Annotated in this window: 183 protein-coding genes, 2 tRNA genes and 2 riboswitches (1 of these 187 cut by a window edge); of the genes, 74 read left to right on the top strand and 111 right to left on the bottom strand. The window is 40.1% G+C overall.

Features of this window, described 5'->3' with window-relative positions:
* From ACFSR6_RS02090 to ACFSR6_RS02075, 4 genes are all read right to left on the bottom strand, one after another.
* Positions 1-1453: the 5' portion of a TSUP family transporter gene (locus tag ACFSR6_RS02090; protein WP_379074271.1), read on the bottom strand. Its footprint begins 59 nt before the window's first position; 1453 of the gene's 1512 nt are visible here — the first part of the coding sequence; its start codon is at positions 1451-1453; its stop codon lies beyond the left edge, outside the window.
* Positions 1437-2213, bottom strand: coding sequence for a uroporphyrinogen-III C-methyltransferase (gene cobA / locus ACFSR6_RS02085; protein ID WP_379074268.1), 777 nt, complete (start codon positions 2211-2213; stop codon positions 1437-1439). The genes ACFSR6_RS02090 and cobA overlap by 17 nt, the downstream gene beginning before the upstream one ends.
* A gap of 82 nt (positions 2214-2295) precedes the next feature.
* Positions 2296-4386 (bottom strand): HEPN domain-containing protein, encoded by a 2091-nt coding sequence (locus ACFSR6_RS02080; RefSeq protein ID WP_379074265.1) that lies wholly within the window; start codon positions 4384-4386, stop codon positions 2296-2298.
* 551 nt (positions 4387-4937) lie between these two features.
* Positions 4938-5384 carry an RrF2 family transcriptional regulator gene (locus ACFSR6_RS02075; protein WP_029275042.1) on the bottom strand — a complete coding sequence of 149 codons (447 nt, stop codon included), beginning with the start codon at positions 5382-5384 and terminating at the stop codon, positions 4938-4940.
* A gap of 215 nt (positions 5385-5599) precedes the next feature.
* Between ACFSR6_RS02075 and ACFSR6_RS02070 the strand changes: the two genes are divergently transcribed.
* Positions 5600-6820 carry a metallophosphoesterase gene (locus ACFSR6_RS02070; RefSeq protein WP_379074261.1) on the top strand — a complete coding sequence of 407 codons (1221 nt, stop codon included), beginning with the start codon at positions 5600-5602 and terminating at the stop codon, positions 6818-6820.
* A 130-nt stretch (positions 6821-6950) separates the two neighbouring features.
* Here ACFSR6_RS02070 and ACFSR6_RS02065 read toward each other — a convergent pair whose 3' ends face one another.
* Positions 6951-9371, bottom strand: a complete 2421-nt coding sequence (locus ACFSR6_RS02065; RefSeq protein WP_379074258.1) for a TonB-dependent receptor — start codon at positions 9369-9371, stop codon at positions 6951-6953.
* A gap of 314 nt (positions 9372-9685) precedes the next feature.
* Between ACFSR6_RS02065 and ACFSR6_RS02060 the strand changes: the two genes are divergently transcribed.
* From ACFSR6_RS02060 to ACFSR6_RS02040, 5 genes are all read left to right on the top strand, one after another.
* Complete coding sequence (locus ACFSR6_RS02060) at positions 9686-11227, top strand: pyridoxal phosphate-dependent decarboxylase family protein (RefSeq protein ID WP_379074255.1); 1542 nt, start codon at positions 9686-9688, stop codon at positions 11225-11227.
* Complete coding sequence (locus tag ACFSR6_RS02055; RefSeq protein WP_379074252.1) at positions 11178-13631, top strand: GNAT family N-acetyltransferase; 2454 nt, start codon at positions 11178-11180, stop codon at positions 13629-13631. Before ACFSR6_RS02060 ends, ACFSR6_RS02055 begins: the two co-directional genes overlap by 50 nt.
* Before the next feature lies 1 nt (position 13632).
* Positions 13633-14991, top strand: a complete 1359-nt coding sequence (locus tag ACFSR6_RS02050; RefSeq protein ID WP_379074249.1) for a lysine N(6)-hydroxylase/L-ornithine N(5)-oxygenase family protein — start codon at positions 13633-13635, stop codon at positions 14989-14991.
* 30 nt (positions 14992-15021) lie between these two features.
* The gene (locus ACFSR6_RS02045; RefSeq protein ID WP_379074246.1) at positions 15022-16869 is read left to right on the top strand and encodes an IucA/IucC family protein; all 1848 of its coding nucleotides are present in this window, start codon (positions 15022-15024) and stop codon (positions 16867-16869) included.
* 220 nt (positions 16870-17089) lie between these two features.
* The gene (locus ACFSR6_RS02040) at positions 17090-17716 is read left to right on the top strand and encodes a M23 family metallopeptidase (protein ID WP_379074244.1); all 627 of its coding nucleotides are present in this window, start codon (positions 17090-17092) and stop codon (positions 17714-17716) included.
* A gap of 385 nt (positions 17717-18101) precedes the next feature.
* Here ACFSR6_RS02040 and ACFSR6_RS02035 read toward each other — a convergent pair whose 3' ends face one another.
* From ACFSR6_RS02035 to ACFSR6_RS01960, 16 genes are all read right to left on the bottom strand, one after another.
* Positions 18102-18494 (bottom strand): hypothetical protein, encoded by a 393-nt coding sequence (locus tag ACFSR6_RS02035; protein ID WP_379074242.1) that lies wholly within the window; start codon positions 18492-18494, stop codon positions 18102-18104.
* A gap of 140 nt (positions 18495-18634) precedes the next feature.
* On the bottom strand, positions 18635-20143 hold the full coding sequence (locus tag ACFSR6_RS02030; protein WP_379074239.1) for a M60 family metallopeptidase: 1509 nt from the start codon (positions 20141-20143) through the stop codon (positions 18635-18637).
* A gap of 29 nt (positions 20144-20172) precedes the next feature.
* Positions 20173-21375, bottom strand: a complete 1203-nt coding sequence (locus tag ACFSR6_RS02025; RefSeq protein WP_379074236.1) for a glycoside hydrolase family 27 protein — start codon at positions 21373-21375, stop codon at positions 20173-20175.
* 142 nt (positions 21376-21517) lie between these two features.
* Positions 21518-24682 (bottom strand): glycoside hydrolase family 2 TIM barrel-domain containing protein, encoded by a 3165-nt coding sequence (locus tag ACFSR6_RS02020; RefSeq protein WP_379074233.1) that lies wholly within the window; start codon positions 24680-24682, stop codon positions 21518-21520.
* Positions 24683-24955: 273 nt separating this feature from the next.
* Positions 24956-26659 (bottom strand): LamG-like jellyroll fold domain-containing protein, encoded by a 1704-nt coding sequence (locus ACFSR6_RS02015; RefSeq protein ID WP_379074230.1) that lies wholly within the window; start codon positions 26657-26659, stop codon positions 24956-24958.
* Positions 26660-26668: 9 nt separating this feature from the next.
* Positions 26669-28615, bottom strand: coding sequence for a M60 family metallopeptidase (locus ACFSR6_RS02010; protein WP_379074227.1), 1947 nt, complete (start codon positions 28613-28615; stop codon positions 26669-26671).
* 17 nt (positions 28616-28632) lie between these two features.
* Positions 28633-30366, bottom strand: a complete 1734-nt coding sequence (locus tag ACFSR6_RS02005; RefSeq protein WP_379074224.1) for a LamG-like jellyroll fold domain-containing protein — start codon at positions 30364-30366, stop codon at positions 28633-28635.
* 27 nt (positions 30367-30393) lie between these two features.
* Positions 30394-32067, bottom strand: a complete 1674-nt coding sequence (locus ACFSR6_RS02000; protein WP_379074221.1) for a DUF5008 domain-containing protein — start codon at positions 32065-32067, stop codon at positions 30394-30396.
* A gap of 30 nt (positions 32068-32097) precedes the next feature.
* Positions 32098-32859, bottom strand: coding sequence for a hypothetical protein (locus tag ACFSR6_RS01995; protein WP_379074219.1), 762 nt, complete (start codon positions 32857-32859; stop codon positions 32098-32100).
* Entirely contained in the window at positions 32850-34391 is a 1542-nt protein-coding gene (locus tag ACFSR6_RS01990; RefSeq protein WP_379074216.1) for a RagB/SusD family nutrient uptake outer membrane protein, read from the bottom strand. The genes ACFSR6_RS01995 and ACFSR6_RS01990 overlap by 10 nt, the downstream gene beginning before the upstream one ends.
* A gap of 14 nt (positions 34392-34405) precedes the next feature.
* Positions 34406-37564: a SusC/RagA family TonB-linked outer membrane protein gene (locus tag ACFSR6_RS01985; RefSeq protein WP_379074213.1), complete on the bottom strand. Its 3159-nt coding sequence runs from the start codon at positions 37562-37564 to the stop codon at positions 34406-34408.
* A gap of 35 nt (positions 37565-37599) precedes the next feature.
* On the bottom strand, positions 37600-38640 hold the full coding sequence (locus ACFSR6_RS01980) for a DUF5007 domain-containing protein (RefSeq protein WP_379074211.1): 1041 nt from the start codon (positions 38638-38640) through the stop codon (positions 37600-37602).
* Between the two features lie 10 nt (positions 38641-38650).
* Entirely contained in the window at positions 38651-39328 is a 678-nt protein-coding gene (locus ACFSR6_RS01975; protein WP_379074208.1) for a hypothetical protein, read from the bottom strand.
* A 46-nt stretch (positions 39329-39374) separates the two neighbouring features.
* Positions 39375-40973 carry a RagB/SusD family nutrient uptake outer membrane protein gene (locus ACFSR6_RS01970; protein WP_379074205.1) on the bottom strand — a complete coding sequence of 533 codons (1599 nt, stop codon included), beginning with the start codon at positions 40971-40973 and terminating at the stop codon, positions 39375-39377.
* Positions 40974-40991: 18 nt separating this feature from the next.
* A complete protein-coding gene (locus ACFSR6_RS01965; RefSeq protein WP_379074202.1) occupies positions 40992-43985 on the bottom strand; it encodes a SusC/RagA family TonB-linked outer membrane protein in 2994 nt (997 codons plus the stop codon).
* A 760-nt stretch (positions 43986-44745) separates the two neighbouring features.
* A complete protein-coding gene (locus ACFSR6_RS01960) occupies positions 44746-46449 on the bottom strand; it encodes an FAD/NAD(P)-binding protein (RefSeq protein ID WP_379074199.1) in 1704 nt (567 codons plus the stop codon).
* A 434-nt stretch (positions 46450-46883) separates the two neighbouring features.
* On the opposite strand from ACFSR6_RS01960, the gene ACFSR6_RS01955 reads away from it, so the two are divergent.
* Complete coding sequence (locus tag ACFSR6_RS01955; protein ID WP_379074196.1) at positions 46884-47459, top strand: DUF1543 domain-containing protein; 576 nt, start codon at positions 46884-46886, stop codon at positions 47457-47459.
* Between the two features lie 3 nt (positions 47460-47462).
* Here the strand turns inward: ACFSR6_RS01955 and ACFSR6_RS01950 are convergent, their stop codons facing one another.
* The 4 genes from ACFSR6_RS01950 to serC form a co-directional block, all read right to left on the bottom strand.
* Entirely contained in the window at positions 47463-48254 is a 792-nt protein-coding gene (locus ACFSR6_RS01950; RefSeq protein WP_379074193.1) for a lacto-N-biose phosphorylase central domain-containing protein, read from the bottom strand.
* A gap of 184 nt (positions 48255-48438) precedes the next feature.
* The gene (locus ACFSR6_RS01945; RefSeq protein WP_379074191.1) at positions 48439-48585 is read right to left on the bottom strand and encodes a hypothetical protein; all 147 of its coding nucleotides are present in this window, start codon (positions 48583-48585) and stop codon (positions 48439-48441) included.
* 18 nt (positions 48586-48603) lie between these two features.
* Positions 48604-49728: a DUF1015 family protein gene (locus ACFSR6_RS01940; RefSeq protein WP_379074188.1), complete on the bottom strand. Its 1125-nt coding sequence runs from the start codon at positions 49726-49728 to the stop codon at positions 48604-48606.
* A 9-nt stretch (positions 49729-49737) separates the two neighbouring features.
* Positions 49738-50835 (bottom strand): 3-phosphoserine/phosphohydroxythreonine transaminase, encoded by a 1098-nt coding sequence (serC, locus tag ACFSR6_RS01935; protein ID WP_379074185.1) that lies wholly within the window; start codon positions 50833-50835, stop codon positions 49738-49740.
* A gap of 319 nt (positions 50836-51154) precedes the next feature.
* Between serC and ACFSR6_RS01930 the strand changes: the two genes are divergently transcribed.
* Positions 51155-51622, top strand: a complete 468-nt coding sequence (locus ACFSR6_RS01930) for an Lrp/AsnC family transcriptional regulator (RefSeq protein WP_379074183.1) — start codon at positions 51155-51157, stop codon at positions 51620-51622.
* Between the two features lie 280 nt (positions 51623-51902).
* Here the strand turns inward: ACFSR6_RS01930 and ACFSR6_RS01925 are convergent, their stop codons facing one another.
* A complete protein-coding gene (locus ACFSR6_RS01925; protein WP_379074180.1) occupies positions 51903-52559 on the bottom strand; it encodes a DUF4159 domain-containing protein in 657 nt (218 codons plus the stop codon).
* A gap of 76 nt (positions 52560-52635) precedes the next feature.
* On the opposite strand from ACFSR6_RS01925, the gene ACFSR6_RS01920 reads away from it, so the two are divergent.
* The 8 genes from ACFSR6_RS01920 to ACFSR6_RS01885 all read left to right on the top strand — a co-directional run bounded on the left by ACFSR6_RS01920 (position 52636) and on the right by ACFSR6_RS01885 (position 64913).
* Positions 52636-53682, top strand: coding sequence for an AAA family ATPase (locus tag ACFSR6_RS01920; protein ID WP_379074177.1), 1047 nt, complete (start codon positions 52636-52638; stop codon positions 53680-53682).
* Positions 53682-54569: a DUF58 domain-containing protein gene (locus tag ACFSR6_RS01915; RefSeq protein ID WP_379074174.1), complete on the top strand. Its 888-nt coding sequence runs from the start codon at positions 53682-53684 to the stop codon at positions 54567-54569. The genes ACFSR6_RS01920 and ACFSR6_RS01915 overlap by 1 nt, the downstream gene beginning before the upstream one ends.
* A 2-nt stretch (positions 54570-54571) precedes the next feature.
* Entirely contained in the window at positions 54572-55942 is a 1371-nt protein-coding gene (locus tag ACFSR6_RS01910; RefSeq protein WP_379074171.1) for a BatA domain-containing protein, read from the top strand.
* Positions 55929-58061: a DUF4175 family protein gene (locus tag ACFSR6_RS01905; protein WP_379074168.1), complete on the top strand. Its 2133-nt coding sequence runs from the start codon at positions 55929-55931 to the stop codon at positions 58059-58061. The genes ACFSR6_RS01910 and ACFSR6_RS01905 overlap by 14 nt, the downstream gene beginning before the upstream one ends.
* Positions 58062-58063: 2 nt before the next feature.
* Entirely contained in the window at positions 58064-59848 is a 1785-nt protein-coding gene (locus ACFSR6_RS01900) for a hypothetical protein (protein ID WP_379074166.1), read from the top strand.
* 311 nt (positions 59849-60159) lie between these two features.
* A complete protein-coding gene (locus ACFSR6_RS01895; RefSeq protein ID WP_379074163.1) occupies positions 60160-61794 on the top strand; it encodes a TldD/PmbA family protein in 1635 nt (544 codons plus the stop codon).
* Between the two features lie 2 nt (positions 61795-61796).
* A complete protein-coding gene (locus ACFSR6_RS01890; RefSeq protein ID WP_183763429.1) occupies positions 61797-63113 on the top strand; it encodes a TldD/PmbA family protein in 1317 nt (438 codons plus the stop codon).
* A 159-nt stretch (positions 63114-63272) separates the two neighbouring features.
* Complete coding sequence (locus ACFSR6_RS01885) at positions 63273-64913, top strand: TldD/PmbA family protein (RefSeq protein ID WP_379074160.1); 1641 nt, start codon at positions 63273-63275, stop codon at positions 64911-64913.
* Between the two features lie 396 nt (positions 64914-65309).
* Here ACFSR6_RS01885 and ACFSR6_RS01880 read toward each other — a convergent pair whose 3' ends face one another.
* From ACFSR6_RS01880 to ACFSR6_RS01855, 6 genes are all read right to left on the bottom strand, one after another.
* Positions 65310-66173: a DUF4397 domain-containing protein gene (locus tag ACFSR6_RS01880; RefSeq protein WP_379074157.1), complete on the bottom strand. Its 864-nt coding sequence runs from the start codon at positions 66171-66173 to the stop codon at positions 65310-65312.
* 8 nt (positions 66174-66181) lie between these two features.
* Positions 66182-68950: a TonB-dependent receptor gene (locus tag ACFSR6_RS01875; protein WP_379074154.1), complete on the bottom strand. Its 2769-nt coding sequence runs from the start codon at positions 68948-68950 to the stop codon at positions 66182-66184.
* A 99-nt stretch (positions 68951-69049) separates the two neighbouring features.
* Complete coding sequence (locus ACFSR6_RS01870) at positions 69050-70009, bottom strand: cytochrome-c peroxidase (RefSeq protein WP_379074152.1); 960 nt, start codon at positions 70007-70009, stop codon at positions 69050-69052.
* A gap of 206 nt (positions 70010-70215) precedes the next feature.
* The gene (locus tag ACFSR6_RS01865) at positions 70216-70857 is read right to left on the bottom strand and encodes a YceI family protein (RefSeq protein WP_379074149.1); all 642 of its coding nucleotides are present in this window, start codon (positions 70855-70857) and stop codon (positions 70216-70218) included.
* 31 nt (positions 70858-70888) lie between these two features.
* Complete coding sequence (locus tag ACFSR6_RS01860) at positions 70889-72208, bottom strand: peroxiredoxin family protein (RefSeq protein WP_379074146.1); 1320 nt, start codon at positions 72206-72208, stop codon at positions 70889-70891.
* Positions 72209-72385: 177 nt separating this feature from the next.
* Positions 72386-73687, bottom strand: coding sequence for a peroxiredoxin family protein (locus ACFSR6_RS01855; protein ID WP_379074144.1), 1302 nt, complete (start codon positions 73685-73687; stop codon positions 72386-72388).
* Between the two features lie 157 nt (positions 73688-73844).
* A riboswitch (SAM riboswitch) is annotated at positions 73845-73942 on the bottom strand.
* A gap of 752 nt (positions 73943-74694) precedes the next feature.
* Here ACFSR6_RS01855 and ACFSR6_RS01850 point away from each other — a divergent pair.
* The 3 genes from ACFSR6_RS01850 (at position 74695) to ACFSR6_RS01840 (ending at position 75747) form a co-directional block, all read left to right on the top strand.
* Positions 74695-74765, top strand: a tRNA-Cys gene (locus ACFSR6_RS01850).
* A 16-nt stretch (positions 74766-74781) separates the two neighbouring features.
* Positions 74782-74880, top strand: a riboswitch (SAM riboswitch).
* 83 nt (positions 74881-74963) lie between these two features.
* A complete protein-coding gene (locus tag ACFSR6_RS01845; RefSeq protein ID WP_379074141.1) occupies positions 74964-75155 on the top strand; it encodes a hypothetical protein in 192 nt (63 codons plus the stop codon).
* A 10-nt stretch (positions 75156-75165) separates the two neighbouring features.
* Positions 75166-75747, top strand: coding sequence for a DUF4833 domain-containing protein (locus tag ACFSR6_RS01840; RefSeq protein ID WP_379074138.1), 582 nt, complete (start codon positions 75166-75168; stop codon positions 75745-75747).
* 1056 nt (positions 75748-76803) lie between these two features.
* On the opposite strand, the gene ACFSR6_RS01835 is transcribed toward ACFSR6_RS01840, so the two are convergent.
* The gene (locus tag ACFSR6_RS01835) at positions 76804-77079 is read right to left on the bottom strand and encodes a hypothetical protein (protein ID WP_379074136.1); all 276 of its coding nucleotides are present in this window, start codon (positions 77077-77079) and stop codon (positions 76804-76806) included.
* Positions 77080-77169: 90 nt separating this feature from the next.
* Complete coding sequence (locus ACFSR6_RS01830; RefSeq protein WP_379074134.1) at positions 77170-77637, bottom strand: hypothetical protein; 468 nt, start codon at positions 77635-77637, stop codon at positions 77170-77172.
* A gap of 492 nt (positions 77638-78129) precedes the next feature.
* Between ACFSR6_RS01830 and ACFSR6_RS01825 the strand changes: the two genes are divergently transcribed.
* Positions 78130-78753 (top strand): TetR/AcrR family transcriptional regulator, encoded by a 624-nt coding sequence (locus ACFSR6_RS01825; protein ID WP_379074132.1) that lies wholly within the window; start codon positions 78130-78132, stop codon positions 78751-78753.
* Positions 78754-78842: 89 nt separating this feature from the next.
* Positions 78843-79733 (top strand): winged helix-turn-helix domain-containing protein, encoded by an 891-nt coding sequence (locus ACFSR6_RS01820; RefSeq protein WP_379074131.1) that lies wholly within the window; start codon positions 78843-78845, stop codon positions 79731-79733.
* Between the two features lie 202 nt (positions 79734-79935).
* Here the strand turns inward: ACFSR6_RS01820 and ACFSR6_RS01815 are convergent, their stop codons facing one another.
* Positions 79936-81132, bottom strand: coding sequence for an FAD-dependent oxidoreductase (locus ACFSR6_RS01815; protein WP_379074130.1), 1197 nt, complete (start codon positions 81130-81132; stop codon positions 79936-79938).
* Complete coding sequence (locus tag ACFSR6_RS01810) at positions 81122-81631, bottom strand: transposase (RefSeq protein WP_379074128.1); 510 nt, start codon at positions 81629-81631, stop codon at positions 81122-81124. The genes ACFSR6_RS01815 and ACFSR6_RS01810 overlap by 11 nt, the downstream gene beginning before the upstream one ends.
* Before the next feature lie 102 nt (positions 81632-81733).
* Here ACFSR6_RS01810 and ACFSR6_RS01805 point away from each other — a divergent pair, with 102 nt between their 5' ends.
* Positions 81734-82210 carry a MarR family winged helix-turn-helix transcriptional regulator gene (locus ACFSR6_RS01805; protein WP_379074126.1) on the top strand — a complete coding sequence of 159 codons (477 nt, stop codon included), beginning with the start codon at positions 81734-81736 and terminating at the stop codon, positions 82208-82210.
* A 406-nt stretch (positions 82211-82616) separates the two neighbouring features.
* Here ACFSR6_RS01805 and ACFSR6_RS01800 read toward each other — a convergent pair whose 3' ends face one another.
* The 10 genes from ACFSR6_RS01800 to ACFSR6_RS01755 all read right to left on the bottom strand — a co-directional run bounded on the left by ACFSR6_RS01800 (position 82617) and on the right by ACFSR6_RS01755 (position 98995).
* Entirely contained in the window at positions 82617-85778 is a 3162-nt protein-coding gene (locus tag ACFSR6_RS01800) for a glycosyl hydrolase (protein WP_379074124.1), read from the bottom strand.
* A gap of 13 nt (positions 85779-85791) precedes the next feature.
* On the bottom strand, positions 85792-87705 hold the full coding sequence (locus ACFSR6_RS01795; RefSeq protein WP_379074122.1) for a beta-N-acetylhexosaminidase: 1914 nt from the start codon (positions 87703-87705) through the stop codon (positions 85792-85794).
* A gap of 5 nt (positions 87706-87710) precedes the next feature.
* On the bottom strand, positions 87711-88796 hold the full coding sequence (locus ACFSR6_RS01790; RefSeq protein WP_379074120.1) for a DUF6528 family protein: 1086 nt from the start codon (positions 88794-88796) through the stop codon (positions 87711-87713).
* 45 nt (positions 88797-88841) lie between these two features.
* Positions 88842-89894, bottom strand: coding sequence for a DUF6528 family protein (locus tag ACFSR6_RS01785; RefSeq protein ID WP_379074118.1), 1053 nt, complete (start codon positions 89892-89894; stop codon positions 88842-88844).
* Between the two features lie 14 nt (positions 89895-89908).
* Positions 89909-91468 carry a RagB/SusD family nutrient uptake outer membrane protein gene (locus ACFSR6_RS01780; RefSeq protein WP_379074116.1) on the bottom strand — a complete coding sequence of 520 codons (1560 nt, stop codon included), beginning with the start codon at positions 91466-91468 and terminating at the stop codon, positions 89909-89911.
* 35 nt (positions 91469-91503) lie between these two features.
* The gene (locus tag ACFSR6_RS01775; RefSeq protein WP_379074114.1) at positions 91504-94914 is read right to left on the bottom strand and encodes a SusC/RagA family TonB-linked outer membrane protein; all 3411 of its coding nucleotides are present in this window, start codon (positions 94912-94914) and stop codon (positions 91504-91506) included.
* Positions 94915-95130: 216 nt separating this feature from the next.
* On the bottom strand, positions 95131-96315 hold the full coding sequence (locus ACFSR6_RS01770) for a FecR family protein (protein ID WP_379074112.1): 1185 nt from the start codon (positions 96313-96315) through the stop codon (positions 95131-95133).
* 66 nt (positions 96316-96381) lie between these two features.
* A complete protein-coding gene (locus tag ACFSR6_RS01765) occupies positions 96382-96942 on the bottom strand; it encodes an RNA polymerase sigma-70 factor (protein WP_379074110.1) in 561 nt (186 codons plus the stop codon).
* 326 nt (positions 96943-97268) lie between these two features.
* Positions 97269-97991 (bottom strand): LytR/AlgR family response regulator transcription factor, encoded by a 723-nt coding sequence (locus ACFSR6_RS01760; RefSeq protein ID WP_379074109.1) that lies wholly within the window; start codon positions 97989-97991, stop codon positions 97269-97271.
* Positions 97988-98995, bottom strand: a complete 1008-nt coding sequence (locus ACFSR6_RS01755) for a sensor histidine kinase (RefSeq protein ID WP_379074107.1) — start codon at positions 98993-98995, stop codon at positions 97988-97990. The genes ACFSR6_RS01760 and ACFSR6_RS01755 overlap by 4 nt, the downstream gene beginning before the upstream one ends.
* A gap of 246 nt (positions 98996-99241) precedes the next feature.
* On the opposite strand from ACFSR6_RS01755, the gene ACFSR6_RS01750 reads away from it, so the two are divergent.
* From ACFSR6_RS01750 to ACFSR6_RS01720, 7 genes are all read left to right on the top strand, one after another.
* On the top strand, positions 99242-101614 hold the full coding sequence (locus ACFSR6_RS01750) for a TonB-dependent receptor (protein ID WP_379074105.1): 2373 nt from the start codon (positions 99242-99244) through the stop codon (positions 101612-101614).
* 16 nt (positions 101615-101630) lie between these two features.
* Positions 101631-102446 carry a DUF4249 domain-containing protein gene (locus ACFSR6_RS01745; protein ID WP_379074103.1) on the top strand — a complete coding sequence of 272 codons (816 nt, stop codon included), beginning with the start codon at positions 101631-101633 and terminating at the stop codon, positions 102444-102446.
* Between the two features lie 483 nt (positions 102447-102929).
* Positions 102930-104009, top strand: a complete 1080-nt coding sequence (locus ACFSR6_RS01740) for an endo-1,4-beta-xylanase (protein WP_379074101.1) — start codon at positions 102930-102932, stop codon at positions 104007-104009.
* Between the two features lie 107 nt (positions 104010-104116).
* The gene (locus tag ACFSR6_RS01735; protein ID WP_379074099.1) at positions 104117-104956 is read left to right on the top strand and encodes a sialate O-acetylesterase; all 840 of its coding nucleotides are present in this window, start codon (positions 104117-104119) and stop codon (positions 104954-104956) included.
* Positions 104957-104987: 31 nt separating this feature from the next.
* The gene (locus ACFSR6_RS01730; RefSeq protein ID WP_379074097.1) at positions 104988-106097 is read left to right on the top strand and encodes an endo-1,4-beta-xylanase; all 1110 of its coding nucleotides are present in this window, start codon (positions 104988-104990) and stop codon (positions 106095-106097) included.
* Between the two features lie 3 nt (positions 106098-106100).
* On the top strand, positions 106101-108953 hold the full coding sequence (locus ACFSR6_RS01725) for a glycosyl hydrolase 115 family protein (RefSeq protein ID WP_379074095.1): 2853 nt from the start codon (positions 106101-106103) through the stop codon (positions 108951-108953).
* Between the two features lie 22 nt (positions 108954-108975).
* Entirely contained in the window at positions 108976-110076 is a 1101-nt protein-coding gene (locus ACFSR6_RS01720; RefSeq protein ID WP_379074093.1) for a glycoside hydrolase family 43 protein, read from the top strand.
* A gap of 253 nt (positions 110077-110329) precedes the next feature.
* Here the strand turns inward: ACFSR6_RS01720 and ACFSR6_RS01715 are convergent, their stop codons facing one another.
* Entirely contained in the window at positions 110330-111163 is an 834-nt protein-coding gene (locus ACFSR6_RS01715; protein ID WP_379074091.1) for an alpha/beta hydrolase, read from the bottom strand.
* Positions 111164-111239: 76 nt separating this feature from the next.
* Positions 111240-112754, bottom strand: a complete 1515-nt coding sequence (locus ACFSR6_RS01710; protein ID WP_379074089.1) for a glycoside hydrolase family 43 protein — start codon at positions 112752-112754, stop codon at positions 111240-111242.
* 288 nt (positions 112755-113042) lie between these two features.
* Between ACFSR6_RS01710 and ACFSR6_RS01705 the strand changes: the two genes are divergently transcribed.
* The 4 genes from ACFSR6_RS01705 to ACFSR6_RS01690 all read left to right on the top strand — a co-directional run bounded on the left by ACFSR6_RS01705 (position 113043) and on the right by ACFSR6_RS01690 (position 117388).
* Complete coding sequence (locus ACFSR6_RS01705; protein ID WP_379074087.1) at positions 113043-114410, top strand: glycoside hydrolase family 43 protein; 1368 nt, start codon at positions 113043-113045, stop codon at positions 114408-114410.
* Between the two features lie 266 nt (positions 114411-114676).
* Positions 114677-115672 carry an SDR family NAD(P)-dependent oxidoreductase gene (locus ACFSR6_RS01700; RefSeq protein ID WP_379074085.1) on the top strand — a complete coding sequence of 332 codons (996 nt, stop codon included), beginning with the start codon at positions 114677-114679 and terminating at the stop codon, positions 115670-115672.
* A 12-nt stretch (positions 115673-115684) separates the two neighbouring features.
* Positions 115685-116413 carry an SDR family NAD(P)-dependent oxidoreductase gene (locus tag ACFSR6_RS01695; RefSeq protein ID WP_379074083.1) on the top strand — a complete coding sequence of 243 codons (729 nt, stop codon included), beginning with the start codon at positions 115685-115687 and terminating at the stop codon, positions 116411-116413.
* A 153-nt stretch (positions 116414-116566) separates the two neighbouring features.
* Positions 116567-117388, top strand: coding sequence for an AraC family transcriptional regulator (locus ACFSR6_RS01690; protein ID WP_379074082.1), 822 nt, complete (start codon positions 116567-116569; stop codon positions 117386-117388).
* A gap of 60 nt (positions 117389-117448) precedes the next feature.
* Here ACFSR6_RS01690 and ACFSR6_RS01685 read toward each other — a convergent pair whose 3' ends face one another.
* The 12 genes from ACFSR6_RS01685 to ACFSR6_RS01630 all read right to left on the bottom strand — a co-directional run bounded on the left by ACFSR6_RS01685 (position 117449) and on the right by ACFSR6_RS01630 (position 142177).
* Complete coding sequence (locus tag ACFSR6_RS01685) at positions 117449-121597, bottom strand: hybrid sensor histidine kinase/response regulator transcription factor (RefSeq protein ID WP_379074081.1); 4149 nt, start codon at positions 121595-121597, stop codon at positions 117449-117451.
* A 120-nt stretch (positions 121598-121717) separates the two neighbouring features.
* The gene (locus ACFSR6_RS01680) at positions 121718-123709 is read right to left on the bottom strand and encodes a sialate O-acetylesterase (RefSeq protein ID WP_379074079.1); all 1992 of its coding nucleotides are present in this window, start codon (positions 123707-123709) and stop codon (positions 121718-121720) included.
* 491 nt (positions 123710-124200) lie between these two features.
* Positions 124201-125886: an endo-1,4-beta-xylanase gene (locus ACFSR6_RS01675; RefSeq protein WP_379074077.1), complete on the bottom strand. Its 1686-nt coding sequence runs from the start codon at positions 125884-125886 to the stop codon at positions 124201-124203.
* A 28-nt stretch (positions 125887-125914) separates the two neighbouring features.
* Positions 125915-126886 (bottom strand): DUF5627 domain-containing protein, encoded by a 972-nt coding sequence (locus ACFSR6_RS01670; RefSeq protein WP_379074075.1) that lies wholly within the window; start codon positions 126884-126886, stop codon positions 125915-125917.
* A 28-nt stretch (positions 126887-126914) separates the two neighbouring features.
* Entirely contained in the window at positions 126915-128675 is a 1761-nt protein-coding gene (locus tag ACFSR6_RS01665) for a RagB/SusD family nutrient uptake outer membrane protein (protein ID WP_379074074.1), read from the bottom strand.
* A 21-nt stretch (positions 128676-128696) separates the two neighbouring features.
* Positions 128697-131738 carry a SusC/RagA family TonB-linked outer membrane protein gene (locus ACFSR6_RS01660; RefSeq protein WP_379074072.1) on the bottom strand — a complete coding sequence of 1014 codons (3042 nt, stop codon included), beginning with the start codon at positions 131736-131738 and terminating at the stop codon, positions 128697-128699.
* 33 nt (positions 131739-131771) lie between these two features.
* Positions 131772-133664, bottom strand: a complete 1893-nt coding sequence (locus ACFSR6_RS01655; RefSeq protein ID WP_379074070.1) for a RagB/SusD family nutrient uptake outer membrane protein — start codon at positions 133662-133664, stop codon at positions 131772-131774.
* Positions 133665-133672: 8 nt separating this feature from the next.
* Positions 133673-136849 carry a SusC/RagA family TonB-linked outer membrane protein gene (locus ACFSR6_RS01650; protein WP_379074069.1) on the bottom strand — a complete coding sequence of 1059 codons (3177 nt, stop codon included), beginning with the start codon at positions 136847-136849 and terminating at the stop codon, positions 133673-133675.
* Positions 136850-137626: 777 nt separating this feature from the next.
* Positions 137627-138112, bottom strand: coding sequence for a hypothetical protein (locus ACFSR6_RS01645; RefSeq protein WP_379074067.1), 486 nt, complete (start codon positions 138110-138112; stop codon positions 137627-137629).
* 18 nt (positions 138113-138130) lie between these two features.
* The gene (locus tag ACFSR6_RS01640) at positions 138131-138469 is read right to left on the bottom strand and encodes a hypothetical protein (RefSeq protein ID WP_379074065.1); all 339 of its coding nucleotides are present in this window, start codon (positions 138467-138469) and stop codon (positions 138131-138133) included.
* A 465-nt stretch (positions 138470-138934) separates the two neighbouring features.
* Positions 138935-141343 carry a TonB-dependent receptor domain-containing protein gene (locus ACFSR6_RS01635; protein ID WP_379074063.1) on the bottom strand — a complete coding sequence of 803 codons (2409 nt, stop codon included), beginning with the start codon at positions 141341-141343 and terminating at the stop codon, positions 138935-138937.
* A 96-nt stretch (positions 141344-141439) separates the two neighbouring features.
* Positions 141440-142177 carry a hypothetical protein gene (locus tag ACFSR6_RS01630; protein ID WP_379074061.1) on the bottom strand — a complete coding sequence of 246 codons (738 nt, stop codon included), beginning with the start codon at positions 142175-142177 and terminating at the stop codon, positions 141440-141442.
* 207 nt (positions 142178-142384) lie between these two features.
* On the opposite strand from ACFSR6_RS01630, the gene ACFSR6_RS01625 reads away from it, so the two are divergent.
* The 5 genes from ACFSR6_RS01625 (at position 142385) to ACFSR6_RS01605 (ending at position 145884) form a co-directional block, all read left to right on the top strand.
* Entirely contained in the window at positions 142385-143200 is an 816-nt protein-coding gene (locus tag ACFSR6_RS01625; RefSeq protein ID WP_379074059.1) for an oxidoreductase, read from the top strand.
* A gap of 34 nt (positions 143201-143234) precedes the next feature.
* On the top strand, positions 143235-143672 hold the full coding sequence (locus tag ACFSR6_RS01620) for a DUF2147 domain-containing protein (protein ID WP_379074057.1): 438 nt from the start codon (positions 143235-143237) through the stop codon (positions 143670-143672).
* Between the two features lie 8 nt (positions 143673-143680).
* Entirely contained in the window at positions 143681-144181 is a 501-nt protein-coding gene (locus ACFSR6_RS01615; RefSeq protein WP_379074055.1) for a hypothetical protein, read from the top strand.
* A 29-nt stretch (positions 144182-144210) separates the two neighbouring features.
* Positions 144211-145116: a helix-turn-helix domain-containing protein gene (locus ACFSR6_RS01610; protein WP_379074053.1), complete on the top strand. Its 906-nt coding sequence runs from the start codon at positions 144211-144213 to the stop codon at positions 145114-145116.
* Between the two features lie 198 nt (positions 145117-145314).
* Positions 145315-145884, top strand: a complete 570-nt coding sequence (locus tag ACFSR6_RS01605) for a dihydrofolate reductase family protein (protein ID WP_379074051.1) — start codon at positions 145315-145317, stop codon at positions 145882-145884.
* Between the two features lie 484 nt (positions 145885-146368).
* Here the strand turns inward: ACFSR6_RS01605 and ACFSR6_RS01600 are convergent.
* The 21 genes from ACFSR6_RS01600 to ACFSR6_RS01500 all read right to left on the bottom strand — a co-directional run bounded on the left by ACFSR6_RS01600 (position 146369) and on the right by ACFSR6_RS01500 (position 166464).
* Positions 146369-146448 (bottom strand) — tRNA-Leu (locus tag ACFSR6_RS01600).
* Between the two features lie 79 nt (positions 146449-146527).
* On the bottom strand, positions 146528-146839 hold the full coding sequence (locus ACFSR6_RS01595) for a DUF3817 domain-containing protein (RefSeq protein WP_379074050.1): 312 nt from the start codon (positions 146837-146839) through the stop codon (positions 146528-146530).
* A gap of 319 nt (positions 146840-147158) precedes the next feature.
* On the bottom strand, positions 147159-147695 hold the full coding sequence (locus ACFSR6_RS01590) for an iron-sulfur cluster co-chaperone HscB C-terminal domain-containing protein (RefSeq protein ID WP_379074048.1): 537 nt from the start codon (positions 147693-147695) through the stop codon (positions 147159-147161).
* Positions 147696-147774: 79 nt separating this feature from the next.
* Positions 147775-149163, bottom strand: a complete 1389-nt coding sequence (gene rseP, locus ACFSR6_RS01585; RefSeq protein ID WP_379074046.1) for an RIP metalloprotease RseP — start codon at positions 149161-149163, stop codon at positions 147775-147777.
* Between the two features lie 28 nt (positions 149164-149191).
* Entirely contained in the window at positions 149192-150400 is a 1209-nt protein-coding gene (locus ACFSR6_RS01580) for a 1-deoxy-D-xylulose-5-phosphate reductoisomerase (RefSeq protein ID WP_379075026.1), read from the bottom strand.
* A gap of 30 nt (positions 150401-150430) precedes the next feature.
* Complete coding sequence (locus ACFSR6_RS01575) at positions 150431-150808, bottom strand: four helix bundle protein (protein WP_379074044.1); 378 nt, start codon at positions 150806-150808, stop codon at positions 150431-150433.
* Positions 150809-150908: 100 nt separating this feature from the next.
* The gene (locus ACFSR6_RS01570) at positions 150909-152411 is read right to left on the bottom strand and encodes a GH3 auxin-responsive promoter family protein (RefSeq protein WP_379074042.1); all 1503 of its coding nucleotides are present in this window, start codon (positions 152409-152411) and stop codon (positions 150909-150911) included.
* Between the two features lie 111 nt (positions 152412-152522).
* The gene (locus ACFSR6_RS01565; protein WP_379074040.1) at positions 152523-153311 is read right to left on the bottom strand and encodes a hypothetical protein; all 789 of its coding nucleotides are present in this window, start codon (positions 153309-153311) and stop codon (positions 152523-152525) included.
* A complete protein-coding gene (locus ACFSR6_RS01560; protein WP_379074038.1) occupies positions 153308-154276 on the bottom strand; it encodes a glycosyltransferase in 969 nt (322 codons plus the stop codon). Before ACFSR6_RS01560 ends, ACFSR6_RS01565 begins: the two co-directional genes overlap by 4 nt.
* 66 nt (positions 154277-154342) lie before the next feature.
* Positions 154343-155293 carry a glycosyltransferase family 2 protein gene (locus ACFSR6_RS01555; RefSeq protein WP_379074036.1) on the bottom strand — a complete coding sequence of 317 codons (951 nt, stop codon included), beginning with the start codon at positions 155291-155293 and terminating at the stop codon, positions 154343-154345.
* 130 nt (positions 155294-155423) lie between these two features.
* Positions 155424-155993 (bottom strand): DUF4199 domain-containing protein, encoded by a 570-nt coding sequence (locus ACFSR6_RS01550; RefSeq protein WP_379074034.1) that lies wholly within the window; start codon positions 155991-155993, stop codon positions 155424-155426.
* A 17-nt stretch (positions 155994-156010) separates the two neighbouring features.
* A complete protein-coding gene (locus ACFSR6_RS01545) occupies positions 156011-156679 on the bottom strand; it encodes a hypothetical protein (protein WP_379074032.1) in 669 nt (222 codons plus the stop codon).
* A 101-nt stretch (positions 156680-156780) separates the two neighbouring features.
* Complete coding sequence (locus ACFSR6_RS01540; RefSeq protein ID WP_379074030.1) at positions 156781-158037, bottom strand: dihydroorotase; 1257 nt, start codon at positions 158035-158037, stop codon at positions 156781-156783.
* Positions 158034-160073, bottom strand: a complete 2040-nt coding sequence (locus ACFSR6_RS01535; RefSeq protein ID WP_379074029.1) for a BatA domain-containing protein — start codon at positions 160071-160073, stop codon at positions 158034-158036. The genes ACFSR6_RS01540 and ACFSR6_RS01535 overlap by 4 nt, the downstream gene beginning before the upstream one ends.
* A gap of 186 nt (positions 160074-160259) precedes the next feature.
* A complete protein-coding gene (locus ACFSR6_RS01530) occupies positions 160260-161720 on the bottom strand; it encodes a nicotinate phosphoribosyltransferase (protein WP_379074027.1) in 1461 nt (486 codons plus the stop codon).
* A gap of 12 nt (positions 161721-161732) precedes the next feature.
* Positions 161733-162203: a macro domain-containing protein gene (locus ACFSR6_RS01525; protein ID WP_379074025.1), complete on the bottom strand. Its 471-nt coding sequence runs from the start codon at positions 162201-162203 to the stop codon at positions 161733-161735.
* Between the two features lie 131 nt (positions 162204-162334).
* Positions 162335-162856 carry an O-acetyl-ADP-ribose deacetylase gene (locus tag ACFSR6_RS01520; RefSeq protein WP_379074023.1) on the bottom strand — a complete coding sequence of 174 codons (522 nt, stop codon included), beginning with the start codon at positions 162854-162856 and terminating at the stop codon, positions 162335-162337.
* Between the two features lie 72 nt (positions 162857-162928).
* The gene (gene prs, locus ACFSR6_RS01515; RefSeq protein ID WP_379074021.1) at positions 162929-163765 is read right to left on the bottom strand and encodes a ribose-phosphate diphosphokinase; all 837 of its coding nucleotides are present in this window, start codon (positions 163763-163765) and stop codon (positions 162929-162931) included.
* Between the two features lie 68 nt (positions 163766-163833).
* On the bottom strand, positions 163834-164526 hold the full coding sequence (locus ACFSR6_RS01510) for an NUDIX hydrolase (RefSeq protein ID WP_379074019.1): 693 nt from the start codon (positions 164524-164526) through the stop codon (positions 163834-163836).
* A gap of 65 nt (positions 164527-164591) precedes the next feature.
* Positions 164592-164996 (bottom strand): hypothetical protein, encoded by a 405-nt coding sequence (locus tag ACFSR6_RS01505; RefSeq protein ID WP_379074018.1) that lies wholly within the window; start codon positions 164994-164996, stop codon positions 164592-164594.
* 19 nt (positions 164997-165015) lie between these two features.
* On the bottom strand, positions 165016-166464 hold the full coding sequence (locus ACFSR6_RS01500; RefSeq protein WP_379074016.1) for a L,D-transpeptidase scaffold domain-containing protein: 1449 nt from the start codon (positions 166462-166464) through the stop codon (positions 165016-165018).
* Between the two features lie 391 nt (positions 166465-166855).
* Between ACFSR6_RS01500 and hisG the strand changes: the two genes are divergently transcribed.
* The 10 genes from hisG to ACFSR6_RS01450 all read left to right on the top strand — a co-directional run bounded on the left by hisG (position 166856) and on the right by ACFSR6_RS01450 (position 176434).
* A complete protein-coding gene (hisG, locus tag ACFSR6_RS01495; RefSeq protein ID WP_343524416.1) occupies positions 166856-167707 on the top strand; it encodes an ATP phosphoribosyltransferase in 852 nt (283 codons plus the stop codon).
* A 49-nt stretch (positions 167708-167756) separates the two neighbouring features.
* Positions 167757-169067, top strand: a complete 1311-nt coding sequence (gene hisD, locus ACFSR6_RS01490) for a histidinol dehydrogenase (RefSeq protein WP_379074015.1) — start codon at positions 167757-167759, stop codon at positions 169065-169067.
* Positions 169068-169189: 122 nt separating this feature from the next.
* Positions 169190-170233, top strand: coding sequence for a histidinol-phosphate transaminase (hisC, locus tag ACFSR6_RS01485; protein WP_379074013.1), 1044 nt, complete (start codon positions 169190-169192; stop codon positions 170231-170233).
* Positions 170230-171363 (top strand): bifunctional histidinol-phosphatase/imidazoleglycerol-phosphate dehydratase HisB, encoded by a 1134-nt coding sequence (gene hisB / locus ACFSR6_RS01480; protein WP_379074011.1) that lies wholly within the window; start codon positions 170230-170232, stop codon positions 171361-171363. Before hisC ends, hisB begins: the two co-directional genes overlap by 4 nt.
* 175 nt (positions 171364-171538) lie before the next feature.
* On the top strand, positions 171539-172132 hold the full coding sequence (hisH, locus tag ACFSR6_RS01475; RefSeq protein ID WP_379074010.1) for an imidazole glycerol phosphate synthase subunit HisH: 594 nt from the start codon (positions 171539-171541) through the stop codon (positions 172130-172132).
* Position 172133: 1 nt separating this feature from the next.
* Positions 172134-172883 (top strand): 1-(5-phosphoribosyl)-5-[(5-phosphoribosylamino)methylideneamino]imidazole-4-carboxamide isomerase, encoded by a 750-nt coding sequence (gene hisA / locus ACFSR6_RS01470; RefSeq protein WP_379074008.1) that lies wholly within the window; start codon positions 172134-172136, stop codon positions 172881-172883.
* A gap of 91 nt (positions 172884-172974) precedes the next feature.
* Positions 172975-173730 carry an imidazole glycerol phosphate synthase subunit HisF gene (hisF, locus tag ACFSR6_RS01465; protein WP_379074006.1) on the top strand — a complete coding sequence of 252 codons (756 nt, stop codon included), beginning with the start codon at positions 172975-172977 and terminating at the stop codon, positions 173728-173730.
* A gap of 60 nt (positions 173731-173790) precedes the next feature.
* The gene (locus ACFSR6_RS01460) at positions 173791-174354 is read left to right on the top strand and encodes a hypothetical protein (RefSeq protein ID WP_379074004.1); all 564 of its coding nucleotides are present in this window, start codon (positions 173791-173793) and stop codon (positions 174352-174354) included.
* Positions 174355-174370: 16 nt separating this feature from the next.
* A complete protein-coding gene (gene hisIE / locus ACFSR6_RS01455; protein ID WP_379074002.1) occupies positions 174371-174973 on the top strand; it encodes a bifunctional phosphoribosyl-AMP cyclohydrolase/phosphoribosyl-ATP diphosphatase HisIE in 603 nt (200 codons plus the stop codon).
* 561 nt (positions 174974-175534) lie between these two features.
* On the top strand, positions 175535-176434 hold the full coding sequence (locus ACFSR6_RS01450) for a WD40 repeat domain-containing protein (RefSeq protein ID WP_379074000.1): 900 nt from the start codon (positions 175535-175537) through the stop codon (positions 176432-176434).
* Here the strand turns inward: ACFSR6_RS01450 and ACFSR6_RS01445 are convergent.
* Both ACFSR6_RS01445 and ACFSR6_RS01440 read right to left on the bottom strand, forming a co-directional pair.
* Positions 176431-176853, bottom strand: a complete 423-nt coding sequence (locus ACFSR6_RS01445; RefSeq protein WP_183763206.1) for a hypothetical protein — start codon at positions 176851-176853, stop codon at positions 176431-176433. The genes ACFSR6_RS01450 and ACFSR6_RS01445 overlap by 4 nt on opposite strands.
* A gap of 11 nt (positions 176854-176864) precedes the next feature.
* Positions 176865-177650: a C40 family peptidase gene (locus ACFSR6_RS01440; RefSeq protein WP_379073998.1), complete on the bottom strand. Its 786-nt coding sequence runs from the start codon at positions 177648-177650 to the stop codon at positions 176865-176867.
* Between the two features lie 111 nt (positions 177651-177761).
* Between ACFSR6_RS01440 and ACFSR6_RS01435 the strand changes: the two genes are divergently transcribed.
* Together ACFSR6_RS01435 and ACFSR6_RS01430 are read left to right on the top strand one after the other, a co-directional pair.
* Positions 177762-178211: a universal stress protein gene (locus tag ACFSR6_RS01435; RefSeq protein ID WP_183763202.1), complete on the top strand. Its 450-nt coding sequence runs from the start codon at positions 177762-177764 to the stop codon at positions 178209-178211.
* A 23-nt stretch (positions 178212-178234) separates the two neighbouring features.
* Complete coding sequence (locus ACFSR6_RS01430) at positions 178235-178777, top strand: ATP-binding protein (protein WP_379073996.1); 543 nt, start codon at positions 178235-178237, stop codon at positions 178775-178777.
* Between the two features lie 52 nt (positions 178778-178829).
* Here ACFSR6_RS01430 and ACFSR6_RS01425 read toward each other — a convergent pair whose 3' ends face one another.
* Positions 178830-179180 (bottom strand): 4Fe-4S dicluster domain-containing protein, encoded by a 351-nt coding sequence (locus tag ACFSR6_RS01425; RefSeq protein ID WP_379073994.1) that lies wholly within the window; start codon positions 179178-179180, stop codon positions 178830-178832.
* A gap of 78 nt (positions 179181-179258) precedes the next feature.
* On the opposite strand from ACFSR6_RS01425, the gene ACFSR6_RS01420 reads away from it, so the two are divergent.
* From ACFSR6_RS01420 to ACFSR6_RS01380, 9 genes are all read left to right on the top strand, one after another.
* On the top strand, positions 179259-180275 hold the full coding sequence (locus tag ACFSR6_RS01420; protein ID WP_379073992.1) for an acyl-CoA reductase: 1017 nt from the start codon (positions 179259-179261) through the stop codon (positions 180273-180275).
* Between the two features lie 61 nt (positions 180276-180336).
* A complete protein-coding gene (locus tag ACFSR6_RS01415; protein ID WP_379073990.1) occupies positions 180337-182241 on the top strand; it encodes a gliding motility-associated C-terminal domain-containing protein in 1905 nt (634 codons plus the stop codon).
* A gap of 51 nt (positions 182242-182292) precedes the next feature.
* Positions 182293-182496 (top strand): hypothetical protein, encoded by a 204-nt coding sequence (locus ACFSR6_RS01410; protein WP_039476747.1) that lies wholly within the window; start codon positions 182293-182295, stop codon positions 182494-182496.
* A 1-nt stretch (position 182497) separates the two neighbouring features.
* Positions 182498-183181 carry a cell division ATP-binding protein FtsE gene (locus tag ACFSR6_RS01405; protein ID WP_183763186.1) on the top strand — a complete coding sequence of 228 codons (684 nt, stop codon included), beginning with the start codon at positions 182498-182500 and terminating at the stop codon, positions 183179-183181.
* Between the two features lie 129 nt (positions 183182-183310).
* Positions 183311-183892, top strand: coding sequence for a nucleotide exchange factor GrpE (locus ACFSR6_RS01400; RefSeq protein WP_379073987.1), 582 nt, complete (start codon positions 183311-183313; stop codon positions 183890-183892).
* Positions 183893-184043: 151 nt separating this feature from the next.
* A complete protein-coding gene (gene dnaJ / locus ACFSR6_RS01395) occupies positions 184044-185201 on the top strand; it encodes a molecular chaperone DnaJ (RefSeq protein ID WP_379073985.1) in 1158 nt (385 codons plus the stop codon).
* A gap of 199 nt (positions 185202-185400) precedes the next feature.
* Positions 185401-185697 carry a hypothetical protein gene (locus ACFSR6_RS01390; RefSeq protein ID WP_379073983.1) on the top strand — a complete coding sequence of 99 codons (297 nt, stop codon included), beginning with the start codon at positions 185401-185403 and terminating at the stop codon, positions 185695-185697.
* A 34-nt stretch (positions 185698-185731) separates the two neighbouring features.
* Positions 185732-186448 (top strand): DUF72 domain-containing protein, encoded by a 717-nt coding sequence (locus tag ACFSR6_RS01385; protein WP_379073981.1) that lies wholly within the window; start codon positions 185732-185734, stop codon positions 186446-186448.
* Between the two features lie 235 nt (positions 186449-186683).
* Positions 186684-187598, top strand: a complete 915-nt coding sequence (locus ACFSR6_RS01380) for a Ppx/GppA phosphatase family protein (RefSeq protein WP_379073980.1) — start codon at positions 186684-186686, stop codon at positions 187596-187598.
* 58 nt (positions 187599-187656) lie between these two features.
* Here ACFSR6_RS01380 and ACFSR6_RS01375 read toward each other — a convergent pair whose 3' ends face one another.
* The 10 genes from ACFSR6_RS01375 to ACFSR6_RS01330 all read right to left on the bottom strand — a co-directional run bounded on the left by ACFSR6_RS01375 (position 187657) and on the right by ACFSR6_RS01330 (position 195622).
* Complete coding sequence (locus ACFSR6_RS01375; protein WP_379073978.1) at positions 187657-188331, bottom strand: hypothetical protein; 675 nt, start codon at positions 188329-188331, stop codon at positions 187657-187659.
* A gap of 52 nt (positions 188332-188383) precedes the next feature.
* Positions 188384-188950: a Maf family protein gene (locus ACFSR6_RS01370; protein WP_379073976.1), complete on the bottom strand. Its 567-nt coding sequence runs from the start codon at positions 188948-188950 to the stop codon at positions 188384-188386.
* Positions 188951-189019: 69 nt separating this feature from the next.
* Positions 189020-189409 carry a hypothetical protein gene (locus ACFSR6_RS01365; protein ID WP_379073974.1) on the bottom strand — a complete coding sequence of 130 codons (390 nt, stop codon included), beginning with the start codon at positions 189407-189409 and terminating at the stop codon, positions 189020-189022.
* A gap of 101 nt (positions 189410-189510) precedes the next feature.
* Entirely contained in the window at positions 189511-190341 is an 831-nt protein-coding gene (locus tag ACFSR6_RS01360) for a universal stress protein (RefSeq protein WP_379073972.1), read from the bottom strand.
* A 294-nt stretch (positions 190342-190635) separates the two neighbouring features.
* Entirely contained in the window at positions 190636-191163 is a 528-nt protein-coding gene (locus ACFSR6_RS01355) for a KdsC family phosphatase (protein WP_379073971.1), read from the bottom strand.
* A 78-nt stretch (positions 191164-191241) separates the two neighbouring features.
* Positions 191242-191484: a Fe-S cluster assembly protein IscX gene (gene iscX / locus ACFSR6_RS01350; protein WP_183763159.1), complete on the bottom strand. Its 243-nt coding sequence runs from the start codon at positions 191482-191484 to the stop codon at positions 191242-191244.
* Between the two features lie 91 nt (positions 191485-191575).
* Positions 191576-191908 (bottom strand): 2Fe-2S iron-sulfur cluster-binding protein, encoded by a 333-nt coding sequence (locus ACFSR6_RS01345; RefSeq protein WP_379073969.1) that lies wholly within the window; start codon positions 191906-191908, stop codon positions 191576-191578.
* Between the two features lie 40 nt (positions 191909-191948).
* Positions 191949-192713 carry a Rossmann-like and DUF2520 domain-containing protein gene (locus ACFSR6_RS01340; protein ID WP_379073967.1) on the bottom strand — a complete coding sequence of 255 codons (765 nt, stop codon included), beginning with the start codon at positions 192711-192713 and terminating at the stop codon, positions 191949-191951.
* Between the two features lie 4 nt (positions 192714-192717).
* Positions 192718-195183, bottom strand: coding sequence for a heme lyase CcmF/NrfE family subunit (locus ACFSR6_RS01335; RefSeq protein ID WP_379073965.1), 2466 nt, complete (start codon positions 195181-195183; stop codon positions 192718-192720).
* A 4-nt stretch (positions 195184-195187) separates the two neighbouring features.
* Positions 195188-195622, bottom strand: coding sequence for a cytochrome c maturation protein CcmE domain-containing protein (locus ACFSR6_RS01330; protein ID WP_379073963.1), 435 nt, complete (start codon positions 195620-195622; stop codon positions 195188-195190).
* 240 nt (positions 195623-195862) lie between these two features.
* On the opposite strand from ACFSR6_RS01330, the gene ACFSR6_RS01325 reads away from it, so the two are divergent.
* The 4 genes from ACFSR6_RS01325 (at position 195863) to ACFSR6_RS01310 (ending at position 201797) form a co-directional block, all read left to right on the top strand.
* On the top strand, positions 195863-196543 hold the full coding sequence (locus tag ACFSR6_RS01325; protein WP_379073962.1) for a hypothetical protein: 681 nt from the start codon (positions 195863-195865) through the stop codon (positions 196541-196543).
* Positions 196544-196614: 71 nt separating this feature from the next.
* Positions 196615-198624 carry a hypothetical protein gene (locus ACFSR6_RS01320; RefSeq protein ID WP_379073960.1) on the top strand — a complete coding sequence of 670 codons (2010 nt, stop codon included), beginning with the start codon at positions 196615-196617 and terminating at the stop codon, positions 198622-198624.
* 67 nt (positions 198625-198691) lie between these two features.
* The gene (locus ACFSR6_RS01315) at positions 198692-200086 is read left to right on the top strand and encodes a hypothetical protein (protein ID WP_379073958.1); all 1395 of its coding nucleotides are present in this window, start codon (positions 198692-198694) and stop codon (positions 200084-200086) included.
* Between the two features lie 106 nt (positions 200087-200192).
* Positions 200193-201797 (top strand): Na+/H+ antiporter, encoded by a 1605-nt coding sequence (locus tag ACFSR6_RS01310; RefSeq protein ID WP_379073956.1) that lies wholly within the window; start codon positions 200193-200195, stop codon positions 201795-201797.
* A 288-nt stretch (positions 201798-202085) separates the two neighbouring features.
* Here ACFSR6_RS01310 and ACFSR6_RS01305 read toward each other — a convergent pair whose 3' ends face one another.
* The 4 genes from ACFSR6_RS01305 to ACFSR6_RS01290 form a co-directional block, all read right to left on the bottom strand.
* A complete protein-coding gene (locus ACFSR6_RS01305; protein ID WP_379073955.1) occupies positions 202086-203507 on the bottom strand; it encodes a Glu/Leu/Phe/Val family dehydrogenase in 1422 nt (473 codons plus the stop codon).
* Positions 203508-203946: 439 nt separating this feature from the next.
* Positions 203947-204165, bottom strand: coding sequence for a CcmD family protein (locus ACFSR6_RS01300; protein WP_379073953.1), 219 nt, complete (start codon positions 204163-204165; stop codon positions 203947-203949).
* Between the two features lies 1 nt (position 204166).
* The gene (ccsA, locus tag ACFSR6_RS01295; RefSeq protein WP_379073951.1) at positions 204167-204910 is read right to left on the bottom strand and encodes a cytochrome c biogenesis protein CcsA; all 744 of its coding nucleotides are present in this window, start codon (positions 204908-204910) and stop codon (positions 204167-204169) included.
* Positions 204911-204992: 82 nt separating this feature from the next.
* Positions 204993-205658, bottom strand: a complete 666-nt coding sequence (locus ACFSR6_RS01290; RefSeq protein WP_379073949.1) for a heme exporter protein CcmB — start codon at positions 205656-205658, stop codon at positions 204993-204995.
* 249 nt (positions 205659-205907) lie between these two features.
* On the opposite strand from ACFSR6_RS01290, the gene ACFSR6_RS01285 reads away from it, so the two are divergent.
* From ACFSR6_RS01285 to ACFSR6_RS01275, 3 genes are read left to right on the top strand one after another with little or no spacing between them, the layout of a single operon-like run.
* Entirely contained in the window at positions 205908-206387 is a 480-nt protein-coding gene (locus ACFSR6_RS01285) for a methylated-DNA--[protein]-cysteine S-methyltransferase (RefSeq protein WP_379073948.1), read from the top strand.
* A gap of 23 nt (positions 206388-206410) precedes the next feature.
* Positions 206411-206800, top strand: a complete 390-nt coding sequence (locus ACFSR6_RS01280) for a cupin domain-containing protein (RefSeq protein WP_379073946.1) — start codon at positions 206411-206413, stop codon at positions 206798-206800.
* A gap of 54 nt (positions 206801-206854) precedes the next feature.
* Complete coding sequence (locus ACFSR6_RS01275) at positions 206855-207364, top strand: lipocalin family protein (RefSeq protein ID WP_379073944.1); 510 nt, start codon at positions 206855-206857, stop codon at positions 207362-207364.
* Here the strand turns inward: ACFSR6_RS01275 and ACFSR6_RS01270 are convergent.
* From ACFSR6_RS01270 to ACFSR6_RS01260, 3 genes are all read right to left on the bottom strand, one after another.
* Positions 207361-207759 (bottom strand): hypothetical protein, encoded by a 399-nt coding sequence (locus tag ACFSR6_RS01270; protein ID WP_379073942.1) that lies wholly within the window; start codon positions 207757-207759, stop codon positions 207361-207363. The two genes, ACFSR6_RS01275 and ACFSR6_RS01270, sit on opposite strands and share 4 nt — an antisense overlap.
* Positions 207760-207898: 139 nt before the next feature.
* Positions 207899-208234 carry a gliding motility protein GldC gene (gene gldC / locus ACFSR6_RS01265; protein ID WP_183763096.1) on the bottom strand — a complete coding sequence of 112 codons (336 nt, stop codon included), beginning with the start codon at positions 208232-208234 and terminating at the stop codon, positions 207899-207901.
* A gap of 372 nt (positions 208235-208606) precedes the next feature.
* On the bottom strand, positions 208607-209953 hold the full coding sequence (locus ACFSR6_RS01260) for a DEAD/DEAH box helicase (RefSeq protein WP_379073940.1): 1347 nt from the start codon (positions 209951-209953) through the stop codon (positions 208607-208609).
* Positions 209954-210248: 295 nt separating this feature from the next.
* On the opposite strand from ACFSR6_RS01260, the gene ACFSR6_RS01255 reads away from it, so the two are divergent.
* Positions 210249-211583 carry a dihydroorotase gene (locus ACFSR6_RS01255; RefSeq protein WP_379073938.1) on the top strand — a complete coding sequence of 445 codons (1335 nt, stop codon included), beginning with the start codon at positions 210249-210251 and terminating at the stop codon, positions 211581-211583.
* A gap of 14 nt (positions 211584-211597) precedes the next feature.
* The gene (locus ACFSR6_RS01250) at positions 211598-212671 is read left to right on the top strand and encodes a DUF3810 domain-containing protein (protein WP_379073936.1); all 1074 of its coding nucleotides are present in this window, start codon (positions 211598-211600) and stop codon (positions 212669-212671) included.
* 63 nt (positions 212672-212734) lie between these two features.
* Here the strand turns inward: ACFSR6_RS01250 and miaE are convergent, their stop codons facing one another.
* Entirely contained in the window at positions 212735-213316 is a 582-nt protein-coding gene (gene miaE, locus ACFSR6_RS01245) for a tRNA-(ms[2]io[6]A)-hydroxylase (protein WP_183763083.1), read from the bottom strand.
* Between the two features lie 94 nt (positions 213317-213410).
* Here miaE and ACFSR6_RS01240 point away from each other — a divergent pair, with 94 nt between their 5' ends.
* Positions 213411-214640 (top strand): glycosyltransferase family 4 protein, encoded by a 1230-nt coding sequence (locus tag ACFSR6_RS01240; protein ID WP_379073934.1) that lies wholly within the window; start codon positions 213411-213413, stop codon positions 214638-214640.
* Between the two features lie 103 nt (positions 214641-214743).
* Here ACFSR6_RS01240 and ACFSR6_RS01235 read toward each other — a convergent pair whose 3' ends face one another.
* Positions 214744-217479: a TonB-dependent receptor gene (locus ACFSR6_RS01235; RefSeq protein ID WP_379073932.1), complete on the bottom strand. Its 2736-nt coding sequence runs from the start codon at positions 217477-217479 to the stop codon at positions 214744-214746.
* Positions 217480-217786: 307 nt separating this feature from the next.
* On the opposite strand from ACFSR6_RS01235, the gene dnaK reads away from it, so the two are divergent.
* From dnaK to ACFSR6_RS01210, 5 genes are all read left to right on the top strand, one after another.
* Positions 217787-219643: a molecular chaperone DnaK gene (gene dnaK / locus ACFSR6_RS01230; protein WP_379073930.1), complete on the top strand. Its 1857-nt coding sequence runs from the start codon at positions 217787-217789 to the stop codon at positions 219641-219643.
* 804 nt (positions 219644-220447) lie between these two features.
* A complete protein-coding gene (locus tag ACFSR6_RS01225) occupies positions 220448-221479 on the top strand; it encodes an LLM class flavin-dependent oxidoreductase (RefSeq protein WP_379073928.1) in 1032 nt (343 codons plus the stop codon).
* A gap of 245 nt (positions 221480-221724) precedes the next feature.
* Positions 221725-222177 carry a DUF1569 domain-containing protein gene (locus tag ACFSR6_RS01220; protein ID WP_379073926.1) on the top strand — a complete coding sequence of 151 codons (453 nt, stop codon included), beginning with the start codon at positions 221725-221727 and terminating at the stop codon, positions 222175-222177.
* Between the two features lie 117 nt (positions 222178-222294).
* Positions 222295-222720: a VOC family protein gene (locus ACFSR6_RS01215; protein WP_379073924.1), complete on the top strand. Its 426-nt coding sequence runs from the start codon at positions 222295-222297 to the stop codon at positions 222718-222720.
* A gap of 52 nt (positions 222721-222772) precedes the next feature.
* Positions 222773-223729: a zinc dependent phospholipase C family protein gene (locus ACFSR6_RS01210; RefSeq protein ID WP_379073923.1), complete on the top strand. Its 957-nt coding sequence runs from the start codon at positions 222773-222775 to the stop codon at positions 223727-223729.
* Here the strand turns inward: ACFSR6_RS01210 and ACFSR6_RS01205 are convergent, their stop codons facing one another.
* From ACFSR6_RS01205 to ACFSR6_RS01170, 8 genes are all read right to left on the bottom strand, one after another.
* Positions 223730-224416, bottom strand: a complete 687-nt coding sequence (locus tag ACFSR6_RS01205) for a DedA family protein (protein WP_379073921.1) — start codon at positions 224414-224416, stop codon at positions 223730-223732.
* A gap of 66 nt (positions 224417-224482) precedes the next feature.
* Positions 224483-225184 (bottom strand): DUF4397 domain-containing protein, encoded by a 702-nt coding sequence (locus ACFSR6_RS01200; protein WP_379073919.1) that lies wholly within the window; start codon positions 225182-225184, stop codon positions 224483-224485.
* Positions 225185-225243: 59 nt separating this feature from the next.
* The gene (locus ACFSR6_RS01195; protein WP_379073917.1) at positions 225244-225921 is read right to left on the bottom strand and encodes a DUF4397 domain-containing protein; all 678 of its coding nucleotides are present in this window, start codon (positions 225919-225921) and stop codon (positions 225244-225246) included.
* Positions 225922-226003: 82 nt separating this feature from the next.
* Positions 226004-227128: a DNA polymerase III subunit beta gene (dnaN, locus tag ACFSR6_RS01190; RefSeq protein WP_379073915.1), complete on the bottom strand. Its 1125-nt coding sequence runs from the start codon at positions 227126-227128 to the stop codon at positions 226004-226006.
* A 33-nt stretch (positions 227129-227161) separates the two neighbouring features.
* Complete coding sequence (gene gldG, locus ACFSR6_RS01185) at positions 227162-228847, bottom strand: gliding motility-associated ABC transporter substrate-binding protein GldG (protein ID WP_379073913.1); 1686 nt, start codon at positions 228845-228847, stop codon at positions 227162-227164.
* Positions 228847-229572, bottom strand: coding sequence for a gliding motility-associated ABC transporter permease subunit GldF (gene gldF, locus ACFSR6_RS01180; protein ID WP_379073912.1), 726 nt, complete (start codon positions 229570-229572; stop codon positions 228847-228849). The genes gldG and gldF overlap by 1 nt, the downstream gene beginning before the upstream one ends.
* Positions 229573-229752: 180 nt before the next feature.
* Positions 229753-230409 carry a porin family protein gene (locus tag ACFSR6_RS01175; protein WP_379073911.1) on the bottom strand — a complete coding sequence of 219 codons (657 nt, stop codon included), beginning with the start codon at positions 230407-230409 and terminating at the stop codon, positions 229753-229755.
* A 182-nt stretch (positions 230410-230591) separates the two neighbouring features.
* On the bottom strand, positions 230592-230686 hold a 95-nt coding region (locus ACFSR6_RS01170; RefSeq protein ID WP_379073649.1), incomplete at its 5' end, for an IS3 family transposase.

Raw genomic sequence — 230686 nt, 5'->3', positions numbered from 1 at the left:
TGCCCACAGCTACCATAATGGTTTTTGCCGAAATTTTATTCGATACTTTTGCTGCAATCGGCGATGCAATAGCACTACCAAGAATCAAGCCTAAAACAGCTTCCCAGTGTTTACCGCCCAGCATGGTAAAAAAGGTAAGCGAACTTAACGTAGCAATAAAAAACCGACTGATTTTTACCGTACCCAGCGAAAACAAAGGGTGACGGCCGCCGGCAATTAAACTCGACAAAACAATCGATCCCCAGCCACCACCAAAAGCGGCATCGATAAAACCACCCATAAAGCCGAGTAGTCCGATTTTTTTGATTTTTTGATCGGCTTTTTTTCTTTTAATGTTAAAGGCTTTCATTAAAATAACCGCACCTAAAAACAGGGTATAAACTGCAACAACCGGCTTAACATAGCTGCTATAGTGCTCTAAGGAAGATAAGATATAAGCCCCCAATACCGCACCAACAATTGCAGGGATAATCAGTATTTTAAACAGTTTCCAGTTTACGTTACCCATACGGTAATGCATCCAGCCGGCAATACCATTGCTCATTACTTCAGAAATGTGTATAGCCATACTTGCCGATGCTGGAGGCAAGCCCATAGCAAGCGAAAAAGAAGCGGTTGTAACCCCGTACGACATTCCGATTGCGCCATCGATCAGGGCAAATAAAAAACCTGCTCCTAAAAACCAGTAGAATAAGGGGTCGATATTGATTAAAAACGACTGAAATTCAGGTTCGGTATTCCAAAGAGAAAGCCCGATTGCTCCGATCAGGAAAACCGAAGTCAGCCAGATCAACCATTTGATATTTCGTTCGGCAAAGCTTTTTTTAGGATTGATTAAACTTTGGGTAACCTTGTTTAGCTTTTTAACCTTTGCAGAAAAATCGCCATTTAAAGTCTGGCGTAAAGCACTCATGTTCTGCAAGGTTTCATCCAGCTCAGCTGGTAAACCCTCGTTTAAAATCTGTTTTAAACGTTTGGCAATGGTTGGCGATTTCCCATTTGTAGAAATAGCGATCTTTAAATCACCTTTCTGTACGATAGATCCCAGGTAAAAATCGCAAAGTTCGGGTTTGTCGGCCACATTGATCAGCAGACCACGCTCTCGCGTTACCTTCCTGATCTCTTCATTTAAAATTTGGTTATTGGTTGCAGCAAAAACGATATCAATATTGTCTAAGTCGTTTATATCAAAACTTTTCTGCTTAACCTTTATCTGCGGGTAATCTGCTATAAGTGCATATACCTGCGGTGACACAATTTCTGCCACAATGGTAATGGCGGCACTGTGGCTGTTATTTACAATTGCCGTTAATTTCTCCAATCCAATATTGCCTGCTCCGATTAATAATGTACGCAGCTTGTTCAGCTTTACAAAAACTGGAAAGAGCTGGTTACCTTTTTCTTCTTCAGAAAAAGATGTTGCATTATCAGGTTGGCTAGGCAATACTTGCATATTGTTTAATTAATTCTTTAAATGACGGATGTAATGACACAACTTCTCCAAAAATTAATAAAGCTGGTGCTTTAATGTTTTCTTGCAGCACTAAATGCTCTATAGTTTCAACTACGCCAACAACCAATCTTTCATCTTCTGCCGAGCCGTTCTGCACCACAGCAGTTGGTAAATTGTGTTTGCCCGCAGCTTTAAAAATTTCAACAATTTTTGGTAGTTTTTTTAGGCCCATAAGCACTACCACTGTTGCATTAGATTGTGCTGCCTGATAAATATCGGCTGATACTTCTCCAGAAGTTGTAGTACCGGTAATTACCCAAAAGCTTTCGCTCATGCCACGGTGCGTAACCGGAATCTGCTGTAAACCCGGCACTCCGATCGAACTCGAAATACCCGGTATAACACTTACAGGAATGCTGTAAGATGCGGCATAATCCAGCTCCTCGTATCCCCTGCCAAAAACAAAAGGATCGCCACCTTTTAAACGTACCACGTGGCCATAGTTTAAGGCATAATCGATCATTAATTTATTAATGGTATCTTGAGGATAAGAATGCTCTCCCGAACGTTTTCCTACGTAAACTTTAATGGCTTCAGCAGGGGCATATTCTAACAAAGCCTCGTTGGTTAAAGCATCGTACAATACCACATCGGCAGTTTGCAATGCCTTTACGCCTTTTAAGGTTAATAAATCAGGATCGCCGGGACCTGCCCCCAAAAGGGTAATTCTTGATTCTATATTTAATTTCTGATCGCTCATCTTTATGTTAATTTGGAATGATTGGCTTTTAAATGACTGGATGAAGAGTTGCTTCGCGCTTGGTGTCTGCAGTTCTCTATTCTCATTTCACCAATACCGCTCTTTTCTCTTTAATCTGATTTAAAAATTGGTTGGCTTCTCCAAAGTATTTCTGTGCAAATTCTGCAGTTGGCTCATTTTTATTGATCTGTAAAACCAGGTCAGAGAAATTGGTTGGCAAATTAAATTCACCGGTTTCTACATAATGGTTATCAAATTCGCGGATTACACCAAACTGTGTGCTGCTGTTTACTCCTTTATCCAGTAATAAAGACTTTGCTGCACTTACGAAAGTGCTATAAGTATGGTAAATGGCATCAGCATAGGCACCTTTATCCAAGTTTTGTTTTGCCCAATCGAATTTCTCATCAGCTTCCAACAATAAAGTGGCCACTAAATCGATCACCACTCCGGCACACTCACCCACGCCAATCGCTGTTACAAACTCTTCAACATGCCCCCAATCTACAAATTCTTCCGTCTGCAGGTTAGTCAAATCGGCTAACGGTTTCAGTAACTGGTAAAAATAGTCTTTACCTTTTCTATCATAATATTGGTGAAAGTTTTCTTCTTCCAGGTTGTTGGCCTTAAAATCGTTTAAAAGATAGTGAAGAACACTTGTTGCCCTTTTTGAGGGTACTTTAATTACACGTTCTGCCACACGGCCAACACCGTTGCCAACAGTACCCCCACCAAGCATCACCTGTACAGCAGGAACAACCTTTCCTTCAGCTTTTACCGAACTTCCATGAAAACCGATCTCTGCCAAACCATGCTGACCGCAGGAGTTCATGCAACCACTGATTTTGATCTTGATGTTTTTCTCGTAAATAAACTCCGGGAAATCGGTATAAATTACTTCTTCCAGCACTTCGGCAAGTGTCATCGAGTTCGAAATACCCAAATTACAGGTATCGGTACCCGGACAGGTGGTAATATCGGCCAAACTATCAAAGCCGGCCGTGGTAAAACCGATTTTATTCAGGGCAACATACAATGAAGGTAATGCCTCCTTACGTACAAACTTTAACAATAAGCCCTGGTTTTGGGTAATCCTGATTTCATCAGCCACATATAACCTGATGGCATCAACAAAAGCCCTTGCTTTATCGGTTTTGATATCGCCTACCTGAACTTTTACGTAAACGCCATAAAAGCCAGCCTGTTTTTGTTCAACAACATTGGTTGCTAACCAGTGTTTATAATGGGCTTCGTTTAATATTTCTACTGCCGGGTATTCCTGCTCCAGAGGTAAAACAGGCTGTGGAACGGTATTAAGATCTATTTTAAAAGTTTTTACTTTATTGGCGATACGCTCTTCGGCAACCAAACGCAACACTTCGTCCAAGCCCAGTTTCTGAACCAGGTATTTTAAACGTGCTTTGTTACGGTTACTGCGTTCGCCATAACGGTCGAAAACGCGAAGAACAGATTCGGTAAAAGGGATGAGCTGATCTTCTGGCAAAAATTCGTGAACGGCATTGGCGAGGAAAGGCTGTGCGCCTAAACCACCGGCAAATAATACTTTAAATCCGCGTTCGCCATTTTCATTAATTTTAGGAATAAAACCTAAATCGTGGATATAGCTGAATGCAGTATCCCTATCGCTCGAAGAAAATGAAATTTTAATTTTTCGACCCATTTCCTGGCAGATCGGATTACGCAAAAAGTAGGCAAATACCGCTTGTGCATAAGGAGAAACATCAAAAGGCTCTTCTGCATCGATGCCTGAATTTGGAGAAGCGGTTACATTACGTACCGTGTTTCCACAGGCTTCGCGAAGGGTAATATCATCCTGTTCCAGTTTTGCCCAAAGCTCCGGTGTACGGTCTAAACTCACATAATGGATCTGGATATCCTGACGGGTTGTTAAGTGCAGATTGCCACTTCCGTACTCATCGGCAATATCGGCAATACGCAATAACTGCTTAAAAGTTACCTTACCAAAAGGTAGTTTAATACGCACCATTTGTACACCTGGTTGTCTCTGTCCATAAACACCTCGGGCCAAACGAAGGCTCCTAAACTTTTCGTCGTGGATGGTTCCATCTCTGAAAGCTTTAATCTTATTCTCTAAATCGATGATGTCCTGCTCGACAATCGGATTTTCGAGTTCTGTTCTGAAACTTTGCATATGTGTTGTTAGCTTTATTCAAAAAATGCTTCCCTTTACCGAGAAGCATTCCATATTTTATACATAAAATTATCTGTAGGCTCCTGTTAATGTGTTTTACAACAACAGTAAATCATTTGCTTAACGGTTAATTGGTTATGTATAAAATTGAAGTTCATTTGCCAAATATATAAAGTATATAGGAATAGTCGTAATTTATTGTAAAAAATTTTACGATATCTTGTCAAAACCTCATAAGGTCGTCATTTTGAGCGGAGTGCAACGCAGTTGGAAAATCTACAAATTAAACTACTGAATCAAATATGATTAAACTGGCAACTGAAAATTGCAAATTGAAACTGAAAGCTGATGACTGCCAACTGATTTTGTAAAGAAGATTCATGAAGCCTACATTTTAATGCAGTTAATAGTACATCAGTGGCGATAAAATATGGCGCTAACCCACATTTCTAACGAGCATTGATAATTTATCGTTTACAAACGCTAGAATCGTATAGGTATTTGGTGCACTCGTTTGGAAACGAGCGCAAGCGTTATCTATAAAATAAATATTATAAATTAACGATACCGATTTTCAGGTTATCTTCACGGCCGATGACATCTGCGATACTCGTTTCGGTTAAAACCTTAAGCGTAGCATCCCTAACATCAATAAAAGCACTTCTGATACCACATGTTTTTTCGTCTACACATTCATCACATTTGTGGTAAAAGTTTAAACTTGCACATGGCACCATGGCAATGGGTCCATCGGTTACACGCATTACATGTACCAACAAAATCTCTTCAGGTTTTTTGTTTAAGCTGTAGCCGCCTCCAGCACCCTTTTTACTGTACAAAAAGCCGGCATTGCGGAGATCAAGCAGAATTTGCTCGAGGAATTTTTTTGGGATATGCTCCTCCTCTGCGATTTTCGAAATCTGCATTGGTGGTTTATCTAAATTTTTACCAAGCGCAACAAGCGCTTTAATGGCATATTTTGTTTTTTTGGACAGCATATTTGCACAAAGCTAATAAAAGAAAGTAAATTATAAAATATGCAACAGGAAGTTGATTTTAATTCAACATACTATCATATTCGTAAATATAACGCATAATAACGTTAATTGCTTTAATCAAACCAGCGTAAAAATAATCGTACACTGTAACAGTAGGTCATTATCAGCGTTTAAATTTTATTTTTACCATATATTCTGATTACAGATTCTTAACCATGAGAAGAAAACTCAATCTATTGCCGCTCCTGGTAGTCGCAATTATATTTTTTGCCTTAAATGCCTATGTATTATCGGGCCTGGGCACCATCAATCAATCCGGTTTGCTTAGTCCTATCTTCTGGGTTTTTATAGTCAGTTTAACTTTCTCATTGCTATTCGCGATCCAGCAAATGCGCATTCAGGGAGTTAACCGGTTTTTCCAGATCGTTAGTCATGCTTTTTTGATTGTTTTCGTTGCCGAAGTTGTTTTTGCCTTTTTTCTGCTTCTTGGCGATATTTATAGAATATTGATTGCGCTGGCCACTAATTTTGAACCTGGCGGCTTCCACATAACAGGCCGCAGCAATTCCTGGGTCGATTTTGCCTTTGTTATGTTCTGTTTAACCATAGCCTTGTTTGCCTATGGCATTACCCAGGGAAAATATGCCTACCGCGTAATTAAACATACCTTATACTTTGATGACCTACCTGCGGCTTTTGACGGTTTTACCCTCACCCAGATTTCTGATGTACATGCCGGCAGTTTCACCAACCCCAAGGCGGTACAAAAAGGCATCGACATGATTAACGACCAAAAAAGCGACCTGTTTGTTTTCACCGGAGATCTCGTAAATAATGCCGCTTCAGAAATCGTGCCTTATATTGGTCATTTCTCACAGATTAAAGCCCCTTTCGGACAGTTTTCGGTGTTAGGTAACCACGATTATGGTGATTATATCAAGTGGCCAACGGAAGAAGATAAAATCCGGAATTTAGACCAGTTAAAAGCTTACTACAAAGAACTGGGTTTTAAACTTTTACTTGATGAACACGTAGAACTGCATAAAAACGGCGAAAAAATTATCCTTGCCGGGATAGAAAACTGGGGAATCGGTTTTGGCGAGCGCGGCGATTTGAACAAAGCGCTTCAAAATACAGATGTGAACGATTTTAAAATTCTTTTATCTCACGATCCATCGCATTGGGATGCGCAGGTAAAAAATTATCCTTCTAAAATCCAGCTATCCCTTGCTGGGCATACACATGGTATGCAATTCGGTATCGAAGCTTTTGGCATTAAATGGAGCCCGGTAAAATACCGTTATAAACACTGGGCAGGTATTAAAACCGAAAACGGCCGGTATTTAAATGTGAACCGTGGTTTTGGTTTCCTTGGTTTTTCTGGCCGGATCGGTATCTGGCCGGAGATTACGGTGATTGAATTGAAACGGAAATAACAACAAATGCCCCAAATTGGGGCATTTTTGGTTACGCGACCGTCATTCCCGCGCAGGCGGGAATCTTAATGCAAGCAACAAGTCCAGCTATGGCATTACGATTCCCAATCAAGTTGGGAATGACGAACCGCTAGTAATTAAGCGTATAGGTTAAATTATACGTACGGCCGCGGCCTGCATAGTAAAACGTTTCTGGCCTGGCTAAAGATGAATATAAATACTGTGAACGCTGGCTCCAAATGGTCTGGTAGTTTTTGTTCAACAGGTTTTGTACACCGATTGATAAACTTCCGGTGAATATTTTAACCGATCCCAATAAATCAACTGTTGTATATCCTTTTAATTCCCTGCCCGTTCCAATATTATCTTTTGAATCGAACGAATGGAAAATTTGTGCTTTTAACCCAAATACTTTACCATTATAGCCTAAATAACCTGCCAACTTAGACGGACTGGCCACAGTTACATCCTGTAAAGCCCAGGTACCATCAGTATTCTGTTTCTGTGTTTTAATGTATAAACCGTTTGCTCCGGCCTCAAAACCGTTTTTCAGGTTCAATGATAACGAGCCTTCAACACCGATATTTCTAACTTTTTCGTCAAAAACTTCAATATTGAAAGTACTGTTGGTTTTTACATTTTTATCTGATAAGGCATAGAAACCAGCTACCTGTGCATTAAATACGCCAGTACGGTAACGGTAACCGGCTTCGTACTGTTCTGTTTTAATACCGGTTAAAGGAGAGCTGGCTACATTGATCGAGTTGCCCAGGTTCCAGTTGGTACCGGCCAAAGTATAAGTACCCTGTCCGTAATATTTAGCCGGATCAGCTAAGTTAAATCCTTGCGAAAAGTTAACCCAAACCTGTTGTGGTGCATTGATTTTAATCACCAAACCACCGTTTAACAGATTAACATCATAATGGTTTTTACCACCAGCAATGGGCGAAGCTGTTGTACCTACACCGTAAGCCAAAGGCACTGAAGCTGTAGTACCCACAAAATCGCCCACTTTAACAAACATACGTTGCTGGCGCACCCCTCCTGATAGACTCAAAAAATCCGTTACTTTAACCTGTGCCTGTAAAAAGCCCGATAAGCCATTTACCCTGAAATTAGGATAACGGGCAATTGTAGCTATTGTATTGTTGTTTAAACCACCTGATGCAAAGGCTTTTGCCCTGTCGAATAAGGCCTGCTGCGCATTAAAGTTTTCGTTATCAGCATCAACACCATAAGTTAGGTTAATCCTGTTCCAGTCTTTGTTCAAAACCAGTTTTAAAGCACTGTAGTTCGTATTTTGGATAGATGAACCGCTGTAAAGCCGCTGTGGTATTGCAGCCTGTCCCGGAAACGGGTGAAAGCTAAACTGCTCACTTCTGGCAGCTGCCTGCACATAAAGCGTTTGTCCGCCTAAAATCTCACTTGCCTGATAGTTGGCATTGATGTTCGCCCTGCTCGTTTTTGGATCAACATCAGAAGAGTAACCATTTCTCATTTCCAATAAGGCCGGGTTAGACAGCAGACCCGCATAGTTGGCACCTAAAAACAAGTCGGTATTACCACGGTAACCAGAATTGTAATATTGGGCATTCACTGATAATTTCTGGTAATCGCTTAACTTAAATTCGGTGCTTCCAAAAAAATCGAACGATTGGTTATACTGCAAATCGGTTTGCGTAATATCAGTAAAAATCTGCTTTCCATCAGCACCATAAGCAGCATTGTTTTTTTGGAAAGCTATACCGATACGCCCGTTCCAATCTTTACTTCCACCAGAAATGGCCTGTGCTACACGTACATCGTGATCGCTTTTTTCTTTCAATCCGCTGCGAACGCCAACCTGTGTGGTAAAGCTAGGCTGGCTGTCTTGCCCTTTTTTGGTGATGATGTTGATGATACCACCTGTTGCGCCACCGCCATAAACAGCGCTTGCACCAGATAAAACTTCAATACGCTCGATGTTGAAAGGATCGATAGATTCGAACTGACGGCTTACACCCCGCGTACTGTTTAACGATACCCCATCAATCATCACCAATGCATCCCTGCCACGCTGGTTCTGTCCGTAATTGGTACGCCCTTCCGGACCAGCATCCAAACTTGGGATCAATTGGGCTAAGGTTTGTTTTAAAGGAATACCCGCGCGTGCCTGTTCCTGGATTTTTGCTCCATCTACCACCCAAACCGTACCCGGTATCTCGCTGATTTTGGTTGGCTTACGCGATGAAACCACTACGACTTCCTGCATATTAGCGGTTGGACTCAGATTAATTGTCAGGCTTACCGATTGGTTTTTAACCAAACTAACTTTTTGCAGCACGGTGGTATAACCTACATAGCTTACCTGTAAAACGTAAGCGCCTTCAGTTAATTTTAGTTCGAAAGTACCATCTGCATTTGTTGTAGCAGAAGAGCCCTTTCCTTCCACTTTAACATTGGCCCCGGCTAGCGGAGCCGTTTCTCCCAGCACTTTACCGTTTATGGTCTGTGCTCTGCCTGTAAGAATAAACCCACAGATCAGGATTACAATCAAGTATAGATTCTTCATTAATAATTATTTTTTTGCGCAAATCAATCATTAATTTAGATTAAATCCAAATAAATTATATTAATTTTTTATTGAATACCACTCTTAAACAGACCTTAAATAACACATAATAAATTAATTATCAATTAATTAAAAAATATTTTAAATATTATTTTTAATCAATCTAAATAAAGACATACCTTAGCAACTGAAATATTTTGCTGAAAACGGTTACTAAGTTCAAAGCATCAGGCTAACTAATTATTCATACAATACCGGCTTTGCAGCTGGTCGTTTATTGCCTTTTAAACCTAAAAATTTGAAAAATTAAAAAAATGTTTGCATCAGATCTCGAAAAACATGAGCTTATAGATTTCCTCACGGAAAGTCCGACGAAGGAAATCTTTCATCACCAAAACCAGGAAGAATACCTCCACGCCATTGGTAAGGTTAGCCTGGCGGTAAAAAAATTCCTGAACCACAACCAAAAGCCCTTCAGCGGGGTAACACCAGCTCAGCTAAGGCCCCTGTTCGATGCAGTTGAATTTGAAAAAACGCACGATAACTATGATTCGTTGCTGAAAGAAGTAGAACAACTTTACACCAACCACGCTGTTGCTTTCCACCACCCTGCCTACATTGCGCATTTAAATTGCCCGATAGTGATTCCGGCCGTTGCGGCTGAGGTCATGATTTCGTCGATCAATTCATCTATTGATACCTGGGATCAAAGCGCCGGCGGAACGTTGATTGAACAAAAACTGATTGAATGGACCTGCGATCAGATCGGGTACAGCAAAAAAGCTGATGGGATATTTACCAGTGGTGGTACCCAAAGCAATTTAATGGGACTTTTATTGGCGCGTGATCATTATGCCGCTACTGTTTTAAACCACAACATCAAACTGAACGGCTTACCAACCGAAGCTTCAAAATTCAGGATTTTTGTTTCGGAGAAAGCGCATTTCAGTATCCAGAAAAATGCTTCGCTGTTGGGACTGGGCGAAAAATCAGTCATCAAAATTAAAACCGACCGCAGTTTCAGAATGAATATGGTTTTATTGGAAGACGCCATTAAACGCGAAATTGCCCAGGGCAACATTCCGATTGCCGTGGTGGGCACCGCAGGTACTACTGATTTCGGGAATGTAGATCCGTTGAAAGAACTGGCTGCAATCAGTAAAAAATACAATACCTGGTTCCATATCGATGCCGCTTATGGTTGTGGATTATTATTAACCGACAAATACCGTAGCTTGCTCAATGGCATAGAACTGGCCCATTCGGTTACGGTTGATTACCATAAATCGTTCTTCCAGCCGGTAAGCAGCAGTGGTTTTCTGGTAAACGATAAAAAATATTTCAACCTGATTACCCATCACGCCGATTACCTGAATCCAAAAGACCACGACGATGATGGCTTACCAAACCAGGTGAACAAATCGATACAAACCACCCGTAGGTTCGATGCATTGAAACTCTGGTTTACGCTCAGGATGATGGGCAGGGATAAACTAGGTGGGTATTTCAACACCATTATCGAAACCGCCGCTCAAATTGCAGAGCGTTTACAGGCCGACAGTGATTTTGAACTGATGAACGAATCGGATATCAGTGCTTTGGTTTTCCGTTACCGTCCGAAAATCGTGGCTACAAATGTCTGCGCCATGAACCAATACATTAAAAAGGCCATGTTTAACGAAGGGAAAGCCCTTGTTGCAGGGACCAAGATCAACCAGCAATTCTACCTCAAGTTTACCCTACTTAATCCGCTAACTACACTTAGCGATATTGAAAACATTATTAAAATCATTAAAAAACACGGAAATGAATACGTTAGACTCAACCTCGCTTCAGCAGATTTCAGAAGAAACTAACTTTAATGCCCTTCTAAACAGTTATTGCCGGGAATTTAACAACTGGAGCCGTTACGCTGGTATTCCAAAATACGATGCTCCCCTTGCCGCTTACCTGGTTAACAGGACCGACCGGTTGCACATCAGGTTCGATTTCAGTTCCATTGGTTCGGAAGTATATGCACCTTTAAAATTTTATGCAGACAGCGGGCGTCATGTATTTAATTTTCCGGTAATCGAACGCAACATAGCTACAGATGCGATCAACCCGATCAGCATTTTCAGGTTTATGGAACTGGCTATCCAGTTCAGTGCGGAAGAATTCCCAAATGCCAGTGCTGCCCTTGTTAACGAACGCTTAACCAATAGTGTAGAAAACCTGGAGTTGTTCCTGAACTATTTTAAACAGAATGGCAAACCGGTAAATTTTGCCAAAATGAGCTTTATAGATGCTGAGCAATCGCTGTTTTTAGGCCATAACGCCCACCCCCTGCCAAAGGGCCGGTCGGGTTTTAACGATAAAGAAGAACTTTTCAAATTTTCTCCGGAAACAAAGGGGCAATTTCAGCTGGCTTATTTTTTAATTGCTGCAGATAACATTAATGAGAAAAATGCAGAAGGCTTTGACATTACCGATCTTTTCAGGATTGAGCTGCTGGAAAGTGGGGATAAGGAGCTTATTGCCTTATTGGATCAGCATCCAAATCATAAAGTGGTGCCGATGCACCCCTGGGAAGCTCACCACCTGCTAACGTTACCAACGGTACAGGCCATGAAGGAAGAAAAACTGTTAATCTATCTTGGTTGTTTTGGAGATTATTACACGCCAACATCATCAGTAAGAACAGTTTACAACGCCACAAGCGATTGGATGCTAAAGTTCTCTTTGCATGTAAAAATAACCAACTCGGAAAGGGTTAACCTGGTAAGGGAACTTTACCGTGGTTATGATGTGAGTAAGCTTTTAAAAACGGAGTATGGGAAAGCCGCTAAGGCAGAATTCCCCGAGATTGAATTTATTACTGATCCTGCATTTATTACCGTGAATTACCAGGGTGAAACGATTGATGGCTTTAACGTCAGCGTCAGGCACAATCCTTTCAAAGGAGAAGACGCCGGGAAAAATGTAAGTTTATTGGCAGCGCTCTGCCAGGATGGCTTATTAGGGCAGAAACCCAGAATTGCGTACATCATTGAAGAAGCATCGATCAGTAAAAATAAAACGGTTGCATACACTGCTGTAAACTGGTTTAAACAATACCTTCACCTTTGCGTGGCACCAATTGTTGGCCTTTACAACCATTTTGGAATGGCTTTCGAGTTTCATCAGCAAAATGTGATGCTGGAGCTGGATAAGGAATTTTATCCGGCTAAATTATATTTCAGAGACAACCAGGGTTATTTCTTCAGCGATGCCAAAGCCGAGACCTTAAAAGCCGTTTATCCGGGTATTGCTGACGAAAGCGGATCGATTGTCCCGAATGAATACATTATTCCTAAACTCACCTATTACCTGCTCATTAATAACATTTTAGGCGTAGTTAATGCCATTGCCAGCAATGGTTTGGCAGATGAAAAAACCCTGCTTGACCTGGTTTACCTCGAATTTAAACAATTTGAGAACAGCGATACCACTGGTTTGGTAGATTATATCATCAACCGCCGCAGCTGGGAAGTAAAAGGCAATTTATTGACCAATCTTTGCAATATCGACGAAGCGAGTGCACCGATTGATAATCCGGCTATTTACCGCGGATTCCCTAACCCATTGGCCAAATTTTTCTTTTCCGAAAACCTGATCAAGCCAAAAACCATGGATGTACTGTACAACAGGTTTTTTCCGAAGGAAAATGTGACCATAACTATCCGTCCGTTCAATATCGACAACGACCTGGAAATGGTACACGATTGGTTTAACCAGGAACATGCCAAACCAATCTGGAAAATGGATGGCCCGATTAAAGACCTTGAATTATTTTACAGAACCTTATTGCCAAATGATGCTTCGCACAGCTTTATTGGCGAAATAAATGGCGAGCCTACCTTCACGATAGAACCATACTGGCCTATGCGCGACGGTGTTGGTGCCTGTTATGAAGCCCTAATGACCGATTATGGTGCGCATTTATTGATTGCCCCTACCGATAAGGACAAAAAATTTAGTTTTGAAACCGGACAGGCCTTAATGGATTTCATTTTCGAACAGCCAGAAGTAGGCAAATGTATCGGTGAAGCAGCTGTTGAAAGCCGGGCAATGCACATTTTTGTTACCAGGTTGGGATTCAAATTGGAAAAAGTAATCCAGATGCCCCATAAAATGGCGAACCTGACTTTCTGCTACCGCGATTGGTATTGGGAGAAATTTCCTGAAGCGAAAGCCTACGCCATGATGAAATTAGGACAGTTTGAAGCGGAGGAAATTTAAGATGAAGGAACAGAAAACATACGACATTATAGGCATTGGCATAGGCCCGTTTAATTTGGGCCTGGCTGCTTTGTGTGCACCGATAGAAAGTTTATCCACATTATTTCTGGATCAGGCAAGCGAATTTAACTGGCATCCGGGTATGATGCTGAATGATGCCACGTTGCAGGTCCCCTTTATGGCCGATCTCGTTACCCTGGCTGATCCAACCAGTCCGTATAGCTTTTTAAATTACCTGAAACAGACCGACCGGATCTATAAATTCTACATCAGGGAAAATTTTTTCGTCCTGCGTAAAGAGTATAATGCTTATTGTAAATGGGTTATCTCCCATCTAAAAAACTGCCATTTCGGGCAAAAAGTGAGTAGCGTAACTTATAATAACGGCATTTATCAGGTAGAAAAGACCGATCAGAATACCGGCGCTACAGAAACTATTTACGCTAAAAAATTAGTCCTTGGTACCGGCACTGTGCCAAAAGTACCTGCCTTTGTTAACCCATCCCTGCATCAGCATGTCATACATTCTTCGGAGTATTTAAAGTTTAAACAAACTTTACTGGAGCAAAAAACAGTTAGCATTATTGGTTCGGGACAAAGTGCGGCAGAAATTTTCTACGACCTGCTGCCTGAAACAGAAAACGGCTTAAAATTGAAATGGTTTACACGGCCAGACAGGTTCTTTCCGATGGAATATTCGAAATTAACCCTTGAGTTGACCTCGCCGGAATATGTAGATCATTTTTATAATTTAAGCGATACCAAACGGAAACAGCTATTAAGCAAACAGAATTCTTTATTTAAGGGGATCAATTTCGAGCTGATCAACCAGATTTTCGATAAACTTTACGAATTGAGTGTTGACGGCAAAAAAATCAATGCCGAATTGATGCCGAACTGCCAGTTGAACAACATAAGCATTACTAACGACGGCAGTTATCAGCTCGATTTTTATCATACCGAGAGTGAAAAAGAGTTTGCGGTTAATACCGGGGCAGTGGTATTGGCCACTGGTTACCAATATCACGAGCCAGGCTTTTTAGCAGCTCTTGGTGATCGTATTGCACGAAATACCGATGGACTTTTTCAGGTACAGCGCAATTATGCCATAGACATCAACGGGAACGAGATCTTTGTTCAGAACGCCGAGCTGCATACGCATGGATTTGTGACACCTGACCTGGGAATGGGCGCTTACCGCAATGCATCCATTATCAATGCCATTTTAGGTTTCGAAATCTATCCGGTAGAAAAACGGATTGCTTTTCAACAGTTTAGTGTAAATGGTGAGGAAGATGTTCTTCAACAGGCTGAGAATTTTGTCAGCGACTGTCACGTTGAGCCTGTCGAAACGCCTTAAAGCTTGGGTTAGTCCTTAGACAAGCTCAGGATGACAAATCTATATTTAAACGAAAAATTTAATACCATGAGTTACAACAATTTCAATCAGATAAAACCTTTAAAAAAAGAAGTTTGGGATAAGGTAAACCTAAACTACATTGCAAAATCGATCGTAGAACTGATGCACGAAAAACTCGCAGAACCTACACTTGTTCATACCAATGAAGATGGCGTTCAGGATTTCCGTTTAGCGACCGATACTGAAGCTATTTATTATACTTTTTCAGGCCGGCAACGTGCTTTGGATTACCTGCATATTGATAAACAGAGTATTAAAAAATTTGTTAACGGTGAAAGAGTAACGGTAAACAATGCCCCAGCCTTTTATACCGAGTTGCAGCAAACGTTTGGTATTAAACCCTTTACCCTCGCCCATTTTATCGAAGAAACCTTAAATACATTGTACGCTGATGCCTATATACACGAAAAAGGCAGGTTAACAGCTGATGAACTGGCAGGTGCAGATTACCAGACCATTGAACATCAGATGGATGGTCACCCATGGGCAACCATTAACAAGGGGCGCATTGGTTTTAACCATAGCGATCAGGGTAAATATGCACCCGAAGCTGCACAAAAAACACAATTGGCCTGGCTGGCGGTGCATAAATCAAGGGCCCAATTTAAAAGTATCGAAAGCATTTCTACATTCTCTTTCTATAACGAGGAACTGGGTTTAAAACAGGTTCACGATTTTAACCAGGTTTTGATGCACCAGGAATTAAACCCTGAAGATTATTTCTTTATTCCCGTTCATGAATGGCAGTGGAACAATAAAATTGTATTGCAACTGGCGCATGATCTTGCACATCAATTGATTGTACCGCTGGGTATTGGAAACGACGAATACATGTGCCAAAACAGTATCCGTACTTTTTTTAATGTAAGTGCACCTAAAAAACATTATGTAAAAACGGCAATCTCTATCTTAAATACCTCGATTTTCAGGGGATTATCACCCAAAAAACTCGCCATTGCACCAAAAGTTACACAATGGGCAAAAGATATGCTTCAGGGCGATGAATACCTGAAACAAACCCGGGTAGTACTTTTAGGTGAGGTAGCAACTGTGGCTTACACGCATCCTCAATACAGTGAAATTCCGGGATCTCCTTATCAGTACCAGGAATTTTTAGGGGCCATCTGGCGCGAAAGTGCAGAGAATTACCTGTTGGAAGGCGAGAATATCATGACCATGGCTAGCCTGCTTTATGTAGATGATAACGGTAAAAGCATGGTGCAGGCGCTGATCGAAAAATCAGGCTTAGATGCCGGAAGTTGGTTAAATGCTTACTTATCTGCTTACCTGAAACCCGTACTTAGGATTTTCTATAAACATGCCTTTTTCTTTAGCCCGCATGGTGAAAACACGATTCTGGTAATGAAAAATGGTGTTCCGCAGCGGATTATTATTAAAGATTTTGTTGAAGAAATTGTTCTGACAGAGGAATCCAAAGCCAAACTGCCTGATGATCTTGTTAATGTTTTAAGGGAAATTAACGATGAGCTGGCACCGTTATTTATCCTCTCGGGCATATTCGATGCAGTTTTCAGGTACCTGGGCAATATTTTCCATAGTTATGTCGGAATGGACGAAAAACAATTCTGGCGCCAGGTTGCCGATGTAATTCTGGAATTCCAGCAGGAAAATCCGGAATTAGCTTCAAAATTCGAAAAATTCGACCTTTTTGTGCCTGAATTTATTCGCGTTTGCATTAACAGGGTAAGGTTATTAACCCATGGCTACAGCGAGAGTACTGATGTTCCGGTTCCGGAACTAATAGGCACTTTGGTTAACCCTGCTGCGGAGGCGCTGAAAGAAGATGTTTTGGCGTAGTTAAATTAGCATTATTACCGTCATTGCTAGAAGGCTTTTTCAGCCGACTAAGCAATCTTTTTTGCAATAATCGCGAACAGGAAAGATTGCTTAGTCGTACCTTCTCGCAATGACGAATTTTCTATCGAAGCCAGAGGAAATGACGACTTTATTATTTTAAACTATAAAAATAGTTAATTTCTTTAAATAATGTTATCTTGCTTTATAAATTACCCAAAGCATGAAATCAATATTATTTATCTTTTTATCGGCACTTTTATTTGAAACACCTACCATTGAAAAAGACCGCGACCGCTGGAAACCCTATTATACGGATGTTACTCCTACGAAAGCTGCCGATCAATGGCATCTTCCGTTTGATGTGGCCAACCGTAAAAAGATCAACAATATCAAAATTATCAGCATTTTTGGCGATCACCGTGATAGTTATGTTAAAGGGCATATTCATACGGCTATCGACATTAACCCTGCTTTACCCAAGGCAAAACTGGTTGCTGTTTATGCCATGGCGAATGGAGTAGTTTGTTCTGTTCATTTAGGTGAAAACCAAAGAACGGTAGTGGTGAAACATAAATTACCAAACGGCCAAATTATGTTTACCTCTTACAAACACCTGAAAGAAGTTTATGTTAGCAATGGTCAGGTGGTGGATCAGAATACTAAGCTGGCCAGGTTATTTACGCCGCAGGAAAGCAAAAAGTATGGCGGCGATTACCATCACCTTCATTTGGAAATCAGAAAGAAATTTGATGATTATGGCTGTGCAAGTTGGTTAACCTTTAACAATACGCAACTAAACGACAGATTTTATAATCCCCAGGGGTTTATTAAGGAACATATTAAATAAAGTTCAATTGGTTGATGGTCGACTTCAATTCAATCTTCGTTCTGCATAGGTTCATCGCCATCTTTATGGCCCCAGGTCAAACTTACAATCAGTACAATGGAGGTTAATATATAGAGCATGCGTTTAATTTATTTGGTTAATTTATCTTAAAACGGGTATTTGGTTAAAAACGCTACAACGCCCCTAAAAAAAACGATAAATCTATTTTTATGCCCTGCGGCATTAAATCGTTTAGGTGCATTGCCGGTTAAAATAAATACCGGCAGGTTTCCCTGACAAGCGAGACACGAATGGATAAAAAAGCCTGTGAACATTTATAATCAAGTGTTTTCATCTGACTCTAAAAGCTTAACTATTGCTAGATGGGAACACCTGCTACCACTGGTTAATAGGTAAATTTTGGCTTTCCGTTATCGCAGGTAACACCTTTTGGCTGTATCACCAATGCACAATCAGAAAATACCCCATATTTTTTATTAAAATCGGCCTGCAGTTTAGTATACTGCTCTACCTTTTTCAGAAAACTGCTTTCATCAATTTTAATGGAGTAGGCAATGTAGCCAGAGGCACCTCCACAAGCTTTAGATCCAATGGCAGTATATTTCCATTCACCGGCATTTTCGCAGGTGAATTGTTTCGCTAATTTTTCAATTTCCTGATAAAGATTTTCGAGTTCGGCCTGATCTGCATTTTGCATCGTCTCATTGCGGTCTTTACAAGCCAGCATCAAACTCATAATCAGTACTATTGAAGTTAAAATTAATAGGGTCCGTTTCATTGTTTGTTTAATTTAAACTAAAACGGGAATCAAAATAAAAACGCTACAAAAATAAGACCTGAGAGGTTTTTGAGTAACGCACACATTAAAACCTCACAGGTCTTATCCATCTTTGATTTGAGTTAATTTAAGAATGAGGTTTAATTAACGGGTGGAAAATTATATGGTTTCCATGCAGGCAAACCTGCCAGCTCCTTTTGCGCTTGTTCGCTAATCCCCACACCCCAGGTAATAAAAAACGGAGCAAGGTTACGCTTTACTACATTAGAATAGGTTTTTACCCATAAATCGCGTTTTTGCTGGTCGTTAAGCTGACCAATGGAAGGGCCAATTTTCTGATACTCTTTAAAAAAGGCCTTAAAGCTCTCCCATCCAAATCCTTCCTGCATCTGGCGAAACATGATCAGCCCTAAAAACGGATCTTTTTTCCACTTTTCGTAATCAGCGCCCTCTGCAAAGTATTTTTTCATCATTTTCTGCGTGTTGGCACTTGATACACCCGTGTGCGAATCATCCCTTCCGCCCATCAACCGATCGAACATGTACAGGGAGAAGAAATTGTTGCTTACTTCAGTTGTACCACCAAAAACCCAGTTCAGGTTTTGCATGTTATGCCCTATTTCGTGAAAAAAGCCCCAGTTTGCACCGCCTTTGCTTGGTTTCATCAACAACTCAGGGTTGGCCATAATTTCATTAGAAAGCATGTGTTTTGAAGGCGAATGGTGAATCATGATCGGGTAACCACTGTGCATGTATCCCCCACCTATATGCTCATCAGGCACCATGCGTTGTGCCCTGTAAAATGGAGCGGGCATATTGGCAAGATCCAACTCTCCAAGTACAACCAGATCCCACAGTTTTAATACCTCTTCTGGTTTTTTAATGGTCTGTAATACACTGTCGGGTAATGTCAGTATTACATTTTCGGTTGCCATTTCGCCCCATGGTGCCTTATTGTTCTTCAATTGGTTTTCCCAATCGGCCTCTGTGCTTTTCCCCAACATAAAGAGTGGTGCAGCTACTGCGTGACTGATCGTAAAATCAATTTTTCTACTTTCGGCCTTGGGTTTAATATCTATGTAAATTAAGCCGCCAAAAGGAGACGCTAGCCTATTTTTGCCGGTAGTTAATTTTTGTTTTTTCACAACAATAGGCATCCTGCGCCAATCTTCTTTGCCTGCAACCCAATAATTTAACCGATCGCTATGCGCGCCGATCTGCACTTCAAGATCGTTTAGGTTGGCATTTTTGGGCACATCAACTTCAATGTATTCGCCTGCCTTGGCATATAAACCTGTGCTATACATGGTGGCATTATCGTAGCCGGAATAACCTAAGGTTGATACAATCGGTGCCAGGCTATCGGCCATCTTTTTATGTTCGATACTTACAGTTTTATTTATAAACTGAAAGCCTGTTTTAACTGCACCGGGAAAAATATCGGAAGATGGCTGTGCTTTAATATTTTTATAATCGGTACTTTTTAAAACCTGATCGCTCCATTTGGCAATTGCTTTTCTGAAAACCGTATCGTTTTTAGAAAGTGTATGTTGCGGGGAGATGATTATTGTTGCAGGATCTTTTGCTCCATCCTGAGCGAAGGCGGTTAAACCGGCAGCTACTAATACAAGGGATAATACTGATTTCATTTGTGTGTTTGGTTTATAGTATTTGAAGTTTATACTTTTTTTAAGCGGAAAACTTTAGTTTCATGGGCAATTATCTCACCGACCCATTTGTTGTTTTTACCAATTATTTTATGTTGCCATAAATCTTTAATTTCGTATTTACCAGCTAAGCCCAGCACTGCAAAATCTATTTTGGCATTTTGTGCCGTGGCTGATTTATTCAACACTGCAACGGCAAAATCGCCATTGGCCAACGGACGTACAAAAATATCCCAAGTATCTGTTTTGATTTTTCTTTCGGCCTGTTTACCTAGGGCATCCTGATTTAATGCAATTATTTCAGTGTTGGTAAAAATGGTTTTTGTTTCATTGTCCATTTTACGGATATCACAGCTGGCATACAGTGGTGAATTGAGCATGCTGTATAGACTCATCTGGCTTTGATATTCAGCTTTGGTACACCCCACGCCTTTAAAGGCCGATGAAGGGCCTTTTGTTCCGTGCAAACCGGCTACCAGCATATCGCCATCATTCCATTTACCGGGGCCTGAGAAACTGGCCAGTCCGGCCATTTTATCAACCACGTTGTAAATGCCAACGCCTCCCTTACCTTCAATATCCAACCATTTATCCCTGATATCGTAAGTGGTTCGCCAGCTTTGTCCACCAACCTGTGCACCCCAGTTCCAGGGTTCGCGCGGCCCCCATTCGCAAATCCCCAACACCATATCCCTACCCGATTTTCGTAAAGCCTGGGCCATTTTGCCGTATCTTTTTTTCGCCGTTTCTACATCCTCCGGTGCATTGCAATAATCGTATTTGAGGTAATCTATCCCCCACGTTGCAAAGGTTTTGGCATCCTGATCTTCAAAGTTTAAACTTGCGGTGTAACCGCCACAGGTTAATGGGGCGGCATCTGAATAAATACCCAGTTTCATTCCTTTACTGTGCAAATAATCGGCTAATGCCTTAATACCTGATGGGAATTTCTTAGGGTCTGGAATGATGTTATTTTTATTATCACGACCGCCCTGCCAGCAATCGTCTAAAAAAATATACTGATAACCTGCTTTTACCATGCCACTGTTAACCATGGCATCTGCCATTTCTTTAATATCCTTTTCGTTCGGATTTTCTGACATAATATTCCAGCTCATCCATCCCATAGGTGGTGTTGCGGCTAATTTAGTCTCCTGTGCTGATGCAGCCTGAGTGAATAACAACAGTGCAAGGTATATTTTGATAAATCTCATTTTTGTTTTGGTTAGGCAATGTTAATTTGGTTAAAAAAATAACATTCGTCATTCCCGCCTTCGCGGGAATCTTAATGCTTTAGCTAGGTTTATATGTTGCATTAAGATCCCCAATCAGGTTAGTGACGACAAATTATCTATGTTATTTAATCGGTTTAATATAATAGCTATACTGATAATCTTTGAAAGGAATTTGATACTGGATCAATGGCATTGAACCCCAGCTGTCAATCCCCTGTACCCCTAATTGCTGCAAGTCCATATGTACATAAATCTGATTACGTTTTACCAGTTCGCCGGAATGGTATTGTTTTTTCTCTGCTTCAGGGTCGAGATCTTCTACCGCGTAAGGCAGGGCATTAAAACTTAATAACTGACCGGCAAATTCGAAACGCAGACCCTTACCGGATTTATTGGTAAAATTTACCCAGCGCACATCGGTTTTATTGCCACTTTCCTGCGGACGCGCATAAGGGAAATACTGATCGGCTACAGTTGACCTGTAAGTTCCGACCAACGAAGCGGTTTTACGGTCTATGTAATTCTCTCCCGGTCCGCGACCATACCATTGGATGTTGCTGTAATCATTTTTCAGTTGCAGATCGTTGCCAATCCGCATCAGGCTTTTGTAATTACCTGTTAGCGCTTTAAACTGGTTGTTTACTTTAATGGTTCCATCGGCCAGTACATTAAATTCCTGTGTGGTTTCGGCATCGCCTTTTAATAAGGTTGATTTAACGGTTAGGATAAAGCCATCGGCAGTATTGTTTACTGCAGATTTTATATTGGCCACATCATTATCCTGATAAACGTTGCGCCACATTCTTAGCCTGGTATTTAAACCTGCGCCGATATCGTTATCGGTTGGTGCCCTGTAAAAGCCAGGTTGTGGACCCGAGGCCAATAATTCCTGCCCTTTAGAAACGTAGCTTGTTAACGTTCCTTTAGTTAAATCGAAAGTGATCGTAAAATCGCTTCCTTTAACCACAGCTTTATCTGCTGTTTGCTCCACTTTTAAGGCTTTTTTCCCTGTGATATAAGTGTTAGCCTTTGGCGCACCGGCCAGGGCAATCTGCTCGTAAGCAATTTCATAACCTTTTTCCAAAAATGGCTCGGGTGTTTTTAAGCGGTAATGTACATTCAGAAAATATTCTTTCCCGGCATTGTAATCGGTTTTAAAGGGCAACGTTAATGTTTGACTTTGTCGCGGACCAATATTGAGGTTGCTCACTGCCCCGGTTTGAATTATTTTTCCATCTTCAACCAGTTCCCAGTTCAATTGCACATTGCTGATATCTTTAAAGAAATAGCTGTTGTTTATATTAATCTGATTGGTACCGTTAAAGGTTGTTTTAATGTACTGATGCACTTTTTTGAGCTCTACGGCCATTGGTGTCATGCCGCGGTACGCGGTTACTACCCCTTTTACACAGAAATCGTTATCGCTAAAGTTCTCATCAACCGGGCCGCTCAACGGGAAATCGCCACCATAAGCCATAATGCGTTTGCCGTTTTTAACGGTATCGATAGCCTGATCGATCCACTCCCACACAAAGCCTCCCTGTAGTTTGGGATTGTTTTCGATCGCATCCCAATACTCTTTAAAATTGCCTAAGCTGTTACCCATAATGTGTGCATACTCGCTCATAATAAAAGGACGGGTTTCTTTTTCCTGTTTTGAATAACGTGGCAAATAGTTTGGCGAAGGATATTGCGGAACAATCATATCGGTATTAAAATCGTTTTCTGCTCTTTCATACTGTACCGGACGGATATCTTTTGCTTTAAGCCATTGATAAGCTTCGTAAAAGTTAACACCATTACCAGCTTCGTTGCCCAACGACCAGGTAATTACCGAAGCATGGTTTTTATCGCGTTCGTACATCCGGGTAATGCGCTCGAGATGTGGGATACGCCATTGTTTATCGTTGGCAAAAGTGGTTTCTAAACTGTAATAGCGGCCATGCGATTCGATATTGGCTTCGTCTACCACATATAAACCGTATTCGTCACAAAGTTCCATCCAATAAGGGTCGGGAGGATAATGAGAGTGGCGTACTGCATTTACGTTGAGCCTCTTCATCATTTCCATATCTTTTTCCATATCGGCATGGGTTAAGGTATGGCCCTGGGTAGCATTGTGCTCGTGCCTGTTTACCCCTTTAAGAAATACGCGTTTGCCGTTAACCAATAAATCGCTCCCCTTTATTTCAACAGAACGGAAACCTACCCGTTGCGGGATGACTTCCATTATTTTATTGTTTTTATCTTTTAACGTAATGTATAAGGTATAAAGGTAAGGTACTTCTGCCGACCAGGTTTTTACATTGCTAACCTGTGTTTTAAAAGAAAGACTGGTTTTATAATTACCCAACACTTTTTGAAGTGTGGTTTCGTCTTTCCAGACCTTGTTTCCTTTTGCATCTACCAGGTCGAGCGCGACATAAAAACTATCCGGACGGCTGTGATTGGTACGCTGATCTATTTTATAGTTTTCGACAGCGAGATCAACATTTAATAATCCGTTGGTATAAGAAACATCGAGATTGCCGATCACCTTGAAATCACGGATATCCAGTTTGGGGGTTGAGTAGAGATAAACTTCGCGTTCGATACCCGAAATGCGCCACATATCCTGGCATTCTAAATAACTGCCGTCGCTCCACCTGTAAACCTGAAGTGCTATGGTATTTTCGCCTGGCTTAACATATTTGGTGATATCGAATTCGGCAGCAAGCTTACTATCTTCACTATAACCTACTTTTTTTCCGTTTACCCAGATGTAAAATGCCGACTTAATGGCTCCCAGGCTTATAAATACCTGCCTCCCATCCCAGCTGGCCGGAATATTGATCTTTTTCCGGTAAGAACCCACGGGGTTATTATCGGCCGGTATATCGAAAGGCGGATTCATTTTGGCTCCGGTTAATTGCCTGCCGGCAAACTCGTAAGGCTGGTTTACGTAAATCGGCAACCCGTAGCCATTTACTTCCCAGTTGGCGGGAACTTTAAAATTGTCCCAGTTTTTATCGTCGAAATCTACTTTATAAAAATCTGTTGGTCTTTTCCGGGGATCTTTTACCCAGTTAAATTTCCATGTTCCGTTAAGGGATAAAAAGTATGCTGATTTTTCTTTGTTTCTTTTAGCGGCCAGCTCCTGGTTTTCGAAGGCAAAGGCCGATGCGCGCATGGGCAAACGGTTGAGGGAAACCACTTCCGGTGTTTGCAGTTCGGAAGGCAGTTCCTGTGCGATCAACTGTCCTGCAGCAAATAATAATGTAAATAAAATGGTTAGTTTTCTCTTCATTGTGTGTGTGTATAATATTAGGTTTTGTACACCCAAATTACTGATGATTGGGTGATAATGGTAAAAATGTTTTAGCGCAAACGTTTGAGTTTTAAATATGTTACGATTAGCTGAGCAGTGTTCTTAACATTTGACCATTAAGGAATTAAGAACATGAGTTCTTGACATGGCATTAAAAAGGCGTTATTAGGAGGAACCTATTACCATCAATAAACAGAAAAAAGCCATTGCCACCAAACCGGCGGCAAGGCTTTCATTAACTAAAACTAACTACTATTTTAAAAATTCCAGTTCGAAGTTTTTAAGGTAAGGTTTGCCATCGAAACTAAAGTCGGGTAGAATATTAATTTTCATCCAATACAATGCTAAAGCAGAAACATCGCTCACTGTTGATGGGATAGATAAATTTGATGTGATGGGCTCAGGTGTTGTACCTGGAGGATACAATGCTCCTAAATTTGTCCAGCTGTACACCCCTGAAAGTGACATATTGTAGCCAACAGGTGCCTTATTAAAGAAAGTACCTTCAGTTCCTTCATCCATAGGCCAAAATCCTATTAAGTTGGCATAATTAGGATGCTGGGTTATATCCTTAAGGCCAATGTTTGCTTTTATCACCGCATCGCTTAATGCTACGTTAAAAAATGCCAGGTTGGCTCCGTAAAATGGTGTTGGTGTATCGGTATCTCCTGTTCTATGGCCGATTCGAAGTAATTCACTCGTAGTTAAACTTTTTCGCGATAATATATCACTGGTTGCTTCCAAATTTCCGTCAACATATAACTTAAGGGTTCGGGCAGTGGCAGCTCCCTGTGTATTTACAGTTGTATTAATACTCATGGTTAAAGTGTGCCAGTTGGTTCCTGGCGCAGTGGTTGCGTTTACCTGTAATTTTCCAGAACCTCCATTTGATGTTCCTCCAACAGTAACCGACCACGAGTCGCCATAGTGCCCCCATTGCCATCCTGTAATGCTGGAACCGCTTAAATTGGTGCTTTTGCTAAAAAATGTAGGATAGTTTATATTGGTACTGTTAAATTTTGTTTCCATCTGCACCGTAATACTTTTGGTATCGCCCACATCGTAAAGTCCTTTATCATCAGGCGTAACGGCCCTGGAGGTATTTGTACTAAAGAGTACCGGGTTAAAACCTGATTTCTTTAATTCAAATGGTTTAAATGCAGGATTGTAAACCAAAGTAAAACCATTAGTTGGGTTAGCGCTGCTACCTCCATGATTGCTGGTTAATATCACTAACCAATCTTCACCCGGATAATTTTTTCTTGCTTTTAAGGCCGTTAAAATATTACCTATATACTCATCAGCTTTAACAATTGCATTTTTATAATTAGCATTAGAGGCAACATATCCTCCATTCGCTCCAGCTGCTTCAACCTCTCTAAAGTTTACAAATATGACTCCTAAGCCAGCCTGGCTATTTAAAATGCTCACCGTGCTGTCTTTAACGGCTATATCAGTTGAAACCACCGGGGCAAAATCTGCATTTTTCATGTAATTGCGCAAATTAGTCCATGGGGTAACTAAAGCCGTTTTTACTGATTTATACTGTGTAATATAATCAAATACATTACGGTAAGATACAATAGGAGCATGTTCATCAACACCTGAACCTGCCGCACGTTCGAAATTATCAGTGCTGATCTGGTGTTTTACAAAACTGGTGCCAGTTAACATCGATACCCATCCTGCTGCATCAGAAGCTGTTTTTAAAGTATTATATGAATATTTAGCGTTCTTCTGCAGCGCTGCAATATTGGTTGGTGCAATAGTTTGCAATTCAGAACCTGTTACGCCATCAATACTGATGACCAAAATTTTACGCTGACCGGCAGTAAGTGGTTTTAATTCTTCATATATAGCCGGAGGGTTAGCATACTTTTTGCAACTGGTATACCCCAATATACCTATAGCACAAACTCCAAGAATTATATTAAATATTTTATTGTTCGTTTTCATAAAAGCGTTTTAAGGTTTAATTAAATTACATTCTGACAAGTTCGCGTATGTAGCATTTGCTCCGCTTTTAATCACCACTTTAATATATTTAGTACTCACAGCGCCTCCGGGGAAATTAAAATTATATACAGCAGTATTTTGTGGCAAGGTAGTAGTACCTACACTGGTGAAATTCACATTATCGGTACTGGTAAAAATTTCTACGTCTTTCACATAGCCTGCACTATTATTTTGCCGTTGTGCAAAAGTTACACCTTTTACCGGAATCGGAACCGGAGAGCCTGTACCCAATACAATATTTATTGGATAGCCTAAAGTATTGGTTGATGTAGCCGTGCCATAATTTGAATGCCAATAAGATGCTGCTGAAACGATACCATCAACCAATGCAGCGGTTGTTCCATCGCCTGATTGCACTGAACTTACTGATACAACCGTTGTATTATAGGTAATAGTACCTGTACCACCTGTTTTATTTAAAGGGTTATAAGTCCACAAAGGCGTTTTTAAAAGCGGATACTTCGCATTAACCTTTGCTACCACTGCATCGCTAATTAGGATTCCCCATGCACCAAAAAATGGCGATAGATCGGTTTTAGCGTAATCAGAAAGTTTTTCGTAAACGAAATTATGCATCGTAATGTCGCTGGTATTTAAACGTGGCGCATGACGGGCTTCTGTGTATAAATAAGTCATAGCGTCATAACCGTATTTTTCAAAAATCTGAACAAAGGGTGTCATTCGTTTAAATGGATCATTCATGGCTGCGTCGGTATCAAAGTTTTTTGCTCCTGTACTACTGGCATAAGTAATGGCTTGCGGAAAACCGCTTGAAACTGCCGGGTGCAAAATATTATAATTGGCACCGATCCGGTTGGCTACCTTAAAGCTAAATAGATTGTTGGTCGTTTCGCCGAGCGTACTCCAGCTCCATACCTTACCTTGTTGACAGTTATGACCAAATTCATGATAAGTACCCCACTGCCCCGAACTGGTAAGCAATGAATTTAAACTCGTAAAACTGGCAAACCAATATGAGTCGTTTAAACCCACAAACGGGAAACCAGAGTGCCCATAACCGGCTGATAGTTGGATATCCAATATCCCCCTCCACTGACTTTGCGGACTACGGTCTCTTACATCAGGTGCATTGTCAGACAGGCCCATCCAGGCGTTATAATCCAGATCGAAAACATCATTCCACCTGGTAAATACCGCTGTTGGGTTTGTAAATGGTTCGCTTGAATTAAAGGTTGCAATTACTTTATCTCTCGGAATGGTAAAAATAACACGTTTGGCCCTTAATTCTAACCAAGGTACTTGCGAAGCTTTAACCTTTGCCACCCACTCTGCATCAGTAGTTTGCCCTAAAATAAAATCCGGCGAAACCACCGCACCTGTTATTGTAAATGTAACCGGGTTTGGATAAGCGAAAGATGCCAGGATATAAATGTGGCCGCCATACAAATTCCGGATATAATTAACGCCTGAAACCAATTGCTTTCTGTTGTAAATTACCGGATCGCGTAAGAGCGGGGATTTACCTCCAAGGTCATCAGTATGTGCACCAATCTGTACGGTTAAACCATCTACCCCTGCCGGAACAACAATTTTAATCAGCTCACCGGGAGCTGCATAGTAACCCGTGCTATATTGTGGCGATGGCGCTACCGAAATTCTTAAGTTTTGAGCAGTTTGATCGGTAAAGTTAAGATCGAGGGTAAATTGCGCATCCTTTACTCTTGGCTCCGATTGATCTACCAAACCCGGAAATACCCTTGCTTTTGCATACATCGATTTATCGATTACCTTCATATTGGTATCGATGGTTCCTTCGGCCACATTCTGCGAATTATCGGGATAACCATCAGGAATTTCATAGCCATATTTTTTGCAGGCAGTTAATGCCAGTAAAAACGACAGACCGTATATTTTGGTTAATTGATTAAATTTCATTTTATCAATATTTAAGGTTAGTTAGTTGGTAATGATACAGTTGGATTATATAACCTGCCTGTTAAACCCCATTGAGGAGAAACAGCAATATTTAACCAGTTATAAATCAGCAATGGAATATCAACTCCGTTAAGCACTGAAAGGTAAGCGGCCGGGGAGATATCCGGAGAGATATTGGGAGATATTTCTTCAAAGTTCGCAAAAGCTACATTACTGCTGTAAGTAAAATTATTTCCTTTGCCTGATTGATCTAACATCGCTGTACCATTGGTTTCATTGCCTGGCCAAAAGCCTAACAGATTACTATAAAATGGAGTGGTAGCTTTAATCTGTGTTCTCATGATAGCCGCAACGTCCGTTGCAGACATGGCTACGTTAAACAAGGCTACATCCCTGATTAAAAGATTGGTCTGTGTATTTCCGTCAGTTCCGATATCTGCACCTAACCTAAGTGGGGTGTTGTTATCTATATTTCTTCCATTTATAGATCCTGAATACCGGGTTAAGCCATCAACATATAAAGTGAGGGTTCTTGTGCCGTTTAACAGGCCAATGGTAAAAGCTACCGTATGCCAGCGTCCATCACGGATGTCAATACCAAAGCCAGGACGAGGGCTACCGCCCCAATCTAATTGAGCCGAGTTAGCACCAAATAAAAATCCCCATCCGGTAGATGAAACCGAGTTAAACGCATTTCTTTTAGCCAGAAACATCGGATAGTAATTAGCTTGTCCGTAGTCATCTCTAAACTTAAACATAAAAGTAAAGTCGCCTGTGCTGCCAAAATTACCGATGGCAGTATTGTTTTGGATAGCTGTAACATTAGAAGCCGTTGTAGCCACAAAACGAGGTGCTGTACCAACAAAAGGATAACTGGCAGGATCAGGTTGGGTAATTTTAACCGATGAGAACCTCGGATTATAAAAGGCAATATAAGCATTGCGGGAAGCATCATTAAAAATATTTGAGCCAGGAGCACCACCAGATGCCCCACCACCCTTATTAGAAGCAATTATTACCAGCCAGTTCTCACCAGCATAACCTTTGCGTGCTCTTAAGGCGGTCATAATTTCGCCAATGTAACCATCAATGCTATTGATTGCGGCAGCATATGCAGGGGTGCTTGCAGTATAACCATTTGCTGCACCAGCGGTTTCTGCACTGTGAAACTGCGCTACTATCATTGAAGGATTATTTGTACTTAATTCGGCTATTACTCCTGTTTTTACTGCTGCATCATCTGAAACAGTTTGTTTTACCACAGCATCACCTGCAAGCTTATCAGTAAATACGCTGGTTGATGCAATTGAAACCGTTCTGGCATTGTTAAGCGAACTTTTAATTCGTGTAAAAATTGTTGGTGTATTCTGCAGGTTCAAGCCGGCAAAATCTTCGGTTGTTACGTTATGTTTAGTGTAATCGTAACCCGTTAACATGGTTGTCCATGCCGAAGCATGAGTAATTACATTATATTTATTATCTGCCAAACCATCATAAGAATAAGTCGCTTTAGCATTAATCTGAGTTAAGTTGGTTGGTGCAAGTGTTCTTACAGCTGCCCCTGTTACCCCATCTAAAATAATGTAAAGTACTTTTTTTCCAGCTCCTAAACCAGCAGTATCATTTTTAAAACCTTGTGGCAAGGTATTTTGAAAATCCTTATTACAGCCGGTTGATACAAGGAATAACCCAGATACCAAAGCCAGGCTTAGGTATTTTAAGGTTGCCATAAATGTAAATCCTTTTTTCATCTGTTATTATATTTGAAATAATATTGATTAATTCGCAAAATTTAAACGCAATAGATTGTGTGGTAAAGTACCATTGAAACGTAAGATATCGCCCACTAAAATTACCTGCGTACCTGTAGATATTGAGGTTTCTACCATATCGTAAATTGTACCCTGAAATCCACCGGTATTGTTATAGCCAGCTGCCAGCTGTCCATTAGCTTCCAACACCATAAAACCCTGGCGGAGGTAGTCTCCGTATTTATTGAAAGAGCCACTTACAATTATTTTCCCATTATTCAACTGTCCGACAAAACTGGCTATCCCCCCTGTTATGGTCTGTCCGTTAAAAGTGGTTACATTGGAACCATCGGCATTTAATAAGTTTATACCTGAAGCAGCTTTGCCATTAAAACTGGTAAATGTTCCGCCAACAACAATTTTATTGGTAGTAGCATTATAACGGATTGAAAGGATATCGCTGTTGGCACCTGAGCCTGCATTAAAGCTATTATCTACAGTGCCATCCAGATTTATACGGACGATATGATTGGCTTGTACCCCATTAAATGTAGTAAAAGTACCTACCAGGATCAATTTCCCATCGGTTTGCATCATGGCATCCAGGATTACCCCGTTGGCGCCAATGGCACTCTGGCGGGTCGATTTATTATAGTGGAAAGTAGAATCCATGGTGCCATCCATATTTACCCTTACCATCTGGCGCATGCGTGTTAAATCGTAAACCTTTTCATCATAGCTGGAATTTGGCAAGTACATCCGTTTGTAATTGGTAAAGTTTCCAACGAGATAAACCTGTTCATTAAATACGAAGGTTTTTCTCACCATGCCGTCTACCCCTGCATTAAAGGCACTCACAGTATCGCCGTTTTTATACGTTTCCTGCGGTTTCGGGTTAATTACATCCCTGAGAATAAGACTATCCAGTGAGCCGTTGCTATTTAACCTGGCTACATTATTTAAGGTTTGGCGGTTCGGGCGAGTAGAATTAAAACTGGTAAAACTTCCACCAATGATAAATTTACCTGCCTGTGATCCGGTGGCTATTCTGGTAATGGAGTAGACCAGCTTTCCTGCACCTCCCGCACCCTTACCAAAAGAAAAACCGCTCGTGGTGTAAGTTCCATCTCCAGCAATTTGTGCAATACCCCCAATTGGCAGTTTTTCGGTTCCTTTTAACTCAAAATCGTTAAAGGCACCGCCAACCAGAAAGTTACCTCCAGGTAAAGCTTCAATATCGAACACGGTACTTGCACCTGTTGTATTCGTAGCCCCGTTAATGACTTTCCAACCGGCATCCACGCTGAGCTTACCCCCAACTTTAACTGTAGGGCCAAAAAAGCTCTGGCCTTGAGCAGTAATCCACATGCTACCTGTACTTGCTTTAGCCGGAACTTTAAAAGTCAACGTGGTATCGTTAGTAGAAGCCGTAACTACCTCTGCTTCAATTTCGTTTACATAAACTTTAAAGTCATTGATATATTTATTCAATCCCCTTACTTTTACGGTTACCACATCACCTGGATTGACCACATCAGGATCAATCGTTTTTGAAACAAAGCTCAGGTCGAGTGGCTTTTTACCACCTGCATATGGGTCTTCGGTAAGCCCCCGCTCTTTAGTGCATGAAACAAAAAAGATTGTTAAGCATACTGCTCCTAATAATAGCTGCTTAAATTTATATGGTATGTTTGTTAACATTTTTTTCAATTTATGAATGATACAATAAACTTAAGGTGTTGCCGGACTAATTCCGGCTGAGATAGCCTGCTCAATAAAAACATTGGTATTGAAACCAAAATTATGCTTCATCTTATTTAACACATGCAAAACACCATTTGTAGGCTGTATATCGGAAGTGGCTACAGGAATATTGACCAATGCTACCTGAGGATTGGACATATCAGGAATATAAGCGAGGTACAATTGGCGATAACCTGCATAAGCTACTCTTGAGATTTCAGCTCCGGATGAATTGTAAACTACCGCATCATTAAAAATAACACCAACGTTCATAATCCGGCCTCCATAAGAAGTGTATCCCTGTCCGGGATAGGCCAGGTAAGATAAAGTATCACGTTGCGGATAATCTTTTAAGCGGTTCGCTCCTTTAAAGATGTATTGCGAAAGAATATTTCTCCATACTTCAGGTTTGATTTGTGATAACTGTGAAACTGTATCTTTACCTGTAACCCTCAACTCAATATTCAGTCTTTTTATGGATTTAAATATAGAACCGCTTGGTGGGGCAAAGAAAGTAATATTCTCTTTGCTGATCACATCCTCAAGGCCTGCCAGTTTGATCACCGTTAAGGTTGAATCAAAAAACGGTTTCTTTGCCTGCATGTATTGCATAATATTCCCATTATATTGTGCATCATGAACCCCGGTTTCAACATAATATTTTTTACAGCCGGTTAAAACTGATAATATTCCGATTATTGAAAACAGGAGCGTTTTATAATTCTTCATCATCATATCTATTAATTCCAAAAGTTATTACCGATTAAATTAGGATTTGCACTGCGTTCGGCAGCCGTAATGGTGAGTGGCCATGTCCATGCACCAGCGTTCAGATTGGCTACAGACATTGGTGATTTCGTGAAATCTGAATTTACAACTCTTTTTGTTCTTACCAGGTCAAAGAAATATTGACCTTCGCCAATAAGCTCACGGCACCTCTCTCTATAAATCTCGTCCTTTAAATCCTGACCGCTTTGGATAATCAATGGTGCATTTGCAGCTATAGTTACCCTGTTGGCGAAATCTCTTGCCCCACTTTCATCCCCGAGTTCAGCAAGTGCTTCTGCGGTTAATAAATAGCAATCTGGTAATCTGAAAATAATGGCGCTATCATCACTGGTTACCGATATTGAGCTACCAGAACCAGTAGAATAAATATTTGCGAATTTTTTAAACTGGAAAGTCCCTGAACCTGAATCATAATTCTCGAACCAGGTAGTTAGTCTGGCATCAGTTGAATTTGCCGGGTAAAGCTTTTTAATATAATCGCTCTGGTAGGCCATTGAACTCGCGGTTTTATTCACGTTGCCCTGATAAGGATAGTGCGAAAAGTAATAAGAAAAGCCTGCCGGCAATGAAAATCCTTCACCGTAATTAAAATCCTGCAAAATACCAAAAAGGCTTTCGCTGCTCCGTCCTTTAAAAATTTTGAGCGTATTAGCTGCTGTAACGGGCAATATTTTATAGTTAGAATAGGTATCGAGCTCCGTAGCCAGTGTTTTTACAGATTCGTAGTATTTCGTTTTACTTCCTGAATCCCAAGCTGCTGCCCACATATTCAGATGCATTAACAACGCTATAGCAGAGGCCCTTGTAGGTCTGAAACCATTTGCGTTAACATCACTGTAAAAAACAGGTAAATCTGCCTTTGCAGCACTCATATCTGCAATACATTTATTCATTACGGTTACTTGCGAAGTCCTTGGAAGCGACGTACTGTGATAAGCTTCCGTATAATAAACAGCATCGCCAAATAGTTTACAAATAAACATATAGCTCAAGTTGCGTAAAAACACGGCCTCAGCTTTATACCGTTTTCTGTCGGTGTCAGACAAACTTGATGTTGGCACTTTATCTACTTCCTGGTACAGGATATTGGAAGCCGCGATTACATCATACCACTCTTTCCAGTTCATAATATTCTTCATCAACTTGTCATAGCGGTTATTACTGGCTACAATGTAATTCATGTTATTAGAAATAAGTGCGTTAAAGGTGTTGGCACCGCTATTATCCAAGCTAATTACCGAAACACTGTTTCCCCTTACTTCCAATGCAGGGAAAAATGCGCGGTCATCACCATTAAAAAACTGTGGTGTACCAGCCACCTTTGATCTTAGCCGCGAATAGATGCCATTGGTAAATCCTTCCACATCTTCACGTGTTTTCCAAAAGTTATTGCCACTCTGTGCTTCGATAGGCGTTACGTTTAGAAATTTTTTGCAGCCCACTGTACTAAAAATCAGTGCAGCAAACAGAATTATGTATGTTGTATTTTTCATCTGTCTGATTTATTTTAAAACTCAACGTTTAAACCTAATGTAAACTGTTTTGGTGAAGGATAGCCTCCTGAATCATCTCTACCCAAACTGGTTACATTCTCGGGGTTTGGGCCAGAATAACGCGTAATAAAGCCCAGATTTGCAGCAGTTGCATTAATACTAACCCTGTTCATACCAAATTTGCTCGTGAATTTCTTATTCAACAGGTAATACACTTTAATGGAGTTCAATTTAAAGTAAGAACCGTCTTCCTGGAATGCTGTTTGGTTTAACCTGAAAGGATCAATAATCCTAGCCCGTACGAAATCCAAAGGATTGGCATAAGTTGCATTTTGACCTGGAGCACTCCAATAGTTAAGCTGATCCAGTGGCACCAAAGCTCCTGAGCCATTTGGCGAATAATAGTTGCGCAATTGGTTAGCCAATGGATTGTTAATAATGTCGCGGATCAGGGTAAATGAAGTATTAACCTCTAAACTCCAGTTTTTCCATTGTAAATAAGAGGTGATACCACCCGTTACCTGGGGCTGAGAGTTACCGGCAATTACCCTGTCATTACCATCAAGTACGTAGTTTCCATCCAGGTCAGTAAAAATCGGGTCGCCTGCTTTGAAATAATTTAAACGGCCATTTCCTCCTACACGGTAAGGCAAACCTGTATTTGGGTCAACAGGAACCTGTGCATTAGTTGAGTACACCCCTTTTGTATTGAATAAGTAGTTAGACAGGGAGTTCGTACCTAAACGATAATAAATATCCTGTCCTAAACCTGTGTCGTAATAAATTAAATCTCTCAATCCATCAGGCAATTGTGCCAGTACCTCACGATTAATGGCAAGGTTTGCAGATAAAGTCCATTTAAATGCACTGTTAGGGTTCAAAGGACGGGCGGTAGCCTGAAACTCCCAACCATAGTTTACGTTACTGATTTCGTTTGAGGCAATTGATGCGAATGAATTGGTATTAGAGATATCTTTATATCTGAAAATATTATCGTTTTGTTTGTAATAGGTATCGAAAACAAATGAGAAACGGTTCTGAAACAAACTAAAATCGAAACCTGCATTATAGGTTGTCGCTTTAGTAGGTTGCAGATCCAAATTAGGCAAACGCCCCAGATCCAGGATCACCGAATTGGCATTATTATAACGGTTTCCACCAAAGTATTTTCCGTAGGCATCAAAAATACCTCCAACAGGCTGGATGTTTGAACCATAACTTAAACGGATATCACCATAATCCAGCCATTTAATGTTTTCCATGAACTTTTCTTTATTAAAGTTCCATTTAACTGCGATAGATGGATTAGCAATATAGCGTGCATTTTCGCCATTGGCCGAATTGGCATCCAAACGATAGTTAAGGTCTAATACATATTTTTGCTTATAGTTATAAGAAAACGCGCCTGCAAAAGCGACACTTCTGGCATCTGTATAATCAATAGTTCCACCCAATGAAGTGAGGTAATCGGTCATATTGGTCAAAGGTCCTCTTAACTGGTCATTCACTCCTTTTTCATTCAAAATCGCATCTGCTTTAAAAAAGCTAGAGTTAATCTCGGTAAATGCAAATAAATTAAAGGTATGCGAATCTTCTCCAGCAGCATCTTTTAGACCATATACATAAGAAAACTGGTTACGGTTGTAGAGTTTGGTTGCCCGGTCATTATAGGTATAATATTTAGACTGGTTACCATTTAAAGCAGCTGGCGAGAAGTTATCCCTTGTATTGGAAGTATTGGTATAGTTTAAATAGGTTGCAATTCTAAAGTTTTTAAATACTTCGTATTCGGCGTTGACCGTAGCAAATGTTTGTAGCGATTTATTGTCGTTATCTGTTTTTAGTTGTGCAAGTAAGCCGCTCTGCGCTGAATATAATGAAGGAGAAGGTAATAGTGTAGATGCTGAACCTGTAGCTGCCAATCCACTATTTAACAAACCATTACCGCTTCCGACCTGCTGTTTTTGAATTGAATTTTGCAACTGCCCATACAACTTAAACTTAGGTGTTGGATTATATTGCATATTCATGTTGAGGTTGTATTTAGAAACACCGGTATTTTCCTGAATTCCGGTTTCATCATATGCACCTAATGCAACTTTATAGTTAAAAGCCACATCACCACCAGAAATGTTTACGTTATGCGTTTGGTTAAAAGTATTCCTGTAAAAATAGGATTGCCAATCTGTTGAGTTATTGTAATAAGCATTTAAACTATCTGCTAAAATTGGCGATGAGTTGATCATATCCACTGCGTGGTTATAGGTACTATCATTCTGCAGAATTTGCCAGATACGCAATTGTCTCTCCCCTTTACCTCCTATAACAGTACGCAACTGAGGCACCATTGAAAAAAATGCGGCGCCGTTGTAACGCACAATCGGCACTTTTGAGTTACCGCGTTTAGTCGTAACCAAAATAACCCCATAAGCTCCTCTTGATCCGTATAATGCAGTTGCAGCAGCATCTTTTAATGTAGTAATGTCTTCAATATCTTCTGGTGGGATTTGAGAAATAGGAGATATACCCGGACCAGCTTGTTGAAAACCATAAGAATAATTGGTATTATCGTCAACAGGTACTCCGTCGATTACAAAAAGCGGTGAAGTTGGGGTTAAAAAACTCGAACTTCCTGCGCCAGAAACATTGATATTTGAAATACCACGTAAGGTAATAGATCCTCTAAAACCAGGTGCTCCGGTGTTGTTTTGAATGTTCAGACCGGCAACCTTACCTTGTAAAAGTGACATTACATCACTGGCAGGCTGCCCCTGGATATCCTTACCTGAAATACTTACAGTAGAGCCGGTTGATAAAGTCCGTGTTTTGGTTTGATAACCAGCGGTAACCGTTACCTCTTTAAGTGTTTTGTTATCGCCCTGTAAAGTTATGTTAATAGTAGTTCTGCCATTTACTTTTATGGTTTGTGTTACATAACTTAAATATTTAAAGGTTATCTCGGCATTTGATACTACAGTTACCCTATAACGTCCATCCCCATCAGTTTGGCCTAAAACCTTGCCCCCGCTTAAAACGCTTACACCTGGCATGGTTTCTTTCTTCTGCGATTCACCATCATAAACCGTACCCGTAACCGCAATTTGCTGCTGGGCCAAGGCAAGATTATGCAAACCAAAGATCAATAAAATTACGATGCTGTAAAAATACTTCATTGGAAATATATTTTGTTTGGATTTAGTTTGTTTCATCAGTCGTTATCAAATTTTGGTTTGTCGTTCTTAAACTGGAATATTATCTCCCAATCCCCTTCCTCATAAATCCTGAAATCTAAGGCAACAAAACAGTGAAGTAAGATGGCTCCAAAAGCTTGCCTGTCGAATCTGAATACAACGTGTGCAGCCCTGCCATCTGTAGTGGTGTATTTTGTAGGATACGCAGTTAAAGGAACAGGATACGCCACGTCAAATTTTACTTTGGTAGCATCTTTTACCATATTAAAGCCATGAAGGAGATTACCCCAATCGGTTAAGGCAAATTTGTTAGGATCGATAGCCTGGGCAAGGGTATCTACAAACTTAAAACTAATGCTATGTCCGGAGTAGCCTGGTAGCCCCTTCGGTAATTTATTAAATACTACGCGTACATCACTCGAAGTTAAAGCCTGGCCTGTTCGTTGTCCGGTAATAAACAATCCGGAAGGACTTATAGAAGTACTCGTTCCCTGACCTGTTATCGGATCGAGCGGAGAAGGCTCGTAAGGACGTTCACGCAATGGTCTTAAACGAAAGTTCTGAAAATATTTACGCCCACCTGTATTTGACATTTCCACGTCAAAAACATAGCCCGAATCGGGTTGAGCCTTAATCATATTAGAGTTTGCTTCGGCCCACATTAAAAATTCGCCCGAATGCGGACGCACTTCAAATAAGGGATGATTTTCAATTACGCGCTTGGCCTCAATTTCAGCTAACGATTTCTCTGTACCATCATAAGCCGTTTTCCACACTTTAACCGGATACAACTTGGTTAATTCAGGCGCAGGTTCGCCACCGAAAGTGCGCATGTTTACAATCTTAAAATCAAGAGGTCTGCTGGAGTTGCCATAAGTAAAATTATTGGTAAACAGTGTGTTTCTTCCCAAAGTTGGCTGATATAAGAACTGAGTATACTGGCTATCGTTAGCGATAGACAACCTGTTATCGGGTAAATTTTTCTTACACGACACCAATATGCTCATGATGCCCGATAGCATTATTAATGTGCTTAATAAGTATTTATTCGTTTTCATCTTCATAAGGCTATTGATCTAATCTGTACGTAAATTCATCAAATCCAAAATTGTGCAAAGGAGTTAAAATGTTAATTGTTGCATTGTTGGTTTTGATATTAATGGCATTGGTATTAGTGGTTACCCAATTCAGCTGGATGCTCGAACCAAACATATCGCTGTATTCGAGTGTTGTGGCGCCACCACCAACAAAACCCGATGCATTTTCCTTGATGGCTTTTATATGCATCGGATAATTGGATAATACTGTATTTAGTGAAATACCATCAACGCTACCGGCATAAATATCAGTGGTATTATTACCCCTGATGATATATTTAGAAAGCATAAACAATAATTCTGTCGGATCTGCATTACTTAAATAGACCGGTTTTTTTCCTTTAGCTTTCCTGGTTTGATTTAAATATTTAACCGCAGCGGCAAAATTTTCGTTTACCGGCGCAAATAAGGTTACCTGCCTATTAGTCAAAGAGTCTTTAATATCTGGAAAACGATTCAATACCAGTAAGAGGGAATCGAAAGTATTGGGTTTCGATTTCAGGTAATCTATCGCCGAGCCCTTAAAATTTTGTACCGTATTGGTATAGTTGTAATAAGGAGAATCGCTTTTTTTGCAAGCACTTAAATAAACACCCACTACAACTGATAGCAATAACAGGCTGTTTTTATATAATTTCTTTTTCATCATTATATTTTTTTAATGGCACTAGGTACCATGATGATCTTCTTAATAATTATTGCCAATATGGATTTTGGGTAACCGATGGATTTGCATTGATTACATCCTGTGATACGGGCCAATATATACCACCCGCATTCTCGAATTGCCTGAACGTAAGTGGTGTACCATTCTTCCTGATGAAAGTCCCGGCTGAATTTTTTAGCCTGTTATACCGCACGATGTCATACCACCTCCATCCTTCGCCCATTAATTCTCTTCTGCGTTCTTCAAAAATGGCATCGATCAAATCTTTTCCTGATGCAGGGTCGTAGGTAATTGGACCTCTTAAGTTGGCTGCCTTATTTAATGCAGCAATCGCTTCATCACGCTGTCCAAGCACCGCACAGGCTTCAGCTCTCAGTAAAGTAATCTCCTCTATCCGGCTAAACAGCATGGTAGAACTAAATAAAGTTAAATTGCCAGAAGTTTGAGCAGTATAAATAACCTTGATCTTATTAAAGATGGGTTGCTCAGAAGTGAAATTGTAAAAGTAATTTGTACGGTATAAGCCTGTAGTTGGGTTAATACTAAACCTCAAATCACCAGGATCAGTAAATATTTTCAGAATGCTGTCTTTTGGTACGAACATTTCTGGCTGAGCCTTCGGAATAAATGGTGAAGCCAATGTCAATTGCTCTATATGACCATTTGCAGTTGAAAGGCCATTACCTGCCTCAAACGGGAAACCTACTAATACCGTTGCACGTTTAAAGGCAAAAGGACTGTAATAGTTTAGATTTTCTGTTAATGCATCCATATCCAGGTAAACAATTCCGTTAGAACCGCTTCCGTTAGATTTGGTATAGTTATCCAACACAAATTTTGAATAAGTTGCTGCATCCAGGTAATTTCCCTGCCAGGCTGCAATATGCGCTAAAATGATATAGGCAGATAAACGGGTAAAAATATTCCCGTTCCAGCTTGCCCAGCCCGAACCATAGTAGAGCCCCGGAAGAATTGGGTCATCGCCACCATATTTAAACGGCACCACCTGTGCAGCAGCCAATAATTCAGCTGTTGCAAATTGTAAAACTTTGTCTTTACTTGTTCTGGGCAGTTTAATAAAATCGCCATCATGTGATGAAGTCAGTAAAGGTACATCACCCCAAATCCGCACCATATAAAAATAGGCAAAGGCTCTTAAAATTCTGGCTTGCGCGATATCCACATTGTTATTGATCTGCGTATAGCGCGAATCAAGTGGCAGGATCTGTTTTGATCGTTCAATAAATAAACTGGCCGCATTAACTACGGCATAAAACCTGCGCCAGTTGGTTATTCTGTTAATTACAGGATATTGTGCATTTAATTGTCCGGTAACTATCGCTTTAAGGTCGGCACGGTTTGTAATCTGAAAATCGCCCTGACGTAAATCGCCCATTAACCAGTGGGTATTATCAGAAACCGTAGCCGATCGCATTAAGCCATATACCGATAGTAAGTTTGCTCGGGCATCCTCTAATGTTTTCCAGTTGCTTTCTTCCGTAGCTAATCTTGTCGATTGTACATCTTCAATTTTCTTACAGGAGAAATTGCTCAAACCAACAAGGCTGAATAATAAGGCAATCGTAACCGACCTGTAAATACTAATTTTATAATTAGAATAATTCATATCAATAATGGTAATATTTTATAAATCCAGTTTGAAGCCTAAAACAAATGTTCTTGGGATAGTAATATTTGCGCCATCATATATTCCGTTATAATTGATCAATTCCGGATCAACTCCTGAAAAATCGGTCAGGGTGAATACATTTAAGGCTGTAGCATATAAATAAGCTCTTCTGATTTTTCCACCCGCTTTTTTAAATAAACCTGTTTTACTAAAATCGTAACCCAGGGTAACCGATCTCAATTTCACATAAGAAGCACTTTCTAAAAACAGATCCTGATCCGTACGGTATGCATCTACAGGGCTCCATGGATTGTATATAGGATAGTTTTTCTCATTATCGAATGATTGCCATGAAGAAACTTCTTTAACTGAATTGATATCGTTTCCGGCCTCGCGGTTTACAAAACCATAACGGGTTGCCTCGTATTGGTTAATGGCTTTTTGCCCTGCAGCAAAAATGAAATTGAAGTTTAAATCGAAGTTTTTGTAAGCGATGGTATTGTTCCAGCCACCAACAAATTTTGGCAATCTATCACCTACCAATACTTTATCTTTACTGTCGATGCGGTTGTCGTTATTATAATCAACCCATTTCGGATCCCCGGCTTTTAAAGGAATACCGTTAAAAGTTCTACCGGCAGGCACTTCAGCATCGCTGTTGTAAATACCTTCGTTGGTGTACAACCAATAACTGCCAACCGATTTACCTACCTGTAACTTATTGTCGTTCTGGTAAATTAATTCGTTTAAGCCTTCTGGTAGTGCCGAAAGTTTATTTTTGTTATAGCTTAAGTTTAAACCAGTATTCCAGGTTAAGCCATTGCGTTGCTTTAACACCGCACCATTAACTAAAAACTCTATCCCTTTGTTATTGATATCCATCCCCGATTTATATTGGGTAGAATAACCTGTTTCAACGGCTACAGGCAACCCGATTACGCTATTTTTGTCTTCGCGGTTATACACTGTCACTGCGGCATTGATACGGCTGTTTAAAAAAGATGCGTCTGCAGTTACACTCGTACGGTCTGCATAGGGCAAGCTGATGTTATACCCAATAAAACCACTATTATAAGGACGGTTAATACCCAGCAATCCACCGTAACCCGGAATAGTTGGCTCTTCTTCCCATCCATTCTCCGATCGGTACTGTGGCCCGGCAGCAAAACGGTCGTCCTGGAAAATCCTTAAGGTTCTGCCCCAGCTTGCACTTAAATGTAAAGCATCAATCGCTTTATCATCTTTTAAAAATTGTTCTTTTAAGTTCCAGTTTGCACTAAATGCAGGTGTGGTTACCCAACGGCTATCTGGCTGACCGTTAGATGCGCCATCTCTCCTTACCAGCGCGCTCAACATCAACAATTTTTTATAAGAATACTTTGCAGAACCATAGAACGACATTAAGTTATTACGTTCTTTATCAATGTAGCGGAAAACATAAAAATTATTGTTAGCCAGTACGTTTAAATAATCCGGATTATCCGCTCCTCCAATGGTTTGCCTACCATCAACAAACGAAAGTTTAACATAATCATTAGGACCGTTATAAGCTCTTGCATAATTATACTTATACGTATCACCCTGTAAACTTTGACCAAGCTCAAAATCAACAACATGATCCTTGTTGATGTCGTATTTATAACTAACGGTATTGTTAAGTGATACCCTTTGGCTATAACCGAAATAGTTAGAGATATAGCTGATGCCAGCCAATAAAGTGGAAGGAATAAAATAGTCCCTTACTCCTTCATTATAATTAAATAAACCGCTAGTTGAAATCACAAATTTATTAACCTTGGCACTTAATGTTAAACTTCCGTTTAAAACAGTAGAACGGTTATTATCAACATTTCTATCGTTTTGAGTGAGATAGTTGGCATACGATTCGGCATTTGGAGAAAGTGGACTACTTAGATCCGGTATATAACGTGTTTCCGCAAAACGGTCGCGTAAACTTTTGTTTCGCGTACGGTCTAAACGGGCAGTATTCACGGCACTCGATACAGTAAGCCATTTAAAGGGTGCCATATTAATACCGAAAAACAAATTGTAACGGCTAAGACCAGTATCATCGGCATTACCGGCATTTTTTGTTCCTGATCCAAAAAATCTGAAATTTGCTCTCTCAGTACCGCCTGTAATTCCTAAATCGGCAGAAAATGTTGGCGTATTTTGATAATAAAGGTCAGTCCAGTTCGATGGGCCAAAATAAGCTACATTAGTAGAATCTCTTAAATAAGATGCCGGGCTGCCGGTAGGATTATATTTTTTGTAAAACTGACTTCTGAAATTATTCTCATAAACACCATTAATGGTATTTACCTTAGGTGCAGTTACATAGCCAAAATAAGAATTCAGACTGATATCTCTAAGCCCTGCCTTCGCATTTTTGGTCGTAATATAGATTGCTCCATTAACAGCATTCGGACCAAGTTTTGCCAATTCAAATGGATCTTTAATAACTGTAATCGACTGGATATTATTAATATCTACTTGTGACAGTAAATTAGTTGCAGGGCCAACCCTGTTGTAATCATATTTCTGTACATCAAAGGCAAATGGATTATCTGCAACTAAAGGCACACCATTTAAATAGATAGCAGGCTGTAAAGCATAAATATCTTTTTTATTAAACAGTAAGCCTGAGGTACCCTGTATGATTATACTTTGCTCGGTGCCGGGTTCTCCGTTCGGTTCTTGCACGTAAACCCCAGCCAAATTGCCTTTAATAATCTGTTGCAGAGACAAGTTTGGAACTGGTGCTGCCGAACGGATATTAACCGTATCGCGTACTGTTTTGAATTTTTGCAACGCCCTGATCATTTGCCCAATTGTATCTGTTTTTACAGAAAATGCTGCTGGCTCTTTTTTAGCTTTTGTGGTATCTTGCTGAAAAGCAAAATACATACTGTTAGCCCCCCTTACCACTGCCGTACTGGCGTGCAAAGTTTGAGATCCAAAAACAGATAAAAACAAGGCAAAACAAATGCTTGTGTAAATTTTGACCATTTGATTAGTTTTTGTTTGATTTTTTTAAAGAAGAAACTCGGTTGCTTAAAAAGTAATAGAGAAATTACCCCTGTTTGTTTTTTTTGGGCATAGCAATGCCCGGTGACAAAAAGTAAAATTTTTGAACATACGAATGAGTTTGGATTAGATTGGTTAATATTAATTCAAAGCCCAAATAGTCAGGACCATGAATGGTTAGTTACTGTGTTTGTTGTACCTTGGTTAATGGTTATTTATTAGTTAATTACTCCTGTGGTTAGCAGGTCTTTTTTGCTCGTACACTAAAAATAAAATATCGGCTCGTTATGGTTTGTTAATGCAAGGTATAGATTAAGAAAGCTGGATTTTTATTTTTTTCAACGCAAACGTTTGCCTAAAAAAATGCTTTAATTGCTTAATTAAAGGCACATAAGTGATCTTTAAACCCATGATAGCTACGTATTTTTATGTTTTTTATAAAAGCTGCATCCCATTATTATGCATTAGGCTTAAAAAAACATTGAAATGACAATTGAGGTTATCGCAAAAATTAACCCGTTGTAATCAGATTTTACTTAAGTATAGATTTTTAAATACAACCCGGCTTTCCATAAAGCGACACTAAAAATCATGGCACACAAACTAAGCGCAAACGTTTGTTTTTTTTGAACACACAAAAGAATTTAAATCATAAAAAACTGATTAACAATTAATTACAAAACAAAAAATTCATAAAAATATTTATGAATTTATCTAAAACAATAAAATTTATTTCGTTTTTTTAGCATAAAATCCTGTCAATCACTGCTTTTGATGCAGCTTCACAAAAGTCTATTCCAGAATAATCAGGATTGTAACCACCAATGTAAGGAACAGCCATCATATAAATCCTTTTGTTCGAAATACCATTTCTATCAACCACCTGAAAATGATCATTTATTGTAATTCCAGGCACTGTTAAAAAGTAGGTATTATCTTCCCGGCTTACCAAATCGTTATGCTTCATCTCGGCCTTCCCATTTTCGGCCGATTTAAACCGCAACCTCGCCGGGCTCAATGTTCCATTTTCGATGAGGCTTTTAAACGGAAAATCGTTAAAAGAAAGGTGCGGCTGACCAATACAATCGACAAATGTATCGAAGTGCCGAACCGTTTTTTTTCCGTTTATTTTATAGTGATAATCGGCACCGCCTGTTTTTAAAGGTTCTACTTTGGCGTCATCTCCTACAGCAACAACACTTAATATGCCGGCTTCGTGTAAGGCCAATAGTTCTCTGCACGAGCTTTGAGGCACAAATGCAATTACAATAGAAATTAAGGGCATTAATACTTTTTGCAGGCGTTCCATATCTTCTGCCGAAAGGTATTTTGCAGGATAGTTCATGGCAAAACTTAAAATGGCAAGCGCTTCTTTCCAATAAATGGATTTTCTCTTTTCGATAGATTTATCGGCCTCTTCATATTCTTTTTTGAATAGCTCAAAGGGTTCCATCCGTTCCCTGTACCCCATCATGGCTTCTACAAAAGCTTCGAGGTTCATATCTTTGATCTGCTCATAAAAAGCAGGATCTTTTTTAATGAATATTTCTTTGAAATTCTTTTCAAATACAAAATCCAATGGCAAAAAGCCCCCATTCCTGGCTATGCTTTCTTGGATTTCCGTTTTGCTCAAAGTTTCATCCTTACCCAGGTGCGAATCCTCCAGATGAAACCTGATGGCTGGTAAAAGTCCGCTTCTCGAATGCATTACCACTTTAAAACCATCGTTATCAACATTATACGAATAGCTATTATCTTCATTATGGGTAAATCTTCCGTTTACTCTGGCCAGGGTCCTTAACGCATCAATTGCTGTTAACGACGAACCCATAATGCCAACGGCATGATTTAGTTTTAACGCGAGTTTTTTGGGTGGATAAGGAGAATCAAAATAATTGGGGATTTTACCTTCGTATTTCTTTGGCCAATTATGACCAATGCAGATAATTACCTGGTCGAAATAGGTTTTATTTTTGTTTTTAACACAAACAGCTACTTTATTTTTTTTTGGATAGTCGATAACATCTTCTACTATGCAGTTTAAATGTATTTTGGTTTTAATTCCTTTTTTCAGCGCGGCTTTTTTCAGCAAATTAAATTGGGCAGATAAATACGCACCAAAAAATAGCCTCGGCAGCACCTTATATTCGTTAAATTTCTCTTCGTTAATGTCGAATTTTTTTAAGATCGCTTTTGGTGCAATTTTCACCCAATCTTCTATGGAATTATAGATAATGGGAATTTCATTATCCGATACATTGGTAATATGCTCAACGTTGGCTCCCTCTGCACTGTAGGGCATACCAGCCCCCAGGTAATCTTTCCTTTCGAATATAGTAATTTCATAATCTGCACTAACCGGTTCGGTTAACCTTTTATACATGAAAAGGCCACTTGGGCCACCACCAATAATCGCGATTTTCTTTTTTGCTATTTTCCTATCCATTTATAGTTGATACAATCGTAAAAACAGAAAATTGTTTTGGTTGCAATAGAATAAGTTAGAAAGTCGGGAATCAAAAGTCCGAAGATTATATTACAACAATATAGGTGATGGTAAATGTAAAAGGGATAATGGAGTTGAGTGAACGAAGGCATACTCTTTCGATGCTGCAGTCGGGATAGCGACATTTCTATTGAAGCCTGTCTTCAACCCTTTGTCCTTTGTGCCTTCTTTGTGTTCCACGTGATAAAAAAACAAAGAAAACCATAAAATCCAAGAACCTATTTTAATTAATGCTGTTAAAAGATGAATGAGTTCGACCTTTGGAATCAATTCACCAATGAATATGAGCCGATGACTAATAACTAATGACCAATGAACCAGTGGACCAATGAACAATGAACCAATGACCAGTGAACCAATGAACCAATGAACTAATGACCAGTGAACCAATGAACAATTTAAAACTATACATGATCCTACTTGGCTCGAAAGCCCCAAAACGAAACGTAGAGCAGCACGATTATTTTTTCGGCATTGCCCGCTCACTTAAAGATCTTGTACCCGAAATTAAAGCATTTTGGCCGGGAACAGGTACAAGTCTTCATATTGATGGCTGGCGGGAAGTAAATAAAGTAGATGATTACGAAATCAATATAAAGCTAAGGGAGGCGCATACACCACTTTCGTTGCATAAACTGTTTTTTATCAACCTTGGGGGCTATTTATCTAACAAATTATATGAACAGCATCATATTGTACTGTCGGTTCACGATGAAAGGGCTAAGGCCATACAGGATGCCAAAAAAACTGTGTTTTTTAAAACCAATTCAACAAAGGGAGCCAATTCCCATATCGACGAAAAATATGGTATCGATGTAGACGATATTTATAAAATTGAGGATATTTTAAGCGAAGAAGCCAAACAGAAATACCATATCGAAATAAAACCATCTTCAGGATTACCTGAAGATGAGATTCATTTGGGTTATTTTAGGTTGGATAAATTATAGGTATTATTTTTTAGCGAGGCTTTTTAACCAAACCACGAGGTCGTAAGCCGCTTTATCATTTTCGAAGCCCATTTCTTTTGGTAAACGACCGTTAACATATTCATTGTACAACCATGGATCGGCAATGGCAATTACATTTCCTTTACCGAATTTAGTGGTAGCGATAACGGTTGCACCCGCTGCATTTTTCAGCACTGGTTTTGCATTGTTTTTGGTATCGATTGAGCAGATATCTTTCATGAATATTTTTTTGGCCGTCTTAAACACCGCATTGTTTTTAATGGCAATGCCGCCATCTTCAAAATGTGCATCATCAATTACATGGTTTTGCATCTCGTTGGTAAAATGCATACCAAATACATTGGCAAGTTTATTAAAATGAGGTAATTCTACATTGGCGCTATCGTTGGCAAACATTACCAATACTCCACCCTGCTTTACCCAGGCAGAAATAGCAGCAATATGGTTGGCCTCGATGTAATTCGGTTTAGGGTTTTCTTTCGGACGATCAGGATCTACAATCAAATAAACATCACTTCCTTTTAAATTGGCCAATGTTGGTGCTGTTTCAAGCGAATCCAATCTAAATCTCTGTTTTTTAAATACATCACCAAGAATAGAAAAACCGCTCATTGCCCGCTCACTCCACATATAATGAAAACGGATTTCTTTACCCTGTTTATCTTTACGGGTTTCGCGGTTAAAGAAATAATCTAAAGTAACAGTTTGAGCGCTCGCAAGAATAGATGAGCAGATTAAAAAAGAAAGAATGCAAACTCTAAAAAGCATTTTCATAAAACATATATGGTTAAATTGTAACTCGAGTAGTATCTCCAAAAGTATAAAATTTAACCATAATGGGATTGTTATAATTAACTTAAAGTGGCATAATCAACTATAAAACTTGCTTAGTATTAAACTAAATTGATTTACCATAATAAAAAAAATACGCTGGCCGGCTTAAAATCAATAAAACAGGTTAAAGCCAATGCAGGTAATCATGCTCCCCATCATTTTTTTTCTTATTTATTCTAGCCCGCCTTTTATATAGCGCCACTAAAAAGAAAGCAATTATCAGAAAGCTGGCTCCTATCTGTGCTATACTTTCTAAATCGAGTTCTGACATATGGTTTGTTTTATAGGTTTAACGATTAACATATACCTGTTCGCCTTTTGCGGTGATGGCTACGGGACTGCTTGCCATAAATCCCTGAGGCACTTTAGGGGCTATCCAGGTAGATTTGGGAGGCAAAAACTCAGCCTTTTCAGCAGTTGCTATAAAGGCATCTACCGTCATCGGAAAAAGAGAAAAACCAATAGATGTTTCATTATTGTTCAACGCTGCAAGAAATTCAGGCCATTTGCTATCTGGAAAACACATCAGTCTTTCATCTTCTTTTGGTTTATTGATACCGAGCACTGCAGATAGAATTTTATCCTGTAAAATCACGGTATCTGGTACTCCAGACAATGCCCTAGAAGCTTTATTTAAATCAAGCTGATACCATTCGCCCTTAAAACAAAGGCCTAACCTATTCTTCCGATCAGGTTTATAAGCCTTATTATTGGGTATTTTTGAGATATAATAATACTGTTTCAGTTTATCCATTAACAGCTCATCGGCAATAACTACACCCGAAACAACTCTATGAAAGGCGCCTATAGAAATCACATCTTCAGAAACAAATAGCGAACTGATTTGCTGGGGAATACTTTTCTGTAGCGAACAGGCTGCTTCCAAGCGATGATGGCCGTCGGCAAGGTAAACGGCCTCAAGTTTCATAAATTCACCCACAAATTTTTCAACCACATCTTTTTCGAGTACCTGGTAAAGAAAATGTCCCATCTGCGACCATTCGCTCGGCAACGGTTTACGGGTACGTAGCACAAAATCAACCAGGGCATCTAGAGTTTTATTCTTTTTATGAACCAATAAAATAGGCGATTTTTGCATTTTCTTATTTCTGCGGTCTATTTTAAGTGATTCTACTTTCGACGATACCGTTTCTTCATGCCTTTTAATTGCATTTACAGCCGTTTGAGAAAGATCGATATCGGCCCAGATTCCCCTCATGGTATCAAATTCGCCACGTAATTCATAAACATAAATAGCTGGCCGATCGTCTAAAGGACATCCGAATAAATGGAGCAGGTCTTCAAAAGAAAGCTGCTCGTTTTTATGCCCCTTAGCGTTTACCTGATCAGAAATCATCAGGTCAAAGATGTCTTTACCAGGCTGTAATGCCTTTAATGGTGAGATTTTTATCATCTTAACAGGTTATTTTAATTCAAGCACTGTTTTATCGCTGTATATTCTTTCAAAATCGACCATGGCATTTACCAGAACTTCAACACTCGATAAGGGAAGCGCATTGTACAGTGAGGCCCTAAACCCACCGACTGTTCTGTATCCCCTTATGCCTACAATGCCCATGTTTGCCGCAAACGCTAAAAATTGGGTCTCTGCATCTTTATTAACAGCCAAAAATGTAACATTCATCCTGGAGCGGTGCTCAACTTCTGCCGTACCGTAAAAGAGAGGATTGCGGTCTATTTCTGCATATAATAATTTTGCTTTTTCTATGTTCTTTTGCTCTATCCCACTAACTCCACCCTGATCTTTAAGCCACAATAAATTGAGCATGGCTACATAAATAGAAAAAACCGGTGGTGTATTATACATACTCATGTTATCGCGGAATACCTGGTAGTCCATCATTGAAGGGATTTCTTTTTTTGCCCGGTCAAGAAATTCATTTTTAGCGATAACGAGGGTCATTCCGGCCGGCCCCATATTCTTTTGAGCACCTGCGTAAATAAGGTCAAAATTGCTAACGTCAATTTTCCTGGAAAAAATATCTGACGACATATCGCAGATCACCGGAACGCCTGTAGCTGAAAAATCAAATATCTCTGTTCCCTCAATAGTATTGTTTGAAGTATAATGGATATAGGCAGATTGGGGATCGATATTAAACTGACCGGGGATGTATGCATAATTTCTATCTTTCGAAGAAGCCACAACCTCTACATCACCAAATAACTTAGCTTCTTTAATGGCCTTCTGTGCAAAATACCCCGTATCAAGATAAGAAGCTTTTTTTCCCGCAGCCAAAAAATTCATAGGAACCATGGCAAATTGTGTACTGGCCCCGCCCTGTAAAAAAAGCACTGAATAGTGATCAGGAACAGATAATAACCCGCGCACCAAAAGCTGGGTTTTAAGAACCACATCTTCGAACTCCGGCGATCGGTGAGAAACTTCTAAAATAGATAACCCCATTCCGTTCCAGTTGATTACCGACTGGGCAGCTTGTTCCATTACCGATGATGGCAGTATGCATGGGCCAGCACCAAAGTTGTGTTTTTTATACATGAGAAAATAATATTCGGTTAAATAATTCACTGTAAAGATCAGTAGTTAAGCAGTTTATACCGAGTCAAGCTCTTTTTTTGATAAAAATTATTTTTATAAAGCCCTAAACATCCTAAATATTTGGTTTAACGCATCAAGAAAATAAGACGACAGAATATAATTTTTATTGGCCCTTCCCGCTCCCTCGTATTATTGTATAAAATACACTAAGTATATTTTTAAAAAACGACCATAAATTAAGTTAATTACACCTTATTTTAATTATTTTTAGCCCGTACAAGAGCCTAAAAAGCTGATATAATTATACACTAAGTATTATATGCAAACTCAAAAGATTGATCAGACTGACATCGAAATCCTTAATCTTTTACAACATGATGGATTATTGACTTATAAAGAAGTTTCGGGCAAGCTTAGAAAAAGCATGACCCACGTTGTAGAACGCATTAAAAAACTCAGGGCAAATGGCTACATCAAATCAACAGTCGCCATTGTAGACATCGATAAATTAAGATCGCATTTTATAGCTTTTCCACACATTCAGCTCACCATGCATTCAGAGGATATTGTAAGGGCCTTTAAAGACGAAATGGAGAAATACCCTGAAGTGATGGAATGTTACCACCTTACCGGCCATTTTGATTTTATGCTTAAGGTGGCTATGCCCGATATGGTTTCTTATAATAATTTCCTCAGGGATAACATAGGTGCATTGGCTTACGTAGGAAATATACAGAGTTTTTTGGTGCTTAATCAATCGAAAGCCGAAACGGCATATGCATTATAGGTTCATTAGTTTACTGGTCATTAGTCACTTGTTATTGGTTTATTGATCATTAGCTATTGATTAATCGTGGCAACCTTTCAGATAGTAATACTGGCAGCACAAATAACCAGCACATCCCATTCCCCTCTCCCAGAGGGATGTCTGCACAATGGGGTGTTTCGGAAGCGTGGCGGCAATTTTCAATTCACAACTATTGAAATTCATCAAGCAAATGATTCAAACCTATAAGGTGGTAACACCTGACAACACGAAAAAACAACCAACTTAAAATTGCCAATTGCTAACTGTTTATCCCCATGGCATACAAAATAATATTTACCCCGAACTTGGTGTTATCCTCTGCCAAAAAACGTTTATTCCTGAAATCGTAATCCCACTCGCAGCCATAATCTTTATTGCTATATAACACCCCGATACGGTTATTAATGGTAATGGCTTTCAGGTAATCGTGCACCAGGTCATCTCCCCAGCCATTTAATTCGAAAGAAGTGGTAGGCGGACCCTTTTCAAACTTAAAAAAGGAATGGTAAATGCCATGGTTGTTTGGGATCTTTTTCAATGCCTGCGGTCCAAACAGGTTGCTCATCTGTGTTTCGAAAGAACGTGCAAACAAACCATCGATATCGTGGTTGCAATCGTCAACAAAAACAAAACCGCCGTTATGTACATAGGTTTTAAAATTTACAGCTTCCTGCTGGCTAAACTGCACCAGTTTATGTCCGCTTAAATAACAAAAAGGATATTTAAACAAATCACGGCTGCCCAGTTCCACAATTTTCTCTTCCTCATCCAAAGGAATAGTGGTATACTCCAGAAGGGAATTCAGGAGGTTAGAAGGCATGCGCTGATCGGTATCCCAGTCGCCCGAATTGTATTTTATTCTCGCAAACGTAAATTTAGTTCTTTGCATCACCCTAAAATTACCTTCATTTTTCATAAATCGGGTTTTTTAGATCAATTATCTTGTAAATTTTTTGATATTCTTTATATAAGGCTAAAAACTATCTATCAATATGCCCTATATTGAAGCACTATATCGTAAAACTAAAAAATCAACCATTTTGGAGCGTTCAGAAAGCAAGCTAAAAATATTGATCGATAAGATCTCCCTCTTAAAAAGCGAAATACAAAAAGTAATTGTGGGTCAGGACGTGATCATTGAAGAAATGCTAATTGCTTTAATGGCCGGTGGACATTGTTTATTGGAAGGCGTACCGGGGCTGGCAAAAACGTTAATGGTTAGAACGATGTCGCAGGCTTTAGACCTTTCTTTCAGAAGAATCCAGTTCACACCCGATTTAATGCCTACCGATATTGTGGGCACTGAAATACTGGAAGAAGACCATGCAACAGGAAAACGTTTCTTTAAATTTAATAAAGGGCCTTTGTTTGCCAACATTATCCTGGCAGATGAGGTAAACCGGACGCCACCGAAAACTCAATCGGCATTGTTAGAGGCCATGCAGGAATTTGAAGTAACCTACGGCGGACAAACCTACCCGTTAGACCGCCCGTTTTTTATCCTCGCTACCCAAAACCCGATTGAACAGGCCGGAACTTACCCCCTGCCCGAAGCACAGTTAGACCGTTTTCTGTTATATATTAAAATCGGTTATCCTACCGCAGCGGAGGAAGCACAGATTTTAAGCAGTACCACTGGCAGCAAAAAAGCAGTAATTAACCCGATTATCGGGGCAGAAGAAATTAAGGAACTTCAGGCCATTACCCGCGAAGTAAGCATCAGTACCGACCTGGTCACTTATGTAAGCGAGCTTATCCGCGCCACCCGGCCTGATACCACCACCGTAAATTTTGTAAAAGAATGGGTACGTTGGGGCGCTGGCCCACGGGCCGGGCAGGCACTGATTTTAACAGCCAAAGCAAGGGCCCTGTTTAAAGGCCGCTATGCTGTAATTTTAGAAGATTTACAGGCTATGGCCTATCCGGTGTTACGCCATAGGGTATTGATGAACTTTAAAGCAGAGGCCGAAAACGTGTCGTCTGATAAGGTAACCGACGAACTGATCAAAGCCATTTCGAAACCCAAAGCTAATATTTAATGAGTAAGCTGCTCGATCCTAAAATATTGATGGCCATCAAAGACCTTTCATTATCGGCCAAAATGACCATTGATGGTTTTATGAACGGTATTAATAAAAGTACCGTAAAAGGCCCGGGATTGGAGTTTAGCCAATACAGAAGTTATCAGCCTGGCGACGATCTGCGATCGCTCGACTGGAAAATGTTTGCCCGTTCAGATCGTTATTACATCCGCGAATCGGAGGTAGAAACGAATATTGCCGTGCGCATTTTAATTGATGCCAGTGCCTCTATGAACCATAGCGATGGCGATTTTACCAAAATTGATTATGCCAGGTATCTCGGCGCCTCTTTAGCTTATCTTGCTAATCTACAAGGTGATGCAGTGGGCTTATATGTACTGAAAAACTCGGGTATTTTCTCGATGACACCCAAACAGGATTACCAGCACCTGGCCCGGTTGTTTTACCAGCTGGAACAGATCCATCCTCATGGCTCATTTACCAAACCCATTCACTATAAAGAATTGTTTGCCGGCGCCCAAAAACGGGAGTTGCTGATTTTCGTTACCGATCTTTATCAAAAAGACGACGAAATGATCAGGCTATTGGACACCCTGAATACTTTAAGGCACGAAACCGTTGTTTTTCATGTACTATCAAGAAACGAACTGGATCTTGATTTTAAACGCTATAGCACTTTCGAAGACTTCGAAACCGGCGAAACCATTCAGATCGATCAAAACAAAGCCAGAACCAATTATCAGAACAAGCTTAATGCTTACCTGGAAGAAACGAGGATAAAGCTGCTGGACAGAAGGATTTTTTACCGCACCATCACTACTGACGAACCATTGGATCAGGCATTAAGGGATTTTTTAAAACAAAGAAGCAAACTTAGAATTTAACCGTGCATTTTTTATATTCCATAGGTTTATTTGCGCTTGCAGGCATAATTGTCCCGCTCATTATACACCTGTGGAATGTTAAACAGGGTAAAACCCTTAAAATTGGGAGCATTGCTTTGCTGGGCGAAAGTTCAAGCGCCAGTTCGAAAAGCATCAAAATTAACGATTGGCTTTTATTTATCCTGCGCTGCTTACTTTTGGTGTTGCTGGCATTCATTCTGGCACAGCCTTACCTTAAAAAAACAACCGCTGGAAGTAATAAAAACGGATGGATTTTAGTGGAGAAAAACATTTTTCCTCAGGTTTTTAAAACGCATCAAAAAACAATCGATTCATTATTGAAAAAAGGTTATGAAATACACGATTTTAATGTGGGTTTTAGCCCATTAACCTTAAAAGATACCCTTTATAACGAAACAAAACAGGTTAATACTTTAAATTATCCGGCATTATTCAGTGCAGCCGATCAGTTTATTACACCGGGAGCTAAAGTTTATTTTTTTGCCGACCACCGCTTAAACCCCTTTGGTAACGAAATACCCACTGTAAATTATATGCTGAAGTGGATTCCTTTAAACCAAAGCGATACTTTAAGCAATTGGATTGCCACTTATGCCGGAAAAAAATACGAAGCGAAATCCAATCCATCCAATACGGTCTACCAAGCCTTGAATTCCTCGGATGTGGCACCGATAAGCGTAGCAATACACGAAAACCCGGGTATTTCAGACCGTAAATACTTAATTGCAGCCTTAAAAGCCATTGAAAGTTTCACCGGGCGGAAAATAATCATCAATGGTGCTGCAGAAAAAGCAAATATCGGCTTTTGGTTGTCAGATAATCCGGTCTCGGCAGATTTCAGATCATCAATTGCCCCAAATGGAGCATTATTTCAATACGAAAACGGTAAGCTGGTAACTTCAGCATCATTTATTAACCTGTATGGCCGTCAGGTTAAATTAAGTAAAAGAACTGAGGCCAATCATCGTGCAGAGAAAATATGGAGTGACGGTTTTGGAAATGCAATTTTGACAAAGGATAAAACCAATATTTTAAACATTTTTCATTTTTACAGCCGCCTCAATCCACAATGGAACGAGCTGGTTTGGGACGAATTATTTGTGAAAGCATTGATGCCGATCGTAATCGGGGATAAAGACCCGCATGATTTTGGTTTCGAAAACAATCCTGCCGACCAAAGAATAGTATCGCTTAAACAGAAAGCGGTAATTGAGGTCAACAAAACTATTTCGGCAACAAAAACTACTCAAAATAAACCCATCGGAACGGCAATTTGGGTTGCTGCATTTTTAATTTTTGTAGCCGAACGTATTTTATCATTCAGAAAAAAAACAAACGATGTTAAAAACTGAAGGACGAAACTGGATACGGAACCTGAGGATAAAGTGGATCAGTTTTTACCTGATCGGCACCATTGCCAGTGCCCTAGGTATTGCTTTGCTTTTATCGGTTACAGGTTTTTATCTATTACATTTACCTGTGTGGATTTTTGCGGTTATTTTCGCCATTGTTGCTGCTGTTTTATTCTTCAGTAAACTGGTTTGGAAAAGTACTGACTTTGACGTTTCAAGGTTTCTTAATAACCATTATCCCGAGCTGGAAGAAAGTGCCGATTTACTGCTTCAAAACGAAACAGAATTATCTACCCTGCAACAACTGCAACGTAATAAAATAGAAAACATCATCTCAAATTTGGCCCAGCCAAAAGAACCTGTTAAAAGGCTATATTTTGGTTTAACCGTTCTCTTTGCAGCACTGGCAATAAGCTTTGGAATTACAAAAATCCCTCAGATCAGCAAAACAGATTCCATTACCGAAGAGGCCAAAAACCCTGCTTCTGCAATAAGGGAAAACATACCGCCCGAGATATCCACTTTCAGTGCCACCATTATACCTCCGGCCTATACCGGAAAAGGGGAACGGAAACAAAAACAGTTTACCATTGTGGTCGAAACAGGTGCCACAGTGAATTGGAAAATCGAAACCAATATTGGCATTAAAAAGTTAAAGCTTATTTTTAACGATAATGAAATTACGCAACCAAAAGCTTTAAATGAAGCACATACGCAATGGGCTTTCAGCAAAACCATCCTTAAATCAGGCTTTTACCAGCTCGATCTTGATGGAAAAAAATCAGACCTCTATCAGATTGAAGTTATTCCCGATCTGCCGGTTACCATTAAAATTACACAGCCAAAACAGCATACTACGATTGATATCGGTCAACCGCAAAAATTCAACCTCAATGTATCGCTTACCGATGATTATGGCATTAACGATGCTTTTATAGCAGCTACCATGGCCAGTGGAAAAGGCGAAGGCGTAAGTTTTACAGAAAAAAAACTCTCTTTTAATACGAATTTCGACAATAAAAAAAGTATTGCACTGACCAAACTGATCGATTTAAAAAGCCTGGGCATGAAACCTGGTGATGAACTCTATTTTTTCATCAAAGCTATGGATAACCATGGCCAATCGAGCCGTTCGGATGTTTATTTTGTTTCGATAGTAGATACCGCTGAGTTGATGAGTTTAGCAGGCATGACCAATGGCGTTAACCTTGTTCCCGAATATTTCAGGAGCGAAAGGCAGATTATTATCGATACCGAAAAGTTATTGAAAGAGCAAGCAACATTGCCTGCTGCAACCTTTAAAACCAGGAGTAACGATTTAGGCATTGATCAGAAGTTATTAAGGCTGCGCTATGGGCAGTTTTTAGGCGAAGAAAACGAGACTGAAATAGGCGGTGACCACGAAGAGCATGATGAACATGCCGGGCACAATAGCGGAGAGGAAAAATTTGGTGATGTTAGCGCAATTACCGACAAATATGCCCACAAACACGACATTGCTGAAGATGCCACCTTTTTCGAACCCGAAATGAAAGCGCAGTTAAAAGCCGTTTTAACCGAAATGTGGAATGCCGAACTGCGTTTACGAACCTACAAGCCACAGGAAGCCTTACCATACGAATATAAAGCATTGAGGTTGCTCAAAGACCTGCAACAGAAATCGCGGGCCTATGTAGCAAAAACCACGGTTAAAGTTTCGGCTTTAAAACCAGAGAAACGTTTAAGCGGCGAGCTGGATAAAATTACACAGCCAGTGCAGAAAATGACCTTCGAGCAAAAAGAAAAGCGAACAGCTTATTTAAAAACGGTACTCGCCTTATTGGAAAACAGAAAAACCGGTAAAAACTTTAATGAGCAAGACCGGTTCTTACTTGGCGAAACAGAAAAATACATGATCGGTGCCGCTGCAGACCATCCCTCAACCTATTTAAATGCCCTAACAAGTTTAAGGAAGCTAGGAGAAGCAAGTAAACCAATGCTTAAAGATATCGATATGGTGCAGCAGGCTATACAAAAAATGATCAGTATTGAACCGGCCAAACCACAGGTACAAAGTGCTGGTCCGGCTTCGGTATTATACCAAAATTATTTTAATAACCTCAATAAAGCTGGCAGATAGATATGGAATTTAAATACATTGCTATGCTTGCTGGTTTATTATTCACGGCCTTTTTGCTATACCAAGAGGTACGCCGGCCAAATCGGGCCCGATTAATATGGAGAGTTTTAGCAAATATTATTGCCGTTAGCTGTTTTGTGCTGTTAATTGTACCAATCAGGTACGAAACACATATAAAACAAAACCCTGATGAAATTATTTTACTCACCGAAGGTACAAACCCCGATTCTGTTGCAAAACTAAAGGAAAAAAAATATGCACTTTCATCAGTAAATCTAAAAGATGGGAAAGCCACAGTCCTTTCCGATCTCTCTTATTTCTTAAAATCAAATCCTAATATCCGGAAAATAAATATTTACGGTTATGGTTTAAGTAAGGGCGATCTGGAAATCCTAAAAGGCTATGAGGCCAATTTTCACCCTTCAGCAAGCCCAAATGGCATTATTGCGGTAAATTGGCCTACAAAATTAAAAACAAGCGATGCCCTGAATGTTCAGGGAACCTATCAAAACACCGGTAACCAAGCAGTTAAACTTATACTAAAAGGCTTAGGCAAATCAGTAGACTCAACGACTATTGAAGCAGGATCTAATAAGTCCTTCTCATTTAAAACCCATCCCAAACAAATAGGCAAAGCCGTTTACCAATTAATTACTTTACAAAAAAACGATACCCTGGCAAAAGAACCTGTACCGGTCCAGGTTGGCGATCAAACACCGATGAAAGTGCTGATTTTAGCCTCTTTTCCTGATTTCGAATATAAATTTTTGAAAAACTGGCTATATGAAAACCAATATCCACTGGCTTTCAGAATTCAGATCAGTAAAAATAAATTTGCTTCCGATTTCCTGAATATGGATAGTGTAAATCTTAACCAGGTCAATGCCGGAGTTTTAAAAAAATTCGATATCCTAATCATTGATGAAGAAGAATTGGCTGCCCTGAGTCCAATCGAAAAATCTTCGGTAAATATTGCCGTTAATAACGGAATGGGCTTATTAATCAGGGCAACAGGTTTAAAACCTTTAACAATGCTTAGTGCTAAATCCAATCGCTTCGAAATTCCACCTTTAAAAGGCAAAACGCTTAATTTAACCATTTCTGAGGATGATCTCAAGTTTAGTCCCTTACCGATTGAACAAGGATTATTTTTAAGGCCAAATCAAAACGAGCAGTCAATTGTTACCGATGCCAGCGGAAAAACAGTATTAAGCAGCAACATCAGCGGTTATGGCAAAATTTTGATCTCAAGCATTTCCTCCACATACAACTGGATACTTTCAGGAGAAAAAACAGATTATGCTGCCTATTGGTCGAAACTTTTGGCCAGTGCAGCAAGAAAAAGAACCGATATACAATCGGTTAACATTATTCCGCAATTTCCTGTTGTTAACCAAAAGATGAGAATCATTACTGATTTAGCAGCAGCAGATAAATCACCGTTCTTAAAAATCGATGATGTTCAACTGCATCCGAGGCAAAATATGGAACTGCCTTTTCAATGGGATGCGCTTTATTGGCCTCAAAATTCAGGCTGGACCAACCTAAATGTAAATCAGGCTATCGAGCAGTTATATATTTATGGGAAAAACGATTGGCAAGCGCTAAAATATCAACAAACTTTAAACGATACACATCAGTTTATTAAGAATCTGATCAAAAATCATACTAAATTACAATTAGCAGATACCGTAATTATAGAAGAAATATCAGTTTGGTGGTTTTTTGCCGGGTTTTTACTGGCTGCTGCATTTTTATGGTACGAAGCCAGGATTCTGGCGGTTTAAAGAAAGAGTGGCCGTCATCCTGAACGCGGTGAAGGATCTGTCCCTATAGAATAGCAACCGCCCCTTTGAATAAGTTTAGTATCATTAATTGGGCACATTAGAAAGGATGTTGGCAAAAGATTCTTTACTGCATTCAGAATGACAATAAATATTAAAAAACCACCAAAATCTGTCTTCATGGGTGGTAAAAAATATCTTTTCACAAAAAACATCTTCATTTCTGCTTTGAAACTAAAATGTTATATTCTATTTAGTCTTTTTAGCTTCAAAATTGGCTATATTGACAACTCAAACTAACTAAATTCAACCAATTGAAAAGAAAAGATTTCCTCTACTTAACCGGAATGGGTATGGGTGCCTTACTCCTTCCCGATCTTTCTGCATTCGGAACTCCGATAGACCCTTTACAGGCTTTAGACGGAGTGGATGTAAAAATTAAAAAGGAGCTGGCCGATGTAGCCCTTAATGCTGCAAAATCGAAAGGTGCAAGCTATGCCGATATCCGCATAGGCCGTTACCTGAACCAATTTGTAGCCACACGCGAAAAACGGGTTCAAGGAGTTGCCAATACCGAATCGTATGGTGTGGGCATCCGGGTGCTGGTAAATGGATGCTGGGGTTTTGCTGCAACCAACAACGTAACCAAGGATGCCATTGCCAAAGCGGCCGAACAGGCTGTTGCCGTTGCAAAAGCCAATGCTAAAATACAGGGAGAACCTGTTCAGCTCGCTCCTCAAAAAGGTTATGGCGAGGTAAGCTGGAAAACGCCGATCGAAATCAATGCTTTCGAAGTTCCTGTAAAAGAAAAAGTAGACTTGCTATTGAATGTAAATGATGTAGCTATGCAGAACGGGGCCAATTTTGTAAACTCCATTATTTTTGCCGTTAACGAACAAAAATACTTCGCCTCTACCGATGGTTCTTACATCGATCAGGATGTTCACCGCATCTATCCTACGTTTAATGTAACCAGGGTCGACCGCGAATCGGGTAAATTTAAAACCCGTAACGCATTAAGTGCGCCAAGCGGAAAAGGTTACGAATATATGCACGCCCGTCCTGAAGATAAAGTTGCCGGTATCGTAACCCGTTACAAAGGCCGTTATGACATGCTCGAAGATGTGAAAGAAGCAGCCCGTGTAGCCAACGAAAAGGTAAAAGCAAAATCGGTTGAACCGGGTAAATACGATTTAGTATTGGATCCTTCGCATCTTTGGTTAACCATCCATGAATCTGTTGGGCACCCAACCGAGCTCGACCGCGTTTTGGGCTATGAAGCCAATTATGCGGGTACCAGTTTCCTTACGCTGGACAAATGGGAGTCGAAAAAATTCAAATTCGGAAGTGATAAAGTGAATATTGTGGCCGATAAAACCCAGGTAGGCTCTTTAGGTGCTGTGGGATATGATGATGAAGGGGTAAAATGTAAAAAATGGGATCTGATTAAAGATGGTATCCTGGTAAGCTATCAGGCTATCCGCGATCAGGCACACATTATCGGCTTAACCGAATCGAACGGATGCTGTTACTCGCAGGGTTGGGATGATGTACAGTTCCAGCGTATGCCAAATGTTTCACTTCAACCCGGTAAAGAAAAACTAAGTGTTGATGATATGATCAAAAATGTAGAAAAAGGCATTTACATTATCGGCGATGGCAGTTTTTCTATCGACCAACAGCGCTACAATTTCCAGTTCGGCGGACAAATTTTCTACGAAATCAAAGAAGGTAAAATCGTTGGCATGCTTAACGATGTGGCTTATCAGGCCAATACACAAGAGTTTTGGAACTCCTGCAACGCCATCTGCGATCAGAGCGATTACCGTTTAGGGGGGTCATTTAATGATGGAAAAGGTCAGCCCTCTCAAAGCAGTGCCGTTTCTCATGGCAGTTCTACAGCAAGGTTTAATGGAGTTAATGTTATCAATACAGCAAGAAAAATATAATTATGGCCATATTAAGTAAAGAAGAAGCCCAAGCGATATTAAAAAAGGTAATCGGTTTTTCTAAAGCCGATTCCTGCGAAGTGAGTTTAAGCGGTTCAGATGGCGGGAACATCCGTTATGCACGTAATGCCGTATCTACCGCCGGCCAGATCAGCACCATGAGTTTAGGGGTTAGCTCAACTTTTGGAAAAAAAACAGGTACAGCAACCATTAACGAATTTGATGATGCTTCTCTCCAGAAAGTAGTAAAAAGAGCCGAAGAACTGGCCATGCTGGCACCAGAAAATCCTGAATTTATGCCACCTCTCGGTCCGCAAACATTTGCCGAATCGAATACATACAATGCAAAAACTGCTGCCATTACGCCCGATACCAGGGCAGAAATGGTTGGTAAAAGTTTAAGCGTTTCAAAAGCGGCAGGTTTAGACGCTGCCGGTTTCCTCGAAAATGCCACCCGTTTTAATGCGATTATGAACTCTAAAGGTTTATTCGCCTACAATAAAGGTACCGATGTTTCTTTTTCGGTAACCATTAGAAACAAGCAGGGAACAGGATCAGGCTATGTTGAGCAAGGTTTTAATGATGTGGATAAAATGGATACCCTGGCACTTAGCAAAATTGCAGCAAGCAAAGCCAATGGTTCTGCAGGTGCAAAAGCCATCGAGCCTGGAAAATATACTGTTATTTTAGAACCCCTAGCGGCCAGCGATATCATTGGGAATATGTTCAGGGGCTTTGATGCCCGCAGTGCCGATGAAGGCCGGAGTTTTATGAGCAAAAAAGGGGGTGGTACGCGTTTAGGAGAGCAATTGTTTTCAGAAAATGTGAATATCTACTCCGATCCGATGAATACCGAAATCCCATCGTCAACTTTTACAGGCGAAGGTTTACCGGTAACCAGAACACAGTGGGTAGAAAAAGGTGTGGTAAAAAACCTATCCTATTCGCGGTATTGGGCAGCACAGAAAAATGTTCAGCCCCTTCCATTTAGCCGTAGTATGGTAATCGAAGGAGGGACACAATCGTTAGAAGATCTGATCAAAAGTACTGAAAAAGGTATATTGGTTACCCGTTTCTGGTATATCCGTTCTGTGGATCCACAAACTTTATTATTAACCGGGCTAACGCGCGACGGTACTTTTTACATTGAAAACGGCGAAATTAAATTCCCGATCAAGAATTTCAGGTTCAATGAGAGCCCGGTAATTATGCTGAACAATGTAGAAGCATTGGGTAAACCGGTAAGAACAGGCAGCGGATTGATACCGCCAATGAAAATCAGGGATTTTACCTTCACTTCGTTATCAGACGCGATTTAACTGGTGTCGTCATCTCGATCGCAGTGCAACGAAGTTGAGAGATTTGTTTAGATAGATCTCTCCATTCCACTGCGTTCCAGTCGAGATGACGACCTTTCCAGGAATGTCACCCTGAGCGGAGTCGAAGGGCCTAAAACAACTTATTAAAACCTTTAAAAATTGAGAAGAAGAGATTTCCTATATATGACGGGCGTAGGTTTTGGCGCCAGCATGCTACCCAACATCCCTGCCTTTGGTAAAATGATTTCTGTTGAAGAATCTTTAACTCCGGTTGATGTGGCCCTAAAGAAAAGAATGGCGGATGTGGCCCTTAATGCAGCCAAAAGCAAAGGTGCAACTTATGCCGATGTTCGCATAGGCCGGTACCTTAACCAGGTTGTGGCCACAAGGGAAACACGGGTAGAAAACATCTCCAATTCTGAATCTTATGGTTTGGGTGTGCGCGTAATTGCCAATGGCAGCTGGGGCTTTGCTGCCACCAACAATATGGACGATGCCAGTATTGCCAAAGCTGCAGAAGCCGCCGTGGCCATTGCAAAGGGGAATGCCAAACTGATGGAAGAGCCGGTTCAACTCGCTCCCCAAAAAGGTTACGGAGAAGTAAGCTGGAAAACGCCTATCGAAATCAATGCTTTTGAGGTACCTATAGCCGATAAAGTAGAACTGCTGCTGAACGTAAACAGCGAAGCAATGAAAGGCGGGGCAAAATACATCAGTTCCAATCTCTTTATGATCAATGAGCAGAAATATTTTGCCTCAACCGATGGTTCGTATATTGATCAGGATATCCACCGGATATGGCCAACTTTTACACTGACCAAAACAGATGCAGCAAATGGCAAATTCGAAACCAGAAATGCGTTAAGTGCCCCGATGGGTATGGGCTTTGAATACCTTAAGCCTAAAGACACGGAAAAAATAAAAGGCGGTCCGGTTACGATGTACAAAAAGCGTTACGACATCCTGGAAGATGTACGTGAAGCTGCAGTACATGTTGATGAAAAGTTAAAAGCAAAGCCCATTGCCCCTGGCAAATACGACCTGGTATTGGATCCTTCTCACCTTTTCCTTACCATTCACGAATCGGTTGGGCATCCTACCGAACTTGACCGTGTTTTAGGTTATGAGGCTAACTATGCAGGAACCAGTTTCCTAACGCTGGATAAATGGGAATCAAAAAAATTCAACTTCGGAAGCAAAGAAGTAAACATTATTGCCGATAAACTGGAAACAGGCTCTTTAGGTGCTGTAGGTTACGATGATGAAGGAGTAAAATGCGGTAAATGGGACATCATCAAAGACGGCATTTTGGTAAATTACCAGGCCATCCGCGATCAGGCACATATTTTAGGCTTGACAGCATCGCAGGGCTGTTGTTATGCCGATAGTTGGGACAGCATTCAGTTTCAGCGGATGCCTAATGTTTCGTTAGCACCCGGAAATGTTCCTTTAAGTGCTGCTGAGATGGTTAAAAATGTCGAAAAAGGCATTTATATGTTCGGCCGGAATTCTTATTCCATCGATCAGCAACGCTATAACTTCCAGTTCAGCGCACAACTGGCCTACGAAATTAAGGAGGGTAAAATTGTGGGAATGTTTAAAGATGCCGCTTACCAGGCCAATACACAGGAATTCTGGAACTCCTGTGTGCAACGTTGTGATAAAAACGATTACCGTTTGGGCGGAACATTTTCGGATGGAAAAGGCCAACCGGGACAGGCCAGTGCCGTTTCGCACGGCAGCGCTACCACCCGTTTTAACGGCGTTAACGTGATCAATACGGGAAGGAAGTTAGGGTAAGTTTCAAAAAAACTCCTCATTGCGAGGAGGCACAACGAAGCAATCTTACAACGATCGCTATCGTCCCGATTTGTAATCGGGATGCATGAGAAGGGCGATTGTATCGCCACACATATTTTATTCTACATTGAAAACCTCACCGATCCTCGTTGCAAAAGATGACCAGCCTTTACTATACAAAAGATAAAGCAATTAAGCTTATACTCTCTTAAATACCATATTTGTAAAAACGATAAGCGTTAAAGATCCTTCGCTACACTCATGATGGCAGCATTTTTAAAACAACAAAGGGGCATTCTATCCAGACATGCCCCTTTTTCTTAACCAAATATAAACCTGATCGAGCCAGGAATTTCTTCTATCGGTGGGTTACTTCACCTAAATTCTTAAATGTTATTAATTATGCGTAATAATCGTAGCCGTAATGGATGGGCTTCCGCTTATTGTGCCATTAATATAAACTGTGTAAATTTTCCCCGCCTCGAAAATAGCAGCGTTCAAAGCCGTATTGGTTAAAGGAATAACAGCTTTAGTTGCATTATCTTTTATCAGCAAGCTCACATTTGTACCTGCATCTATTTCCTTAAATGGTCCGAGTGTTCTCCAGCTCAAACCTTCAATTACCGCTGGCGCTTTTCCTGAGGTATAGGGAATAAGGGTTTGGTTGCCAAAATTACCATAGGCTACGCCTGCAAATACCTCTGTACCTGCAGTGTAGGTAAGATCAACCTTTGGAGCATCGGGTGAAAAATTGGCGAACCTGATTTTGGCTTTACCTGATGCCGGAAGGGTAAGATCATCATATACCAGAATCAGGCTATCGATATTGCCAGGGTTTAACGTACTGGCTAATTTCTTCTTCACGGCAAACAAACTGTGTGCAAAATTTGCAATAGGCCCGTTGGGACCAGCAAAGGATGCCGAATTTGTTTCCTGTACAAAATTCGCACTTCCGCCAAAAACATAGGATGCTTTATAAGAAGGGTCTGTTCCTTCAGTAAGGTTAAACTGTACTTTTCCGTACTGGGTATCTAAATAGCCAGAAGCCGTATTGCGTTGCAATGCCGTTGCAGTAACTTTTCGGGTAAAATCTAAAAAATTAGCGGCCGTAAGGGATTGGCGTGCATCGATAAATTTAACCTTTGCGCTCAAAGCCGGCCTGTCGCCTGCATTAATATCGAGGTAATCTGTCTTTTTGCACGAAGCGAACAACGAAGCGGATAGTGCAAAAAATAATATTTGAAATTTATTAATTCTCATCTGTGATCTTATTTAAAGGTGGCCGAAAGTCTGATAAATGGCTGCAAACCGGTACTGGTACCCGATTGTACAGCACTTGGCGAATTGGTACGGGTAATATTTGCACCCGGAGCAGGAATAGAATAATCGCCCAGCACATTGAAAAGGTTATTTACACCAACTGTAGCCTGTAACAAAGGCTTAATCCTGTAGCCTGCCGAAACATCGGTAATCCATATCGGGCTATAGGTTTGATAATAATAATCAGGTTTTGGAAAGTTGGCATTTAACTGGCTTACTGCCGATATTGATCCAAAATATACACTGCGGAGTAAAAAATTAAACTTATTGATGTTGTAGGTTCCCTGAAGGGTGATTTTGGTTTTTGGAATGCTACGTGTTACGCGCACTTCTTCACTCTCATCAAAAATAATGTAACGGTAAGCCTCTAAACCTTTAGGTGTATTTACCTTGGTAAGGGTTGTTTTTTGGAAGTTTGCACCAGCCAAAAAGGCTACATTACCACCATTAGGCAACAGGAAACGATAGCTTCCCGTAAACTCGATCCCTCTTGTGCGTGTACTGAAAGAATTATAAAAAAACTTGGCTTGTACGGTGCCGGTTTGTACAAATAATGCCCTTACATCAGCAGGTAAATTGGCATCTGTAGCAGAAAAACGCCCGGTATTACCTACGCGGTCTTTAATGTCGATCTGATAGGCATCAACCGTTAACTCCACATTTTGGACCGGCTGAGAAGTTAAGCCCGCAGAATAGCCTTTTGATTTTTCAGGCTGTAGGGATGGGATACCTAAAGCTTTGGTTGCAGGATTTACATTGTTTGCCGTAACCTGATCTATCGCCACACCGTTCTGAAAGGTAGTGGAGGTTTCGGTATAATAGAATTGGGCAAGATCGGGTGCCCTGAAACCGGTATTGAAACCACCACGCAGCGCCAGCCATTTGGCAAAACCATAGCGCGTTGCTGCCTTATAGGTAGTTACACTTCCGAAATCGGAATAATTTTCTACCCTGACTGCACCTGATAAAAGCCATTTATCGGTTACATTCAGTTCGAGATCAGCATAACCTGCAGAAATAGAGCGTTTCACATTCACTTCGTTTGATGGCCTGAAACCGGCATGGATCTGCGAACCTGGCGAAAGCCCGTTTAATGGCGTACTTCCGGCAGCCACAAAATACGGAATGCCACCCGTAGTGTAACCGATAGAATAAATGGTGCTTAAATCGGCTTTCGAATAAGAACCTTCTTCGCCTGCTATAATCTGGTAGGTTTCTACGCGGTACTGACCACCAAAAGCAACGTTCAAACCTTTAAGCACTTTATCAAATTTCCTCGAGAAATCTAAACTCCCGCTGTTTTGCGAAGCGTTATAACTCCCAGCATTAAATGTACGGGGTGTTTTTTGACCTAAACTGGCATTCAACGTATTGCTGATAATGTTATCGAAAGCATTTCTTCCATATACATTGGATACATCGAAATTCCACCCACTTACTTTGCCTTTTACCCCTATGGCAAGAGATTGATCGGTGATGATATTATTCATGGCAGGCAAAAAACCATCAGGGTAAACAAAAGTGTTGTTTCGCTCGGTCCAGCCTGGTAAACGGTATACCGCTGTAAACTGCGAATTACGGTGACTGATACCACCGAAAGAATATACTTCGAAACCATCTTTTAAAGGGATTCCGGCATTGAATGACAATAAACCATCTTTTGATTTATTTGTCGATCCACGCTGATCAAAAAAATGGCGGTCGATACCGCGGCTGGCAATAATGGCATCATCAATTTCCTTGGTATAAATCTGGTCAAATCCCCTGGTGTTGGCACCTCCACCATAAGCCGGACCAATGTAGATTCCATCCGAATAATTTCCAGATGGAAGTGAAACAGCCTGTGTAGCATATTCGCCGGTGATATTCAGTAAACCTTTTGTACCCAATCTGAGGCCAATATTGGCATTACTTCTTGTGGTTAAGCCATCTCCCCTGCGGCGGATACTTTCGATTGTACTTGCTGTAACTTCATCGGCAGTGTTTTTCAATACTACGTTGATTACCCCTGCAATGGCATCCGATCCGTATTGGGCCGCAGCACCATCGCGCAAAATTTCGATACGTTCTATCGCACCTACCGGAATGGCGTTCAAATCGTACCCGGTAGCGCCATTGCCCAAACCGCCCCAGCTGATGTTGGAGCTTTTATGCCTTCTTTTTCCGTTTATCAACACCAATACCTGGTCTACCCCCAAGCCCTTTAACTGAACGGTAGAAGTTGCCGAAGCGGCATCGCCACCACCCGAAACAGCAGAGTGGAATGATGGTGATACATATTGCAATAACTGTGTTACACTGGCCTGTGGCGAGGTTTGCTGTAATGTTTTCAGATCGATCACGTCAACCGGTACAGGCGAATTGAGTTTAGTACGGTTGGCATTCCTCGAACCCACAATCTGTAATTCGGTTAAAATATTATCGGCCGGCTCGAGTGAAACATTTAATTTGGTAGCCGATCCTATTTCTACCGTGGCCGTTTTATAGCCGATATACGATACTTCGACAAAGCGCCCGTTTTTGGTCGAAATTTTAAATGCACCATCTTTATCGGTAACTGTAGCACCTTCCAACCCTTTAATCCTTACCGATACCCCCGGTAAAGGTGATTGGTTTTCTGCAGAAACCACCACACCTGTGATGGTGCGCTGCTGGGCAGATAATTTTGAGTAGATAGCTGTACTCAACAGCAATATGATTAGTAATTTTATCTTCATGTTGTTTATTTTGGAATAGACATACCAATGGCCGTTCCACCTGTTTGGTTGGAAAAAATACCTTAAAAACTGATTTTTGTATTTGGCTATTGGCCTGCTTTATGGTTTACTTTTTTGAAATCTATCGTCAGTTAACGATAGTAAAAAAGCTTCAATATCATTTATTTCGGTTTCGCTCAACCCCAATGGTTTATTTAAGGAAAGGTCTCTATTCTTACCGTTTTTAATTACTGCATCTGGATTATTATAGTATTGGATTACTTCTTTTAATGTTTTGAACATTCCGTTATGCATGTACGGGGCTGTAATACCGACGTTTCTTAAACCCGGGATTTTAAAATGTCCTTTATGTTCAGGATTACCGGTAACATCGAACCTGCCCTGGTCTTTCAGATCCTCACCATTAAATAAGCCTATGCCTTTGAAACGGTCGGCGGTAAAATCCTCACCTGAATGACAGTTGTTGCAGTTGGCCTTTCCGATAAACAATAGGCGACCACGTTTGGCATTTTCGGATATGGCCTTATCGTCGCCATTGATATAACGATCATATGGGCTATTAGCAGTTTCCAAAGTCCGTTCGAAAGAAGCAATGGCAAGCAATAAATTCTTCTGTGTGGGGGGTGCATTAAAAATCTTCTGGAAAAGCGCTGCATATTCTTTGTCTTTCTGCAACCTGTCGATAGCCTCAGCAATAGGGAGGTTCATTTCAACCGGATTGATGATAGGTTGCAAAGCCTGATCTTCGAGGGAGGCAGCCCTGCCATCCCAGAACAGATTTGGCCGGCCCGACAAGTTGGTTACCGAGGGCGAATTGCGCGTTCCCCTGGCTCCGCCAACGCCTATACTCACGCTCGAAGTGTCGGCAAAAGCAAATTCGGGTTTATGGCACGAAGCACAGCTGATGCTTTTATCTTTAGAAAGGATCGGATCGAAAAACAACTTTTCGCCCAAACGCTCCTTGCTATTAATTACCGTAGGATCATCGGCATCGAAACCGACCATCAACGTCACTAATGCGATAAGACTTAAGGAAATTATGAGTTTGCTTCTTTTCATTGGTTTATTGGGCTCGGTAGGTAAGCTGTTATTCTGAATGCAATGAAGAATCCCTGGCCGATGAAACACGGAACCCGACGAAACACAGAAATCAATGCTTGTTCAATAAAAGATTTCACTGGCGTTCAGAATAACAACAAGAACTAGCTAGAGGCAGGGAGAACAATACATCCTCCCGTACTCCACTAACCTTAACAAGAGATTTTTTAATTATTCGCAACAAGCTGTACGTTCAGCTCAAAATCATCATAAATGGTTTTGTCGCCCAGGTTTTCGAAAAAGCTTTTCGACCTGAACTTAATATCGTACTTGGTTCTATCGATAATAATTTTTGCATTAGCTGTTACCTTGTTTCCGTCCTGTTTAACCGTAGCCGGGAAACTGATTTCGTTTGTAATGCCTTTAATGGTTAATTTTCCTTTTACATTATAGGTACCCGCGCCTGTACTTTGGGCTGAAGTAATATTAAAAGTAGCTTTATCAAACTTATCAACGGCAAAAAAGTCAGCACCTTTTAAGTGGCCCAACAATTTTGCATTTGTTTCTTTATCGGTAAGATCAGTTACCGCAATGGTTTTGGTATCGAGTTCGAAACTACCACCTTTCAGCACCTTATTATCTAAGGCTAACGATCCTGAACTGATATTGATGGTTCCTGAATGTTCTCCTGTTACCTTTTTAGCCAGCCAGGTGAGTTTGCTTTGTTCAGGACTTACTTTATAGCTTACCAATTTTCTTGCCGAAGCTTCGATAGGTACTTTAAGTTTTGGTTTTGGCCCGTTTAAATCGGTTAATGATCCGGCTACGATGGTGGTAGCAATAAGTGCAATCGTTTTGTATTGTAACATTATATTATGGTTTTTTAGTTTGAGGTGGTATCTATTTTCCATTTGCCTGTGCCTCAAAATAGGCTGCAGACGGTACTGGTTCTGCAATTAACTCGTCCAGTACTTTATTGAATTTTTTCTCGTAATCATCGTAATATTTTCCGGTAACGGTTCCGGTATAGCCGGTGTAGATTTCGCGTACTTCGCCCTTTCTATCAATAATAATAGTAGTTGGATAAGCAATAAACTTATTTAAAGCCGGAAGCTTATCTGCAACCAGGCGTTTATCGGCCAACCCGCCAAACAGGATGTTGTATTTAATATTGTACTTATCGCGAAGCTTGCCCAGGGTATATTTTCCATATTCCAGGTCATCTTTCTGTTCGAAACCAATAGCAATGGCTTCTACTCCCCTTTTACTGTTCTTATTGAACCAAGGTGAAAGAAATACAGTTTGATCTGTACAGTTAGGGCACCAGGTACCTATCAGTTCTACAATAACTACTTTACCTTTATATTTATCGTCGGTTAAAGAAACCGGCTTACCGTTCAGGTCGGGAAAAGTAAAAGCAATTTTTTTATAACCTTCTTTCAAATAAGTTAATTTATAAGGATCGGGCAATTCTGCCTTGCTGTCTTTTACACCTGTAAATTTGAGGTTATCATAAATCCCCTGACTGATTTCTCCGGAAAGCGTGCCATCTTCATTAATGGTACCTTTGTAAATTTTAGGGCTGGGGCCGCTAAATCCTGAAAGTACAAACTGGTTTCCCTGTACGGTACCTTCGAGCTCGCGGCTATCGCCGGTTACCTGCATAATTACACCGGTAAGTTTGTTCCCCTCCTGTTTCAATATGGCTACCTTATTTGGGACAGCCTCTTTAGAAAATCCTTTAAACTCCCATTTGCCGGTTAAATTGGCCACTGGTGCAACATCTTTTCCTGGTTCCACAAAGCGGTAAGATTTGCCCTGTTCTGCTGTGAAAGGTAGGGAATTACCCTGTAAACCAGGCACTAAACTTTTATATTCGCCGGAGATCCTGCCATCGTTTTCTATTTTGGCCACTAAAGCCGCATCGTAGGTATTCATCTTGATAAACAGAGAATCCTGTCCTAAATATTTGATATGGAAATCATCCCTGCGCGTTCCGTTTAACAGGGTAAAGGTGGCATGCTCAGCATCTTTTCCTTTGAGTTCGAAATTAAATGGCACTTCGGTTTCGGCAACCTTAAATACCCCACGCCATATACCTTCTTTTATAAATTTTTTGGCCGTTTTTGGTTCTTCATCTGTTTTATTTACAGCAAAGCCTGTGGTAGAAATGAAGCAGGCCAAAGCCAGCACCTGTATTTTAGCAACGTAATTTTTCATCTTGTAAAGTTTTTAGTGTAGGTAAACACGGGCCGTATCATAGGGATAATTTTCCCCTAAATTTGTCATGTTGAGCCTGTCGGAACAATTAAAATTTATTTAAACAGATCTCTTCGACAAGCTCAGGATGGCAAATCTTTATGATACTGCCCGATATTTAACTTAGTTGGTTTGGTTTTATTTAGTTTTTAGCGTTTCGGCAGAAGCGAATTTTTCAGGTACAGGCTCGGCAATCAGCTCATCTAACACCTTATTGAATTTTGCTTCATAATCGTTAAAGTATTTTCCGGTAACGGTTCCGGTATAACCGGTGTAGATTTCCCTTACATTTCCTTTTCTATCGATAATAATCGTGGTTGGGAAAGCAATGAATTTATTTAAAGCAGGTAGTTTTTCGGCCACCACTTTTTTGTCGGCAATGCCTCCGAACAGGATGTCGTAAGTGATACCATATTTTTCTTTCAGTTTACCAAGGGTATATTTGGCATATTCGAGGTCATCTTTTTGTTCGAAACCAATGGCTATGGCTTCTACACCGCGTTTTTGATTCTTTTTGAACCATGGAGAAAGGAAAACCGTCTGATCAGTACAATTTGGGCACCAGGTGCCTATGGTTTCGATTATTACCACCTTACCTTTGTATTTATCATCACTCAGCGAAACGTTTTTTCCCGTAAGATCAGGAAAGGTAAAATCGAGTTTGCTATAACCTTCTTTAAGGAAAGTGAGTTTATAAGGGTCAGGCAGTTCGGCTTTTTCGTTGCGCTGACCATCAAATTTCAAGTTTTTGTAAATCCCGAAGCCCTGTTCGCCGGTAATGCTGTTGTCGTCGTTTATTTTACCTTTCACAATAAACGGACTCGGACCTGTAAAACCAGATAATTCAAATTCATCTCCCTGTACCGTTCCTTCAAGCTCGCGGGTATCGCCTACAACGGTCATAATTACACCGGTAAGTTTATTGCCTTTCTGTTTTAGTAGTGCAATTGATGCAGGTACAGCTTCTTTGGTATAGGTTTTGATTTCCCATTTGCCCGAAATATCGTATTTTGGAGCTATATCTTTACCAGGTTCTACAAAGCGGTAACTTTTGCCATGTTCAGCAACAAAAGGTAATGAATTGCCCCTAAAACCGGGTACCAGACTCCGGTATTCTCCTGATAAGGTACCATCGGTTTCGATCTTCGCCACCAATGCGGCATCGTAAGTGTTCATTTTTACATAGATCGAATCTTCACCGCGTCGTTCTACATGAAAATCATCGCGCCTGGAGCCATTAATCAGGGTTAAAATGGCTGTTTGAGGATTTTTTCCTTTTAATTGGAAGTTAAAAGGCACTTTTGATTCGCTTACACTAAATTCTCCCCTCCAGATCCCTTCTTTTGGGAATGGCTTTTCCACCCTGGCCGATGCAATGCCCCCCAACAGCAGTACTGAGGTGGTTAGGCATGCGATTTTTGATGTAATTCTCGTTTTCATAATCATCATTATTAGTTAAACACTATTTTTTAGAGTTTTTTGGTAACAAGGCATCATGATCCACACGGAAAACCATACAGCAGGGCTACAGGCTGTTTAAACAGCTGTTATGCTATTGATCTTTAACGGGAAACGGTATGTTTACTTGTTACCGGTTAATTTATAATCTATTGCTAGATCAGTTTGAGCACTTTTTCCTATGGAAAGTTGCTAGAAGTTCAACGAGGACTGACTCTCCCTTCTTCTGTATAAATCAACTAATTAATGGTGGTAAATTAATTAGAGTAATAACCTAAACTAGTGGTGGTGATTAGTTTCGGCTGTTCCTGATACCCCGGCAACTTATTGACTGAAATACATGACCACCATAATATTCTATCAAAATGCCCCGGGGTACCAGGATTTTTAAATGAGAATACTTGAATGGAAACCTTTATCAGGTGATCCGTATCTTAGTTTATATTAGCCGCAACAAAAGTTATACTGACCTGAAAAATTGATCAGAGAATATGACTGAAGTTGTACACAGAGTTTCATATTGAACGTAGATTTGCTGGTGAACAGTTTTAATTTTTTTGTAAAAGTATAAACTTTGAACAATTTAAACAAGTATTCCTATAGATTTTATAGACTTTATTTTTAAATCACTGATTTACAGAAAGATAATTTATCAAACTAGGGGATTAGCAAAGGGTTTTGAGTTAAGGGCACGCAGGCTTTTCATTTCATCTTCCATTATTAACCGCAAAGAACGTTAAGGCAAAGCATAAAGAACGCAGCGCTTTTCATTCCATTATCGGTTTTACATCTTCCATAACATATTGTCATTCTGAACGAAGTGAAGAATCTTTTAGTTGAAAAATCCCTCCTTTCACTCCGGATGGCAGATTAAAAAAACAAATTCAAAAAAATCTACTATTTCTATAGAAATTATAGTTTTTATTATTTACCTTTGTTTTGTCTCTTTCGAAAAGCGAATCAATAAGCAGATTGAAAAAGAAACATATAGTCATGTGGCCGAGTGGCGAGGTAAAGGTCTGCAAAACCTAGTACGGCGGTTCGATTCCGTCCATGACGTCTGAAATTGTATTACATACTTATCAAGAAAGACGGAGGGAATGGCCCTTTGATGTCTTAGCAACCTGTTTTAACAAGGTGCTAATTCCATCTGCAGGTAGCAGAAAAGATGAGTTTGAAAAGGTTGCTGCAACTATTTTCGGCGAATGATCAATAGCTACCCCCCTCTTTCCGAAACCGTTAAACTAAATGTTGAGAAATGCCAGTTCATTTTGATTACCCATCAATCAGGGATTTTTTTGAGGTCTATGGAAACACTTCCTGCGAGAAATTAAACGACTATGAACATTGTAGAGCCGAATCAGACCGCCTCTATAATGAACAATTAAAAGAAAGTGAAAAAGAAATTCCTGCAGAGGATCAGGAAAAAACAGACAGCTTTTCAACATAAAAAACCTAAAATGCGCTTAATACCACCTATATTTTCAATGCCGGCCAAAAGCTTACTCTTTATTGTTTTAACCCTTGCTCTTTTCGCAACACCAGTCTGTGCACAAACCAAAGACCCTTCTCCCATTAATTTTCCTACACCTAAAAATGTAGACAACATGTTGTTCTACCTGCAGCGTGATCCAAATACAAATACGCTAATTTATGCCTTAAACCTGAAAGAAAATGGCAGTATTGATGCCAGTTCGCCGATACAGGTATATTGGATCCGTTATGGCGAGAAAGGGCAAAAGAAAGATCTTGGTTATATCCAGCGAAAATTTGCCTATGGTATCGATACAAAAGCATTGGGCGGAGATAAGTACGAATTCCGATTTGTATCGCACAAAAAACTACCTTTTTACCTGCAGCGCACTAATGATAAAAGTTACCATGCTTCGGTAACCATTAATAACCATACCATTAAGGTAAACCGGTTGTTTGTAAGAATACAGGGCGGCAGTTTCTGGCTCCCTAATGTAAAATATGCTGAGGTTGAGGGGATTGATGAAGCAACAGGTAAGCCAATTGTAGAAAGGGTGAGTGTGAAGTAATGCTTAGCTTTTTAACCGCAAAGGCAATGTGCCATGTTTTCTTTCATTTTCAACACAGGGAACACAAAGAAAGGCACAAAGCTCACCACTGCTGTCATTCTGAACGCAGTGAAGAATCTTTCACTGAAATAGTATTGTTGCATTTAAAAGATCCTTCGTTACACTCAGGATGACAAATCACGGAGATAAGGATGTGTTTTCTTGGTACCTTCGGCTTTTTAACGGCAAAGGGCATGGGGACAATACCCCACGTTTTCTTCCTTTTTTACCACAGAGCACACAAAGAAAGGCACAAAGCTCAACACTGCTGTCATTCTGAACGCAGTGAAGAATCTTTCCCTAAAATAGTATTGTTGCACTTAAAAGATCCTTCGCTACACTCAGGATGACAAATCAGGGAGATAAGGATGTATTTTCTTTGTACCTGCGGCTTTTTAACGGCAAAAGGCATGGGAACAATACCCCACGTTTTCTTCCTTTTTTACCTCAGAGCACACAAAGAAAGGCACAAAACTCAACACTGCTGTCATTCTGAACGCAGTGAAGAATCTTTCAATGAAATAGTATTGTTGCATTTAAAAGATCCTTCGTTACACTCAGGATGACAAATCACGGAGATAAGGATGTGTTTTCTTGGTACCTTCGGCTTTTTAACGGCAAAAGGCATGGGAACAATACCCCACGTTTTCTTCCTTTTTTACCTCAGAGCACACAAAGAAAGGCACAAAACTCAACACTGCTGTCATTCTGAACGCAGTGAAGAATCTTTCAATGAAATAGTATTGTTGCACTTAAAAGATCCTTCGTTACACTCAGGATGACAAATCAGGGAGATAAGGATGTATTTTCTTTGTACCTGCGGCTTTTTAACGGCAAAGGGCATGGGGACAATACCCCACATTTTCTTCCTTTTTTACCACAGAGCACACAAAGAAAGGCACAAAACTCACCACTGCTGTCATTCTGAACGCAGTGAAGAATCTTTCAATGAAATAGTATCATTACAATTAAAAGATTCTTCACTGCACTCAGGATGACAAATATAAAAGCCTGCTTTTATTTCGGCTCTTTTTTATTATCAATGGCGGTGCTGAAGGTCTTATAAAACTCACCTTTTATCCATTGTACTTTTCCAATGTCACGCATATCGGGCGCAATAATATAATTACCGGTTTCACTATCGAGGATAACCAGCATATTATTGGCATTTACTTCGGTGCGGTACTTTCCTCCTACCTGGTTCTGATCGTTTTTAAAACTAATGGCTGCGAACATTAAGCCTGCGCCCAAAAATCCCAATAAAAGGGATTTGGTATCCAATGTAATTTTCATATTCTTAAGATTTATTTGTGTGTAAAATCAAGTTAAGAATTTTACTTCCTGGATTTTAATTCTATCAGAAATATTGCAATATGTTCGCCGCTAAATTTTAAATATGAGATAAGCTAAAGCAGTTACAATCAGTAGAAGTAATAATAGCCTGATTAATTTTTTACTGAGGCTGTTTTGATTGTTGCCAATGTTCCCTGAAATAATATTCTTAATATCAGTATCCCTGCTTTGTTGTGTTATACTGCCACCAAACTTATATTCCATCAGCTTTTCTACATAATCTCTGCTCGCTGCCAAACCTAAGCCTGTTGCATCTTTATAATGTTTAATGGCGTTTAGCTTGTTGCCCTGGCTTAAAATAGCCAATACGTGCGCGTCTAAATTTTGAGGTTTGGTATCAGGCTGCGGTATTCCGGCTTCCAGGGCGTCTACATACTCTTTGGCTTCATTTAAACTGCATATACTATAATCCTTAACAATCTTAATTGCAGCTATTTTCTGGTTGCGGGAGAGGAACAATAATGTTTGCTGCTGTATTTCGGAGCTAACGTTAATCATAATTTAAGCTAGCAAAATGTGAACCAATTATTATGGTTTTAAAATGAGGTTTCAGTTATGAATATGATCAGGCAAAAATATTTAGCTATAATGAATATCAGTTTCGGATAATGCGGGATAAATTTTTCAAGATTACTCATCGTTGCACTGCCTTCCTGGGGTATCAGATCAGATATATTGCCATGTGTATATGGGACTATAAGACCTGATACCTTCAGAATGAGCAGGATGAGCGTAATAAAACTAAAATATGGAACCCTTTTGTCCTGAATAAATTCGCCAGCACTGTGTCCGGGCCTATTAAACAAACCCTTTAGGGTAAATAAATTGCCTTTATCTACCTTCCAAACAGCATGAACAAAATCATGCTCAAGAAAGTATTTAAAAGAATAGCGTCTCCTCGTCTGAACAAATATACAATATATCACCAATTGGTGATAAAAATATTTAAAATTGATTATGTAATTTTCCGGTACGATAATTTTTTATCTCATGGAACAGAAAGCAGCAGTTAAATCATTAAGAAATAAAGAAGAAAGCAAACAAAAATTCTTAGCTGCTGTGGAAAAAATACTCCATACAAAAGGTTTTTCTGGCCTTAAGGTTAACGATATCGCACGCACTGCAGGCCTGGACAAAAAACTGATGTATAACTATTTTGGCGGAAAAGACGAGCTTATTGATGAATATATCCGTTCGCAGGATTTCTGGAGCAATGTAAAAGATGAATCGGGAGGAACCGCAGTAAACGACGGCGGGCAAACATTCGCTAAAGCAATGCTCCTCTCCCAATTCGATTATGTTTTTAAAAACAAGGATTTACAGAAAATCCTGCTTTGGGGATTGATAGAGAACCGTAAATCATTGAAAAAACTGGCAAATGACCGTGAAGAAAATGGCGAACTTTTATTTAAAAGTATTACCGACCCGTTTTTCAAAGAAAATGCCAAAAGATACAGGGCCATTATTGCCCTGCTGATTTCGGGAATTTACTATCTGGATATTTACGCCACCACGAATGATTGTACTTTCTGCGGATTAGACCTTAAAAGTGCGGATGGGCGATCAGCGATTGAAGATGCCCTGAGTTTTCTGATCGATAAAACTTATGAATAAGAAAAACGGTAAGAAAGCTTTCAGACACTTAGTGGCTGGAATTGTAAATAAAAATGCAAACTTTGTATTGCAAATAAAAACCTGATACTATGCCTGTTAGCCAAAATCATTTCTTCAAAAAAGGTAAATCCCTTTTTGGTTTTATGCTACTTTTGTTTATCTCGGTCATTTGTGCAGCTTTCAGCATGTTTGGCAATGAGGATTTCGATATCGCCAGAAGGGAAGTTTTGCTACGCAGACTGGGGCATGAAATACTCTTACAATCGGGCGACAGTACTTCGCGGGTACTGCCAGTTAAAAAAATAAGCGAAAATGAATACCGGATCAGGTTTGAGCATGAGCTAACTTTTCAAACAGGTTCGCTGGTAAGTATTACCAGGCAGGTGTTAGGGAACAATCCCTTGGCCAATGATTACGTTGTTAAGGTTTTGAACTCGGGCAATTCCAATGTAGTTTATGGATTCGCCATATCAGAAAACAAAAAAGATGATATTATATCCTGCATAGGAAGAAAGCAGCCTATGGCACGGTATGAGATAAACATTAAATTCAAACCGGCAGCAATAAGTACGGTTAAGAAGGGATATCTTTTGGGCAGTCTGCCATTTTTGGCTCTTGCAGGCTTTATTTTTTTGAGATCTGTTAAAACACGTAAAACTGTGTACAGGGTCCAATCTACCGGTATGTTTACTTTGGGTTCAGCATTGTTCGATGCGAAAAACCGGACGATCACTATAAACGACAAAATAACAGAGCTAACCGGAACCGAAAACCGTTTACTGCTTATCTTCGCCTCGGCACCAAACGAAACCATCGCTCGAAGCCGTTTGCAAAAAGAGATCTGGGAAGATGAAGGCGTAATTGTAGGGCGTAGTTTGGATATGTTTATATCCAAACTCAGAAAAAAACTGGAAGATGATCAAAATATCAGAATTATTGTGATACGCGGCAAGGGATACAAGCTTCAAATTGGCTCATGAAAGAATCTTCCCGGCGATAAGCCATGATATATTTCTTTTTTTGTCGTTTTTGTCAATAAAGTACAATCGTCATCCCAACTGGAACGGGGAGATCTTTCCGGTATGAAAGCCCCTGAAACAAGTGCAGGATGACGACTTCTGAAGAAATCTACCTGTTACTTATATTGATTTATACCATAAATTATTCCTCAGGATGGCTGTTTTATACAACTTCTTTGCTTGCATCATAACTGTATACCCAATGCATTTTTTTCTTTTCCATGTTGATAAAATATTTTAACATGATATCCCTGAAAAAGTTAGCTACAGGATTTGGTTTTGATTTGGCCCGGCCTATTTTTCTTGCCTGCGCAATCACCTTGGCCACCCGGCCAGACCTTAGTTGCTGGAAACGCGAAAAAGCAAGTTCAGGATCAGGGTACGTGGCGAGGCATTTGGCCAAAACCGCACTATCTTCCAATGCAAGAGAAGCTCCCTGTCCGGTGTGTGGTGATATGGCATGTGCAGCATCTCCAATCAGACACACTGTTGCTGTATGCCATTTTTCCAAAGCAGGCATATCGTAAATGGGATAGGCAAACAAGTTGCTGCTGGCCGCAATAATCTGGCTAATCTTGGGCTGATCCTTTTGATGAAGTTCCAGCAAGTCTTTCTTTATATTTTGTTGCTGGAGGTTAAGTTCCGTACCATTTGGTTCCTTTTCCCAATCGTAGTTGTTAAACCACCACACTTTTCCGGTATTGGTAGTGGAATATCCGAAGAATGCTTCCCTGCCAAAAGTCATCTCAATAGCATCTGACTTTTCCTCCCAACCCGGAATTTTTACAATGGCCCCGGTAGAAAGCATTTTGGTATATACAGGTTTGGGCGCATCAGGAAAAACCAATCTTCTACACCTGGAATGAATCCCGTCAGCCCCTATCAACAGGTCATAATCTGTCAATTTACCTTTGCTGGTCTCTACATCTATTTTGGCTCCGGAATATTCAATAGACATCAATTTGCAGTTATACTCTATCTGAACACCTAAACTGATCAGTTTTTCGTGTAGCAGGTTGCTGATGGCCGATCGCTTAACCTGTATACTGCTAACGCCGTAAGCTTCTTTTTGGTAAGCTGCATCCAGCTCTGCAATACGCTGCCCCTTTGCGTTATAAAAACGGAGTGTTCCGGGAACGTACTCATCGTAGAGCCGTGAAATGTCGATAAGGCCGGAAAGAATATTAAGCCCATTTGGCGATATACCAAAAAACAATCCTTCGTTCATCTCTGCCTCACTACGGGCCTCGATAATTTTTACCTGGGCACCCTGTTCAATCAGTTTAATTGCTAAGGCTGGTCCTGCAATCCCACTGCCCACTATCAGTATTTTTCTTTTATCCATCGTATTAATTTTCATTGATATAATCCTTTTTATTAAACCTTAAGATGAAAACATAACCTAAATTGACCATTACATAAAGCCCTACTCGCAGGTAATTGAGGTTCTTCCACATGGTGGCACGCTCGAGCAGCCCCTGATCAACAACAGGCTTCACATCCATTGCCATAAACTGCATTAATGTAGGGGCAAAATACTGCAGGGTCCATACCCGGAGTGCAATGTGTACAACCAGCAGCCCTATCATGGCGTTACGTCTTTGCCTGATATGCCAATTGAAGAAAAGGGCAAGCAACAGGAAAACCTCGTGTACGGAATGGACAATCATCCAGAAAAGCTTGAAATCAAGCCCATACTGCGTCTTAAAAAAGAATAAGGAAGCAGGCGGGCCAGCCGTCCATGCGGGAACCATAATGGCGGTTTCCCACAATTGTGCACCATTCATCACAAAATAGAGCGCCGTGGCTACATAGAGCCATTGATCTGCCCTCGACGTTTTATTGGTTATCGTGTTCATTTTTTTGGTTTTAAAATTTATAAGCAAAGCATTCTTGATATCTTTACCACAAATAATTAACTTTACTATAAAGTATCTTAATGACAAAGATAAATTGTTTTTATGGACAATAAAGAAAATTCAGAAAAAAAAATACTTTTGGCAGACATCGACCACCTGACAAGGGAATTTTCGACAGGTACGGTACTGATGCACCAGGCAATTGCACAAAAAGCCGGCTTAACGGGTACCGACCATAAGTACATAGACCTGCTCTTACAACATGGTGCTATGACCGCCGGACAACTGGCCGAGCTGAGCGGTATTACTACTGGGGCAGTTACGGCCATGATTGACAGGCTTGAAAAGAGCAAACTGGTTACACGCGAACGCAGTGCTGATGACAGAAGGAAGGTAATTGTGGTTCTTGACCGGGAAGAAGCATTCAAGCGGATAGGCCCTTCGTTTAAGGCCATGCAGAACGATCTGGACAAACTGTACGATGGTTTTACCGTGGCAGAACTGGCCACCATTGAAAAATACTTAAAAGCGGTTGTTGGATTTACCAATAAGCAGATCAGGAACCTAAACGGACATTAGGCGATGGAGAATATCAGGAAATATTTTAACGAATTTGTTGTGCTGAGCGATCAGGACTAGGCGCTTTTCTCTTCAAAACTAAGGAGGGTTGAATTTCCAAAAAAAAACGATCATTCTTGAAAAAGGAAAAACGGGAAAAATTCCTGTCCTTTATTGTATAGCTGAAAAAACCTTTGCTACCAATTTAGATAAATACCATATTAACAATACCTTATACAAGAATTAAAAGAAGCTGTATCAAAAGGTAAAATTTCGCTGACTTGTTACTGAGCTTGATGAAGTATCAAAAACGCTTTTAAGGCATTAAAAGACATTCTTCAACAAGCTCAGGATAACAATTGAAACTTATGATACAGCCTCTTCTGTTTCCAGATTTACAATAAATAAATGGATTTTGACCAGATAATTATTTCACCTGCGTCAACAATTCAAAATCTTCATCAAGTCCGTAACCATAAGTCTGGTAATCAGTTCCGGAAGGATAGGTTTTAACATTATACCATTTGCCTGGGTCTACCAGTCCCGGTAAAGGTTTATTGTGATGTGGCCCTAACAGGTTCTTCAGGCTCCCAATTACTTCTACTTCTATACGGTTGTTTCCCTTTTTCAGATAAGCACTTATATCCAGCTCATTAGGCTCTGAACTGATCACTCCGGCCATTATGCCATTAACTTTTACTGCAGCCACAGTACCTTTCCATCTTTTTAATCTAACCACACCGTTCATTCCGGTTTTTTGAACCTGCAACTCCTTAACGTATTTAATGCCCTGTCCGTAAAGCGGTAGTCCTTGTTTATCCCATGGGCCAAATGTAAGCGCCTGCGGGGCTACGATCTTCCAGCCCTTGGCAGCTGCAGCCAGGTTAAAATCGCCCAGGATATATACCGGTTCTATTTCGGCATACACCCGCATAGGCGAAACCGAAAGGGCCAGGCTATTTTTGCCGGGTTTGAGGTATTTACCGATATCAAAAACACCGAATGACCGGTCAAGCCACCATTTGCCTGGTTGGGCTTCCACCTTTATCCCGTTTATGGTTACGCTGTTCCAAAGCCCACGCTGCTCTACCACAGCGCGGCAATGTTTTAGCTTTACATTCCTATCTATTTCAAAATAATAGGTTGCGGTATAACCACTTCCTGCTGAGAAAGTATCGCGGGCAACTATCCTGTCTTTAAATTGCGTACGGTTATTCCATGGGTTGCCTACTCCATCCTTAAAGCCAAAATGTTTAAAAGCGGTATTGGAGGCTACACCAACATGCAGATCGTGGTATGCGCTGTCTGGTCGTTTCAGTTCCAGGTCACAGAAATCGATCATAAGCGTGTTTTCACCCGGACGAAGAACTTTAGCAGGCAGCGTTTTTATCACTTTTTTATTGATTGCAACCGCTGCTGCTTTAAAACCAGTTTCTTTCTTATCGGATACAAAAACCATCATGCTTCCTGCCGGTGGGATGGCAAAATTAAACTCAATCTTGTCCTGGTTCCTCTTTTCAGGGTAGTCGTAAATTCCGCCTTTAAAAAGATCCATGAGCAGTACATCCTTACCTTTAAGTGTCACACTTCCAGTTGCAGCAGCTTCCATACTAGCATTGGAAAGGAAAACCAATTGCCCATCGGCAAGTTGCCTGCGCTGATAATAGAGGTTACCCCCCACTCCCTTATCGCTGGCAGCGGAGATGCTGAAATCGCCAGGCAGCAAATGCTCCCTGATGACCTGTATTTTATCTGAAGCCATTGCCTGTTGTACATTTGACTTGCCTACGCTGAAAAAATCATCAGAGATACTGGCATTTCCATCAACAAAACCCGGTTTTTCAAACAGGATTACTTTGCCACCCTGGCTGGCATATGTTTTCAAAAGGTTAAATGTAGGGCCATCCAGGTTGTCCATCCCTGGTGGGATCACTACTGTGCTATAAGCACGTTGCCCGATGACGAACTTTCCGTTTTCAATTTTTGCCTGATCTTTGATGATGTTTTCGCAACCCAGATCGTATTCTACATGCTGTTTTTGCAAGGTGGTTACAAAATCGTTGAAACCTTTTGCGATCTCAAAAAAGCGTTTATTTTCTTTGCCTTTGAAATAATACATCCAGGCTGAAGTTGTTGGCTCCAATACCAGTACTTCATTTTTTTGCTGCCCCGAGGCCAGGCAAAGCGACAACCGGGCAAAATATTGGTTCAGTGTTTTATAAAAAGGCCACCAGGGTTCATGATAAGAAAAGCTGGGCGGATAATCGTATTTTCTTGCCCCTGTAATGGTCATGAAGGAAAGGTGCTGGTTCATAAAATTTACACCCAGTACAAATTCCCAATCGCCCAATCGTTTCATGTCTTTGAAGGTCAATTCCCAACCGCCGCCGCCATAGGTTTCTGAAAGCGTACGCTGTTTACCAAGCTGATTGGCAACACTGCTCAACTCCTTAACCGCCCTGATATTGCCAAACTGTACCGGCTTTTCTTCATTGTATTGGTTAAACAGCATGTCTATCCCCGGCATTTGGTGCCAGGCATACATGGCCATATTGTCTGGCCCATGATAGGGACTTGGCCAGCCGTGTTCCCAGTAGTGCCCCGTCCATGTCAGACCCTTTTGCTGCGTATAGTTAAACATGGGTTTAGACCAGCGGTCTATAAACAGCTGTAACAGGGTCTGATAATAGTTATGCCTTACTTTTTTCCAGTTTCCGGTTTCCTCAAATAAAGAAGGCAGATGCAAGGTGAGGTCGTAGCCCCATTTTTCTTTAAAGCTGGCAAACAAATCAGGTGTCCAGCGTATGCAATCCTTTCCTTCATTAATAATGGTTGGTTCATCAGAAAAAATACCCGGAACGGTTTTTCCAAATTCGTGGCCGGCAACCTTTTCATATCCTTTAAAGGTGACATCCATAAACTTCTGTGTTACACCTTTGGCCATGAGGTCTACATAAGAAGACCCGATAGGACCTGCCACCGTACCCCGGTTAGATTTTTCGTAATTTACTTTTTTAAAAATCTGATATTTCCCTGTTTTACCACGCTCTGCTGCCAGGTTTGAACTGACGTTTATAAAGGCCCCGTTAACCGCTTTCAAAACAATAAAGATATCAGTAAGGTTATCGGGAAGCTGCTCTGCTTCGCTCATGTACAACATTTGCCCCTGGTTATACGATTCTGGCATCTGGTCTGGAACCAAACCACCCGCAAAACCGGTAGGATACGAATTCTCATCGTAAATCCATACTTTAAGTCCCAGCTTTTTACCTTGTTGCATGGCATATTCAAACAGGCTGAACCAATCTTCTGATAAATATTCGGTAATCAATCCGGGCCTGGCATGAACGATTACCCCTGAAAAGTCATTTTTCTTATAATCGAGCAGCATCGAATCGATAAGCGGCTTGCTTACCTTCGCATTCCAAACCCAAAAGGGCGTTGTACCATAGGCACTGACAGGATTTTTGAAACTTCTTTTCAATACTTCGAAACTGGCGGGATTAGGCTGTTCTTTTCTTAGCTGAAAGCCAAAGAGAACCAGCAATCCGGCAACCAGAACAAGGGCTGATAATTGTTTTAATTTCATTTGTGTGTTTGCTTTAAATGCTGTTATCCAATGTAATGTTCGTAACCACGCTTCTACGGCCTGAAGGCGAAACCACCACTATTTTCAATACCCTTTTCGTTCCTTCCGGAATATCGAGACTTATCGGCCCGCGGTATTCATGATCGGCATCGCCTGGCAAACGGTTACTGAGCGTATAATAGATCTTCGCCCCTGCCATCGGTACTTTCAGATCGAAATAAAACTTTTTACCTACCAGGGTGGTATCGGTATAGGCAAAAGGCGTAGGTACACGGTAATTGTACCCGGTTTTGTCCAGTTTTTCGAGGTGCTTTGGCAGGGTGTTTTCAGCAAAGCTTTTATAATCTTTGTTTCTTTCCTGACTCCATGCTGTTTCTGCAAGCGCAAACATTCTCGGAAATATCATATATTGTAACTTGGAAACCGAAGGGATATGCTCCGTCCACACACAGCCGGAAACACCCAGAATGTGTTTTTTATCTTCGGCTGTCAACGCTTCATATTCCGGGTTATACTCATAAGCTTTCCAGACCGGTGAAAAACCTCCGTGATTAATGGATTCCATATCTGAACGGCTCTGTGCATAATCAAAATATAAACCATTATTTCCTGGTGCCAGCACAATATTCAGTTTTTTCTTTACCTGGGCAATAGCTCCTTTCTCTCCAAAACGATTCATGATGGCAACCTGGTCATTCAATCCGCCTTCCAGTATTTCATCCCAGCCGATCAGTTTTTTGTTTTTTGAACTGATGATCTTATTCAGCCTGCTGATAAAATAGCCCTGCAACTCATGGGTACTCCCGATATTCATTTTTTTCATGAAGGCCTGTATTCCCGCATCTTTCTCCCAAAAGCCTTTAAAGCACTCATCGCCGCCGATATGGATATATTCATACGGGAACAAGGAGGCAACCTCACTAAAAACCTTGTCCAGAAATACATAGGTTGCTTCGTTTGCAGGATTAAGGGTGTTATCGATATACATCTCATACTTTCCGTCGGGGAACCATTTGGCAAAACTGCTGCCCGGGTTTACTTTAATACTGGTATCCTGTGTGCAGGAAAGTTCGGGATAAGCTGCAATAGCGGCCATAGAATGGCCCGGCACATCGATCTCGGGCATTACCCGGATGTTTCTTTCGGCAGCATACCTGATCACCTCGCGTATCTCTTCCTGTGTATAAAAACCGCCATCGGTAGCCTTCTCTCCTGGTTTGGGTGGGTCCATTGACCCAAAATCGCCTATGCGCGGTACCCTAAAAGCACCTACCTGCGTAAGTTTTGGCAAACTTTTGATCTCTATTCTCCAGCCCTGATCGTCAGTTAAGTGCCAGTGAAAGCGGTTTAACTTATAATGTGCCATCACATCAAGCAGATCTTTAACCTGGGCAACCGTAAAAAAATGACGGGACACATCGAGCATCAGCCCGCGGTAGGCAAATCTGGGGTAATCGCTAATGCGCTGGCAGGGTAGCCTGAACTCCCCAGTAGTTTCTGCCGGGAACAGCTGGATGAGCGATTGCATCCCATAAAACAATCCGGCCTTTTTACCCGTTACCACAATGGCCTGAGGCGTAATGCTGAGCTTATAGCCCTCATCAGGCAGATCCTCTGCGCCTTTGCTGGTAAACCGGATGCTGGTTGGTTTATTTTTTACTGTTTGGGGAAGCATCCGTTTGGCTGGCTGCCCTCCCGAAAATTTGCTTAAGCCTGAAAGATAAGCTTTAAAAAAGCCGAGCAGCGGCTGTCCGGTAGCATCGGCCGTAATGACGGTCTGTTCATTGAACACAAATTCGCCCGCGTGTTTTTCAACCGTCACAGGAGCAGGGATAATGGTGCTCCTGTGGCCGGTTTCCTGCGCTTTTGTTAAGGCAAAATTGAACAATACAATAAACATGCATCCTGCCGTTATCGTTGATTTCATATATTTTAAAGGTAATTGGGATCAAATGATTTTCCGCGGTAAAATCCTGCAGAACTAACCGTACGTGAATATAGAAAGGCACCTGTGGTGAGGTTATAAAAATCTACATGTGTACTGCACCAGTTATTAATGGGACAACCGGGATCTTTATAGGTCTGCACCATGGTGTTCTGACCCGGCAGCGTGCTTACCGAGTTTACAAAGGTACGTTGTGCGGCACCGGTTATTGCGCCTGCTCCTACGATAAATGCGCCAATAGATTTCCTGAATATATAAACACCACCATTAGTTGTTACCAGCAGCCTATCGGTATCACCATCATAAGGTGCAATATCGTGCCCCCAAGGGCTGAGAAGTGAGTAGCTGGCGATTTTAGACAACTTCGGATTTGAAACCGTGCCACCACTTGCAGCAGTATTGTAAGCATATTTTTTCAGTGAATCGCCAATTGCCCATAAGCAATTATTAACGGGATCCCATAGTACCTGATGGGCAGCTTTAAGCGGATAAATTGTATTTACATATTGATTAGGCGCTGCCTGCGAAGAAGAATAGATCCTGATGTAATTACCACCGGTATTGGCGCTTGTACCGGCTGCAGCCACCACACAATTTCCGTCGGGGAGAATTTCCATGCCATGCACACCTGCGTCAGCCGGAAATCCCGTTGCCCAAATGCGTTGACCGCCCGGATATTTAGCAATTATCGATAATCTATCTGCCTGTGCTGTAATTACCTGACCAGAACCCCACTGGTTATTGTTCCTAACTTTTAAATCATTCACATAACCCCATAAAGGTATTTCGGTAGTGGCGTTAAATCCTAATGCTGTTGTTGGCTTAAACGACCATTTAGGAGTGGCCCAGCTTGTTAATACAGGATCGTAGGCTTCCATGGTAGCATTGGCCTGATTGGTGGTACCTATCCAGCAACAGCTTGCCAGCGCTGCTTCTGCCGTAGCATTTGCATTTAATTGTTTGTTTGCAGGAGCCAGCACATTCGCTTCCTGCTGTTTGTTTTCTTTTTTACATGCCAAAAATAGGATTGAACAACATAAAAAGAATATGATTTTAGCATTTAATGTTTTCATCTTTATACATTTTGATTGTGTATGAAAAAGCTTATACAGAAACTGTTATTGATAGCTACTGTTAAGCAGCTTAACTTTATAAAAGCATGCTCCATTTACTACCCTTGAGCCATCCAGCTGGCCATTGGCCGAATAAAAATCTACCGTGCTTGTACTCCAGTCGTTCAAACCGCAGTTCATTGCAGGCCTTGGGTTTTTATTGTAATCAGGCCGCGTTAGCACAATTTGTCCGCTAGGCTGGTTTGCGATCCCCTTAACAAAGGTGAGGCCTGCTGTTGGGGCAGGAGAAAAAGTCTTGGTAGTTTTGTTGTACACATACTCTCCGCCATTGCTGGTTACCCAAAGTAAATTGTCATTGCCATAGTAAGCTGATACTTCATGTCCCCAGGCAGATGGAATGGTCGTTCGCCAGGAATCAATTTCAGTAAGTTCTGGAACAGCATCTGTACCCCCAACGGCAAGCGCTGTAATAATATGTGCCTTGGTTATTGCATGCTGACCGGTAACCCAGAGTACATTGGTTTTGGGATCCCATAAAACGGCATGTGCCGAAATAAGAGGATATTCAGCATAATATTCCTGGTCGGGCCCTTGTGACGAAGCATACAGCCTAACCCAGCCCCCATCTGATGCAGCTATAGCGATATTTCCATTGGGCAGCAGTTCTGCAGAATGAAGGTTTCCGCTAAGGCGCTTTGACCATTTGCGTTTACCTGAAGGATATTCGATAATGGCAGCAAAACCATTATCAGTGAGTGCTGCATACTCAGCATTGTTCCATACCGGAACTTTTCTGAGCTTAAAATCTGTTCCGCCGCCAAAAGTATTGATATCGGCCGTAACAAAGCCAAGTGCAGTTGTGGGCGCCCATGACCATTTCTTCGCCTCGGCTGCATTCCAGTTTTCAATTGTTGGGTCGTAGATCTCAATTTTCCGGCTGGCATCGTTTGTCAGAACTGTCAAAAAGCCTGCAAAGGCTTCAGGTGGTTTGCTTACCACTGGAGGTTTAACAACAGGGGGTTCGGTGGTCTTTTTATTACCACACGACCAATTCAGTGCCAGGGTAAAAATGGCACCCAAAATAAAAATTCTTTTCATGACGTTCGTACTAATCAGTAACCAGGATTTTGTTTAAGTTTATCATTCAGCATTATTTCGGAGGTTGGAATTGGAAATAATAGCTTTTCCTGGGTTACATTATAAGTACCCGCCTGTAAATAGCTGAATCTCTGTTTTTGGCTTACTCCAAAAGCATTCATCACCGTAATTGCATTTCCGGTCCTGACCAGATCTATCCAGCGTTTGTTTTCAAAAGCCAGTTCTACCCGTCTTTCATGTAATATAATAGCCCTTAATGCATTCTGATCGGTTGTGTTAATCGTACCTTTGCCTGCTCCAAATGCCCGGTCCCTAACCTGGTTCAGGTAAGGTAATGCCTGGGCCGATTTTCCACCTTGTTCGTTTAAACTTTCGGCCAGCAGCAACAACACTTCTGCGTAGCGGTAAATAGGCAGGTTATCGTTTGTCTGGTTTGCAATGGTGTGCGCATGAAGAAATTTTTTGGCAAAGGGCCTGCCTACTTTACCAGAAGGTGCGGTATATCCGACAATCGATCTAACTGCAGTAGCAGTAAATACATCATTAACATTAAAAGATCCCTCTGCTACTGCGATGGTAGCATCCAACCGCTGATCTCCTGATTCATAATCTGAGATGAGCTCCTGTGTTGGAGTGTTGTATCCTCCGGGAGCCGTTACCGTATTCGTATTTACCCCTGTTATTATGGTCGTATTCGTCATTCTGGGCAAATAGTTGTAAACATTTCCTCCTGTATTTGCCTGAGGGACTGACAAACCAGTATTAAACTGGATTTCAAATATGGATTCTTTACTGTTTTTATTGGCCAGCTGAAACACATCCGGATAGGTTGTCATCAGGCCATAATTCATTTGGGTAACCTGTTTTAATACCGCTTCTGCCAGGTCATACTTTTTTGTTGTTACATATACATCTCCAAGTAAGGTCAGCGCACTTCCTCTTGTGGCCCTGCCTGTTTGAGGAAAGGAAGGCGGTGCAAGCTTTTCTGCTGCATCTTTTGCATCAGCTATAATAAAATCGTAAACTTCCTGTGCCGATGAGCGGGCAATATACGTTTCATTACGGCTTAAAGGAGCCCGTGGATAGATAGGCACCCCACCAAAATACCGTACCAGCTCCAGGTAAGATAATGCGCGTATAAATTTGGCTTCGCCAATGATCTGGTTTTTACTTGTTACAGCGAGATCCACATCATTGATGTGATCTAGGATCGTGTTCGATGCTGATATGGCATTATATGCTGCATCCCATTTGGCCGGGGTTTCTACATTAGATCCGTCATTGATAAAATCGGCAATGGCCCATTTACTGAACGTTGCTACTGCCTGATCAGTCGGAGTATAATCGTAATGGGCATTATCTGACCTCATTTCGCCCATAAGCCAGGCACTTCTGTTATTGTATATGCTTCTCAGCTGGGCATAAGCCCCATTTACCGCCAGGTCAAAATCATTTTGGCTTTTAAAATAATTGCCGAGGTTGATGCTGTTAGGATTATTTTCGTCGAGAAACTTTTTACACGAAGCTAATCCCAGGGATAATATAATGATGCTATATAAAATATACTTTTTCATTTTTAATGCTTTTTAGATGAAGACTATACATCAGGTTATAAAACAAGGTTAATCCCGAACGTAAATGTTCTGGGAATTGGATAAGCCCCTAAATCCTGTCCCTGGGCAACAGAAGTAAGGCCGTTTATGCTCACCTCAGGATTGCCGGGATAACTGGTGAAGATGTAGGCATTTTGTACGGTAGTGTACAAGCGAAGGCTTTTCACATAAGGCATTTTTGTAAACTTCCTGAAGGTATAACCTAATGCAATGTTATTGATGGTAATATGCGAAGCATCATGTACCCATCTGCTTGAATTGGCACGGTAGGCACCAGTTGTTCCGGCCAATGTACGCGGAACCAGGCCATTTCCCGGATTTGCTTCTGAACGCCAACGCTGCAACAATTCCGGCGGACCGTTAAAAACACCATCGAGATTATAGGTACTCTCTTCTACGCCATTATAAAGATCATTACCATAAGTACCAGACAACACAATATTAAGATCGAAATTCTTGTACGAGAAGCTATTGGTAAAGCCGAATATGAAATCGGGGTTCGGATTACCAATAATGGTCATGTCTTCAGGCCAGGTAATCTTACCATCGCCATTTAAATCTTTGTAGCGTACTGTTCCTGCCTGCGACAAGCTGGTTGGACTTGTGCCATAGTATTTAGGGCCTGCATTGGCTTCTGCCTGGGTCATAAATACACCATCGAACACATAGCCAAAATATTGGCCTATCGGTTTACCCACAATGGTCCTCCAGTCGGTAAATTCAGACAATACTCCCGAAGGGTTATCTGCAAAAGACACGTTATTTACACCGATTTTCTTAACAATATTCCTATTGAAAGAGATATTAAAATCAGTGTTCCACTTAAATGCACCGGTTAAATTTTTGGTACTTAAGGTAAATTCGTGTCCCCATTGCCTAATGTCGCCCAAATTATCCTGTACGCTGGTATAGCCAGATGAATGTGGTACCGGAACGGTGAACAACAAACCATCTGTATATTTGTTATAATAATCGTAGGTTAAATTAATCCTGTCTTTAAACAGGCCGATATCTATCCCCAGGTCTAACTGTTTGTTCCGTTCCCAAACCAGGTCAATATTTCCCAAACCACTTTGCACCTTTCCGGGTGCCAGTACACTGCCAAACACATAATTGCTGTTGCCAATAGTTGGTGTATGCGCATAATTCTGGTTGGCAAGGCTGCCACCAAACTCATTTTGACCTGTTAAACCATAACTGGCACGTATTTTTAGAAAACTTATCTTAGAAAAATCCTTTAAAAATGCTTCTTCGCTGGCAATCCATGTAGCACCTATAGAAGGGAAAGTTCCCCATCTGTTATTTGAACCAAAGCGCGATGAACCGTCTCTCCTTACCGAAGCCTGCAGTGAATATCTGTTCTTATACGTATAGTTTAGACGGCTAAGGGCTGATAACATGGTCCAGGCATAAGCCGCTGATGTATTTGTTGTAAAACGCGTAGCAGCACTTAAATAAGGTACGCTGTTATCAGGGTAATCGCGTCCGACAATTTGTGAAGAGTAAACATCAAAACGCTGTGCAGTAAAACCGGCTAATACCTCCAATGTATGGTCTTTAGCGAAAGTATTCTTGTAGCTTAACAGGTTTTCGTTTAACCAGGTGGTTGGGTTTTCGGTATACGATTCGCCCAAAGCCGTATCGTTGCTTCCTGCAGCAGGAAATTCGACCGGTACATCATTAAATCCTCCGAATGCAGTAGATGGCACGAATTTTTTTGCCTGCATGTTTCCCAGATCAAGATTGGCAGAAGTTCTGAAGGTAAAATGCTTTAAAAAACCGATCTCTGCAAAGATATTACCCAGCACACGTGTTCTTTTAACATCATCATTAATTTCAGTTAGCTGTCTTAACGGATTAGCCCAAACAAACATATTGGGAAAAGATCCGATTCCTAAGGACAGAGAACCATCTGTGTTGTATGGCGATCCCATAGTGGGCATCATCAGGGTTGAAGCAAAAATTGCCCTTTGCCCATCAACATTGAAACCCGAACTATTTGCCCTGTTTTGCCTGTTATTGTGCTCAAGTTGTACTGATGGAGCAAGGCTTACCCCTAGCTTAATATTATCGGTCAGTTTTACATCGCCATTTATACGTAGCGAAAAACGTTTATAACCTGTATTTTTTACGATACCATCCTGATCAAAATAACCTCCTGTTATGCTCAGGGCAGATTTATCATTGCCTGATGAAATGGCCAGGCTATAATTCTGGGCGGCACCCTGACGGGTCAGCAAATCATACCAGTCTGTTCCCTTACCATATTGTTCGGGGTTTTGGTAAGCGCCGGGTACGCCTCCTGTATAACCTTCATACAAAGCCTTATCTTCAAAAAAACCTTTCATGTAAGTAGCCAGCTGGGTAGCATCCATTACCTCGGGCTTCAGCTCTTTCATGTTTTCTGCAAGTCCGTAATAGCTGTTAAATTCAATTTTAGGCGCGCCCGATTTACCCCTTTTGGTTGTAATGAGGATAACCCCATTGGCTCCACGCGAACCATACATGGAAGTACTCGAAGCGTCTTTCAATACGGAAAAAGATTCTATCTCGTCGGGGTTGATGTTGTTGATGTTATCGGGATTGCCAATCATAGGTATCCCATCAACAACAAAAAGCGGCCTTACCGATGAGGTTAGCGAAGCGGCGCCACGTATGCGGATATCCATACCCTGGCCAGGGCGCCCGGTTCCCTGTGCTGCCTGTACACCCGGAAGTTTTCCCGTTAATCTTTCAGCAAATGTTCCGGTTGGCTGATCCTTGATATTGGCAGCCGATAAAGTTGCAACCGATCCAACCAGGTTTCTCGTGGTCTGCGTTCCGTAAGCCACCACAACTACTTCATTTAATGCGGTATTGGACTCGGCCAGTTGAACATCAATATTGGTTCTGCCATTAATGGGAACCTCCAATTGAGCATAACCGATATAGGAAAAAACAAGGGTTCCGGTTAACTCAGGTATAGTTATGCTGTAATGACCGGCCTTATCGGTACTTGCACCACCTGAAGAAGCACTTTTGAGCTTAACCGAAACACCAGGTAAAGGCAAACCCTTGGTATCTGTTACTGTTCCCTTAACGGTAGCAAACTTAACTTGGGATGGCAAAAGTTCGTTTGTTTTCCTAACCACTACCATTCCCTGGATAAAGCTAAAAGATACCCTTTGCCCTTCAAAACATTTCTCAAGAACAGTGGTTAAGGGGCTGTCTTTAACTTTTATGGTAACTGGTTTCGTGTTTTTGATAATATCTGCATCGCACAAAATATCATAACCGGTTTGTTTACGGATTTTGTTGAAAATCTGCTCCAGTTTGGCATTTTTTTCTGATAGGGTTACCTGCTGGGCAAAGCCACTTGCGCTTACCTCCAGCAAACCGATAAGAAGAAAAAAAACGATCAGTTTCATGATTAAAAATAGTTTATACCCCCTGTAACTTTTTTTATTACAGAGGTCATAAGGATAAAATTCCATATCTTTGATTATTAGGTTGGTTCTATAATTTGTTTGATCTTATTATAATGTCTGTAAAACAACAATCACCTAAACCGCATTAATGCGGGTAACCGGGGGCGCTGCAATCGCTCCTGGTTTTTTAGATCATTGTGCCGAAATGATGTATCACTATTTCATCACAATTATCCTCCTTTCTTTCCCCTTTCCGTCCAGGTTGTCCATTTTAAAGCGTACCACTCCGGTAAGTGCCAGCCGTTTTAAAACTTCCGATACATTTTTAAAGCGCGATACCGTGCCCCATAAAGCTTTATCCTGAAGGTTATCCTGGTAAACTATGGTTACATCGTACCAGCGCGATATTTTACGCATGATACTTTCAACAGATTCATTGGCGAACATAAAATACCCGTTTTTCCAGGCAACGGCCTGTTCTGTATCTATATCCTTATTGAGTACAATTGCTGCTCCTGCCTGCTCCGAAATTTCGGCTTGCTGCCCAGGTTTCAGCACAACTTTTTCTTTGCCGTTATTGACTTTCACTGCACCTTCAAGCAAGGTAACCTGACTGGCTGTCTCATCTTTATAGGCCATAATGTTGAAATGGGTACCCAATACTTCTACTTCTGCGCTGCCATAATTTACAACAAATGGTTTTGCCTTATTTTTAGCAACTTCGAAATAAGCTTCTCCAGTAAGGGTCACCGAACGCTTATTACCGGCAAACTCTGATGGGAATGACAATTTGCTATCGGCATTTAACCAGACATGGGTCCCGTCAGACAGAACAACCTGGTAAGTTCCTCCTTTCGGGGTGGTTGCTGTAATCAGTTCGTTCGAAGTAATACTCCTGATCTGATTATCCAGGTCTGCTGAACTGCCATCATTGTATGTTAATTTGTTTTGATTAACAAACACTGCCTTCCTCTTATCACTGAGTTGTACAACTGCCCCATTCGAAAAACTCAACATAGCCGTATTTTTACCCGGAGGGATATCGGTTTGGGCTACATGCTGTAAACGGGGTTCAATGGTTCGGTTCTGATAGAACCATAATCCTGTGCCAAGGGCAATGAGGATGGAAGCAGCTATAGCGATGCGCATTGGCCAGCCAATTTTAGCGCTGCCAGGTTGGTTCTGATTGTCTTCAACTTCGAGTTTGCTGTTTACTTTCTGGAGTATCCTTTGCTCCAGGGCCTGCTCTGTTGCGGCAAAAGATCCGGGGATTTGCAATGGCGTTTCAAGACCTGCATCGTACCAATCGTTGAACTCTCGTAGTTCTTCTTCAGTAATGCTATTGTTCAGCCATTTCGAGGCAAGGTATCTATATCTTTGTAATTCTTTTGAGTTTTCCATTTTTTTAAGGCCTGTAACTATAATATCCATCGTAAAATGGAAATCCCTTAGTTAGCCTCAAAAAAATTATAATAAAGTTAAAAAGAATTGATTAAGCCTTGCCCTTAACGTTTTTATTGCCTTTCCCATGTGTGCTTCAACAGTTTTTTCAGAAATATTGAGTTTCTGGGCAATTTGTTTCTGAGACATGTTGAGGTTTCGGCTCATATTAAACACCAGCTGGCATTTTTCGGGCAGTTCAGAAACATATTCGTCTAAGGTTTCTTTCAGATCCAGAAATTCAAGCCATTGTTGAGTAGAATCGTCCAATACATTGCTGGCAATGCTCTGCGAATACTTTTGCTGATGGTACTGCTTATCCAGTATTTTAATGATCCAGTATTTTACCGAGGTAGTTAAATAGGCACCCAGAGTAGTGGTAATGGTAATAACGGCCTTTCTGTTCCAAAGCGACATAAAAATGTTCTGCACCACTTCTTCTGCTTCTTCCATATTACCCAGCTTTTTTCCGGCAATGTAAAACAGTTTTCTCCAATACCGATGATAAATCTCTGTAAAAGCAGCATGATCCCCTTCTTTAAGGAAGGCGATCAATTCCTCATCAGTAAGTGTGCCGTAGGCAGCCATGATTCTTATATTTCGCTTAATGTATTAAAAAGATAAAGTTCCAGAAAAATTCTGCAATTAAGCAAGTCCTAATATATTAACTTTCTATTAAATATTACAGATATATCCCCTCATACACCAGGCATGCTCATGCCTGTATTCTGGGTTTGGAAAAACATTTGGTTAGCTCCCTAAATTTAATGCTCTCCAAGCATTTAACTGTTATGTACTGTTATGCATACCATTCGATGCCAGCTTAATGCATTTGTATCATCGCCCAGATAAACAACAGGTTATATCCATTATAATAAAAAGGTCGTACGGTTCCTGCACGACCTAAATCTTCTCTATCTGCCTACAATTCTCCTTGTTACAAATTCATTGAAAAACAAATCCCTGTAGATACTTCCTATCGGGATTTCATTTGAACCTATATACACTGTATTGTTATCAACCGAATCGATGTGCTTAACATTGATGACATAAGATTTGCTTACCCTCACAAACCTGTCTTTAGGCAATTGGTCGTAAATGGTTTTGATATTCATCGCTGTAATTACTTTTTGATTTTCGGTGTGCATCACAACATAATCCTTTAAACCCTGAATAAAAAGTATCTTATCGAAATAGACCTTAAAAATCCGCCGGTCTGCTTTCACAAAGAAAAAATCAGCTGCTACCTGTTCAATATTGTTAATGGAGTAATCGGTCTTGAATAATTTGGAGTAGGTTTGCGCTTTTTCAACAGCCTTTTGAAAACGTACCAGTTTTATGGGTTTTAGCAGGTAGTCGATCGCATCCACCTCATAGCTATCGGTTGCAAATTCAGAATAGGCTGTGGTAAAAACTACGAATGTTTCTTTCGGGATGGTCCGGGCAAATTCAATACCGTTAATTCCCGGCATCTGTATGTCAAGAAAAATCAGTTCAACTTTATGGTTTTCTATAAAGCCGGTAGCAGTTTCCGGACTGTTGAACGAACCGATCAGGTTCAAACCATAGGTTTGGCCAATCAACATCGCTATTGCCTCCCTTGCTAATGGTTCGTCGTCTACAATGATACAGTTCATAATTTTAAGGCTAATGTTGTACAGTACGTTTCTGTACTCTCTTTGGTATTTAAAGTATAGGCCGCCGGGAACAAAAGCTCCAGCCTGCGTTTCACATTTGCCAGCCCCAGGCCGCCTGTGCTGCCAACAGATTTGAGCAGCGGCTTGGAATTAATGCATTTAAAAAACAGTTCATCGTTCCTAATCACAAAATACAGGTGTACATACGACGGTTTTGTTGTATCATTATTGTGCTTCACCGCATTTTCTACAAACGAGATGAAAAGCAAAGGTGGGATCTGTACGCCGCTCAAATCTCCCTCTTTCGAGATCAGGAAATCGAAACTATCTCTCCTCACTTTTTCTAAGTTTAAAAAATCCTCCAGGAAATGAATATCAGATGTCAATAATACCTTATCCCTTGCGCTGTCATAAAGCTGGTAGCGAAGCAGGTCGCTCAGCTTCATTAAAACCTGCGAGGCCTTTTCCGGATCTTTTTTCGTTAACACATTGGCATTGTTGAGCATATTAAACAAGAAATGCGGATTGATCTGGTTTTTTAACTGCTCCAATTCTGCATAAGTTTTCGACTGCTCCAGCTCATAAATCAGTTGCTTGTCTGTCATTCCCTTCTGAAACAGTTTGATGGAAGATGAAGCCGCCAGCAGCAGTACAGTAAGAAAAGAAAAAAGCGGGATATTCAATATGTGCCCTTTATCAAAAGGGTTAAAAAAATAACCACAAACGGCTACTACAATCAAAATACCCATTACAGCCAGGCCATATGCAAGGTTTTTATTCCTGAACAAAAACCTTGGTACCAGCACATACATGTTAACATAAAACAGCGTAATAAAATATACAAATATTACAACCGGATTCTCAATTACGGAAGCACCTTTGAACAACACAATACCAATAAAAACAATGAGCAGTAAATGCCTCAGTATCCTGCGGTCAGGCGAAACCAGGAAACGGAAAATCACATTTTCGCTAACAAGCTGTTGATGAGCAAATTTATCCATTCATAAAAATTGTTAAACAAATTTAACATTTAAAACAATGGCAAAATCTACTTTTATACGAAAACGCGTGCTTTTTATACGAAAATACAGAACGTTATAAAAACGCATGGATCGGAAATGAATTTTGTATTGCCAAGGCCTGCTTTGCTATAAAAGATATAGCCTTTGGTATAATTAAAAAAATGCGGTTATTCGATAAGAATAGCTTTGTGTCTCCATTGCAATTGTTAAATCGATTTTTAAAAGATGAGGTACAAGATCATTTATTCATTACTACTGTTAGCCCTTTCATCCCCGGCCTTTTCACAGGAAAAAATTACACTGAGCGGAACGGTCACCATAAAAGCAAGCACAGAAACGGTAAGCGGGGCCACCATTTTCATTCCCGAAGCAAAGGTTTCGACCGTTACCAATTCGTATGGCTTTTATTCTATTATTCTGCCTAAAGGAACCTATACCATCGTGATTAGCAGTGTAGGATTTGAGAATATAGAAGAACGTATCTCTATAGCAGGAAACACCAGGAAAGATTTTTCGATGCCTGAAAAAAGTAAAACTTTAAATGAAGTAGTGATCACTCAAAACAGCCTGGCAAGCAACATCCGCAAGCCTGAAATGAGCGTGAATAAGCTTTCTATCGCTACGGTTAAAAAGATGCCGGCCGTTATGGGCGAAGTTGATATCCTGAGAGCAATACAGCAACTACCTGGGGTTTCCAGTGCACAGGAAGGAGCAACAGGCTTTAACGTGAGGGGTGGATCGGTTGATGGCAACCTGATTATGCTGGATGAGGCCGTTGTTTACAATACTTCGCACCTGTTCGGCTTTTTCTCCGTTTTTAATGCAGATGTGATCAAAGACCTGAAATTGTATAAAGGTGGCATCCCTGCTAATTTTGGAGGCCGTACTTCCGCTGTTCTGGATATTTATCAAAAAGAGGGAAACAACAAAGAATATCACCTAACCGGTGGTATAGGGGCAGTAGCAAGCAGGCTGCTTGCAGAAGGTCCGATTGTAAAAGACAAAGGCTCGTTCGTGGTTGCCGGGCGTAGTTCTTACGCTCATTTATTTCTGAAATTGGCTGGTAATACCAATTCTGTTTCTTTTTATGATCTGAATGCCAAGCTCAACTATAAAATTAACGACAATAACAGGATTTTCCTTTCAGGATATTTTGGCAATGACCAAATGGATTTCAGCAACTTTTTCAGCAACAATTATTCGAATTCCTTTTTTAACCTCCGCTGGAATCATGCCTTCTCAGAGAAACTTTTCTCTAATGCCTCTGTCATTTACAGCAAATACAATTATGGCCTCGACATCAAATCAGTTGGTATCGACTGGGTATCTAACATCCGCAATTACAACCTGAAATACAATTTTACCCATTACTTATCCAATAAGCTGGCTTTGAATTATGGCCTCAATTCCATCTACTACCAATTCAATCCCGGTACCATAAGACCTTTGGATGCCACCTCGCCTATTAATCCTGATCAGATTGAAAAGAAATATGCCTGGGAAAACGCAATATACCTCAGTGCCGAGCAACAGCTTACAGATAAATTATCGCTGGTTTACGGATTGCGCTACAGTAATTTCCTGCGTTTAGGAGAGCAATATGTTAATACCTATGCCAATAACCAGGCTGTGACTTTCAATCCCGAGTTACAAATTTACGAAGAAGGAATACAAACAGGTTCAACATATTACAGCAAAAACAAAAAAATTGCCGGTTTTGGAAACCTGGAACCTCGTTTTGCTGTTTCTTATGCCCTCAATAATGACCAGTCTATTAAGGCGAGTTATAACCGGATGAGCCAATATATTCATTTAATTTCCAATACAGCCTCCGTATCGCCGCTTGATATCTGGGCACCAAGCGACCAATATTTAAAGCCCGAAATTCTTGATCAGGTTGCCTTAGGCTATTTCAGAAATTTCGCCAACGGGAAGTATTCTTTGGAAACTGAGGCTTTTTATAAGAAAACCAAAAATAAGGCTGATTATATTGACGGTGCTGAATTGATCGCCCGAAAGACTATAGAAGAGGTATTGCTAAACGGCGAGGCAAAGGCCTACGGACTTGAGCTGATGCTAAAGAAAAACACCGGGAAGCTAACGGGATGGCTTTCTTACACACTTTCAAAAGCCCAGCAGCGCACACCTGGCAGAAACCCGGCAGAACCTGGTATTAACAATGGCGAATGGTATCGTTCAAATTACGATAAAACGCATAACTTTTCCCTAACAGCAGCCTATCAATTGTCGAAAAAATGGAATTTTGGCGGTATTTTTACCTTTCAATCCGGGAAAGCCGCCACCTTTCCTATCGGCAAGTACCAATATCAGGGAATTACAGTTGCGAATTATGGCGCACGAAATGCCAATTCGCTTCCGGCTTATCATCATTTGGATTTATCGGCCACCTATACACCAAAACCCGACAGCAAGAAAAGGTGGAAAAGCGAGTGGGTGTTTAGCATCTATAATGTTTATGGCCGAAATAATGCCGCATCCATCATGTTTGAACAAAGCAAAGAAACAGGTTTAAGTGAAGCCTCCCGCATTTCGATTTTCGGTATCGTGCCAGGGGTCTCTTATAATTTCAAATTTTAATTAAAACGGCACAAAAATGAAACCTATATTCAAATACCTGCTTGCAGGCTGCTTTTTTCTGCTATCATGCAAAAAAACAATAAACGTAGACCTGGAAACTGTAGCACCAAGATTAGTAATAGATGCATCGATTGATTGGGTAAAAGGTACCAATGGTAACCAGCAGAAAATAAAACTTTCTACCACAACAGGCTATTATAACGCAACTTTTCCAACGGTTTCGGGAGCTGATATTGTGATCACCAATTCGGCAAATACGGTGTTCCGGTTTATAGAGAATGCCAATACCGGGGAATACAGGTGTTCCGATTTCCAGCCTGTAATCGGAGAAACCTATTCGCTAAAAGTGATTTTAAACGGGGAGATTTATACGGCCACCGAAACCTGTACAGGCGTACCGGATATTGAAAACATTGAACAAAATAACGAAGGAGGTATCGGAGGCGACGAAATTGAAATCAAATATTACTATCGGGATAATGGTAATGAGGAAAACTACTACTTACACCGTATTATATCACCCATATCGGTATTCCCGGCTTATAAAGTCAAAGATGATCAAAAAACCCAGGGAAATTTGATGCAGGAATATTTTTCTGACAAGGATCTGAAAGCGGGTGATTCGATTAACATCGGGCTATATGGAATTTCAAGAAGATATTACGATTATTTCAGGAAATTGCTGGTTGCATCCGGCGCCGGAAGCGGTCCTTTTCAAACTGTACCAGGTACCGTAAGGGGAAATATTATCAACAATACCCACTTCGACAATTTTGCTTATGGATACTTCAGGTTATCGCAAATGATTGTAAAAAATTACACCATACATTAATGGAGAAGGTTTTGCAACTGAAGAACGTACTTGGCTCTATTAAATAAGCAGCACAGGTAAATATTATAGCAAAAGAACAATTAAGAGCCTGTTTAAAATTCAATAAAAACAATTACGATGTCAGTCTGAGGCTATCGAAGACCTCTATTTTAATACAAAGAGAGCGCAATTCGACAAGCTAGCATTGACAGGCCCTATAGAAGAATCGGTTTTTCGACTGGAGCCTACCGATTTTTCATCGGTAGCCGAGACAAGACTGTGCCATAGGCTGAAAATGTCACTCATTTTAGTTTTTATACAATAAATCCCATCAGTATAGCAGAAAAAGTTTAATATGTATATAATTGAATAAAATTTAAACGCATTCCAATAAATTCTGCTAAAAAACATCCGATTATTCAAATGTGCTAGTAAAAATGACGAAACAAGCTATCCTTATACCTGCGATCCAAATAATTTAGCTGTTTCATCATCAACCAATATATGAGCTGGAAGCTGAATAAATTACGAACCATTTCTTTTTACGTCGTCTTTTTAACCTTGCCCCTGGTTGCCTACAAAAGGGCCGAAGGACTGAAAGATTATTATAGAGATTACTTTCCCATAGGTGTTGCGGTTAAGCCATCCGACCTCCGGAGCGATGAAAAATCGTTAATCTTAACACATTTTAGTTCTATCACTGCAGAAAATGCAATGAAAATGGGGCCTATACACCCGTTTGAAAAAAAATATTTCTGGCAAATTGCCGACTCCATTGTTCAATTCGGATTAGACCATAAATTAAAAATAAGGGGGCACTGCCTGGTTTGGCACGGACAAACGCCAAGATGGCTGTTTAAAGATTCTACAGGAAACCAGGTTAATAAAGAAGTTTTACTTTCGAGGATCAAAGACCATATTAATACGGTGGTATCGCGTTACCGTGGAAAAATTTACGCCTGGGATGTCGTGAATGAGGCAATAGCGGATGACAGCAGCACTTACCGCAAATCTCAGTTGTATCAAATAGCCCGAGAAGAGTTTATTGAGCAGGCATTCAGGTATGCACACGCCGCAGATCCAAAAGCAGTGTTGTTTTACAATGATTACAACACCGAAAATCCAATAAAACGGGAGAAGATCTATACAATGCTGAAAAAGCTGCTGGCCAAAGGGGTCCCCATCCATGGGGTGGGTTTACAGGCCCATTGGTCTGTCAATAACCCGAGCCGATCTGAGCTCGAAAAATCAATCGAATTATTTTCATCCCTGGGTCTTCAGATCCAGTTTACCGAACTGGATATTTCTGTATTTCAGGGAAGGCAGGGTGGTCAGCTGATAACGGGAGAAAAAAGCCTCGATAAAACGGCTTTTACACCGGAAATGGAACAACAGCAACTGGAGAAATATAAGATGGTTTTTGAGGTATTCAGAAAATATAAAAAGCATATTACCGGTGTTACGTTCTGGAACCTTTCAGACCGCTACAGCTGGCTGGATGGCCGGGGCAGAAAAAACTTCCCGTTATTGTTCGACACGGATTTACAACCCAAAAAAGCATATTACGAAGTTACCAGGTTTTAAACTGGCAGTGAGCAGATGGGCACAAAATTGCTTGCCCATCCCTCCTGCTGTAAGATCTGGCCATAAATGTGTCAAATCAATTACCATTAATATAACCAAATATGAATATGACCAAATTACGGGCCGCTTTTATCTGTGCAGCCCTATTGCTAATCAGCATTCCCTCCTTTTCACAGGATCCTAATTTTTATATCTTTCTCTGCTTCGGACAATCGAACATGGAAGGTGCTGCTAAATTTGAAGCACAGGATACCACAGCGGTTGATAAAAGGTTTAAACTGCTGGAGGCTGTTGATTGCCCTAACTTAAACCGGATAAAAGGCAACTGGTACACTGCTGTGCCACCACTTACACGGTGCAATACCGGTTTGGGTCCTGTAGATTATTTCGGCCGGACACTTGTTGCCAGCCTGCCTAAAAACGTTAAAATAGGTGTTATCAATGTCGCCATAGGCGGATGTAAGATCGAACTGTTCGATAAAGAAAATTACCAATCCTATACGGCAACAGCACCCGATTGGATGAAGGGCATGTTAGCCGGATATGAAGGAAACCCGTATGCCCGGCTGGTTGAATTGGGCAAAATTGCCCAGCGCAGTGGCATCATCAAAGGAATATTGTTGCACCAGGGAGAATCGAATACCGGCGATAAGGCATGGCCGGAAAAAGTAAAGCAGGTATATGAAAACCTGTTGAAAGACCTGGACCTGAAAGCTGAGAAGACCCCACTACTTGCCGGCGAATTGGTAAATGCCGATCAGGGAGGGGTTTGTGCCAGTATGAACGCCATTATTGCAACCCTACCGCAAACCATTACCAATGCACATGTTATTTCTTCTGCGGGCTGCCCGGATGGACCAGACAACCTGCACTTTTCGGCCGAAGGTTACCGCATGCTGGGTAAAAGATATGCAGAAAAGATGCTCAGTTTACTAGGCAAGCCATAACCCAATAAGCTTTAACCTTTCAAAAATCAAAATGATGAGTACCAAAAATATACTTTTAAGCTGTAGTTTAACGCTATGCTTTGCGCTCAGCTTCGGAGCATATAAAACCAGACAGTTTTCTTCCGGTCATCAAACCGATACCATTGGTTTAAAGGATGTTTACAAAAACTATTTTTCTATCGGTGTTGCCGTTGGCAAGCGTAATTTAACCGGAGAAGAAAGTGCCTTGATCAAAAAACACTTTAACAGTATCACGGCCGAAAACGACATGAAAATGGAGCGGATGCAACCCCAGGAAGGCCAATTCAACAGGAAAGAAGCCGATTCGATCATCAGCTTTGCAGAGAAAAATAACATCAAAGTACGCGGACATAATTTATGCTGGCACGAACAGGCACCTTCCTGGTTTTTTACCGGTAAAGATGGAAAAGAAGTAAGTAAAGCAGTATTGCTACAACGGTTAAAGGCACATATTGATGCAGTTGTTGGGCGGTATAAGGGAAAAATATATGCCTGGGATGTTGTAAATGAAGCCATTGATGATGATTCTACCCAATATCTCCGGAATTCGAAATGGTTTCAGATCTGCGGCGAAGACTTTATCGCCAAAGCCTTCGAATATGCCCACGCCGCCGATCCCGATGCCAAGCTTTATTACAATGATTACAATACCGAGAGGCCCGAAAAGCGGGAGCGTGTATATAGGTTACTCAAAAGCCTAAAAGACAAAGGCGTTCCTATAGATGGCGTTGGTTTGCAGGCACACTGGTCTATTTACGAGCCTACTGAAAAAGAATTGGTTTCGGCAATCAGGCGTTATTCATCTTTAGGCCTCAAAATACAGTTTACCGAGCTGGATATTTCTATTTATCCCTGGGAGAAAAATAAACGGAGCAAACGTCCCGATGAAAGCGATGCCTACACCGCCGAACTCGAAGCCAGGCAGATAGCGCAATACAAAATGGTATTCGATGTATTCAGAAGATATAAAAATGTAATCACAAACGTTACTTTCTGGAATATTTCAGACCGCCGCACCTGGCTGGACGGTTATCCGGTACCCGGCCGTAAAAATTATCCTTTACTTTTCGATACGCAGCTAAAACCAAAAAAAGCTTACTGGGAGGTCGTTAAATTTTAACTCATGAAGAAATTATTTGCACTGATCTTATTGTTTTCAAGCTTTATCATTGTCAGGGCTGATACGCTCAATCCAATTATGGTGAATACTTACCTTCCCGGAAGCTTTCCACTGGTGAGCCAGGGTAAGGTTCCTGCAATTATTGTCGACGCTAACGAATGGCCCGGCGCTATACGTGCAGCTAAAAATCTTCAGAACGATATTAAACTGGTGAGTGGCATTGAGCCTGCATTTTTAACCGGTAAAATCAGCAGGATGCCCATCATCATTGGTACGATTGGCAAAAGCAAAATCATCGATGACATGATCCGTAACCGCAGCCTAAATGGTTCCGAAATTGCCGGAAAATGGGAGGCTACCTTAATTCAGGTGGTAAAAAACCCGGTAAAAGGAATCGATTCGGCACTGGTAATTGCCGGTAGCGATAAACGGGGAACTATATATGGGGTATATGAGCTTTCTGCTCAAATGGGGGTATCGCCATGGTATTACTGGGCTGATGTTCCGGTAAAAAAAAGCCAATCGCTCTACGTTATTGGAGGAAGCCATATAATTTCATCGCCGGCAGTAAAATACCGGGGAATATTTTTAAATGATGAGGCCCCTGCACTTTCGGGATGGAGCAGAAAAGAATTTGGAGGCTTTAACCATAAGTTTTATGAAAAGGTGTTCGAACTGATTCTCCGCTTAAAGGGAAATTATTTATGGCCGGCCATGTGGGGTAATGCATTTAATGATGACGATAAACTCAATCCTATTCTTGCAGACGAGTATGGGGTGGTAATCGGAACTTCGCACCACGAACCCCTAACACGTGCACACGATGAATGGAAACGGTACAATGGAGGTAAATGGAATTATGAACAAAATCCGGCACAGCTACGTGCATTTTGGGAAAGTGGCCTGCAACGCGTTGCCGATAAAGAACAAATTATTACCATTGGTATGCGTGGTGATGGCGACGAGCCCATGTCAGATGGTACAGCCACTGCCCTGCTCGAAAAAATTGTAAAAGACCAGCGCCAGATTATTGAAAAAGTAACCCAAAAACCTGCGGCACAAACGCCGCAGCTGTGGGCCTTATACAAAGAAGTCCAGGATTACTACGACAAAGGAATGCGCGTTCCGGACGATGTTACTTTACTGCTTTGCGATGATAATTGGGGCAACATCAGAAAATTGCCTGCCCTGGGAGAGAAACCCAGAAAAGGCGGTTACGGAATTTATTATCATTTCGATTATGTAGGTGGCCCGAGAAACTACAAATGGATAAATACCAATCCCATCCAAAAAATATGGGAACAAATGCATATGGCTTACGAGTACAATGCCAACCAGATTTGGATTGTAAACGTTGGTGATTTAAAACCCATGGAATTTCCCATTCAATTCTTTTTAGATTATGCCTGGAACCCTGATGGCATACCGGCCGATAAATTAATAGACTACACAACTGCCTGGGCTGCCAAACAGTTTGGCAATGAACAGGCCGTAGCCATATCGAGTCATATAGACACCTACCTGAAATATGCCGGGAGGGTTAAACCAGAACTGCTTAATGAAAACACCTATAGTTTAACCAACTATAATGAATTTGAACAGGTTACCAATGATTTTATTAAGCTCAAACAACAGGCTATCGCCACCGGCAAACAATTAGCTGATCACCAAAAAGATGCTTATTACCAGCTGGTACTTCATCCTATTGAGGCCCTGGCCAATTTGTACGAGCTTTATCTTGCAGTGGCCAAAAATAAACTATATGCCAAACAGGGCAGGTTTTCGGCCAATGGTTTCGCCAGAAAGGTCGATTCATTATTTAAAAAAGATGCTGAAATCAGTACTTATTACAACAAAACGATGGCCGGTGGAAAATGGGATCATATGATGGACCAAACACACATCGGATACACTTCCTGGCAGCAACCAGATCGCAATATCATCCCTAAAACCACACTCATCAACAATCCCGTTACTGCCCTGGGTATTTCACCGGAAAACTCAGCGCTTCACTTTACAGGAAAAACAAAGTTACCTAATGGTTTCACTTTTTCGGCAGTCGCCAATACCTCCCATAGCTTCGAAATTTTTAAAACAGGTGCAGGAGAAGTGAAATACGAGATTAAAGCCCCTCCTTTTGTTTCGCTCAGCAGCCAGAAAGGAATACTCGGCGATGATCAGAAAATTCACATCAGCATTGACTGGAGTAAAGCGCCAAAAGGGACTAAAACAACAGAAATGCTTATTGCCGGCAGTGACCATTCAATTATTACCGTGCCTATCAAAACTGAAAATACATTACCGGCAGACTTCACTTCCAATTTATTCCTTGCCGATGGAGGCTATTTCTCAATAGAGGCGGCAAGCTACAGCAGAGCGGTAAGCAGCAGGCCAATTTTTTGGAAAACCATTCCCAATTACGGAAAAACAAAAGACGGTGTAATCGCAACGCCGGTAAGCTCGCCTGTACAGCAACCCGGTGAGAGTGCTCCGCATTTGGCCTACGATATTTTTGTAAACGAAACGGGTAGTTTCACCTTAAATACCTTCGTATCTCCTACCATTGATTTTACAGGGAAAGATGGCCTAAAATTCGCGGTTTCATTAGATGAACAAAGCCCGGTCGTGGTTAATATTAGTAAAGATTATACTTCCGATTATACCTGGGGGCAATCGGTGGCCAACAATATCAAAACCTTCAAAACACCCCTGGTTTTTAACAAACCAGGTAAACATACCCTCCGGTATTGGATGATTAACCCCGGGGTGGTACTCCAGAAATTGGTGCTGGATCTTGGCGGATTAAAGCCAAGTTATTTAGGCCCACCGGAAAGCATTAAAAGTACACAAAATTAACCTTAACGAAACGATAAAACACATGAGTAACGAATTTAGAAAATTAACCCTTTTTACAGCCATAGTCGGGATGGGTATTGCCGGCTCTTGCCAGCAAGCAAACCGGAAAACAGAAAAAGAAACGGTAAATGCGGATAAAAAAACCAGCTACCTTTCGCAGCCAATTATTTCCAACATTTACACTGCCGATCCCTCTGCACACCTGTTCAATGGAAAAATTTACATTTATCCGTCGCATGATATCGAAACTGGAACCAAAGAGAATGACAGTGGTGACCATTTTGACATGAAAGACTATCACATTTTAAGTATTGACAGCATCAACGGCAAGGTTACCGATCATGGTGTGGCATTGAGCATCGGAGACATTCCGTGGGCAGGCAGACAGCTCTGGGCACCGGATGCGGCTTTTAAAAACGGCACCTATTACCTTTATTTCCCGGTTAAAGATAAATCAGATGTATTTAGGATAGGTGTTGCAACGTCAAAAAATCCGGCTGGGCCTTTTAAGGCCGAACCAACGCCTATTAAAGGAAGTTTTAGTATTGATCCGGCAGTGTTTACCGATACCGATGGAGCCAGCTACATGTATTTTGGCGGCATTTGGGGCGGACAGTTGCAGCGCTGGAATAATGGATCATATGATAAAAACGGATCTAAAACCGATTCACAAAAAGAAAATGAGCCCGCTTTGAGCGCTAAAGTAGCCAAATTGAGCAGCGACATGTTATCATTTGATGGCGAAGTAAAAGATGTTCAGATTGTAGATAAACAAGGAAAACCTTTGCTCACCAAAGACCACGACAGGCGTTTCTTTGAAGGTGGCTGGATGCACAAATTTAATGGCAAATATTATTTCACCTATTCAACCGGCGATACCCATTACCTGGCTTACGCCATTGGTGATAAACCCTATGGCCCATTTGTTTACGAAGGTACTTTTATGAAGCCTGTTCAGGGCTGGACCACCCACCATTCTATTCTAGAAATTAAGGGCAAATGGTATATCTTTTATCACGACACCCAGCTTTCGGGCAAAACACACCTTAGAAACGTGAAAGTAACCGAATTGAAGCACAAGGCTGATGGTACAATCGAAATGATTGATCCCTTTGTTAAATAACGTGAGTTTTGGATATTTATATTTGATTATCAGTCTATTACAACGTAATCCATCATTACGAGGCGGGATATGAGCGAGCCGAAGCAATCTATCATGTAATTTATCATCAAAAAGGGTGCTTCAGTCCTGTGCCCCACCTTCTTCAGTTCGCAATGACGAAATTAAGACCTAAAACTCAATTAAATAGTAATCTGAAACATGCTTACCGGTGGATATTTAAAACCTCCTTTAAATTTCCACCGGTAAATAGCCATTACTTGTTGGCAAATACCAGTTGGGAAAATTGGTAGAGGTCGTTTTTCCAAACCTTGAAATCGTGTTTTCCTGGTTCTTTGTAGAAAATATGGGGTACTTTGTTTTCTACCATATAATCGCGGGTACGTTCGCTGATCTTTAAAAGTCCGTCTTCATCGCCACACGAAATCCAAAGCAGTTTAATCTTATCTTTTGCCGTATCTGGTTTAGGCAACAACTGATCAGGCATTTTGGTATTGGGTGCAGATGAAAATCCACCTATCCAGGCAAACTTGTCTAAATTTCCCAATCCAAAATTTAAAGATTGCCCTCCTCCCATTGATAGTCCCGCAATAGCCCTGTTTTCACGGGTGTTTTTTGCAGGATATTTCTGTTCGATGTAGGGAATCAGATCGTCTAACAGATCACGCTCAAATGTAGCGAAAGCGGCCACTTTATCCGGCGCCATAATATTTCCAGAAGCACGGTCATCAGCCATTGCCCTGCCATTTGGCAAAACCACAATCATATCTTTTATCTTTTTTTGCGCATAGAGGTTATCGAGAATGTATTGAGGGTGTCCTTGGTTTAACCATTCAAACTCATCGCCGCCTATACCGTGTAAAAGATATAAAACCGGGTATTTTTTAAGTTTTGAATAGGTTGGTGGCAAATAAACCACAGCCCGTCTTTTTACCCCAACAGTTTTCGAATTGTAAGTAATGGTATCTAATTTACCATGGGCAATTGCCGGATTTGACTCATCAAATCCGGCAGGAGCCTGGCTGGTTTGCGCACTTGCTATGCCAAAAACCAGGCACAATGTGCATAGCGACAAAAACGTTTTTTTCATGTTATATAGTTTTTAGTTGTTAATACTCATGATTTTCCAGCCTGTGTTTTAAAATTCCTGCAGGCAGAAAATCAGGTTATTTTGCTTCGATCCTGAAATAATCAAAATCAACATATCCTCCAGTATTTTCGGTTGCGTAATTAAATAGGGCAAAACGATACCCCATAAAATGCGGTAACGTGTAGGCCATTTGCAGTGGCTCCCCTATTGGCTTCCAGGTTTTGCCATCAAAACTGTAGAAAAAATAACCTTTATCTGTTCGGTGCTCAAAATCGCAACTTGCTTTAAGATAGATGGTGTGCTGTCCGGAGGGAACATCATCACCGGTCACAGTGCCCTTTTGCGCGCTCACCATTACAACCGTTTTCTTAGCTCCGCTATGTTTAACACCGATCCAACCAAATTGACGCTGAAGCAACATCAATCCTGCCTGATCTCCGCTTTTCATATTGGAAACATCAATGGAAGTAATAGCCGTTGATTTGGGTCCGATGGTGCGTTGGGTTAAAGTATTACGCGCCAGCAAAATATTTGTATCTAACCTTGAAGTAGTGATACGCAAAAATCCTTTACGTTCTGCTACCGACCAGTGTGCATGATCGGGATTATGGTTCCATTGCCATACCAATGGCAATGGCAGACTGCCCTTTTTACGATCGAACTCATCAGACGCCACAAGGCCAGGAATTAAGCCCTTGCTAGCCGGAAGTTCGAGTGTTTGAGGAACTTTACCATTAATGCCCAATACCGGCCACCCATCTTGCCAGCTCACCGGAACCAGGTAAGGAATACGCCCAACAGCTCCAAAATCCCTGAAAAGATAAGAAAACCATTTGCCTTCCGGTGTACTGATTAAACCGCCCTGTGCAACACCATTGTCTTTGAGGGCTACCTGGCCTTCATAAGGACCAGTAAGTTTATCGGAGCGATGTACCACCACGGTACGCATCCCATTTCGTGGCCAGGTGATATTGAAAAGGTAATATTTGCCCTTGATTTTAAATAGTTGTGATCCTTCGGCAGGTAATCCCGGTCCTGTACCGGCCGGAAGACTGGCGTTTTCAATAATGTTTACAGGTTTGGATCCCGGCTTTATTCCCGATAAATCGCTGTTTAATTCCACCAGTGTGATTTTTCCGGCACCGCATACCATATAGGCCTTTCCATCATCGTCAAAAAACAAAGAATGATCATGTAACGAAGGCCTAAAGGAGACTGCTTTCCAAGGCCCCTTTTCGATATCTTTAGTACTGTATATATAGGTTTTACCGGTGGTGCCAGAAAAGGTACTGACATAATACATCCCGTTATGGAAACGGAGGCTACTGGCCCACGAGCCTCTGCCGTAATCCCACTTTCCGTTTGACAAAGTTAATTCATCGGCATTTCCGAGGGTATCATAAGCGTAATTAACAATTTTCCAGTTCACCAGATCGGTCGATTTCATGATGGGCACACCCGGATTCATGTGCATGGTGGTGCTGCTCATGTAATATACTTTACCCACCCTGATCATCGAAAGATCAGGTACATCAGCAAAAATGACCGGATTGGTTGCCGGCTGCGCTTTAGCACAAACTGCGATGAGCAAAAGAAGGGGTAAAAATGTAAATCGTTTAAAATTCTTCATAACAGGCGGGCAACATTCAATTTAAATTGGTTAGGTTATATCGGTTACTCAAAACTATTCAGAAATTATGTAGATCAACAATCTATTTTGTTCAAATCTATATGACGAATGTTCTTAAATCAATCAATTCTGTTACAGAAAAGTGCCAAAATAACCAAATGTACTAGTAAAATTGATGAAATAGACTAGTGTAGCGGCGTTGATCTTGATACTTTAGCAACATAATTAAAACTAACCTAATTTACTTTTATGAGAATTAAATCCATTTTTGCCTCCTGCATTTTTCTCCTTATTTTAATAACTGCCCAAAGCAGTTTTGCTGATGAGGTTATCGTCGGATACCGTCATTTGGCCGACCCCGGTACACTTGTTTACAATGGCAGGATATATCTTTATGCTTCCAACGATGACGAAAACAGCTATGATAAAAACAGTGGCTATAAAATGAAATCGATTGTTTGTGTATCCAGCAGCGATATGAAAAACTGGACAGACCATGGGGTGGTATTCGAAGCACCACGGGATGTGGCCTGGGCTGGCCGAACCTGGGCTCCGTCGGTAATTGCCCGGGACGGCAAGATTTTTCTATACTTCGGAAATGGCGGCAATGGTATCGGTGTGGCAACTTCTAACAGTCCGATAGGCCCGTTTAAAGATCCGATCGGAAAAAAATTAGTGGAAACGCAAACACCGGGTGTGCTTCCTGCACCCAATATGTGGCTCTTCGACCCGATGACTTTTATTGATGATGACGGGCAGGCTTATATGTATTTTGGCGGCAATGGCGACAGCAATGTCCGTGTAATCAAACTTAACCGTGATATGGTCAGTGTAGATGGTCCGGCGGTATCGATTACCGCACCGGCTTTTTTTGAAGCTTCATGGATGCATAAGCGCAACGGAATTTATTATTTCTCTTATTCTACCAATCCAAAGGCCCAGATGCGCATCGATTATTTAATGAGTAAAAGTCCAACTACCGGCTTTACTTATGGAGGAATTGTTGCCGCACAGCCACCACACAATAACAACAACAACCACCAGGGCATTTTCGAGTTTAAGGGCCAGTGGTACCACGCCTATCACAACAGGGCGGTAGCCTATAAATTAGGAATTCCAACCGAGTTTAAGCGAAATCTTGCCGTTGAGCTACTCAATTACAAGCCAGATGGCAGCATTGAACAGGTAACTTATACCGCTGACGGCGTGCCACAGGTACAGGGATTAAATCCATACACCCGGATAGAGGCCGAAACCATGAACGATCAACAAGGGGTTAAAACTGAAGCCTGCAGCAAAGGCGGCTTAAATGTAACCAATGTTAAAAATGGCGATTGGATTAAAGTTAAAGGTGTTGATTTTGGCAAAGGGGCAAAAAAGTTTTCGGCCGCTGTTGCCAGTATCGGTAAAGACAATAAAATTGAACTCCGCTTAGGCAGCCCGACCGGAAAATTAATAGGAACCTTGGTTGTACCTAATACCGGCCAGGCACAAGACTGGAAAGAAGTGAGCTGCAAAGTTGATGGTGCAACGGGGAAGCAAGATCTTTTCCTGACAATTAAAGGAGCCGATAAGCCTGAGGTGAACATCGATTTTTGGTCATTTACGGCTAAGTAAAGATTTATTTAATTTTTACCGGAAGAAACTGACAAATAATCTCATTACTTAACATAGCCCCGCAGGAGCTCTGCCCGTGGGGCTATGTTGCATAAACTTATCGAGCCTGCCGTTTTTTGAAGATAATCCTAAAACATTAAAAACCATCAGATCGGCTCCCTGCTTTTATGGCCTTTTAAACAAAGTAACTTCGGACGTTTGAACAAAGTCAGACGTTGATAGCCTATCTACCTTTGTTTCATCAATAACAAATAAAATTTAAAAAGATGAAACAGAATAATTATCAGGGAGCACTACAACAACCAATCGGTTCGGGCTTCAATGCAAAATCAACAGCAGCAGATGTCATTAAAGGCATTAACCTAAAAGGAAAAATTGCCATTGTAACCGGTGGCAATACAGGCATCGGTCTGGAAACTACTAAAACGTTGGCAAATGCCGGAGCAACTGTTATCGTACCGGCAAGAGACGTCGAAAAAGCAAAACGTAACCTGGAGGGGATTCCGCTTGTTGAGATAGAACCGATGGACCTGATGGATCCCGCTTCTATTGATGTTTTTGCCCAAAAATTTCTGGAATCAGGCAGGCCGCTTCACCTGCTGATTAATAATGCCGGCATTATGTGGGTGCCGCTTCGCTACGACAGCCGCGGTATCGAATCGCAACTGGCCACTAACTATCTGGCACAATTTCAATTAACAGCAAGGCTGTGGCCGGCACTCAAACAAGCGAATGGTGCCAGGGTAATCAATGTATCTTCACAAGGCCACCAGTTTGGAACCTTTAATTTTAATGATCCCAATTTTCAGAACCGCGAATACGAAACCTTACAGGCCTATGGTCAATCCAAAACGGCCAGTAATTTATTCGCGCTCGAGTTGGACAATCGGGGTAAAGCATTCAATGTACGGGCGTACAGCCTGCATCCCGGCTCCATAGGCGGAACGGAACTTGGGCGTGAAGCACCCCTCGAATTATTTGTAAAGATGGGTTTTGCAGATGAACAGGGCAATATGCTTCCGGAAGTATTGGCTTCGCTCAAAACCGTACCGCAAGGTGCTGCCACTACCGTTTGGTGTGCCACAACGCCTTTGCTCAACTCCATTGGTGGTGTATATTGTGAGGATGCAGATGTGGCCCCGCTGGCATCCAACAACGAATTATCTGCTGGGGTAAAACCTTATTCGCTGGATGAAGCTGATGCCAAGCGCTTGTGGGAATGGAGTGAAGAAATCAGCGGTATATTTTTTTCAACTATTTAATTGAAAAGAGAGATGAACACGTTAAAAGGTAAAATCGCCGTTGTTACAGGTGGTAACAGTGGTATCGGCTATGCTACAGCAAAAGTTCTACAGCAAAACGGAGCCAATGTGATCATAACCGGCAGAAGGAAGGAAGCGGTTGAAAAGGCCGCATCAGCATTAAATGTTACCGGAATGATTGCCGATCAGTCCAGTTTAGCCGATATAAATAACCTGCTAACAGAAATTTCAGCACAATTTGGGAAAGTTGATATTTTACTCATTAATGCGGGGATAACAAAAACAGCAGCGATAGAATCGACCTCCGAGCAGGTATTTGATGAAATTATGGATGTGAATTTTAAAGGCGCTTATTTTACGCTAAGCAGGTTCATTCCTAACCTGAACAATGGTGCTTCGGTGGTATTCTTGTCATCAACCTCTGCTACGATTTCACCACCAACGGCTTCTGTATATGCAGCAAGTAAAGCAGCGATCAATGCGGTGATGAAAATAGCGGCCCTTGAGCTGGCTCCGCGAAAAATCCGTGTAAATGCGGTAAGTCCTGGTCCGGTTGCTACTGCGATTATAGACAAAATGGGATTAAATGATACCCTTGAACAACAAATGCTAAGCAGTATTCCACTTGCAAGGTTTGGAAAGGCCGATGAGGTAGCAGCTTTAATTGCTTACCTGTGCGATGATGCAGCCGCCTTTATCACGGGAACTAATTTCCTAATCGATGGCGGACAATCAATATGATGGCCTGACCGCGAAATTTTAAAAGAACGGTAGTGGGCAGTAAGTGTACTATCGTTCTGTAAAAGTTAAACCGGACGTTTAAACAAAGCAGATTAATTAATATTTTTTACTTTTACCATAATCTTTTCCTTACGGAAAAACCAAGAAGAAACCATGCAGTACGAAGCGAAATATATTACAGAAGACATCAAGCTTTCCTGTTACGAGGATAAGTTTTTCAAATCGGATATCCTGTTTGAGCACCATATGCTGATTTGGTTCATTTCCGGCGAAACAAAAATCGTCCAGGCAAATGCCACTTATATTTTTAAGGAGGGTGATATTTTCCTGATCCCAAGAAACCAGCTGGCCACCATTATCAATTACCCCAAAGACGGGAAACCGCATAAGACTGTTGTAATGCACCTATCGACAGCGCGACTAAGGGAGTTTTATGCAAATCTGGATAGTGTTTACAAAACCTCAGAATCGCCGAAAATCTATCATTTCAGCAATCATCCTTTATTGGAAAGCTGCCTATCTTCGCTGATTCCGTATTTTGACATCAAAGAACTGCCGGAGCATATTGCATCATTAAAAATTACGGAAGCCATTAGTATACTGAGGGCAATTGATAAAAGTATAGACAACATACTGGCTAATTTTGAAGAACCTGGAAAAATCGATCTGGCAGGTTATATGGAAAAGAATTTTATGTTTAACCTTCCGCTCGAAAAATTCGGTTACCTGACCGGGAGGAGCCTCACTACTTTTAAAAGAGATTTCAGTAAAGTATTCAATACCACACCGCAACGCTGGCTTACACAAAAGCGGCTGGAACTGGCACATTACCAGTTTACGCAAAAACAAAAACGCCCCATTGATGTCTGTTACGAAACCGGCTTTGAGAACCTTTCGCACTTTTCGTATGCATTTAAAAAACACTTTGGCTATGCTCCGACTGAATTGCTGAGCCAACCTGGCACTCATCCGTAAAACCTGAACTGATTATGCCCCGCCACTCAAAAATACAATCAGTTTAAGGAGAGAAAATAATCAGGTAACTTTTAAAATCTCGCGTTTATCTTTTCGTTTTAAGTGGATATATTCAGACGGCAGCATATTAAACTGGGCCTTAAAAAGCTTCGAAAAATAGCTTGGCGTACCAAAACCGGTCATATAAGCAATCTGGGCTACGTTATAATCGCTTTTTTCGAGTAACTCTACTGCCCTTTCCAGTTTTACAGACCTAATGTACTCTATAGGCGTTAAGCCGGTAATTTCAAGCAGTTTATGATAGAGGGAGCCCCGGCTCATGCCAACATGCCTGCTCAGCTCTTCAACTGAAAGCTCCGGATTGTTCAGCTTTTCATCAATATATTGTACAATTTTATTCAACAGCTTAACCTCGCTCGATTCGATTTCGATTTCTTTGGCCTGCACCTTCACCTGTTTAGAATAGGCATTTTTAACGGAGCGGTTAAACAGTAATAAATTCTCAATTTTGGCATGCAGAATACCAAAATTAAAAGGTTTGGTCAGGTAATCGTTAGCGCCCGATTTCAGGCCTTTAATCTGGTCATCTTCCCCGCTAATGGCAGTCAAAAGAATAACCGGGATATGACTTGTTCTTTTATCGGCCTTAATTTTCTGGCTTAACTCAATGCCGTTCATTTCTGGCATGCTGATATCTGTAACCACCAGCTGAGGATGTGCCGAAAGCGTTTTTTGCCATCCTTCTTTACCATCTGCCGCTTCTATAATCTGGTAAAACGGTTGTAAACTATCTTTCAGGTAAAACCTGAACTCCTCATTATCTTCAACCAAAAGAATGGTGGCCATCTTAAGGTCGGCAGGTGAAGTTTCGGCAGCAGATTCATCAGTTTGTTCGTCAATCAAACTGTAAGCCTCACCATCAATTTCAACATCATCTGCTATCTCAACCGGTAACGAAACCAAAAATACAGTTCCTTTTCCGACTTCACTTTCTACGCTAATTTGCCCACCATGCAGTTCTACAAACTCTTTAACAATAGACAGCCCGATGCCACTGCCTTGATTTAAGATAGCACTCACATTGTTGTCCATAAAAAAGCGGTTGAACACTTTATCTTTATTGTGATCGGCTATACCTATCCCGGTATCTGAAACTTCGATAAAAAACACAGGCTTAACCTGATCAGCAGCAGCTCCGAGGTACATGTTCAGGCATACTTCCCCACCTTCTTTTGTAAATTTAAATGCATTGGAAAGCAAATTGAAAATAATCCTTTCCATTTTATCCTGATCGAAGGGCGTTTTCAGTTTTTTAATGTCGCTGTTAATCTGAAGTGAGATTTTCTTGCGTTCTGAAAGATCCTGAAATGCTTCGGCAGCTTCGCTGATAAAACCAACAATATCAGCCTCTTTCAGGTTTAACTTCAGTTCCTGTTCTTCCATTTTCCTAAAATCGAGCAGTTGATTGACCAGATTTAACAGCCTTCTGGCATTTCTTCTGATCATTTTTACCTGTCCGGCCACTGCAGGTTCCTGTTTAACTGCCAGTAGCTTATCAACTGGTGCCAGAATCAACGAAATCGGTGTTCTAAACTCATGGCTTAAATTGGTAAGGAACTTAATCTTTTGTATATCCAGTGCATGGGCCCGTTCGGCATCCCTTCTCTGTTGCAACACTTTTTCTTCTGCATTAATTTGCGCCTGCTCCAGGGCAAGTTGCTTTTTAATACGCTGAATTCCCCTTCGCCTGATGGCAAATAAGATTGAACCGGCCAGCACCACATAAAAAATATAAGCGTAAGTGGTTCTCCAAAGAGGTGGTTTTATATGAATAGCAATAGAGGTAATTTTATTACTCCAAACGCCATCGTTATTGCTTGCCCTTACCTGAAAAATGTAATCTCCGGGGTCTAAATTTGTGTAATATGCTGTCTTCTCTTTCCCAACTTCATTCCAATCCCGGTCTAAACCAACCAGACGGTAAGAATAGTGGTTTTGTTGCGGTGCAGTGTAATTCAGCGCTACATAACTAATGGAGAAATTTTGCCCGTAGCTCAGTTTAATTTCTTTGGCAAAGCTAATCTGCTCTTTAATAGGCGATTTTTCGCCAGGTATTACAACGGTGTTTGCTACCTTTAGTTCGGTAAGCAGCACATTTGGAACCACATTATTGGAAGGCAATTCAAGCGGATTAAAATAGTTGAAACCATCTTGCCCGCCAAAATAAAGCTCACCTCCGGAAGTACCGATACCCGACCCCAGTATAAATGGACTATCCTGCATCCCATTGGGGCGCCCAAAGTTTTTTATCTTTTTCGTTTCCGGATTAAGGCAACTGATGCCGTTATCGGTGCTGAACCAGATCAGCCCGTCTCTGCCTTCCAGTATTTTATAAACAATGGCATTTGACAGGCCGTTTGTTTCGTTAAAATTGGTGAATTTTCCCGTACGAGGGTCAAAAAAATCAAGTCCGGCGCCATCAGTCCCAGCCCATATATTTCCTTTACTATCACATAACAAGCTCAATACCACATCATTGGAAAGACCACTATTTGCTTTCCGGTAGGTGATAAATTTTCCATTATCGCGTTGGAATACCGCGATCCCTGTTCCGCTGGATGCGAGCCACATATTTCCATCGGGATCTTCTACGATAGCACGTATGAAACCATTGCTGGGAAGCATCATAGGTGCCAGGGAATAGGTGCCATACCGGGTAAACGAATTGGTTTTATAGTCAAAAACATCAACACCGGTTCCGTTTGTACCAATCCATATCAACCCTCTGCTATCTTCTTTGATGGCAAAGATTTCGTTTTGGCTAAGATCTGTAGCCATAGGGCCAGCCAGAAATTGCTTGTAAGTTTTGGTTACCGGATTATAGGCAAACAAACCATGTTGATAAGTGCCCACCCAAAGTGTACCGTGGGAATCAAGCGTCAGTGCTAGTATGGCTAACGGATTCCGGGAAAAATCAATTTTACTTTTGAGATCGATTTGTTCGAATATTCCGTTTTCACGATCGAAAAGATGCAGGCCCCCCCCATCTGTACCCACAAAGATTTTCCTTTTTGAGAGTTCTGCAAAAGAGGTAACAATGGGCGATGAAAGTCCTTTTGGATCAAACGGGCTGCTTCTTTTAAGATTAAACAAAGCTAAATTCGGATCGAACTTATTAACCCCGCCCTGGTAAGTCCCCAGCCATATAATGCCATTGTTGGCCATGCAAATACTTCTTACCGACTTATGGCTGAGGCCAAATGATTCACGCCTATTCGGGCGAATGGTTGAAAAAAGCTCGGTATTGGTATCAAAAATAGACACGCCATCTTCAGTACCCAACCACAACTTACCTCCTTTTTGTAACCTGGCCGAATAAATGATATCGTCAGAAAACAACCTGTCATTCGGTTGTAAAAACGATTTGAAATGCTTGCCATCAGGCAGCAACATGTTAAGTCCATTATAGGTTCCAAAAAATATACGTCCCTTTTCGTCCTGCACTATAGTTTTAATGAAATTATTGCTGACACTTGACTTATCTGCCGGGTTATGGGTAAACTTTTCGGTAGCACCATTGGTCAGGTTAAGTGCCAACAGTCCCATATTGGTACCGATATACAATTTATTGCCGCTCCCCTGAAGAAAAGAAAGCACGCTGGAACCGTTACCCATTAATTGATTGATGCCTACGTTCCTTACCTTAAAAGTTTTGGTATTGATAACCCGGTATCCGCCAAATGTACCTACCCAAATATTCCCGCTTTTATCTTCGTAAAGGGTTAATACATTAAAAGGAAGGTTACGGTTCGGAATACCTTCGCCAACAAACGATTTAAATGTATTGTGTTTAGCATCATAAAAAGCCAGTCCTCCTCCATTTGTGCCAATCCAAAGTCTCCCGCTGCGATCTTCCAAAAGTGCAGAGATGTTGTTAGAAGGAATGCTTGTACTGTCGCCGCTTTTACTGGTATATACTGTAAAATTGGTGCCGTCAAATTTATTCAGTCCATCATTAGTACCAAACCATACCAGCCCGTTATGATCCTGCAGGATCGTATTCACTGTATTGGAAGAAAGGCCATTTTTGGTATTAAGGGTAATAAAGTTGGGTTTATTCTGGGCAGCTATGTTGGTGCAGGTGAATAACCATATCGCTGTAAGCAACACTGCTACTCTATTTATACTTGATCCTCGTTTTAACATCATAAAATACATTAGCGCATCCGGTTGTGATTGTAATGTTTCAGGCTACGCAGGTACTGCGCTGGGATACCTTTGTTTTAAATTTGTTTGTTTGCTAAATATAGTAAATGGCCCTGTTTCAGTCTATTTTATTTCAGCCTCAAAGGGAGAGGCCGGTAGTCCGTCTTTGTTATACAAATTTGCACTCTCGGGGTTGTCGGCCCAGGCGTATCGAACCGATACAGGGCTGGAAATGCCATCGTTCCAGACAATAACCGTATTCCCTTCTATTTTAGCTTTGGCCCAAACGTATTTTTTATCCGCACCCGCTATGGCAAAATGATAAAGTTCAGTTTCTCCCTGCGCCACCAACCCCCGGCCAACATAATCAAAATCTAAAATCACGCGGTTACCCTGAACCGTTGCCGACCGGTAAACTGGCCCGGAGTAAGTGATATTATCTTCGCCATAAACCAGTTTTTCGGCCCATAAAGCCAAACGCTCGCCAATCTGTTTTTTATTTAAGGGATGAATATCATTCCATTCGCCGGCGCCCAGCCCAACAGACATCCCGGTATTCTCTGTTTTTAACGTTTGGAGCTGGCTCTGCCGAAGTTGTGCCCAGTCGCTCTCTACAGGTAGATAATCTACCTCCATATAATTGGGTAACTGAGCGAATAAAAAAGGAAGGTTGCCCAATCCCCATTTATTTCTCCAATCCTTAATCAGGGCAGGTAGCAATTTAGCGTATTCCTTTGGCTTACCAGAATTTGCTTCGCCCTGGTACCATAAAAAGCCACGTATGCCATAATCGAGTGCAGGTGCCACCATTGTATTATAAAGTCCGGTGGGAGAATTTTGTGCAACAATTGGCTGGGTAATCTGCTGTGCTGGCTGAGAATAGCTTGGTTTAGGAAATACTTCCTGCACCTGGTAATACCATTCGCCCCTTAAATCGATTATTTGCCCCCCGGCCTGTAGCGAATAATTTTTATCAGGTACAAAACCACCTTTACCATTTGTACTGGTAAGTTTCACCAAAATGGTATTTTTTCCGGGTTTTAGCAGGTTTGCAGGCACAGTATACCTCCGTGGAGGATACTGGTAAGTAATATTTCCTACAAAGACCCCATTTACGAACGTGGAATCGGCATCGATTATACGTCCCAAAAAAAGTTTTGCAGGCTTGCCCGCCAACTCTGCCGGGATATTAATTTCTTTTCTGAAGTACAGGATACCATTCAGGTTTCTGGCGCCCTGATCTGCCCAGTAACCTGGCATCCAGAATTTATGCCATGTTTTTGGCACATCAGAAAACGGCAGGGCTTTAACCGGTTTAGGCTGTCCGGATAATTTCTGGTTGTTCTGGTAAGTGGTATCCCGAAAATTTTTGATCTGCGCTTCAATTGCAGGAAAATCCTTAAAAGCATCCTTACTCATCCAGGCCTCTATTGGCGTTCCACCTACACTGGAATTGATAATCCCAATCGGGACTTTGTATTTTTGATAGAGTTTTTTTGCAAAGAAATAAGTAACCCCGCCAAATTCAAGCAATCCTTTACCCATGGCAGGCTTCCACTCTCCTTTTGGCAGATCAAGAGCTTCTTTAGTTACATCTGCTTTTGTTGGCACAAAGAAGTTCCTGATTTGTGGAAAATTATCATGCTCAACTTCGTCCGGATAATTTTCTTTCAGCCTTTCCATGGCTAACACCATGTTCGATTGACCTGCGCAGAAATATACATCGCCAACCAAAACATCAGTCAATGTAATCAGATTCTGTCCGGCAATAGTCATGGTGTAAGGGCCACCGGCTTTCATTTTGGGGAGCCTTATTAACCATTTTCCATTGCTACCGGTAATTGTTTCAAAATGGCGGTTGTTAAAAGAAAGTTTAACTTTTTCATTTGGGTTGGCCCAACCCCAAATCTTCAAATTAATATTTCTTTGCAGCACCATCCGGTTCCCAATAAGCTGGGGGAGTTTTACTTCAGCGCTTCCTCTTTCATGAATAAACAAAATGGTAAAAAGCAGGGCACAGGATTTTAAAATTCTGTTTCTAAAATTTGAAAAATATGATCGTGAGCCATCTCCGAAAGATATGGGTATGCCAGTTTTCTTGTAGAAAGACATCATTTAAGTTTTAATATTTGGTTATTACTAAAGAAGTTGTTAAGGCAGAATTTAGCCTAAGTAATTCTTAACCGAATATAGCACTTTATACTGAAAAAAACAATCGATTGCATAACGATATTAACTTTTATTTCGGATAGCAAAAGGTGGTCAGGAAAAACCATTAATTTAATCGCAACATTAACTTTTGCGCTTTTTACCGCTGGACTAGTAGTTTTTTACATTTGCAGCTGTTTTCAATTGTAGTCAAGAACACTATGCATTTTGCAGCGCCAAAGTGTACTATTCTACAACTGTTTTTTTGATTTTCCCAACCCTTGCCCAAAAAGCTGTATCCGCAAGGTAGAAATTGTAAATAGCTCCTACCCAGGTTAATCGGTAACGTCCAATAAAAAAGCCAGGAACAACGCTAAACGGTTGCTCCTGGCTTTAAAGTGCTACATTCTGTTGATCGTGTGCAAGGGAAAACCTTACTCCTTAAATTTTACACTTTATTATTTATTCTTTAAGCCTTCAGCTACCCCAACATAGGCTGGTTTTCTCACAAACCCTTCTGTCCATAAACCGATAGGTTCTCCTGCTCGCCAGCTTGAACCGGCCGGACTATCCTGAGGAGCCCAGATTGTAATTCCATATCGTTGGGCAGCTGGAATGAGCTCAAAATATTTCTTGATTACAAATTTGTACATCTCTGATTGGGCGGCATACTGCTCGGCTGTTGCCTGTGCAGTTTTTACATTTCCGGCAAAACCCATATCCAATTCTGATATTTTAATCAGTTTACCGGTTGCAGCCAGCAATTTGAACATTTCTTCAATCTTTGCCTTATCAGAAGTTGCTATCATGTGCATCTGGGTACCTATACCATCTATTTTTGCCCCTTTTCCTTCCAGGTATTTTACGTAATCGATTAATCCTTTGCACTTATCGATGTTAGATTCCAGGTTGTAATCGTTAATAAAATGAATATCGCCTGGATTGCCATACTGCCTGGCCAACTGAAATGCCTGTAAGGCATAATCTTTCCCGAGGTAGTCTTGCCAGAAAAACTCATCGGCTGCAATTGATGTACGGCCTGCGGCAGTTTTTAGTTCTGCGGGTTTTGCATCATCCATGGGCTCGTTAACCACATCCCAGGCCTTAACGTAATCTTTTGAAGCGGTAACGATACCTTTAATCCAGGTATCTAATGCCGCGGTTAAAATCGTTTTTTTCTGCTCGGCAGTTTTTTCTACAATTGTACTTCCACCAAGCGCATTGTATTTTTTCAGCGTAATATTATCGAAATAAAAATTCGTAGCTGTTTTTCCAAGATTAAAGGCAAGTGCCCCGCTGGTTGCCATATCGGCAGTAACCGTAATTTCTTTGGTATAGGTTGTCCACGTAGGTGTGGAAGAAATTGTGCCAAAAAAATCATAAAATTTGTACGCGCCAGGGGTAACATGAGCCTGTGTAGAGTAAGAGGCCGCAACATCAGAACGTACATTCATTTTCAGCTCGTACCGCTCCCCTACGGCTACTGCCGGAAACTTAAGAAAGAGCTGCGCATCATAATCGTTGGTCCTTACAGCAGAATTGCTGATTTTTAAAGCCCTTCCTGTACCATTAAAACCTTCGCCAACGGCAGTAAAGGAGGCTACAGCATTGGTATTGGATTGATAAACCGAAGCATTATCTGTTTCAAAATCGGCACCAATTACCAAATCCCAGGTAGGGCCACCGCTTGAAGGGATAACTACCGGGGCGATCAATCCTTTCAAATAAGTTGCATTTTGGTTGGCGTGCCAGGCCAATGTATGGCCAAATACGGTAATACCGGCTTTGGAAGCGGTTTCCAACAGGCTTTTAACATTAGTTAGCGCAAGGCTCCCGTCAGCCTGTACAACAGCGCCATGTTTCATTTCGTAACCCAGTGTAATTTCGTCAAAATTACTGTTAAGCAACCTGTAAGCTACTCCTTTGGAAAGATAAGATTGCAGACTGGCTCCTGCACCGAATTTAAATTTAGGATTTGCGCTTCTGTCTATATAGGTTTTTAGCGGTTGGTAGGCATCAATCTGCTCTTGGGCAGTGAAGCTTGAGGGCTTTGCCACCTGGAAATCAAGCGACTCATATTTGTGGCAGGATGCAAGCAATACTACTCCAGCCAGGCCAAATGCTATTTTGTATAATCGTTTCATTTTCATCATTATTTGACTAAAGATTTAATTACCTGATGGGTGTAAAGGTTTCGGCTTTTACCCCGCGATCGCGCATAACCAGTGTATCCAGGCTATTTATAGTCCTATCGTTCAGATCCAGCTGATAGTTGAGGTAAAGGGCATCCCGATCCTGGCTTCCCCAGCTGTTTTTCTCACCCCGTTTAATAAATTTCCCGGTACCGCTTGCGGTAAAACCAGCTTCTCCGGCAGAAATTGTACAATTACCACTGTTGTCAAAAGTTAACAGTAAAGTCCGGGTGATGCTGTTCCCTCCGGCTACTTTAAAGGTAACCGGGAATTCGGTCTGGGTTAATGATCTTGTATTTAGTTTATTGATTTCATCATTCTCCACATATTTCATGTGGCGAACTATGTTTTGATTGAGTGAAGTATTCCCATTTTTGCCAACAACCACATCTTTTCCCCTGCGCAGATAGAAACCCTGCCAGGTATTGATATATTTTACGGCATACAGGGTATATTTTTTCTCGGGCAGGATTTTTTTATTCTGGTCAACGCTGGTCATGGTCAGTGGAATCACATAGGTGGTATTTACAGACAATGGGTCTGCAAAAAAAGCATCGGTTAGCTGTACATCCACTCCACCAATCAGGCTTCCTTTCGGGATAACTATCTTATTGGCAGCAAGGGTATAATAATTGGCTGGCATAGGTTTTACGCTGCCACTATACGGCGATGGATAAGATAAACCCTGGGTTAAAGAGTTATCTACATTGATACCAATAGTAATATCTTCCTTGTTGGTATAAACTCCTCCCACAGTGCCCATAATCTGCAGCCTGTGCTGGTTATCCAGCGAAGTATCAAAAATATCTTCGCCCATGGTTAGGGTCCGGATTGGCCCCTGATAGGCAAAATAAACGGTTTGGACGTCGTTATCCGGAAATGCCCATTCTTCGTTTTTGCAGGCGCCAAGTACTAAAATGAGCGCCAGTAAAATATATACTTTATTTTTCATGATGTTAATCGGTTATAGTGAATGAATATTACCATCCTGTATTTTGTTGCAAAGCATTGTATTTGAGTATTTCACTGTAAGGAATTGGTCCGAACCTCATATATTCCTGATAGTTTCTGTCCTCTACATTGATTTCCTGATAAGTACCCTGTGAGATGCTCAGCCCTTTAACCGGCTCGGTTAAAGCAGCATTCCACCTGCGCAGATCCCAGAAACGAAATCCTTCAAAAGCCAGTTCGAGCCTGCGCTCATTTCTGATCAATGTTCGCATGGCATCTTTATCTCCTTTTACAGATTCGAGGTAAGCGTCACCATTGGTAGTTCCAATGCCGGCCCTGGCCCTAATGGCTTTGATAATATCATAAGCCGAGTAAGGATTTCCGCCATTTGCAGTAGGTCCCCATGCCTCATTTGCCGCCTCCGCATAAATCAGGAACATTTCTGTATAGCGGATATGTGGCCTGTAGTGCTTCTGGTTATTTACAGTTGGTGTGCGGCTAACATCTTGCCTTAACAATTTTTTCATGTAGTAACCGGTCCGGGTAGAAACTTCCTTTCTGTTCAAGCCATCGTCATTACTTGCTAAATCTGTAGTGGTGTTAATTACCTTGTTAGTTGGCCCAATTGTATTGCCATTGTATACAATAAATTTTGCCAAACGCGGATCCCTGCCTGTAAATGGAGCAGCCGGATTATATCCGCTCTGTGGAGTGCTGGTTATCGGGTAACCATTCAGCATCGGAAAAGCATTAACCAGGTTTTGGGTAGGATTGACACGTCCCTGACCAGATAAGGTTGGTGGATAGTTGGCCGCTTCCAAATCACTGCTGGATCCGACATTGGTGCGCCAAAGTATTTCTCTGGGACTGGCACCTGAGGCCAAAGCATCAATTTCGCTTCTGTTATCGTACCAGGTAACACCGTTAGGATCTAAATTTGCCAGCCAATTGTTTAGTTTAAGCACTTCTGCGGCATAACCGGCAGCATCAGCCCATGTGGTAGAATTACCTGCAGCAAAAGCCGGACTTGCCGCCATTAGTGCTACCCGGGCGCGGATGGCTTTCGAAATGCGGCCTGTCATCCGCTGATTGAAAAACTTACCGAAAACCCGGTTATAGGTTTCTACATTAACACCAGCATACTTGGTCGGAATCTGGCTGGTACTATTGATATCTGCATAATCTAAAGGGAGCAATTGTTCTGCCCTATCCAGGTCGCCATAAATCTGTTTAATGCAGGCATCAAAAGTGGCACGTGGCTGGTTAAAGTCAGAAGCTGGTGTTTCGGGTTGAAGCACTAACGGAAAGCCATATAAAGTACCGCCCACTTTGCCGGCGTGTGCCTGCAGCAGATACGACATAAGGTAAGCCCTTAAAGCATAGGCTTCTCCTTTCATCCGGTCGTTAAACATTCTGCTCAGCACCGGGTCTTTAGAATCCCAAAGTACCTTGTCTGATTCGGCCAAAAATAAGTTAATATACTGAATACCTGCCCTTGCATTGGTCCATTGGTCTGTAGGATTAAATGCAGCCGACCATTGTCCGGTGGCCATTTTCCTGAAATTATTATTGATATCATTACTTACGGCATCATCAGTAGCCACATCATTGAAAGACCAGCCATTTGACGGAAGTCGTGTATAACCATTTAGCAATAACCCATGGGCAAGTGCGGGTTCTGTATAGATGTTGTCAAAATCTCCATTATTTTGCGGAGCAGGATCTGTAAACTTTTTACAACCCCAGAGCATCACTACGACAACTATAAATCCTATTAATATTCTATTCATCTTTTCTAATCTAATATTGAATTAAAACATTGCCTTTACGCCCAGGTTATATAACCTTGTTTGCGGGGCCCCTCCTAAATTCATCTCCAGTATTTCCTTTTCTTTTGCAATTGTTAAAAGATTAAACCCGGCCACATACAAACCCAGCTCTTTCAGAACTTTGCTTTTGAACAATTTATCAGGAATGGTATAAGAAATCTGAACCTTAGATAAATCAAACCGGTCTGTACTGTACAACCAGAAATCAGAGGCTCTAAAATTATTATCGCCGTTTGAGGTGGTTAGTCGCGGAAAGGTTGCCGTGTTTTTGGTTTGCGGTGTCCACCTGTCGCGTACAACTGCCGAATATTTATCGCTTCCATTTACCCAGAAATAGTTATCACTTTTCATGGCACTTGCTCCGAAACGGCCTGTGCCCAAAACAAATACGGTAAGATTTTTCCATTTAGCTGTTAAGTTCAATCCTGCGGTAAACGGAGCTCCAAACCAGCCTCCGCGACCAAGATAGACCTGATCCTTATCATCGATGATTTTGTCGCCGTTCTGATCGATGTATTTGATATCTCCTGGCGCCAGGGCCGAGCCAAATGCTGGTTTTGGGCCATTAATCCCATCTGCCGCGGCCACTTCGTTTGCATCCATATAAAAACCATTGCTTTTTAATCCCCAAATGGCATCGAGTGGTTTACCTGCCCGGTACTGATAGCTATTTTCATAAGTTAAGAAATCAGCACGTTTGGTTGCCTTGGTTGTATAATATGTTCCAGACATGCCCAGGGTCCAATCAACAGCTCCGATACGTTTGTTGAAGTTTAAATAAAAATCTACACCCGTACGCTGGTCGCTATTGTAATTACTGTACGGAACAAAGGAAGAACTTGGGAATCCGGTAGTGAAATAACTCGGATAAAGGACGTTAATCTGGCCGATAATTCCGGTAATGTTATTTCTGAAAAAATTAGCCCCGAAATTAAACTGATTGTTGAACATTCCAGCTTTTAGCCCAATACTGATTTCTTTTCTTTTGGCAAAAGTTAAATCCATATTGGACCCACGGCGGGAATCAGTAGACTGTGTACCGGTACCATCATTCCAGCCATACCAGTTACCACCCGTAGCTGTGTAGATGCTTTCGTAGGCAAAATACTCATCAAAATCAAGATCGGTATTTAAAATGCCTCCTGATGCTGTTAGTGTCAGGTCGTTAATAAATGAAACTCCTTTTAAAAACGACTCCTCGTTAAGGTGCCATCCAATTGAAGCCGCAGGAGAAAGGGCAACCCTTTTCCCTGGCGGCATTTTTGGCGAGCGCACCACAGCACCGGTAAGTTCAGCAAAATATTTACGATTAAAATCATAGTTTAACTGCAATCCTAAATTAGAATTTGTGGTAGGTTGATAAACTTCAGATTGCGACTGACGGTATGCTGCGGCAAGTAGTAAAGCAGAAATATGATGTTTATTGCTTATTGTAGTATTATAGTTGAACTGGCCGGAAAATGAAATGGTTTGCCTGTAATAACTATCTGCAATGTTCTGAACGCCGGTTTTAGTATCCTCTCCCCAACGGGTTAAACTTCCGATTAGCGTAGTACCCGAATAGGTTGTCCAGTTGGGTTGGTAAGTTGCGTATCCATTGCGGTACCCCTGGTTGTAACTGTTCAGATAATCGACGCCCATGCTGCTGCTGAAAGTGAGCCCGTTCAAAATCCCTTTCAAATCAGCATCAATACCAGTGGTAAACTGGAACTGGCGTTGCACAAATTTATTGTTGCCACCTGCATAAATGGCTGCAATGGGGTTGGTTTGATCCAATTGGGTACCACCAAGGATATATTGGCCATCAATGATTTTAGCATTTTTGATCATCGCCCTGCTTACTTCATCGCTCTGTTCCAATAAATTTATCGGAATTAAGGGGGTAAACAAATGTGGGCGCAGGGTTGCGGCACTGGCCCAGTAATTTGTATTTACGCCACCACCACTTGAAAATACCGCACTTGCATCTACCCGCGCTTTTAGGGCTTTAGTAAGCTGCATATCAACATTACCGCGGATGTTAAATCGCTCTGTTGTATTATTTTCTTTTGCTTCTCCGAAATTAATCAGCGAACCGGTAGATACAAATCCAATATTCGTATAGTAACGGGCACGTTCGTTCCCGCCTGAAATTTCGGCCACACCATCATAGCGGGCAAAACTGTTCTTAAGGTATTCAGATGAGTAATAATCAACACTTGGATAACGGTAAGGGTTAATACCCGAGTGATTATAAATCATGTCAGGCGTATACACTGCTGCCAGACCATCATTGGCCAAAGCTTCATTATACAAGGTCATGTATTCAGAAGAGCCCAGGTACTGCGGATATCTTTTTGGCGTATTTACTCCGATATTGGAACGGACGTTTATCTTTTGCTTGATTGGTAAACCTCTTTTTGTAGTGATTAATATTACTCCTTTTGCCCCACGACTGCCATATAATGCAACGGCCGATGCACTTTTGAGAAAAGTAATGTCCTCGATCTCATTGGGTGTAACACTGTTTACATCTCTCGGAACTCCATCAACCAATATCAAAGAGGTGTTCATGCCCCAAAGGTTATTGCCATTAAATCCCGGCGCAAAAGCCTCCAGGCCATCTAATCCGTAGGTAATAAAGTTTTTCTCAAAAAGCTGTGCGAGGTTAACACTTGAAACCCCGGCCGGAAGATTGTTTTCTTCTGCGTTTTTAAAACCAACATTTATAAGCCGGTCGTCTTTAGTTAACGTAATCAGCTTTAAGTTGGCTGATGCAATCACCAACGACGTTTTATATCCTCTGGCGCTAACCGTAAAGGTACTATTCTCATCTGCTGACAGGGAGAACTCACCTGCCTGGTTGGCAATAGTGAATACCTCGCTTCCTTCAATATGTATGGATGCCCCTTTTACCGGATTTCCATTGATATCGTGAACGACAGCCTTTATAGGTATCTTAACGGCATCCTGACCTTTAATTACACCAGCAAGCAGTGTAAAGAAAACACTCAGTACCAATGCATTTCTTAAAAATTTCATCATTCTTGTCTTTAATTATTTGTGATCATGAAAACCTTACCATCCAGGGTTCTGTGCGAACTCTTTATACATATTTACATCTGCACGTTTTAGCGGCAACCAATAATGTTTTTCGCTAAACGGACGTTGTAATATTAACCGCTCACGATAATTTACAACCTTATTTAATTTGGTGTCGATTGCAGAATTTAATGGCGCAGCGCGATCAAATTCTGCAGCTGTTTTTAAGGTATAAGGAAGCTCGGCCAACAAATGCCAACGGCGAAGATCATTAAACCGGTGCCCTTCAAAGGCAAGTTCAACAGCACGTTCGCGTCTTACTTCTTTCATAAATTCTGTGGTATTAGCCAGGAATTGTGTGGCAACGTGTCCAACACCTGCCCTATCTCTGATTACATTAATCGCATCCACAGCGCTTTTGCCAAATCCTTCGGCTGACGCAGTCGGCGAGTCGTAGCCTGCAGCAACCGATTCGGCGTACATCAGGTAAATATCAGCCAAGCGCATATATGAAACCTTGATGTTCAGGTTTTGGCCATAATTCCATCCCTGATCAAAGTTATTTGCGGTTCTTGGCACAAATTTGAACATCATATAGCCTGTACGGCTGCCAGAGCGTTCATCCCTGTAACTTCCATTTGTGTATAAATTTGCATAACGGTGTGGTTCCATATTTGCGGCCAGTGTTCCCTGTACCACTTTAACTCCATCGTATATAATATCGTTATAGAACCGGGGATCGCGATCACGCCATGGAAATTGCGGATCATATCCTGACCCTGTGGGATCAGCCTGCGAAGAATTAGAAATTGGCAACCCGTTTTTCATCCCATAATAATTCACATAATTTGCAGTCGGCGCGAATACCAGTGCATCAGCACCTACAATTGCCGGGGTGTACTGCTTAGCAGTACCATAGGTTGAACCATGAGCCCCCCAATATGGCCCTGTAAATATCACTTCGGTTCCTCCTGGGATCAGGAAATTTTGACCGGTAGTATAAAAATTAGTACTGTATTGCGAAAAAGGCAGTAATTTATGAGGAGCAGCACCACTTTCTGTTAGTTTCAGTAATTCGGCAAATGCCGCAGCTGCTTTTTTGCACAGTTCTACATTATAGGTTTTACTTCCTGTAGATTCTAAGTTCATTAACGGACTGGCAGCCCACAGATAGTTTTTGCCTAAATAACCCAATGCCATGATTTTATTGATACGCAATTGGTTTTTACCCAGGGTTTGGATCCCGGCTGTTGTATTATCCCAGTTGATAGGTAAAAGATCTGCAGCTGCCCTTAAATCTAAGGCTACCTTTGCTGCACACTCCTGGTATTTTAAGCGGGGTAACCTCAAGGCTTCATCGGCTGGCAAAACCTTATCGATGTATGGCAGCCCCCCGAAATATTGAATGAGCTGAAAATGAAACCAGCCCCTGAAAAACAACAACTGACCTTTAATCAAATTACGTTCTTCATCAGTTGCATTTACCATCAGGTTTAGGTTTTCAAGCCCTAAGTTAACTTTACGAATGCCGTACCAGGCTAAGGGATACAGCCCTTTTGAAAAACGGTCGTTATTGGTATTGGCATTGGCATTATCTAAAAATCCCGCACCCCAGCCATCAAATTCTCTTTGCCAGCCCCAAAAATCGCCGTTATCAACTTTATTTACAAAGTGGAAATTTTGAACTGTAGACTGGATTTCATCCTCGCCCCAGTTAAAACTGTTGGTCCAATACCGGTTGGTAAAATCCGGAATACAGTTGTACAACTCTTCGGTAAAGCCCTGAAAACTACGAAAGTCTTTGAAGGCAGACTCGGCAGAAACAGTTGCTTCCGGATCCCTGTCTAAATATTTTTTGCAAGACACCATCCCGGTTCCCACCCAAATCATTCCTATTAACAATAAAGATTTAATATATTTTTTCATCATGATCATGTTTAGAAAGTGAAATTTGCACCCAGGTTATATCGCTTCACGGTAGGGTAAGCACCCTGTGAGGCCCATGCTTGCCCGCCGGCACTTTGATAGTTTGCTTCACGGTCATCGGGCATTTTGGTCCACACATGTAAATTGTTTCCGTTCAGGAATAAACGAATGCTCGATATACCTGCCCTTTTAACCCAGTCTTGCCTAAAGGTGTAAGCAATCTCCGCATTTTTTAACCGCAGGTAAGAGCCGTCATAAAAGTACCGGTCTGCGGCATAATACGAGGCAGGAGTTGTCTCCCAGCGCGGCATAGGTCCATCCGGACTGGTATTATATTTAGACCAGTAACTTCCCTCATCATAAGCCACTGTGTTTTTTCCGGAAAATGTTCCCAATACCACCTGGCGGGTAACGTTATTTACGCCGTAAAACTGGGCAAAGGCACTGAAACCTTTCCACTCAAAACCTATTGTTGCGTTATAGGTATTTTCTGGAGAACCTGAGTAAGCGTAAGGAATATTATCATTTGCATCGATGATGCCGTCGCCATTGTAATCAACAATGTGGAAATTGCCAGGGAGTTTTTGCTGGTCGTTGGCATTATGCATGGTACTTCCGTAAAGCTGATCCCATGTGTTATAGTAGCCCTGGCTTACATAACTATAAGCTTGTCCAATCTGTTTGTTGATCGGTTTTGCATATTCTGGCAATAATTCGGCTACATCGGCCTCAATTACCTTGTTTCTGGTATGGGTATAATTAACATTGCCCCATACGGTAAAATTATTGGTAAGTTTTTTATTAAAACGGATGTCGATTTCATAACCTCTCGACCGTACTTTACCCACATTGAAAGTTGGAGGCTGAGCACCATAATAACTTGGAACAGCACGGGCTGTACCAGTCAGAATGTCGCTTCGGTTATCCTGAAAGAAATCTACACTTCCGGTAATCATATTCCCCAGGATACCAAAATCAAGCGCAATATTTTTCTTCACCACTTTTTCCCAGCGAACATTTGGGTTACCCACACCAGTTTCCCTGTACCAGTTATAGGGACTATTTTCTGCAGTTTCTCCGGTAATGCCCATAGGCGTTGTTCCGCCAAAGGCCCAGTTGGTTAAAAATGCAAACCTCGGGGAGCCACCATCATCACCAATTTCTCCATAAGATCCACGTAATTTTAGCGTATTAATGAATTTGATCGGTTTCATAAACTTCTCTTCAGAAATCATCCACCCAAGTCCACCCGACGAAAAGAAATCAAAACGGTAAGCAGGCCCGAATTTTTCCGAACCATTATATGCTCCGTTATATTCAAGGCTGTACTTCCCGGCATAATTATAGGTAGTACGGAACACCCAGTCTTCGCGATAAGAGGGAATAATACTTCCGGTAGCCGTATTATCTCTGCTCCAAAGCCCCATGGCGGTTAAATTATGCTTTTGGGCAATGGTTCTGGCGTAATTGAGCTGTACTTGCGAAAACATTCTGCGGTAAGTTGCACCGTCGTTAACATCACCAGCCCGGCTTGCCCACCTTACACTTTCTCTCCATTCCAGTTCTGTTGCTGCATCCTTGGTCTGCGAATAACTTACCACCCCGGTTTCAGGGTCGATGTATTTACTCAAAGTCCCATTGTTCCGGTCATCAATACCCCGGCCAGCTTCGATAAAGGTATTGTCGATAGATAGTGTTCCTTTTAAGCTCAGTCCTTTAACGAGAGCGTTTAAACTTTGATCTAATGTAAAATCGGTGGTAATACGAGATGTTGTGGTTGTTTGAAGACCACTTGTCGACAGGATCCGGACAGAGTTTAAGCTTTGTTGTTCATTGGGCTTATAGTATCCCCATGTGCCATCAGAATAAACTGGCAGGTAAAGATTCGGGGCAGCAGAATAAGCCGCAGTCCAGGTGTTATAAGGGTTAACATCAATCCATGGCCGCTCTGATGTACCTCTTGAACCATAAATATTGGTCCTGAAAACTGTTGACGGTGTTAATTGAAAATCAAGGTTGCTCCTTACGTTAAGCCTTCTGAAACTGTAGCCACCTTCATACCCGCGGTTGTTGCCAAACCTCCTGAACAAGTCTCCTTCATCCAGGTAATCGACAGCAGCAAAATATTTCACAAATGATGTACCGCCGCTGATATTAAGATTAGCATTATACGACATGGCGTTATCCCTGAATAAGGTGTTAACCCAATCTACATTGGGATAGCGCTCTGCTTCTTCGAGATTGGCGGGCGAACGGTATTTCTGCATCACCGCTTCTGGCAGGTATGAACTCCAGGCGCCCGGAGCGAGTGGCAATTCATATTCTATGGTACGGTTACGCACCTGGAACATATCGTAAGAGTCGAGCTTGCCCGGCAATTTAGAGGCAGATTTAACTACGGCATTTGCAGCAGCCCTGATTTCAGCCTTCCCTTCACGCCCTCTTTTGGTGGTCACCAAAATTACACCGTTTGCCCCTTTTACCCCAAATACTGCGGTAGCTGAAGCATCCTTAAGTACCGAAACTGAAGCGACAGAGCTGATATCAATGTTATTGATAGACCGTTCAACACCATCTACCAAAATAAGCGGACTGGCATTGTTCCAGGTACTACGCCCGCGGATCAGGATCTGCGGATCTTCATCGCCCGGCATTCCGGTACTTGCAGTAGTGATTACACCCGGTAAATTTCCGGTTAATGCTGCGCCTAAACTGGACACACCGCCTGTTCTTTCCAACACCTCGCTGGTCGTTTGGGTAATGGCTCCAACAACACTTTGTTTCTTTTGCACGCCATACCCTACAATCACTACATCGGTTAACTGGTCGGTACTGGATTTCAATGTTACGTTTACGTTAGTTTTTCCGGCAACATTCACCTCTTGCGATTTCATGCCTACATAGGCTACAACAAGGGTCTGGTGATCAGCAGGTACCTCTATAGCAAATTCGCCATTTGTACCACTTTGTGCTTTAACACTGGTACCTTTTACAAGAATAGTAGCGCCTACTATGATCTGTTTTTGTTCATCTAATACTGTCCCGGTTATCTTTCGCCGCTGTTGTGCCGCAGCTGTATCAATCAGCAGAACGGAAACAATCAGTGTTAAATACATCACGAGTAATGCCTGCCTGATGCCCCAAATTCCGGAGCGCGCAACATTACCCATCTTGGTTATTTTTTCCATTATTTAAAATCATTTAAGAGAAATAGAATTGGATAATTATACCGTCCTGATTAGGCAGGATTGTTAAAAACAAATTTTTCTGTTGTTTTAGTTAATAAAGAGCAGGTTAACCCCTCTTCAAAGTGGTAGTAATTTTTCGTCATAAGATTCGGTTTATTTTTGGTTAAGATTAGTTCCGGTGCCAGTTGAACAATTTCAATCTGCACAGGCATTTAGATAAATTCACGGCAACTAGGGTGCTTTCATCAGCGTTGGTTCAATTTGGTTCACATTTGGTTAGCTCTATTGCAACTAAGAACATCTTCTTTAGCTCCCTACATTTGGTATCCGCCCGGCGCATAGCCATACCTGGTGTGACAATGGTGCCGGCTTTGTTAAGGTAAGTGTAAACATCACTTACTTTAACTTAAGGTCAGGAAAAAAGGTAATGGTGTTAGTTGTTTTTAGTTATTCGAAGCTAAGGCAACTATAATTTTAATGATAGCACGATTGTTTAAATTTATGCCCAGTTTGTTTAAACGCCCTAAAAAGTGCGTTTATCTGCCAGAAAAAGCATTAATACTGAAATTTATAGCTGCTTAAAGATTTGTATGCTGGGTGTGCTTAGAAAAGAAGAGGTATGTTGCCATAATCAAAACATATACATCATTTCTTTAACTATCGATTTACTGATACTTGTGTACAATCATTTAATGCAAAGGTGAAGACAATTAGAGCAGCCTTAGCGGATGAGAGAGATTTCGAACTTTTCCGTTCTCACCTATACTATTACTGGCACTATACCATTACAATCTTTTTTGAGACAGCAGCAGAATCCTCTCGATAAAAATGTTGATAGGTATTGATTACATTTTTGCTCTTTTCGGTTTTATTCTGCTTCCCACAGATCAATGGGCTAGCTATAAACAATCCAGAGGAAACTATCAATAAAACTATTGCAGTCTGGTACAATATCCTGTCCAATTTGTTAATACGAGCATAGGCATTTTTGTAGGCCGCCAATAACATTGGCGCATCGCTTTTACTGTCCATCTCTAGTTCTATATGGTCTGCGGCCTTGCTATAAGCCATATACATGGCACCGGATAAAATTATCCCCAAAGCCGTCAGGCCCCCTTCCGTTATTTTGAGGGAGTCACATTCAATTTTATCGTAGCTAAAAAAAAGGATTGCCGAAAAACCGGCTATCATCAGTTTACTGAACTCGCTGAATCGTTTATATCCCTTTAAAGCTTTATTGTTGCTAATATTGTTATTGGCCATATACTCAAAAAGCAAATATTAAAAATCGGTAATATCTTTCCACAATTTACGGAGAATATCGCCAAACAAATTCTGCAGCTCGAGGTTTGAGAGCCTGTTTTGACCTTCATAAAGACGGGTAAGCAAGAATACCCCCATAAGTTCGGTTATATTCTGTTCTAAAAGTTCAAATTGTTGGCTAGAATCGGTGGGAAATTCAGTCAACAGTCTTCTGATATCATATTCGATATCCTTTTCATTGTAGTTTAGCAAAAGATTACCAGATATCTTATTATCAAAGTTCTGATAAAGTGCACGTACCTTTCTCTTTGCTTTATCAAAGCCGTCATTTAGCGATGGCGAGAGCGATGTTGCCATAGTTTTTGATCTAGATCGTTAATTTAGTCATTTTAAAATCAATTACAAAATCCATAGGTGTGCAATATTCCTTACTTTGAAAATCATCACGATCTTTAGAGAGATATTCAGTTCCAAACTGAAGTCGGTATCGACAAAGGAAAGTAAGCACGCTGAAAAAATGCTTCTATTTATGATGGATCAACAGAACATTTTTAAAACAATAACAATCAGCCTGTTAACCAACATTTATTCTCAGAGGTATTGTACCGTCGAAAAATTTCACTCAATGGTTAAAGTTTTTGACCTATAGCCTAATAAATTTGGAACCAATGCATAAATCCACTGCCAATATTTTAAAAAACAGAGAAGTTTAATAAAAAAATATAAAGAAGAAGAAAAAAGCAGCTACAGCTTAATTAAATAACAGCTAAATAAAAAAGGTCTCTGGATATGCTCCACAGACCTTTTTCTTTTTGGGTTAAGCTAAAACTTCAGGATGAAGTTCCCTGTGAACCTTGCCGGTGCTTGTGGGGTAAGGCGTACAGACCAGGCCTTTTCACTCGTTAAATTATCCACTTTTAAACCGATACGGAATTTTGTATGATCGTAAAAAACACTTGCATCGAATATCTTATACGATGGAATAATAAACCTGGATAAACCGCTCGTAAGCGTAGGATAAGTATTCGTATGATAAGACATATCACCGATATTGCCTCCTACACCCGCACCAAGACCACTGAATTTGCCCGTAGGTATGCGGTAACTGACCCAAAAATTGTAGGTGTTTGGCGGACCAGACTGCCCTGGGCGCAAACCATTATTGCGTGGATCAGCTGCGGCAGTAAGCCTGCTGTCGTTATAGGCATAGCCTGCAACAATGTTTAATCCCGCAATTGGATTTGCCGTTAAATCGATTTCCAGTCCCCTGCTCAACTGTGAACCATCCTGAACACTGTAATTATTGGGATCAACCGGATCAGGTCGCAGCATATTTTTGACCTTAATATCATAATAACTCACCGTACCGACCAATTTGTGGTCGAAAATATCGGCTTTAACGCCAAATTCAAGTTGGTCGGCATATTCGGCCTTAAATGCACTTCCATCCCTTGCTACACCGCTTTTATTGAAAAAACCGTTCATGTAATTCCCAAAAAGCGAAACATGATCTTTGTATACCTCGTATACCAGTCCAAATTTAGGAGATAAGCTGGTTTGGTTAAATGGCCCGTTCTGTACCCCACCTACGCCTAAACCACCTGAGGTTTGGCCGGTAGAAATATTATAAACGCCTTTATACTGGTAGCGGTTTACCCTTAAGCTCATCATTGCATGCAAACGTTCTGTAATGCTGAATACATCCGAAGCATAAACAGCGTAGGTATTGTCCTTACCGGTTTCCTTTCGCAATACACCCCTTGAAGTCAAAGAATCTACCTTGAACTGACTCACACGGTAACTGGCAGGGGTATTGATGAAGTCTACGTCAGGAAGATTGACTGTAACACGGTCGAAATCGTTATAGTTATTATAATAATCCAATCCAACCACCAGGCGGTTACGGTGTCCGGCGACCTTGAAATCGCCAATAAAATTCTGTTGAAAATCTGTAGCTATAAACTGGGTGTAACCTACAATTACATTGGGGCGGATGGTGGTCTCACTTCTTCCGTTAAGCGCGGTAATATCTCCGCTGATCGAAGAACGAGCCCTTGAAAGAATGGTCTGAGATGTCCATTCTTCAGATATTTTATAATTAATCTGGCCAAAGATGTTCATCATCTGGGTTTTATAGGTCAGATCATTGCTCAGGAAAGTTTTGTTGTATGGGAAACCGATATCGGCAATTGATCTTGTAATCTCGGCGGTACCTGCAGGAACGGCCACATAGGGATTTAAACGTACAACTGAAGTTCCCTTGGCCTGTCCAAATTCTACATCCAGCAGCAGCGATAAACGGTCAGTAATCTGATAAGAGAAGCTTGGGGCAATGCTCATGCTGTTGGTATAGCCAAGATCCTGAAAACTATGCTCCCAGGTAGTTGCACCGTTCAATCGGAACAAAGCAGTCCTATCGGCATTGATTGGCGTATTCACGTCAACGGTAAGCCTGTTTAGGTTCCAGCTCCCGGTAGTATAACCTACTTCACCGCCAAAACCGTTGTAAGGCTTTTTGGTTACACGGTTATATAAACCACCATAACTACTGGCAATGCTGTTACCGAAAAGTGTAGCAGACGGCCCTTTAATGGCTTCAATACGTTCTAAATTCGCCGGATCAATGAAAGAAAAAGCTGCACCGGCTACCCCGTTACGTGCATTGGGCTCCGTATCGAAACCACGTGAACGGAACGTCACGCGTCCCTGATTGGCAATCATCGGGATACCTGCACCCGGTACGTTCTTGGCAATACTTCCTAAATCCAATGCCATTTGCTCCTGAAACAAAGCCTTTGGGACAGAATTATATACCTGAGGATTCTCCAGGTTTTTAAGTGGCAGCCTTGCAATATACATGCTTTCCTTCTGCGTGAATTTATTGGTCGCACCGGCAACGGTAACCTCCTGAAGGGCCTGTACATTCTCCTTTTCGAGCCTATAGTCTGCCCTGGCGTTCTCGCCGTTAGCAACAGTTACTTTTAAATCTTTTTGTGGAAATCCCAGTAGCTGAATCCTCACCGTATAATTTCCAGGTTCGATGCCGGAAAAACTGTAGCTCCCCTGCTCATCGGTCAGCGTGGTTTTTCGGATTTCCAAAACAGTAACAGAGGCTGATGCATAAGGCAGTCCATCGACTAAAAGAACTTTACCAGATATTTTTCCCGGGGTTTGGGCAAAAACAATGTTGCCTGCAAGTAAAAAGCAGGCCAATAAGTATAATGATTTCATCAAATGATATAGTAAGGATGACTAAATATCCGGCAAAGATAAAAACATTATCTAAAATCAGTCTAAATAAAAACATCATAATAAAAAGCAATTGCTTTATTCCACAAACAGGCAATAATTGCACCTGTGGCGGATACTGGTGTAAGCTGTTCCCTTATAGGTTCCCTCTTTTGGATCTACCCAGTCTAACCGGATGACGTACATTCCTTTCATCGTTGGCAAGAAAAAAGCTTCCCCCTTATCATCCAGTACCAATTCTCTTTCCCAGTTTTCAGGGTTAAACACCCTGAGTTTGGTTTTTGCCTTTGCAGGCAAATTATCTTTAAACGCGAAAATCTTTACCACATTACCTTCTGTTTTGGAGAACAGATCTAAAAATTGCGCAGGCTCCAGCTTACCTTTTGGAAGACCAACCCAATATTGGCCGCAGAGATAGTCGATGGGAAGTACATTTTCACCGCCAGTTGCAGAGCGGTCAATCACCGGATGGGTTTTATTAATTCCCAGGATACGGTAAACACCTTTATTTTTTGGGTTGAATGTAGCCTGCCAGCAGTCAGATTTTTGAACGAAATGAAGCAGAGTTATTTTTCCCACAGGATCAATGAGTTTGAAACTGAATTCAGCGGCCAATAAAAGCTCCTTCCCCGTTTGCCTGTGCCGAACACCCAATTCATCAATATTACCATAGATAAGCTGAACGGTTACCCTTCCTCCTATTTTATGCCCACCTGATATTTCCATCCAATAAGCACTTGCCTTACCCAAAAGAGGGAAAAAAATCAGCAGTAGAACCCCAAATAGTATGTTTTGTTGCTTTGATTTCATTTTCATACGACAAAGCTAAGCAGATTGCGCTTTGGAAACAGCATATTTTTTGAATGAGAGACATATCTACAAACTTCAGAGTCCTTACCGAATTGGAAGGTAGCTTTGTTCCCCAAAAAAACCGCAAAAAGTATACAAGAATCTTGAATTCGTATTATCTACAACCTTACTGTAAGACAGACATTTGCAGTGTAATATTTCAATTATCAAAAAATGAAAAAAGTAATTCTAATAACAGGTGCAAGTTCAGGAATGGGAAAGGAGACCGCAAAAACACTTATCCAGCAAGGACATATTGTTTACACCGTTGCAAGACGGATTGAGCAGATGCAAGACCTTAAAACATTAGGTGGCCATCCGATTCAAATGGACGTTACCAAAGAAAGAGACATAGATAATGTGGTCAACACCATTATTTCCGAACACGGAAAAATAGATGTATTGTGGAACAATGCAGGTTTCGGTTTATACGGTTCTGTTGAAGATATTCCCCTGGACGAGGCCCGAAAACAGATGGAAGTAAACGTTTTTGGCATGGCTGCAATGACACAAAAAGTAGTGCCGTATATGCGCAAAGCAAATGCAGGAACAATCATCAATACTTCCTCTATGGGCGGAAAAATGTATTTTCCTATGGGAGCCTGGTATCATGCCAGTAAACACGCAGTTGAAGGCTTGAGCGACTGTTTGCGTTTGGAATTAAAGCCTTTTAACATTAAAGTGGTCGTTCTGGAACCAGGTTTTATTGCTACTGAATTCGGGGCGGTACTTCTAGATAATTTTTCTAAAATTCCGAAAGAAAGTGCCTATAAAAATATGATGGACAAAATTGCGAAAGGAACAGCCGATGCCGCTAAAGGAAATGGTTCTTCAAAACCAAGTGTGATTTCAGATGCTATTGTCAAAATCGTGAATTCACACAATCCAAAAACAAGATACAAAGTCGGTAAATTTTCTGTCCTAATGCCTTGGATGCGTATTTATCTGGGCGACAAATTATTCGACAAAATAGTAATGAGCCAAATGTAAGTAATCAATAAAATAACACTTAAAAAATTAGAAAATGAAATCAGTAAAAATCTTAATCCTACTAATGCTGGCAATGTTCGGCAATGTATACGCCCAAACTGAAAGTGCCATTTTGGGAGCCTGGGAATCTGACAAAAAAGATGTGAGAATAGAAATCTTCAAACATGGCGATAAATATTACGGCAAATATCTTTGGGGAAAGGAAATCGTAGAAAGTGATGGCGTTACCTCGAAAAAAGATGTGAAAAATCCTGATGAGAAACTTCGTTCCAGAAATTTGATAGGAATTACAAGTTTAACGGGCTTAAAATGGGAGGGCAAAGAATATGTAGATGGAAAAATTTACAATGCACCGAGCGGAGATACCTACAAATGTAAAATATGGATTAAAAATGATAAGCTATATTTACGAGGATATTTAGGATTTTCATTATTGGGACAAACCGCAACTTTTCACAGGTACAGGCAATAGAATTAAATATGAACCTATTAGACTACACAACTAATTGGATTAAAGGAGAATTGTTAGAAGCCAAACTAATTCTTTCTTTCGGATTTCTAACAATTTTAACGGCGTTCCTATTTTGGAAAATAGGGGCCACACCTCATGCTAAAGCCTTAATAATTCCCTTGCTCTTTGCAGGTGTAATTTATTCGATGATTGGCGGCGCAATGTTATACTCCAATGCCAAACGGATGGTAGAGCTGCCAGAAGGCTTTCAAAAGGATAAATTGGAGTTTGCAAAATCTGAAAAAAAACGTGTGGATGATTTTCAATATGGATATAAAATATCCAAAGTTGTAGCTACGGTATTCTTTTTATTTACGTTAGCTATTTTCTGGTCAACAAAAAATCCTACCTGGATGGGAATAGGTATTGGATTGGCGTATTTTGCTTTAGCAGGATTAATAGTGGATTATTTTTCGCAAGAAAGAGCGGATATATATTATGACGCTATCTTGAAAGTATTAGGTTCATAGAAAATATTGTATTAAAAGATAAACATTAGATGAAACCCATTATCAACATACAAAGTATTTCGGACATCAATAATTTTGTTCAGCACAAAACTAAACATCCACTGGTTACTGTTATTGACTTTAGTAAGATGGACGAAATGATGGAAGAAGGAATACGCATCAGTTGCGACTTTTATTCCATCATGTTCAAAAATTATTGTACCAATAACATGCGTTATGGTAGGCAATCATACGACTTTCAGGAAGGCAGTCTGGTTTGCATTGCACCAAAACAGGTGGTAACAATGGATACTGAAATTGAAAAGAAGGAAGATATGATAGGATGGGGATTATTTTTTCATCCTGACCTATTACGCGATACATCTTTAGGGATGAAAATGAAAGATTACACTTTCTTCTCTTACGAAACATCGGAGGCGTTGCATTTATCTGATAAGGAAAAAGAAATCCTTTACGATTGCGTTCAGAAAATAGAAACAGAACTGCAGGAGAATATCGATAACCACAGTCAAACTTTAATTGTTTCCAACATCGAGCTATTGCTTAACTATTGTCAACGCTACTACGGTAGACAATTCATTACTAGAAAAAACAATAATTCTACCATTGTTACTCAAATAGAAAAACTACTGACCGATTATTTTAATGACACAGAACTTTCTGAAAAAGGACTGCCAACTGTAAAATATTTGTCAGACAACGTACATCTATCGTCTGGTTATTTGAGTGATTTGCTGAAAAAGGAAACAGGGATGAACGCACAAGACCATATCCATTATCATCTGATAGAAGAAGCTAAGAATATTTTGCTCAACACAAACAATTCTGTGAGTGAAATTGCTTATTCATTAGGATTTGAATATCCTCAATATTTCAGCAAACTCTTTAAACAAAAAACAGGAAAGACCCCTATAGAATACAGAAACCTAAACTAAATCAGAGAATCACCTTTGCCGAAATACCAAGCCAGTAAAAAGCTAAAAATACAATGGCCATAAGTCCCTTATTTTGTCTTAAATAACCCTCATCTTAATGGAAAGAGTATATTATTTTTGATATAAAGTAAACAGGAAAAAGTTTGCCTTCAATAAGCATTAAATATTTTAAAGGAACTCAAAATAACAAGCACAAGGATGAGAAAAATTATTTCTTTTATGCATATATCCCTTGATGGTTTTGTCGCAGGTGTTAACGGCGAAATGAACTGGATTAAAGTTGATGAAGAACTTTTTGATCATGTAGGCAAACGGATCAGTGGAACTGATACGGCCCTTTATGGTCGGGCAACTTACCAAATGATGGAAGGTTACTGGCCTACCGCAGCAGACCGCCCCAATGCCAGCAAACATGATATTGAACATTCAGCATGGTATAAAAAAATTCATAAACTGGTTCTATCAAAAACACTGCAAGAGGCTGATTTATCTGACACAACAATTATTAGCAACAATCTTGCAACGCGTATCAACGAGATCAAACAACAAGAAGGCAAAGAAATTTTACTTTTTGGCAGCCCAACAGCAACCCATTCTCTCATTGCTGAAAACCTGATTGATGGCTACTGGTTGTTTGTGAATCCGATTATTCTTGGACAAGGTATTCCTCTTTTCAAGGATATTAAAGACAGGATAAAACTGAATTTACTGATGTCCAGACAGTTTTCAAATGGTGTAACCGAACTCAGTTATCTGGTAGATAAATAACAATGATTACTGAATATTACGAACTACCGGGATCCCTGAAAATCATATACCATATATTAGCCACTAAGGGCGGGTCAGGTAAGAAATTACCGTTTTCCCCTGGTCGTTATCAGCCTTGATGGCCTGATTGCCTTGGCATAATATTTATTTGTTTTTTCGACGTTTTAAGTTTATTTTATCTATTCCGGGTGCGTTGGATAAAACAAAGCCAAGCTGTGAAAACGGATTTTAATGATTTTGTTGACGAAGCATTGATTAGACTTCAAAACCTGCTTGAATTATATCAGAACGGCGATATTGAGCAAAAAAGATCCATCATTGGTTCGATCTACCAAGAAAAATGGAAAGTTTTAAATTTGGAAGGTCGAACTAGATTACGAATCCCACAGCACGACTAATTGATGAATTCATTGTAACTTTATTTAAAAACCAACTTTAAATAAAAAAACAAAGCCTTAACAATCAGATTGTTAAGGCTTTTCAGTACCCGGAGCCGGAGTCGAACCGGCACGGTTTCCCACAGGTGTTTGAGACCAGCGCGTCTACCAATTCCGCCATCCGGGCATTCTTATTGGACGGGGTTGCAAATGTAGATAATGAAACTTGAAATGCAAAAAATATTTTAAAATAACCCGCAACTGGCTTATAGTATGCCGCTTGCGTTTTCAGGCCGTTCATCTTTCAGCTTCCTGTCTACAATAAAAGGGGCAAAAGGCAGTAAAGAAGCTACAAAAATAAGGACTGTTTTGCCAAATTTCCATTTTTGTTCCTGCCAGGCCAGCACTAAAGTAGCGGCATAGAGTACAAATAACAAACCATGCGCCCAGCCGGTATACTTTACATACAGCGGCATTTTGGCAAAATACTTTAAAGGCATCGCTACAAATAATAAAAGCAGGTAAGAAATTCCTTCGGCAACGGCTACCTTACGAAAAATAGAAAGTGAACTGTTCATGTATCTGATTGTTTGCACCGAAAGTAAAACAAAGTATCCAGCCTTCAAAAACTAAGAAATGATTTTACAATCGGGTGTCTTACAAGGTAGAAGGTTTAGGGTTTAGGGCTTAAAGCACAGGCAACCATCATTCTGAACCTGATTCAGAATCTTTCCAGTAGCAAAGGACTCGTGCGGTTATCTACTCCTCACCTCCTGACTTAAGCAACACAAGATTTAACCACAGAGGGCACAGCGTGAAGGCACAGGGCACACAAAGTTGAGTAGCCGGGTATGGCAAAATTATCTTCCAACATCCAACTTCGGCCTCTCTCCCCTATTATTGAGCTAATTTCTCCCTGATCCTGTCTATATATTTCTGGCGGTAAAAATTATCTTTTATGGAAGCCAATAAAACATCTGATGCTGCAGCCGGACTGTTATCGAACTGGTTTGTTAAATCCCTCAATTCCGTTTTTAGTTCTTCTTCTATCGACCCGATATTTTTGCGTACTTCTGCCAGTTTTCCGGCATCGGGTTCAAACTGCAAATCCATCAGGGCCTCGTTAATATCCATCATTTCCATTAAAAACGATTGAGGCAACTGATAACCTTCATCCGTTTCTACAATACCTTTTAGCTCCAGTACGTATTTTAAGCATTTTTTAGCGTTGCTCAGTGTCTGGTATGCCTTATTGTTCAAAGTCGACAGATCGAGTACCTCCTGCTGCTTCTCTTCACTTTCGTTGGCATAAAAATCTGGATGGTATTGTTTGCTGAAAGCATAAAATTTAGCTTTCACCTGCTGCTGATCGGGATTGAACTGTACGGGAAGTCCGTAAAACTCAAAATAATTGGGTTGTTTTTGTTCGCTCATGCTTGGTATTTAATTAAAAAAGCCACAGATATGCTTTTTGTAGTGAGCAGCACATCTGTGGCCATATGATCAATCAGGTTTACTTACCGAATGATTTTAAAATATCATTACCAAAAGCAAATACCATTAAACAAATCAGGATTACGAAACCTACAATCTGTGCCCGCTCCAGCACTTTTTCGCTTACTGGCTTGCGCTGTACCATTTCGATCAGGAGAAACACCACATGCCCTCCATCAAGGCCAGGGATAGGCAATAGATTCATAAATGCTAGTGCCATTGAAATTAATCCGGTTAGGGTCCAGAATTTAACCCAGTCGAACGTACTGCCATATACTTTAGCAATACCGATTGGACTGCTGATGTTACGTGCACTCAATTTACCGGTAATCATTTTACCAATACCTTTTGCATTGTCGACAAAGGTACTCCAGGCCATATTAGCCCCTACCGGCAACGATTCGATAAAGCCAAAATCAACATGTGCTGTTTCAGGAGTGCTTAAATTAGGGATAATACCGATCGTTCCCTCCTTGCTCACCTTAAGGTTGAATGTAATTTCTTTGCCTTTACGCAATGCCTTGATGGTAACCGGCTTTAATTTATTTTGGGAAACTTCTTCCTTAAACTGGTCGAAGAAAGTGATGGGCTTACCATTAACCGATAAAATGCTATCGCCGGGTTTAATACCTGCAGCATAAGCCGGGTATACCGGTTTTTCGAACTTACGCTTGAACAGTTTATCAAAAAATGATGGCTGATCGGCCTTTTCATCAGGCGCACTCACTTTATCTACCCGTTGCATCCTGTAACGCGGAGCAATAAAGTTTTCTTTGTCGTTTTTGGATATTTTGTTCAAAATGGTATCAGGTACAGCAATATAAAGGGTTTTACTGCCTCTTAAAACTGTTAGCTGCGCGCCATCGAACAAAACCTTACTTGAAATGGCATCTTCAAATTTGATGAGCTTATTACCATTAATGGCTAAAATCTTATCGCCGTTCTGTAAACCAATTTCCTTACCGATTTTACCAACAGAAATACCATCGTTTAGTTTACCGTTAATGGTATAATTTTGACCAATATTGAAAGTAAGCATCCAAAAAATAAAAATACCTACAATTACATTTACAATAATACCGCCAAGCATTACGATTAAACGTTGCCAGGCTGGTTTAGAACGGAATTCCCAGGGTTGTGCAGGCTGAGCCATTTGCTCTGTATCCATACTCTCATCAATCATTCCGGCAATTTTTACATAACCGCCCAACGGCAACCAGCCTATCCCGTATTCAACATCACCTTTTTTGAAACTAAAGAGTTTAAAACCCCAGGCATCAAAAAACAGATAAAATTTCTCTACCTTAATACCAAATGCCCTCGCTGCCAGGAAATGTCCCAATTCGTGTAAAATTACCAATATAGACAATCCGAGCAGCAGCTGCCCCGCCATAATCAATCCATTCATATTCTATTATAAAATTTTATGTTAGATGTTAAACTATACTTTTTGTTACTAATTCGCCGGCTAAGATACGGCTATGTTTGTCGGTTTCTAAATAATCGTTCAATTGTGGCTTTTCAATAAAAGCGATTTCTTCCATACACTGCTCAATTACCTCGCTCATTTGCAGGAAACCGATTTTATCGTTTAAAAAAGCCTCTACAACCACTTCATTCGCAGCATTTAAAATGCAGGGCATATTGCCTCCCTTTCTTAATGAATCAAAAGCAAGCGCCAGATTTCTGAAAGTTTCCGTATCTGCTTTCAAAAAACTGAAATTCGGATATTCAAAGAAATTAAAACGTTTAAAATTGTTTTTTAGCCTGTCGGGATAATTTAAAGCGTACTGAATGGGCAATTTCATATCAGGCAGGCCCATTTGTGCCTTCATCGATCCATCGGTAAATTGCACCAGCGAGTGGATAATGGATTGCGGATGCACAATCACGTCAACCTGGTCGGGCTCGAGGTTAAACAGCCATTTGGCTTCAATCACTTCCAGGCCTTTGTTCATCAACGAAGCCGAATCGATGGTAATTTTAGCGCCCATTACCCAGTTAGGGTGTTTTAATGCCTGTTCTTTTTTTACTGTGTAAAGGAAATCTTTTGTTTTGCCTAAAAATGGTCCGCCCGAAGCCGTGAGGTAAATTTTTTCGATCTCATTTTGCTCCTCACCTACCAGACACTGGAATATAGCCGAATGCTCCGAATCTACCGGTAAAATCTTAACCCGGTGTTCGGCTGCCAATTGGGTAATCAGCTCGCCGGCTACCACTAAGGTTTCCTTATTGGCCAAAGCAATGTTTTTACCGGCTTTTATGGCAGCAATGGTAGGTTTTAAACCCACCGACCCCATTAAAGCCGTAAGTACAATATCACTATCGCTGTAGGCCGCAACTTCTGACAAAGCCGCTTCGCCTGCCAAAACTTTAATATCGGTAGCAGACAAGGCATTTTTAACTTCGTGGTACTTACTTTCATCGCAAATAACCACCACAGCAGGGTTAAATTTAAGCGCTTGCTGAATGAGTAATGTAGCGTTCTTCAGCGCAGATAATACTGCAACTTTAAAAACCGTAGGATGATCACTAACCACTTCGAGTGCCTGTGTACCTATGCTCCCTGTAGAACCTAATATGGTTACTTTTCTTACAGATTGCTGTATTGTTATATTGTTCAATTGCTTTTCTTTCTCTAGTATCAAAAATTTAATTGCTTCAACAGCCTTCGATTAAATTTTCAACCTTTCGTTTGTAAATTTTATTAGTTGATGAATTTCTTTCGGCAAATTCTCTAAAGTTGCAAAAATCTTTGAATAGATTTCCTCACTCATCAACTTTCTAACCTTTGCTTTTTCATTCCAATCCAAGCATTCCTTAACAGAACCAAAGCTATAATAATAAAACTTGACCTTATCTTTTTTATGATACCGGCCAAAGCCTTCGGCAATATTTGCTGATATAGAATCAACAGCATCAACAAATTGTTGCCCGATAGTGTATTTTGCAAAATTATCCCAGTTAGTAACCAAATCCCATACCAAATTACTTAGGTGAAAAGATTTTGTATATGCTGTTATCTGGTTTAATTGTAAATAATTTTTTTCCATATGCTGCGCCATTGGTTAATTGGTCATTAACAACAATGTAGCAATTTTCATCTTCAATATGCTAAACAATTCAACCATCTAACAATTTAGTTAACTCACGCTAGATAACAATATACCTCTCCAACCCTTCTGCCAGTTTCCTATCGTTGCTCAACCTTGGCACCTTATTCTGTCCGCCTAATTTCCCCTCGCTTTTCATGTAGTTTACAAACGCATCTTTTTGCAAGGTACGTACAATCAATGGCTGAAGGATGTTTCCTTCAATGAGGTCAAAGTAATAAATATTTTTCTTTTGCAAGGCCAGATCTACCTTTTTACTAAAAGCAGCTAGGTCTTTTGGCGCTGATGAAAACTCCACGAACCACTCATGATAAGGCAGTTGACCCGCTTCCGGATTAACCTGTGGCGCCACGGTAAATTCGGTAATTTCTACCTTTTCTTCGTTGGCTACACTTAAAATGGCCTGCTCTACTTCTTCTCCTATTACATGTTCGCCAAAAGCCGAAATAAAATGTTTAATACGGCCCGTAACCACAATTTTATATGGGTTCTTAGACACAAATTTAACGGTATCGCCGATACTATACCCCCATAAACCTGCATTGGTATTCAAAATCAGGGCATAATTGGTATTGAGTTCTACCTCTGCAAGCGATAGACGTGTTGGATTGTCGTTATAATATTCATCTGCCGGGATAAATTCATAAAAAATCCCTGCATCGGCCAATAACAACAGGCCCTTGTCTTTTTGCGAATCCTGGTAGGCGATAAAGCCTTCAGAAGCTGGATAAGTTTCAATGGAATCAATTTTCTTACCTATACTTTGCTCAATTTTTGCCCTGTACGGCTCGAAATTTACCCCCCCATAAATAAAGAGGCTAAAATTCCTGAATATTTCGCCAATTTTCTTTCCTCCAGATTTTTCGGAAAGTTTATCGAAATACATTTGTACCCAGGGTGGGATGCCAGAGATCAAAGTCATGTTTTCGTTAATCGTTTCCTCTACAATGGCATCAACCTTCTGCTCCCAGTCTTCTATAATATTGGTTTGGTAAGAAGGCAGGCGATTTTTCTGAAGATAAGCAGGCACATGATGCGCAACAATACCCGATAAACGCCCCACATTAATACCATGCTTTACACTCAGCACCGGGCTCCCCTGTAAAAAGATCATTTTACCGTTAACAAAACCGGCTTTACCTGTTTCGTTGATGTAGGTTAAAATAGCATTCCGGGCAGCTTTAATATGCTCTGGCATTGACTCCTTTGAAAGCGGAATATATTTTACGCCCGAAGTAGTACCCGATGTTTTGGCAAAATAAAGTGGCTTTCCTTTCCAAAGTACATCTGATTCGCCTGCCACCACACGATCTACGTAAGGTTTTAAACCTTCGTAATCGCGTACCGGAACATTCTTTTTAAAATCACTGTAATCTTTGATTTCAGCAAAATGATGATCTTTTCCAAAAGCAGTGTTTTTGGCGTCATCAATAAGCTTTTTCAGGATATTATTTTGAGCATTTACGGCATTGTGCTTCCATTTGTTGATCTGCCAAACAGCAAATGCCGCAAAAGGTTTACTTAACGCTGCTTTTAGTCCCATAATCACAAAGCCCTAAAAAAGGCCTTCTCCTTTCTAATGTTAAAATATAGTTCGTTAATTATTACAAGCATAATAGGTGATTTAAAAGCTGCCCTCCAGGAGATTTAGGGGCTAAACGATATTATGTAAAATATCCGGATGTTCGTCGCCTTTATATTCACTTGAGATTTTACGGTAAGCAACCGTTAAGGCTACACTGGATAGTGGAACAATGATAAATGAACTTAAAATATTTACAATAAAGGCAATTAAAGGCCATTGCAGGTAGTTTAACAACAAATAAATCAGATACCCGCCTCCTAAAACAACCAATAGCAATAAAATTTTGGTAAAATTACCTTTTGTGGTAGCCAAACTCAGTTTTATGGAGTCGAAAGGAGTTGCACCTTTATCGATAATAAAAAACGGGAAAAATGAAATTCTTAACCAGGTGATAAAAATGGCTATGATCCCTACCGAAATGGCTACATTTTTAACAGTTGCAATATTAATACCTGTATAAATAAAAGGAAAGGCAACCAGGATTACCACCAGATACACCCCAAAAATACAGCCTACAAAATAAAGTGTAGCCACCAAAAACCGAATAATCTGTAACCTGGTGGGCAGGGTATCTACAATTTTTACATCGCTTTCTTCATCGTCCATTAAATGGAAAATGTATTTGAACAATGAAAGATTGATGGTAAAATAAAGCAGCACAAAGATAATTACCATGATTATACTCAGGGCTTTGCTTACATCTTTAATAAAAAAGGCCATTAAGCTCGATGCACTTGCGGTGATAAACATCAAAAAGCATAGCGTGGCAATCGAAAAATAGTGCTTCTTAGTGATGCCCCATGCCTTTTGTATTACATCGTTAACGGCGAACGTACTTTCTTTTAGATAATTGATCATTGTTGTTTGAATACCACGCGTTTAAATAAATCCTGTATAAATCCTAAACCATAGGCGGTTAATTGGATAAATGAAGATATAATGCTCAAAAATGCAACTTTTAACGATTTATTTACAGACCATGAATGAAAAAATATCAACATAAAGTAAATCAGTAAGAAGAAGTTACAAACATAAGCCAATGGCGGATAAATAAAGTTACACAAAATAGTGAAACCAAAACCCAGCGTAAATATTGCCGGAAAGAAGTGAACAGGTTTCAATTCTTTAGGGAAATGTTTATAAATATTGATTCTGGCCCTTCCAAAAAAGTGCAGTTGTTTGTAAAACTGGCTAAAACTCGTCCGGCGCTTATGATAAACCTTTGCATCAGGGATTAAACCAATTTTGAAACCGTTTTCATGTATACGGATACTGTACTCGATATCTTCACCCAAACGGGTTAAAATAAAACCACCAACTTTTTCCCAGGCCTGACGTGAAACCCCCATGTTAAAACTGCGTGGATGAAATTGCCCAACATGCTTTTTGTTACCACGAATGCCTCCTGTGGTAAAAGGCGAGGTCATGGCATAGCTGATCGCTTTCTGTACAGGTGTAAAGCTATCATGAGCAGCATCAGGGCCTCCATATGCATCTAAATGATGCTCGTAAAGATAATTTTTAACAATTTCCAGGTAATCGGCCGGAACCAGGATATCTGAATCAAAAATGATAAAATAATCTCCCTTGGCCCTTTCAAAACCAAAATTACGGGCAAAGCCTTGTCCTGCATTTTCCTTGAAATAATATTTTACATCAAGCTTGTCTGCGTAAGAATCTACAATAGCCTTGGCATCGTTTTTAGAACCATCTTCAATTACCAGCACCTCAAACTGTAAATAAGTTTGTTTGGTTAAAGTATGTAAAAGTTCGTCGATTTCCTGCGGACGGTTGTAAAGAGGGATTATGATGGAGAAAAACATGTTTTGAAGCTGAAAGCTGAAAGACTAAAGACCAAAGCTTTATGCTTTAAGCTTTAGTCTTTCAGCTTATTTAAGTTCTTTTTCAATTAAATACTGGTTTCTTTCTGGCGCATTGCGCGATAAAAGCTCGGCAATAAAGCCGGCCAAAAACAGCTGCGAACCAACTATGATCGCTACCAGTGATAAATAAAACAGCGGCTGGTCGGTTACATCACGATAAGCCAGGCCCTTCCATATCAGGATCTGTTTTTCTATCAGTACATAAAGCGACATAATAAGCCCCAAAAAGAAGCTTAATACACCCAGTGAACCGAAAAAGTGCATGGGGCGTTTGCCAAATTTACCGACAAAAAATATCGACAGTAAATCTAAAAAGCCATTGATGAACCTGCTGAAACCAAATTTTGTGGTTCCGTATTTGCGTGCGCGGTGTTCTACCACCTGCTCTGCTATTTTGCCAAAGCCTGCCCATTTAGCAATTACCGGGATATAACGGTGCATTTCGCCATATACTTCGATTGTTTTGATCACATCGCTGCGATAAGCCTTTAAGCCACAGTTAAAATCGTTCAGTTCTATACCGCTCATTTTGCGGGTAGCTGCGTTGAACAGTTTGGTTGGGATGGTTTTGGTTAATGGATCGTAGCGTTTCTTTTTCCAGCCCGAAATCAGATCAAGTTTTTCTTCTTTAATGCGGCGATACAATTCCGGAATCTCATCCGGACTATCCTGCAGGTCGGCATCCATGGTAATTACCACATCGCCCTGTGTTGCTTCGAAACCTACATTTAAAGCCGCAGATTTACCGTAATTGCGCCTAAATTTAATACCTTTTATGGCCGTATTCTGAAGCCTTAATTCTTCAATTACCCCCCAGGACCTGTCGGTACTACCATCATCAACCAGAATAATTTCATAGCTGAAATTATTTTCTGCCATCACTTTATCAATCCATGCCGTTAATTCGGGCAGCGATTCATCTTCATTAAATAAGGGTACTACAACTGATATATCCATTTTTTAATCATAAACCTCGCAGGTTTTCGGCTACGCCGCTAGAAACCTGCGAGGTTTGCTTAAAGTAAAACGTGCAAATTTCATCAAATTAAATGATAAAACCTGCACGTTCAAAATTTTATAAAAGGAATTAATCTTCTTTAGGAAACGAGTCTAATCTTACTGGCTCCTTTTTCTTTAAAATAGCGGAAAGAATTAAAGAAAGAACACCGTACAAGGCCAATGAAACACCAAAACTTGTAAAAATATTTTTAAAGGTTGGCTCTAATTTTTCTTGCATATTACCTGATTTAGCTATTGCTTCATCTATCTGTTCTTTGGCCATACCGAATTTTTCCATCATTGCACGCTGCGCATCTTCAATTGCGGCAGCAGCTTTTGCCGGAAGATCCGGATCAATAATTTTCATCAGCAATACATTATAAAGTGTTGCAGTTAAGGCCAGAATAAGCGAAATAATCAAAAAAGCTTTAAAAGCTTCGCCAAATGTCCAGAACCCACCAATTTCTTTTCGAATGTTAATCCCCACCACTACCAATAGCACGATAAACAAAATAAATATCCCTATCTGTGCAACAAAGCTGGTATAAATTAATACGGGATCAATAAAATGCAGGGTTAATGATAAAACTACTGAAACCGCAGCCAGCATTAATCCATTTTTTAGAGCTAGTTTGGAAATAAGAGCACTCTTGTCCATTTTTTTTATAATTTTAGTTAGTTATTGATTGTTGTAATCAATGTATAAGATGCAGCATCGAAAGCTTTGTTACGGCTAAACTGAATTAATTCTTTTGTGGTTTCATTACTGCCCTCCACATCCAGGAAGAAAACCATAAACGGCACAAACAGTTCCTGCATTTCTTCACTGATGTTTAATTTAATAGCTGTTTTGCAAATTTCCTCTACACTGCTTTCGGCCAGTTGCTGGTTGCTGATCAGCTCTTCGTAAATCTCAAATTCATCCTGAAACTCATCGTCCTCTACCAATAAAAACTCTTTCAGGAAATCGCCCAATTCTGGCTCGATGTCCTCATCCTTACACTCTTTGATATAAAGTAAAAGATTTAAAAGCTCTGTCCCCCTGTCAATGGTTTCTTCTTCGATGTTTGCCCATTCTTCGCTTTCCAGGTAATCGTCTTCCAATTTCTGTACATCGCTGCTAAAGAAGTTTACCATCAATAAATCAAAAAATATTTCACGTAATTCTTCAAATTTAGGGTGGCTATCGAAAACCGTATCAAAAGCTTCTGCCTTATCTAAAAAATTAACATCCAGCTCAAAAGCAGCCAATAACTCTGTTTCGAAACCTTCAACACTGATGACTGAAACTTCAGCATATTTGTTGATTGAAGCGCTTAGCGCCTGTTTTACTCTATTGTCCATGATTATTTTTTTAGGATTTAGGGCTTATAAAATCATTAAATCGATCGTCAGAATGAATTTATTCAATGTCTTTTACAATACCCGCAATTAACCTCTTTTAACTAATTATGCCAGTATTGGTCATTGTTGCAAACCAGTTTTACTTTACCCGTAAGCTCTGTACCCAGTAAAGGGCTATTTGCCGATTTAGAGTAATTACTAGCTGCATTGTATAGCCACTTTTCGGTGGCACTAAATACCGTAAAGTTGGCTTTGGCACCTTCTTCTATTACGGGAACAGTTAAATTTAACAATTTACGCGGATTAATGGCTAATTTCTCGGCAATTAAAGCAACATCCAGTCCTGCCTTTAATAATAATGGCAATACGGTTTGCAAGGCAATGATGCCATAATGGGCAATTTCGAACTCTACATTTTTAAATTCGATTTCTTCCGGGCGGTGCTGTGAGGTAATGGCATCAATGGTTCCGTCTTTTAAACCTGCTATTAAAGCTTTAACATCCGCTTTACCGCGTAAGGGTGGTTTAACTTTATAATTGCTGTCAAAATCGCTTAAAAGTTCTTCGGTAAATACCAGGTGATGGGCAGTTACGTCGCAAGAGATCTGCACGCCATCTTTCTTGGCCTTACGGATCAGGGCCACTGCACCAGCGGTTGAAATATTGCTAATGTGGATTTTGGTTTCGTTGTAAGCTGCCAGGAAAATATCGCGCGAAATGTGCAGCTCTTCTGCTAAAGCAGGTAAACCTTTCATCCCCAAAAGCACGGAATTTTTGCTCTCATTGATCTGCGATTTGCCAGCAATCGACTTATTTTCCGGGTAAACCATCAATAATGCATCAAAACCTTTAGCGTATTGTAAGGCGCGGCTCATAAAACCATCATCCTGCAACGCTTTATCGCCATCAGAAAAGGCAACTGCTCCCGCCTGTTGCATATCAAATAGCTCGGAAAGTTCTTTAGCTTCGCGGTTCTGACTGATCGCTCCAACAGGCAAAACATCAACCAGGTTGTTTTTGGCCCTGTTAATAATGTATTCTACCTGGGATTTTGACTGCACCACCGGACTGGTATGCGGCAATAAGGCCAATCCCGTAAAACCACCTGCCTGAGCCGTGGCCGTAAGGGTTTGGATATCTTCTCTGGTTTCAAAGCCCGGATCGCCTGCCGCACAGTTCAAATCGAAAAAACCAGGCGTTAAAAAAGCACCCTGGGCATCAAAAACGGTTTCTTTTTCATCGGCAGTCAATTTACCTATGTTTTTAATTGTACCATTTTCAATCCGAACATCGCATTGCTGGTGATTAAATTTACTCTGCGGATCGGCAATGGTTACATTTTTAACCAGGAGATTCATATTGTTCTTTTTGTGTTGTTAAAAAATCGGATGAGCAAAATTTCTGCTGCAATAAAAATCAGCGACAAAATTAGACAAAGTTTCCATAATGTCTGTCCGATTTTATTACCGCCGGCAATTAATTTAACGGCATCCTTATCGGTATCGAATATTTTCAGGTTACTTTTACCCGCTAACTGCTCAAGTGCTGTTTTGCTTAAATAATGCATATCAGATTCTGTCCGGCCGTTGTTAAAGCTGTAAACAGCAAGCAGCGAATCGGCAAGCTTTAGGCTATAAAAACCCGCATTTTTAATCTGATCGGCAATATAAATCAGCGTTTTACCGTCTGCCTGTCTTATTTCGGGGATGGCTTCAAAATGATCGGCTACAATTTTTAAGGTCTGGTTTTTACCTAAGACAATCTTTTTACTGGCCAGAGCATTATCGTTACCAAGATTATAATATAATGGATTTTCGTTACCGCCACTCAATGCCAGGCGGTAAATTAAGGGTACAAAAACCGGGTGACGTGCCAGGTTACCATCATTTGCATTTAAGCCGGAAGCAGCTAAATAAACCTGACCATTTCCAATGCCATATTTGGAGAAAAATGATTTCCTTCCGGGCAACGTCATGATATCCTCTTTATTGGAAGTATTTGTTTCACTAAAAGAATAGTAACGGTTAACTGCCGGCAGATCGAGATTTTTAGGAATTTCCTCAAAAACCGTTTTAAAAATCGGGTTTTGAAGGTCAATTTGATCAACTTTGGTAGCGGTGCTAGTAAGCAACTGGATTGTTGGCAGCGACAATGCACTTAAAAATGGGTTATATACCTTGATATCGGCATCAAGATCAGGAAAGAGGACAACCGTTCCACCCCCACTAATGTAGGTTTTAAGCTGCTGCGCTAAACCCGTTGATGGATTTTTCAATCCATTCAGCACAATTAAGCCATAATTGGCAAAATTGCTATAATTTATATTGCTTTCGGCATTCTCGGTAAGCTTATAATAAGTATCGGTTGCAAATAAAGCTTTAATATAGTTACCGGCATTAGCTCCGTTAATGCTTAAGACAGGAAGACTTTCATCTACCTTGAAACTGAACGAAAGTGTATCATCAAAAGTTACCGGAAAGTCTTTAATGGTAATTATCCCTTTTTGCCATCCTGCAGCAAGTCCAGAAAAGTTTAAGGTGTCTTTCACCGTTTTTCCTGCTGGTATGGTAACAGCGCCTAAACCTTTCTGCTGGTTGTTGATGTTTAATTTTAAAGGAATATTTTTAGCCTCTTCTTCCGAATAATTTTTTAGCTGTACCACCAGGCGTTCATTCGCACCAGGTTGATGATTTGGCGAAAGGATCCAAACGCTATCAACGGCCACATTGGGCAAAATATTCGCATTAAGCTTTAAAAACGAGTATTGAATATCAGGTCTGGTTTCGAGTTTGTTGCCCGTAGAAATATTTTTTTGAAAATCGGAGATTAAAAAGCTGTACTTATTTTCAGCTCCGGTTAAAATATTTCCCTGCCTGTTCAATAGCTGTTGGAGATTGCGGGTGGCAGCAGAGATTTTTAAATCATCCAAAGCTTTTAAAAAGGCCTCCTGGTTCAGTAAACGCTGATGTTTCCCTTCAAAATCGTTCGTTAAAAGCTGAAAACGGTCGTTGATTCCGAAACCTTTAACGAGTTCTTTTGCCCTGCGTTTGGCTTCATCAAGCAGGCTACCATCTTTATTGATGGCCTCCATGCTGTAAGAGTTATCGATGTAAACACTGATGATGTTATTTGCCACCGTAGTTTTTTGATGATGGTCCGGAATGTAAGGCTGGGCAAATGCCAGCACCAAAAAGGTGATAGCCAAAATCCGGGATAACAGGATCAACAGGTTTTTAAGTTTTTCCTTTGATGAGTTTTGTTGCTCTACTTCTTTTAAAAGCTGAACATTGGAGAAATAAACCTTTTTAAACTTCCTAAAATTGAATAAATGAATAATAACCGGAATAGCAACCGATATTAGCGCAAAAAGAAAGCCCGGATACAGGAAATTCATTAAAAACCAAAGATAGAAAAAATATGGAAAGTGGCGAATCAGGAATGTAATAAACTTAAAGGATTCGTTTCAACATGATCAGTCTTTAAGTTATTAAATGATAAGGGTAATAACAGCTCAATTGCTCCATCTGGCATCTTTTACCAGATGAAGTAATTGAACGGATTGCTTAAGGCCAAATGCAATTTAGGACTGACTTCTAATCCTCGCCCTGATTTCGGCCAACGTTTGATCGATCAATAATTTTCCATCCCTGAACACTTCTTTCAACTCACCTTCCTGCTCTTCTTCCCATGTGCACTGGTCTTTTAACTGATATTCGCCATTTGCATCTTTAAAAATGTGCAACAAACCTTTTGCCGATTTTTTAGTTCCGTCATCAGTAACGGGGTCTTTAAAAATCTCCCTGCCTTCGCCATTTACCTCACCATAAGTAGCTTTCATAGCAAAACCAAAAGTATCGCGGGTATTGTACTGATAGGTAAAAGAACCAATACCCAGTACTACATTGGTAGATGCAAAACCTTTGGCTTTTAACCGTTCACAGATCTGAGTGGCCCTTTCTAAATTAATACTATCGCCATAAATTGCACCAATTTGCGGAACCAATTCTTTAAAACCTTTAGCATTTACTTTGCCCCCAAAAACATCCCAAAGCAGTTCAATTACACCTTTCTGCTCATTTTCATGTCTACCATTTGGATTACCGCAGATGATATCGACCGGATCGCCAGAGTCTGGGCGGATAACTACTTTGCCCTCGCGGTTAACAATTTCATTTTTAAGCTGTGGTAAATATTCGGTTAAAACCTTCCATAAATCCCAGGTATCCGATACAATAGAAACAATTCCTTTAGGGTAAACTTCTAAAATTAATCTTTTAAAGGTTTCGAGCTCACCGGTATTGGTGCCCATGCACATCACGGAGTGCTCGGTTGCAGCAACCGAACCACCGATTAACTCCTCATCTGAATTGGCATTGTAATATTCTTCCAGAAAATCAATGGCCGGTATGGTATCTGTACCAGTGAAACTTAATAAATGGCCTGCTGCCGAAGTAACCGCAGCTTCTATGCCACCCATACCGCGCATGGAAAAATCATGTCCTTGCCAATCTACAAATTCAGGTACCGACGATGTTTCATTGGCTGCACGATCTAAAATACCACGGTATTGTAAAGCCAGCGTTGCTGAATTACAAGGCAACCAAACCACTGCCGAAAGCAAGGTCTCGAAATAATTGGTCAGCCAAAAAAATTCAGGCAACGTGTTGTACATGGTAAACATCGGAATGCGCAAGGGCACTTTAGCCCCTTCGGGTAAGGATTTAAATACCATTGGGATGTAGCCCAGATCGTGCAAAGCGCCGATATGTGCAGTACCCACGAGGTTTTCGCCCAGGTAATTGTTAATACGACTCGCGTATTTTTTTAAAACCTCTTCTTTAGGCTGACTGAAAAAGTTTTTATCAAACTCCTCGATGATGTATTTTTTGATAAAGTACTGCAAGCCAAATAAAACCACATGATCAATTTCATTGTAGCGGCTTTTTCTTGGTGTCCAGTTAGAATACACCAGTGTGGTGTGTTCAGGATATTGTCGTCTGTGGTCAACTTTGTAACCATCTGTTAATAATAATGGATTCATAGGTTCAGGCTTCTAAAAATCGTAAACTGTTGTATTAATATCTTTTTTTGAAATTGTTTCTTTAATAATTGGCTCAATTATTCCCCATTCCCCTCCTGCTAAACCACACCCTATTCTTGGCATGTGAACTGATGCATTAATGTCGCTTGCAAAATCTGCAACTTTCTTTAAGCCTGTTTCAACGGCAACATATCTAATTGGAGGAGCACCATTTTCAGCCTTATTAATTTTATGCTGACCAATTAAATTAGCTATCCATAAATCTTGTTCAACCTTTACAAACTGAACTTCGCCAAGATTGAAATTATCTTTGGATCGATACCATGTCCTGTAACTATCTTCGGGAGCTTTCCATCTTTTTGAAATCGCTAGAACGAAGCCCTTTCCCCAACCTCCAATATCGTTACATATATGAACAATTATCTTATTCTCTTTACCTGATGGATTTGATGCATCACCTTTCTTATATTCAATATTTTTCATCTTTAATTTCTTCCTTTTAGTCTGGATATAAACTTTGCAGGATATTGCTCTGCCAAATTGCTTTTGCGTCTTTTTGTTGTTTTCTCATCCATGATTTTAATTTTATGAGATTTTTAAAAGATCAATTGTATTTAATGGTTAATGCGATTGAGTTTTTCTTCATAGAGCTGATAATTCTCATCGTCGAAGCACACGAAAATTACCTTTTCTATCTTTCCCTTTTCAGCGAAATTACTTACTGTGGTAATGGCAATTTCGGCGGCTTTATCTTTTGGAAAATGGTAAATGCCGGTACTGATATTAGGAAAAGCCACTGTTTCGAGGTTGTTTTCAACCGCAAGTTTTAAACTATTCCGGTAACAATTGGCGAGCAATGCGTCCTTTTCGACACTTTCACCACTCCAAACTGGTCCAACGGTGTGTATCACGAATTTAGCTGGCAAATTACCTGCTGTGGTTATCACAGCTTCTCCTGTTTTACAACCGCCTTGCTTACTTCTGATAACCATACAAGCTTCTAAAATTGCTTTCCCCCCTTTTCTATGGATTGCACCATCAACACCGCCTCCACCCAGCAACGAGCTGTTTGCAGCGTTAACGATTGCATCAGCTTCAATTTTGGTTATGTCTGCTTTAATTACTTCTAAAATCATGCTCTAATTTTTCCAGTTTGCTCATTAAAAATTTATCTCGTAAACAGTAATAGATTTTAAACAGTAATAGATTTATTGTAAGATATCCTGCAATTTGATTTGTGTTACCCCCACCTCTTCAATTTCTTTGATGCTATCGGTTGTAAAAATCTGATCAAAATATTCAGCGAGTTCATTAAAACCTTTGCTAAAAATCCCGTGGCTAATGGCTAGGTATAATTTGCCGGCATTTTTATTTTTAAGCTCCTTTGCCAAACCGATAAAGGTTCCGCCTCCATCACATATATCATCAATAATTAAACAATCTACGCCTTCCAAATCATCTGCATAAACTTTAAAACCTGATAACCTACCCGTTTTAACGTCCCTGCTTTTTGAGCACTCCACCACCTCTGCACCACCCAAAAACTCTGAAACTTTATAAATTTTCTTTAAGGCACCTCCATCTGGCGAAATCAGCTTAACTCCTTCACCAATTTGTGCAACAACTTTTCGAATAAAAGCATGGTTAGTAATTACTGTACAGTTATTTAATAAAGCAGGAGTAACCTCAGAATGTGGATCGAAAACGGTTACATTATCCAGACCAAGCGCATTGACGATATCAGCATAAACTTTAACCGTTAAAGGCTCACCTGCCACCATTACCCGGTCTTGTCTGGCAGCTGGAAAATAAGGTATAAACAATTTAATCGTCTTAACCCCCATACGCTTCAATGCATCAACTGTGGTACAAATTAGACCCAGATCGTTAAATGAATTAATGCGGTGTGTAAGCTGAACAGCCACTGATGGGTCAAAATTACTGCTTATTTTTATATGTGGTTCGCCACCGGCAAACACAAAAGACTGAAACTGAATTGCGTTTTCTGCACCTAGTGGACTGAAATTTTTATCTAAGTTAACCATATATTTGCGTATTAATTACACAAATATAAAAACACTTTTTAGAAGTCAAAGAATTATTTGCGTTATTTTTACGCAAACTTAATTTCAAATTGAAAATCCTCCTGTAACAGCTGGTCGTATTTGGCTTTATCAAATTTAAATAACTTGCCTGGGCGACCACTGGAACTTGTTTTAACTATTTTATCTGTTTCTTTAAGGATATGGAAACTTAAGATTTTTTTTCTGAAATTTCTCCTGTCGATATCCCGCTCGAGAATTGAGCAATACAGATTTTCGAGATCAGAGAAAAGAAATTCATCATCCAAAAGATCAAAACCTATGGGTTGATAAGTTAGCTTGGCTTTTAACCTGGCATGCGCTAACTTTACCATTTCATTATGGTCATAGCCCAGCACCGGGAGCTCATTAATCGGAAACCACCGGGCATCTTTTGCATCGGTATCGGCTTTAAGAATAAAATTTTGTGGATTAACCAAGGCAAAGTAAGCAACTGAAATTACCCTTCCCCTTGAATCACGGTTAATGTCATCGCCAAAAGTACTGAGTTGCTCTAAATAGTTTACACCAACACCTGCCTCTTCCTGTAACTCCCGTTTAACTGCATCAATTAATGATTCATCATCTTTAATAAAACCACCCGGCAGAACCCATCTATCTTTAAATATCCCATATTTTTGTTGCACGGCCAAAACGTAAAGAACATTCCTTTCGTAGCCAAAAACGATAGCATCTACAGCAATTTTAATATTCTGATTGATCATAAAGATTTGTGTAAAAGAAACACAAATCTAAAAAAGATATCCGTTAAGCAGAAATGGCGATTTATTTAATAACCAAACCCCGGAAATTCGATATTCACAATTTTCCAACTGCCATTTTGAAGGGCAAAATAAAGCTTGAATGGGCCACTGATAATTTTTGATTCATTTTTTAACACTGCCCTAAAACCGGCAACGCCTTCTACAAACCCCATCCCTTTTTCTGTACCCATCAGTTCGTAATTTACGTCGATGATATCGTAGCGTCCACCAACATATTCGTGTGATTGACCAAAAATTCCTTTCAACCTGGCAATAACGACATCTTTACCGATAACTTTATTACCTGGCAGGATAAAGAAATCATTCAGTTCTCCGGTAATCGTTTTAGATTGCTTAAACCATGCATTTATAAATCTGATGGCACTATTTACAATATCGGCCTGATGGTTAAAGATTGGTTTTTCTTGCATGATGCAAAATAAAGCTTTCTTATCTGAACTTTTTCATCGCAACCCAAAGTTTTTCATCCATTCCGTAAACATCCGGCCTGTATTCTATTTTATCATTCTGCGCCCAGGCCGTAATGTAGGTAATGATTAAGGGTACCGGACTTTTAGGGGCAAACCAGGCTGGCTTTAGCTGGAAGGTTTTAAGTGTATCGGCCTTTTGAGCCATCCTTTTTTGATACCACTTCATATGTGTGCTATCAACCGGGGGCAAATCTACTTCGGCCCTCAGCTTATCGTAAGTATAAGTATCTTTCACTAGGAGCCTTGCAAAGTCCAGCGGTTTTTCAATCCGCACACAGCCATGACTGATGGCACGGTTGGTTAAGTTGAACCCATTTTTATTATTGGTATCGTGCAGGTAAATGCTCGAGCTGTTATCGAAAATAAATTTGAACTTACCCAGGGCATTTCCACCACCTGATCCCTGCTTAAATTTAAAAGGTAATTTATCCCTCGAATAACGGTTCCAGTTAATGGTATCGGGCTCGCCAATCAGCTTGTCTTTATAGTAAACTTTAATATTGCTGTTCGACAAATAAAACGGATCTTTCCGGGCCATCCAATAGATTTCACTTTGAGCAATACTCACCGGAATATTCCAGATTGGATTGGCCTGAATGGAGTTGATTTTACTGAACAATAAAGGGGTTTCATGGTTCTTTGGTTTATCGTCTAAATTGCCCGATTTGGCAAAGGCTTTTAGCTTCTCTTCGTAACCATTTTCGCGTTTACCGCCCACGCAAACTTTCATCGAAATTACGGTATCCAATTGATCTAACCAGGTAAGCCTGAAGTCGGGAATATTTACCTGAACATAATTATCTCCGGTAGCAGGCATCTGCCACCTGAAACGCTCCATATTCAGCAATAAAATTCGCTTTTCACTTTCTGAATTTGCGTTCAAATATGCAGACTGTAAAGCTTTATATTGTGGCGATTTCGGCTGAGCAGATTTCAGGTTTTCAACCAGGTTATCTCCATCTAAAAGTTTCAGCATCCCCGCACTATCCGGACGCCCCACTTTGATGTAATAACGTGAGAAAATATTACGCGGATTTACCACGCCATACTTTAAATAATTGGTATAATTTAAATAGGCATTAGCTGATAAAAGTTCAAGTTTGGCAATAACCGGATAGCTCTCCGCTATGCCTTTAAATTTATTAGCGGTTAACACTTCCAATAAATCTTTTATTTCATTTCCTTTAAATATTTTTGGATTGAAGCCATGTACCCCACTTTCATTTAAATAAGTTACAAGCGAATCGAGCTCGCCATTGATATAAAAACGTGTAACCAGTTTAGGCTGGTTATAATTATGGTTATAAAACGCTTTAATGGTTTTCGGATTAATGAAATTGCCCGAAAGACTATCCATTGTTTTAACAAAAATACTGTCGTATGCCGCTGTATCGAAATCTTTGTACATTTTATTATTAAAATGTGCTGACAGCACTTTTCCAATCTCGGGCGGGCTTTTAAACCATCCGCAGGCAGAAATGAACAGTAAAAGGGGCAAAATTAGAAAGCGAAATTTTTTCAATTTGTTAAAAATTTAATACAAAATAAGGGTTGTTAGCAATAAAAACAGCATAATGACAAATTAAGTGCCATTATTTTTTGTTTTACCATTTCAAACGCTATATTTGCCATCGCTAATCAGCTAAAGCATTGATATTGGCAGAAATAAATTTATGAACTTAACTTTGAACCATCACTTACATCTACACCATCGCCGATAGGCGATGATATATGTTTGTTTTGTACTTCAAAACGTTTTTTCCGTAAAATAATTTCTTGTCCACTCTATATTCAATACTTTGAAAACACTTAAAATTGCTATCCAGAAATCGGGTAGGTTAAACGAAAAATCTGTAGAAATACTTAAAAATTGTGGTTTAGCATTCGAAAACTACAAAAGCTCGCTCATTTCAACTGTTACCAACTTTCCTTTAGAAATTCTTTTTCTGCGTGATGATGATATCCCGGAATATGTACAGGATGGGATTGCCGACCTGGGCATTGTTGGAGAAAATGTAATTGTAGAAACCAAAGCCGAAGTAGATTACCTGCAAAAACTGGGATTCGGAAAATGTACATTAAAAATTGCTGTTCAGGCCACCAGTACCATTCAAAATTTAACAGAACTGAACGGTAAAGCCATAGCTACTTCTTACCCTGTAATCCTCGAAAAATTCTTAACTGAAAATGGCGTAAAATCTGATATCAGGACCATCTCCGGTTCGGTAGAAATTGGCCCGGGTTTAGGTTTGAGCGACGCCATTTTTGATATCGTTTCTACCGGCGGAACATTAAAGAGCAACGGACTAAAACCATTTGCAGATGTAATGCAATCGGAAGCAGTTTTAATCGGAAATAAATCGGTAGCCGGCAATCCAGAAGTGGAAGAATTACTGCAAAGGATCCGCTCGGTACTCAGTGCAAAATCGAACAAATATGTAGTGCTGAATGTATCAAAAGATAACCTTCAAAAAGTGGTCGATCTTCTTCCGGGTGTTAAAAGTCCAACGGTAGTTCCACTCTTCGAACCGAACTGGGTAGCCGTACATTCGGTAATTGCCGAAGCCGATTTCTGGGATAAAATAAACAACTTAAAAGCTGCCGGTGCTGAAGGCATTTTGGTTATGCCAATTGAGAAAATAATTAGGTAAAATTGAATAATTTCATATTAACTATTAGTTAATTTTAAAACATAAAACATTGAAAATCTACAATTATAAAGATTTATCTAAATCAAAAATTGAAGAGCTTTGTTCAAGGCAGATCGAAGACGATAAATTGGTTGAAAGCCGTGTTGCCGACATCATAAAATCGGTAAAGGAGGATGGCGACCAAGCCCTTTTTAATTTCGCAAAAACCTTTGATAAAGTTGAACTGGAAAAACTTTTTTTAGACCGCGAAGAATTAAAAACCATTGCAGCTTCCATTCCCGATGATGCAAAAAAAGCTATTGATACTGCTTATCAAAACATCAGAAATTTTCACCTGTCGCAATTAAAAAAAGAAGATAAAGTGGAGACCATGCCTGGTGTAGTTTGCTGGCGCGAAGCCAGGGCAATTGAAAAGGTCGGGCTTTATATCCCGGGTGGAACTGCGGTGTTACCGAGTACCTTTTTAATGCTGGCAACACCGGCACTTATTGCAGGCTGCAAAGAAATAATTGTATGCTCGCCACCACAGCAGGATAGCAAAACCAATTGCTACCTGGCTTACTGCGCGGTGCTGCTGGGTATCGAAAAAATATTCATGATAGGTGGCGCACAAGCCGTAGCGGCAATGGCTTTCGGAACCGAATCTGTACCACAGGTATACAAGATATTTGGCCCGGGTAACCGCTATGTAACTACAGCCAAAACCATGGTGCAAAACAAGGTGGCTATTGATATGCCTGCAGGTCCATCTGAAGTATTGGTAGTAGCTGATGAAACCGCCATTCCGTCATTTGTTGCCGCAGATCTCCTTGCACAGGCAGAACACGGAACTGATAGTCAGGCCATATTGGTTTCTACCTCTAATGATATTATAACTGCAACCTTAAAAGAGGTTGAAAAACAACTTTCTATCCTTCCAAGAAAAGACATTGCTGCCAAAGCTATGGACAATTCTTATGCAGTTTTAACCGATAATATAGCGCTCGCGATGCAATTTTCAAACGAATATGCACCAGAACACCTGATATTGGCCACTGAGGAGTACCAAAAGCTTATCCCATTGATTACCAATGCCGGATCGGTATTTTTAGGTAACCTGACACCTGAAAGTGCAGGCGATTATGCCTCAGGTACTAACCATACCTTGCCAACCAGTGGTTTCGCAAAAGCATACTCAGGTGTTTCTGTTGATGCTTTTATTAAAAAAATCACTTTTCAGCACCTGTCAACCGAAGGTTTAAACAGCATTGGTACAACTGTTGAAACACTCGCAGCAGCAGAAGGATTGGAAGCGCACAAGAATGCAGTGAGTATCAGGTTAAATTTTGAGTCCGGAGTCGGAAGTCAGAAGATAAATTAGCATAAAATAAAACTGAAATAAGATTAAGTCATTTAATAAATTCTGTAGAAAGTATAATGTAGAAAGCTTTAGGCAAATCGCCAACCCTTTTACCTTTTACTTTTTACCTTTTACCTCAAATAATGGATATTAACGATTTAGTAAGAGAAAATATAAAAAACCTTCGCCCCTACTCTACTGCCCGGGACGAGTTTAAAGGCCAGGCATCAATTTTTTTAGATGCCAACGAGAACAGTTATGGCTCGCCTTTACCAGCCAATTATAACCGCTATCCGGATCCCTTACAACTGGACTTAAAGGATGCCATAAGCAAAATAAAAGGCGTACCTATTGAGAATACTTTCCTGGGAAATGGTAGCGACGAAGCCATCGATTTATTATTTCGGGCCTTCTGTAACCCGGGTAAAGACAACGTAATTATTTTGCCTCCGACTTACGGCATGTACGAAGTTTCAGCAAATATAAATGACGTAGAAATCCGCAAGGTTAGCCTGCTTCCGAACTTCCAGTTAGACATGGAAAAGATTGCAGAAACGATTGATAAAAACACGAAATTAATTTTCATTTGTTCGCCAAATAACCCGACCGGAAATTCGATCAACCGTGCAGATATTGAAACGATTTTAGCCAACTTTAATGGCATCGTTGTGGTAGATGAAGCCTACATTAATTATGCCCGTCAAAAGACCTTTATACAAGAGCTAACCGAGTACGGAAACCTGGTCGTTTTGCAGACTTTTTCGAAAGCCTGGGGACTTGCCGCCTTACGTTTGGGTATGGCATTTTCTTCAACAAAAGTGATCGATGTTCTAAACAAAATTAAACCACCTTATAACATCAATCAGGCCACCCAGGATTTAGCTTTTGAAGCACTAAAAAATATCGCACAGGTAAACGAATGGATTAAAGAATCTGTTGCCGAAAGACAGCGTTTATCTATCGCTTTAAACGACCTCGAAATGGTAACAAAAGTTTATCCTTCTGATGCAAATTTTGTACTGGCAGAAGTAACCGATGCCCTTAAAATTTACGACGATCTGGTCAATGCAGGAATCATCGTTCGCGACCGTTCAAAGGTGACACTTTGCGAAGGCTGTTTACGCATTACTGTAGGCACAAAAGAAGAGAACGATAAACTGTTAACTGTATTAAAAAACTTATCATGAAAAAAGTATTATTTATCGATCGCGACGGTACATTGAACATCGAACCGGAAGATGAGCAGGTAGACAGTTTCGCCAAATTAAAATTTTATCCGCGTTCGCTATATTACCTGTCGAAAATTGCCAGTGAAATGGATTACGAGTTGGTGATGGTAACCAACCAGGATGGCCTGGGAACTCCCTCCAATCCGGAAGAAAATTTCTGGCCTATCCATAATTTCATGTTAGATACTTTCGCAGGGGAAGGTGTTAATTTCAGCGAGATTGTGATTGACCGTACTTTTGCCAAAGACAATGCCCCTACCCGTAAACCCGGCACGGCCTTGCTTACCAAATATTTTAACGGCGACTATGATTTAAAAAACTCTTACGTAATTGGCGACCGGTTAAACGATGTGATCCTGGCTAAAAATTTAGGCGCAAAGGCTATATTCCTTCGCCAGAATGATGCATTGGGATCAACCGAAGCTTTAGACAAACATGAAACCTTATTAGACGTTATTGTTTTAGAAACCCGGAAATGGGAAGATATATACAGCCTGTTAAAAGCAGGAAGTAGGAAAATTAACCACGTACGCAAAACTAACGAGACCGACATTACCATTAACCTGGATTTAGATGGTACCGGAAAAGCGAAAATTGAAACGGGGCTTAACTTTTTCGATCACATGCTTGATCAGATTGCCAGACATGGCAGTGTTGATTTGGAGGTAATTGCCAAAGGCGATTTACATATTGACGAGCACCATACCATAGAAGATACCGGAATTGCCTTAGGCGAGGCTTTTGCGAAAGGTTTAGGCAATAAACTGGGAATTGAGCGTTATGGTTTCTGTTTACCCATGGATGATTGCCTGGCGCAGGTAGCTATCGATTTTGGCGGCAGGAACTGGATTGTTTGGGATGCGGAATTTAAACGCGAAAAAGTAGGCGACATGCCAACAGAAATGTTTTACCATTTCTTTAAGTCGTTTAGCGATGCCGCAAAATGCAACCTGAATATTAAAGCCGAAGGCGAAAACGAACACCACAAAATTGAAGCTATTTTTAAAGCATTTGCCAAAGCCATAAAAATGGCAGTAAAACGCGATGCCGAGAAAATGGTATTACCAAGTACAAAGGGTTTACTGTAAGAGGTAAAATGGACAATGGGGATAGATTTGAAAACAGGAACATTGTTAAATAAACCCGATAGCAGTGGAAAGCTCCCGATTGTTCATCGGGACTTGAAACGAATAGCGGGGCTGCAGAACTGATGAAAAACTGACGTTCATTTTCAAATCTTGAAAGAATCTGAATTATTAAATTATGATTGGAATAATAAATTACGGCGCTGGTAATATTTTCTCGCTAACCGCAGCTTTAGATCGTTTAAACCTCCAATACGGTATGGTTAATACTGAAGCTGACCTTGAAAAATACAGCCACATCATCATCCCTGGTGTTGGCCATGCGGGTGCAGCCATGGAAAAACTAAAGGGTACCGGCCTGGTTGAAGCCATAAAAAAACTGACCAAACCTGTACTGGGTATCTGCGTAGGTATGCAGCTCATAACCGAACATTCGGAAGAAGGTAATGCCGCACTGTTGGATATTGTGCCCGTAAAGACCAAAAAATTTGATAAAACCCTGAATATCAAAATTCCACACATGGGTTGGAATGCCGTAAGCCCTAAAAACAATTCACTATTTGAAGGTGTTGAAGATAATACACAATTTTACTTTGTGCATTCGTACTTTATTGAATATAACCCTACTTTTGACATTGCATCTGCTGATTATGGTTTAACCTTTTCGGCAGCGGTACAAAAAGACAATTTTTACGGCGTTCAGTTCCACCCCGAGAAATCAGGGAAAGCCGGTGAGTTAATATTAAAAAATTTTTCAAACTTAAGCTTATAAGATGTATATAATACCTGCTATTGATATTTTAGATGGAAAGGTTGTCCGTTTGCGGGAAGGCGATTACAACCAGAAAACTGAATACGATGTTTCTATTGCCGATATGATCGAAAAATACCGTTCAAACGGTACCGATTTTATCCACATTATTGATTTGAACGGTGCAAAAGGCGATTTCAGCAACCAGAAATCACTTTTCGAGATCATTAAAAAAACAGAAATGCGTGTGCAATATGGTGGCGGCATCCGTACCATTGAACAGGTGACCAACCTGCTTGATGCGGGTATTCACCGTGTAATTGTAGGTACACAAGCCATTACCAACCCTGATTTCTTGCCTCAGCTGAGCGAAGCTTTTGCCAAAAAAAACGATTATGCCAACCGCATCGTTATTGCCATTGATGTGTTGGACGAAGTAATTAAATACTCGGGCTGGATGGAAAGCTCGCCCATTAAACTGATGGATTATGTGGATAAATGCCTGGCTTTAGGTTTTTTACGTTTCCTATGTACCGATATCAGCAAAGACGGGAAATTAGGAGGCGCAGCAATTGAATTATACCAAAAATTACTGGAACACTCGCCTATGATCAAATTAATTGCTTCTGGCGGGGTAAGCTCAATGGACGATATTTACGAACTGGCCAAATACCCGATCAGAAGTGTAGTAGTTGGCAAAGCCATTTACGAAAACCGGATTACCATTGAAGAAATTAAAGAGTGGAATTTAAAGGCGTTGAGTTCGATTTAATTTCATAAATATTTATGTCATCCTGAAGAATGAAGGATCTGCCTATGATGAAAAGGTGCTTCGTTCCTCAGCATGACAGCCAAACACACGTATGCTTTCAAAAAGAATAATTCCTTGTTTAGACGTTAAAGACGGCCGTACAGTAAAGGGTGTAAACTTTGTTGATTTACGCGACGCGGGTGATCCTGTTGAACTGGCCGCCCAATACGCGCAGCAAGGTGCCGACGAATTGGTTTTCCTTGACATTACTGCTACGCACGAACGCCGCAAGACCATGATCGAAATGGTTAAAGCGGTAGCGCGACAGTTGAACATTCCTTTTACCATAGGTGGTGGGATAACCGAAATTGCTGATGCTGAGGCCTTGTTAAACGCCGGTGCCGATAAAATCAGCATCAACTCTGCAGCTGTACGAAACCCTAAACTGATTGAAGAACTGGCTAAAGCCTTTGGCGTACAGTTTGTGGTTTTAGCAGTCGACACCAAACATGTAGATGGGAAGAACAGGGTGCACCTGAATGGCGGCAGGTTAATTACCGAGCTGGAAACCGAAAACTGGATTAAACAGGCCGAAGATTTAGGCGCAGGTGAGATTTTGTTAACCTCTATGGACCACGATGGCACTAAAGCGGGCTTTGATTGCGGCCTACTGGGTAAAATAAACCAAATGATCAATATTCCGATCATTGCTTCGGGCGGTGCAGGCAATATGGATCATTTTACCGAAGTTTTCCAAAAAGCCAATGTTGATGCCGCACTGGCTGCTTCGGTGTTTCATTATGGCGAAATACTGATCCCCGATTTAAAACAGGAATTAAGCAGGAACCAGATTCCGGTAAGAATATAAATTAGTCCGTGGTTGGTAGTCCCGTTGTCGGGAACCTGCTTTCCGAAATAAAAAAATAAAATGAGTAATATTTTTTTCAGTTCAGATCATCATTTCGGACATCAGAACATTATCAGTTTTTCGGATAGGCCATTCTCTTCTGTTGAAGAGATGGATGAGATCATGATCCAAAAATGGAACAAAAAAATATCTTCATCAGATAGCATCTATTATTTGGGCGATTTTGGATTATGTAAACCAGATCGACTTAGGGAAATACTCAAGCAATTAAACGGAAATATTTATTTAATAAAAGGAAATCACGATAAATCTGCTCTATCCTGTAAAAACCGTTTCGAATGGATCAAAGATTATTATGAATTAAAAATAACCGATTCAGATAATGACGAAAAAAAGCAAAGGCTTGTTCTTTTTCATTATGCTATAAAACAATGGAATTACAAACGGGCTGGAAGTTTTCACTTGTATGGTCATTCGCATGGAAACATAATTGATGACCCACACGAATTATCCTTTGATGTTGGGGTTGATTGCCATAATTATTATCCAATTTCGTACACCGAGGTAAAAGAAAAAATGGCAAAAAAAACATGGAAATTCGATAGCAGCACTGTTGACTTATAATTAGCTTAATAATAAAATGATCGATAATATATCATCCCTTGATTGGGATAAAACAGATGGTTTAATCCCCGTAATCGTTCAGGATTATAAAACCCTGGAAGTTTTGATGCTGGGTTATATGAATGCAGAGGCTTTAACCAAAACAAAGGCCGAAGGAAAAGTTACATTCTTTTCGCGTTCTAAAAACCGCCTTTGGACCAAAGGCGAAACCAGCAGCAACTTTTTGTACGTAAAAGAACTTTTTGTTGATTGCGACAACGATACCATTCTGATTAAAGCAGATGCTGTTGGCCCTACCTGCCATACGGGTAGTCGCAGTTGTTTTAAAACAGGTTATAACCAGAATTTCATTTTTGAACTGGAAAACATCATCAACGACCGGTATGAAAACCCGGTTGAAGGTTCTTACATCAACAAAATGCGTGGCAAAGGTTTAAACAAAATTGCGCAGAAAGTTGGCGAAGAAGGTGTAGAAACGGTAATTGCTGCCCTGGCCGAAAGCGAAGAAGAATTTATCGGCGAAGCATCTGACCTGCTTTTCCACTTGTTATTCTTATTGAAAGAAAAAGGCCTGTCCATCCAGGATATTGCAAAGAATTTAGAGAAAAGGCATAAATAAGGTAGAAGGTAAAAAGGTTAAAGGCGTAAGGCTTTAAATGCCAGGCTAGCAATTTAATATTAAGAAGCATTGAAAGTACCGAACCAAATCAATGAGTTAATTAGGTCAAAAATATCAGTATGGCATTTTTTACTCGTCTTTGTATGTACCTTTTTTATATGCTCTTTATTCTACTGGTTAATTACCCCGATTATATTTTGGATGGTATTAGGAGAGAGTGACGAATCTGATAGAATTGCGAGTTTACCTTTTAATATGTTTATAGGCGAATGGAGCGCATTGATATTAATTATTTTCCTATGCGTTGGTTTTATATTGATAAACTTAAATAAACTGAACTATCAAAAGGCAAAATCTTACTTATTAACCGGAATAATTATTTCCATTCTATATTTATTCAGGCTCCAGATTGCGAATCTTTTAATAGGGATATTTCAATAAAGCAAATTAATAATTCAATATTAAGAAGATCAAATAAGGTAGAAGGTAAAAAGGTAGAGGGTGTAAGGTACTAGATGCCTAAACCCTAAACCCTAAGCCTCAGACCCTAAACCTCCAAAAATGCTCAAACACATCAAAACACTTCCCGGCCACCAAAACCCTGTTTATGCCCTTGCTCCTTCTGATCAGGATGAATTATTTTTTAGTGCGGGTAACGATAAGGGTATTGTAGAATGGTCATTAGCCGAAATGGCCTTTGTTAAGGTTAAAATGCCTGTGCAAAGCTCTGTTTATTGCCTTCATTATTTCAACTACCTATTGTTTGTGGGCGAAAGAAGTGGTGCTTTTAGTGTATACGATTTAAAGAAACAGGAAGTAATTGCCCGCATTAATGCGCACCTCAAACCGATTTTTAACATTAAAACGGTTCAATCTAAGCATGAACTCATTACCACGGGCGAAGATGGGACAGTTGCGGTTTGGTCGTTAACCGATTTTAAAGAGATTTACCGCTTTCAGGCCGCTTATGATACCGTGCGGACCATTGCCCTGTCTCCTGATGAAACAGAGATTGCTTTTGGCTGTAAAGATCACCTGATTAAAATTTATAACCTGAGCGATTATAGCCTGAAACAAAACCTTGAAGGGCATAAGCTTCCGGTTACTGCCCTGGCTTATCACCCCGAAAGCAGGTATTTAATTTCAGGAAGCCGCGATGCACAACTGAAAATCTGGAGCTTGGCAGATTATGCGTTACTCCAAAATATACCGGCCCATATGTTTACCGTTTACGACATTGCTTTCCATCCCACGCTACCCTATTTTGCAACCAGTAGCCAGGATAAAAGCATTAAGCTATGGGATGCCGAAAATTTTAAATTGTACAAAATTTTAAGCCTCGAAAAAGCCGGCATTGGCCATACGCATTCTATCAATAAAATTGTTTGGAGCAATGATGGCAAATACCTGATCTCGACCGGGGATGATAAGCAGGTAATGATTTGGGAGATGGAAAGTTAATTTTTGTTTTTCAGCTTTTCTATTAACTTTAAAAGAGCCTCCCTGTTTTTTGCTAAATGATAAAATTTCGGAAGCTTTTCTAAAAGCGTATAATGTGACCGGTCTTTATGCTCGCGAAGATTGGCAGAAATATAACTTTCCAGGTAAAGTAAATGTTCAAAATTAAAGGCCCAAAATACTTCATCTTTAAATGGTGCCTTTAGCCATAGTTCTGCCCCAAAATAACCATTAGCGGCCATATATAAATCACATATAGATGTCTCTTTATTATAGCCGCAATGCAAACAACTTAACTTTGCATGCTTTTCCACATAATCTACTTTAGCTGTTGCTTTTTTCAAACAAGTAGGGCAAATGATCCAGACATTGGTTTGAAAATGACTTAGTCTAAAGTTTTGATCCTGGAAACGTTCCTTCATTGGTTAGGTTATCAATCTACAAATCGTTTTATAATTCTTAATTTATGCGAATATTTGCCCAGTTCTTTATTAAAAATACCCTGGTCATCAATCGGATCTATTTTTACTTTTGCTGACGAATGGATAATTTCATTGGGGCTTAACATAATGCCTACATGTGTGATCCTGCCTTCCTCATTATCAAAAAAAGCCAAATCGCCCGCCCTGCATTCGGCTAAAAAGCCCACTAGTTCGCCCTGTTCGGCCTGTTGAGAGGCATCACGGTTTAGTTTAATCCCCAACATTTTAAATACCGTTTGGGTAAAGCCTGAACAATCTAAACCAAATAAATGCCTTCCGCCCCATAAATATGGGATATTCCGGAAAAACGTTGCGGTACCGGTTACCTGGTTTTTAAAATTGATCGCACTATTATCATGCACTTCAAAATTAAGCTTGAATTTTTCTTCTCCGGCATAACAATATCCATCTTTTAAAAACGGAATGTTACTTGCCGGGCTTAAATGATAAGCGCTTCCATCGGCCGCTGTTAACACATTATTGAAACTTAAGGGAGCCAGTAATTTACAATCGTGCATTTCTGCAAACTGATCCTGGCTGATTGGCGCCAGCTGCCTGAAATCCATCCAGCCTTCATAGCCATCATAACCATTCTGGATCAGCCACCAACGCTCCTCTCTTTGAATAATTTCTACATGATCGCCAAATAAAAGTTGCGAAACAATTTCTGCTTTATCTGATGCATCTGCTCTTAAAGGCGCTACCGCAACCCTGCAAATACCGTATTGATTTTCCATTTAAACCTGCTCGTTGAAACTATTGTAAAGCTAATAAAATACATCCATTGCCTAACATTTTACCTGCAAATTTGTTATTTTTATGATGATAACCATTTAAATACACATGCCATGAACTTTAAAAAAATATTAATTGCCGTTGATAACAGTACCTGCTCTGAAAAGGCGGCAAAAGCCGGTTACGACATGGCAGAAAAATTTGGAGCAGAAGTAGCATTGGTTAATATTATCGAACCCATACCAGCCAATGTAAACCCTGATTTAACACTGGCCCCGGTATTTTTAGAAACTTACGACAATAGCGAAGAGAACAGCCATATTTTACTTAAAGAAATGGAAGGGAAATACGGTAAAGGGATCAAAACTACTTACCTGAGTGTTGTAGATACCGCAGCACATGGCATTATCCAGCAGTCAGACGAATGGGGATCTGACCTGATTGTAATTGGCACCTATGGCCGCACGGGATTATACCACTTTTTAATGGGTAGCGTAGCCGAACACGTAGCCCGGAAATCGGCTTGTCCGGTTTTGATTATTCCAAATAAATACGAAGTTTGAGTTAAAACTTGAGTTCATCCTAAATGAAAATTCACATCTTCGGAGCTTCTGGTTCAGGTGTAACTACATTGGGCAAAGCTTTGGCAATAAAATTAAATATTCCATACTTTGACAGCGATCAATATTTCTGGATGCCCACCGATCCTCCATTTACAACAAAAAGAAATCCTAGTGAAAGAAACCAGATGATAAAAACGGTATTAACTGAAAATGACCGTTGGATTTTTGGTGGCTCAAGCGTAAGCTGGGGCAATGATGTTTTTCCAGATTTTGACCTGATTGTGTTTCTTTGGCTTCCACCGGAAATAAGATTAAACCGGCTAAAAAACAGGGAATTTGAACGTTATGGATCAATAATTTATAATGATCCTGAACGAATAAAGAAATACCATGATTTTATCGAATGGGCAGCTCAATATGATATTGATCCTATCGAATCTGGCTTTACAGGCCGATCATTAAAAGTACACGAAGACTGGATGAAGGGTTTAAACAAAGAAGTTTTACAGATTAGAGGTAATTTTACTGTAGAAGAAAAACTAAAAAAAATTATGGATCGGCTATAAACTAAAAAAGGCACCATACAGTGCCTTTAATCATTTAAATATTTTATAATGCTTATCCTTCCTGGTGCAACCAGGTTTTCTTAGCCAATAATTCTTCTTCTGTTTCACGGATATCCTCGTCATCTACACAACAGTCAACCGGACATACTGCCGCACACTGAGGCTCATCATGAAAACCTTTACACTCTGTACACTTATCTGATACGATATAATATACTTCATCTGAAACCGCTTCCTGAGGGGCATCAGCTTCGATTTGTTGATTACCAAAATCAATGATACCGTTTAAATTGGTACCATCAGAAAAACGCCATGCAGTTCCGGCATCGTAAATTGCGTTATTTGGGCATTCTGGTTCACATGCCCCACAATTTATACACTCATCTGTTATTTTAATTGCCATGTTTTCGTCTAATTCTTTTGCTTAGTTTACCTTTGCGCTGCAAATATAAGATATAATCAATTAATAATAGTTCTAAATATGTCAGCATTAACTCAAGAAAAGGCAATAATCGCATTTGGCGAACTCGGCAAAAAGCTCACAAACCCTACTGACATACTAGGAAATGCACTTTATAGTGCTGAAAGTGCCAATGCATGGTTCACCCAGGAAAATATAAAAAAATCTGTTTTATCTTTTGCAGCCATGCTGAATGAGGCCGATTTAGCCCTTTGGTTCCAGTCGGTACGGTTTAGTACATCGCCTAAAAAGGTGGGTTTAATCCTGGCAGGAAATATCCCTCTGGTAGGCTTGCATGATGTTTTATGCGTTTTGGCAACCGGAAACACAGCCTTAATCAAACTTTCTTCTTCTGATGATAAATTGATTAAAACTGTCCTTGCCGAATTGATTAATATCGAACCCGCTTTTGCAGATAAAATCGAATATGTAGAGCGTTTAAAAGATTTCGATGCTGTAATTGCTACCGGAAGTAATAATTCATCCAGGTATTTCGATTATTATTTTAGCAAAGTGCCCAACATCATCCGCAAAAACAGAAACAGTGTTGCCGTTTTAGATGGTAAAGAAAGCCCGGAAGATATCCGGAACCTGGGGGCAGATATTTTCGACTATTTCGGTTTGGGCTGCCGGAATGTTTCTAAAATCTATTTCCCAAAAGGTTATGATGTTGCCCATTTGTATGAAGGAATAGAAAACTATAACCAGATCATTAACCATTTTAAATACCAGAACAATTACGATTACAATAAATCTATTTACCTGGTTAATGCAGCCAAACATTTCGACAACGGCTTTTTATTATTAAAAGAAGATGAAAGTCTTGCCTCACCGCTGGCGGTACTTTATTATGAGGAATACGAAAGCCTGAAGGATGTTGAAAATAAACTAAAAGATAAAGCCGCAGATATTCAGTGTATAGTTACCCAATCACCAATCAATATAGCCAGTTTTGCATTCGGCCAAAGCCAGCATCCTAAACTTTGGGATTATGCCGATAATGTAAATACAATTGAATTTTTGAACGGGCTAAATTGACCACACTAAGTAATTGAATTTCAGTTTTTTATTTAGATATTCGCGAAACATCTTTTAAACGATGCGTTATCTTGTTTTTTCTTTAATTATTTCGGTTAATCTCTTTTACAACGGTCGCCTGGCTGCACAATGCAGTGGAACATTAGGCGATCCGATTAAAAATGAAAAATTTGGATCTGGCACAGGTATTTTTGGGCCTTCCCTCGCTAACGGCATAACCAATTACAGTTATGTTACTGCTTCACCAAACGATGGACAATATACAATAGCCAAAACAACGTCAGGATTAAATCAGGGATGGATCCAAAACATTGTAAATCATACCCCAAACGATCCTAATGGATATATGATGATTGTTAATGCCTCTAATAGTCCGGGTATATTTTACCAAACCATAGTTCAGGATCTTTGTCCGAATACTACTTACGAATTTTCTGCATGGATTATCAATATTTTAAGAAATCCCGGCATTAAACCAAATGTTAAGTTTACGATAGAAAATGATGGCGTAGAGTTGTTACAGATTCCTTTTGAAACCGGTGACATTGCTGAAAACAGTGGGTGGATCAGATATGCTACCACTTTTGTTACACCTTCAAATTTAGGTACCATTACCCTAAAAATGACAAACAAGAATCCTGGTGGTAATGGGAATGATCTCGCACTCGACGACATTGCATTTAGTGCATGTGGCCCTTCAATAATTCCCACCATTGCAAATAACCTATCAACCAAAGCCAACCTTTGTGCCGGTGAAAGTCAGGTTTTTAATCTCAAGACTGAAATTACAGCCGGTGTTTACCAAAACCCTAAATATCAATGGCAAGTAAATAGTGGCAATGGTTTTGTTGATCTACCAGGCGAGAAAGCAACAGCACTAACAATAAATTTTGTGAATGCATCCCCTGGTAATTATCAATACCGTTTATTGGCTGCCGAAGGCGCAAACATCAACTCGCCTAATTGCAGAATTGCAAGCGGGCCATTAACTATTGAAGTTAATTCTCTGCCTATTGCCAGAGCCGAAAACTCCGGCCCTTTCTGTACTGGTAATACCATTCAGTTAACTGCATCAGGCGGAACAAGCTATAGCTGGACAGGGCCAAACGGATTTACTTCTACAGCCCAGAATCCGACGCTCACGAATGCAACTAAAACCATGGAAGGTGAATATACGGTAACCGTTATGGCAAGTGGCTGTTCATCAAATGCATCGACAAATGTGCAGGTTTCTGACCCTTTACAGATCAGTACCAATGTTCAAACGGTTAGCATTTGTGAGGGTAAATCAGTACAATTAACTGCATCGGGTGGCACTGAATATCTTTGGCAGCCGGCAAATGGTCTTTCAGATCCCAACAGTGCAAACCCCGTAGCTGCTCCTACCGAAACCACTACCTACACGGTAAAGGTTAGCCAAGGTTTATGCTCAGAAACAGCCCAAGTAACTGTTAACGTGAACAAAAATGCAATGGCAGATGCTGGCGCTGATCAAAAAATCGTTAATGGACAAAAAATAACTTTAAACGGTAAGGTTTCAAGCGATGTTACCTATTTATGGACACCTGCCGACTATCTGGATGATCCGGCTAAATTAAATCCAGTTGCCACACCACCACACGATATCACCTATACCTTACATGCCAGCTCCAATTTAGGTTGCAGCAGCAGTAGCGACGAGGTTAACATAACCGTTTATCCAAAAGTGGTTATTCCCAATACCTTTTCTCCAAATGGCGATAATGTAAATGATACCTGGAATATACCCGCAGCAGCATCGTTCCCCAATCCTGTTGTTAAAATCATAAACCGTTATGGTAGTCTGGTGTACCAAAGTACCGGCCCTTTTAAGCCCTGGGATGGTAAAATGAACGGAAAAGATCTTCCGCCCGGAGTGTATTACTATTCCGTTTATTTGAATGAAGATTTCCAGACCTATACCGGCTGGCTGATGTTAGTCAGATAAAAAGGGATTCATACTTTCGCTTATCAGTTGGAAATGCTATTTTTGGGCACAATGTATATCGTTAAAGTTAAAGGCATAGCCAAAATTCCAGATTACGTACAGTTAAGAGACGATAAGTTTACACTTTTAGCTTATTTCAGGGTAGACAGGCCCGATAAATCGTTGGAAAAACTGGGGCTTGGCGACAAGCAGGATTACATTATGGAAATGGTTAAAGATTTGCCTTTCGGGCAGATAGCAAAATTGGAAATATAATATGGCAGGCAACTCAGTAATTCATTTAAGCAATGTTGACGTTTTTCAACAAAAGCATCTGGTACTCTCAAACGTAAATTTACATATCGAAAAAGACGAATTTATATTCCTGATTGGTCAAACAGGTTCGGGCAAGAGTAGTTTGCTTAAAATATTATATGGCGATCTTCATATTGGTAACGGCGAAGGCAATATTGCGGGTTTCGACCTTAAAAACTTAAAAGAAAGCCAGGTACCGTTTTTACGTCGCAAACTGGGCGTAGTGTTTCAGGATTTTCAATTGCTTACCGACCGCACTATCGAAAAAAACCTCGAGTTTGTATTAAAAGCTACCGGTTGGAAAGACGAAAAGCTGATTAACGAACGCATCAAAGATGTTTTAGACAAAGTAGGCTTACGTTCTAAAATCAAAAAAATGCCACACGAAATTTCTGGTGGCGAGCAGCAGCGTATCGTTATTGCAAGGGCATTACTAAACGATCCTGAAATTATCCTTGCTGATGAGCCTACAGGTAACCTGGATCCCGAAACTTCAGAAGAAATTGTAACGCTTTTAAAACAGATCAGCCAGGCCGGAACTGCCGTTTTAATGGCTACACACGATTACCACATCATCCGTACTTTCCCCTCACGTATCATTAAATGTGAAAATGGAGTAGTACACGAAGATGCCCAAATTGTATAAAAAATTCTGACATCCGTCAGCTAATCAGCCAATCTGTTCAGATAAATCCAAATAAATCTGACAGCTTGGCTGATTTACGTTTATGGCAAAATAGTTGAGATTAACACAAAAAAAATTCAGCCTAGTATTATGTTTAATAAGAAGAAAAATAACGATAAAGAAGAAAATATAATGAATACTGAAAATACATCAGAAAATACTGCTGAGAATGCAGAGAATACTGATGCTTCTGCGAATGAAACTGAGCAGGCTCCGGAATTATCTGCTGAAGAAAAATTACAGGCAGAAGTTCAACAGCTTAACGATAAATATTTGCGTTTATATGCTGAATTTGATAATTATAAACGCCGCACTCAAAAAGAGCGTGTAGAATTATTACAAACTGCAGGTAAAGACGTAATTGTATCTCTTTTACCTGTTTTAGATGATTTTGACCGTGCACTAAAAGCAATGGAAACAGCTGCAGATGTGGCCCCGGTTAAAGAGGGCATATTATTGGTAAGCCATAAGTTAAAAAATACTTTGGCACAAAAAGGTCTTAAAGATGTAGAAAGCATCAACCAGCCTTTTAATACCGATTTCCACGAGGCTATTACTAATATCCCTGCTCCTACCGAAGAGCTTAAAGGAAAAGTAATTGACGAAGTTGAAAAAGGTTATACTTTAAATGATAATGTGATCCGCTTCGCTAAAGTAGTAGTGGGTGCTTAAAAGAATTGAAAAGCAGGAATGTTAAAAGTTGAAATGTTTTAAACTGCAATTTCAACAACTGTTCCAGTCGATAAAATAGTAAATAGAATGTTTGTTTGGTACTGATCGTTAAACGTTTCAACCTTCAAACATTTTAACGTTTATAAAGGAAATGAGTAAAAGAGATTATTACGACGTACTAGGCGTAACCAAAAGCGCATCCACTGACGAGATAAAGAAAGCCTATCGCAAGATGGCAATTAAATATCACCCGGATAAAAATCCCGGCGATAAAGCTGCTGAAGATAAATTTAAGGAAGCTGCCGAAGCTTATGAAGTTTTAAGTAGTCCGGAGAAAAAACAGCGTTACGATCAGTTTGGCCATGCCGGTGTAGGCAGCAGTGCTTCAGGTGGCTATGGCGGTAGCATGAACATGGATGATATCTTCAGTAATTTTGGGGATATTTTTGGTGGCCATAACCCATTCGAAAGCTTTTTTGGTGGCGGTGGTGGCCAGCAACGTGGTGGCCGCCGGGTAGCTAAAGGTTCTAACCTGCGTATTAAGGTTAAATTAACGCTGGAAGAAATTGCCCATGGTGCCGAAAAGAAAATCAAGGTTAATAAACTTATTGTGTGTAAAACCTGTGATGGTTCTGGTGCAAAAGATAAATCATCGGTAAGTACCTGCGGAACCTGTGGTGGTAGCGGCCAGGTGAGAAGGGTAACCAATACCATTTTAGGCCAGATGCAAACTGCATCTACCTGCCCTACCTGTAACGGAAGCGGTCAGCAAATTACCTCTAAATGTAATGTGTGCCACGGAGATGGCGTAGTACGTGGCGAAGAAACCATTACCATTAACATTCCTGCCGGTGTAAGCGAAGGCATGCAATTGAGCATGAGTGGTAAAGGAAATGCAGCTCCAAATGGTGGTATTCCGGGCGATTTGATTATTTTAATTGAAGAGATCCCACACGAAACCTTAAAACGCGAAGGCAACAATATTGTTTACGACTTACATTTAAGCTTTGTAGATGCTGCTTTAGGAATGAGCATTGAAGTACCTACAATTGATGGTAAAGCCAAAATTAAAATCGATCCGGGTACCCAAAGCGGGAAATTATTGCGTTTAAAAGGCAAAGGTTTACCAGAAGTAAACTCTTACCACAGAGGAGATGAGATTATCCATATCAATATCTGGACACCAAAAGCTTTAAGCAGTGAGGAGCGCAGTGCTTTGGAAAAATTACGCGAATCTCCAAACTTTAAACCTCAGCCTGGTAAAAATGACAAGAGTTTCTTCGAAAGAATGAAAGAATATTTCGAGTAATTAATTTCCATATAAACAAAAAACCGATGCCGCAAGCATCGGTTTTTTTTGTTTTATAGCCTAAATCATCATCCTAAGGGTTAATGATTTCCCAAAAATATTTGGAGTAATAGTCCTTTCGGGATAGTTATTTCAATTTTAGCTCCATTTCAGCAATTTATGGGTTACCATACCCCCAAAAAGGTATTAAAATAAAAGTATGAGCAAATTCACTAGTGGTTTAAAAAAACGTCCAGTCTCATGGTCAATATTTACTTTTTATCTTGTAGGCTGGCTCGTACCGCTTTTAATCGAGGTATTTTTTACACCTATACCTCAACATGATTCTACAAAAGGTCATCATTCGCCATTTGGTATTTTTTTAATGCTTTCTATCTTTTATTTATTATTTACCTTAACACTGGGTTTCATAGGTAAGAATAACAACATTTATTTAAAACGCTCAGGCTATATTGGTTTTTCACTAATCATTTTTATAGCTATTTACAACGGTTAATAAACCTTTCTACGCTATATCTTGTTCTCTATAAATGAAATGGAGAATTGGTTGTTCCGGATTTTACTACCGCGATTGGAAAGAAGTATTTTACCCGAAAGGTGTGGCCCAAAAAGACTGGTTTAAATATTATTGCAGGCATTTCAATACCATAGAAATCAATTCTACCTTTTATAAAATGCCTACCCAAAAATCCTTTAACAAATGGTATGACGAAAGTCCGGATGATTTTCTGTTTACCATTAAAGCGCCACGCTTAATTAGCCATTACAAGCAGCTAAATGATTGTAAACAACTCATCAGCGATTTTTATGAAGCCATTCAGTTGGGTTTAAAAGAAAAATTAGGCTGCGTACTATTCCAGTTTCCACCTAAATTTGATTACAACGAACAGAGATTAAAGTTATTGATTAATCAGTTAAATCCCGGATTAAAAAACACAGTGGAATTCAGGCATTTAAGTTGGTTTAACGAAGAAATTCATAAAGAACTAGCTAAAAACAAGATCACTTTCAGTGGGGAAAGCTATCCTTCGGAGCTACCCGATACCGTCATCCAAAACACCGGTACAGTTTACTACCGTTTTCATGGCAAACCTGTGTTATACAAATCGGAATATGATATAAGTGTACTTAAAGACTTTAAAAATCAGATCAAAGATAATGCAAGTGAAGTTTTTGTATACTTTAACAATACTTGGGGTGTTGCTGCATTACACAATGCCAAACAACTGCAGGGTTTAACAAAATAGGCTCCATATAGCAGTGCCACATGGTAATACCTGACACCACAATAACCACAGGAATTTTTCTGGGCTATTCATTTGTTGCCAAAAGCTACCTACCTGAAAAAATAAACCTGATAGGAATGATATTTCGCTGAACTAACTTTAATTTAGCACCAACATTAACGAAATTAAGTGGATAGCAGGACTGCAATTTGCCAAGAAATACTGCTTCTGCTTTCCAGAAAATATAGAACAAAATATGCGCGTTGCTGTCATCGATCTCGGAACCAATACTTTTCACCTGCTTATTGCAGAAACGGTAGGAAAAGATTTAAAAATCCTCTACAAAACCAATGTCGCTGTTAAACTGGGCGAGGGAAGAATTAACGATAATATTATTATTCCGGCTGCATTTGAAAGAGGGGTATCCTGCCTTAAAACCTTTTATGATACTATTTTGGAGTATAAAATCGATCGCATAAGGGCAACTGCAACTTCAGCAGTTAGAAGTGCCGAAAACGGCAACGATTTTGTGAAAGCTGTTAAGGAGGCAACAGGAATCAGCATCGAAACAATTAGCGGCGATGAAGAAGCTGAACTGATTTATCAGGGCGTAAAATTGAGTGGTGCCATACAAGAGCTATCTTTAATTATGGATATTGGTGGTGGCAGTGTAGAATTTATTCTTTGTGATACTGAAAAACTGATCTGGAAAAAAAGTTACAACATTGGTGCAGCCCGGTTAATGCAGCAATTCTTTAAATCAGATCCCCTTTCTGACGAAGATAAACAGGCCATTCTTTTTCACATTCAAAAGCAATTAACAGATCTTTTCGAAACCTGCGAAAAATATGAGCCGCAGATTTTAATTGGCTCAGCCGGGGCATTCGAAACCTTTGCCGAATTGGTTACCAGAAAGCATAACCAAAATATAGCTATTGAGCAGATAAAAACTTATCCGTTCAACTATGATGATTATATTGATATAGCAGTAAAGCTGATTAACTCTACCCATCAGCAACGCGTAGAAATGCCAGGCATTATTCCTTTGCGGGTAGATATGATCGTAATTGCCACCTTAATTACCAATTATGTTTTAGGCAGGTGTAAAATAAACCGGCTTACGCTTTCTACTTACGATTTAAAAATGGGTGTTTTGGCCAGCCAGATATAAAAAATGATCCATACAAAATGTACAGATCATTAAGAGAGTGAAAGCGTAATTTATGGTTTTATTTTTTTGAAGTGATCATGATCTTGCCCATAATCATAGACTCGGCCTTTTTTAATTTGATATCATTCTGTTTCGCTTTTGAAAAGTTGAGGATCAAAAGACCTGTATATTGAGCACTTTCAACCACCAGCTGGTTTTTACTGATATCAAACTTTTTATCCAAAAGAATTTCGTAACGACCATTTTTATCCGTCAAGGCAGCATATTGGGTATCTGAAATGGATAACCTTATGCCAGCAGCCGGCTTATGATCAGCACCAATAACATAACCGTATATTTTTTGGGGTACATCCGGTTTTTTATCGTCGGTTTTGTTGTAGATAGTTTTAGCGAATTCAACCGGTGTGTTGATCTTTTCGGCGCTGGCATCCATTACAAAAATGCTCATGCCTATGGCCAAAACACCAAGGTATTTCATCCAGTTCCTGTTGGTGGTTGGTACAATCGATAGGTGAAGGTTAAGTTGATTTAATTGGCTTTGGCTTAAGCGGCCGCATACCGAAGTGCCTGAATTGGCCAGTACCTGGATGATTTCGGCATTGGTATAACCCGAAAAATCGATTACATTTTTACTGCAGGCTTTACAGAAATTAAAACCTACTCCTTTTTCCATTTCATCCCAGTTCTGTAAACAGGGTTCGGCTATGCTGATCTCGTTAAATGGGGCTTTCATCTTGCTAATTTTGTTAGATGATGAAAGTTTTAACAGAATTCCACAAAAAAGTTTAAATAAATTTTAATAATTCATTATAGAGCTTTTCGGTAGGCAGGCCCATTACATTGGTATATGAACCTTCAATACGCTCTACCACAACAATACCCCACCAATCCTGTATGCCATAACTTCCGGCTTTATCAAAAGGTTGATAATTATCGATGTAAAAATCAATTTCCTCGCTTGTCACTGCTTTACATAAAACTTCAGTACGATCATAAAAGGAATGAACTTTATCCCCTTTAACAATCGTTACACCAGTAAAAACCTCGTGTTTACTTCCTGAGAGTTTTTTTAACATTTCCTGTGCATGCCTGCGGTCAGTTGGTTTGCCTAAAATCTCACCGTTTAAAGCCACAATGGTATCAGCGGTGATTACAATTTTGCCATCACCGGTAAAAGCTTTTGCTTTTTTTTCCGAAATATAAACAGCAATTTCTGCAGGGCTTAAACCATCAGGATAACTTTCATCCACATCTTTTAATTCGACCTTAAAATTTAAGCCCATAAGGGTTAAAAGTTCTTGTCGGCGGGGCGATTTAGAGGCTAAAATGATAGGAGGAAAATTTATACTCATGTTTTAATTTTCCGCTAAAATAAGAAAAGCGACCTAAAGCCGCTTTCCTTATCTGATATTTTTCAAAGATTAATTATTTCCGCCACCTTGTCTGCGTTTTTCCATTTCGGCACGCATTTCTTTCTGCCAGGTTTCGTAAGCTTTTTTCTGATCGTCTGTCAGCACTGCAGTAACTTTTGCATCGTTATCAGCACGCATTTTTTGCATTTTTTCCCTCATTGCATCCCTGTCTCCGCCACCTTGCATTTCTTCGCGCATTTTTTTCATGGTTTCTGCCTGTTCAGTAAAAACAGCAGTTAATTTTGTTTTTTGCTCATCAGATAACTTTAACTTTTCATCTAACTGTTTTACTCGTTCTTCAGGCTTCATCATCATTCTTCCCTGTCCACCACCTTGCTGCGCGTTTGCGAAACCAGCTATTCCTAGCATCAATCCGCAGATCATCATTAATTTTTTCATGTTGTTTTTGTTGTTTTTGGTTCAAATTGAGCAAGTTTGAGTGCAAAAGCAAACAAAAGTTTAAATAGGTAATGTAACTTAGCTGTTGCAGATTAGATATATTAATCTTTCAGCAATAACACTGGTACATGCGATTTAATCGTTAATTTTTGGGAAACACTTTCATGAAGCAGGCTTTCGAAAAAACTGTACTTTTTAGGCAATGCGATAATCAGCTGTGCTTCTTCGGCTTTGGCAAACTTCACAATGCCTTTAATGGTATCGGGATGATTGGAGTAGTGATAAGCCGGAGAAAAATCTTTAAGCATTTGCTGTAAAACCTGTTCTTCCTGAACATCGATCAATTGACCGGAATTGATGTTGAGCACCAAAAGTTCTAAGGCATGTTTACTTAAGATATTTTTAAGCGCATGCATGGGTATTACCTCTTTAACCTTTTTAAAATCGCAGGCCAGAATCGCTTTACGTATTGATTGATAATCGGCCTTTGGTGGAACTACTAAAACCGGAACTGGGCTTGATTTAGAAATTTTGATTGCATTAGAGCCGATGTCGCTTTCATCTTTAGCTTTTTTACCATTGCTGCCAATAATGATGAGGTCTATTTCTTCCCGGTTTACACGGTCAATTACGGATCTTAAAATGGTATCGCGGGTTAAACTAACTTCTACTTCTGCCTGTGGATTGATTTCCAGCAATTTGGTTTTTAGTTTTTCCAAGGCAGCCAGCCTGTTCGAAATTTCGTCGGCAATGCGATCGTCGGTAGTGATTAGCATATCTGGTGTTGGCAGAATGCTCTCATATTCGGAAACGTAATAAGCGTTAAGTAAAATTATTTTAGCATTGGCCATGGCAAAACTAAGCCTGGCAGCGTATTTGGCTGCGTGATCTGCTGTTTTAGAAAAATCGACAGGTACAAGGTATGTGCTCATATAATTAAAAATTAATGTTTTTATAAAAGATAAATTAATCAATCGATTGATTAATTTATAAATGTAAATTTCGGATATAATCTAATGGATTGCAAATTTTGGAGGTGGAGATTTATAACGGGAACGTCATTCTCGCAGGAAAAGCGGGGTTAAATATCCCTTGACTACGCTCAGGAAGGCAATAGCCTGTAGACAGTTAACCGATTTAAACAATTAACCAATTAACCAAATAAAACCGTTTGCAATTTGCAGTACTGATGAACTATTGAACAAATGACCAATGAACCAATGCCCTTATACTCCCGAATCCGAAGCATTAGGATTTTCATCCTGCCATCTGCCCTGCACTTTCATAACTTTTTCGATGATATCCCTCACTGCAGTTTTACCACCTTTATAAGGGGATATAAATTTAGAAATGGCCTTAATTTCTTCTACTGCATCAGCCGGGCAAGTTGGAAGCCCAACCAGTTTCATCACTTTGAGATCAGGGATATCGTCGCCCATATAGAGCACTTCTCCTGCAGTTAAGCTTTTATCCTGAAGATATTGATTAAAAATGGCCACTTTATCTCCGGTGCCGAGAAAAACATCGGTTATGCCAAGGTTAAAAAACCGCTTACCCATCGCAATACCATCGCCACCAGAAATGATGCAGATATGGTAACCCCGCTTAACTGCCAGTTGCATGGCATACCCATCTTTGATGTTGAAGGTACGTAATGACTGGCCACTATCAGTAACCTGAACGGTTCCATCGGTAAGCACGCCGTCTACATCAAAAATGAAAGTGGTAATTTCTTTAAGTTTTTGGAGAAACATTTTTAGTTGGGACTTTGGGGCCTGGAGTTGAGAGTTGAATGGAGCCTTTAAACTCCAAACTCTTTACTCCAAACTTAATTACTGATTATCTCTCCACTCGTATACCCAGGCCGATTGAATTTGCTCTAAATGGCCTTCATTGCTTTCTTCACGTGTTCCTTTAAAATTAGGCAATTCTAAAACCCATTCTAAAAGTTCGGTAAAACGAATACGGTAAATTTTGGTTTCTGTAAAATCATCACCAAATTTCTCATATAAAGACATGGCAATATCTTCATAATCGTTCCAGTAAAAAGGTAAGGCAAATTTATCGTTGTTCATGTTTTGTTTGTTGTAAAGTTTGAAATGTTTAATCGGTTAATTGTTAAATTGATAGCCGACTCAGGACTGAAGACTCCGAACCCAAGACTACCTAGTGTCCCATAAAGCCAGACTGATCCGGAATGGTCACTTCGATATCACCGTTAATTACCACACACTGGCAGCCTAAACGCGAAGTAATTTTCGGACGTACTGCCCTATCGATAAAATCCTCCTCTTTATCCGAAATCTCTTCAATATGATCCATCCCTTTGGTTACATACACATGGCAGGTACTGCAACCGCAAACTCCACCGCAGTTGTGCTGTAACTCTATCCCGTTATCAAGACAAACATCTAAAACAGATTCACCAGCAGCAATAGGTAATTCTACCGGTTCGTGATCTGCTTCTTCAAAATTTATTTTTAGTTTAAAAATGCTCATAATTATTTTGCAAAAGTAATAAGCAAAAGCCGTAAAAATGCTATTTCTGCATTAATTTTATGCTATTGCTTAGTATTTGATAAATTTCCTGCAACGCGGGCATGTCTTTTAACATGCTTAGATGCTTATTTATAGTCGTTTCGTCGGCCCTTACTGCTGGCCCTGTTTGTACATTTTCAGGCAGGTTAGTCATTACCTTATCGGCAGTTTCGGCTATTAACGGCCTGATGATTTCAAAATCCAGATCATTTTGCTGCAGTACCCGGTTGGCCAATGCATACAAATGATTAGGGAAATTACTGGCAAAAACAGCAGCCAGGTGCAAAACTTTTCTTTTTTCGCCATTCAGCACATAAACCTGTCCGCTTAATTTAGATGCCAGTTGGTGTAAAATTTCCAATTGGGTAGCATCAGTAGCTTCAATACAAAGCGGAATACGGTCAAAATCAACGTCTTTTGATTTAGAAAAGGTTTGTAAAGGATAAAAAACACCCGAATCTTTAACCTGATCCGATAGCACTTTAATATCGGTTGTACCCGAAGTGTGCACCACCAGGCCGCTTACGCCTTTCAGTGCTTCAGCAATACTTCCAATGGCATCATCTTTTATCGAAATGATATATAAATCGGCATCGGTTTTAACTGCATTTAAATCACTTACAGCTTCAGCGGCAATACCATCGGCCAGTAATTTCGCATGAACAAGGTTGGGGCTGTAAACCTGTATCACATTTTCGCCTTTGGCTTTTAAAGCTTTTGCTAAATGTGTAGCAACGTTGCCCGATCCTAATAAAACGATTTTCATGTACCTATCCGATCCTCGCTTCTTTCCTTCTTCTAAAAATAGACAGTAAGAAGCCAATCACCATTACAATGGTGCCCGCCCAGTATAAATTGATGTAAGGAAATTCGATTGCTTTGAAAACCACCCAGTCTTTAGCTTGCTGTGGTTTTTCAAAAATCTGCAACTCTACTTTTCTCTCGTCGGGTAAAACCCTCGAGAAACGGAATTTCAGATCCAGCTCATCTACCTTACGCGCAAAATCAAAAGTATTGTTTCCTTTAATCAGGAAAATTGGTTCAGTGTTGTAAATTTTTCCTGCTGCGTTAATTTCTAAAGGTAAACCCACAGCATAATCGCCTTGTGCCAATGCTAAATCTTTAGCGGTAGGTTTCCGGTTTAAATCTTTAACTGTAACCACTCCGCTTGAAGTATGGATGGTATCGCCTGCCGAAACCTTAACAATACGCGGAGCTTTGTAATTTTCATCATCCGAATGCCCTTCGTGACCCTCGTGGGCAGATTGTTTAACAGCAGCACTTGTAATGTGCGTGTACACATCATAAGTTAAATAATGCTTGGTATCAGGAGAGGCAATTAGGCCCATTTTCTCATTATCCTGGGTGTGAGGATGCAAATTAAAATCTTCTTTAACCTTACCTTCTTTATCTATAACTTTAAAGTTAAGCGTGTAAAAAGTATTTGGAGCCTGAGTAGTATCGCTTACATACGTTACAGTATACTTGCCCATTTGTTTAGGCTCGTTTTTGTAAAGCATAATGTTTTCGCCGGGCTTCTCCGTTTTTTCGAAATCTTTAACCGGTATAAACCTGTTGGCATTTATTGAAATCGGCTTATTGGTAGCTGCTGATATTAATGCTCCTAGAATTAAGAGTGCAAAACCGATGTGTGCAATTGCCGAACCTGCCAGCTTTGCCTTTCCTCCAAATGCCTGGTATAAAACTGTCGCATTTGAAAGTATTGCAAATATACAACTGAATGTGATCAGGATGTACATCGTGTTGGTGTAAACATCTGCTATATACACCAAACCTGCTGTTAAAACCACAGAGAAAATAACTACAGAAACTAAACTGCTGTAGAATTTACGCGGATCAGTTCTTTTGTATTTTAAATATTGCGAAAAACCTGAAATCAGGGTAATCAGCACCGCAAAAGGAGCCTGCCATTGGTTATAATATTTTACCGCATCAATGGGTGGTGTGAAATTGGTGCCAAAAGCTTTGTTAAATACCGGAACCGAAGTAGAGAAAATCACTTGAATACAGGCAACAGTTACCACTAAAGCGCCAATAAACATCCAGAACTCGCGCGAATAGGTTTCTTCATCTTTAGTAGTAATCGGCAGTTCTTTCCATCTTACGACAATGAGTACAATTGCTAAAACAGCGAATACCACATTGTATAGGATCAGGTGACCAAACATCCCCATATCGGTAAATGAGTGAACTGATGTATCGCCCAAAATTCCGCTCCGGGTTAAAAATGATGCATAGAGCACCAATAGAAAGCTGAAAAATACCAACGCTATCGCTGTAAAATAGGCATGGCCAGTGTTTTTATAGGCAATCATTACGTGTACTGCCCCGATTAAGGTTAACCACGGGATTAAAGAAGCATTTTCTACCGGATCCCAGGCCCAGAAACCACCAAAGTTCAATGCCTCATAAGCCCAGAAAGAGCCCATAATAATACCGGTACCTAAAACCATCACCGCAAAAAGCGTCCATGGCATGGCAGGTTTAATCCACTCTTTATATCTTTTTTGCCAAAGGGCTGCAATTCCATAAGCGAAAGGCACTACCATACTGGCAAAACCTAAAAACAAGGTTGGTGGGTGAATCACCATCCAATAATTTTGCAGTAGCGGGTTTAAACCCCTTCCATCAGTAATAAATTTAAGGTAATCTTTAAAGTTTTCAGGGTTAGCAAAAACCACAGGCGCCATTGCCTTTAAATCAACTGCATCTCTAAGCAGGATAAAAGGAGAACTACCAATACGCTCACCAAAAATTTCTACCCCCAACATCATCGAGGTTAAAAATACCTGGGAAAAAGCCACAACTGTCATTACAGGACGCTCCCAGGTTTTGGCTGTCCAGATGAGCAGTATACCTAAAAACGATTGCCAGAATGCCCATAGCCAGAAACTTCCCTCTTGTCCTTCCCAAAAGGCCGATACAATATAATAAATTGGAAGTTGCTTTGATGAGTGAAAATAAACGTAGTTATACTCGTTATAATGTCCTAAAACTAAATAGAAAAGTGTAACGCCAATGCCTATAACGCTAGCCCAGTTAATCAGGAATCCAATTCTTCCGAGATTACGCCAGGATTTGTCTTCTAAATTTTTCTCGCGACTGGCATAAAAGTATGCAATGGTTGAAAGTAATGATGCACTAAATGCCAGTACAATAAAAAACTGCCCGATTTTACCTGGTAACAGGTGTTCGCCTACAAATTGAATATCCATTAAATTAGTTGTATTTTTTCTCGCCGTATTTCCCTACGGTGTCTACCTTACCATCTTTATTTACCTCTACCAGGTTATCGTTATATTTAGATGGGCATTTCATTAAAATTTTTGATGCGTAGAATTTGTCCTTATCCATTTTACCGATAAGCACCAGTTTTTCTGATTTTTCAAAATCCTGTGGTTTGGTACCCGCGTAAATGACCTCTCTCACCTCTCCTTTTTCATCTTTCATGTGGAATGAAAAATGGTTAGCATCTTTTACGGCATCGTAGTAAGTACCCATTGATTTTACCCAATAGCCCATCACGTGCTCTTCTTTTGCAGAAAGGGTTGCCTGTTTAAAATTAGAGTAGGTGTCAGTATTTGCATTTAAGCTAAATAAAATGCCTACGGAAATGGCGATGGTAATTAATCCAATGATTGCACTTTTCTTCATGGTTATACTTCTTGTAAAAGCTGGCAACAAAGATAGAAAAATCGGCTTAGCAAGCATTCTTTTACATTTTTCTTGTCTTTATATTGACAATTACCTGATTTTTGGAAGGAAATATTATCTGTCGGTCTTAAGTAATTTTGCTTTATCTGTTTGTTCTGACAAAATTTGCTCACCTAAATGATTAATTTTGGCCGTTAGATAACCGTTAACCTGTCAGTAAAAACCTAAATCCTAATTAATATGCGCCTCAGGCATTTTTATAATTTTTTATTCTTTGCTATCCTGATACCCTTTTTAAGTTCTTGCTTTGAAGTAATTGAGGAAATTTCGATGAAAAATGATGGCACTGGCGATGTGGTGCTTACCATAAACCTGAGCCAAAGTAAAACCAAAATAGCTTCGGTAATGCTGTTAGACAGCGTACAAGGCTACAAAGTGCCCAGTAAACAAAAGATACAGCAAGAACTGAACGAAGCTGTAGCTTACTTAAGGAAGTCGGAAGGAATTACCAATGTAAAAAGTACTGCCGATTTTAACAATTTTATTGCCACCATCAGTTTTACCTTTAAAGATGTTTCCAATATCAATAACATTACCAAAAACATTCTTGCCCAGCAAAAAATTAAGGCCACCAATACTTCCTCGTATACTTATAACAAAGCCACCAAAACCTTTAGCCGAAAATATCAGGCAATAAGTACCGCAAAAACAGAATTCAATAAATTAAAAGCAAAAGACAAGGCAGTTTTTAACGGGGCAACCTACACCAGCATCTATCGTTTCGAATCTCCTGTAACAAGTACCACCAACCCTGCATCAAACATATCAAAATCAAAGAAAGCCGTCATGTTAAAAAGCAACATCATGGACTTAATCAATGGAAAAATTAACGTATCTAACTCTATACAACTATCTAAATAAAATCCATTCTACGTTTTGGACACCGAAACCAAGACACAAACATGGTTCTTATCTCTAAAAAATCTATTTAAATGAAAAAAATTCTAATTGCCATCTCCCTCTTTTTATTATTCAATTGTGCCCAGGCACAAGATTTGGTCAAAAAGATCCCATCGAATGCTTTCACAGTAGCGACCATTAAAGGCGATAACATTTTTAAACTCATGTTTGTAAAAGATTTTAACGAATCTTTTGTGGGTAAGAAATTACTGGAAGGCACCTCCAAATCGCTTGATAAAAATTTTACGACTATCGAAGATTTCGGTATTAACCTGGATAAAAACATGTATTACTTTAACCAGCTAACCGATAGCATCAATTATAACTGTTTTCTGATCCCATTAAAAGATGCCACTAAATTTGAAAGTCTGATTAACAATAAAGACAATAGAATTAAAACCACCGGCGATACCAAAACCATGGTGTTAGCTGATAGTACCAGCATCATAAAGTGGAACAACAACATGCTATATTTTGTTAACGGTAGTATTAAAAGCACTTTCTTTGCTGATTCGGCTAAATCGGCCCGTTATGGCATTAAGGATATCAGGTTTCAGAACGATGAAGCTACTTTAGTCGATAGTGCCGCGGTAGCAGTAGATTCGGCATATGTAACCACAGCCGACGAGCCTATGGTAGAAACTACAGTTGCACCACCTGTAAAAGTTAAAGCAAAACCAAAAACAGTTGCTAAAAAGACCACTAAAAAAGCCACTGGCAAGAAAAAAACTGTAAAGAAAAAAGTTGCGGCAAAACCAAAGCAGGAAGTTGAAGAAGAGGTTACGGCTGATGCCGCCATGGACACTGCAGAAGCAGTACCTGCAGCTGAAAGGATAAATGCCGACTATGATCTTTACCAGCAAGAACGTGCCGAACAGGATGCCAGGAAAAAAAGACTGGCCTTTACCTGGATCACTGCACAAGCCGAACAAATTTTTAACGGTAGCTACCAATCGATAGAAAGCAACAAATCATACACGGGCAGTTTAAATAGCAAAGCCATTGCAGAACTTTGGGTTTCGAGTCTGCAAGATGTTTATAATGCCGTTGCTCCCGAATTTGGCACTTACGGTAAATCGGGTATAATGAAAGGTTATGGCAGTTTAAATGCAAAGCTGTTTATGGATAATAAGAGTTTCCGCATTTCTACCGGTTTGGAACTGGCACAAGAGCAGGCCGATTCGTACAAAAAAATCATGAACAAAAAGTTGAACAAGAACTTTTTAAAGTATGTAAACAGCGATAAAGCGATTGGCTTTATGAGTTATGCCATTGATACCAAAGCTTACCTGGAAGAATTACCTAAACTGATGAAACAAACTTATGGTTCATTTCTAGGTGCCCGTATGGATGCAGAAATGGACTTAGGCGCTGATCTCCTGTCGCTATTGCTGGATGAAGAAGCAGTTAGTAAAGTAATTAAAGGAGATGCCTTGTTTATAATTAATGGATTGAACAGCAAAGAGGTAACCTATACTACTTACGATTACGACGACGATTACAAACAGAAAGAGGTGGTAAAAACTAAAAAAGAAACCTTACCCGATTTCCTTTTTATGTTCTCGTCTGATGATACTAGGTTGATTAACAAGCTCATTAAATACGGCGTAAACAAAAACTTTGTAAGCGCTGAGGGCAACATTTATAAAATAGTAGAGAAAAAAAGTCCGATTGATATTTATTTCCTTATCAAAGATGGTATTGTATTTTTTGGGAATTCATTAACTGAAATACAGGCGATCAACAGCAACCGGGTAAACAGCCAAATTAGCAAAACACATAAAAACCTGTTGAGCAAAAACAATTTCAGCTTCTTGTTCAATGCTAAAAACCTTGTAGGTAAAGTTCCTGATTCTGAAATTGGTGGCGAAGAAACCGCTAAAAAATTCAACAGCACTTTAGAGAAAATGGGTAATGTGTACATGAAATCGAACCCGATTAAAGGCAGGTTGGTTTCTGCAGATATCAGCGCAGAAATTCCTAACGGACATGAAAATGCGTTGAAATATCTGTTTTCGTTAATTGAGAATGCAGCAAAGTAGATCAGTTTTCAATTAACAGTTTACAATTGGCAGTTAACCGATTTAAACAATAACCGCTTAACCAATCATGGTAAAATTTTTAAAAATAACAGCAGCAATAGTTCTATTGCTGTTTGTTTTTTATTTTGGCTTTTTTAAATACAGGCAAATCCAGGCCAACAAAATATTTATTCCTGTTACCACCCAGACTTTGTTTAAAATAAATGTAGATGAACTATATAAAACCATAGCCATTAGTTATCTGAAACATCCCAGTCAATATGCAGGAGCAGACAAGAAAGGGATTAGAGAAAAGATAGCCGGTTTAAATACAGGCCTAAAAATACCCGCAAACATTTACATATACACCTTAAAAGGAAAGGCTAAAAATACTTTTTACACGTGTTTAGAAATAGCCGATAGTTTGGCATTTAACAGGTTTATGCTGAAAAAGCTTGCGTTACTAAAAAAGGATGCTCATTTTTTTCAGTCTGCAGACTCAACACTTTGCCTTCTGTTTAACAAAACAACTGTGAGCATGGGATTTACCATGACAAAAGAGCCTGTAAAAAACATACTGAAAGAAATACAGGACCAGAAGAACATGGTTAAAATTAGTGATAGCAAGTTTGCGCAAATGGCCAGCCTCACCGATCACTTCTCTTTTCAAAATGCAGAAAATTTAAGCAAGATTAATTTTATCGATGGAAAAATTGATTTTAGCAGTGAATTCGAGAATAAATGGATAGAACCTGCTGCCGAACCCAAGCATAGGATGCTAAATCCCGAAAGTACATTGAGTATGTGGTTAAACGGAAAAATTAAACCGGATTTAATTAAAAAAAATAATCCCATAAGTCCTTCGCTACTCTCGAAAGATAGTTTTTTCAGGTTTTACAAAGATTATGTGGATTTTGAATGGACAAAAACCATTACACAGGTAGATACAATTGTAGGCTACGAATACAATGATAACTTTGAACAGGTAGAGAAAAAAATACTTCAAAACCGGAAGATTCCCTCGATTACCATCAATCTAAATGCCGATGATAAAGCAGTTAGCAATTATCTATACTCACTGGGCGCCCTGGATCAATCTACCGGAAAGATTAGCAGTTCAATGATTCCATTGTACCAGGCTTACTTTAAAGGCAGTGACGGCAATGTTTTATTAACTACAGTTAAAGATGCTAAACCAGATTTAAAAAGGATATCATCTGCTGATTTCTTTTACTTTAAGGTAGACTTTAAAAAGTTGATTAAACAAACTTCAATACCCTTTATTGCTGATAAACTGGGTAGTTTTAGTCAATTGGAGATTAAAGCCAAAAGCACACGGAAAGACCAAATTAAACTTGAATCGGAACTTTTATTTTTAAATAAGGATGCCAACGCCCTCATCCAGCTTTTAAAAATGTTTAAAAATGGCTTCAAAAGCTCCCTGGATTTTAATTTATCTTTTGATATTCCGGCAGGTAAGTAAAGTCATTTCCAAAATAAAAACAGAAATATGCGATGTTATATTTGTTCTTTATTTTCTTAACTAAAGGTTGGTATATTCGTAAATTGACAACATAAAAATATCTTAAATGCTTCACGATAATTTGATTCTTATTCTGGTTTTACTTTTGGGTGTAACCCTATTGGTGATGATTGGCCAGAAGATAAAAATCTCCTATCCTATCTTTTTAGTATTAGCCGGCTTACTTATTGGATTTATCCCTGGTATTCCGCATATCAAAATCGACCCAAATATTGTTTTCCTACTTTTTTTACCACCCCTGCTTTACGAAGCTGCCTGGTTTACCTCGTGGAAAGATTTTTGGGAATATAAGGGTGCTATTTTTTTAATGGCCGTGGGTTTGGTTTTTATTACCTCCATGGCAGTTGCTTATGCCTCTGTAGCATTTATACCAGGTTTTACCCTGGCTCTCGGCTTTTTATTGGGCGGCATTGTTTCGCCACCCGATGCCGTTGCCGCAGCAGCAGTATTAAAAGGCATGAAGATTCCGAAGGTAGTAAGTGCTTTACTTGAAGGCGAAAGTCTGGTAAACGATGCTTCCAGTTTAATTGTGTTTAAATTTGCGCTAGCTACTGTAGTTAGCGACACATTTGTAATGCAGGATGCCGCAGTAAGTTTCGTTACCGTTGCGAGCCTGGGTATTTTAATTGGTCTTGCCATTGGTGGTATATTTTATGTTATTCACCGTTGGTTACCAACAACTGATAATATCGATACTGTACTTACCTTACTTACGCCATACTTTATGTATATTATTGCCGAGCATTTCGAAGCTTCCGGTGTAATGGCAGTAGTATCAGGAGGCTTGTTACTCTCCAGTCAATCGCATGTAATCCTGACTTCAAATTCCAGGATAAAAACGGTTAATGTGTGGTCATCATTAATATTTATGCTAAATGGTGTTGTATTTATATTAATAGGCCTGGCCTTACCAGATATCGTACATGGCTTAGGTTCTGATTATCCAATCATAAAAGCTATCGGTTACGGATTTGGGATAAGTATACTGGCGCTTGTTGTTCGCTTGATATGGCTGGTTTCAACAGCACAGATTACACTGCTATTTAATAAAAAAACTAGAATACGCTATCAGGATATGACTTGGCATTCTTATGTGGTAATCATTTATGCCGGCATGAGAGGCGTGGTATCTTTAGCGGCGGCACTTTCCATTCCGGTAATGATTTCTGATTCGGTGGCTTTTCCTTTAAGAAACCTGATCTTATTCATCACCTTTGTGGTCATTTTCATTACATTGGTTTTGCAAGGACTTACCCTTCCTTTGGTGATTAAACTGCTTAAAATTCCTGAGCCTAAAAGTAAATTAACAGAACAGGAGCAGACTGATCAGATTAAATTGAAATTGATCGATCTTTCTTTAGATAAATTAAATACCGATTATCAGCACCAATGTACACACAATGAGTTAATGGTTAACTTAAAAGCAGAACTGCACCACTCTTTAAAAGAAAAAAAAGATAATATCCACGCTTTTAAAAGGGGTGAAATTAATACGGAGGACCTGAAAGCTTACCAGGAAATAGTGCTGACCTTAATTCAGCTTCAGCGGGACGAGTTGCATCATTTAAAGCATAACAAACAATATGATGATGAAGTGATCAGAAAAGAAGAATGGAGGCTGGATTTAGAAGAGTTGAGTATTACTTCTTAATGCCGCTTCTAAAGTCAGAATAAATGAAAAACTTAAACATTGTTTGCAGCCCCCATTGCAGCGGTACCCTTCAGCGAGGAGGAATCCCGAATTTTCGGGAAAGCGTACAAACACAAAGCGGGAACTACCTTTGTGAACAGTATTAGCCCTGTACTCAAAAAAATGGCATAAACTAAGGTTTAGGCATTAACGAACAGGAATTAAAGCGGCAAAGAATAAAAAATCCCTGCAAATTTTAAATTTGCAGGGATTTTTCGCTTTAAACTTTAGTCTTTCAGCTTTGAGCCCTTATGGCCAAACACCTAAATTCATGTAAGAAACTGCAATTTTATCAATCGAATTAACGAAAGCAGCTGTTCTTAATGTTTTAGTACCTGGTTTGGTCATTAATGTTTCGCGTATTTCGTGATACGAATGGATCATGGTATCTTCTAAACCAGAGTTTACCAATTCCATTTCAGAGGCACCCTTCACAATCATCAAACGGTGCTCAGGAAGTATGGTTTTCCCGGTCAGGTTTTCCAAAGTATTGATCAGGTTGGCATTGGAGTTAGCCGCATAACGGTTTTCCATACGGCCAAAAGCCACGTGCGAAAGGTTTTTCAACCATTCGAAATAAGAAACCGTAACACCACCGGCATTACAATACATATCAGGAATAATAATACCGCCCATTTCGGTAAAAATGGCTTCTGCTTCTGGTGTAGTTGGACCGTTAGCACCCTCAGCAATAATTTTTGCTTTAATATTGCGGATATTTTGCTCGGTAAACTGGTTTTCTAAGGCTGCAGGGACAATGATATCACACTCCTGCTCTAAACCTTCCATTGAGTTTTTGAAGTCTGTAGCTCCAGGGAAACCCAAAATGGAGCCTGTATTCTTACGGTGTGCAAAAACCTCATCAACGTTTAATCCGTTCGGGTTGTAAATGGCACCTTCAAACTCGCAAAGACCAACAATGGTTGCACCAAATTCGGCAAGGAATTTAGCAGAGTGGTAACCCACGTTACCTAAACCTTGTACAATTACCCTTTTATCGCCTAAACCTGCCTTAAAACCAAGCTTAGCCATATCTTCGGCAACTTCTACACACTCACGTACGGCATAAGCCACACCACGCCCGGTAGCTTCTTTACGACCACGGATACCATGTAAAGCAATTGGTTTACCGGTAACACAACCCAATGCATCAAGCTGACCCGGGTTCATGGTCATATAAGTATCGGCGATCCAGCTCATTTCGCGTTCACCAGATCCATAATCTGGAGCAGGTACATCAATACCCGGACCAATAAAGTTTTTCTTAATTAGTTCTGTAGTATAACGGCGGGTGATGGTTTCCAGCTCGGCAACACTGTATTGTTTGGTGTTGATTTTGATACCACCTTTTGCACCACCAAACGGAACGTTAACGATAGCACATTTGTAGGTCATTAAAGCTGCAAGCGCCATTACCTCATCTTCATTAACCATTTCGCTGTAACGGATACCGCCTTTTGTAGGGCTCATGTGGTGAGAGTGTTCTACGCGCCAGGCATCAATTACTTCAAAACCGTTTCCACGGCGGATAGGGAACTGGAAACGATATACACTATTACATGTTTTAATCTGGTTCAATAAACCTTCGGGATGATTGGTGAATTGAGCCGCACTGTCAAAGTTCTTACAAACATCTGCAAAGAACTTGTTCTCGTCTGCTAGATTAGCCATTATTTATTTTTTATATTGAATAAGTTTTCAGTGCAAAATTGCCTAAAAAAACTGCACATATCCAAATGCAAAAATACTTAGTGTACGGCTAACACCACCCCAATTGAGCTATAAAACTGGTTTCATACCGGATTTGCAAAACTGTTCAAAAACAATATCTAAATCGGTTTAAACCGGGAAATCTCTGTTTGTCAACGCTATTAAAACAACAATTTTGACTGACTTTTAATATTACTTATCGCTACAAAAAAAATTATAAAAAAAATATCCACAAGATCATTTTATTGCAATACTGATCAACTGACAAACAAAAACAGCATCATAATTACGAATATCATAAATCAACCATTAAAAATAAGACATAAAAAAAGAGATCAATATGATTTTGATCTCCTTTAAAAAATTAAATAGGGCTAGCGTAATGACGACCCGTTTTAAGCTATTTATTATTGTGGCTTTCTTTTTCTATTTTCTTTAATCTTTTATCAATGGAGAAGAGATAAGCCAGCAAGCCAACCAGTATGATTACGATACAGATTACAACGACGTAAATTTTTCCGCTGCTGCGAAGGCTATCTGCCATTTCAACGCCATTATCCTGTGCAAATAACTGCATAGCAGCCATCAAAAATATTAGGGAGAAAAATGTCTTCTTCATCTTAATTATGTTGTTGTTTGTTTGTTGTTGATTGATTTTCAGCGGTAACGAAGCTATCATGAACACTTTTGGTTTCATTTTGATCGGGCGTGTTCATGATGGTTTCTATTGAACGTATTCTGAAACGGATGGTGTATACCCAATAACCAATTAATATCCAGCCTAAACATGCCGGGTAAAACACCATGCGCATCCGGCTGTCTAAATCGTAACTGTTAAAACCGGGATTACCGCCGTTACCGGGATGTAATGAATCTTTTAAACGCGGAAGTACGAAAAGCAATACCACCATCATCGGGAAAGCAAAAATGTTGTAAATAGCCGAAATTTTGGCCCTTTTTTGCTCTTCATCTATCGCATTCCGAAGGATGAGATAGGCAAAATACAATAAGATGGATATGGCAGCAAAGTTCTGCTTCGGATCGAAACTCCAAAACTGTCCCCAGGTATATTTAGCCCAGATCGCTCCGGTAATTAAGCCTAAAACCCCAAAAATAATCCCTGCATTTACACTTTCAACAGCTTTTATATCGTCTATTTCACTTTTGCTGCTTAACGATTTTACGCTGTAAAAAACAGAGATCGAAAAAAGAACGATCATGGCAAACCACATCGGAACGTGAAAATACAGGTTACGGATCGTTTCATTTAAAATAGCCAGATGAGGTACCCCCAGCAACAATCCTGCAATTGCAGTATAAACAACCAGTACCGAAGCCAAAATTTTCCACCAGGTTTTTTTCATAAATATATTTAATTATTGAATTTTGAACGATCAAATTAATGAAAGCCCCTCTGTTCTGCGATCCGTTTTCTACCTTCCATATTTAATCCCTCCAAAGGTAAGGAAATAACAATAAAGAGGTTGCTACCATCAGCACATTCACCACCAGCAACATCGCAATTTCATCATAACTATTCTCCCATGGCAAACCATCAACTGCATTTTTAGCCAGTTTAATCAATAAAATCAATACCGGAATAATGATTGGGAAGCTTAATATCGCCATTAACATGCCCCCATTGCCAGCTTTGCTTGCAATGGCCGAAACCATGGTAAATACTGTAGAAAAACTCACACTCCCCAATACCACGGCAACATAATAAAGTACCATATCAGGCGGTGTGAAAGAATCGAAAACCAGAGTATAAAACCCCAATGCAATGGTGGTGAGTACCAGCATCAGGAGTGTATTGTAAACTGTTTTAGAAATCAGAACTGCTGCCGGACTGGCTAAAATGTAACTGTAGAGCTGCTGTCCCTTTGTTTCCTGAAGAAAGCTCTTAGAAACACCGTTAATAGAGGCAAAAAGCATGATGATCCAAAAAAGCGCATTCCATGTTAATTTATCGCCAAGGCTCACAAATGACAGGTAACAGGTAAAAATGGTAGAAACCACATAAAGCAATACACCGTTAATGGTATATTTGGAGCGCCACTCTAACAATATTTCCTTGTGAATTAAATATTTAACCTCTTTGGCCAATTGCATAACCGCAAAGATACTTTTATTGATAAATATTGCGCGCTTAAATTGTTGTATTGTTGTAATTTTGTTTGAAGTTGAAGCAGCAGAAAAAAGTTTGGACCACAGATAAAGAGGATAAACCCAGATGGTGTTTTTGATAGCAGCATCAATGAGATTACAGATGTTCTTGAAGTCTAACTGGGTGTGCATAGCAAAAAATAAGCACCACAATCGGTGTTCATCTGTGAGAATCTGTGTTAAAGTAATTATGATATGAACTACGCATCAGTTATTGCATCGCCTGTTGGCCAAATTACCATCCTTGCGGATGATGAATTTGTGCATGCCATCACTTTTGCCGAAACAGCTATTACCGGACTCACTGAAAATCCACTCACACTAAAGGTTGCCCAACAATTAAACGATTATTTTAAAGGCAAATTACAGCATTTCGATTTCCCGATGAAACAGAAAGGAACAGCGTTTCAACAAGGGGTATGGCAAAATTTACTGGCTATCCCCTATGGCGAAACCACCTCCTATGCTAAATTCTCGGCGCATCAGCCACTGGCCATCCGTGCAATTGCGGCAGCAAATGGAAAAAACAATATTGCCATTGCAGTGCCCTGTCATAGGGTAATTGGCAGTAACGGTAAACTGGTAGGTTATGCCGGTGGCTTATGGCGCAAACAATGGTTACTGCAGCATGAACGCGAGGTTACACAACAAGGACAAACAGAATTAAAATTTTAACACCATATTATTTTTTTTTGCAGATGGATACAGATCAAGCCGGAACACCAAATTATTTAAAAGCCATTCGCTTAATTAATATAGAAGACGATAAATGCGCATTCGAGACTGGAAAAATTCCCATCCGGCAGCACATTAACGTAAATTACTTTTTCGCTCAAACGGATGTGTCTACTTTAGAAAAAATCCCCCATCCTGCACCAAGAAGGCAATACGTAATTACGCTTAAAGGCAAACTGAAATTTACAGTAAGCAATGGAGAAACTTTTATCATTGAGCCAGGTATTATACTGATCGCCAATGATACTACGGGTATAGGGCATACCTGGGAAATTGTAGATGGCAACGAATGGGAAAGAATATACATCCCATTGGAAGAGGATACTGATGATTATTTTATGATAGATCAATAATTCCAAAACCAGGATCCGGTCAAATCCGTAAATAATATCAAAACCTAAGATATTATGAAAACGATCTGCTCCTTCCTTTTTGTTCTTTTTACCTATTTGCCAATGGAAAAAAATGCACCAGTGGTTAAATTGGATTTAAAAAAATATTCCGGAACTTGGTATTCGTTATATTCTATCCCTACGATTTTTGATAAAGGCAGTCGCGAAACAACAACCAGGTACACTTTGAATAAAGAGGGTTATTATAATGTAATAACCACCTATAAAAAGCCTGGTGATGAAAAGATTTATTCGCGGAATTCAAAAATGTTTCCTTCAGAAAACGGCGATGGTGGCGAATTGAAAGCGCAATTTATTTGGCCAATAAAGGTTGATTACTGGATTATCGAACTGGCCGATGATTATTCCTATGTGGTGGTTGGCCACCCTGACCATAAATTTTTATTCATCATGAGCCGTAATCGCACAATGCCAAAGAAAACCCATGATGAAATTATAGCCAGGTGTAAGGCAAAAGGCTATGAAGTAGAAAAACTTACTTCACAGTTGCACGAAAAGGCTTAAGCCGTTATTTTTTCGCCGCGCTTAACACTGAAAAGCATAAATATTACGCCAACTAAAAGTACAATCCATCCCCATTGAAAATGAACAACCTTACCGATTAGTTTATTGGCAAAACCGTATTTGGTGTAGTTGTTAGCCGTAAAATAAACTGCAACTATTGCCAAAACATACCAAATGGCCATTACAAAACTCATAAAGCGGAACGCTCCAACTTTTCTGATAAACAGGAACAATACCGAAATAACAATAATGGCATAAGTAATTAAAAACAATCTTGCATCAGATTGGTACAAGTTCCAGTTACCTTTAATCGGCACCTTCAAAATCGGACAAAAACCAGCAATAAAGCATAATAAAATGCCTAACCAAGCCCTGAATTTATTTAATACTAACATCTTTTTGTTTAATCGGTTAACTGGATAAATTGATTAATCGTTGTGATGGAATTGAGAGTTAATAGCTAAATTGTATGCCATTTTTTAATGACTAATGACTAATGACTAATGACTAATGACTAATGACTAATGAACTTAACTATTGCCCCTCTATAATTCCCATTTTATCAGCAAAGTGAGCACAATAATCGCGTAAATCTTCTACAATTAATGTTTCGCCGGTTGCTTTTAAAAAGCTATCGCCCAAGGTCTGTAAAGTTTCATAGAAGAAACGCTTCATCTCATCAACAGGCATATCTTTTGTCCAAAGATCGATGCGCATTGAATTTTTATAATTATGGTCCCAAAGGGCAAGGAACATTGATTTTACCGGAACTTTATCCGTTGTTTTTGCATCGGTACTCTCCCAAAGAATGTTCTCTGGCATATTGTTATCGTCTAACTCAACGGTTATTTTGATTTCTGCTTTTCTCATATTTTAAAATGGATTTCACCCATAACGGATTATACCAGTTTACGGGTATTTTATTCGGGGCAAAGATGATGATTTTACCAAATACTTCGCCTTTGTATTATACTAGTTTTTGTAATATTAACATCAAGATTGCGGCGATAACAATAAATATCAGTTCTATCACCCAGATTCGCTTAATATCCTTCAATGTAAAACGAAAAATAAGATCGGTTACAAACGTAACAGCAACCAGGCAAGCCAGAATAAGCAAATAGAAACCACTCAGGTTAATCTGCCTCGGTGCGGTACTTTTCTCAGAAAAAAGACCAACTACCATTAGGCTCAAACCAATTGCACCAATAATATTTAATGGAGTAACACGAAGTTTCATGATTATTTTTTCTTATCGAAGCGTTTACCTTTTTTAAAACTTTTTATTTGTTTACCAGCTTTTGCCCTGGCCTTATCTCTTGCCTTTTGTTCAATGGCCTTTGCATTTTTCTTTTCGTGGAAAGCCCCTTTAAAATCAGGATCTTCTTTACGTTTTTGCAAATCAATTTCTTTGGCGATCTGCTGGCGTTCCTCGTAAGGTGTTTCTTCGATAAAAACACCCTGCGGAATGACCTCCACCGGAATAGATTGACGAATCAGTTTTTCGATTTTACGGATATAGTATCTTTCACCCTCGGTAGCAAAAGTTATTGCATCGCCTTTAGCAAAAGCCCTACCCGTACGCCCAATGCGGTGCACGTAATCTTCGATAATAATTGGCACATCAAAATTGATGACATGGCTCACATCACTTACATCTATCCCCCTGCTGGCTACATCGGTTGCCACCAAAACCCTTACATTTCCTTCTTTAAAGCTATTAATGGAGTTAATCCGCGTGTTCTGACCTTTATTAGCATGGATTACCCGAACATTATCGGCACCATATTTACGTTCCATGAAACTAAAAATATTATCGGCAACTGTCTTGGTTTTGCAGAAAATGATTAAACGCGTAAATGCTTCATCGTTCTTCAGCAAATGTTGCAGCAAATTCAGTTTCGTTTTAAAATTCGGAACATAATATAATGTTTGCGTTACGTTTGCTGCAGGGGTTGCCTGCTGTGCTGTTTCAATAATGGTCGGGTTTTTCAGGAAATCGCCGGCAATTTTCTGAACCAGATCGCTCATCGTTGCCGAAAACAGCAAATTTTGTCGCTTGCGTGGCACTACTTCCAAGATACGGTGAATAGAGCCAATAAAGCCCATATCCATCATTTTATCTGCTTCGTCCAGCACCAGGAATTTTAAGCTCTGGGTATTGATATCGCCGGCAAGGTACAAATCCAAAAATCTTCCGGGTGTAGCGATTAAAATATCTACCCCTTTTGCAATCTGTTCCTTTTGTGTTTTCGGGCCAATTCCACCAAAAATAACCAAGGCACGTAAATCGGTATAAGTCGAGAATAATTTCACCTGCTCTGCGATCTGCATGGCCAGCTCTCTTGTTGGCGATAAAATCAAAGCTCTTGGATGATTGCCCTGAGCATATTTCAATTGCATTAATATCGGTAAAACAAAGGCCGCAGTTTTTCCGGTACCGGTTTCGGCAATACCAAAAATATCCTGACCCGATAATACCGGCCCGATGGCTTTTTCCTGTATAGGTGTGGCAACGGTATAACCTGCATCGGCAACTGCATTTAAAATCTGCCTGTTTAACTTAAATTCTTCGAACGATTTTGCCATAGCGTACAAAGATAGTGATTAAGGTTGAGGGTTTGAAGGCGTAAGGCAGAAGGTTTCAATCCCATGCAAAATCGAAGCTTCCATTTATCAGAATTAGGGGTAAAGCAATTTCAGTAATTCTTCGGTCGTGGCAGTCCTGCTATCCGTTTTATCCCGATGCCCGCTACGATCAGATTTATTTTACCTAAAACAGTAGCATTAAACTCGGTTCAATACCTTTCATCCGTCAAAACAGGCTGTCGAAATTCTCAAATCCTCTGCCTAACTTCTCAAATCTATTTTTACCTTTGAAACCATGAACACGTACCTGATAAAAGCTGCCACAATTGTAAACGAAGGACAAAAAATTGTTGCTGATTTATTGATAAAAGATGGATTTATCGCCAAAATTGGCCAAAACCTGGCTGCACCTGGTGCCCAGGAAATTAATGCCGAGGGGCAATATCTTTTACCAGGTATGATTGATGACCAGGTACATTTCCGCGAGCCCGGCCTTACGCACAAAGCCGATATTTTTACCGAAAGTATGGCTGCTGTAGCCGGTGGGATTACTTCTTTTATGGAAATGCCCAACACTGTGCCCAATACTTTAACACAGGAATTGCTTGCCGATAAATACGACATCGCGGCACAAACCTCGCTGGCTAATTATTCGTTTTATATGGGTGCAAGCAACGATAACATTGAAGAAGTTTTAAAAACTGACCCGAAAAATGTTTGCGGAATTAAAGTTTTCATGGGTTCATCAACCGGGAACATGCTGGTTGATAACGAGAAAACCTTAGAAAACATCTTTAGCAAAGCACCAATTTTAGTGGCTACACATTGCGAAGATGAGGCCACCATCCGCCATAACCTGGCCGAGTTTAAAGCCAAATATGGTGATGACTTAACCATCGAAATGCACCCGCTTATCCGCAGTGCAGAAGCTTGCTATAAATCGTCATCATTGGCGGTAGAACTGGCTAAACGTTACCAAACGCGTTTACACATCCTCCACATTTCTACTGCTAGAGAAATCGCGTTGTTTGACAATACCATTCCTTTAAAAGACAAAAAAATTACAGCCGAAGCCTGCATACATCACCTTTGGTTTAACGATAAAGATTATGCTCAAAAAGGCAATTTTATTAAATGGAATCCTGCCGTTAAAACCGAAGCAGACCAACAAGGTATTTTAGCTGGTGTTTTAAACGATAATATCGATGTTATTGCTACCGACCATGCACCGCACACTTTAGAAGAAAAACAGCAAGCTTACGCGCAGGCTCCTTCGGGTGGTCCGCTGGTACAACATGCTTTACCAGCTTTATTGGAAATGCATATACAGGGCAAGATCTCTTTAGAAAAAATTGTCGAAAAAACGGCGCATAATCTTGCCATTTGCTTCGATATCGAAAAACGTGGCTTTATCCGTGAAGGATATTGGGCTGATTTAGTATTGGTTGATCTGAACGACCCATGGAAAGTAACCAAACTTAATAATTTCTATAAATGCGGCTGGAGCCCTTTTGATGGCGATACTTTTAAAGCCAGTATTACCCACACTTTTGTATCAGGTAACCTGGCCTATGCAAAAGGCAAATTTACTACCGACCAGATAGGCAAGCGTTTAACATTTACCAGATAAAATCTCAGTAAACAATGACTAAACCTGCAATAATTGTTAAATCAACAGTACTTGTTAGTTTAGCTGTCCTAATTTATGTTTTTGGCTTCTTTCCAGGTCTGGTTCAAAAATATTACTCAATTGGCTTTTACCCCTATATTTCAGCTACATTAAGGCTTATCTCAGGCATTTTTCCTTTTGCTATTGGCGATATTATTTACGTTTTACTTATTGGTTTTGTACTTTATAAAACCGTTAGATTTTACAAAAGGCGTAAATCACTAAAAAAGCAAGACAGCATCATTATACCGCTACAAATTTTAAACTTCTTTTTAATTCTTTACATCATTTTCAAAATTGTTTGGGGTTTAAATTACAGCCGGCCGAGTATAAGCGAAGAACTGGGCATTGGTAATGAAAAATACAATGTTAAAGAACTGGTTATTCTGGGCAATTATTTTGTCGATAAGACCAATATCTTAAAATTAAAGCAAAATAAAGTACCTGCCTATACGATTAAGGAGCTCGAATCTAAATCATCGGCGGCCTATGCGCTTATGTCGAAAAGAAACCGGGTATTCAGATATTCCAATCCTTGTTTAAAGTCTGTTTTAAATTCATGGCTCATCAGTAAAATCGGCATTGAGGGTTATTATGCCCCTCTTTCAGGCGAAGCCAATATGAACATGAACCTGCCAGATTTTGTGAAACCCTACGTGAGCTGTCACGAAATTGGACATCAATTAGGCATTGCTTATGAAGACGAAGCCAATCTTCTGGGCTATTTAACCGCAAGCAATAGTCCCGATGTAAACTACCAATATTCTGCCAATTATGAAATGTTGCGTTATATCTTATTTGAAATCAGGATGAAATCACCTGAAGATTATAAGGCACTTCGGGAAAAACTCCTGCCGCAAGTTTTGGCCGATTTTAAAACAGAAAAAGAATTCTGGAGAAAATACAATGGTGATATGTTCGGTTACATGGATGCCGCTTTCGACCGCTTTTTAAAACTAAACAACCAGAAAAAAGGAATCGACAGCTACCAGGATATCGTCATCTGGCTGTGGAACATTCACAAAAAACAGTTGTCAGTTAAAAATTAGTAATTTTTCAATTAACGACCACCATAAAAACTGACAGCTGTAAACTGACAATTGTCGACGGATTTAACCGTGTATCGCTTCTTTGGTACCAAAACTCTGGATCAGTTCACCCTCAAAATCAAGCCATTCTTTCCAGCGTTTTTCAACATCTACATCGGTGCTGTATTTACGGGCAAAATTTAAGAAAGTAGTATAATGGCCAGCTTCCGAAACCATCAGTTCGTGGTAAAATTTAGCCAGTTCCTTATCCTTAATATTCAAAGAAAGCACCCTAAAGCGCTCGCAGCTCCGGGCTTCGATCATGGCAGCAAATAAAAGCCTGTCGATAAAAGCCTGGTTACGGCTTCCATCCTTCTTACTAAATTTCACCAAACGGCCAACATAATCATCTTTACGCTCGCGGCTTAAAGTATAGCCCCGTTCCTTAATAATATTGATTACCATCTGAAAATGCTGCATTTCTTCGATAGCAATGGCTGTTAATTCATCTACCAACTCCTGATGTTCCGAATTTTGGGTAATCAGGGTGATGGCATTGGTTGCTGCTTTTTGTTCGCACCAGGCATGGTCAGATAAAATTTCCTCTAAATTCGATTCCGCAATATTTGCCCAACGTGGGTCAGTCAATAATTTTAATCCTAACATCTGGTACTTTATAATTGAGCTGCAAAATTAGAAATAATCGTCGCGGTTTTAAAATTGTGAACTAAAAAGCCTTTATTTTGCAGAAACTTAAATCATGAGCGCAAAGAAATTGTTGATTATCGGATTAGTCTGGCCCGAACCCGGTTCATCGGCAGCAGGCACCAGGATGATCCAGCTGGTTGATTTATTTCTTGTAAAAGGCTATCAGATCACTTTTGCTTCGGCAGCATCTAAAAGCGAATTCAGCTACGATTTTAGTAAAACCAGCGTTATAGAGCAGGAAATTAAGCTAAACGACGAAAGCTTTAATACCTTTTTGAAAGAATTAAAACCTGATCTGGTCCTTTTCGACCGTTTCATGGTAGAAGAACAATATGGCTGGCGCGTTCAACAGGAATGCCCCAACGCATTGAAGATTTTAGATACCGAAGATTTACATTCTTTAAGAAATGCGCGGCAACAAAGCGGCAGGAAAAAGCAGTCCATAGATCTATTTTCTGAGATGGCCAAAAGAGAAATGGCATCGATTTTACGTTGCGATTTATCTTTAATCATTTCGGAAGTAGAAATGGAGATGTTGAAAGCACAATTTAAGATAGATCCTTCACTGATTTATTATTTGCCTTTCCTGGAAAGTGAGATTACACCGCAAAATATCGAAAGCTGGGTTCCTTACGAAGATCGTGCAGATTTTATATTTATCGGCAATTTTCTCCACGAACCCAATTGGGATACCGTACAGGTTTTAAAAACTAAAGTCTGGCCTTTGCTAAGGAAAAAACTCCCGAATGCCGTTTTGAATATATACGGAGCCTACCCTTCGCAAAAAGTGTTACAATTGAATAATAAAAATGAAAAGTTCCTGATTAAAGGACGCGCGGCTGATGCAAGAGAAACCATTTCGAAACACCGCATTTTACTAGCCCCTATTCAATTTGGTGCCGGGGTAAAAGGGAAATTTATCGATGCCATGCAATCGGGCACGCCTTCGGTTACCACGTCAGTTGGCGCTGAAGCCATGAAAGGAGAATTGGATTGGAATGGAAGCATTGAAGATAACCCCGAACTTTTTATAGAAGAAGCCGCAAATCTCTACCAGGACAAAAATGCATGGCAAACCGCTCAACAAAATGGCGTAAAAATCATTAATGAGCGTTATGCTGCAAAATATTATGCCGATAAGTTTATAAAAGGTATAGAAAAATTGGCTTCTAATTTAACTATGCATAGGCAGAACAACTTTTTCGGACAGATTTTAAACCACCATACAATTCAGAGTACAAAATACATGTCTTTATGGATCGAAGAGAAAAATAGAAAGTAGTCTTCAGTCAGGAGTCTGAGGCCTGAAAATGTAGTATAAAAACACAAAAGAGGTCTTGAATAATCATAAACCTCTTTTGTATAAAGTCAATATCTGTTTTTTTTTAGAAATTAAAAGCGAGTTTGGTAAATAGCCTTCGCCCATTAAAACCCATTTGAACGGCATCCCAGGCACCACCTGTTTCACCATCGTATGCAGAAAGTTTTGCACCCGGTACATAACCATAATCGGGGTGAATATTAAATACGTTATCTGCACCAAAAAATACCGTTATTTTTTTCGAAATTTTATAAGAACCATAAATATCGGTAACCATTTTACCTGAATAATTAAACTGTTCTAAAACGGTTTTGCCTGGTTCATTATCCAATTCGACCAATGGCGGATAAGTATTTGCATAACCATAGCCTAAAATAGAAATTTTGCCATAGTATACAAAATGTGTTCCGATCATCCAATTACCAAACCCATAATCCAGGTTCAGTCCCAGTTTTACAGGAGGAGCAGATGCTTTAACATATGCCTGCTCTCTATCGCTAAAAAACGCCTGCTGGTTTTTGTAAGAACCACCTAAAGCACTGGGAATATTAATGTTATCGATATTTAAATGATTTAAGTTTCCGGCAAATAAGATTTTAATGCTTTTATTATCAAATCGTTTAGTATAATCTACCACTAAATCCAATCCATAATTCGTAGTATTAACCGCATTTGCAAAAAACTGTGCCTGTGCAACATTCAACTGATTCAGAATTGGCTTTAAAGCAGGGATGCTTTCATCAAACTGACCCGTTAATACTACCCGATCTTTAATATTAATGCGGTAGCCATCCAAAGTTACCGTTACATCTGAAACCGGTTTCCATGAAAAACCTAAACTTGCATTAACAGATTTTTCTTGTTTCAGGTCGGGAATTCCTGCTGCTTTGGTAATCGGGCTATAGTTCGGAGCAATTTTAACTTCGAAAACCTTGCCCCCCTGTACGTTTGTAAATGTATTGCTGAAATTAATCTGTTGCAATGATGGTGCGCGAAAACCAGTACTTATCGATCCTCGAACATTAAAATTGTTTGTTAATTTATAACGGGTTGCAAACTTGTAATTGCTTGTAAAACCAAAATCACTGTAATTTTCTGCCCTAACGGCCACACCGATAAGCCATTTATCGGTGGCATCTAATTCTGCATCAACATAGGCTGCAACATTAGACCGGCCTGCATTCACTTCATCACCAGGCTGATAACCTGGAAAACCTTGAGATCCAGTAGCTTTATTAGGGTTATAATTCGAATAGGAATCTTTTTCTCCTGCGTAAATTTGGTAGTTTTCATATCTGTGTTCCAAACCAAAAGCCAAATTCAAGCCTGATGCAACTGTTGGAATTGCCTTACTCAGATTAAAGTTGACCGTATTTTGTAAAAATGAAAAACCGCCATCATCAAAATGGGTTTTACCTGCTCCCAGAGAAGCATTAAAAGTTTGATCGCCATAAAAATGAAAATTGTTACGGCCCAGTGTATTGCTTAAATCCCAGTTCCAATCTTTACCCCAAATGCCTTTTACACCTGCAGCAAAAGATAAATCCTGGATTTTGGTCTGGATAATCGGATCATAATAAGTTTCTCCATCGGCTGTGGTCTGTAAAATCGGATTTCCGGCAACTCCATCAGGAAAACGTTCAGGCCGCTCTGATAAATTCCTGGTATAGGCATAAGCATCTGAAGCTTTTATGTTACCCCCACCAAAAGAATAAATCACCGTTCTTGTATTGGCAACAGGTAATTCCATATTATACATTAAACCACCAGAAGTTACCGATCCATCGCCGGTAGATCTTCTAACCTTATTAATGGGCAAACCATCTTTAGAGCTTAAGTCTGTATTCAGGTTTTGTCTGAATGTTTTGCCATTGGCAAAGAAGTTTCCTGAAAAATTAATAAAACCATTGTGCTTGCCCAGTGCAATACCGTAATTGGCGCCTAAAGAAAATGCATTCCCGTCAATGGCCCCACCCTGGCGATATTGTCCCAGTTCTTTTGCATAGTGGGTATTGTTTCTTGGGTCATAATAACCTGAATATCCGGTATTAACACTTAAAACGCCAACATCCTTTTTCAATATTAAGTTAATTACACCAGCAATCGCATCCGATCCGTATTGGGCCGATGCACCATCACGCAAAATCTCCACCCGGTCTATCGAAGACTCGGGAATAGCATTTAAATCTGTTCCTGAGTTTCCTCTGCCCCGGGTTCCGAATACGGCAACAAATGCGGTTTGGTGGCGGCGCTTACCATTTACCAAAACCAATGTTTGATCTGGTCCCAAGCCTCTGAGCGTAGCCAGATCTATTTGATCTGCACCATCAGATCCGCTTTGTTTATTAAAATTAAAAGACGGTGAAGCAGCATTCAAAACCGAAGTCAGATCCATTTTTGCAGTAGGCATGTTAACCTGGTTAATTTTAATCACGTCAACAGGAACAGGCGTAAGTATAGAAGATCGGCTTTTACCACGCGTTCCAACAACAACAAAATCGCCCAGGTTTTGTGTATTTTCTTTCAAACTAATGGTAATAACGCCGGCTGTTGGCACTATTTCTTTGGTTTCATACCCAACTGCGCTGATAATTAAAATACTTTTATCGGATACAGAAATTTGGAAATCTCCATTCTGATCGGTAAGCGTACCTTTACTGGTACCTTTCTCCTTAACCGAAGCGGCAATAATTCCATCACCCTTCACTGTAGTAACCTTACCTTTTATAATATTTTGCGCAAAAGAGATTATCGGGAGCATATAAAGCCCGATAAATACATAAAGTAGTTGTTTTTTCATATTTTTTTTTGATAAATGTGCAGCAATATAAAGATTACAGGAATATTTTTCACACAAAAACAACACTAAACACACAGAAAACAAAAAAACTATATAAAAATTAAAAAAACAACCAATAAAAATACACAACAACACTAAAAACAAGATAATTAAGCCAAAATTTTCAATATTTAAAAGAAATTACCATGTTTTTATTCTAATCATAAAAACAAACACAGCATCATCAGTTATAAATTGTTCAGGCATATATTTTCTTGCTAACAAATGAATGACATAACCTTTATTTAAAAAGCATATTTTTGCCCCTATGGCAAAAATATCAATCAACCTTGCTACAGGTTCATTTCAGAAGGAAGAAATTATAGTTGGAATAGATTTAGGCACAACCAATAGCTTGGTGGCATTTATCAATCCAGATAAAAATCCGCAGGTAATTAACGATGCCGGTAAAGGAATTTTAGTGCCATCTGTGGTATATTTTAACAGCCAAAATGAGGCTATGGTAGGCAACGAGGCTAAGGAATTTTTAACTACAGATCCTGCCAATACCATTTTCTCAGTAAAAAGATTACTTGGCCGCTCTTACAAAGACGTAGCAGAACATAAAGACATATTCTCTTACAAAATTATAGATGACGACAGCGATGCTTTGGCAAAAATACAGGCCGGAAACCGCTTTTATACGCCAATAGAATTATCTGCCGAAATTTTAAAAGAACTTAAAGCAAGGGCCGAACATGCTTTAAAAACTCCGGTTAACCGGGCGGTAATTACTGTACCTGCTTATTTCAACGACAGTCAGCGCCAGGCTACCCGGGATGCAGGAAAACTGGCGGGGTTAGATGTACTGCGCATTGTAAACGAACCTACGGCAGCAAGTTTGGCTTATGGAATTGGTTTAGACCCTACCCAACAGAAAACCATTGCAGTTTACGATTTAGGTGGAGGTACTTTTGATGTTTCCATCTTACAGATCCAAAATGGCATTTTCGAAGTTTTAGCCACCAATGGCAATACTTATTTAGGTGGCGATGATTTCGACCGCTCCATTTTAAATTACTGGCTGGAGAAAAACAAGCTTGATATAAATGTGGTTGCACAGGATAATATCCTGATGCAAACTTTACGTTTACAGGCCGAGGCAGCCAAGAAAGCATTATCGACCCAAAATTTATATAACGAACAGGTTGGCGAAATCTGGTGTACGATCGATAAACAGACTTTTGAGCAATTGATCGTGGCAAAAGTGGAAGAAACCATTACAGCCTGCAAAAATGCCTTAAAAGATGCCGATTTAACAGCCGGCGATATTGATGAGGTGATCCTGGTTGGGGGCTCTACCCGCACTCCATTTGTAAAACAAGCTGTAGAAAATTTCTTCGGGAAAAAACCACAGGACAACATTAACCCTGACGAAGTGGTAGCGCTCGGAGCAGCTATCCAGGCTGATGTTTTGGCCGGAAACCGTTCTGATATCTTATTGTTAGACGTAACTCCTCTTTCTTTGGGAATCGAAACCATGGGTGGCTTAATGGATGTTATTATTGCACGCAACAGCAAAGTACCAACTAAAGCCGGCCGGCAATACACCACCTCGATTGATGGTCAGGTAAATATGAAAATCGCTGTTTATCAAGGTGAACGCGACCTGGTTAAAGAAAATAGAAAACTTGCTGAATTCGATTTAAAAGGAATTCCTGCAATGCCTGCCGGACTACCAAAGGTCGATATCAATTTTTTACTTAATGCCGATGGAATTTTAACCGTTCAGGCTATAGAATTGCGTTCGGGAGTTAAACAAGAGATCGAAATTACGCCAAGCTACGGTTTAAGCGATGATACCGTAGAGAAAATGCTCCTCGACAGTATAGAACACGCCAAAAGTGATGTGGAACAACGTATGCTCATTGAAGCAAGAAGCGAGGGTGAACAATTACTCTACACTGCCGAGCGTTTTATCGAAAAACATGCAGAGCATTTAACAGAGAGTGAAATTTCAGAAACCAAGGTACACATCGAAGCGCTTAGAACGGCTTTAGCTACTCAAGAAAAAGATACTATTTTAAAGAAAGCAGATGAGCTGAATGAATTTACCCGTCCTTTTGCTGAACGCGTGATGGATGCAGCGATTTCTACTGCAATGAAAGGTAAGAAGATAGAGTAGTTTTCAGTTGGCAACTAATAGTTCTCAGTTTTTAGTTGCCAATTTAATACAGTTGCATCATTTCCTGAACTTGCTTCCATAGATACGTCACTCTGAACTTGTTCCAGAATCTTTCCAGGCATAAGCTGGTATGGTCGTGTATACCTTATATGGTTCAAATATGCTTAAGATATGCATTTCTAGCTTTTTTTGAAAAGCAAAGACCATGCACATCGGTTCCCATAGTCCTGCTTAACGCTTTACTTCGTTGCACTCCGTGTTCGCTATAATCAGGTTTAGTTTACCTCGGTCAGTGCAAAAAACTCAGGTTGCAGGGTGCTTAAACAGTTTTCAGTTGGCAGTTTTTAGTTTAACAGCGTTCAGAATATAGTTGCCTCATCCCTGATCTTGCTTCCACAGATACGTCATTCTGAACTTGTTTCAGAATCTTTCCAGGCATAAGCTGATATGGTCGTGTATACCTTATATGGTTCAAATGCCTAAGATCTTCATTCCTAACTTTTTTGGAAAGCAAAAACCATGCACATCGGCTCCCATAGTCCTGCTTAACACTTTACTTCGTTGCACTCCGTGCTCGCTATAATCGAGTCTAATCATTTGGCCGCTGAAGACATTCCTATATCAACATCATTTTACAAAATGGCAGAAAATTTAAAATAGAATCCACAAACTTCGATTATCCCAATCATGAATTGGAAACCATTCTAAAAACACTGGGTAAACGCTCCGGTTCATAAATTTCTTACCATACATCAAAATCTGCTTTCCCTTCATCCATTATCTTTGTTAAAATTATTTAGCAATATGGAATTAGGTATCGGAATGTTTGGCGATCTGCAGATCAATGCAAATGGAGAAATCCAGCCCGCACAACAACGACTTCAGGAAATTATAGAAGAAATAAAACTAATGGACGAAGTTGGTTTAGATTTTTATGGAATCGGCGAACACCACCGTCCCGATTATGCCGTATCCAGTCCTGAGATTATATTGGCCGCTGCAGCTACAATAACCAAAAACATTAAATTAAGCAGCGCCGTTTCAGTTTTAAGTTCATCAGATCCCGTTAAACTGTATCAAAACTTTGCAACGATAGATTTAATTTCGAACGGAAGAGCCGAATTAATGGCTGGCCGGGGAAGTTTTATCGAATCGTTCCCATTATTTGGATACGACCTGCGCGATTATGATCAGCTTTACGAAGAAAAATTAGATTTGCTCCTTAAAATCAATACATCACCTAAAATCAGCTGGAAAGGCAAATTCAGACCCGAACTGAATAACCAGGAAATATTACCGAGAGCTGTAAACGATCACTTAAAAATATGGGTTGCCGTTGGTGGAACGCCTGAATCGGTAGAACGTGCCGGAAGATTGGGACTGCCTGTAATGTTTGCCATTATAGGAGGTCAGCCTATACAATTTAAACCGCTTTTTGAGTATTACAAAAAAGTTTACCAAGCCTATGGACACGATATGAACAAGTTTGAAGTTGGCGTTCATATGCATTCCTTATTTGGCGAAAACAGTAACGAAATTGCTGATTATTATTATCCGCTTTATTCTGCCCAGATGAACAGGGTTGGTAAATCGCGTGGCTGGCCACCTTATCAACGAAATCAGTTTGATGGTGGCAGAAGCAGTAGCGGCGCTTTAATTATTGGTGATGCGAACGAATCGGTAGAGAAGATATTAGCCATGGAAGAAACCTTTGGTTTAACGCGTTTTTCAGCACACATGGATGTTGGCGGACCATCTCACGCTGCAATGATGAAATCAATAGAGATTTTTGGGACGAAAATTGCACCGAAAGTGAGAGAAGCATTAAAGAAATAGATTAAGTCTTGTTTCTCTTTACAAAACACTTAAATGCACTCATCTTAGTTACATTTCAATTACTCTTTCGGCTGGCAAAAAACCAACATAATCCATTGAATATAAATCAATTAATCAAACAAACCAGTTAACAGAAATTCGACATGGATAAGGGCATTCTTCGGTTCATTTTCAAAATTCCCGAAACCTTATAAAAATACATTCTTATATTTAGGAAAGTAATTACACACCAGATAAAAGAAACCATGAAGAATATTTTTCAACCTGCGATAACCAGCGAAATTATTGAAAGAATTAATAGGCTAACTCCTGCTACCACTCAACTTTGGGGCAAAATGAATGTTGCACAAATGTTGGCACATTGCAATGTAACTTACGAAATGGTTTACGACAACATTCATCCAAAACCCGGGCCAATTACGAAGTTTATTTTAAAAAAACTGGTAAAAAGCAAGGTAGTAAACGAGAAGCCTTATCCTAAAAATAACCAGACTGCACCACAGTTTATTATGAAAGGCGAAAAGGATTTCGAAAAAGAGAAAACACGCTTAATCAATTACATTAATCAAACCCAACAACTTGGTGAAGATTATTTCCACGGTAAAGAATCACATTCATTTGGCCCATTAGCTAAAACCGAATGGAACAATATGTTCTATAAACACCTGGATCATCATTTGTCACAATTTGGCGCTTAGTTTTAGCCGTTTAAGAACAAATGATTGTCCAAATTGCCCCCTTAAATCGTCACTTTTAAACCTTATACAGCCCAAAAATCTTGTCTAACTTGTGCCATAACAAAACCCAGATATAAAATGGCAAAACCACTTGTAACATGCCTTTGGTTTGATGGACAAGCCGAGGCAGCAGCAAATTACTATTGTTCCGTTTTTAAAGATTCAAAAATTACACAAGTTACCCCTATGGTGGTTACCTTCGAATTAAACGGAAACAAATTTATGGGCTTAAATGGCGGTCCGAAATTTAAATTTGATGAAGCCATTTCCATTATGGTAAACTGCGATAGCCAGGATGAGATTGATTATTACTGGAATACCCTTACCAAAGATGGCGGAGAGGAAAGCGTTTGCGGTTGGTTAAAGGATAAATTTGGTCTTTCATGGCAAATAGTACCTTCCAACCTGGGAGAATTGATGGCAGAACCGGAAAGGGCCAAAAGAGTGATGGAGAAAGTGATGCAGATGGTAAAGATTGATATAGCCACACTCGAAAACGCTTAATTTTAAAGCTTTCTCCCCAGGAATTATAAAGAAATTTTCGTATCTTGGTGATATGAAAAGATTAACGATTTTAACCGCGTTAATCATCCCTATTTTTCTTTGTACTTCCTGGGGCTTCTTTGCACATCAAAGGATAAACAACCTTGCTGTTTTCACTTTGCCTCCCCCCATGATTGGTTTCTATAAAAGGAATATCAAGTATATTACCGAACATGCAGTTGACGCTGACAAACGCAGGTATGCTGACACGCTCGAAGCAGCCCGGCATTATCTTGACGTGGAGAACTATGAGAAAAATATTGATAGTATTCCCGAAAAATGGGACGTTGCACTTGCTAAATACGGGCAAAAAAAGCTAAATACCGATGGCATTATACCCTGGCAGGTACAGCGCAGCTATTATTCACTAGTAAAAGCCTTTAAAACGCACGATTCATTAAAAATTCTGAAATATTCTGCAGACCTTGGACATTACATTGGCGATGCTCATGTTCCTTTACACACTACCGCCAACCATAATGGGCAACTAACCAATCAGGTTGGTATCCATGCTTTTTGGGAAAGTCGCTTACCCGAGTTGTTTTCAATTCATTATAATTTTGTTGTTGGTAAAGCGAATTATATAGATGACCCTTTAAAAGAGATCTGGAAAACCGTTAAACACACGCATAGTTTAGTGGATACCGTGTTAACTTTCGAAGCTCAACTGAACGCATCATTTCCTTCCCGTAAAAAGTACAGTTTTTCGGAACGCAACAATACCGTGCTCAAACAATACTCTAAAGAATATTCGAAAGCCTATCATGATAAGATGAACAATATGGTCGAAAAACAGATGCGTGCCGCTATATTAACCATAGGTTCGTTTTGGTACTCTGCCTGGGTTGATGCGGGTCAGCCGGTGCTTAAAAACCTGATCAGAACACCGTTATTACCTGATGAAAAAAAAGAAATTGAAGAGATGGAAATGAAATATCAAAACAATCCCATTTTTGGGAGGGAACTATAATTATGACCTGGTATCCTCTCCTTCAATAATTTCTTCAATCTTTTTAGGTTTTAAACGGCTTTTGATAGCCGCCCAAATGGCCGGAACAAAAGTAACTACAGCAATAAAGATGATTACAAGTTCGAAGTTATTTTTGATTACAGGAATTTGCCCTAACAGGTAACCACCAATTAATAAGGCAAAAATCCAGGTTACACCACCAATAATGTTATAATAGGTAAAACGGCCAAAAGGCATTTTAGCTATCCCGGCCACAAAAGGAGCAATGGTTCTGAAAATAGGCAAAAACCGGCTCAACATAATGGCCTTACCTCCATGTTTCTCAAAAAATTCGTGCGATTGGTGGTAATATTTAAGCTTCAAAATCTTATTATTTTCTTTAAATACACCTGCGCCTAAAACACTTCCGAGTTTATAATTTACGGTATTTCCTAAAATTGCGGCTACAATTAATATCAGGAGCATAATCCAGATACTTAAACCTGTCTCATGTTCGCCTGCAATTAAAGCCCCCATGGCAAAAAGCAACGAATCGCCAGGGAGGAACGGCGTAACCACAAAACCAGTTTCGGCAAAAATGATCAGGAATAAAATAAGATAGGTCCAGGTACGGTATTCGTTAACAATCTCTGCTAAATGAACATCGATGTGAAGAATAAAATCTAAAAGCTGCTGTAGTAATTCCAATTTATCTGATTTTGGGCAAAAGTATGAATAGTAAAGGGATTAAATGCTTTAAATTGCAATAAATAATTAGTTGGAAGGTACGATGCGGTTTTTAAGCTCACCTTTTTTATCACCATCCAGCAGGATCAGGTAAACTCTTCCATTATTAATACTTAAAGAATCTAAGCGTGTTACTACAGGTGGCGGGTTTGTTGGTGTAGGAGTAGACAATTTAAACGCATACTTCATATTTTTATTAACTTTTACTTTAAAAGTTTTACTCTCACCGTAACCAATTAAAGATTCTTTTGGTGCGGCCGTATTTGTGCTATCTGTAATCACAACTTTAGATCCGAGTGTATAACCCAGATTCAAAAAAGTTAATTTAGCAGAATCAATATCTGGTTTTACATCATCCTGATATACCTTTAACTTAGCTTGCTTATCAATTGCTTCCTTAAGATAAAAAACAGAATAGTTTTGACCAATTTTAAATTTTTGATCTGCCAATGTAGTAACATCTACACCAGTGCCTATATTTCTACTTGTGATTTTAAAAACAGAATCGCCAGGTATAACCACATAACTGGTATTTGCATTATAGGTTACTGAATTTCCAATCTGTATCCCATTTAAATAAAAATTTTGCGTGGTATCGGTTGAGGCGGCTTGAAAAAAACGGATTTTCGCATCTCCCTTAATGAAATTATTATTTTTGATACAGGAACTGATCAAAAAAACGCATGCAAAAAGGAAGAATATTCTGGAAAACAATACTGTATTTTTCATATCAAATCGCCTATGCTAATAAAACGTAAAGATAGCAGAAAGCATATTAAACTTTGAAATTAATTATCAGTAATGATATTTGCGGATAATGTTGCAGCAGTAGTACCACTAAACCAAATGGTATATATCTTCCCTCCTTCCAAGTCTGTACTTTTGATGGTTTTAACATTACCGGAACCTACTACAGTATATTTTAAATTGAAGCCTGTATCTACTGTAAAATAGTTAGACGCTTCTTTAAAAGCTAGTCCATTAACAAACTGGGTACCGCCTTCTACCATCACATTGATTCCAGTAGTAAAATTAGGGGTCAGGCTAATCAGTTTAATTTTAGCTTTGGTTGATTCTGAATTGCTTAGATTATCCTCATAACTAACAATTTCCAATTCGCCTTTTTTATTGGTAACCAAGAAAGTAGTATAGGTTATAGATGGTGTAAAGTTTAAGGAGGCTTCGGTAGTGGCATTATTTGTTCCCATATAAGAAACACTTCTATTGCCCGAAGGTATTTTTATATATCCGCTGGTTTCTCCAAAAGCTAGAGTAGAAGTGGTTAGTTTTTCATTATCTAAATAAACATCCTGCTGTACATTGGCCAGCGATGCGTTAACCACTTTTATTTTGGCTTCCCCTTTAACAATTTCGTTGGGGTTATTCTTTTTACAGGATAACAGACATAGGTTACCCAACACAAAAAACAGAAATGAGACTTTAGAGAGATTAGTATAGATTTTCATAAGATTGTTTTGTTTGTAAACAAGAATGGCTCGGTCAAAAACCAAGCCATTCTTTTATAAAAAACTAAATAGTGGTAGGTTTTTAATAACTGTTGTTTAACATCACAGGCATTACCAACATTAAAACATCCTCATTTTCATCATTGGTTTGTGGGATTAAAAGACCCGCCCTGTTAGGGGTAGAAAGTTCTAAGGTCACTTCATCGCCACTTAAATTACTTAACATTTCGATCAGAAAACGTGCATTAAAGCCTATTTCCAGATCTTCGCCATCATATTGGCAGCTTAAACGTTCGTGCGCTTCGTTTGCAAAATCCAAATCTTCAGAAGAGATATTTAATTCGCTACCACTAATTTTTAACCTTACCTGATGGGTAGTTTTATTCGCAAAAATAACTACCCTGCGAAGTGTATTTAAGAACAAACCTCTGTCTATAATTAGCTTGTTAGGATTGTTTGTCGGAATTACTGCCTCATAATCTGGATAACGTTCGTCTATTAAACGACACACCAAATTGATGTTTTCGAACTTGAAGAAAGCGCTTGTTGCATTATAATCTACCGATACGTTGATATCTGTAGATGGTAAAGCAGCCTTTAAAAGCGTCAAGGCCTTTTTAGGCAGAATAAATGATGTTGCTTTATCTGCCTTACTATCTGTACGGCGGTATCTCACCAATTTATGTGCATCAGTAGCAACAAAGGTAATGTGCTGAGGAGATAACTGACAGAATACACCAGTCATGGCCGGGCGCAACTCATCGTTACTTACCGCAAAAATAGTTTTTGTAATCGCTTCAGTTAAAACTGATGCAGGCAGGTTCACAGAAGACGCGTTTTCCACTACAGGGATCTTCGGAAAATCATCACCATTTTCGCCACTTAATTTATATTTACCATCTCCGGCACTAATTTCGATCGCAAAAGTGCTGTCATCGATATTAAATGCGATCGGTTGATCTGGCAATGTTTTAAGTGTATCTAATAAAATTTTAGATGGAACAGCCACTTTGCCTTCCTCTTTTGATTCTACGGCCAAAGCAGTTGTCATACTGGTCTGAAGGTCAGTAGCAGAGATAGTCAAGTTTCCATCTTTAATTTCGAAGAGAAAATTTTCTAATATAGGTAAAACCGTACTGCTGCTTGATGCACCATTAACGGTTTGTAAGTGTTTTAATAGAGTTGATGTGGATACAATAAATCTCATGATATTATTTAGTCTTCTTCAAAAATATAAAAATTATTTAGCGTACTTGTATTTGCGGTAATAATGTTGAAAAATCGCAAAGAATATTAACAATAACAAGGGCGCCACAACATTTATAAACTGCCATTTGGTTTTTTCGAGCTTAATTTTGGCTTTATCCAATAACCTGATCTTTACTTCTTTGTTCCGCAGCGCAATCAGGTTATCTTCATCGGTAAAATAATCAACCACATTTAGCAGAAGGGCCTTATTTCCAAATACACGCTGAGTATAACGGTCGAAACCCAACGGAAAAGGGGAACCATCTTTTTCAGAAACCTGATTTTTAAATATATCGCCATCCCCAATGATCATCATTTTACCGGGTTTACCGGTTAATGCCGTAGTAAAAGGCGTTGCAATGCCTGCAGGAAGAGGTCGCCCGGCAAATACCGATGGAAAATTTCCTTCTAATAGTATTCCAACGTTTTGTGGTACGCTCTGAAATGCCCTTGGATCTAATTTTTCTCCGATCATCTGTAAGCTAAAAGGCTTTGGGGTATTATACACTTTATTAAAAGGAGAAGTGCTTAATATATACGATTTAGTTATGCCCTTCACCCCTATCGTATCTACCGTACTCGGGAATTCAGATTTTATGCCATCCAAATTTTTAACTACGCTATGAATGGTATCCGGAAGTAAAATCGGGTAATAAATCCATGGCAGCAATTGCATCTGGCCCTGTCCGCCAACGGCCCCTGTTGAAACCGGAATTTCGGCACTATTTGCCGGATCGGCAATAATATTGTAATTAATCCTTCCGCCATACATAAAAAGCATATCATCAAGATTAAGGTTATTATTTGTAGCCATTTGCCCACCTCTACCCCTTAAGCTGTCCAGCTCTGCATTAACCTGATCAATGCTCCAGAGCACCCTTCCGCCTTTCATTACAAAATAATTGATTTTGTATTTCTCTGTCTCAGTAAAAGGTTTTTTAGGTTTGGCAATTACCAGCATGTTCAGCTTATCGAGTCCTTCTTTGGTAATGGTGTTTAAATCGACCCTGCCCACCACATAATTATTCGCTAATGTGACCCTCGCATCATACAACTGTAAATCAGACAGTTCCCCGTTCGACTCGGTAAAACCGATCCTCGGATTATAACCGTTGATCACTTTTTTTAAACTGGAGGTTAAGGTATATTCGAGGTTTTCGATTGAGCGGTTGATATTTTCTTCATAACCACCAACCACATTGAAATTTTGAAGCAGTTTAACAGGCATTTGCTTGCCATTACTTTCTATCATCGCCATGGGAACAACCAGTTTCTCTGTTGAGCCGCTTTCTGTTTTTAGGGTTGTCCGGGTAGCCTCAATGCCATTTTGAGCAAGGTTGTAGATTACCGTATCCTGTTCCTTCGTATTTAAACCTGCCAAGGGATCAACAAAAACCAACTTGAAATCTGCTTTTGAATAAGCCTTATAATCAGATAAGATATCGCTTGCTGCAGCCTGTAAACGTTTAAAAGCAGGTGGCAGTTCACCCTTTAAAAATACAGTAACGACTATGGGTTTTTCATTTTTTTGGAGCAAAGCTTTTGTTTTTTCGCTCAGGGTAAAGCGCTTATCAGCCGTAAAATCAAACCGGTGAAAAATATGAGCACCAAGAATATTTATCAATATCAATACGGCGATTACTACAACAAATGTAATCCATTTATTATTTGGCTTCATTATCTTTTCCCTCCTACGATTAATTTGGTAATCAGCAAAAACAGAACAGAAAACGTAATGAAGTAAATCAAATCCCTCGTATCTAAAACGCCACGGCTAATGGCGGTGTAATGCTGATTGATACCCAGGTTGGCTATTACACTTTCAACAGGCTGAAGGGCAGCAATCTGACTGGTATAATCGAAACCCAAAAAGGAAAACGCACATAAAGCAGCACAGATAACAAAGGCGATCACCTGGTTTTTGGTCAACGCTGAAGAAAATATGCCGATGGAAGTAAAAGCGGCCCCCAGCAAAAACAAACCGATATAAGAGCCAATAACCGATCCTGAATCGATATTTCCTTCAGGAAAACCCAGTTTAGAAATGCTATAGTAATAAATTAAGGTCGGTATTAAGGCAAATAATACCAAAACCAGGCTCGCCAGGTATTTTGCCACTGTTATCTGCCAGATTTGGATGGGCCTGGTAATTAAAAGCTCGAAGGTTCCCTCTCTCCTTTCTTCGGCAAAGGAGCGCATGGTAACGGCAGGAATAAGAAACATGAAAAGATAAGGTACTAAACTGAAAAAACCATCAAGTTCGGCATAACCATAATCAAGGATCGATGTATCGGGGAAAAACCAAAGCAACAGACCAGAAACCAATAGAAAAATAGCAATGGTAATATAAGCAACCATCGAACTTAAGAAACTGAATAACTCGCGTTTAAAAACTGCGTACATAGTTAAATTAAAATGCCGAAGTTAAGAAATATTTTTTCGTTAGCTTAGCCGGGTTAATGGTAAAATGGCCGATGGTTAACAGTTTATTATGATATTAATGGCAAATAATCAGGCTGCCAAAAGTGTTTACACAAAAAAGCCCCTGATTTTCATCAGAGGCCTCAGGTTTTGATTACAATTTTAGAAAGAAAAACCTAATCCAACTGTAAATACTTTATGCTTAATTGATGCATCAAAATCTTGTGCTTCTTCGTCGTTAGCCATATTACTTAAACCCAAGCCATAACCAGCGTGGATGTTTAAACCATTATTCAACTGAAAACCAGCTAAAAAATTCAATCCGAAATCGCTACGGTTAAAACCTGAATCTTTGAATTCGATTTTTTCTTTCATTGAACCCATTTTAACATTACCGCTCAAAGCATAAGCGAAGTAAGGACCTGCGCCTACAAATAATTTCCCCGAATTAGCCACTTTGAAATTCACAAGGGCATTAACAGGTAATTCAAGATATTTGAAATTTAACGTGGCATTAATATCAGTCAGAAAGTCATCATTGTCAAATCCAAAACTGCTGCTGTTAATTTTTGTGCCTTTATTGATAAAGGTTAATCCTGGTTGAATTGACACCAGATCAGATAATTCGAATTCTACTGTCCCACCAACGTAGTAAGAGGTTTTTGTGCCATAACTAAATGATGCATTACCAGCCGAGAAAGTCATATTTGGAAATGCCAAACCTGCTTTTACACCAAATTTAACCAACTTATTGTTTTGAGCTAATGCTGCAGTACTTAAGGCTGCAACTGTTAATAAAGATAGTACTAATTTTTTCATTTGTTTTTTGAGAACTGTTTGTTAGAATTGTTTTTATTTTCAGTGTATTTTACCTGATTGGCAAGTAAAAGCGTGCAATGATAAACAAACTAATTTAATAGTTAAAATATTTAAGAGAATAAATTTCCGTAAAAAACAAAGCCCCCAATTGTGGACTGCCCCCAAAAAGTTGGACAAACTTATTAATTATTTAAGACTTGTGCCCGGTATTCAACCGGGCTCATTCCATTTAAGTTCAATCTTATCCTTTTATTGTTATAATAACTAATATACTCAT

It is taken from the genome of Pedobacter vanadiisoli, assembly GCF_042684385.1.
GTDB classification, from domain to species: Bacteria; Bacteroidota; Bacteroidia; order Sphingobacteriales; family Sphingobacteriaceae; genus Pedobacter; species Pedobacter vanadiisoli.
This window is presented reverse-complemented; position numbering and strand designations above follow the sequence as displayed.

Bases quoted from the DNA above. Each gene is read 5' to 3' on its own strand.
- cobA (WP_379074268.1), bottom strand. From the start codon at position 2,213: ATGAGCGATCAGAAATTAAATATAGAATCAAGAATTACCCTTTTGGGG.
- ACFSR6_RS02080 (WP_379074265.1), bottom strand. From the start codon at position 4,386: ATGCAAAGTTTCAGAACAGAACTCGAAAATCCGATTGTCGAGCAGGAC.
- ACFSR6_RS02075 (WP_029275042.1), bottom strand. From the start codon at position 5,384: ATGCTGTCCAAAAAAACAAAATATGCCATTAAAGCGCTTGTTGCGCTT.
- ACFSR6_RS02070 (WP_379074261.1), top strand. From the start codon at position 5,600: ATGAGAAGAAAACTCAATCTATTGCCGCTCCTGGTAGTCGCAATTATA.
- ACFSR6_RS02065 (WP_379074258.1), bottom strand. From the start codon at position 9,371: ATGAAGAATCTATACTTGATTGTAATCCTGATCTGTGGGTTTATTCTT.
- ACFSR6_RS02060 (WP_379074255.1), top strand. From the start codon at position 9,686: ATGTTTGCATCAGATCTCGAAAAACATGAGCTTATAGATTTCCTCACG.
- ACFSR6_RS02055 (WP_379074252.1), top strand. From the start codon at position 11,178: ATGAATACGTTAGACTCAACCTCGCTTCAGCAGATTTCAGAAGAAACT.
- ACFSR6_RS02050 (WP_379074249.1), top strand. From the start codon at position 13,633: ATGAAGGAACAGAAAACATACGACATTATAGGCATTGGCATAGGCCCG.
- ACFSR6_RS02045 (WP_379074246.1), top strand. From the start codon at position 15,022: ATGACAAATCTATATTTAAACGAAAAATTTAATACCATGAGTTACAAC.
- ACFSR6_RS02040 (WP_379074244.1), top strand. From the start codon at position 17,090: ATGAAATCAATATTATTTATCTTTTTATCGGCACTTTTATTTGAAACA.
- ACFSR6_RS02035 (WP_379074242.1), bottom strand. From the start codon at position 18,494: ATGAAACGGACCCTATTAATTTTAACTTCAATAGTACTGATTATGAGT.
- ACFSR6_RS02030 (WP_379074239.1), bottom strand. From the start codon at position 20,143: ATGAAATCAGTATTATCCCTTGTATTAGTAGCTGCCGGTTTAACCGCC.
- ACFSR6_RS02025 (WP_379074236.1), bottom strand. From the start codon at position 21,375: ATGAGATTTATCAAAATATACCTTGCACTGTTGTTATTCACTCAGGCT.
- ACFSR6_RS02020 (WP_379074233.1), bottom strand. From the start codon at position 24,682: ATGAAGAGAAAACTAACCATTTTATTTACATTATTATTTGCTGCAGGA.
- ACFSR6_RS02015 (WP_379074230.1), bottom strand. From the start codon at position 26,659: ATGAAAACGAACAATAAAATATTTAATATAATTCTTGGAGTTTGTGCT.
- ACFSR6_RS02010 (WP_379074227.1), bottom strand. From the start codon at position 28,615: ATGAAATTTAATCAATTAACCAAAATATACGGTCTGTCGTTTTTACTG.
- ACFSR6_RS02005 (WP_379074224.1), bottom strand. From the start codon at position 30,366: ATGAAAAAAGGATTTACATTTATGGCAACCTTAAAATACCTAAGCCTG.
- ACFSR6_RS02000 (WP_379074221.1), bottom strand. From the start codon at position 32,067: ATGTTAACAAACATACCATATAAATTTAAGCAGCTATTATTAGGAGCA.
- ACFSR6_RS01990 (WP_379074216.1), bottom strand. From the start codon at position 34,391: ATGAAAAATACAACATACATAATTCTGTTTGCTGCACTGATTTTTAGT.
- ACFSR6_RS01985 (WP_379074213.1), bottom strand. From the start codon at position 37,564: ATGAAGTATTTTTACAGCATCGTAATTTTATTGATCTTTGGTTTGCAT.
- ACFSR6_RS01980 (WP_379074211.1), bottom strand. From the start codon at position 38,640: ATGAAAACGAATAAATACTTATTAAGCACATTAATAATGCTATCGGGC.
- ACFSR6_RS01975 (WP_379074208.1), bottom strand. From the start codon at position 39,328: ATGATGAAAAAGAAATTATATAAAAACAGCCTGTTATTGCTATCAGTT.
- ACFSR6_RS01970 (WP_379074205.1), bottom strand. From the start codon at position 40,973: ATGAATTATTCTAATTATAAAATTAGTATTTACAGGTCGGTTACGATT.
- ACFSR6_RS01965 (WP_379074202.1), bottom strand. From the start codon at position 43,985: ATGGTCAAAATTTACACAAGCATTTGTTTTGCCTTGTTTTTATCTGTT.
- ACFSR6_RS01960 (WP_379074199.1), bottom strand. From the start codon at position 46,449: ATGGATAGGAAAATAGCAAAAAAGAAAATCGCGATTATTGGTGGTGGC.
- ACFSR6_RS01955 (WP_379074196.1), top strand. From the start codon at position 46,884: ATGACCAGTGAACCAATGAACAATTTAAAACTATACATGATCCTACTT.
- ACFSR6_RS01950 (WP_379074193.1), bottom strand. From the start codon at position 48,254: ATGAAAATGCTTTTTAGAGTTTGCATTCTTTCTTTTTTAATCTGCTCA.
- ACFSR6_RS01945 (WP_379074191.1), bottom strand. From the start codon at position 48,585: ATGTCAGAACTCGATTTAGAAAGTATAGCACAGATAGGAGCCAGCTTT.
- ACFSR6_RS01940 (WP_379074188.1), bottom strand. From the start codon at position 49,728: ATGATAAAAATCTCACCATTAAAGGCATTACAGCCTGGTAAAGACATC.
- serC (WP_379074185.1), bottom strand. From the start codon at position 50,835: ATGTATAAAAAACACAACTTTGGTGCTGGCCCATGCATACTGCCATCA.
- ACFSR6_RS01930 (WP_379074183.1), top strand. From the start codon at position 51,155: ATGCAAACTCAAAAGATTGATCAGACTGACATCGAAATCCTTAATCTT.
- ACFSR6_RS01925 (WP_379074180.1), bottom strand. From the start codon at position 52,559: ATGAAAAATGAAGGTAATTTTAGGGTGATGCAAAGAACTAAATTTACG.
- ACFSR6_RS01920 (WP_379074177.1), top strand. From the start codon at position 52,636: ATGCCCTATATTGAAGCACTATATCGTAAAACTAAAAAATCAACCATT.
- ACFSR6_RS01915 (WP_379074174.1), top strand. From the start codon at position 53,682: ATGAGTAAGCTGCTCGATCCTAAAATATTGATGGCCATCAAAGACCTT.
- ACFSR6_RS01905 (WP_379074168.1), top strand. From the start codon at position 55,929: ATGTTAAAAACTGAAGGACGAAACTGGATACGGAACCTGAGGATAAAG.
- ACFSR6_RS01900 (WP_379074166.1), top strand. From the start codon at position 58,064: ATGGAATTTAAATACATTGCTATGCTTGCTGGTTTATTATTCACGGCC.
- ACFSR6_RS01890 (WP_183763429.1), top strand. From the start codon at position 61,797: ATGGCCATATTAAGTAAAGAAGAAGCCCAAGCGATATTAAAAAAGGTA.
- ACFSR6_RS01880 (WP_379074157.1), bottom strand. From the start codon at position 66,173: ATGAGAATTAATAAATTTCAAATATTATTTTTTGCACTATCCGCTTCG.
- ACFSR6_RS01875 (WP_379074154.1), bottom strand. From the start codon at position 68,950: ATGAAGATAAAATTACTAATCATATTGCTGTTGAGTACAGCTATCTAC.
- ACFSR6_RS01870 (WP_379074152.1), bottom strand. From the start codon at position 70,009: ATGAAAAGAAGCAAACTCATAATTTCCTTAAGTCTTATCGCATTAGTG.
- ACFSR6_RS01865 (WP_379074149.1), bottom strand. From the start codon at position 70,857: ATGTTACAATACAAAACGATTGCACTTATTGCTACCACCATCGTAGCC.
- ACFSR6_RS01860 (WP_379074146.1), bottom strand. From the start codon at position 72,208: ATGAAAAATTACGTTGCTAAAATACAGGTGCTGGCTTTGGCCTGCTTC.
- ACFSR6_RS01855 (WP_379074144.1), bottom strand. From the start codon at position 73,687: ATGAAAACGAGAATTACATCAAAAATCGCATGCCTAACCACCTCAGTA.
- ACFSR6_RS01845 (WP_379074141.1), top strand. From the start codon at position 74,964: ATGCCAGTTCATTTTGATTACCCATCAATCAGGGATTTTTTTGAGGTC.
- ACFSR6_RS01840 (WP_379074138.1), top strand. From the start codon at position 75,166: ATGCGCTTAATACCACCTATATTTTCAATGCCGGCCAAAAGCTTACTC.
- ACFSR6_RS01835 (WP_379074136.1), bottom strand. From the start codon at position 77,079: ATGAAAATTACATTGGATACCAAATCCCTTTTATTGGGATTTTTGGGC.
- ACFSR6_RS01830 (WP_379074134.1), bottom strand. From the start codon at position 77,637: ATGATTAACGTTAGCTCCGAAATACAGCAGCAAACATTATTGTTCCTC.
- ACFSR6_RS01825 (WP_379074132.1), top strand. From the start codon at position 78,130: ATGGAACAGAAAGCAGCAGTTAAATCATTAAGAAATAAAGAAGAAAGC.
- ACFSR6_RS01820 (WP_379074131.1), top strand. From the start codon at position 78,843: ATGCCTGTTAGCCAAAATCATTTCTTCAAAAAAGGTAAATCCCTTTTT.
- ACFSR6_RS01815 (WP_379074130.1), bottom strand. From the start codon at position 81,132: ATGAAAATTAATACGATGGATAAAAGAAAAATACTGATAGTGGGCAGT.
- ACFSR6_RS01810 (WP_379074128.1), bottom strand. From the start codon at position 81,631: ATGAACACGATAACCAATAAAACGTCGAGGGCAGATCAATGGCTCTAT.
- ACFSR6_RS01805 (WP_379074126.1), top strand. From the start codon at position 81,734: ATGGACAATAAAGAAAATTCAGAAAAAAAAATACTTTTGGCAGACATC.
- ACFSR6_RS01800 (WP_379074124.1), bottom strand. From the start codon at position 85,778: ATGAAATTAAAACAATTATCAGCCCTTGTTCTGGTTGCCGGATTGCTG.
- ACFSR6_RS01795 (WP_379074122.1), bottom strand. From the start codon at position 87,705: ATGAAATCAACGATAACGGCAGGATGCATGTTTATTGTATTGTTCAAT.
- ACFSR6_RS01790 (WP_379074120.1), bottom strand. From the start codon at position 88,796: ATGAAAACATTAAATGCTAAAATCATATTCTTTTTATGTTGTTCAATC.
- ACFSR6_RS01785 (WP_379074118.1), bottom strand. From the start codon at position 89,894: ATGAAAAGAATTTTTATTTTGGGTGCCATTTTTACCCTGGCACTGAAT.
- ACFSR6_RS01780 (WP_379074116.1), bottom strand. From the start codon at position 91,468: ATGAAAAAGTATATTTTATATAGCATCATTATATTATCCCTGGGATTA.
- ACFSR6_RS01775 (WP_379074114.1), bottom strand. From the start codon at position 94,914: ATGAAACTGATCGTTTTTTTTCTTCTTATCGGTTTGCTGGAGGTAAGC.
- ACFSR6_RS01770 (WP_379074112.1), bottom strand. From the start codon at position 96,315: ATGGAAAACTCAAAAGAATTACAAAGATATAGATACCTTGCCTCGAAA.
- ACFSR6_RS01765 (WP_379074110.1), bottom strand. From the start codon at position 96,942: ATGGCTGCCTACGGCACACTTACTGATGAGGAATTGATCGCCTTCCTT.
- ACFSR6_RS01760 (WP_379074109.1), bottom strand. From the start codon at position 97,991: ATGAACTGTATCATTGTAGACGACGAACCATTAGCAAGGGAGGCAATA.
- ACFSR6_RS01755 (WP_379074107.1), bottom strand. From the start codon at position 98,995: ATGGATAAATTTGCTCATCAACAGCTTGTTAGCGAAAATGTGATTTTC.
- ACFSR6_RS01750 (WP_379074105.1), top strand. From the start codon at position 99,242: ATGAGGTACAAGATCATTTATTCATTACTACTGTTAGCCCTTTCATCC.
- ACFSR6_RS01745 (WP_379074103.1), top strand. From the start codon at position 101,631: ATGAAACCTATATTCAAATACCTGCTTGCAGGCTGCTTTTTTCTGCTA.
- ACFSR6_RS01740 (WP_379074101.1), top strand. From the start codon at position 102,930: ATGAGCTGGAAGCTGAATAAATTACGAACCATTTCTTTTTACGTCGTC.
- ACFSR6_RS01735 (WP_379074099.1), top strand. From the start codon at position 104,117: ATGACCAAATTACGGGCCGCTTTTATCTGTGCAGCCCTATTGCTAATC.
- ACFSR6_RS01730 (WP_379074097.1), top strand. From the start codon at position 104,988: ATGATGAGTACCAAAAATATACTTTTAAGCTGTAGTTTAACGCTATGC.
- ACFSR6_RS01725 (WP_379074095.1), top strand. From the start codon at position 106,101: ATGAAGAAATTATTTGCACTGATCTTATTGTTTTCAAGCTTTATCATT.
- ACFSR6_RS01720 (WP_379074093.1), top strand. From the start codon at position 108,976: ATGAGTAACGAATTTAGAAAATTAACCCTTTTTACAGCCATAGTCGGG.
- ACFSR6_RS01715 (WP_379074091.1), bottom strand. From the start codon at position 111,163: ATGAAAAAAACGTTTTTGTCGCTATGCACATTGTGCCTGGTTTTTGGC.
- ACFSR6_RS01705 (WP_379074087.1), top strand. From the start codon at position 113,043: ATGAGAATTAAATCCATTTTTGCCTCCTGCATTTTTCTCCTTATTTTA.
- ACFSR6_RS01700 (WP_379074085.1), top strand. From the start codon at position 114,677: ATGAAACAGAATAATTATCAGGGAGCACTACAACAACCAATCGGTTCG.
- ACFSR6_RS01695 (WP_379074083.1), top strand. From the start codon at position 115,685: ATGAACACGTTAAAAGGTAAAATCGCCGTTGTTACAGGTGGTAACAGT.
- ACFSR6_RS01690 (WP_379074082.1), top strand. From the start codon at position 116,567: ATGCAGTACGAAGCGAAATATATTACAGAAGACATCAAGCTTTCCTGT.
- ACFSR6_RS01685 (WP_379074081.1), bottom strand. From the start codon at position 121,597: ATGATGTTAAAACGAGGATCAAGTATAAATAGAGTAGCAGTGTTGCTT.
- ACFSR6_RS01680 (WP_379074079.1), bottom strand. From the start codon at position 123,709: ATGATGTCTTTCTACAAGAAAACTGGCATACCCATATCTTTCGGAGAT.
- ACFSR6_RS01675 (WP_379074077.1), bottom strand. From the start codon at position 125,886: ATGAAACGATTATACAAAATAGCATTTGGCCTGGCTGGAGTAGTATTG.
- ACFSR6_RS01670 (WP_379074075.1), bottom strand. From the start codon at position 126,886: ATGAAAAATAAAGTATATATTTTACTGGCGCTCATTTTAGTACTTGGC.
- ACFSR6_RS01665 (WP_379074074.1), bottom strand. From the start codon at position 128,675: ATGAATAGAATATTAATAGGATTTATAGTTGTCGTAGTGATGCTCTGG.
- ACFSR6_RS01660 (WP_379074072.1), bottom strand. From the start codon at position 131,738: ATGATGAAATTTTTAAGAAATGCATTGGTACTGAGTGTTTTCTTTACA.
- ACFSR6_RS01655 (WP_379074070.1), bottom strand. From the start codon at position 133,664: ATGATGAAAAAATATATTAAATCTTTATTGTTAATAGGAATGATTTGG.
- ACFSR6_RS01650 (WP_379074069.1), bottom strand. From the start codon at position 136,849: ATGGAAAAAATAACCAAGATGGGTAATGTTGCGCGCTCCGGAATTTGG.
- ACFSR6_RS01645 (WP_379074067.1), bottom strand. From the start codon at position 138,112: ATGGCCAATAACAATATTAGCAACAATAAAGCTTTAAAGGGATATAAA.
- ACFSR6_RS01640 (WP_379074065.1), bottom strand. From the start codon at position 138,469: ATGGCAACATCGCTCTCGCCATCGCTAAATGACGGCTTTGATAAAGCA.
- ACFSR6_RS01635 (WP_379074063.1), bottom strand. From the start codon at position 141,343: ATGAAATCATTATACTTATTGGCCTGCTTTTTACTTGCAGGCAACATT.
- ACFSR6_RS01630 (WP_379074061.1), bottom strand. From the start codon at position 142,177: ATGAAAATGAAATCAAAGCAACAAAACATACTATTTGGGGTTCTACTG.
- ACFSR6_RS01625 (WP_379074059.1), top strand. From the start codon at position 142,385: ATGAAAAAAGTAATTCTAATAACAGGTGCAAGTTCAGGAATGGGAAAG.
- ACFSR6_RS01620 (WP_379074057.1), top strand. From the start codon at position 143,235: ATGAAATCAGTAAAAATCTTAATCCTACTAATGCTGGCAATGTTCGGC.
- ACFSR6_RS01615 (WP_379074055.1), top strand. From the start codon at position 143,681: ATGAACCTATTAGACTACACAACTAATTGGATTAAAGGAGAATTGTTA.
- ACFSR6_RS01610 (WP_379074053.1), top strand. From the start codon at position 144,211: ATGAAACCCATTATCAACATACAAAGTATTTCGGACATCAATAATTTT.
- ACFSR6_RS01605 (WP_379074051.1), top strand. From the start codon at position 145,315: ATGAGAAAAATTATTTCTTTTATGCATATATCCCTTGATGGTTTTGTC.
- ACFSR6_RS01595 (WP_379074050.1), bottom strand. From the start codon at position 146,839: ATGAACAGTTCACTTTCTATTTTTCGTAAGGTAGCCGTTGCCGAAGGA.
- ACFSR6_RS01590 (WP_379074048.1), bottom strand. From the start codon at position 147,695: ATGAGCGAACAAAAACAACCCAATTATTTTGAGTTTTACGGACTTCCC.
- rseP (WP_379074046.1), bottom strand. From the start codon at position 149,163: ATGAATGGATTGATTATGGCGGGGCAGCTGCTGCTCGGATTGTCTATA.
- ACFSR6_RS01575 (WP_379074044.1), bottom strand. From the start codon at position 150,808: ATGGAAAAAAATTATTTACAATTAAACCAGATAACAGCATATACAAAA.
- ACFSR6_RS01570 (WP_379074042.1), bottom strand. From the start codon at position 152,411: ATGGGACTAAAAGCAGCGTTAAGTAAACCTTTTGCGGCATTTGCTGTT.
- ACFSR6_RS01565 (WP_379074040.1), bottom strand. From the start codon at position 153,311: ATGATCAATTATCTAAAAGAAAGTACGTTCGCCGTTAACGATGTAATA.
- ACFSR6_RS01560 (WP_379074038.1), bottom strand. From the start codon at position 154,276: ATGTTTTTCTCCATCATAATCCCTCTTTACAACCGTCCGCAGGAAATC.
- ACFSR6_RS01555 (WP_379074036.1), bottom strand. From the start codon at position 155,293: ATGGATATATCAGTTGTAGTACCCTTATTTAATGAAGATGAATCGCTG.
- ACFSR6_RS01550 (WP_379074034.1), bottom strand. From the start codon at position 155,993: ATGGACAAGAGTGCTCTTATTTCCAAACTAGCTCTAAAAAATGGATTA.
- ACFSR6_RS01545 (WP_379074032.1), bottom strand. From the start codon at position 156,679: ATGGACAATAGAGTAAAACAGGCGCTAAGCGCTTCAATCAACAAATAT.
- ACFSR6_RS01540 (WP_379074030.1), bottom strand. From the start codon at position 158,037: ATGAATCTCCTGGTTAAAAATGTAACCATTGCCGATCCGCAGAGTAAA.
- ACFSR6_RS01535 (WP_379074029.1), bottom strand. From the start codon at position 160,073: ATGAATTTCCTGTATCCGGGCTTTCTTTTTGCGCTAATATCGGTTGCT.
- ACFSR6_RS01530 (WP_379074027.1), bottom strand. From the start codon at position 161,720: ATGAATCCATTATTATTAACAGATGGTTACAAAGTTGACCACAGACGA.
- ACFSR6_RS01525 (WP_379074025.1), bottom strand. From the start codon at position 162,203: ATGAAAAATATTGAATATAAGAAAGGTGATGCATCAAATCCATCAGGT.
- ACFSR6_RS01520 (WP_379074023.1), bottom strand. From the start codon at position 162,856: ATGATTTTAGAAGTAATTAAAGCAGACATAACCAAAATTGAAGCTGAT.
- prs (WP_379074021.1), bottom strand. From the start codon at position 163,765: ATGGTTAACTTAGATAAAAATTTCAGTCCACTAGGTGCAGAAAACGCA.
- ACFSR6_RS01510 (WP_379074019.1), bottom strand. From the start codon at position 164,526: ATGATCAATCAGAATATTAAAATTGCTGTAGATGCTATCGTTTTTGGC.
- ACFSR6_RS01505 (WP_379074018.1), bottom strand. From the start codon at position 164,996: ATGCAAGAAAAACCAATCTTTAACCATCAGGCCGATATTGTAAATAGT.
- ACFSR6_RS01500 (WP_379074016.1), bottom strand. From the start codon at position 166,464: ATGTACAAAGATTTCGATACAGCGGCATACGACAGTATTTTTGTTAAA.
- hisC (WP_379074013.1), top strand. From the start codon at position 169,190: ATGGATATTAACGATTTAGTAAGAGAAAATATAAAAAACCTTCGCCCC.
- hisB (WP_379074011.1), top strand. From the start codon at position 170,230: ATGAAAAAAGTATTATTTATCGATCGCGACGGTACATTGAACATCGAA.
- hisH (WP_379074010.1), top strand. From the start codon at position 171,539: ATGATTGGAATAATAAATTACGGCGCTGGTAATATTTTCTCGCTAACC.
- hisA (WP_379074008.1), top strand. From the start codon at position 172,134: ATGTATATAATACCTGCTATTGATATTTTAGATGGAAAGGTTGTCCGT.
- hisF (WP_379074006.1), top strand. From the start codon at position 172,975: ATGCTTTCAAAAAGAATAATTCCTTGTTTAGACGTTAAAGACGGCCGT.
- ACFSR6_RS01460 (WP_379074004.1), top strand. From the start codon at position 173,791: ATGAGTAATATTTTTTTCAGTTCAGATCATCATTTCGGACATCAGAAC.
- hisIE (WP_379074002.1), top strand. From the start codon at position 174,371: ATGATCGATAATATATCATCCCTTGATTGGGATAAAACAGATGGTTTA.
- ACFSR6_RS01450 (WP_379074000.1), top strand. From the start codon at position 175,535: ATGCTCAAACACATCAAAACACTTCCCGGCCACCAAAACCCTGTTTAT.
- ACFSR6_RS01445 (WP_183763206.1), bottom strand. From the start codon at position 176,853: ATGAAGGAACGTTTCCAGGATCAAAACTTTAGACTAAGTCATTTTCAA.
- ACFSR6_RS01440 (WP_379073998.1), bottom strand. From the start codon at position 177,650: ATGGAAAATCAATACGGTATTTGCAGGGTTGCGGTAGCGCCTTTAAGA.
- ACFSR6_RS01435 (WP_183763202.1), top strand. From the start codon at position 177,762: ATGAACTTTAAAAAAATATTAATTGCCGTTGATAACAGTACCTGCTCT.
- ACFSR6_RS01430 (WP_379073996.1), top strand. From the start codon at position 178,235: ATGAAAATTCACATCTTCGGAGCTTCTGGTTCAGGTGTAACTACATTG.
- ACFSR6_RS01425 (WP_379073994.1), bottom strand. From the start codon at position 179,180: ATGGCAATTAAAATAACAGATGAGTGTATAAATTGTGGGGCATGTGAA.
- ACFSR6_RS01420 (WP_379073992.1), top strand. From the start codon at position 179,259: ATGTCAGCATTAACTCAAGAAAAGGCAATAATCGCATTTGGCGAACTC.
- ACFSR6_RS01415 (WP_379073990.1), top strand. From the start codon at position 180,337: ATGCGTTATCTTGTTTTTTCTTTAATTATTTCGGTTAATCTCTTTTAC.
- ACFSR6_RS01410 (WP_039476747.1), top strand. From the start codon at position 182,293: ATGTATATCGTTAAAGTTAAAGGCATAGCCAAAATTCCAGATTACGTA.
- ACFSR6_RS01405 (WP_183763186.1), top strand. From the start codon at position 182,498: ATGGCAGGCAACTCAGTAATTCATTTAAGCAATGTTGACGTTTTTCAA.
- ACFSR6_RS01400 (WP_379073987.1), top strand. From the start codon at position 183,311: ATGTTTAATAAGAAGAAAAATAACGATAAAGAAGAAAATATAATGAAT.
- dnaJ (WP_379073985.1), top strand. From the start codon at position 184,044: ATGAGTAAAAGAGATTATTACGACGTACTAGGCGTAACCAAAAGCGCA.
- ACFSR6_RS01390 (WP_379073983.1), top strand. From the start codon at position 185,401: ATGAGCAAATTCACTAGTGGTTTAAAAAAACGTCCAGTCTCATGGTCA.
- ACFSR6_RS01385 (WP_379073981.1), top strand. From the start codon at position 185,732: ATGAAATGGAGAATTGGTTGTTCCGGATTTTACTACCGCGATTGGAAA.
- ACFSR6_RS01380 (WP_379073980.1), top strand. From the start codon at position 186,684: ATGCGCGTTGCTGTCATCGATCTCGGAACCAATACTTTTCACCTGCTT.
- ACFSR6_RS01375 (WP_379073978.1), bottom strand. From the start codon at position 188,331: ATGAAAGCCCCATTTAACGAGATCAGCATAGCCGAACCCTGTTTACAG.
- ACFSR6_RS01370 (WP_379073976.1), bottom strand. From the start codon at position 188,950: ATGAGTATAAATTTTCCTCCTATCATTTTAGCCTCTAAATCGCCCCGC.
- ACFSR6_RS01365 (WP_379073974.1), bottom strand. From the start codon at position 189,409: ATGAAAAAATTAATGATGATCTGCGGATTGATGCTAGGAATAGCTGGT.
- ACFSR6_RS01360 (WP_379073972.1), bottom strand. From the start codon at position 190,341: ATGAGCACATACCTTGTACCTGTCGATTTTTCTAAAACAGCAGATCAC.
- ACFSR6_RS01355 (WP_379073971.1), bottom strand. From the start codon at position 191,163: ATGTTTCTCCAAAAACTTAAAGAAATTACCACTTTCATTTTTGATGTA.
- iscX (WP_183763159.1), bottom strand. From the start codon at position 191,484: ATGAACAACGATAAATTTGCCTTACCTTTTTACTGGAACGATTATGAA.
- ACFSR6_RS01345 (WP_379073969.1), bottom strand. From the start codon at position 191,908: ATGAGCATTTTTAAACTAAAAATAAATTTTGAAGAAGCAGATCACGAA.
- ACFSR6_RS01340 (WP_379073967.1), bottom strand. From the start codon at position 192,713: ATGAAAATCGTTTTATTAGGATCGGGCAACGTTGCTACACATTTAGCA.
- ACFSR6_RS01335 (WP_379073965.1), bottom strand. From the start codon at position 195,183: ATGGATATTCAATTTGTAGGCGAACACCTGTTACCAGGTAAAATCGGG.
- ACFSR6_RS01330 (WP_379073963.1), bottom strand. From the start codon at position 195,622: ATGAAGAAAAGTGCAATCATTGGATTAATTACCATCGCCATTTCCGTA.
- ACFSR6_RS01325 (WP_379073962.1), top strand. From the start codon at position 195,863: ATGCGCCTCAGGCATTTTTATAATTTTTTATTCTTTGCTATCCTGATA.
- ACFSR6_RS01320 (WP_379073960.1), top strand. From the start codon at position 196,615: ATGAAAAAAATTCTAATTGCCATCTCCCTCTTTTTATTATTCAATTGT.
- ACFSR6_RS01315 (WP_379073958.1), top strand. From the start codon at position 198,692: ATGGTAAAATTTTTAAAAATAACAGCAGCAATAGTTCTATTGCTGTTT.
- ACFSR6_RS01310 (WP_379073956.1), top strand. From the start codon at position 200,193: ATGCTTCACGATAATTTGATTCTTATTCTGGTTTTACTTTTGGGTGTA.
- ACFSR6_RS01305 (WP_379073955.1), bottom strand. From the start codon at position 203,507: ATGGCTAATCTAGCAGACGAGAACAAGTTCTTTGCAGATGTTTGTAAG.
- ACFSR6_RS01300 (WP_379073953.1), bottom strand. From the start codon at position 204,165: ATGAAGAAGACATTTTTCTCCCTAATATTTTTGATGGCTGCTATGCAG.
- ccsA (WP_379073951.1), bottom strand. From the start codon at position 204,910: ATGAAAAAAACCTGGTGGAAAATTTTGGCTTCGGTACTGGTTGTTTAT.
- ACFSR6_RS01290 (WP_379073949.1), bottom strand. From the start codon at position 205,658: ATGCAATTGGCCAAAGAGGTTAAATATTTAATTCACAAGGAAATATTG.
- ACFSR6_RS01285 (WP_379073948.1), top strand. From the start codon at position 205,908: ATGAACTACGCATCAGTTATTGCATCGCCTGTTGGCCAAATTACCATC.
- ACFSR6_RS01280 (WP_379073946.1), top strand. From the start codon at position 206,411: ATGGATACAGATCAAGCCGGAACACCAAATTATTTAAAAGCCATTCGC.
- ACFSR6_RS01275 (WP_379073944.1), top strand. From the start codon at position 206,855: ATGAAAACGATCTGCTCCTTCCTTTTTGTTCTTTTTACCTATTTGCCA.
- ACFSR6_RS01270 (WP_379073942.1), bottom strand. From the start codon at position 207,759: ATGTTAGTATTAAATAAATTCAGGGCTTGGTTAGGCATTTTATTATGC.
- gldC (WP_183763096.1), bottom strand. From the start codon at position 208,234: ATGAGAAAAGCAGAAATCAAAATAACCGTTGAGTTAGACGATAACAAT.
- ACFSR6_RS01260 (WP_379073940.1), bottom strand. From the start codon at position 209,953: ATGGCAAAATCGTTCGAAGAATTTAAGTTAAACAGGCAGATTTTAAAT.
- ACFSR6_RS01255 (WP_379073938.1), top strand. From the start codon at position 210,249: ATGAACACGTACCTGATAAAAGCTGCCACAATTGTAAACGAAGGACAA.
- ACFSR6_RS01250 (WP_379073936.1), top strand. From the start codon at position 211,598: ATGACTAAACCTGCAATAATTGTTAAATCAACAGTACTTGTTAGTTTA.
- miaE (WP_183763083.1), bottom strand. From the start codon at position 213,316: ATGTTAGGATTAAAATTATTGACTGACCCACGTTGGGCAAATATTGCG.
- ACFSR6_RS01240 (WP_379073934.1), top strand. From the start codon at position 213,411: ATGAGCGCAAAGAAATTGTTGATTATCGGATTAGTCTGGCCCGAACCC.
- ACFSR6_RS01235 (WP_379073932.1), bottom strand. From the start codon at position 217,479: ATGAAAAAACAACTACTTTATGTATTTATCGGGCTTTATATGCTCCCG.
- dnaK (WP_379073930.1), top strand. From the start codon at position 217,787: ATGGCAAAAATATCAATCAACCTTGCTACAGGTTCATTTCAGAAGGAA.
- ACFSR6_RS01225 (WP_379073928.1), top strand. From the start codon at position 220,448: ATGGAATTAGGTATCGGAATGTTTGGCGATCTGCAGATCAATGCAAAT.
- ACFSR6_RS01220 (WP_379073926.1), top strand. From the start codon at position 221,725: ATGAAGAATATTTTTCAACCTGCGATAACCAGCGAAATTATTGAAAGA.
- ACFSR6_RS01215 (WP_379073924.1), top strand. From the start codon at position 222,295: ATGGCAAAACCACTTGTAACATGCCTTTGGTTTGATGGACAAGCCGAG.
- ACFSR6_RS01210 (WP_379073923.1), top strand. From the start codon at position 222,773: ATGAAAAGATTAACGATTTTAACCGCGTTAATCATCCCTATTTTTCTT.
- ACFSR6_RS01200 (WP_379073919.1), bottom strand. From the start codon at position 225,184: ATGAAAAATACAGTATTGTTTTCCAGAATATTCTTCCTTTTTGCATGC.
- ACFSR6_RS01195 (WP_379073917.1), bottom strand. From the start codon at position 225,921: ATGAAAATCTATACTAATCTCTCTAAAGTCTCATTTCTGTTTTTTGTG.
- dnaN (WP_379073915.1), bottom strand. From the start codon at position 227,128: ATGAGATTTATTGTATCCACATCAACTCTATTAAAACACTTACAAACC.
- gldG (WP_379073913.1), bottom strand. From the start codon at position 228,847: ATGAAGCCAAATAATAAATGGATTACATTTGTTGTAGTAATCGCCGTA.
- gldF (WP_379073912.1), bottom strand. From the start codon at position 229,572: ATGTACGCAGTTTTTAAACGCGAGTTATTCAGTTTCTTAAGTTCGATG.
- ACFSR6_RS01175 (WP_379073911.1), bottom strand. From the start codon at position 230,409: ATGAAAAAATTAGTACTATCTTTATTAACAGTTGCAGCCTTAAGTACT.